We start from the raw sequence: 230,686 nt of genomic DNA on the forward strand, positions 1-230,686 counted from the left end.
ATGCCCACCCACTGTGACCCCTGCCCCGGAAACACCAGCACCGGCCCGGCGCCGGAAGCGCCCTGGACGGCGCCCGCGACGACGTCCGATGAGGGCTCGCCCGCCGCCAAGGAACGTAGCCCGGCCAGGAGCGTCTCGCGGTCCTCGCCCACGACCACGGCCCGGTTCTCGAAGACCGAGCGGCTCTTGACCAGCGACCAGCCCACGTCGAGGGACGACGTGAGACGCGGGTCGGCCGTCGCGCGCTCGGCCAGGAGACCGGCCTGCGCCCGCAGCGCCTCCTCGCCCCGCGCCGACACCACCCACGGCACCACTCCGGCCGGGGACTCGCCCGTCGGGGCGGCATCCACACGCTCCGGTGCCTCGGGGGCCTCCTCCAGAATCAGATGCGCGTTCGTCCCCGAGATGCCGAACGACGACACCCCCGCACGCCGCGCCCGCTCCCCCCGCGCCCACGGAACCGGCTCGGTCAGGAGCCGTACTCCGCCGCCGTCCCACTCCACGTGCGGAGACGGCTCGTCGACGTGCAGGGTGGCCGGCAACAGCTCGTTCCGCAGGGCCATCACCATCTTGATGACACCCGCCACACCCGCGGCCGCCTGCGTGTGGCCGATGTTCGACTTGACCGAGCCGAGCCACAACGGCCGGTCCTCGCCCCTGCCCTGTCCGTACGTCGCCAGCAGCGCCTGCGCCTCGATCGGGTCGCCCAGCGTCGTACCCGTACCGTGCGCCTCGACCACGTCGACGTCGTCGGGGCCTCGGCCCGCGCCGGCCAGGGCGGCGCGGATGACCCGCTCCTGGGAGGGGCCGTTCGGGGCGGTCATGCCGTTGCTCGCGCCGTCCTGGTTCACGGCCGAGCCGCGCAGCAGGGCCAGGACGCGGTGGCCGTTGCGGCGGGCGTCGGAGAGGCGTTCCAGGACGACGAGTCCCGCCCCCTCGCCCCAGCCGGTGCCGTCTGCGGTCGCGGCGAACGGTTTGCAGCGGCCGTCGGGGGCGAGACCGCGCTGGCGCGAGAACTCCACGAACGTGTTGGGGGTCGCCATCACCGTCGCGCCGCCCGCCAGCGCGAGGTCGCACTCGCCCTGGCGCAGCGCCTGAGAGGCCAGGTGCATCGCGACGAGCGAGGAGGAGCAGGCGGTGTCCACCGTGATGGCGGGGCCTTCGAGGCCGAAGGTGTAGGCGACCCGGCCGGAGGCGACGCTCGGGGTGCTGCCGGTCATGATGCGGCCCTCGAAGCCGTCCGGCTTGCGGGCGAGGAAGCGGGAGCCGTAGTCGTCGTACATGATCCCGGTGATGACGCCGCAGGGTGTGCCGCGCAGGGTGGCGGGGTCGATGCCCGCGTGTTCGAAGGCCTGCCAGGCGGTTTCGAGGAGCAGGCGTTGCTGCGGGTCGGTGGCGGCGGCCTCGCGCGGGCTGATGCCGAAGAAGCCCGCGTCGAACCGGGCGGCGTCGTAGAGGAAGCCGCCTTCGCGGGTGTAGCTGTGGCCGGTCCGGTCGGGGTCGGGGTCGAACAGCGAGGCCGTGTCCCAGCCCCGGTCCTCGGGGAACGGGCCGATGGCGTCGGTGCCGTCGGCCACGAGCCGCCACAGCTCCTCGGGCGAGCCGACGCCCCCGGGGTAGCGGCAGGCCATGCCGACGATGGCGATGGGTTCGTCGTCGGTGGCGGCGCGCGCTCGCGGCGCGGTGTCCGCCGGCGAGGCGGGCCGGTCGGCGTCGGGCAGGAGTCCGCGCAGGTGGCGGGCGAGGGCGCCGGGGCTGGGGTGGTCGAAGACGAGGGTGGCCGGGAGGCGGATGCCGGTGGCCGTGGAGAGGCGGTTGCGCAGTTCGAGCGCGGTGAGCGAGTCGAACCCCAGCTCCTGGAAGGCACGGCCCAGTTCGATGGTGTCGGGTGAGGGGTGGGCCAGGACGGTGGCGATCTGTTCGCGGATGAGCTCGTTCAGGGCGCGGTCCCGGTCGGCGGCGGAGAGCCGGGCCAGGCGGGCACCCCATGAGGTCGACGCCCCGGGATCCGCTCCGACGCCGATCGCGCCGGCCCCGGAGGCCTTGGTGGACACCGTGGCGCGGGGCGCGGGCACCAGGTCGCGCAGCGCGGGCTGCAGCGTGCCGGTGGCGGCCTGTCCGCGCAGGACGGCGCGGTCGAAGCGGGTGGCGAGCACCGTGGCGTGCGGGACGGTGAGGGCCGCGTCGAAGAGGGCGAGGGCCCGGGTGTCGTCGAGGCCGGCCACGCCGGTGCGCCGGATGCGGGCGCGGTCGGCGTCGGCGAGCCGGGCGGCCATGCCGCCGGACGCGGACTCCCACAGGCCCCAGGCCACGGAGGTGGCGGGCAGGCCGTGGGCGCGGCGGTGCTCGGCGAGGGCGTTGAGGAAGGCGTTGGCGGCCGCGTAGTTGGCCTGGCCGCCGTTGCCGAGCACGGAGGCGCCGGAGGAGAAGAGGACGAAGGCCGACAGGTCCAGGTCGCGGGTGAGTTCGTGCAGGTGCCAGGCCGCGTCGGCCTTCGGGGCCAGGACGATGTCGAGCCGTTCGGGGGTCATCCCGGCGATGAGGCTGTCGTCGATGACACCCGCCGTGTGGACGACGGCGGTGAGCGGGTGGGTGGCGGGGATGCCGGCCAGGAGGCTGGTGAGCGCGTCGGGGTCGGTGACGTCGCAGGCGGCTGCGCGTACGTCGACGCCGTCGGCGGCGAGGTCGGCACACAACTCCGCGACACCTTCGGCGGCTTCGCCCCGGCGACCGGCGAGGAGCAGGTGGCGGGCGCCGTGTGCGGTGGCCAGGTGGCGGGCGACGGCCCGGCCGAGGCCGCCGGTTCCGCCGGTGATCAGGACGGTGCCGTCGGGGCCGATGCCGTTGAGGTTGATGCCGTTGAGGTTGAAGCCATCGGGGTCGATGCCGTTGGGGGTGGCCCCGGGACCGGTCGTGTCCGTGTGGTGCGGGGTGACGGCGAGCCGCGGTACGAGCATGGTGCCCGCGCGCAGGGCGAGTTCGTTCTCGGCGTGGGTGGCCGCCGCGGTCAGGGCGGCGGGCAGGGCGTGGCGGGAGGCCGGGTCCTGGTCGATGTCCACGAGCAGCACCCGGTCGGGCTGTTCGGCCTGGGCGGCGCGGACGAGGCCCCAGAGAGGCGCGGTGGCCAGATCGGCGGGCCCGTCCTCGGTGCGGGTGGCGACCGCGCCGCTGGTGACGATCACGAGCCGGGCGGCGGCGAGAGAGTCCGCCGCGAACCAGTCGCGCAGCAGTTGCAGGGCGTGCAGGGCGTGCGCTCGGACGCGTGCCGGGATGCGGTCCGCGCCGCCCGACTCCATGTCCGGGGCCGGGTCCGGGTCCGGGGCCGGGTCCGCGTCCGGGGCCGGGTCCGCGTCCGGGGCCGGTGCGGGGATGGGTACGAGAACGAGGTCCGGTACGGGCTCGCCCCCGGCGACCGCGGCGGTCAGGGCGGCCAGGTCCGGGTGGTGGGTGGCCGGGCCGAGCCCGGCGTCATCGGCGCCGATCACGACCCGGGTGCCGACGGCCGACCCGCTGTCGGGCAGCGGCAGTTGACGCCACTCCAGGTGGTGGAGGGGGGTGGTGGCGGGACGGGTGGAGCGCCAGCGGTCGGCGGTGATCAACCGCAGGCGCAGGGTGTCCACGGTGGCGACGGGGGCGCCCTCGGGATCGGTGAGGGCCAGTCGCAGCTGGTCGTCGCCGCGCGAGCTGAGGTGGGCCCGCAGCCGGGTCGCCCCGGTGGCGTGGAGGCGTATGTCGCTGAAGGAGAACGGCAGCCGTACGGGGGCCTCCGCGTCGTCCCCGTCGTCCTCGCCGCCCCGGTAGAGCTCGTCGACGGCGTGCAGGGCGGCGTCGAGCAGCGCGGGGTGCAGGGCGAACGCCTGGGCGTCGGCGTGCTGTTCGTCGGCGAGGACGACGTCGGCGTACAGGTCGTCGCCGTGCCGCCAGGCGGCGTGGACGGCGCGGAAGGCGGGCCCGTAACGGTAGCCCTGCGCGTCGAGCCGGTCGTACAGCGCGTCGACGTCGAGCGGGGCGGCGTCGGCGGGCGGCCAGGCCGTCGTCTCCGCGGAAGCCGTCTCGGAGGCCATCCCGGACACCGTCCTGGAGGCCGTCCCGGGAACCGGCCCCATCGTCGGCTCGGTGGCCGCTCCCGGGGCGAGGACGCCCGTGGCGTGGCGGCGCCACCCGTACGCCCCCGCGTCGTCGCCGTCCGGGCCGAGGTCGGCGTCTTCGTCGACGGGCCGCGTGTGGACGGTGAGCGTCCGGCGCCCCGCCTCGTCCGGTGCGGCGAGGGCGAGTTGGACGTGTACGGCACCATCACCGGTCCCGGCCCCGTCACCGTCCCTCGCCCCGGAGCCCGCCTCGTCGAGCAGCAGCGGGCTCTCCAGGGTGAGGTCCTCGACCGTGTCGCAGTCGGCGTGCCGCCCCGCGAGCAGGGCGAGTTCGACGAAGGCGGTGGCGGGCAGCGGGACACCGCCCGCGATGGTGTGGTCGGCGAGCCACGGATGCGTACGCAGGGAGATCCGGCCGGCGAGCAGGAGGCCGCCGTCGGCCTGCCGGATGACGGCGGGCAGGAGCGGGTGACCGGTGTCGTGGACGTCGGCGGCGCGGGCCGGGGCAGCGGCGTCAGGGGCGGCACGCCAGTACCGCCGGCGCTGGAACCGGTAGGTGGGCAGCGGCAGTTGACGCGCCCCGGACGGGAACAGAGCCGTGAAATCGGCGGGGTGGCCGTCGGTGTGCAGCGCGGCGACGGCGCTCAGGAGCGTACGGGTCTCGTCGTGCCCGGCGCGCAGCACAGCAGTGACGGCCGGCGCCGCCTCCTCGCCATCGGCACCGCCCGCCGCATCCGGAAGGCAGTCCTGGACCATGGTGGCGAGGACGGGGTCGGGCCCCAACTCCAGGTAGCGCACCACACCTTGGTCGCCGAGGGTGCGCAGCCCGTCGTAGAAGCGCACGGGCCTGCGGACGTGCCGGACCCAGTACTCGGGGTCGGTCAGGAGCTCCGGTCCCGCCTGCTCGCCGGTGAGGTTGGAGACGACCGGCAGTGTCGGCGGGTGGAACGTCACGGTGCGGACCACGGACCGGAAGTCGTCGAGCATCGGCTCGATGAGCGGCGAGTGGAAGGCGTGGCTGACGTTGAGGCGTTTGGTCTTGAGCCCGCGTTCGCGCAGGGTCCGTTCGACGTCGGCGACGGCGGCGGCCTCCCCGGAGACGACGACGGCGGTGGGGCCGTTGACGGCCGCGAGCGACAGACGCGACTCCTCCCCCGCGATCAGCGCCAGCACGTCCTCCTCCGCGGCCTGGACGGCGAGCATGGCTCCGCCGGAGGGCAGTGCCTGCATGAGCCGGCCGCGGGCGGCCACCAGCTTGCAGGCGTCCGGCAGCGTGAAGACCCCGGCCACGTGCGCGGCGGCGATCTCGCCGACGGAGTGTCCCGTGAGGTGGGTGGGCGTGATCCCGAAGGCGGTGACCTGGCGGTACAGGGCGACTTCGAGGGCGAACAGGGCGGCCTGGGTCATACCCGTCGCGTGCAGCGCGGCCGCTTCCGCGCTGTCCTCGGACGCGAACAGGACGGGTTTCAGCGGCTGTTCGAGCAGCGGGTCCAGGTGCGCGCAGATCTCGTCGAGCGCTTGGGCGTAGGCCTCGGACTCCCCGTACAACTGGGCGCCCATGCCCGGCCGTTGACTGCCCTGCCCGGTGAAGAGGAAGGCGGTGCCGCCGGTCCTGGCCGGTCCCGCCGCGCGGGTCAGGGCGGGGTGGGAACGGTCCGCCGCGAGGGCGGTCAGGGCGGCGGCGCGCTCGGCGCTGTCGGCGCCGAGGACCACGGCGCGGTGCTCGAACAGGGTGCGGTGCAGCAGCGTCGCGCCGACGTCGGCCGTGGCGCTGTCGGGGTGGGCCGCGAGGTGCCCGGCGAGCGCGTCGGCCTGGGCGCGCAGCGCGGCGGGGGTGCGGGCGGACAGGACCCAGGGCAGGAGCGGCCGTTCGTCCAGGGCGCTCGTGGCAGCCGCCTGGACGGAGCCCGCGGCCGGCGCGGCACCGACCCGTACGACGGACCGCTGCTCCCCCTCATCCGGCCCCGCTCCCTCTACCGCCCCCGCGCCATCGCCGGAGGGCGGCTCCTCCAGGATGAGATGCGCGTTGGTCCCGGAGATGCCGAAGGAGGAGACGCCCGCACGGCGCACCCGGTCCTGCCGGGGCCACTCCACCGGCCGGGCGAGCAGCCGTACCGCGCCCGACTCCCAGTCGGCGTGCGGGGTGGGCTCGTCGGCGTACAGCGTGGCGGGCAGCGTCCCGTGCCGCAGCGCCTGGACCATTTTGATCAGTCCGGCGGCGCCCGCCGCGCCCTGCGTGTGGCCGATGTTGGACTTCACCGAACCGAGCCACAGCGGCCGGCCCTCGTGCCGCTCCTGCCCGTAGGTGGCGAGCAGCGCGTCGGCCTCGATGGGGTCGCCGAGCCGCGTCCCGGTGCCGTGCGCCTCGACCGCGTCCACCTCCGCGGGCGAGAGCCGTGCCGCGGCGAGGGCGGCGCGGATGACGCGCTGCTGGGCGGGGCCGTTGGGGGCGGTCAGGCCGTTGCTGGCACCGTCCTGGTTGACGGCGGAGCCGCGGATGACGGCGAGCACGCGGTGTCCGGCCCGGCGGGCGTCGGAGAGGCGTTCCAGTACGAGGAGTCCGGCGCCCTCGGAAAAGGCGGTGCCGTCGGCGACGGCCGCGAAGGGCTTGCAGCGGCCGTCGGCGGCCAGGCCGCGCTGACGCGAGAACTCGGTGAACACGTACGGGTTGGTCATCACCGTGACCCCGCCGGCGAGCGCCAGGTCGCACTCCCGCTGCCGCAGCGCGTGGGCCGCGAGGTGCACGGCGACCAGCGACGACGAGCAGGCCGTGTCGATCGTCACCGCCGGGCCCTCGAGTCCGAAGGTGTAGGCGAGCCGGCCCGAGAGGACGCTGGGCGCGCTGCCGGTGACGAGGTGCCCCTCGGCGGCCGGGTCGATGTGCGGGGTGCCGAAGCCGGGCAGCGCGGCGCCCGCGTACACGCCGGTGCGGCTGCCCTGCAGGGAGTGCGGGTCGATGCCCGCGCGTTCCAGCGCCTCCCAGGCGCACTCCAGGAGAAGCCGTTGCTGCGGGTCGAGGACCGCGGCCTCGCGCGGGCTGATGCCGAAGAACTCGGGGTCGAACAGGTCGGCGTCGTGGAGGAAGCCGCCCTCGCGTGCGTAGCTCGTGCCCGGGTGGTCGGGGTCGGGGTGGAAGAGCAGGTCCAGGTCCCAGCCCCGGTTGTCGGGGAAGGGGCCCAGGGCGTGGCCGCCCTCGGCGACCAGGTCCCACAGGTCCTCGGGCGTGCGGACCCCGCCGGGGTAGCGGCAGGCCGCCTCGACCACGGCCACCGGTTCCTGGCCGCGCTCCTCGGCCTCGCGCAGCCGTTGCCGGGTGGCGTGCAGGTCCGCGGAGACACGCTTGAGGTAGTCGACCAGTTTCTCTTCGCTCACCATGTGCGCTCTAGCTCCCCGCCCGTTGTCGTGGGTGTCCGGCCGGCACGCGGCTCACACCCCGAGTTCGTTGTCGATGAAGTCCAGTACCTGTTCGGCGGTGGCCGTCTCCAGCTGGTCCGCCGCGTCGTCGCCGTCCGGGGCGGTGGCGTCGCCGGCCGCGGTGAAGCGGGCGAGCAGCGCCTCCAGTCGGGCGGCGACGGCCGCTTGGTCCAGCCCCTGTGCGAGGGCGGCGGACAGCGCGTGCTCGACCCGCGCGACCTCCCGCAGGGCCTCGGCCGTCGCGTCGCCGGCCGGGGCCGGTGCCCCGTCGGGGGCGAGCCGTTCGGCCAGGTGGGCGGCGAGCGCGCGGGCCTGCGGGTAGTCGAAGACCAGGGCCGCGGGCAGCTTCAGGCCGGTCGCGGCGGCGAGCCGGTTGCGCAGTTCGACGGCGGTCAGCGAGTCGAGGCCGAGCTCCTTGAACGGCGTGTCCACCTGCACCGCGTCCGGGTCGGCGTGCCCGAGCACCCCGGCCGCGTGGGTCCGCACCACCCCGGTGAGAAGTTCGACGCGTTCGTCCGCGGTGAGGGCGGCGAGCCTGGCCGGCCAGTCGTGCGCCCCGCCGGCCGCCGCCGCGGTCGGCCGGGCGGCGGTGGGCGCGCCCTCGGCCGCCAGGGCGCGGAGTACGGCGGGCACCGCGGTGTCGGAGGCGGCCGGGATACGGGCGTCCAGGTCCAGGGCGAGCAGGTCGGGACGGCCGTGGGTACGGGCCGCGGTCAGCAGGGCGCAACCGCGGGCGGCGCTGGTCGGCTTGATGCCGTACCGGTCGATGCGCGCCCGGTCGGCGGCCGACAGCGTCCCGGTCAGACCGCTGGTGGCCTCCCACAGCCCCCACGCCACGGACAGACCGGCATGGCCGCGCACCCGGCGCCGGGCGGCGAGGGCGTCGCAATAGGCGTTGGCCGACGCGTAGTTGGCCTGGCCCGGGGTGCCGAGGGTGGAGGCGAAGGACGAGAACATCACGAACAGGCCGAGGCGCGTCTGACGTGTCGCCTCGTCCAGGTGGTGCGCGGCGGCGGCCTTGGCCGCCCACACCCGGGCGAGACTGTCCGAACTCTGCGCCCCGATCAGGGCGTTGTCCAGGACGCCGGCCGCGTGCACGACGCCGGTCAGCGGATGCGCCGGGTCGATCCCCGCGATCAGCTCGGCGACCGCTCCGGGTTCGCTGACGTCGGCCGCCGCGAAAGTGACCTCCGCACCCAACTCGCCCAGACGCGCCGCCAGTTCGTCCGCCCCTTCGGCGGAGCCGCCGCGGCGGCTCACGAGGAGCAGGTGCGCGCATTCGCCGGTGCGGGCCAGATGTTCGGCGACGGCGGCGCCGATGGTGCCGGTACCGCCGGTGACGAGGACGGTGCCCTCCGGGTCGAGCGGCGCGGGCACGTCGAGCACCAGCTTGCCGGTGTGCTTCGCCTGGCTCATGTACCGGAACGCCTCGCGGGCCCGCCCCAACGGCCGTGCGGTGACGGGCAGCGGGGCCAGCGCCCCGTCCGCAAAGAGCCCGCCGAGCCGCTCGAGCAGCTGCCCGAGCCGTTCGGGCCCGGCGTCGGCGACCAGGTCGAAGGCCCGGTACGACACTCCGGGGTGCGCCAGTGCGACGACCTCGGGCGCGCGGAGATCGCTCTTGCCCATCTCGACGAACCGTCCGCCGTCGCCGAGCAGCCGCAGCGAGGCGTCGATGAACTCACCGGCCAGGCTGTTGAGTACGACGTCCACGCCACGCCCACCGGTGGCCCGGCGGACGGTCTCCTCGAAGTCGAGGTCACGGGAAGACGCACGGTGAGCGGCATCGATGCCCATCGCGTCGAGCACAGAGTGCTTGGCGGGACTCGCCGTCGCGAAGACCTCCGCACCCAGATGCCGGGCAATTCGCACGGCCGCCATACCCACACCACCAGTACCGGCATGGATCAGCACCCGCTCCCCCGCCTTCAGGCCGGCCAGCTCCACCAACCCGTACCAAGCCGTCAGGTACGCGGCGGGCGCTGCGGCGGCCTGACGCATGTCCCAGGCCGCGGGGACGGGAGCCAGCATCCGCGCGTCGGCGACGGCCCAGGGGCCGAAGGCGCCATCGAGCATGCCCATCACCCGGTCACCGACGGACACCCGGCTGACGCCCGGCCCGACCGCGGTCACCACACCGGCGGCCTCGGTGCCCGGCACCGCGTCGGGCTCCGGATACATGCCCAACGCGATAAGGACGTCACGGAAGTTGACCCCGGCGGCGTGGACGGCGACGCGGACCTGTCCCCGCTCCAGCGGGCGCAACACCTCGTCGCACGGCTGCGCGGTGACCGCGTCCAACGTCCCGGACTCCCCGCCGACCAGCCGCCAGGCCCGAACCCCGGACGGCGCGGCCAGCTCGACGGGCGCCTCGGCACGGGCCCACCGGGGGATGAGCACCTGCCCGTCCCGCACGGCGATCTGGGGCTCCTGAGCGTCCACGGCGGCCCGCACGGCGTCCACCACGTCGCTACGGGACGACGCCTCACCGAGCGGTCCATCGATGTCGACCAGCACGAAACGGTCGGGGTGCTCCGACTGTGCGCTGCGCACCAGGCCCCAGACGGCGGCACCGGCCGGGTCCGGCGCCCGCACGACCCCGGAGTCCTCGGCGGAACCGCCCGCGTCCACCGCTCCTCGGGTCACGAACACCAACTGGGCCTGGTCGAGGCTCGGCGCGTCGAGGAAGGCCTGGACGACGGACAACACGCGGCCTGCGAGGGCGAGTTCATGAGTCTCGGCGCTGGTGGTGTCGATGGGGGCGAGCACCAGGGAGGGTGTGGGGGCGGTGGCGTCGACGAGCGCGGCCACGTCCCTGAACCGGTCCGGACGACGCCGCGCCGGGTCCGGGTCGTCGTCCCCGAGGGGCCGGTCGAGGGCCCCGAGCACGACGTGGTCGGAGGCGCCAGGTGTGTTGCCACTGCCGTCGGCCGGTACGGGCAGCGGCGACCACCGCAGTTCGTACAGCCCGTCCGTGTCTGGCGTCACGGTGGCGCGCACGGCCTCGGCGCTGGTCGACCGGAGCCGCAGCTCCGCGACGTCCACCACGGGGCCGCCGGCGGGGTCGGTCACCGTCAGGGACACCGTCTCCTCGTCGCCGCCGCCGAGTCCCGTCAGCCGGACCCGGACGGTGGTGGCCTCCGTGGCCCACAGGGAGACGCCGCTCCAAGTAAAGGGCAGGAGTACGTCGTTGCCTGCCGAGGCTGACCCCGCGCCGGCGTCTCCGTCCGCGTCCTCCTCCGAGGCTGCGTCCGCGCTCCGCTGTGCGAGCAGGGGGTGCAGGACCGCGTCCAGCAGCGCCGGGTGCACCCCGAACCCGGTGGCCGAGCCTGCCGCCTCCGGCAACTCCACCTCCGCGAGGAGCTCTTGGTCGTGCCGCCAGAGTGCCCGCAGCCCGCGGAAGGCGGACCCGTACGCGTATCCGGCGGCGGCGACGTCCTCGTAGAAGTCGCTCACGTCCATCGGCTCGGCGCCCGCAGGCGGCCACTGGCCGACCTCCCGGGCCGGCCGGGACGCCGCGTCGCGCCCGAGCTCACCGACGGCATGACACACCCATGCGCCGCCCGCGTCCGCCCCGGACGCGTCCCGCTCGGGGCGCGAGTACACGCGTACGTCACGTCGCCCCTGCTCGTCCGCCGCGCCCACGGCCACCTGGACCTGGACGCCCCCGGACGCGGGCAGCACCAGCGGCGCCTGCAGCGTCAGCTCCTCCACCGTGGCGCAGCCCGCTTCGTCGGCGGCCCGCAGCACCCACTCGACCAACGCGGCACCCGGCACGAGCGCCACCCCTGCCACCACATGCCCACCGAGCCAGCCACCACGCCCGACGGAGACGCGACCGTCGAGCACCACGCCCCCGTCGGCGAGCGCCACGACGCCGGTCAACTGCGGGTGCCCGGAGCCGACTTGGCCTGCCCCTGCCTCACGTGTCACGGAGTCGGCCAGCCAGTAACGCCGGCGCTGGAAGGCGTAGGTGGGGAGGTCGACGGTACGAGGAGTGGGGTCGGCCGGAAACCAACGGCGCCAGTCGACCTCCGCACCCGCGGTGAAGGCGAGCGCGGCGGCACGGGCCAGCTGGGTGGAGTCGCCGTGGTGACGGCGGAGGGTGGGGACGACGGTGGCGGGCACGTCCGCCCGCTCGATGGTCTCCTCCATACCGAGGCCGAGCACCGGGTGGGCACTGGCCTCGATGAAGAGCCGGTAACCGTCGGCGAGGAGGGCGTCGATCGTGTCCGAGAAACGGACCTGCTGACGGAGGTTGGTGACCCAGTACTCGGTGTCCAGGGCCGTGGTGTCCGACAGGCGCTCGGCCGTCACCGTGGAGTAGAACGCCACGTCGGTGCGGGTCGGTTCGATGTCGGCCAGGCGCTCGGTGAGGAGATCGTGGAGCTCGTCGATCTGGGGGCCGTGGGAGGCATAGCCGACGTCGATGACGCGGGCTCGTAGTCCTTGGGATTCCGCCTCGGCCACGACTGCGGCCACATGCTCGGGCGGGCCCGAAATCACCGTAGAAGACGGTCCGTTGACGGCAGCCACGCACACACCCGGCCGGTCGCCGATCAGCTCAGCAGCCTGCTCCGGACCCGCGCCCAGGGACGCCATGTCGCCGTGCCCTTGCAGCTGCCGCAGCGCGTCACTGCGTACGGCGACGATCCGCGCCGCATCCTCCAACGACAGCGCACCGGCCACACAAGCGGCCGCCATCTCACCCTGCGAATGCCCCACCACGGCGGCCGGGACGATCCCATAGTCCGCCCACACCGCGGCCAGCGACACCATCACCGTCCACAGCACCGGCTGCACGACCTCGACCCGGGACAACTCCGCCCCGTCCCCGCGCAACACATCCGTCAACGACCAGTCCACGTAAGCCGACAGCGCCCGCTCACACTCACCGATCCGCGCAGCGAACACCGGCGACTCATCAAGGAGTTGGGCACCCATCCCCACCCACTGCGACCCCTGCCCCGGAAACACCAACACCGGCCCAGGACCCACATCCCCCGCCACCCCGGACACCACATCCGCCGACGCCTCACCCGACGCCAACGCACCCAAACCCGACGTCAAGACGTCCCGGTCACGCCCCACCACGACCGCCCGGTGCTCCAGCACCGACCTCGTCGTGGCCAGCGACCAGCCGACCTCCACCGGCAGCGCCGCCGGGTCGCCCGCGACGAAATCGCCGAGCCTGCGGGCCTGTGCGCGCAGAGCGTCCTCGGTCCGCCCGGAGACCACCCACGGCACCACCCCGCCCACCGGAGCGTGCTCGGGCTGCCGCCCTTCGGGGACACCCCCACCCTCCGGCTCGGCAGGCGTCTGCTCAGGCGCCTGTTCCGGTGCCTGCTCCAGGATGAGGTGCGCGTTCGTGCCGGAGATGCCGAACGCGGAGACACCGGCGCGCCGGGGGCGGCCGGTCTCCGGCCACGGGGTGGGCTCCGTGACGACCTCGACCGCTCCCGCGTCCCAGTCCACGTGCGGGCTGAGTTCCTCGACGTGGAGCGTGGCGGGCACCAGGCCGTTGCGGAGGGCCATCACCGTCTTGATGACGCCCGCGACGCCGGCAGTCGCGTGGGTGTGGCCGATGTTGGACTTGAGGGAGCCGAGCAGCAGGGGGCGTGCGCGGTGCTGCCCGTAGGTGGCGAGGAGCGCCCCGGCCTCGATGGGGTCGCCCAGTTTGGTGCCGGTGCCGTGCGCCTCGACGGCGTCGACCTCGGCGGGGGTGAGCCGAGCGCTGTCGAGGGCGGCGCGGATCACCTGTTCCTGCGCGGTGTCGTTGGGGGCGGTCAGGCCGTTGCTCGCGCCGTCCTGGTTGACGGCCGATCCGCGGATGACGGCCAGCACGTCGTGTCCGTTGCGGCGGGCGTCGGAGAGCCGTTCCAGGAGGATCAGGCCGATGCCTTCGGAGAAGCCGGTGCCGTCGGCCGCCGCGGCGAACGGCTTGCAGCGGCCGTCGGGCGCAAGCCCCCGCTGGCGGCAGAACTCGGTGAACATCAGCGGGCTCGACAGGACGAGCACGCCGCCCGCGAGGGCCAGGTCGCACTCGCGCTGGCGCAGCGCCTGCGCCGCCAGGTGGATGGCGACGAGGGAGGCCGAGCAGGCCGTGTCGACGGTGACGGCCGGCCCTTCCAGACCGTAGGTGTAGGCCACCCGCCCCGAGATGACGCTGGTGAGGCTTCCGGTGGTGGCGTGCCCCTCGAACCCCTCGGGGATACGCGGGAGTTGGGACATGTAGTCCTCGCTGGACACCCCGGCGTAGACGCCGGTCCGACTGCCCTTGAGCGAGACCGGGTCGATCCCGGCACGCTCGAACAGCTCCCAGGACGTCTCCAGCATCAGCCTCTGCTGCGGGTCCATCGCCAGCGCCTCGCGCGGGCTGATGCCGAAGAAGTCGGCGTCGAAGGAGCCCGCGTCGTCCACGAACCCGCCGTGCCGCACATAGCTGGTGCCGTAGTGGGCCGGGTCCGGGTGGTACAGCGCCTCCAAGTCCCAGCCGCGGTCGGTGGGGAAGTCCTCGATGGCGTCCTTGCCCGCGGCCACGAGGTCCCACAGGTCCTCCGGGGACGCCACGCCGCCGGGGAACCGGCAGGCCATGCCGACCAGGGCCACCGGCTCCTGCCTGCGGTCCTCCTCCTGCACGAGGCGACGACGCGTGTCGTGGAGCTCGGTGGTCACCCTGCGCAGATACTCGACCAGTTGCTCTTCACTCGCCATGTGGGGTCACCCGGCCTTCGGAGTGGGGGTCGCGCGCGAGGTGTCGTGCCCGACACCCAGCTCGTTGTCGATGAAGTCGAAGATCTGGTCGGCGGACGCGCCCTTGAGGCGGTCGGCGGCGCCGTCGTCCTCGTCCGCTGTGGTGTTCGTGGCCCGCCACCGGGTGAGCAGTGCCTCAAGCCGCGTCGTGATCTCGTCCGTCTCGCCGTGGGACAAGGGGGACGACTCGCCGGTGAGCGCGGCCAGGGCGTTCTCCATGCGGGTCAGGTCGCTCAGCACCGATCCGGCGCCGGGCGGCGCGTCGACCGTCACCCGTGCGGGCGCGCCGGCCGCGCGCGTGCCGGTCGACTCGTCCGGCCCGGTCAGCCGCTCGCACAGGTGTCCGGCGAGGGCCGCCGGGGTCGGGTGCCGGAAGACGAGCGCGGTGGGCAGGCGGAGCCCGGTGTCCTCCACGAGCCGGTTGCGCAGTTCGACGGAGGTCAGCGAGTCCAGACCGAGCTGCTTGAAGGTGGCGTCACCCCGCAGCGCCGCCGGGTCGGTGCGGCCGAGGACCGCGGCGGCGTGGGCGCGTACGGCGTCGACGAGCAGGCGGAGCTGTTCGGCCGCGGAGAGCCCGGCCAGACGGGCGGACCAGTCCGTGGGGGGCCTGCGGTCGGCGGCGGTGCGGCGGGCCGGGGGCCGCGCCGCCGCCAGGGCGCGCAGCGGGGCGGGCAGCGCAGCGGGCACCGGGGCGGCGTCCTCGCCGGCCAGGGCGCCGCCGAAGGCCGGGCGGACGCCGAAGAGGGGGCGGCCGCCGTGCGCGCGTGCGGCGTCGAGGAGGGTGGGGATGCGGCCGGGGGGTGTGCCCTTGATGTGGGAGCTGGGGCCGCGGTCAGAGACGGAGGCGGGGGCGCTCGGGGGGCCGTACGCCAAGGCCACGCCCGTCGTGTCGGCGCAGTGCCGTCGCAGGGCGAGGGCCTCGCGGAACGCGTCGGCCGCGGCGTCCGCAGCGGACCGGTGGACTCCCACGGAGGCGCCGGCCGGGAAGAGGACGGCGAAAAGGGCCAGTGGCCGGTCGGCGGCGGTGGCCTGCGCGGCCGCGCGGTGCAGGGCGGCCGTGACGCCGGCGCTCGCGGCCCAGGCCTCGGCGAAGGTGGGGGCCGGGGTGCCCGCGGCGGGGGCGGCGGCGGTGACGTGGATGACGCCGGTGAGGGGGTGGTCGGAGGGCGTCGCGGCGAGAGCTTCGGTGAGGGCGGCCGGGTCGGACGGGTCGGCTTCGATGACGCGCACGGTGGCGTCGCCGGAGCTCAACTCTCGTACCAGCGCCTCCAATTCTTTTGCTCCCGACGCCTCCGCATAGGAGTCGGTCAGCAGCAACAGATGCTTGCACTCCCCGGCCCGTACGAGGTGTTCCGCGACGGCGGCGAGCGGAGCCCCCGCAGACCCGGCCCACCCGGCCCACCCGGCCCACCCGGCCGACCCGGCGATCAGCAAGGTGCCGTCCGGGTCGAGGGCCCGCCCTTCGCCGTCCGCGACGCCCGTGGCCGCGAGTCGCGGTACGAGGATGTCCCCCGCGCGCAAGGCGAGTTGCGGCTCGTCGGCGGCGAGAGCCACGCTCACGGCGCGCTCCAGGTCGGAGCCCGGGCCGCCCTCCCCCGCCCTCGCGCCGTCGACGCCCGTGTCAACGAGGAGGAAGCGCCCCGGGTACGTCGACCGGGCGGCCTCGACGACCCCTCGTACGGCGGCGACCGCCGGAACGGGCAGCCGACCGTCGCCCACCGCGACCGCGCCACGCGTCACGAACACCAGCGGGACGTCGGCGAACCGTGCGTCGCCGGCCCAGCGTTCGACGAGGTCGTCGGCCCACCGCGCCGCAGCCAGCCCGGCCCGGACCTCCTCGCCCACGTCAGCCGCACCGGCCGCACCGGACGTGTCAGCCGTATCGACCACATCAGCCGTACCTACCGCACCGTCCGCACCGACCCCACCACCCACGAAGCCCGCGTCGGCCACGGGAACATCGACCAGAACCGCAGAGGGCACAGGCGGCACCCCACCTTCGACCGCCGCAACCAGCGCCCCCAGGGACTCGTACCCGCCCTCCCCCAAGACCGCCCAGCCGGACGCGCCACCCGTCCTCGCACCGTCCGCCCCGGCCCCGGACGCCGGCGCCGTCGCCCCCGGCACCCACCGAAGCTCGTACAGGTCGGACACGCGTCCACCCGCGGCCCGTACGTCCCGGGCGCCCGCCGCCACGAGGACCAGGCCCTCGCACGTCAGCACCTCCGCACCGGCCGGGTCGCTCACAGCGACCCGCCAGGTCCGACCCCCCTCGCCCGGCGTCCCGGCCGGCTCGTCGTCCAGCGGCGTGAGGCGGACCCGTACGGACGTGGCGCCCGTGGCCCACAGGGAAACCCCCGTCAGGGCGAACGGCATCCACACCTTGCCGGTGTCCCCGCCCTCGCGTCCGTCCGGGCGGTCCCCGAGCAGCGCCGGATGCAGCGCCGCGTCGAGCAGCGCCGGATGGATGCCGAACCCGGCCGCGTCCGGGGCCTCTTGGGGCAGCGCAGCTTCCGCAAACAGTTCGGCGCCCCGTCGCCACACCGCACGTACCCCCGTATAGGCGGGTCCGTACCCGACGCCGGCATCCGCTGCCCGCTCGTAGAAACCGGTCAGGTCGACGGGCTCGGTACCGGCCGGCGGCCACGCCTCAACCCCGGAGCCCTCACCACCCGGACCCGTGGGGCCTCCCATGGCCGCCCGCACGGGCTCCACCACCAGTTGACCGTCCGCGTGGCAGGTCCAGGGCGCACCGCCCCCGTCGGGACCGGCCGCGTCCTCGGGGCGGGCGTAGACGTGCAGTTCACGGTGGCCGTCCCTGGCGTCCGCCGGGCCCACCACGATCTGCACCTGTACGCCCGCGTCCTCCGGCAACGTCAGCGGAGCCCGGAGCGTGAGGTCCTCGACGCCCGCACACCCGGCTTCGTCGGCGGCGCGCAGCGCCCACTCCGCGAGTACCGACGCGGGCACGACGGGCGTGCCGAGAAGGGTGTGCTGGGCAAGCCAGGGATGGCTGTGGCGTCCGATACGGCCGGTGAGCAACCGTACGTCGCCGTCGGCGAGTTCGGCGGCCGCGCCGAGCAGTGGATGCCCGGCCGGGGCGAGACCGAGCCCGGCGACATCCTGGCCGCCCGCGGGCGCCTCCAACCAGTAGCGGCGCCGCTGGAAGGCGTACGTGGGGAGCTCGATGCCGGACGCCCCGGCGGCCGGGAACCAGTCCTCCCACCTGACCGCGCACCCGGCACCGAAGGCCTGCGCCAGGGAGAGGGTCAGGCGGTCCAGGCCGCCGTCGTCGCGTCGCAGCGTCGGCACGGTGACCGCGGCGGCCCCGGCCTCCTCGAAGGTCTCCTGCAGGCCCAGGGTGAGGACCGGGTGGCTGCTGGACTCGACGAAGACCCGGTGCCCGTCCGCGAGGAGCGCGCCGACGGCGTCGGCGAACCGGACCGGCTGCCGCAGATTGGTGATCCAGTAGTCGGTGTCGAGACCTGTGGTGTCGACGCGGGTGCCGGTCACGGCCGAGTAGAACGCCACGGGCGCGGCGACGGGGCGGACACCCGCCAGGGTGCGGGTCAGTTCGTCGGCGATGGCGTCGACTTGGGGACTGTGGGAGGCGTAGTCGACATCGATGACACGGCCTCGCAGACCGCGCGCCTCGGCGTCGGCGACGACGGCGGCGACCTGCTGCGGGGGCCCCGAAATCACCGTGGAGGACGGCCCGTTGACGGCGGCGACGCCCACACCGTCCTGGCCGGCGATCAGCTCGGCGGCCCGCCCCTGCCCCGCTCCGAGCGAGGCCATGGCGCCCCCACCCGAGAGCTGCCGCAGCGCCTGGCTGCGCAGGGCCACGATTTTGGCCCCGTCCTCCAGGGTGAGCGCTCCGGCGACGACGGCCGCCGCGATCTCGCCCTGGGAGTGGCCGACGACCGCGGCGGGCGTGACGCCGTGATCGGCCCACACAGCGGCGAGGGACACCATGACGGCCCACAGCACCGGCTGCACGACCTCGACCCGGGACAGCTCACTCCCGTCCCCACGCAGCACGTCCGTCAGGGTCCAGTCCACGTAGGCCGACAGCGCCTGCTCGCACTCACCAATCCGTGCCGCGAACACCGGTGACTCGTCGAGGAGTTGGGCGCCCATGCCCACCCACTGCGACCCCTGCCCCGGAAACACCAACACCGGCCCAGGACCCACATCCCCGGCCACCCCGGACACCACATCCGCCGACGCCTCACCCGAAGCGAGTGCGCCCAAGCCGGCCGTCAGCGCCGCACGGTCGCGCCCCACCACCACGGCCCGGTGCTCGAAGACCGCCCGCGTGGTGACGAGCGCCCGCCCCACCTGTGTCGCCGTCGCATCCGGGTGCGCCGCCACGAACTCGCCCAGTCGGGCGGCCTGTTCGCGCAGCGCCGTCGCGGAGCGTCCGGAGACCACCCACGGCAGCGCGGCACGGTCCGCCGCGTCCCGGCCCGTCTCCGAAGACCGGTCATCCTGCGCCTTCCCGGGCGCTCCCTCGGGGATCTCCTCAATGACCAGGTGTGCGTTCGTACCCGAGATGCCGAAGGAGGAGACCGCCGCCCGGCGCGGTCGTCCGCCGCGCGGCCACGCGACGGGTTCGGTCAGCAGCCGGACCGCGCCCGACGACCAGTCGACATGTCCGCTCGGCTCGTCCACGTGCAGCGTGGCCGGCAACTCCCCGTGGTGCAGGGCCATCACCATCTTGATGACGCCCGCCACACCCGCGGCCGCCTGCGTGTGACCGATGTTCGACTTCACCGAACCCAGCCACAACGGCCGGTCCTCGGCCCTGCCCCGCCCATACGTCGCCAGCAGCGCCTGCGCCTCGATCGGATCGCCCAGCGTCGTCCCCGTACCGTGCGCCTCGACCACGTCGACCTCGTCCGCGGCGAGGCGGGCGTCAGCGAGGGCGGCGCGGATGACGCGTTGCTGGGAGGGGCCGTTGGGGGCGGTCAGGCCGTTGCTCGCGCCGTCCTGGTTGATCGCGGAACCCCGCACCGCCGCCAGCACGCGGTGGCCGTTGCGCCGCGCGGCCGAGAGCCGTTCGAGGAGGACGAGCCCCACGCCCTCGGCCCATCCCGTGCCGTCGGCGCCCTCGGCGAACGGCTTGCAGCGGCCGTCGGGCGCCAGACCCCGCTGGCGCGAGAACTCGGTGAACATGCCGGGCGTGGCCAGGACGGTGGCGCCGCCGGCCAGGGCCAGCTCGCACTCGCCGTTCCGCAGCGCCCGCGCCGCCAGGTGAAGCGTGACCAGGGACGACGAGCAGGCGGTGTCCACCGTCAGGGCGGGCCCCTCCAGGCCGAAGCTGAACGAGAGGCGGCCGGAGGCGACACTCGGGGTGCTGCCGGTCAGCAGATAGCCGTCGGTGGACTGGGACGGTTCGTGGAGCCGGGGCCCGTAGTCCTGTCCCGTCATGCCGACGAAGACGCCGGTGGGGCTGCCCTTGAGCGTCCGCGGGTCCAGGCCCGCCCGCTCGAAGGCCTCCCAGGCACATTCGAGGAGCAGCCGCTGCTGCGGGTCGACGGCCAGCGCCTCGCGCGGGCTGATGTCGAAGAACTCGGCGTCGAAGTCGGCGGCGTCGTAGAGGAATCCGCCCTGACGCGTACTGCTCGTGCCCGACCGGTCGGCGTCGGGGTGGAACAGGCGCTCCAGGTCCCAGCCGCGGTCGGTGGGGAACGCGCCGACCGCGTCGGTGCCGTCGGCGACCAGCCGCCACAGGTCCTCCGGTGACGTGGCGCCGCCCGGGTAGCGGCAGCTCATGGCGACGATGACGACGGGGTCCTCGTCGATGGCGGCGTCGCCGTTGGGAGCCGGCGGGGTGGTGGCGGCGGGGGCGGGTGTGCCGATGACTTCGGCGCGCAGGTGCGCGGCCACGGCCAAGGGCGTCGGGTGGTCGAAGGTCAGGGTGGCGGGCAGGGGCAGGCCGGTCGCCGAGCCGAGCCGCTCGCTCAGCTCGGCGGCGGCCATCGAGTCGAAGCCCAACTGTTTGAAGGTACGGGCGGTTTCGACCGTGCCCGAGCCGGAGCCGAGCACGGCGGCCACGTGGTGGGCGACCAGCCCGAGCAGGGTGCGTTCCTGGTCGGCGACCGTGAGCGGGGCGAGCCGTCCGGCGAGCTCGGCCCGCGCCCCGCCCGTCGCCGGGGTCATACCCCCGGGCTCCGCCTCATCCGTGGCCTCGGAGATCTCCGGGGTCCCGTCCGGCCAGTACCGCTCGCGCTGGAAGGCGTATGTGGGAAGGCTCAGGCGAGCGCCGGCGACGGCGCGGTCCCGGTATGCGGGAGGGAGGTCCCCGTACGCGGGAGGGAGGTCCCCGTACGCGGGGGTGAGGTTCCCGTACGCGGAAGTGCGGCCGACGTACGCGGGCGTGAAGTCGACGTCGGCGCCGCGCACGTACGCCTGCGCCAGGGCCGTCATGAACGTGGTCGCCTCGTCGCGCCCGCGGCGGCACACGGCGACCGCCGCGGGGCGGGGGCGGCTCGGGTCCTGGGACGGCGTGGGGAAGCACGCGCGGGCCATCGCACAGAGCGGCGCGTCCGGACCGAGCTCGACGAAGGTGGACACGCCGGCCTCGTACAACTCCCGTATGCCGGAGAGGAATTGGACGGGCTCCCGAGCGTGCCGCGCCCAGTACTCGGGGTCGGCGTACTCGGCTCCGGAGACGGGCCGCCCCGTGATGTTGGAGATCACGGGGAGGGTGGGGGCGCTGAAGGTGAGGCGGGCGGCGACGGCGCGGAGTTCGTCGAGGACCGGATCCATGTGCGGCGAGTGGAAGGCGTGGCTGACCTTCAGTCGGTGGGCCTTGCGGCCGCGCGCCCGCCAGGTGGCGGTCAGTTCGTCGACGGTGTCGCGGTCCCCGGAGACCACGACGGAGTCCGGGCCGTTGACGGCGGCGAGGGTGACGTGCTCCTCCTGCCCGGCGAGCAGTTCGGCCACCTCGTCCGGGCTCCCCTGCCAGGCGGCCATCGCGCCGGGCGCCCGTACGGTCTGCATCAGCCGGCCGCGGGCGGCGACCAGAGCGCTCGCGTCGGACAGGGAGAGGGCGCCGGCGACATGGGCGGCGGTGATCTCGCCGACGGAGTGGCCGAGGACGTGGTCGGGCCGCAGCCCGAAGGACTCCACCAGGCGGTACAGGCTCGTCTCGATCGCGAAGAGCGCGGGCTGGGTGTACGCGGTCCGGTCGAGAAGGGAGAGGTGTGCGGGGTCCTCGCCGAGGACGACCTCGCGCAGGGGGTGGTCCAGATGGCCGTCGAGCGCGGCGAAGGCTTCGTCGAGGGCGTCGGCGAAGACGGGGAAGGCGGCGTACAAGTCGCGTCCCATTCCGGCCCGTTGGGCACCTTGCCCGCTGAACAGGAAGGCGACCTTCCCGTCCTCATCTGCCTCACCTCGAATGACGGACGGGGTGTCCGCCCCCGCGGCGAGCGCGTCGAGGGAGCCGGCCAGTCCGTCGGTGTCACGGCCGAGCACGACTGCGCGGTGGCCGAGGGGCGTACGGGTGCGGGCCAGCGCGTGCCCGACCCGCGACGGGTCGGGGGCGGCGGGGAGTCCGCGCAGATGCTCGCGCAACCGCCCGGCCTGGGCCCGCAACGCGACACCACTGTGGGCGCTCACGGGCCAGGGGGTGGGCGGGGCCGCCGCGGTGCCCCGGGGGTTGTCGGACCTCGGTGCGCCACCCTCCCCCGCCCCCGGCGCCTCCGCCAGCACCACGTGGCAGTTCGTGCCGCCCATGCCGAATGAGGACACCCCTGCCGTCAGGGGTTCCTCGGGGTGCGGCCAGGCCGCCGGTTCCCGCTGGACCCGCAGGCCGAGGTCGGTCAGCGGGATGGCTGGATTCGGTTCGGTGAAGTTCAGGCTCGGCGCCAGCCGCCTGTGGTGGATGCTCAGCGCGGTCTTGAGCAGCCCGACGACGCCGGCGGCGGCTTCGAGGTGGCCGACGTTCGTCTTGGCGGAGCCGACCGCGAGCGGCGCCGTACGCGCCCCGTCCTGTCCGAGCGCGGCGCCGAGCGCGGCTGCCTCGACGGGGTCCCCGACGGGCGTGCCGGTGCCGTGCAGTTCGACGTACTGGATCCGGTCCGGTGTCACCCCGGCCCGGTGGCAGGCCAGCCGCACCACGTCGCGCTGCGCCTGCCCGCTGGGCCGGGTGAGTCCTTCGGTCGCGCCGTCGCTGTTGACGGCGCTCCCCCGGATCACGCAGTACACGGTGTCGCCGTCGCGGCGCGCCGCCGCCAGCGACTTGAGCACCACGAGTCCCCCGCCCTCGCCCCGTACGAAGCCGTCGGCACGGGCGTCGAACGTGTGGCAGCGCCCCGTCGCGGAGAGCCCGCCGAAGCGGGCCTCGGCCAGCTCGGTGGAGTGCGGCGAGCAGATGAGGCTGACGCCGCCGGCGAACGCCGTCTCGCTCTCGCCGCCGCGGATGCTCTCGCAGGCCAGGTGCACGGCGACGAGCGAGGAGGACTGCGCGGTGTCGACGGTCAGACTCGGCCCCGCCAAGCCGTACGTGTACGAGATGCGGTTGGCCAGAATGCTGCGGTGCACGCCGGTCATGGTGTGCCGGGTGACGGCCGCTTCGGTCCCGCGGTCGAGGACGTGGGCGTAGTCGTCCCAGAAGGCACCGACGAAGACTCCGGTGCTGCTGCGCGCCAGGTGAGCGGGCCGGATCCCCGCGTCTTCCAGGGCCTCCCAGCTCAGTTCGAGGAGCAGCCGCTGCTGGGGGTCCATCGCCGCGGCCTCACGCGGGCTGACACGGAAGAACGCCGCGTCGAATCCGTCGATCCGGTCCAGGTAGCCGCCGGGTCCCCGGAGTCCGGAGTCGACCCGCCGCCGCTCGGGCGGCGCGTCACGCACGGCGTCGCGCCCCTCGCTCAACAGCCGCCAGAACGCCGCCGGGTCGCCCGCGCCGGGCAGCCGGCAGGCCATTCCGACCACCGCGACCGGCTCAGGCCCGACACCCGCACCGGACCCGGACCCGGATTCGGACCCAGCCCCGTGCCCCGAGGCCATCACGTCAGCCGCGGTCGACGTCGGAACAACTGGCTGCCACAAGACATCAACGGCGCTCCCGGTCCGAAATCGGAGATCGCTACGAGTACGGCTCATCGTGGGCGGGCTCTCTAAAGGCGAACCAAACCGCGGCTAGCCGCCTGCCGCTTTAGACCCGCGCTATGCGCTGCGGCCAGCATCGGGGGCGGGCGGCGCGCGTTGCCCGGGGCCGCGCGGCCCCGACGGCGGCGCCGCGGGCCCCGGCGGCGTGCCGTCCGGCCGGGCCCGGCAGCGCGCCGGCGGCGGAGCGGGACGAGAGGGAGTGCGATGGACAGGGGCACGGCGCAGGCGACGCGGAAGACCGGGGCAGGAGTGTGGCTGCGGCGGTACCACGGCTCAGCGGCGGCACCGGTGAGGCTGGTCTGCCTTCCGTTCGCGGGCGGTTCGGCCAGCTACTTCTTCGGGCTCTCCGCCCTGCTCTCGCCCGGCGTCGAGGTCCTGTCCGTGCAGTATCCGGGGCGGCAGGACCGGCACAGGGAGCCGTGCCTGGACTCGGTGGCCGCCCTCGCCGACGGCGTGACGGGCCAACTGCCGTGCGACGGAAAGCCGTTCGCCCTGTTCGGGCACAGCCTGGGCGCCATCGTGGCCTTCGAGGTGACGCGACGCCTGCGACACAGGCCGAGCCCCGGCCTGCCCACGCACCTGTTCGTCTCCGGTGGACTCGCCCGCCCCTACCGGCCGGACGACGGGTCGGCGGTGTTCGGTGACGCGGACCTCCTGGCTCACCTGCGCGCGATGGGCGGAACCGACGAGCGGTTCTTCGGCAGCCCCGAACTGCAGGAGCTGATCCTGCCCGCGCTGCGCGCCGACTACCGCGCCGTGGGCTCGTACGAAGCACCCGGCCCCGAGCGTCTCGACTGCCCGATCACGGCGCTGATCGGGGACGCCGACGAGCGGACCACGCCCCAGGAGGCCGCCACCTGGCAGGAGCGGACCACCGCGGACTTCGCTCTGCGGGTGCTGCCCGGCGGGCACTTCTATCTGAACGAGTGCCAGGACGAGGTGGCCGCCATCGTCAGGACGGCGCTGGCGACGGTCACCGGGACCTGACGCCGCGACACACGGGCGGTGGACAAACCCCTGGCGTGCTCCGCCGAGGGAAATCGGAGCACGCCAGGTTGGACCGAACGCGGCAGCCGGGGGGACCGTAGCCGCGCGCGGTCGCTCTTGCCCCCTCAGGGCTTGCTCAGGGCTTGCCCCCTTTGGGACCCCGCGCCCCTGCGGGGGAATGAGGGGCGCGGGGGTCGCACCCGGCGGCCGTGGCCGCCGCGTACGACGTCTGGTGCAGGGGGCGGGAGGTGCCCCGCCCCCTGGGTGTGCGGCCGAATCAGGGCCGCAGATCTTCGAGGCAGTACAGCGCCTCGTCCAGCGTGGCCGCGAAGTCCATCTCCGGATCGTTCGCCCAGTCCATGGAGATCTGCAGCATCACTCCGAACACGGCCCCGGTGTAGGCCCGCACCGCGGGGTCCCGCGGGTCGCGGCCGGCCCGTTTGGCCACCTGTTCGCTCATCAGCTGCATGGTCTGGCCGATGTTGCCCAGGCTGGCCCCCCAGAGCTCCGGCTCGTTGAGGATGAGCACGAAGCGCTCGCGCTGCAGGGCCAGTTCCTGTTCCGGGATGTCCTTCAGCATCGACCGGATGGCCTGTCGTTCGGCCTGGATCGGCGTCAGGTCGGGCGACTGGGCCTGGAACATCATCGCGAAGGGCAGATCGTAGTCGTGCGAGAAGACCAGGTCCTGCTTGGTCGCGAAGTAGCGGAAGACGGTGCTGGGGGCGACCTCGGCTGCTTCGGCGATCTGCTCGATGGTCGTGGCGGAGTACCCCTGTTCCCTGAACAGGCGCACCGCCTCCCGCTGGATCGCGGCCTTCGTGCGGGCCTTCTTGCGTTCTCTCAGTCCAGGCACGGCTTTGCCCTGGTCAGACTGCGTCTGCGGCTTCATGCTCAGATTCTGCTGTCTTGGTGGTGCTCTGACCAACATGGCGTGGCAGCCACACCACGGCCAGCAGCACCCCGAGCAGCCCCAGGCCTCCGGAGACCACCAGGACCACGTCCAGGGCGTGGACGTACGCCGCGCGCACCGAGTCGCCGAGCGCGGAGGACTTGATCGCCTTGGCGACCGCGAGGCCTCCGAAGACGGAGTCCTTGACCGCGCCGTGCGCCTGCTCGGGCACCCCGTCGAGGTCGAGCTTGCTGCGGTAGCCGGAGTTGAGGATGGAACCGAGGATGGCCGCGCCGAAGCTGCCGCCGAGGGTACGGATGGACTGGTTGACGCCGGATCCGACGCCCGCGGAGTCCTCCGACAGTGCGCCGAGGGCCGCGTCCATGGCGGTCGGCAGGGCGATGCCGAGGCCGAGTCCGTACGCCGCCGTCCACGCGGCGGCGAGGCCCGTGCCACTGTCGGTTGCGGTGGTCGCGCCGTAGAAGAGCCCGGCGGCCAGCAGCGCGAAGCCGAGTCCGACGGCGGTCTTCGGGCCGAGCCCCTTGGCGATCTTGTTGGCGACCGTCACGCCCACGAGCAGGCCGCCGACCATCGGCAGGAGCCGGAAGCCGCTGCCCATCGCGTCGGTGCCGAGGACCGCCTGGTAGTACTGCGGCATCGTGAACAGCACGCCGAACATCGTGAAGTTGATGACCGTGCCGAGCATGGTGCCCGAGGTGAAGCGTGCGGAGCGGAACAGCGACAGGTCGACCAGGGGGTCGGCCACCCGCTTCTCCCAGAACACGAAGAGCACGATGGCGAGCATGCCGCCGAGGGTCGGCACCAGGGTGGTGACGTCCGTCCAGCCCTTCTCGCCGCCCTGGATCACGCCGTACGTCATCGCGGCCAGACCCACGCTGGAGAACACCAGGCCGCCCACGTCGAACGGCTTGGCCTCCTTGGCCTTGGACTCCGGAAGCCAGGCCGAGACCGCGAGGAAGGCGAGGATCACGACCGGCACGTTGATCAGGAAGACCGAGCCCCACCAGAAGTGGTTGAGCAGGTAGCCGCCCAGGATCGGGCCGAGCGGATAGGCCAGCATCGCCGCGCCGGCCACCGCGCCGATGGCCTTCGGCCGCTCCTCGTCGGAGAACATGACCGGCAGCAGCGACAGCGTGGTCGGCATGATCAGCGCGGCCCCGAGGCCGAGCACCGCACGCGCGCCGATGAACGTGCCGGACGCCGTGGCGTAGGCACAGGCCAGCGAGCTGATGCCGAAGATCACCAGGGCGGCGAGCAGCACCTTCTTGCGCCCGAACCGGTCACCGAGCATGCCCGCCGGGATCATGCCGGCCGCGAAGACCAGCGTGTACGACGTCACGAACCACTGCAGCTCGACGTTGTTCGCACCCAGATCGTCGGCCATGGCCGGCAGCGCCAGGCTCAGGATCGTCACGTCGAAGCCCACGACCATCGACGCGAGGACGAGAGCTCCGACGGCCCACCACCGCCGCGCACCCACATCTGACACGAGAGTCGACCTCCTAAAGAGAGCTCAATATCTAGTCGGAGCCTACTCTCATTTTTTTCGCCTGGGTACCACCCGGGGCGGAAGTAGGGGTGGGCGGCCGGGCGCCTTAGGGGCTGTTAAGGGGCCGGGGTGGGGTTGTGACGCCGCGTGGCGCGCCGTGACGCTGAGGGCGTGACGAAGAACGCGACGACCAAGAAGCCCCCGACGGTGAACAAGACCGTCGCCCCCGAGCCCAGCGACATCGGCCACTACTACGACCACAAGGTCTTCGATCTGATGACTCAGCTCGGGGACGGCAATCTGCACTACGGCTACTGGTTCGACGGCGGCGCCCAGGAGGCCACGTTCGACGAGGCCATGGTCCAGATGACGGACGAGATGATCCGGCGCCTCGACCCCGCCCCCGGCGACCGCGTCCTGGACATCGGCTGCGGCAACGGCACCCCGGCCATGCAGCTGGCGCGCGCCCGCGACGTCGAGGTGGTCGGCATCTCCGTCAGCGCCCGCCAGGTCGAGCGCGGCAACCGCCGGGCGCGCGAGGCCGGCCTCGCCGACCGTGTCCGCTTCGAGCAGGTGGACGCCATGAACCTGCCGTTCGACGACGGGTCCTTCGACCACTGCTGGGCCCTGGAGTCGATGCTCCACATGCCCGACAAGCAGCGCGTCCTCAGCGAGGCCCTGCGCGTGGTGAAGCCCGGCGCGCGGATGCCGATCGCCGACATGGTCTACCTCAACCCCGACCCCGCCAGGGCACGGACCGCCACCGTCAGCGACACCACCATCTACGCCGCGCTCACCGACATCGGGGACTACCCCGACATCTTCCGCGCGGCCGGCTGGACGGTCCTCGAACTGACCGACATCACCGCCGAGACGGCCAAGACGTACGACGGTTACGTCGAGTGGATCCGCGCCCACCGGGACGAGTACGTCGACATCATCGGCGTCGAGGGCTACGAACTCTTCCTGCACAACCAGGCGGCCCTCGGCAAGATGCCCGAGCTCGGGTACATCTTCGCCACCGCACAGCGCCCCTGACCCCGCGCCCGCTCCCCACCCCGAGGGTCCGCCCGTGAAGAACCTCCGCATCCCCGTGTCGACCACCGTCTCCCTCAACGTCCGGCACCGGCCCGCGGGCGGCTCCGGGCCCACGGGCCGCCCGTACCTGCTGCTGCACGGCATGCTCTCGAACGCCCGCATGTGGGACGAGGTCGCCGAGCGCGTCGCCGCCGCCGGACATCCGGTCTACGCCGTCGACCACCGCGGTCACGGCGAGTCGGACGCGCCGCCGGACGGCTACGAGAACGCGGCCGTCGTCGGGGACCTGGTCGAGGCGGTCAGCTCCCTGGACCTGGCCGGCGCGCTGGTCGCCGGCCACTCCTGGGGCGCGCACCTCGCGCTGCGCCTGACGGCCGAGCGACCCGACCTGGTCGCGGGCCTGGTGCTGATCGACGGCGGGTGGTACGAGTTCGACGGGCCGGTGATGCGCGCATTCTGGGAACGCACCGCCGATGTCGTACGGGGCGCACAGCAGGGCACGACCAGCGCGGCCGACATGCGCGCCTACCTCCGGGCCACCCACCCCGAGTGGTCGGACATCTCGATCGAGGCGCGCCTCGCCGACTACCGCGTCGGGCCGGACGGGCTGCTCATCCCGCGCCTCACCTCGGAGCAGGTCATGTCGATCGTCGCGAGCCTGCAGCGGGAGGCCCCCGCGGACTGGTACCCGAAGATCGGCGTGCCGGTCCGGCTGCTGCCCATCATCCCGGCCATTCCCCGGCTGTCCGATCAGGTGCGCGCCTGGGTGGCCGCCGCCGAGGAGTCCCTGGAGCGGGTGACCGTGCGCTGGTACCCGGGCTCCGACCACGATCTGCACGCCGGGGCGCCCGACGCGATCGCCGCCGACCTTCTGGCGCTGGCCCGCGACGCGGCACCGCCGACGACGTGAGCGCGCCGCACGTCCGGTCGGCAAGGCGGGGGTTAGACCCGCTTAAGCAGCCGCGGCGACCCTGGCAGCGACAGGGTGCGGTCCGCTCCTGCCCGCCCGGTCCCACTCGGTCCCGCCTGAGGCTTCACGCGCGAGAACAGGAAGGCTGACCATTCCCGTGGCGAACGAAGAGAAGCTCGTCGAATACCTCAAGTGGACGACCGCCGAGCTGCACCGGACGCAGCAGCAGTTGCGTGAGTCCGAGGCCGCGCGGCACGAGCCCGTCGCCGTGGTCTCCATGGCCTGTCGGCTTCCGGGCAAGACCCGCACCCCGGACGACCTGTGGGACCTGGTCTCCGAGGGACGCGACGCCGTCACCGGTTTCCCCGACGACCGCGCCTGGGAGCTCCCCGACGAGCCCCCGTACACCGCGCTCGGCGGCTTCCTGGACGACGCGGCGGGCTTCGACGCGGGCTTCTTCGACATCGGCGAGAACGAGGCCGTGGCCACCGAGCCGCTGCAGCGCCTCATGCTCCACCTCGCCTGGGAGACCGTCGAACGGGGCCGCATCGCCCCGCACGCGCTGCGCTCCACCCTCACCGGCGTCTACGTCGGCGCCACCGGACACGATTACGCGACCCGTCTGGACACCGCGCCCGAGGAGCTGCTGCCCTACCTCGGCGGCGGCACGTCCGGCAGCCTCGTCTCCGGACGCATCGCCTACGCCCTCGGTCTTGAGGGGCCCGCCATCAGCGTGGACACCGCCTGCTCGTCCTCGCTGGTCGCGATCCATCTGGCCTGTCAGGCGCTGCGGCGCGGGGAGTGCCGTCTCGCGCTGGCCGGCGGCGGCACCGTGATGTCGACACCGCACACCTTCCACGCCTTCGCCCATCAGAAGTCCCTGTCCGCGGACGGGCGTTGCAAGCCGTTCGCCGCCGCGGCGGACGGCATGGGCCTGGGCGAAGGGGTCGGGCTCGTCCTCCTCGAACGGCTCAGCGACGCGCGACGCGAGGGGCACCCCGTGCTCGCCGTCATCCGCGGCTCCGCGGTGAACCAGGACGGCGCCGGATACGGTCTCGCCGCCCCCAACGGCCCCTCCCAGCAACAGGTGATCCGCGCCGCCCTCGCCGACGCCCGGCTCGCCCCGGACCAGGTCGACGCCGTCGAGGCACACGGCACGGGCACGCCCATCGGCGACGCCATCGAGGTGCAGGCCCTGCTCGCCACGTACGGGGCCGGCAGGACCGCGGACCGGCCGCTGTGGCTCGGCTCCGTCAAGTCGAACACCGGGCACACGCAGGGCGCCGCCGGTACCGCGGCCGTCATCAAGATGGTCCAGGCGCTGCGGCACGACACCCTGCCGCCCACGCTCCACGTGGACCGCCCCACCCCTCTCGCGGCCTGGAAGAAGGGCGGGGTCCGCCTGCTCACGGAGGCGGTGGCGTGGCCGCGCCGCGAGGAGCCCCGCCGGGTCGGCGTCTCGGCGTTCGCCACCTCCGGCACGAACGCCCACCTGATCCTGGAGGAGCCGCCGCTCCCCGAACCGGCGGCCGATCCCGCCCCCGAACCGCCCGTGGTGGCCTGGGCGTTGTCGGCGCGCACCCCCGAGGCGCTCAGGACCCTGGCGCAGTCCCTGGTCACCCACCTGACGGCGGCGGACCCCGAACCGTCCCCCGCCGAGGTCGCGTACGCGCTCGCGACCACCCGCACTCCGCAGGCGCACCGCGCCGTCCTCATCGGCGCGGGCCGGGCGGAGCTGCTCGCCGCCACCCGAGCACTCGCCACCGGAGACGACCACCCCGCGGTGGTCCGCGGCGCGCCGGACGACGACGGTTCCACGAACCCGGGGAAACTCCTCTGGCACTTCGACGCCGCTCCCCCGGCGGACGCGACGCGCACCGCCGAACTCCACGCGGCCTTCCCGTACTTCGCCGCTGCCTTCGACGAGGCGTACGACTCGCTGAGCGCGCACCTCCCCGTACCGCTGCCCGCCGCCCCCTTCGACTCCCCGCACCCGGACCGGGCCGAGGCCGTGCACTTCGCGGCCCTGGTGGCGCTCGCGCGCCTGCTCCGGGAGACCGGGGTCCATCCGCACGGCCTCACCGGGGACGGGGTCGGCCACATCGCGGCCGCGTACGCCGCGGGGATCCTGGACCTCGACGACGCGTGCCGCCTGGCCGCGGCGCACCTCACGGCCACGGACTCTCAGCCGACTCCGCCCGACACATACGAGCCCGTGCTGAAGCAACTGACGTTCCGGTCCCCCGCGCTCACCCTCACGAGCACGGCCCCGGCCGACACGCCCGTCGCCTCCGCCGCCTACTGGCACCACCACCTGACGTCACCGGCCGCCGGTCCCGCCGCGGCCCCGGAGACCCGAACCCTCCTCCTCGCCCACGCCGGCCCTCCCGAACTGCCCGCCGAACGCGCCCTGTTGACGGCGCTCGCGGAGATCCACACGAGCGGCGGAACCGTCGACTGGGCCCCGCTCGTCGGGAGCACCCCCGCCCCGAGGGCCGTCGACCTCCCGACCTACCCCTTCCAGGCCACGCGTTACTGGCTGCACGACCACACCGCGCGCCCCGCGGTGTGACACGCCGACCATCCACTCACACAGGAGCCTTCATGACCACCAACGGCAACACCCCCGGCCAGGACGCCACCGACCTGGAGAAGCAGCTCGCCGCGGCCACCCCCGCGGAGCGCGAACAGCTCCTCACCGACACCATCCGCGCCCAGGCCGGGAAGCTCCTCAACACCGAGCTGTCCGACGACAGCAACTTCCTGGAGAACGGGCTCAACTCGCTCACCGCTCTCGAACTCACCAAGACCCTGATGACGTTGACCGGCATGGAGATCGCCATGGTGGCCATCGTCGAGAACCCCACACCCGCCCAACTGGCCCACCACCTCAGCCAGGAGCTGACTCACACCACCGCCTGACGCGAGCGGACCTCTCGCCCCGCCCCCGGGGCCCGCGCGCCGCCCGGTCAGGGGGTTCGGAGCCGGGCGCGCAGCAGGCAGAAGACGTTGCCCTCGGGGTCGCTCAGGACGTGCCAGCTCTCGTCACCCGTCTGGCCGACGTCCGCCGGCTTCGCGCCGAGCGCGAGCAGCCGCTCCAGTTCGGCGTCCTGGTCACGGTCGGTGGCGCTGACATCGATGTGCAGGGGGAGCTTCCCGGGCCGGGGGTCGGCGCCGGGACTCAGGACCAGGGTGGGCTGCGGCCCGCCGAAGCCGATGTCGGGCGGGCCGATCTCGATGCTCCCGTCGTCCTCCCTGCCGACTTCCACGTAGCCGAGGACCTCGCTCCAGAACGCGGCGAGCCGCTCGGGGTCGGCGACGTCGAGGACCAGTTCACTGATGCGGCATGCCATGAACATCAGTTTACGTATGCCGCCCGGGAGTTGACGTGAACGAGAGCCGTCCGGCACGGCTGCGGACGTGGACCCGCCGCGCCGCCCCGCCGACGCGGCCGTAACGTTGCTGCCATGTGCTGGAGTGCGACGGCCGATCTCGCGGCGGGTACGGGCATCGCGGCGGTCGGGGCCGTGTCGGTGTCCCTGGCCGCGCGGCGCCCCCGTGACCTGCCCCTGGCGGCGCTGCCGCTCCTCCTGGGGGCGCACCAGATCATCGAGGCCGCGGTCTGGCACCAGGACGGCGGCACCGGGCCCGCCACGCTCGCCTGGGCCGTCGTCGCCCTGCCCCTGCTGGCCGTCTGGGTGCCGGCGGCCGTGCTGTGCGCCGCGCCGCCGCGCGCCCGGCGCCGGCTGCTCGTCCCGCTCGTGCTCGGCGCCGCGACGGCGGCGGTGCTCGGGTACGCGCTGGCCACCCGCACCGTCACGGCCGAGATCCGCGGGCACACCGTCGGGTACTCCCTGGGGCTGCCGCGGGCGGAGCTGATCGTCGTCGGTTACCTCCTCGCCACCATCGGCTCCCTCCTGCTCTCCGGCGACCGGGGCCTCGTCCTGTTCGGCGTCCTGGTCGCCGTGGGGGCCGCGGTCTCCGCCGCGCTGTGGCGGCAGGAGTACATCTCGACGTGGTGCGCGTTCGCCGCGGTGAGCTCGGTGGTCCTCACGCTCTGGGTCGCGAGGCGCCGGGAGCACGGCCCGAGTCCCGCTTGAGGTAAGGGTCATACTGTGGCTGCGATCGCTACCGTCCACGCAAGGAGTTGATCGCATGAGCGACCTCGTCAGGCTGCCGGGTGAGGGGCACAAGCTGGTCACGAAGGCGCAGGAAGTGACCTTCAAGGCCACGGGGGCGCAGGGCTCCTCGGTGTCCATCTTCGAGGTGGTCGTGCCGCCCGGGTTCGACACGGGCGGCCACTTCCACGAGCACTCGGAGGAGTTCTTCTACATCCTGGAGGGCGAGTTGGAGCTGCTCGCCTTCGAGCCCGCCGAGCGCACGGACGACTGGCTCGACTGGGAGTCCGTCGACGGCGACCGGGTCGTACGGGCCGCCGCCGGCAGCAGCATGTTCGTACCGCCGAACACCCCGCACGCCTTCAGGAACGCCACGGACGAACCGGTGCGCATGCTGTTCCAGAGCTCGCCGTCGCCCGACCACGAGCTCTACTTCGAGGAGATCGCGGAGATCTGGTCCACCGGCGACTCGGTGGACCCCGAGGCGGTGAAGCGCATGCGCAGCCGGTACGACGTCAAGCAGATCACGCCCATGCGGTTCGAACCGCCGACGGCCAGGACCGCGACGGCGAGCACACCGTCCTGACCGCCCGGCCCGGCGGCGTCCGCCCGCCCCCGCGCCCTCAGCCGGGGGCGACGGCGCGGGTGGCCGCCGCCGGGAACGCCTGTTCCGTCCAGATGGTCTTGCCGGAGCGCGTGTAGCGCGTGCCCCACCTCTGGACGAGTTGCGCGACGATGAACAGGCCGCGGCCCCCCTCGTCCTCCTCGCCGCTGTGGCGCAGGTGCGGCGAGGTGTGGCCGGTGTCCGCCACCTCGCACAGGAGCGTGCGGTCGCGGATGAGGCGCACCTGGATCGGCCCTTCGGCGTACCGGACCGCGTTGGTCACCAGCTCGCTGACGACGAGTTCGGTCGCGAAGGACAGTTCGTCGAGGCCCCAGTCGTTCAGCTGCCGGGTGGCCAGTTCCCGGGCCTCGCCGGCCGCGACGGGTTCGGCGGGCAGCTGCCACTCGGCGACCTGGGAGGCGTCGAGTTCGCGGGTGCGGACGAGCAGCAGGGCGGTGTCGTCGGCCGTCGAGCCGCCCGGCAGGAGTTGCGCGACGGCCCGGTCGCACAGCTCCTCCAGCGTGGCGTGCCGGTCGCTGAGGACCCGCCCCAGGGTGTCGAGTCCGTGGTCGATGTCGCTGTCGCGGGCCTCGACCAGGCCGTCGGTGAAGAGCGCCAGCAGGCTGCCCACGGGGAGTTCGATCTCCATCGACTCGAACGGCAGACCGCCGAGGCCAAGGGGCGGGCCCGCCGGCAGGTCGAGGAAGGACGGCGTGCCGTCCGGGTCGACGACCGCGGGCGGCAGATGCCCGGCCCTGGCCATGACACAGCGCCGGGACACGGGATCGTAGACCGCGTAGAGGCAGGTCGCCCCGGTGGTGACGTCGGTGTACGCGCCGTCGGGCGCGCCGAGCTCGCTGCGCTGCTCCTCCGCCGACTGCGCCACCAGATCGTCGAGCCGCGAGAGGAGTTCGACGGGGTCCATGTCCAGCTGGGCGAACGCGCGCACGCTCGTGCGCAGCCGCCCCATGGTCGCCGCCGCCTGCAGACCGTGCCCGACGACGTCGCCGACCACGAGGCCCACCCGGGTGCCGGACAGCGGGATGACGTCGAACCAGTCGCCGCCGACGCCCGTCACGTCGTCCGTGGGCAGATAGCGGTAGGCGAGGTCGACGGCGGACTGCTCCGGGACGTGGCGCGGCAGCAGCTGGCGCTGCAGGGCGAGGGAGGCGGTGCGCTCGCGGGTGAAGCGGCGGGCGTTGTCCATGGACACGGCCGTACGGGCGACCAGCTCGTCGGCGAGCGCCACCTCGCCGCTGTCGAAGGTGGCGGTGTCCGTCTCCCGCCCGAAGGTGACGAGCCCCAGCGTGCTGTCGCCGGCCCGCAGGGGCACGACCAGGTCGGGCCCGTCGAGCACGAGCCCGCCCGAGGCGAGACAGCGGTCCTGCGGGGAGCCGGCGGGGTACTCGACGGGCGAGGGGTCCGCGCCGAGGCCGGCCTCATCGCGCCCACCGTCAGCGGCCCCGACCCCGGCCTCGGCCTCGGCCCCGGTCGAACGGCGGGCGACCCGCACCAGCGACATCGCCGCCGAGCTCCCCGTGGCCGGCGTCTCGCCTTCGAGCACCGCCCGCGCGAGGTCGACCGTGACCGTGGCGGCGAACTCCGGCACCGCGACCTCGGCGATGTTCTCGGCCACGACCGCGACGTCGAGGGCGGTCCCGATGCCCCGGCCCGCCTCGACGAGCAGGGCAAGACGCCGCTGGGCCCGGTACCGGTCGGTGATGTCGAAAGCGTCCTCGCACACCCCGAACACGTGTCCGTCCGCGTCTTCGAGCCGGTAGTAGGCGCAGGACCAGAGGTGGTCCGTGTCGGGGTCGCTGGGCGGCCGGCCCTGGAAGTGCAGGTCCAGGAACGACTGACCGGTCTCCAGTACGTGGTGCATGACCGCGTCGAGCGTGGGCGGATGTCCCCGGGACACGAACTTCCCGTCGGAGTACAGCTCATCGGCCCGCATGCCGCGGAACTCCGCGAGCGGTCGCCCCATCTCCTGCTCGTACGCCGTGTTGCACCAGGTCAGCCGCATGTCGGCGTCGTAGATGGCGAGGCCGACGGGCGACTGGGTGGTGAGCCCGTGCAGCAGGGCGAGCCGGGACTCCCACTGCCGCAGGTCCTCCAGCTCCGCCGCGACGAGGACGCGCCCCGCGGGTCCAGCCCCCGGCAGGGTGCAGACCGCGGCGGCCACGATCAGCTCGCGGCCGTCCCGGTGCCGGGCGACGCGGATCTCGTTCCCGCGGAATTCGGGAGGGAGGGCGAGGGTGGGTGGTGCCGCGGCGGGCCCCGAGAGGAAGGAGGTCAGCGGGCGGCCGATCATCTCGTCCGGCCGGTACCCGAGCAGCCGCTCCGCGGCGCGGCTCCACCCGACGACCGTGTCCTGGGCGTCGACCACCGCCGTGGCCGCCCTGGTGACGTCCAGAGGGCTACGAAAGTCAGCGCTCTGCTCCGTGTTCCATGCCGTCATGCCGCCGCACCAGCCCCGTTCATCCCCTACAGAATCCGCTGTCCCGGGGGCAGGCACAACTGCGGTACCGCCACGCGCGTTCAGCCGGCGGTCTTGGGGCGCGCGGTGGGTCAGGACTTGAGGTGGCCCAAGGCGTTGATCACGGCAGCGATGGCGGGTTCGGTGGCGCGTTCGCGGTGGTGGGCTGCCATGAGGTGGACGTGCCATTCGGGCATGTCGCTCACGTCGAGTTCGACCAGGGTACGGGCGGCGAGGTCGCGTTCGACCGTAGCGCGGGTGAGGACGGCGACGGCCTGCCCGGAACGCGCGAGATCGGCCGCCGTCTCGGCGGAACTGACGCGGTAGAGCTGATGCGCGCGGGTGGGTGCGTCCAGGAGCAGTTCGTGAAAGAGCTGCGCGCCGCTGCCCCAGAGGTTCACGGCGAGGGGGTGGCTGCTCAGCCCCGCGGTGTCGCAGGGGCGCGCCGTGAGCGGGTGGCCCGGGTGACAGACCGCGATGACCGGCTCTTTGCGGAACGTGTGCAGCCGTACCTCGTGAGCGTGCGGCATCGGCAGTGTGATGGCGATGTCGGTCGCGCCCGCGGCCACCCGCTGGAGTGCGTCCTGACTGTGCTGGTCGTCGACCACGACGGCGTATCGGAGCGGCTGCAGGGCACCGATGACGAAGGGGACGGCCAGCGGTGCGTAACTGGCGTGAGCGGTCACGTGCAGGGTGCCCTGGGTGTCGTCCTCCCGTGCGATGTCCAGGGCCCGGGCCGTCAGATCCAGACACCGTTCCGCGTGGGGCAGCAGCCGTTCCCCCGCGGGGGTCAGCGACACTCCTCTGCTGGAGCGGTCGAGCAGTGGCTGACCGACGAGCCGTTCCAGTCGGCGCAGCCGCTCGCTGACGGACGGTTGCGCAACGCGCAGCTCACGTGCCGCGGCGGACAGCGAGCCGACGGAAGCGGCGGTGACGAAGACGCGCAGGTCCGCGAGTTCCAGGGCCATAGGTGCAGCCTATGGCAGGCGCCTTCGGATCATGGGGTTCTTTGTGGCCGAAGGGGCCCATAGCGTGCCGGTACGACATCCCCCGTGAGGTGAGGAGCCTCTCTTGCCCGAGATTTACGCGACCGCTGTGGAACTCGTTCCTGCGGGTACGAATGATCTGCCCGGGATCGTCGCCATCCAGAATCACCTGGCCGCGATCTCGCACGCCCGGTTCGCCACCGAACCGCATCGCATGGAGGAACGGCAGGACTGGTTCGCTCAGTTCGCGCAGAGGGGTCCGTACCGGATGCTCGTCGCCCGGCGCGGCAACCAGGTTCTCGGTTATGCCTGCAGCCAGCGCTACCGCGATCAGGACGCGTTCCGGGAAACGGTCGAGGTGAGCATCGGACTCGGCGAGGCCAGCAGAGGCCAGAGGCTGGGAACCGCCCTCTACCGCTCGCTCTTCGGCCTCCTGGCCGACGAACCGGTGCATGTCGCCCTCGCCGGCATCGCCCTGCCGAACGACGTGTCGGTGGCCCTGCACCGCAAGTTCGGCTTCGCCGAGGTCGGAACCTTCCACGAGTACGCCGTGAAGAACGGCGAGTACCTGAGCTCCCTGTGGATGCAACGCCTGCAGTCCACTCCGCTCCCGGGACCGGAGTGGCGCTGACTGGTCCCGTGATCGAATCGGAGCGTTCGTGCAAGTTCACGAGAATTTCGCGGGACTGGTTCCAATGCATGAGCTCTCAGAGCGCGTTGCGGATGAGCCTGAGAGTGTGTTGCAGGTTGACGATGAGGTGACGGTCAAAGTGGCTGGCATCAACCTGCATAGGCGCCGGATCCTGCTGTCCCTCCGCTCGTAAGGGGTTGCCGACTCGGCAGAGTAATCACTGCGAAGCCGCAGGTCGTCCTGCGTGCGTCGCTGCCTGCTGCGCGCGGGCGTGGGAGAGGCGGTAGGACTCGGTTCCGGTCTCGATGAAGTTACTGCCAAAGGTCAGCCGGTCCACGGTGGCCGCGCATAGCCGCGGATCAGTCCTGCGACGCATCGCCGGCCACGGATCGCTGACCACCACCCAGCGCTAAGCGCTACCTGCACCCGTACGTACACAAGATCTCGGCCGCCGGAGCCGCACTCACCGGACACCTCGGCGCGTTGCGCGCCCCGCGAGCACTGCCGAGCCCCCACGGCCTCACTCGTTGACACCGGTCAAGGAACGCCAGTCCCCAAGTGGTCCCCAGGTGGGCCTCAAAACGATCAAGGGCCGGTTTCGGATTGCTCCGAAACCGGCCCTGACCTCGACTCTCTCAAGTCGGGACGACAGGATTTGAACCTGCGACCCCTTGACCCCCAGTCAAGTGCGCTACCAAGCTGCGCCACGTCCCGGTGCCCGTGTGACCTGGGGTTTCCCCTGGCCGAACGTGCACCGAAACAATACCGCACTCCGAGCGGTGATCGCTCACCCCTTTCCCGGCGGCCGGGGCGCTCCGGGCGTCGTGTAGTCGTGTGCGCCGCCCCCGCGCCAGCGGATGAGCGGTGAGTCCCCCAGCACCAGGCCCTCGGCGTCGTCCAGGCCGGCCCGCCTCAGGAACTCGATCAGATCGCGGTCGCCGTGGGCCAGCCCCAGATTCACCGGGCCGGCCGTGACGCGGCGCCCGCCGCCCGGGGACGCGGGATGGACGACCACCTCGGGCGTCATGAGCCCGGCGTGCCGCGCCGCGCCACGCGACGCAGTTCCATGCGGGCGGCGGGATCGCGCAGCCGTGGATGGAAGTGCAGCCGGGCGGTGAGCCGGATCAGACGGCGGCGCAGGGCGGTGCGGCCGGGGTGGGCCGCCAGCTTCTCGTAGGTGCGGGTCCACTCTCGTTGGGTGCGGACGAGGTCGTGGAGGATGGTGTGACGCATACCCCGATGGGATCACACGTTCGATTTTCTGGGCAAGCGTGCCACTGCCCGGCACTCGCGGGCAGCGGCACGGCGCTCACGGGCACGTTGCCCGGCCCACGCGGGCTCAGGCGAACAGCTCGTAACGGCGCGGGTCGTCGGGCAGCGTGAGGTGGAAGCCCTCCTCGGCGAAGGTCAGCACCGTGATGACGACCGCGATGGCGACCAGCAGCCAGACGACGGCCTTGGACCCGAAGCCGTACGACGCTCCCTTCGGGATCAGCTGCGGGGCGAAGACGAAGCTGAGGGCGCAGAACACGATCACGACGAGGAAAGTGACCAGGGCCCAGGTGTACATGTGCAGGCCGAGCACGGCGGGGCCGTAGCCCTTGGGGTCGGTCAAGTGCAGCAGCACTTGGCGGGCGGCCATGCCGGCGCCGGCGACCGCGGCGACCGTCGCCAGCCCGTATCCGGCCATGTAGTCGACCGTGCTGACCGCTCCCGTGCGGGCCCGCACGATGATGTGGGCCGGGCCGGCGGCGCAGAGCAGCATCGCCATGCGCTGCACCACGCACAGCGGACACGGCATGTCGCCGTCGAAGATCTGGAAGGCGAGGCTGGTCAGCAGGATGGCGCAGTACGCGAGGACGAAGGCGTGCGCGAGGAGGAAGCCGAGCCGGTTGCTCAGCCGGCCGCCGGTGCGGCCGCCCGCGACGTCGCCGGTACGGCCGCCGGTGCCGTCGTCGAGGTGGCTGCCGAGTGTGGAGTTCATGGGACGCCCCGTCAGTAGTGGTAGCCGAGTGAATCGGTGACGTGGTGGTTGAACATGAGCAACGAGGCCACCGTCGAGGCGAGGAGCAGGCCGACGACCCAGGGCCGCGGCTTGGCGAGGGCCACCGCGAGCAGGGCGGCGAGGATCAGCAAGAAGATGAGGGTGTCCACGCCGGCACGCTAGGCGCCGCCCGCGGAGGGGAAACGGCGACACGCGTACGTGCCGCCACACACGTTTCCCCGTTCATACGTAGGCCGTGACGGGGGTCGCGAAGGCGCCCGGGGGCGGGGGTGCGTGAGGCGGACGGCTCCGGGCTACGGCACCGCACGGCCACCCGGCACTACGGCACCACACGGCCACCCGGCACCCCCTCCACCGTGCTCGGCGCGGCACTCGCCGGGCGGCCCAAGGCCGGGGCCCCGTCCCCCGGCACCCGCCCGGCGGCTGCCCCCACCCCCGCGGCCGCCCCCGCCCCCACGTCCGCACGCACCAGGCCTCGGATCGCCGGTACGGAGAACAGGCCCGCGCACACCACCAGCGTCATCACGCCCCCCGTGAGCAGGACCTTCTCGGCGCCGAAGGCGTTCGCGGCGGGGCCCGCGAGGGCCTGACCCACCGGCAGCATGGCGAGCGAGCCCGCCACGTCGTAGGCGTGGATACGGTTCAGGACGTCCGGCGGCACCTGGGTCTGCACACTCGTCGCCCACATCACTCCCCAGAAGGAGGCGCCCGCCCCCGCGACGGCCGCGCCCACCGCCATCAGCGGGACGTCGAGCCCCGCGCCGACCGTGGCGGGGAACGCGGAGTAGGCGACCAGCGCGAAGGTCCCCGCGCGAAGCATCCGGCGGGGGCGCAGCCGCAGGGCGAGCAGGCCGCCGACGACGGTGCCCGCGCCCAGGGCCGAGTTCACCAGGCCGTACGAACCGGAGCCGTGCTCCTGGACGACCAGCGTCGCCACCAGCGGCACGGCGGGTCCGGTGGCCGTGATCATCAGCAGGCCGAAGACGGCGATGACGCCCCACAGCCACGTGCGGGACCTGAACTCCCGCCAGCCCTGGACGAGGTCGGCCCGGAAACCGTTGCTGACCGGCTGGGATCCCGGGCGCGCGGGCGGCAGCCGCAGCAGGACGAGGCAGAGGGCGCTCAACGCGTACGTACCCGCGTGCGCGGCGAAGACCGCTCCGGGAGAGGCGAGGCCGACCAGGGCACCGGCCGCGGCCGGCCCCGCGAGGGAAGCCGTCGACTCGGCCACCCGTATCGCGCCGTTCGCCTTCTGCACGTCGGCCGCGAGCCGCGGCACCGTACTGGCCACGCCGGGCTGGAACACGGCCGCGGCCGCGCCGTTGACCGCGCCGATCGCGCAGATCTGCCAGAGGACGACGTGCCCGGTGAAGAAGAACACCGCGGCGAGCGACTGCGTGCCGAGCCGGACGGCGTCGGCGCCGATCATCAGGAGGCGGGTGCTGAAGCGGTCGGCGAAGACGCCGCCGAAGATCACCAGGCCGGCGAAGCAGACCGTCGTGGCGGCCATCGCGAGGCCGACCGCCCCGGCGCCGTGCCCCTCCCGCAGCAGGCCCGCGGCGAGCGCGACCGGCAGCATCGTGTCCCCGAGCTTGGCGACCGCGCGGGCCGCGAAGAACAGTCCGAAGTCCCGCGACCAGATGCCCCGCGACTCGGCCTCCCCTCGGCCCCGCCCCGGACCCCAGCCCCAGCCCCGACTCCGGCCCCGACCCCGCTCCCGTCTCCCGGCCTCCGGCTCCACCCCGTGACCTGTCGGCGCGCTCACCCGACCCACCCCTCCCCACCCGTCCGCTCCCCTACCGCTCCCCTACCGCTCCGGTGGGATCATGCCACGCAGGACAGACAGCGCTCTCTACCCGTGCGTGGCGGGCCCGCGGGCTCGCTCAGTCCGTGGACGCGACCCCCAACTCCGGGTGCTGCTCGATGAGTCGGGGCGGGGCCGCCTGGCGCCAGGAGTCGGCCAGAATGTCCGCGAGCTCGTCCGCGTCCAGCGCCGCGAGGCGCACCCGCACCCAGGCGGAGCCCGCCTCGTGCGCCGCCACCCAGAACTTGCCCGGCTCGGCGAGGACCAGTTCGTCCCGCTCGACCTTCGGACAGCGCACGGCGAAGGACGTCTCGTCGTCGGGAACCGTCACGAACATCTTCCCGGCCACCCGGAAGGTGGGCATGCTCCACGCGATCTTCTCCACCGTCTCCGGCAGGGCGAGGGCGATGCGGCGCACGTCGTCGGAGGTGACACGGGAACGGGATCTGGACTTCGACATGCCACGAACCGTAACCAACGCCACTGACAGTCACCCCTCGGCGACCTCGCGCCTCACGGCACCCGTTCGTCCAACCTCACAGCACCCGTTCGTCCAACCAGGACGTCAGGTCGCCCTGCACCTCCTCGCGGTTGGTCTCGTTGAGGATCTCGTGGCGCCCGCCCGGGTAGCTCTTCCAGGTCAGGTCCTCGACCCCTAGGTACCGGAAGTCCTCCAGGAGTTCGTACACCAGCGTCATCCCCACATGGCAGGGGTCCTGGTCGCCGACCGCGACGTGGATCGGCAGATCGGCGGGCACGCGCGCGAGGTTGCGGGGATCGTTGATCTTCCGCACGGCCCGCACCCAGTCCAGCGTGAGCCCCGCCGAGAAGGTGAACCCGCACCGCTCGTCGGCCACGTACTCGTCCACCTCCGCCTCGTCCCGCGAGAGCCACTCGAAGCCGGTGCGATGCGGGAACGGCTCGTTGAACGAGGCGAACAGGTCGCCGATGTACGAGGAGGGCGCGGACCTGCCGTGCTCGGCGATCTCGCGCTCCAGGCGGGCGATCGACCCCTCGATGTCGGCGCCGGGCAGCGAGCGGAACGTACCCGACAGGATCACTCCCGCGAGCCCGTCGGCGTACTCCTGCGCGTAGTCCCGCGCGAGCAGCGAGCCCAGGCTGTGTCCGAAGAGGAAGAACGGCAGACCGGGGTGGAGCGTGCGGACCTGGTCGCCGATGGCCTTGAGGTCGTCGACGATGGCACGCCAGCTGTCGGCGTCCTCGCCGCCCGCCACCTCCGAGGTGACCCCGAAGCCGCCGGTGGCCTGTGCGGTGGCGCCGTGGCCGCGGTGGTCGGAGGCGACCACGCCGTAGCCGTGCTCGGTCAGCTGGCGGGCGAAGCGGTCGTAGCGCAGGGCGTGCTCGCCGGCGCCGTGCGCGATCTGCACATAGGCGCGGGGCCGGCCGTCGGCGGGCAGCCAGGTGTACGTGGCGACGGGCACGCCGTCCGCCGCGTTCAGCAGTCCCGCGGTGTACGCGGCGGGGGCGGAGGTGGGGGCATCGGCACGGTCGGGCATCTTCGCGGACTCCTTGGGGCTCGTTCGTCCGGGGCTGTTCGTCGGAGCGGCCGTTCGTCGGGGTGGCCGACTCTCTTCGGTGCAGCCTCCCCCGCGTGCGGGACCTCATGCGGACGACCTGCCCGCCCTAGCCCGTACGGGGGTGCGTTCAGAAATGCCGATAACCGGCCACGCCCGAAAAGGGCGTGGCCGGCTCACTGTGCGATCCGGAAATGGCCACGGTGCGGAGGCGGCCACCGGAGTTTCCCTGCCGAATTTGGCTCGTATTCACCCGAGCCAATGTTTGGCTACAGGATTTCGATGTCCTTCACCTTCGGCGGACGGTTCGGGAAGGTGATGTCGGTCCACCGGTTGATGCGCACCGAGTCACCATTGGCGTCGTAGTAGATCAGGTCGTTGTTGCCCGTGGAGATCCGGTCGACCCACCACTCGCCGAAGCCCGTCCGACCACGGTTCGCGTAGCAGTCCACGCTGTGCCGGCCGTCACTGCTGTGCGACCAGATCTTCAAGAAGTTCTCGCCGCCACGGCATTCGACGTGGTCGATGGCGAAAGCGTTGCTACTGGGCATCACGACGGTGAACGCGGCGGCGGCGGCAACCGCCACGCCTGCGGAGCGTGCGATCTTCTTCGTTTTCGACAGCACAGGTACTCCTTGATTCCAGCCCGTAGGTGACCGTAATTCACGGCCATTTCCGGGAAGCGGTTTCACGCTTGCACGACGACGATCCAGCAAGGAACCTGTACATGGCAATCTTTCAATTGCCGCACGGCCGAAATGTATCGCCCAATGTCCTGATCAGTTCTGTATGGGCGATTTAGTGGTCCTAAGGGCCAAGATTTCGGGCAATGTGGGCGGCGCAAGCGGGCACGGAAGCGGGGCGTGGATGGATCTGCGACTGACCGGGAAGACGGCACTGGTGACCGGAGCGAGCCGAGGCATCGGTCTGGCCACCGTCTCCGCGTTGCGGGACGAGGGCATGCGGGTCGTGGCGGCGGCCCGCACCCTCACCCCGGAGCTGACGGCCACCGGCGCGAGGGGTATCGCCGTCGACCTCGCCACCGCCGACGGCCCCGCCCGCGCCGTCGACTTGGCCGCGGCCGAGCTCGGCGGCCTCGACCTGCTGGTCAACAACGTCGGCGGCGGTGGCTCGGACGCCGGCTGGACCGGCGGCTTCCGCGCCCTCACCGACCAACAGTGGCACGACGCCTTCGAGTTGAACTTCTTCGCCGCGGTCCGCGCCACCCGGGCCGCGCTGCCCCACCTCGCCGAGCGCCGCGGCGCCGTCGTCAACGTCTCCTCCACCAGCGCGCGCACCCCGCACGCCGGCCCCGTCGCGTACTGCACCGCCAAGGCCGCGCTGACCGCCTTCGGCAAGGCGCTGGCCGAGGAGTTCGGTCCCGCCGGCGTGCGCGTCAACACCGTGTCGCCCGGCCCCGTCCGCACGGACATGTGGGAGGGTCCCGACGGTTACGGTGCCGCGCTCGCCCGGTCCATGGGCGTGCCGCAGGAGCGGCTGCTCGCCGACCTCCCGGCCATCGCGGGCATGGTGACCGGCAGACTCGCCGATCCGGCCGACGTCGCCTCTCTCATCGCCTACTTGGCCTCGCCGCTCGCCGCCGGCGTCACGGGCGCGGACCACGTCGTCGACGGGAACTCGGTCAAGACGGTGTGAGCCGGGGGCAGGCCGGGGCGGGCCGGCCGCTTCGGTGGTCAGCCCGCCGCTTCGCCGAGCGCGTCGAGCACCGGGCGGATCAGCGGGTGGTCCTCCGCCCCGCACCGTACGGCCGCGAACACCCGTCGCGTGGGGGCCGCGCCCTCCACCGGGCGCACCACGACCCCGGACACGTCCATGCCGCGCAGCGCCGAGCGCGGTACGAGGGCGACTCCCGCGCCTGCCGAGGCGAGCGCGACCACGGCCCGGAAGTCGTCCGACCAGTGCTCCAACAGCGGCTGGAATCCGGCCTGTTCGCAGGCGAGGACGACCACGTCGTGGCAGGGGTTGCCGGCGAAGGGGCCGATCCAGGCGTCCTTGGCGAGCTCGGCCAGGGCGACCCGTTCCGCGTCCGCGAGCCGGTGGCCGAGCGGGAGCACCGCGTCGAAGGGCTCCGCGTAGAGCGGGACACGGGTGAGCCGGGGGTCGTCCGCGCCGGGGGCTCCCCGGTACTCGACCGCGACGGCCACGTCCACCTGCCGGTCGAGGACCATCGGCAGGCTCGCGTCGCCCTCCGCGTCCTGGACGCGGACCCGGATGCCGGGCGCGGAGTCGGCCAGGCGGGCCAGTGCGGGGGCGACGACCAGGCCGATGCCGGTGGCGAAGGCGGCGACGGTCACCGTGCCGGCCTCACCGGAGCCGTACGCCGCGAGTTCGGCCTCGGCCCGCTCCAGCTGGGCCAGGACCGCGTTGGTGTGCGTGAGCAGGATCTCGCCGGCCGCCGTCAGCCGTACGCCGCGCGCCGAGCGCTCGACCAGGCGGTGGCCCGTCTCCTGCTCCAGGGCGGCGAGCTGCTGGGAGACGGCGGACGGGGTGAGGTACAGCGCGGCGGCAGCGGCCGTGACCGTGCGGTGGTCCGCCACCGCACGGAGGATGTGCAGCCGCCGCGCTTCGATCATGCCGTCGATTCTCCCACGGCAGGTCACACGGCCGGAGCCGTCAGGCCTCGCCCGACTCCGTGAGCTCGGCGCGCGCGGCGACGAACGCGTCGACCGCGCGGTTCACGTCCTGAGTGGAGTGCGCGGCCGACAGCTGGACGCGGATACGCGCCTTGCCCTGCGGCACCACCGGGTAGGAGAAGCCGATCACGTACACGCCGCGCTCCAGGAGCAGCTCGGCCATCCGTCCCGCCACGGCCGCGTCGCCGATCATGACCGGCGCGATGGCGTGGTCGCCGGGGAGGATGTCGAAGCCCTCCTCGGTCATCCGCGAGCGGAAGAGGGCGGTGTTGGCGGCGAGGTGTTCCCGCAGCTCACCGGCGGACTCCAGGAGGTCGATGACCTTCAGCGAGGCCGCCGCGATGACCGGGGCGAGGGTGTTGGAGAAGAGGTACGGACGCGAGCGCTGGCGGAGCAGGGCGACGATCTCGGCGCGGGCGGCGACGTAGCCGCCGGAGGCGCCGCCGAGGGCCTTGCCGAGGGTGCCGGTGATGATGTCGACGCGGTCCATGACGCCGTGCAGCTCGGGGGTGCCCCGGCCGCCGGGGCCCACGAAGCCGACGGCGTGCGAGTCGTCGACCATGACCATGGCGTCGTAGCGCTCGGCGAGGTCGCAGATGTCCGAGAGCGGGGCGACGTAGCCGTCCATCGAGAAGACGCCGTCGGTGACGATCAGCTTGCGCCGGGCGCCGCCCTCGGTGGCCTCCTTGAGCTGCTGCTCCAGGTCGGCCATGTCGCGGTTGGCGTAACGGAAGCGGCGCGCCTTGGAGAGGCGGATGCCGTCGATGATCGACGCGTGGTTGAGGGCGTCGGAGATGACCGCGTCCTCGGCGCCGAGCAGCGTCTCGAAGACGCCGCCGTTGGCGTCGAAGCACGAGGAGTAGAGGATCGTGTCCTCCTGGCCGAGGAAGGCCGACAGGCGCGCCTCCAGCTCCTTGTGCACCTCCTGGGTGCCGCAGATGAAGCGGACGGAGGCCATGCCGTAGCCCCAGCGGTCCAGGGCCTCGTGCGCGGCGGCGACGACGTCGGGGTGGTCGGCGAGGCCGAGGTAGTTGTTGGCGCAGAAGTTCAGGACCTCGCCGGGGCGGCCGCCCGCGGTGACGGCGACCGTCGCGGACTGCGGGGTGCCGATGACGCGCTCGGGCTTGTGCAGGCCTGCGGCGCGGATCTCGTCGAGGGTGGCCTGGAGGTCTTCGCGTACGGAGTCGAACATGCGGGGTTCCTTCGGGGTGAGCGCCGTCAAGGGCGGGCGGCCGGGGCGGGCCTGCCGGGGGCCGTACGGGAGCAGCCGTACGAGGGCGGCCGTACAGAGTCGGCCGTACTGGGGCAGCCGTGCGGAGTCAGGAGGTCCAGTCGAGGATGACCTTGCCGCCGCGGCCGCTCGCCGCGTCGTCGAAGGCGGCCTCGAAGTCGCGGTGGCCGTACCGGCCGGTGATGACGGGGGCCAGGTCGAGGCCGCCTTCGAGCAGCACCGACATCGCGTACCAGGTCTCGAACATCTCTCGGCCGTAGATGCCCTTGATGGTGATCATCGAGGTGACGATCCGCGCCCAGTCGACGGCGAAGTCCTCGGCGGGCAGTCCCAGCATGGCGATCTTGCCGCCGTGCGTCATGTTGGCGACCATGTCGCGCATCGCGCGGGGGTTGCCGGACATCTCCAGGCCGACGTCGAAGCCCTCGCGCAGGCCGAGGTCGCGCTGGCCGTCGGCGATCGTCGAGTCGGCCACGTTCAGGGCGAGGCTGACGCCGACCTTGCGGGCCAGTTCGAGGCGCTCCTCGCTGACGTCGGTGATCACGACGTTGCGGGCGCCCGCGTGCCGGGCGACGGCCGCCGCCATCAGGCCGATCGGCCCGGCGCCGGTGATCAGCACGTCCTCGCCGACCAGCGGGAAGGACAGGGCCGTGTGCACGGCGTTGCCGAACGGGTCGAAGATCGCGGCCACGTCGAGGTCCACGGGGACGCGGTGGACCCACACGTTCCCGGCGGGCAGCGCCACGTACTCGGCGAACGCGCCGTCCCGTCCGACGCCGAGGCCGACCGTGGCACGGCAGAGGTGGCGCCGGCCGGCCAGGCAGTTGCGGCACTTGCCGCAGACCAGGTGGCCCTCGCCGCTGACCAGGTCGCCTGCCGTGATGTCGGTGACGTCGCGGCCGGTCTCGACGACCTCGCCGACGAACTCGTGCCCGACGACCAGCGGCGCGCTGATCGACTGCTGTGCCCAGCCGTCCCAGGCCCTGATGTGCAGGTCGGTCCCGCAGATCCCGGTGCGGAGCACCTTGATCAGGACATCGCCGTGGCCGATGACCGGCTCCGGTACTTCCTTGAGGCGGAGACCCGGCTCCGCCTTCTCCTTGACCAGCGCCTTCAACGCCACGGCTCCTGTCGTACGTCGCTTCTTCCCCCGACGACACAGGAATCTTCCCTACGGCGGCGCCCCGGTCCATCGAGGATTTCTTAAGCGCCGCCGCAGCTTTCCTTCAGGCCCCGCCGAAATCCCGGCGGCGCCCGGCCCTCAGCGGGTCTGGCCCCGCTCGAAGTAGGCGATCAGCTCCGGGTCCAGGTCCGGCACCTCGCGCGGCGTCCCGCCGTCCCGCAGCGACTGCGTCGCCCGTACGCCCGCCGCGACCGCCATGCGCGCCGCGACCGGCGAGGTATCGGTGCGCCCGCCCTCGCGGACGAAGCGCACGAACTCGTCGACGAGCAGCGGGTCGGCGCCCCCGTGCCCGCCGTCGTCCTGCGCGTCCGGCACCGGGTACTCCGCGTCCGCCTCGGATCGGTGGCCGGACCGGCGGGAGTTCCACACCTTGACCGCTCCGCCGGGCCCGTCGCCGAAGTTCTCCAGTCGGCCCGCGTCGCCGATGACGGTGTAGTTGCGCCAGTAGTCGGGCGTGAAGTGGCACTGCTGGTACGCGGCGAGGACGCCGTTGTCGAGGCGCATGTTGACCAGGGAGACGTCCTCGACGTCGATCACGGGGTTGAGGTCGCGCTGGGTGTGCGGCGGCCAGTGGCCGTCCTTGGTGTACCAGTCGGCCGACTTCGGCTCGCCCGGCTCGCGCCGGTGCGGGTTGTCGCCGTAGACCATGAGGTCGCCGAGCGCCTGCACCCGGCGCGTGTAGCCGCCCGCGAGCCAGTGCAGGACGTCGATGTCATGGGCGGCCTTCTGCAGCAACAGGCCGGTGGTGTATTGCCGTTCGGCGTGCCAGTCCTTGAAGTACCAGTCGCCTCCGTAGCCGACGAAGTGGCGCACCCAGATGGTCTTGACGGCGCCGATCTCGCCGCGCTCGATGATGTCGCGCATCAGCCGGACGACCGGCATGTGGCGCATGTTGTGCCCCACGTAGAGCCGCGTGCCCGTCTCGTACGCGGTCCGCAGGATCTCGTCGCACGCCTCGACGCCGGTCTCCAGGGGCTTCTCCACGAAGACGGGCTTGCCTTCGCGCAGCGCCTCGCAGGCAAGCGCCGCGTGGGTGTGGTCGGGGGTGAGGACGACGATCGCGTCGACGTCCGGGTCCTCGACGACCTTGCGGTGGTCGCTCGATATCAGCGCGCCGGGGAAGGCCGTGGCCGCCTCGGCGCGGGCCGCGGGGTCGGGGTCGGCCAGCGCGGTGACACGGGAACCCGCGTCCGGCCGGTGGGCGGTACGGGCGAGCGAGCCGCGCAGCCCGAAGCCGAGGACGCCGAGACGGAGGTCGGTCATGGAACTTCCTTACCTTGAGCCGGTGTTGCGGGTACCGGCCCGGCCACACGGGTGCGCCGCCCGGGTGCGGGTGGAGGAGTGGCGGCGCCGCCGTGGACGGGCTTGATCCTTATCTATCCGGCCACGCCCGCCCGTGTCGAGGCGTGTGCACGGACCAACTAACCCCGCGCGTAGGCCCGGAGCTCGCTGGCCTCCCGGCACGAGTGCGGTCCGTGCCGGACGGTTGCCCTCGGCCGGAGGGCCTTCCAGACCACAGCGAACCGGTCAGCTTCTGGATCTCTGTGTGTGCACAGGGCACTGGGGCAGGTAGAGAAGCAGCTACAGGAAGTGAGGTTCCGCAGATGGAGCAGCACCTTGCACAGACACTTGCCCGAGGCGCGTCAGGGCCTTCGATGCCCCTCTGGCTCCTGATCGTCGCGCTCGTGGTTCTGGTCGCACTCGCGATCTACGGGATCTCACGCAAGCGTAAAGGGCAGTAGCAGGACTGGGCCTCGAGGACTCCTCGGGGCCCACTCCTCCGTCATTGGTCCCAGAATTGCGCGACGTGCTACCCGCTCGGAGGCAGGCCGTAGTCGGTGAAGTCCTCGTCGCGCCGGCATTCGGCGCCGGTTCGGCATGATGGCGAACCAAGCCGTCAGCCCCAGTCCGGGTGCCCCGGCATCGGTGGGTTGTCGAGGTCGAAGAGCCAGTGCCGCAGGAAGTCCCCGACGGACGCGTCGCCGGTCACCCGCACCGCGTTGGCGACGAAGTCCTCCGTGGAGGCGTTGGCGTGCCGGTGTCCGGTGAGCCAGGCCTTCATGACGGCGTCGAACTCGTCTTGGCCGATCTGCTGCCGCAGGGCGTAGAGGGTGACGGCGGCGCCGTCGTAGATGTTGAAGCCGCCGAGGCCGGTCGGCTTTCCGGGCGGGCCGTCCGTCTTGCGGACCTCGTCGAGCTTCGCGTACGCCGTCCTCATCTTCTCCTCGATCGGCTGGAAGCCCTTCTGGTCCGCCCACACGGCCGCGTAGAACACGGCGGGCCCCTCGTTGAGCCAGGCGTCCTGCCAGGTGGTGGGGGTGACGGAGTCGCCGAACCACTGGTGGGTCAGCTCGTGGACCATCGTCGTGGAGTAGGTGGGGCGCTCGAACCAGCCGGGCCCAAAGAGGGAGAGTGTCTGGTTCTCCAGCGCGTCGCCGTAGCCGTCGCGCACGATCTGCACGCCGTACGTGTCGAAGGGGTAGCGTACCCCGAGCGTCCGCTCCAGCCAGGCGAGTTGCCCGCCGGTCTCCTCGACGATCGGCCGGTACTTGGCCACTTGGTCCTCGGGTACGAGGTGGCGCAGCCGCACACCGTGCGGTCCGCGCCCGTACACGTACCGCTGTTTGTTCACGGAGATGCCCAACAGCTCCGGTGCCATCGGCGAGTTGAGGGCGAAGTCCCAGGTGCGGCCGGCGCCGGGGGCGTCGCGGCGGCCGGTGAGGTTGCCGTTGGCGGCCGGGGTCCAGCCCTTCGGTGCGGTGAGGTGGAAGGTCCAGGTCGCCTTGTCGGACGGGTGGTCGTTGACGGGCGCGAAGGTGTCGGCTCGTGACGCCTGGGCGGCCGAGGCGAAGCCTCCGTCGGACATGAGGCGCCAGCCGGGGAGGCCGGCGGGCTTCGTCTTCCCGTTGCCGTGGTAGGCGACTTCGACGTCGAAGGTGCGGTGGTCGCGCAGGGGGCGGGCGGGGGTGACGGTGAGTTCCTGGCCGGTCTGCCCGGGGGCGGTGGTCCAGGTCGCCCGCACGCCGTCGACCTCGACCGCGTCGACGGTCAGCGCGTCGACATCCAGGTTGAAGGAGGACAGGTCCTGGGTGGCTCGCGCCCGGATCTTCATGGTGGCGCGGAAGTCGTACGTCACGGGCGTGAAGTCGAAGGAGAGGTCGTAGTGGCGGACGTCGTAACCGCCGTTGCCGAGCGTCGGATACAGCGGGTCGCCCACGCCGTCCGCGCCGGGGGTGGGGGTGAAGGGGGCGGCGTGGGGGGCCGCGTGGGCGGGGACGGCGAGCGCGAAGGTGGCGGCCGCGGCCGCCGTCGCGATGGCGGCACGCACGGTTCGGTTCCTTTTCTCAGCCATGGGGCGGCAACGTAGTAATCGCTTACTGTCGGCGTCAAGGAGTGTGCCGATGACCGAAGGGACAACCCGAGGCCCACGCCGACACCACCCTGGGCGGCAGCACAGAAAGAACGTAGAAAGCCCCCAGCCCCCTTGCGCCGCCATAGCAACCGCTTACATGCTGGCGCGGAATCGCCTCGCGCACCGCCTCCCGCCCCTCCACGGGACTCCGGTCCCGTCCGTCGTCCCGTGTGCCCCGACACCCCTGGGAGTTCGCATGCCCACGCCCCTCCCCGACTCCACCGGCCCCCGCCGCCGCACGCTCCTCGTGGCCGGGGCGGCCTCCCTCGTCGTGCCGTCGGTGGCGGGCGGCACGGCGTGGGGCGCCGCCCAAGAGGACGGCTTCGCGCCGCTGCTCGCGCGCGCCGCGGACCAGCTCACCGGCGGTGACTTCGACGCCGCCGACCCGGACTTCGCCGACGCCCTCAAGACCCTGGACAGCCAAGCCACCGGCTGGTGGGGCACGTTGGACCGGTCCGCCGGGCGGACCGCGCTCTGGCCCGACCTGGCACCCGCCGCCGACCCCGGCAACTTCGGTCAGAGCTACACCCGTCTCCGTACCCTCGCGACGGCCTGGGCCACGCCCGGCACCTCGCTCACCGGCCACGCGGACACCCGCGACGCCCTGCTCGACGCGCTGCGCTTCCTGCACTCCGTCGCCTACCGGCCCGGCCGCCCCGAATCCGGCAACTGGTGGTTCTGGGAGATCGGGGCGCCCCGCGCGCTCATGGACACCTGCGTGCTGTTGCGGGAACACCTGCCCGCCGACGACCTGGCCGCGTACACGGAGACGGTCGCGGCGTTCTGCCCCGACCCAGACCGCCGCACCGGCACGCCCTCGCTGGCCGAGACCGGCGCCAACCGCGCCGACAAGGCCGTCATCGTCGCCCTGCGCGGGCTGCTCGCCCGTGACGCGGCGACCGTCGCGCTCGCCCGGGGCGGCCTGTCCGACGTGCGGGACGGCGGCCGCAACAGCCTTTTCACGTACGTCACTTCGGGCGACGGCTTCTACGAGGACGGCTCGTTCGTGCAGCACGGCTCGGTCGCGTACACGGGGACGTACGGGAGCGTTCTGCTGGGCGGCGCGGGGCAGTTGATCGCGCTGCTCGCGGGCTCGCCGTGGGCGGTCACCGATCCGAAGGTGTCGGTGCTGTACGAGGCGGTGGACCGGACGTTCGCGCCGGTGCTCTTCGACGGGCTGATGATGGACGCGGTGCGCGGCCGGGCGATCTCGCGGGAGAAGGCCAGGGACCACACCGACGGGGCGGTCACGCTCTCGCACATCCTGCAGCTGGCGTCCGGCGCCCCGGCCGCGTACGCGCGACGCTGGCGGGCCATGGCCAAGGGGTGCATCCTCCGCAACAAGACCACTCCCTATGCGGGTTTGGTGGGCATCCCCGCGCTGGCCCGCGCCAAGGCAGTCCTCGACGACGCGTCGGTGCCGGCCGCCGACCGGTCCACCGGGCACGTCGTCTTCGCCGACATGGACCGGGTGGTGCACCGGCGGCCCGGCTGGGCGTTCGCGCTGTCCCTCTCCTCGAAGCGCATCGCCGCGTACGAGGCGGGCAACGGCGAGAATCTGCACGGCTGGTACACCGGTGACGGCATGGCCTATCTGTACGACGCCGACGACGTGGGGCAGTTCGGCGACGGCTTCTGGGCGACCGTCGATCCGTACCGGCTGCCGGGGACGACCGTGGACACGCGCCCGCGTGCCGACATCGGCTCGGGCGGCGGCACCAGCACGTACCGCCCGAAGAACGCCGTGGCGGGCGGCGCGGTCCTGGGCTCCCGGTACGGCGCGGCGGCCATGGAGCTGCTCGCCGACGGCAGCACGTTGCGGGCCCGCAAGGTCTGGTTCTGCCTCGACGACGTCGTCGTGGCGCTCGGCGCCGACATCGGCGCGCGCGACGGGCGCACCATCGAGACCGTGGTCGAGAACCGCGTTCTGCGCGGCGCGGGACCCACTCGGCGCCTCCTCGTCGACGGCCTCCCGCAGCCCGGCCACGACGGCTGGTCCGCGCGGCGTCGAAGCGCCAGGTGGGGCCACCTGGACGGCACCGGCGGTTATGTCTTCCCCGACTTCCCCGGCCGGCCCCGCGACCTCGGGCTGCACGCCCTGCGCGAGGAACGCGCCGGCGCGTGGCGGGACATCAACACCGGCGCCGACACGGGCGGCAGCACCACCGAGGTGAGACGCCGTTACCTGACGTTGTGGCTCGACCACGGCGTCTCCCCCGACGCGGCGTCGTACGCCTACGTCCTGCTGCCCGGCGCAAGCGCGGCCGCGACCGCCCTGTGGGCGCTGGCGCGGCCCGTGCGGATCGTGGCCAATGACGCGACCGTGCAGGCCGTCGAGGCCCGCCGCGAGGGTGTGTTCGCGGCACACTTCTGGGCGGCGGGCCGCGCCGGGGGCCTCGCCGCCTCCGGGCCGGGCACGGTGCTTGTGCGCCGCGACCATCGCGGGGGTGTGTCGCTGGCGGTCGCCGATCCCGGCCGCACCGGGACGACGCTCACCGTCGAACTCCCCTTCCCGGTACGGAAGGTGGTCCGCGCCGACGACACGGTGACCGTCACGCCGGGACGCCGTCCGGTGGTCACCGTCCATGTCGCGGGTTCACGCGGCCACACGCACGGCTCCCAACTCGCGTGACCGCGCAGGCCTCACAGGTTCTGACGCACCCGCCCGCATCGTCCACCGAGGAGTGACGGCCCCATGCCCGCACCGCACTTGACCCTGCCGCCCACCGACCGCGTCCTGTCCCCGCTCACCGGCTGGACCCGGGCGCACTGGGAGGCGCTCGCCGACCGGCAGTTGGCGGCGCTCGTCCCGTACGCGACGCCGGGGTGCGCGCAGTACCGGCTGCCGGGGCGGGCCAGTTGGTCGGGCGTGGTGTCGGACGGCCTAGAGGGGTACGCGCGCTCCTTCCTGCTCGCCGCGTTCCGGATCGCCGGAGCGGGCGGTGCGGTGGACCCCCGGCTCGTCGAGCGGTACGCGCGCGGGCTCGCGGCGGGCACGGACCCGGACAGCGGCGAGGCCTGGCCCCGGCTCACCGACTGCTCGCAGCAGATGGTGGAGGCCGCGTCCATCGCGATCGGCCTGCACGAGACCCGCCCCTGGATCTGGGACACCCTCGACACCCGGGTCCAGGAGCGGGTGGTCGACTGGCTCTCCGGGTTCGTGGGCGCCAGGACCTGGGACAACAACTGGCGGCTCTTCCAAGTGGTGTCCGAGCAGTTCCTCGCCTCGGTCGGCGCCCCGTACAGCAGGGCCGACGTCGAGGGCGGCCTGGACCGCATCGAGGACTGGTACCGCGGCGACGGCTGGTACAGCGACGGCGACGGACGGAACTTCGACTACTACATCGGCTGGGCCCTGCACCTGTACCCGCTGCTGTGGGCCCGGATGGCCGGGGAGGAGGACGGGGGCCGCGCCAAGGCCTACCGCGAGCGCCTCGCCCAATACCTCGCCACCTACCCGCACTTCTTCGGCGGCGACGGCGCACCCGTCCACCAGGGCCGCTCCCTCACCTACCGGTTCGCGGCCGCCGCGCCCGTGTGGATGGGCGCGCTCGCCGACTGCACCCCGCTCGCGCCCGGCCTGACCCGGCGCCTCGCCTCCGGAACGGCGCGGCACTTCGTGGAGCGCGGCGTGCCCGACGAGCGGGGACTGCTGCCCCTCGGCTGGTACGAGACGTTCCTGCCCGCGACGCAGCCCTACTCGGGACCCGCGTCGCCGTACTGGGCCAGCAAAGGGTTCCTCGGCCTGCTGCTGCCCGCCGACCACCCGGTGTGGACGGAGCGCGAACTGCCGCTGCCCGTCGAGGAGTCCGACCAGTACACGGCGCTCCCCCACCCCGGCTGGCTGCTGCACGGCACCCGGCACGACGGCATCGTCCGCCTGGTCAACCACGGCAGCGACCACAACCCGCTCGAAGGCGCAGCCGATGACGACCCGCACTACGCCAAGTTCGGCTACTCGACGGCGACCGCCCCGGAGACCGCCCCGCGCGCCTGGGAACGCGCCGTCGACGGCCATCTGGCCCTGCTCGCCCCGGACGGCACGGCTTCGCGCCGCCGCCGCATCCACCCGCTGAGCTGCGCCGGCCGGGTGGCCTCCTCCCGCCACGACGCCCAACTCCCGGGCGACGAACGGGAGTACCCGATCGAGACCACCAGCGCGCTGCACGGCCCGTGGGAGATCCGCGTCCACCGGGTGCAAGGACCCGCGGGGGCGACGGTCCGCGAGGGCGGACACGCGGTGGCGGACGAGACGCGGCCGCACGCCGAACGGGGCCCCGGCTGGGCCCTCGTGCGGACCGCGACCGGGCTGACGAGCGCCGTCGTCGGTCTGTACGGCTGGGACGAGGAGGCGGGTGTCGCCCGCGAGGTGGCGGCGAACGCGTACGGCCCGCACTCCGCGACCCCGTTCCTGACGTCCTCGGCCCACCCCGGCGGGACCTCCGTCCACGTCTCCCTGATCGCCCTCTCCCGGGACACGGTCCGGCCAAGGGCCCTGCGGGAGGCCGTCACCTGCACCGTGGACGCCGACCGCGTCCAGGTCCGCTTCCCGGACGGGACCGTGCTCGACCTGTGACCCGTCAGATCCCGCCGTCCTCCCGCCGGTGGATCTGCTCGACCAGCTCCGCGGCCATGCGTTTGATCGTGTCGAGCCCCGCTCTGCCCCAGCGGCGCGGCTGGACGTCCACCACGCAGACCGTGCCGAGGGCGGTCCCCGTACGGTCGATCAGGGGCGCGCCCAGATACGAGCGGACGCCGCCCTCGTCGACCAGGGGGTTGCCCGCGAAGCGCGGATAGTCGCGGACGTCCTCCAGGACGAGGGCCTTGCGGCGCACCACGACGTGCGGGCAGTACCCGTGGTCGCGGGGCAGATAGCGGCGCGCGTCGCCGCAGCCGGCGGGGGCGACGGATCCGGCGGCCGGGTCGGCGAGCGCGAGGACGCCGTCCGGGGCGTGCAGTCCGGCGAAGAACTGCCGGTGCTCGTCGATGAAGTTGACCATCGCGCAGGGCGCGCCGGCCAGGTCGGCGAGCCGGGCGGCGAAGACGTCGAAGGCCGGTTCGGGGTACTGCCCGATGCCGAGCCCGCGCAGCCGCCGCACCCGCGCGGGCGCCTCCTTGTCGACGGGGGTGAGCAGGAGGTGCCCGATCGGGTCGTACGTCACGTGTGGGCTCCGTAACTGGGCTCCGGGGCGTGGTTGAGGAGGTGCTTGACGAGGATGAGGAGCGTCTGGATGCCGGAGCTGGAGATGCGGGCGTCGCAGCGCACCACGGGCACCCGGGGGTCGAGGTCGATCGCGGAGCGCACCTCCTCGGGTTCGTAGCGGTAGGCGCCGTCGAATTCGTTGATCGCCACGATGAAGCCCATGCCGCGCTGCTCGAAGAAGTCGACGGCGGCGAAGCAGTCCTCGAGGCGCCGGGTGTCGGCGAGGACCACGGCGCCGAGCGCCCCTTCGGAGAGCTCGTCCCACATGAACCAGAACCGTTCCTGGCCCGGGGTGCCGAAGAGGTACAGGACGTGCTCCGGGTCGAGCGTGATGCGGCCGAAGTCCATGGCGACGGTGGTCGTGGTCTTGTTCTCCACGCCGGACAGGTCGTCGGTGGCCTCGCTGACCGTGGTGAGCAGTTCCTCGGTGCTCAGCGGGGCGATCTCGCTGACCGCTCCCGTGAAGGTGGTCTTGCCGACCCCGAAGCCACCGGCGATCAGGATCTTGAGTGCGGTGGGGAAGGGGTCAGAGCTGTCGTCGTAATCCATCGAGCACTGCCTCCAACAGGGACCGGTCGGTGGGGTTGTGGTAGAAGTCCGGGGCCTTCTGGGTGAGGGACCCGCAGTCGAGGAGATCGCAGAGGATCACTTTGGCCACGACCGCGGGCAGCTTGAGCTGGGCCGCGATCTCGGCGACGGAGGTGGGCGCCTCGCACAGGCCGAGCGCCGTGGAGTGCTCGGGCCCGAGATAGCCGAGCGGGGTGCTGCCGGTCGCCATCACCAGGGAGAGCAGGTCGAGTTGGCTGGTCGGTCTGGTCCGGCCGTCGCTGACGGTGTAGGGGCGGACGAGCCGGCCCGCCGCGTCGTCGAGCCAGGGCCCGTCGTGCGGGGCCGCCATGCTCAGCGCCTCATCGACGCGGGTTCCCCGGCGGGCTGCCGGGGCGCGGTGATCAGGTACGGGCGGACGCTCTTGACCAGCATCGCCATTTCGTAGCCGAGGACGGCCGCGTCCGCTTCGCGCCCGGCGAGCACGGCCAGACAGGTGCCCGAGCCCGCGGTGGAGACGAACAGGAGGGTGGAGTCCAGTTCCACGACGACCTGGCGGACGTCGCCGCCGTCGCCGAAGCGGATGCCCGCGCTGCGTCCGAGGGAGTAGAGCCCCGAGGCGAGGGCCGCCATGTGGTCGGCGCTGTCCGGGTCGAGGCCGTGCACCGACTTCACGAGTCCGTCGGAGGAGAGCAGGACGGCGCTCCGGGTGTGCGGCACTCGCTGCACGAGGCCGCTCATCAGCCAGTCGAGATCGGATACATGGCCGGTCGGCGCATCGCTCGCCATGGTGGATCGACTCCTTGAGGTACGAACGTACGTAGGTCTGCCGGGGCAGAGGTGGTGGGGGGTGCCGGGCCTGCCGGTGCGGGTCAGCCGCCTGGTCCGCGCCCGTCGTGGGGGGCGCCGACCTCGTGTTCGCGCGGGGTGGGATCGCGGGCGTCCTGGGCCTGCGCGAGGCCGATGCCGCGCTGGAACGCGGCCATCAGGCCGGGGTCGTGCCCGACGAGGTCGCCGCCGTCGGGCCGCGGCGCCGGGGAGTCCCGCAGCTGGGGTGCGATGTGTTCCTGGGCGCGCCGCTTGGGGAGCTGGGGTCTGCCGACCCGGCCGCGCACCGCGCCGCCCAGCGGGGTCGGTGGCGCCGCGGTGTGCTCGGCGACGGCCTGCCGGTCCTCCGGGCGGATGCCGGGGGTGGCGTCGGCGGGCGTCGGCCGGTCCTGCCGGGAGCCGCGCACGGGGAGCGGGGCGGGCGGAGCGCCGTTCACGGTGCGCGGCCGGTACGGGCCGGCGCCGGGGTCCGGGGCGGGCGCCGGGGGTGCGGCGCTCGGCCACACCGGGGTGGCGGCGCCCAGGTCGTCCCGTACGGCTTCGGTGCCGCGTGAGCCCGCGGAGTCCGGTACGGCGCCGGAACCGGGAAGGCCCGCGGTGTCGGGTACGGCGCCGGAGTCACGTACGCCCCCGGAATCCCGTACACCTCCGGAGTCCCGTACGTCCCCGGACCCCCCGGAGCCCGCGCCGTCGTCTCCAGCCCCTGCCGCCGCGCCCTGCGACGCCACCTCCGCCGCCGGGCGGCGCCGGGTGACCGGCTCGGCCTGCTGGTCGGCGCCCAGCAGCTCCTGCGGCAGGATCAGGACGGCCTGGACGCCGCCGTAGATGTTGGTCTGCAGCCGCACCGCGACACCGTGTCTGCGGGCGAGCGCGGAGACCACGAAGAGCCCGATGCGGCCGTCCTGGAGGAGGCTCGCGACATTGACCTGGTCCGGGTCGGCGAGCAGCCGGTTCATCTTGTTCTGCTCGGTCAGGGGCATGCCGAGGCCGCGGTCCTCCACCTCGACGGCGAGCCCGGCGGTCACCGAGTTGGCGCGCAGCAGGACCTGGGTGTGCGGGGCGGAGAACACCGTGGCGTTCTCGACGAGTTCGGCGAGCAGGTGGATGACGTCGGCGACGGCGTGACCGCGCAGGGTGCCGTCGATGGGCGGCACGAGTTTGACGCGCGAGTACTGCTCGACCTCGGCGATGGCCGAGCGCATGACCTCGGTCATGGAGACGGGGTTGCTCCACTGGCGGCGCGAGACGGCGCCGCCGAGCACCGCGAGGTTCTCGGCGTGCCTGCGGATGCGGGTCGCGAGATGGTCGACGTGGAAGAGGCCCTTGAGCAGTTCGGGATCCTCGACCTCGTTCTCCAACTCGTCGAGCAGGGAGATCTCGCGGTGGACGAGCGACTGCAGCCGTCGGGCGAGGTTCACGAAGACCTCGACCTTCTGCTCGCTGCCCGCGTGGCTGGAGAGCTGGGAGGCCTGTACGACGGCGCCGACGGCGACGTCGTGTGCACGGCTCAACTCGTCGGCGAGCTGGTCGAACTCGTCGCCTCCGGCTCGCGCGCGGGCCGGTGTGCCGGGCGTGGGCGGCTGGTCGCCGCGGCGCAACTGTTCGACGACGCCGCGGAGTTCGGCCTGGCCGCGCGCGGCGGTCCGGCGGAGCGTGCCGAGCCGGTCGTGCACGGTCTTGGCGGCGCGCTCGGCGGCGACGGCGGCCGTCACGATCCCGGCGAGAGCGACCAGGGCGGCCGCGGTGAGGACGGCGACCAAGGCCGTCCCCGGCCGGGCGCCGGTCGAGCGCAGGGTGAACAGCACGGCGGCGCAGGCGCTCAGGCCCACGGCGACGGCCGGCAGCACCGCGATGCGCAGGAGCTGCGGCCGTATGTGGGTTTCGGGCAGTGCGGCGGCACTGCGGCTGCCGGGCCTGCCGTGCCGGCCGCCCTCACGGCGGTCTGGGCGGGCGGCCGGTGCGCGTAGGTGAGACATCTGCGTCCTCGGTGTGTGGCGACGAAGGTCCGGCGCTCGGCCCGACTCCTCTTTGCGGCGTGGTGGAGGCATCGCCGTGCCGGCCGGCAGGTCGCGACGTCAGCTCTGCGTCGTGATCCCTGCGTCGCCCGACGGCCACACACGGTAGTCGGCAACGCATCATGTGCGATGGGCAGTTGACAAAGTCAGCGGCCAGCGTCCCGCTCTGGTATGACACCTCGCACGGGGGTCCGATTCGACTCGCACGCAAGCCCGATTCCCACTCCGTACGGAACTCCCGTTCGCGTCCCGGCGCGAGGGTGCCGCTGCTGTAATGGTCGTATGCACCTCAACCCTTACGGCGAGGACGCCGTGAACCTGGCTGCCGATCTCGCCAACCGCCGCCCCGCCGACCCCGAGGAGCTCGCCGACCGCTGCCGCGCAGCGGGCCTGGCCCTCGAACAGCCCGTATCGGCCGACGACTTGGTACGCGCCCAGGAGACCCTGGACTCCTGGGAGAAGGTGGTGGACGCCGCCGAGGAGCACGAGCGCGCCGAACTGGTCAACGGCATGCTCGCGGCGGCCACCGCGCACCCCCGGCTCACCGATCACGCGGGCACCGGCTGGCACCTGCACTACCGCGACGCCCACCGGCCGCTCGGCGCCCTGCTGTCCTCGCTGATCGCGGTGGGCACGGCGCTGCACCTCGCGGGCCGGGGCATGCACCGGCTGCGGCGGTGCGCCGTCACCGGGTGCACCACGATCTTCGCCGACACCTCGCGCACCGGACGGCAGCGCTACTGCTCGCAGCGGTGCGCCAACCGCGACGCGGTCCGCAGACACCGCGCCCGCGCGGCGTGAGGGGGCGCGCACGCCGCGCCGCGGGGGCGCCCCCGCCCTGGGGACACTCTCGCCCTGGGAACGCCCCCGCGCCTCAAGGCCTCCGTCAGCCGACGGACGTCGTCTCGTGCTCCCCGCTGTCCGTGGTGTCCGTGGTGTCCGTGGTGTCCGTCGCGCTGTCCGCGGTGTCCGTCTTCGGGCCGACGACGCTCCGTACGACCAGGGTGGACGCCCCGAGCCAGCCGCCCTCCGGCACGACCGCCACCTCGCGCCACCACAGCCGCCCCGGCACGGAATCCGCCCCGGGCTCGAAGGGCTCCCCCGGGCAGGGCAGCGCCAGCGTGACGCCCTCGCGGCGCGCGGCGGCGACGGTGCCCTCGCCCGGCTCCGACCACGCGTGCGGGGCGAGGTTGAAGGTGCCCCAGTGAATCGGCAGCATGACGCCGCCCGCCGCGCCGCCCTGGAGGTCGAGGTGGGCCCGCAGACCCTCCTCGGGCGTCATGTGGATGTCCGGCCACCACTCCGAGTAGGCGCCGATCTGGATCATCGTGATGTCGAACGGGCCGTGCTCGGCGCCGATGTCGCGGAAGCCGGCGAAGTAACCGGTGTCGCCGCTGTGGAAGACGCGGTGCTCCGGCCCCGCGACCGCCCAGGACGCCCACAGCGTGTGCTGCTGGTTGCGCAGCCCCCGGCCGCAGAAGTGCCGGGCGGGGGTCGCGGTCAGGGTCAGCCCCGCCACCTTCGCGGTCTCGTTCCAGTCCAGCTCGCGGAGACGGTCGGCCGGCACGCCCCACCGCTCCAGGTGGGCGCCGACGCCGAGCGGCACCGCGAACACCGTGTCGGTGCCGGCCAGGGCCTTGATCGTGGGCATGTCCAGGTGGTCGTAGTGGTCGTGCGAGATGACCACGGCGTCGACCGGGCCGAGCGCCGCGAGCGGCACCGGCACGGGGTGCAGCCGCTTGGGCCCGGCGAAGGAGAACGGCGAGCACCGCTCGCCCCACACCGGGTCGAAGAGCACCCGGCGCCCGTCGATCTCCACCAGGACGCTGGAATGCCCCATCCAGGTGACCCGCAGGCCGTCGGCCGGCGGCTTGGCGAGGTCGGCGAGGGTGGTGGGGTGCACCGGGATCGTGCCGGCCGGGCCGCGGCGCAGCCGCTCCTCCCTGCGGAAGTAGATCTTCGCGAACTCCAGGCTCGACCCGGACGGGCGGGTCCTGGCCCCCACGGGGTTCTGGAAGGAACCTTCGGCGACGGAGAAGTTCGGGGATCTGCGGATCCGGGCCAGCCGGGCACCTGCGGGATCCGCGCCGAAGGGAGCGGACCGCAGCGAGCGGAGCCCGGGGATCAGGGACCGGGACACGGGACCTCCTGAGGGGGGTGGATAGGCCCTTCCATTATGTCCACCGGCCCCCGGCGAGTCCTGCGCGGCATCCGAGACCCCCGCCACGTCGCCGGCGGGGCGGCGCTGGCCCGGCCGGTCACCGGCACGACTACGTCATCTACGTCGCCGGGGCCCATGGACGCGCCTCCGCGGCCGCGGTAGACCCCGGACAGGAAGGCTTCGACCAGGAAGGCTTCGACGTCCGAGGGGGTTCTATGCCGACCATTCTCGTCGACCAGTTCAAGAACGTCGTCCGGGCCTGGGCCGTGGAGGAGACCAAGCGCATCGCCCGTATGCAGATCCTGCGCGGCGGCTGGGAGGTCTGGGTGCAGTGCGAGCTCGCCGCGTTCCTGCTCGCACAGGAGTCGACGCTCGAGGTGCAGCGCGAGAGCTACGTGTACGGCGGGAAGAAGCGGGCGGACCTGCTGCTCAACGGCAACCACCCCACCGCGAGCCAGCGGATCATCGTCGAGATCAAGGTCATGCGGGCGAGCGAGTACGAGCGGGCGCAGTTCGTCGAGGACATCCTGGACGACGTGGCCAAGCTGCGCGACGGCCTCAAGGCGGTGCACAAGGGGGCACAACTCATCGTCCTCGGGCTCTACTTCGACGCGAACGCGCCGATCCCGCCCGGCTTCACCACGGAGGAGGTCACCCACGACGTGGGCCTGTGCTGGCGGGAGATGGCCGTCATCGACTGAGCGCCGCCATCGGCTGCGTGCTGTCATCGGCTGCGTGCTGTCATCGGCTGCGTGCCGCCATCGGCTGGGCAACGCCGGGTGCCGGCTGTCCGTGGCCGGGCACACCGAAGGCGCCCCGCGATACGGGGCGCCTTCGTCCGGTCGCACAGTCGGTCGGTCCATCGGCCCGGCACCGGGCTCCTCAGGAGGCGGCCTCTATCTGCATCTTGAGGGTATGCAGGTTGCGGAAACCCTTGGCCTCCACATGGTCCCCGGAGCTCTCGCCCCGGATGCGCCGGCCGATCCACGGCACGAGGTACTCGCGCGCCCAGTGGATGTCGTCGCGCCGCACCTCCAGCGTGCCGCGCGGCGGCATCGGCGGCCACGCCTGGTCCGGGTCCGCGGGCACGTCGAGCCCCAGGACCTGACCGGCGCGCAGCGCCACGCGCGTGTGCCCCTCGGCGGAGAGGTGCAGCCGGTCGCCGTCCCAGGCCCGCCGGTCCTGCACGGTCCTGAGGGACCACAGGTCGAGCACGGGACAGCCGTACCGGTCGGCGATCGCCCGCACGTGCATGTTGTACGTGGCGATCTTGCCCCGCAGGTGCTTGAGCAGCGCCACGCCACGGGTGTCGAAGCCGGTGGTCACCATGACCGTGCCGACGGCCGACGAGAGGTCCGCTACGGCCCGCTCGAACCGTTCGGCGACCTCGTCGGGGTCGGTGCCGGGGCGGATGATGTCGTTGCCCCCGGCGCAGAACGTCACCAGGTCGGGGGCGAGCTCCTTCGCGCGCGGCAGCTGGTCCTCGACGATCTGGTCGAGGAGTTTGCCGCGGACGGCGAGGTTGGCGTACCGGAAGGTGTGCTCGGGCACCCGGTCGTCGAGCAGCACGGCGAGCCGGTCGGCCCAGCCGACGAAGGTGCCGTCGGGTCCCGGGTCCCCCACGCCCTCGGTGAAGCTGTCGCCGACCGCTGCGTAGGAGTTGAATACCCGGTGGTTGATGGGGTGATGGATGAAGGATGTCGACTCTGCGCTCACGAGGTAACATCCTTCACCTCCCTAAGTGACCTACGCCACCGTAGGGAGGGGTTGACGGTGCGTGAGATAAGCCACCGGTCAAGATTGCCCCAACTCGGAATAAGTGCACACCCCACCTTTTGACGTGCACATCACCCGCTCTTCCGGCCGCTTCGGCCTCCGCGACAAGGGCGCGACGTACGAGTGATTGCCCCAGGTACCCATGTCGTATCGTCGAAGACGCACCCGCCGGCGAGCCGCGCCGGACGCAGAGCCCGAGGAGAGCCCGTGACGCAGCAGGTCCCGTCGACAGAGGTGTCGGAGCCCGAGCTCTCCGGAGTGCGCAACTTCCGTGACGTGGGCGGACTGCCGACGGTCGACGGCCGCCACGTCCGCCGCGGCGTGCTCTTCCGCAGCGGTCACCTGGCGCACGCCACCGCGTCCGACGCCGCCTTCCTCGCCGGCCTGGGCCTGCACACGGTCTTCGACTTCCGCAACGCCGCCGACCAGCGCCTGGAGGGCCCCGACATCGCACTGCCGGGCGTACGCAACGTGAATCTGCCGCTGACCGACCCGGCCGACGGCGCCGAGTTCTGGCAGATGGTCCGCGACGGCGACCTCGACCAGCTGCGCGGGCTGCTCTCGGACGGCAAGGCCGCGGGCCGGATGGAGACCGCGTACCGCACGATCATCAAGGACCGCACCGCCGAGCACGGCAAGGTGCTGCACGCGCTCGCCGAGGACAGCGTGCCCGCGCTCATGCACTGCGCCGCGGGCAAGGACCGCGCGGGCCTCTCCATAGCCGTGACGCTGCTCGCCGTCGGCGTCGAGCGCGATGCCATCGAGGCCGACTACCTCGAGTCGAGCGCGTCCCACCGCCGGTACAAGGTGCACCGCACCGACAGCTCCCCGAACGCGATGGCGCCCGAGGTCCTGGAGCTGCTCGACCCGCTCTTCGACGCCCGCAGCGAGTACCTGGCGGCCGCGTTCGAGACGATCGAGCAGACCTGGGGCGACGTCGACACGTACATCGCCGAGGGGCTCCGGGTGAGCGACGCGACCCGGGAGCGACTCCGCGAGCGCCTCCTCGACTGAAGGAGGCCGCCTACTGGTTCTTCGCGCCCAGCTCGAAGAGCAGATAGATGAAGGCCGCGAAGAGATGGCCCACCGCCACGTAGATGATCAGGCGGACCCAGAGCGCCCGGGGGAACTTCTCCTCCATGGTGTTGCGGGCGGGGGTGTCGCGGGCGGGCTCCGGCCCGAGGGGTCCCCGCTGGTCCGGTTCCGTCATGGCGTTTCTCCGTGGGTCGGGCCGCCGAGGCACAGCGCGGTGGCGGGGCTCTGCAGCAAGGTGTGGACGAAGAGGAGATCGGTGCCGCCCCGGTCGGCGGCGGCGATCCGGTGCGGGGTCAGCGAGTCGAAGTGCGCGCTGTCGCCCGGATCGAGGGCGTGCGCGGTGTCCCCGAGGTGCAGCCGCAGCCGCCCCTTCAGGACGTACAGCCACTCCTCGCCGGGATGGACGCGCACGATGTCGCCCTGCGCGCCGTGCGGCACGTGCACCCGCAGCGCCTGCATGCCGCGCCCGGACGCGCCCGCCTGGAAGTACGTCCATCCCCCGGCCCGGGTCGGCTCCATGTCCGCGGCACGGATGACCGCGTCCCGGTCGGCGACGGTCTCGCCGAGCAGCTCCGAGACCGTCGTACCGTAGACGCGGGCGAGCGTGAGCAGCATCGGCAGCGAGGGCTGGCGCTGCCCGGTCTCCAGGCGGGACAGATGGGCGGGCGAGAGCCCGGCGTTCCGGGCCGCGGCCTCCAGGGTGAGGGAGGCGCGGCGGCGCAGTTCACGCAGCTGGGGGGCCACGACGGGCAGCGCGTCGGCCGCGCGGGACGACTCGGCGGCCGCCCCGGACGCGGGCTCCGCGAATTCCGTGGGCTCAGTGGAGTCCGTGGGCTCCGTGGGCTCGGCAGGGCTCATGCCTCTGATTCAGCCAGAGCGTTGCCTCTCGGGCAACTTTCTTGCCCGAGAGGCAAATTTTGCTGGCTACCCCCGGGCGTCGGCTCTCAGCGGTTCGCGACCGCCTGCTTCACCAGCGTCTTGCCGAAGTCCCACATCAGGCCGCCGCCGCTGTGCGCGTCATCCATGACCTCCGTGAAGGCGGCCACGAAGCGGTCCACCTCCCGCTCCCCCACGGTCAGCGGCGGGATGAGCTTGATGACCTCCAGATGGTCCCCGGATACCTGGGTGAGGATGCGGTGCTTCTGCAGCAGCGGTACGACGACCATCTGCGCGAAGAGCCCCTTGCGGGCAGCCTGCAGCATCGCCCAACGCCCGCGCAGCTTCAGCGACTTGGGCCGCCCGAACTCGATGCCCACCATCAGCCCGCGGCCGCGCACCTCGCTCAGCAGCTCGTACCGGTCCACGAGCGCGGCCAGCCGGGACCTGAGCAGGTCGCCCGTGACCCGGGCGTTCTCGACGACCTTCTCGTCCTCCATGACGGACAGGACCGCGAGCCCCGCCGCCATGGCCTGCGCGTTCGAGCCGAAGCTCGCCGAGTGCACGAGGACCCGGTCCATCGACGAGTAGACCTTCTTGAAGATCCAGTCCTTGCCGAGCGTGGCGCCCACCGGCACATAGCCGCCCGAGAGCGCCTTGGCGACACAGACCAGATCGGGCTCGACCCCTGCCTCGTGCTGATACGCGTAGAAGTCGCCGGTCCTGCCGAGCCCCGTCTGGACCTCGTCGGCGATCAGCAGCGCCTTGTGCCGCCGCAGCAACTCCTGGGCGGCGAGCAGATATCCGGGCGGCGTCCCGTGCACGCCCTTGCCCTGGATCGGCTCGACGATCAGCCCGGCGACGTCGCCCTTCGCCAACTCCCGGCGCAGCGCGTCCAGATCGCCGAGCGGGACCGCGGTGTCGGGCAGCAGCGGCGCGAAGCCGTCCCGGAACCCGTCCTCGCCGTTGACGGAGAGAGAGCCGGTGGTGAGGCCGTGGAAGGCGTGCGTGCAGTAGAGCACCCGCGGCTTCCCGGTCGCGTAGCGCGCGAACTTCAGCGCCGTCTCGACGGCCTCCGTGCCGCTGTTGCCGAAGAACACCCGGTCCAGGTGCGGGCTGTGCGTGAGCAGCCGCTCCGCGAGCAGGCCGGGCAGCGGCTGGCAGTCGAAGCGGGTCAGGTCGGCGAGCGAGGCGTCGAGGACGTCGTGCAGCGCCTTGCGTACGACGGGGTGGTGCCGGCCCAGGCCCATCACGCCGAAGCCCGCGAGCATGTCCAGGTAGTCGTTGCCCTCCGCGTCCCAGAAGTACGCGCCCTCGGCCCGTTCGTAGACCTTGTCGAAGCCGATGGTGTGCAGCATGCGCGGCAACTGGTGGTTGAGGTGCCGGGCGTGCAGCTCGTACCGCTCGGCGCCCCGCTCGGCGAGAAGTCTGCCGAGGTCGAACTCCTTGCCGCCGGACGCCTGCGCGCGGGGCGCGTCGTCGAACTCCGTGGTCATACGCTGTGCTCCTTGCCTGAACCCTGCTCCGGTAGGCCCTCCTTGGCCGCGAGCGTGGCGCCGATCCGCCCGGCGATCTCCACCGGGGTGAGCCCGAGGTCGGCGAGGACCTCGCCCCGTTTGGCGTGCGCGAGGAACTGCTCCGGGATGCCGAACCGCCGTACGGGCACGTCCACTTCGGCGTCACCGAGGGCCAGCGCGACCGCCGAGCCGACCCCGCCGGAGCGGCTGTTGTCCTCGACGACCGCCACCACCCGGTGCCGTGCGGCGAGCCCGGGCAGCTCGGCGTCGACCGGCTTGACCCAGCGCGGGTCGACGACGGTGCAGCGCAGGCCGCGCGCCCGCAGGAGCTCGGCGGCCTGCAGACAGACCGGCGCCATCACCCCGACCGCGACGAACAGCACCTCCGGATCCGCGTCCCGCAGCAGTACGTCCATGCCGCCGAGACGGTTCACGGCCGGGATCGAGGGCCCCACCGACTCCTTGGGGAACCGCAGGAGCGTCGGCGCGTCGTCGACGGCGACCGCCTCCCGCAGCTGCGCCCGCAACTGGTCGGCGTCGCGCGGCGCGGCGATCCGCAGCCCCGGCACGACCTGCAGAATCGACATGTCCCACATGCCGTTGTGCGAGGCCCCGTCGACGCCGGTGACCCCGGCCCGGTCGAGCACGAAGGTGACCCCGCACCGGTGCAGCGCCACGTCCATCAGGAGCTGGTCGAAGGCGCGGTTGAGGAAGGTGGCGTAGACGGCGACGACCGGGTGCAGGCCGCCCGTGGCGAGTCCGGCGGCGGAGACCGCGGCGTGCTGCTCGGCGATGCCGACGTCCCAGACCCGGTCCGGGTGGGCCGCGGCGAACTTCGTCAGGCCGACCGGGCCCAGCATGGCGGCCGTGATGGCGACGACGTCCTCGCGCTCGGCCCCGATGCGGGCGATCTCGTCCCCGAACACCGACGTCCAGGACGGCGCATCGGCCGGGGTGAGCGGTTCGCAGGTGAGCGGGTTCATGATGCCGACGGTGTGGAAGCGGTCCGCCTCGTCGGCGAGCGCGGGTTCGTAGCCCCGGCCCTTCTCGGTCAGACAGTGGACGAGCACGGGGCCGTGGAAGCGTTTCGCACGGCGCAGCGCCGACTCGACGGCGCCGATGTCGTGCCCGTCGATCGGCCCGACGTACTTGAGTCCCAGGTCCTCGAACATGCCCTGCGGTGCGAAGGCGTCCTTGAACCCCTTCTTGGCGCCGTGCAGCGACTCGTACAGCGGCTGTCCGATGACCGGGGTGCGCTGGAGGACGTCCTTGCCCCAGGCGAGCACCTGCTCGTACCCGTCCGTCGTCCTGAGCGTGGCCAAGTGGTTGGCGAGGCCGCCGATGGTCGGTGCGTAGGAGCGCTCGTTGTCGTTCACCACGATGATCAGCGGCCGGTCCTTCGCGGCCGCGATGTTGTTGAGCGCCTCCCAGGCCATGCCCCCGGTGAGGGCGCCGTCCCCGATGACCGCGACGACGTGCCCCCGCTCGCCGAGCACCTGACGTGCCTTGGCGAGGCCGTCCGCCCAGCCGAGCGCCGTGGAGGCGTGGCTGTTCTCGACGATGTCGTGCTCGGACTCCGCACGCGAGGGGTAGCCGGAGAGGCCGCCCTTGCCGCGCAGCTTGGAGAAGTCCTGCCGCCCGGTGAGCAGCTTGTGCACATAGCTCTGGTGACCGGTGTCCCACACGATGCGGTCGACGGGCGACTCGAAGACCCGGTGGAGGGCGACGGAGAGTTCCACCACCCCCAGATTGGGCCCGAGGTGGCCGCCCGTCCTGGCGACCGCGTGCACCAGGAACTCCCGGACCTCCCCCGCCAGTTCGTCCAGTTCGGTCCCGGAAAGCTTCTTCAGGTCCCGCGGCCCCCGGATGGTTTCGAGAATGCTCATGCTCGGGCCCCCTCTCTGGTTCTTCTCAGCTCACGGTGACGGGGGGCACCCCTTGCGGGGTGCCCGCGTCCGCCCGTTCATGACGTCACCCGCGGTTCCCCGAGACCGTTTCGCGGGCCGCGCGGATGGACTCCTTGAGGGAACCCATGGTGGCGAGGACGGCGGTCGGTTCGTAACCGCAGTGCGCCATGCAGTTGGCGCAGCGCGGGTCCTTGCCGCGGCCGTACTTGCTCCAGTCGGTCTCCTCGATGAGCTGGCGGTACGTGGGGACGTAGCCGTCGCTCATCAGGTAGCAGGGGCGCTGCCAGCCGAAGAGCGAGTAGTTCGGGATCGCCCACGCCGTGCAGGGGAAGTCCGCCTTGCCCTCCAGGAAGTCCAGGAAGAGCGGCGAGTGGTTGAGCCGCCAGCGGCGCCGGTTGCCGCCCGCGAAGGCCTTCTTGAAGAGTTCGCGGGTCTGGTCGACGCCGAGGAAGTGCTCCTGGTCGGGCGCCTTCTCATAGGCGTAGGCGGGCGAGAGCATCATCTCGTCGACCTGCAGGTCGTCGTTGAGGAAGTTCAAGACCTCGATGATGGTCTGCGGGGTGTCGGTGTTGAAGAAGGTCGAGTTGGTGGTGACCCGGAAGCCGCGCCGCTTGGCCTCCTTGATCGCCTCCACCGCCTCGTCGAACACGCCCTCCTTCGCGACCGACTCGTCGTGCCGCTCACGCATGCCGTCGATGTGCACGGCGAACGCGAAGTGCGGCGAGGGCGTGAACTTCTCGATCTTCTTGCGCAACAGCATGGCGTTGGTGCAGAGGAAGACGTACTTCTTCTTCGCCACCAACTGCCGGACAATCTCGTCGATCTGAGGGTGCATCAGTGGCTCGCCGCCGGCGATGGACACCATCGGGGCACCGGATTCAAGGACGGCGCCCACGGCCTGGGCCACCGGCATGCGCTGCTTGAGCACACCGGCCGGATGCTGGATCTTGCCGCAGCCCTCGCACGCGAGATTGCACGCGTAGAGCGGCTCCAACTCGACGATCAGTGGAAACTTGTCACGCTTGCGGAGCTTCTGTTCAAAGAGATACGTCGCGACCTTGATGGTCTGGCGAAGCGGCATGGCCATCTGGCTCACCTCCGGGGGAGCAGCGAAGAACGGTGCCATTCAAAGAAAGCGGGGAGCACGGCACGAAGAACGCGGAAAGCTGATATTCCACCGCGCACCGTGCCGATGCGGACGAGTTCGTGCTGAGGGGCATCCACGACCACCCGGACGGCCGCAACGGGCCGTTGTCCGGCGCGTACGGCGCTGTGCAGGGTCGCCGCGGACTCCATGTCCACCGCGACCGCGCCGGTGGCCAGGAGGTCGCCGCGCTCCTGGCCCCGGACGACGTGGTCGGAGCCGGTGAGCGGGCCGGTGTGCACGGCGCGTCCGGGCAGGGCCCGCACCAGCTCATCGACCAGCAGGCCGGTTCCCGTACAGGGTGTGCTGCCGCGCGCGTCCCTGGTCTCCTCGGCGACGACCAGGTCGCCGGGGTGCATACCGGGGGCGAGTCCGGCGCAGAAGCCGGTGGCCAGGACGGCCGCGTCGCGCAGGGTTTCCTTGCCGAGCGCGCCGCTGACGGCCCGCTCGGCGTTCTTGGGGCCCATGCCGGTGCGCAGCACCGACATGGTCGCGGGCGCGCCGCTGCGGTCGCCGGTGCGCAGGGCGAGGCGCTCGATGCCGAGCGCGCAGGCGATCAGCAGCGGCGCGGGGCCCGGCCGCGGGGCCGGGGTGCGGTCCATCAGCTGCCCTTGCCGGGGTGTGCCGCGGAACCGGGCGCGAACGGCTCTCCGTTGACGTACCTGCCGAGGGCGGTGAGCGGGAACACCTGCCGGTACAGGTGGTAGTTGATGGAGAAGTCCCACGGGAAGCCGGTGCCGGTGAAGTACGGCTCGTCCCAGGAGCCGTCCGCCCGCTGCGCCTCGGCGAGCCAGGCGATGCCACGCTCCACCGACGTGGCCTCCCGCTCGCCCGCCGAGAGCAGCGCGAGCAGCGCCCAGGCGGTCTGCGACGGCGTCGACGTGCCGTGCCCGACCCAGCCCCGGTCGCGGTAGGAGCGCAGGTCCTCGCCCCAGCCGCCGTCGTCGTTCTGCACCGACTCCACCCAGCTCACCGCGCGCCGGATCGCCGGGTGCGAGGCGGGCAGGCCGGCCGTGACGAGGGCGGGCACCACCGACCCCGTACCGTAGATGTAGTTGACGCCCCAGCGTCCGAACCAGGCGCCGCAGGGCTCCTGTTCGGCCAGCAGCCACTCGATGCCGCGCACGGTGCGCGGGTCGCGGGACCTGCCCTCGACGGCGAGCATCTCCACCACGTGCCCGGTGACGTCGGCCGACGGCGGGTCGATGACCTCGCCGAAGTCACAGAACGGCAGCCGGTTGGGGAAAGGGCTGGTGTTGTCGACGTCGAAGGCGGCCCAGGGGCCGCCCTTCGACTGCATGCCGAGGGTCCAGCGCACCCCGCGCTCGATGGCGTTCTCCAGGCGGGCCTTGTCCGGGTGCGCGACCCGGCGCAGCGCGAGGGCGACCTCGGCGGTGTCGTCGATGTCGGGGTAGTTGTCGTTGTGGAACTCGAACGCCCAGCCACCCGGCGTGAGGCCCGGCCTGCGCACCGACCAGTCCCCCGGCCGTACGATCTGCTCGCCGAGCATCCAGTCCGCGGCCTTGACCAACTGCGGGTGGTCCGCGGGCAGTCCGGCGTCGGCGAGCGCGATGGTCGCCAGGCAGGTGTCCCACACCGGCGACTGACAGGCCTCGATCATGCGGGCGCCGTCCTCGCGCCACACGGCGAACCGGTCGAGCGAGGCGAGGCCCGCCTTCAGGACGGGGTGCTCCAGGTCGTAGCCGAGCAGGTGCAGCGCGATGACGGAGTAGACGGCGGGCGGCTGGATCCCGCCCCAGCAGCCGTCGTTCTCCTGCCGCTCGATGATCCAGCGGGCGGCGCTGTTCATCGCGGCCTTGCGCAGCCGGCGCGGCGCCACCTTGTGGTAGACGTGCAGCGCCTTGTCGAGCCGCTGGAAGACGCCGTCCCAACTGGCCACGGGGGCAAGGGGTTTGACGGGGTTCGGGTCGCGTGCGTCGGTGTGCAGCTCGTCCAGGGCGAAGGGCGCGGGGCGCACCGGCCGCTTCGCGGAGACGATGGTGAGCGGCACTATCGTCTGCCGGGCCCAGCAGCCGAAGTCGTAGATGTTGAGCGGGACCCACTTGGGGAAGTAGATGAGCTCCGGCGGGAGTTCGGGCAGGTCGTCCCACTTCCACCAGCCGAAGAGCGCGAGCCAGATCCGGGTGAAGACCCGGGCGGAGGCGATGCCGCCCCGTTCGCGGACCCATGCGGAGGCCTTCGCCATGTGCGGCTCGTCGGGCCGGTCGCCGGCCAGACGCAGCGCCACGTACGCCTCGATGGTGGTGGAGAGTTCGCCGGGCCCGCCGAAGAAGGTGGCCCAGGTGCCGTCCTCGCGCTGCTCGCCGCGGATGAAGAGCGCGGCTGCGTGCGTGGTCGCCTCGTCCCTGATGCCGAGGAACTGGCGGAGCAGGAGGTCCTCGGCGTCCATGGTCACATTGGTCTCGAGGTCGCCCTTCCACCAGCCCTCGGCGTCCTGCCGGGAGAGCAGGAACTGGGTGGAGCGGTGCATGGCGCGCGCGGCGGCCTCATGGGGGCCTGCCGCCGTGGTCGCCGTGATCGTGGTCGTCGTGGTGGTGGTGGCTTCGGTGGGCCGGCTGGCCGAGGCTGCGCGGGGCGTGGCCGCTCCGGTGCTTCCGTCGGTCGTCGCTGTCATGGCTTCCCCTTCGTGCAGTGCGGTGGCTACGTCTGCTGTGGGTCCGCCGTCGGCCGGCGCTGGGCGCCGGCCGGCGACTGCCTGGGTCCGGGGTCAGCCCCCGGAGGTCCCGAATATCCGCGCGATAGCGATCATCTCTCTCGTACGACGACGAAGTCGGCGAGCGCGACGAGCTGGGCCCGCACCCGCTCCGGCATCCGGACGCCGTCGAGCGCCTCGATGGCGATGGCGTGCTGGCGCCGGGCCTCCTTGGCGGTCCACTCGCGGCCGCCGGCCTCTTCGATCAGCGCGGCGCGCGCGGCGAACTCCTCCTCGGAGAAGTTCTCGAACTCGCTGCTCTTGGCGTCGGCGGCGAGCAGTTCGCCGAGCCGCTCGGACGCGGAGCCGCCCTCGGCGAGCGCGGCCACCACGGGCAGCGACTTCTTGCGCTGGCGCAGATCGCTCCAGGTCTGCTTGCCGGTGGCCTCCGGGTCGCCCCAGATGCCGAGCAGGTCGTCCACGGCCTGGAAGGCGAGGCCGAGGTGGTAGCCGTACTTCTCCAGGGTGTCGGCTGTGTGGTCGTCCGCGCCGCCGAGGACGGCGCCGATGGAGACCGCGCAGGCGAGCAGGGCGCCGGTCTTCTTGCCCTCCATCTCCAGGCACTCCTCGACGGTGACCCGGTCGCGGTGCTCGTAGCTGATGTCCTGGGCCTGGCCGTCGATCAGTGCGCGCGTGGCGGTGGTGAGGCGGCGGGTGGCGCGGCCCGCCTCGACGGTGCCGAGCTCCAGGAGGATCTCGTTGGCGAGCGCGAAGAGGGCGTCGCCGACGAGGATGGCCTGGGCGGGCCCGTGCACCTTCCACACCGTGTCGCGGTGGCGGCGCTGCTCGTCGCCGTCCATGAGGTCGTCGTGCAGCAGGGAGAAGTTGTGCACGAGCTCGACGGCGACCGCGCCGGGGACACCGACCTCGGGGGGCGCGCCGGCGGCCTCGGCGGAGAGCAGGGCGAGGGCGGGACGCACGGCCTTGCCGCCGTCACCGTCGGAAGGGTTGCCCTCGGCGTCGATCCAGCCGAAGTGGTAGGCGGCGACGGTGTCCATGGGCGGCGCGAGGCGGTCCACCGCGGCCCGCAGCACCGGGGTGGCCAGCGTCCTTCCTTGTTCGAGAGTGGAGGTCACGTCCACCGTGTCGGCAGCCGTTTTCTCGGCCGAGGGCACAGTCGGCACAGTTTCTCCTCTTGTTCCGGTGCTGGTTCTCTGGGGACCTGACCCCAGATGGTCGAGCTTCACGCCACCGCCTCCTCGAACGCGAAGAGATGGTCACGGGGGCGGTCGAGGGTGGAGAGGGCGGCCTCGGCCGCGCTGACGCCGCTGCGTACGGCGCTCTCCATGGTCGCGGGCCACCCGGTGGCGGTCCACGCGCCCGCGAGGTACAGGCCGCGGGCCTTGGTGCGGGCGCCGGGGCGGAGCCTGCCGATGCCGGGGGTGGGCGCGAACGTCGCCGTGCGCTCGCGGGTGACGAAGAAGTCCCGCACCTCGGCGCCGTGCGCGGCGGGCAACAGCCGCTCCAGCTCCGGCAGATAGCGCTCGCGCAGGGCGGCGACGGGCGCGTCGATCTCGTCGTGGGCGACCGACTGGGAGAGCGCCAGGTACTGCCCCTCGGTCAGGCCGGACGCCTCCGTCCGGTCGAAGACCCACTGGACGGGGGTGCCGAGCGCGGCGAAGAACGGCCGTTTCAGCACCTTCCTGTCGTACACGACATGGATGTTGAGGATCGGCGCAGTGTCGATGTCGAGCAGCCGGTCGGGGTGGTCGAGCGCGCCGTCGGGGAGGAGGTCGTGCGTCTCGGCCTGCGGCACGGCGAGCACGACGGTGTCGGCCTCGATGCTCTCGCCGGGAACCTCCACGCGCCAACCGCCGTTGTCCGTACGGGAGATGGAGGTGACTCGTGTCTTCAGTTCGGTACGGACTCCCGCGCCGTCGAGCGCCTTGCGGGCCAGCTTGTCGTGCAGATCACCGAGGGGCACCTGGGCCCAGCCGATGTCGGCGGCGCCCGGTTCGGAGAGCAGCCCGGTCTTGAACACCATCGCGGCGAGCCCGAGCGAGGCATCGCCCGCGACGGCGTTGAGCGTCGCGACGCCGACGAGGTCCCACAGGGCCTCGATGGCGCGCGCCGACTGACCGTGCCGGGCCAGCCAGCTGCCGAAGTCCTGGCCGTCGAGGACGGGATCGGCCGGGTCGAGTCCCTTGAGGGCGAGCGCCGCGCGGCCCACCTGGGCGCGCTCGGCGAGCGACAGATGCGGATACGTGGCGAGGCTCGCCGCCAGATGCAGCGGCACCGGCAGCGCGGTGCGCCGCAGCCGCCCGAGGCGGTTGCGGTCGGCGTCGAGTACGGGCACGTCGAGACGTTCCTGCAGCGGTGCGAGGTGCGCGCCCTCGATGCGGTCGAGGAACCACCGGTAGGCGGTGCAGCAGCGCAGATAGACGTGCTGGCCGTTGTCGACGGTCAGCGCGCCGCGCCGGAAGGAGAACGCGAGACCGCCGAGCCGCGGCCGCCCTTCGAGCAGCGTCACGCGCAGGCCCGCGTCGGCGAGCGCGAGCGCGGCGGTGATGCCGGCGATCCCGCCGCCGACCACTACGGCGGCCGCCCCACCGGGGCGGCCTTCGCCGTCTTCGTCCCGCCCTTCGGGCTGCATGTCCTCGCTCTTCACGCACCCACCCCTTCGGCCGTTTCAGTCTGGGACGCGGCCCCGGAGCGGAGGGTTGCCCGCCGCTTTGCGAACGTTGTCCCAGCTGTCCCACGATCACTCCGGATGCGCATCACACACGCCTCCGTACGGTCTGTCGTGACACGTTCCGCGCGTCGAGCCCGGACAGTCCGCGCACGGCGACGTACGCCTTCTCGCGGCCGGGCAGCGAGACCCGGCCGCGCAGGACCGCCTCGGGGTCCCGCTCGATGCGGTCGAGCAGCCTGCGGTAGATGCCGGCCATGGCCGCGACACAGGCGCCGCTGCGCCGGTCCAGCAGGGGAAGGAGCCGGTAGCCCTCGGCGAACAGGGCCCGTGCGCGGCGCACCTCGAAGTGGACGAGGCCGGCGAAGTCGGATCCGGCGGGCGGCTCGGAGCCCTCGAACCCGGCGGAGCAGCCGAACTTGGCGAGGTCGTCGGCGGGCAGATAGGTCCGCCCGTCCTGGGCGTCCTCGCGAACGTCCCGGAGAATGTTGGTGAGTTGGAGCGCGAGACCGAGCGTGTCGGCATACTCGGGCGCGCGCTCGGCGTGGAGCGCCCCGCGCTCGGTGCCGAACACGCCGAGCGAGAGCCGTCCGATGGCACCCGCCACACAGCGGCAGTAGACCTTCAGGTCCTCCCACGTCTCGTACGTCCCGCCGCGTACGTCCATGAGGACGCCGTCGATGAGTTCGTCGAGCCCGTCCATCGGGATCGGGAAGTGGGTGGCCGCGTGCGCGAGGGCGACCGCCACCGGGTCGGTGTTGTCCTCCTGCACCTCACCCGCGCGGATCCGGGCGACCAGCGCCCGGGTGTCGTCGAGCCGGTCCGCCTTGACCTGAGGCGCGAGCGCGCCGTCGCCGATGTCGTCCACCCGCCGCGAGAGGGCGTAGAGCGCGGACATGGCGCGCCGCTTCGGCGTCGGCAGCAGCCTGATGCCGTACGCGAAGTTGCGCGCCTGCTGTCCGGTCACGGCCTCGCAGTAGCTGTACGCGGCGAGCACCGACGCGGACACGCGCGGATCCGACTCCACGGCCCGGCTCACCCCTCTCCTCGCAGCACTGCACCCGCCTCGCGCAGCATGCGTGGCTTGGTGGGTCTGGGTGGTCCCGGCAGCACGTCGTACCCCGCGGCGACGATCGCCTGGACCGCCGCCCTCCCCCCGGCCACGAACCCGGCCAGCAGCAGCTTCAGCCTGCCGTGGACGCTACCCACCAGGGGGGTGCCTTCATTCAGGAGATCGCGGGCGCGTTCCGCCTCGTACGCGACCAGGGCGCGCACCGATGCGCCCGCCGTCGGCCGGGACAGCTCTGAATCACTCACGTGGAACCGCTTCATGTCCTCAACCGGCAGGTAGATGCGGCCGCGCCGCAGGTCTTCGGCGACGTCCTGGATGTGTTCGACGATCTGCAGCCCGGTGCAGACGGCGTCCGAGCGGCGGACGCGCTCGGGGGTCTCCGTGCCGGTGACGGCCAGGACGAGACGGCCGATCGGGTTGGCGGAGAGCGCGCAGTACGCCACGAGGTCGTCGAAGGTCTCGTAGCGCGTGACGACCTGGTCCTGGCGGTTGGCCTCGATCAGGCCGAGGAAGGGCGTGATCGTCAGGGTTCCGCGCTCGACGGCCGGCCGCAGCGCCGCCACCAGCGGGTGACCGGGGTCGGCGCCGCCGAAGACCTTGTCCAGGTCGGCCTCGACGGCGTCCAGGAGGGTGCCGGGATCGCGGGCGCCGGCGTCGTCCAGACCGAGGTGGCGGGCGTGCGCGGACCCGGGGGCGAGGTCGCCGTCGCCGATGTCGTCGATGAGACGCACCACGCCGTAGACGGCCATCAGGTCCTCGCGCCAGGCCCGGGGCAGGAAGAAGGGAGCCACCGGGAAGTTCTCGTCCGCGGCCTTGTCGAGGACGGCGGATGCATCGCGGAGCCGGAGATCATCCGTAGCCATTGCCGTCACATCTCCCGTTCTACACTGCCGACCCAATACATCCTATTTCGGACACGCCGCCCAGCACTCTCCGTGGCGGACCGTGCTCCGGGCCGGGGCGCCCGAGCGATATCGCCCCACTTGCCGCGAATCAGCACCGCTACAGCTTACGTTGTACAACCCCTCCCGCATCGTCGGGGTGTTCCGCGCATCACAACAACACACCGATTGGCGTCAATCTTCCCTGGACGTCCGTGAGTTGAGTGACCGGGGTGGCGCAGGGGACACCATGTCACGACAGTGCCCCGCCGGATCGCTCCTGGCGGGGCACTGCTGCCGAACGGGTGCACGTCCGATGGCTCGAACGGACTACTTGCCCGTGAACTTCTCGTACTCCTTTATGACCTCGTCGGTCGGCCCGTCCATGCGCAGCTCGCCGCGCTCCAGCCACAGCACACGGTCACAGGTGTCGCGGATCGACTTGTTGTTGTGGCTGACCAGGAAGACCGTGCCGGCCTCCTTGCGCAGCTCGCGGATGCGGGCCTCGGAGCGCTTCTGGAACTTGCGGTCACCGGTGGCCAGGGCCTCGTCGATCATCAGGACGTCGTGGTCCTTGGCGGCCGCGATGGAGAACCGCAGACGGGCCGCCATGCCGGAGGAGTAGGTGCGCATCGGAAGGGTGATGAAGTCACCCTTCTCGTTGATGCCGGAGAAGTCGACGATGTCCTGGTAGCGCTCGCGGATCTGCTCGCGCGACATGCCCATGGCGAGACCGCCGAGGATGACGTTGCGCTCACCCGTCAGGTCGTTCATCAGGGCCGCGTTCACGCCGAGCAGCGAGGGCTGGCCGTCGGTGTAGACCTTGCCCTCCTCGGCGGGGAGCAGCCCGGCGATGGCGCGCAGCAGGGTGGACTTGCCGGAGCCGTTCGACCCGATGAGGCCGATGGCCTCGCCGCGGTAGGCGGTGAAGCTGACGCCGCGCACGGCGTGCACCTTGCGCACGCCGCGCTCCTCGCCGCGCCGGAGGATCCGGCTCAGCGCGGAGGTGGCGCTGCCCTTGCCCGTCTTCGCGCCGTTGACGCGGTAGACGATGTGCAGCTCGTCGGCGATGACGGTGGGGATGTGCCCCTTGCCGGCGTTCTTGCCGAGGTCCTGCGGAGTTCCTGTGGTGTCGTCAGCCACGGCCGTAGCGCTCCTCAGCCTTCCAGAAGTACACGAAACCGACCGCGCCGAGCAGCACGGCCCAGCCGACGGCGAACGCCCACACGTGCGGCGGCAGGTAGGAGGATCCGTAGTCGTCGATCATGGCGAACCGGATCAGGTCCATGTAGATCGAGGCGGGGTTCCACTGGAGCACGTCGCCGACCCAGCCGGGCACGCTCTCCTTGTCCGCGAGCATCGCGGGGATGCTGAACATGACGCCCGACGCGTACATCCAGGTGCGCATCACGAACGGCATCAGCTGGGCGAGGTCGGGGGTCTTGCTGCCCATCCGCGCGAAGATGAGCGCGAGACCGGTGTTGAAGACGAACTGCAGGACCAGCGCGGGCAGCACCAGGAGCCAGGACAGGGCCGGCAGGATCCCGAACGCCAGCATGATCACGACGAGCACGATCATCGAGAAGAGCAGCTGCTGGAGCTGCTGCAGCGCGAAGGAGATCGGCAGCGAGGCCCGCGGGAAGTGCAGCGCCCTGACCAGGCCGAGGTTGCCGGAGATCGCCCGCACGCCCGCCATCACCGAGCTCTGCGTGAACGTGAAGACGAAGACACCCGTCACCAGGAACGGCACGTAGATCTCGTGCGGGATGCCCCTCCTCGCACCGAGGAGCAGTCCGAAGATGAAGAAGTAGACCGCCGCGTTCAGCAGGGGCGTCGCCACCTGCCAGAGCTGTCCCAGCTTGGCCTGGCTGTACTGGGCGGTCAGCTTCGCCTGGGAGAAGGCGATGATGAAGTGGCGCCGTCCCCAGAGCTGGTGGACGTACTCGAAAAGTCCGGGCCGTGCGCCGCTGACGGTCAGACCGTACTTGGCGGCGAGGTCGGCCCGGGAGAGCCCGTCATCGGGCGACGGGGTCGCGGTCACCGCGACCCCGCCGTCATGCGTTGTCTCACTCACGAGTGGAAACTTTCGTCTTCAGATGCGCAGCCGGTCGGGCATAGGCGTGGGCCAGGGACCGGGGTACGGCCCGATGCTCTCAGATCCGAGCTTGTCAGATGACAGGAGGTCGTCCCAGTCGGGTCAGCCGCCACACGGTACGCCACTTCATGGGTGTACGCGGTCCGCAGGGCGTGGTCCAGCCCTCCTTGAAGCCGCCGAACCAGGCCTTCAGGGCCGGGCCCGAGGGGCGCCGGGCGAGGGTGAGCAGCATCCAGACGCCGAGGTAGACCGGGACCAGCGGCGCGGGGAGGTTGCGACGGGCCAGCCAGACGCGGTTGCGGGCCACCATGCGGTGGTAGACCGCGTGCCGCGAGGGGGCCGTAGTCGGGTGGAAGAGGACCATGTCGGAGCGGTAGTCGATCATCCAGCCGGCGTTCAGCGCGCGCCAGGCGAGGTCGGTCTCCTCGTGCGCGTAGAAGAACTCGCCGGGCAGGCCGCCGACCTCGGCGAGGACCTTCGTACGGACGGCGTTGGCGCCGCCGAGGAAGGTCGTCACGCGCGAGGAGCGCATCGGGTCCGAGGCCCGCAGCCGCGGCACGTGCCGGCGCTGGGTCTCCCCCGTGTCCGGGTCCGCGATGCGGAAGCTGATGATGCCGAGCTCCGGGTCGGCGGCGAACGCCTCGCGGCACAGCTGGGCCGTGTCCATGGTGGCGAGGAGACCGTCGTCGTCGAGGAAGAGCAGGATGTCGACGTCGGTGCCGCCGGGCCCGAAGGCCTCGATGCCGACGTTGCGGCCGCCGGGGATGCCGAGGTTCTCGGGCAGTTCGACGGTGCGGACGCCGGCGGGGACCTCGGGCACGGGGGCGCCGTTGCCGACCACGACCACCTCGACCGGGTCGCCGTCCTGCTTGGCGACCGAGTCGAGGAGGGCGCGCAGCTCCTGGGGCCGGTTGCCCATCGTGATGATGACGGCGCCGACCTTCAGCTGCTCTGCCGGGGTGCTCGGGGTGCTCACTTCAACCTGCTCGACACGAGGATGGACACGAGGTGGAGCAGGGTCTGCAGCAGCGCGATGCCCGCGAGCACGGCGACGCCCAGACGCGAGAAGAACAGGTCGCCCCTGGCCTGGTCCACGAACGCGATGACCAGGATCAGCAGCGACGCCTCGACCCCGAGGATCAGCCGGTGGAACTTGAGCGCGGCGGCGGCCCTGCGGGCCAGCGCCATGCCCGAGGAGCGCGGCTCGGCCGCGGACTCCTTGACCGGCTCCTTGCCCGTCTGGTGACGGGCGACGCCGACGAGGTCGGTCTCGGCCTTGATCAGGATCGCGCCGAGCGCGGCAAGGGTGCCGAGGAAGGCCCACAGCCAGTCGATGCGGCCCGAGCCCCAGATGTCGGCGGCGCGCAGCCCGAAGCCGACCAGGACCGCGGCGTCGCACAGATAGGCGGCGACCCGGTCCAGGTAGACCCCGGCCATCGAGTACTGCTTCTTCCAGCGGGCGATCTCGCCGTCGACACAGTCGAGCAGCAGATAGAGCTGGACCGCGAGCACACCGAGCACGGCGCCCGTGATCCCCGGCACCAGAAGGGCCGGGGCGGCGAGGGCGCCGGCCACGGTCATCACGTAGGTCAGCTGGTTGGGCGTGACCTTCGTGTTCACCAGGTGCCGGTCGATGCGCAGGGAGACCTCGCGCATGTAGAGCCGGCCGGCCCAGTGTTCGCCGCTCCGCCGGTCCTTCACCCCCGGAGGGTGAACAACCGGGCGGAGCTCAGCTACCGATGGCTTTTGCATAGTCGGCGTATGCGTCCCTGATCTGGTCGGTGGACAGGTCGAGGTGTTCGAGGATCGTGTAGCGGCCCGGCCGGGTCTGCGGAGCGAACTCCACGACCTGCACGAACTCGTCCACGGTGAAGCCGATCTCCTCCGGCAGCACGGGCAGGCCGTGCCTGCGCAGCACCGAGGCCATGAACGCCGACTCCTCGCGGGCACCGCGCAGGTGCATCGCGAAGGCCGCGCCCAGACCGCACTGCTCGCCGTGGCTGGCGGCGCGCTTGGGGAAGAGGAGGTCGAAGGCGTGGTTGATCTCGTGGCAGGCGCCGGACGCCGGGCGGGAGTCGCCCGACACGGACATCGCGATGCCGGTGAGGACCAGACCCTCGGCCAGGACCTGCAGGAAGGCGTCGTCGCCGACGCCGCCGGGGTGGCGGAGCACGGCCTCGCCGGCCTGGCGGGCCATGGCGGCCGCGAGACCGTCGATGTCCTCGCCGCGCTCGCGGGCGGCGAGCTCCCAGTCCCGGATCGCGGAGATGTTGGACAGCGCGTCGCCGATGCCGGAGCGGACGAAGCGGACGGGGGCCTCACGGATCACGTCGAGGTCGATGACGACCGCGATGGGGTTCGGCACACCGTACGAGCCGCGGCCCGCGTCGTTGTCGAGGGTCGCGACCGGCGAGCAGAGGCCGTCGTGCGACAGGTTCGTCGCGACGGCGACCAGCGGCAGGCCGACGCGCGCCGCGGCGAACTTGGCGCAGTCGATGATCTTGCCGCCGCCGAGGCCGACGACGGCGTCGTAGCGGCCCTTCTTCATGGCGTCGGCGAGCTTGATGGCGTCGTCGAGGGTGCCGCCGCCCACCTCGAACCATTCGGCGCCGGGCAGCGAGGGCATCAGCCGGTCCCGCAGGACCGCGCCGGAGCCGCCGCTGATGGCGATGGCGAGCTTGCCGGTCGACGAGCAGATCCGCTGGTCGGCGAGGACCCCGGCCAGGTCGTTGAGTGCCCCCGGCCGGATGTCGACGACGACCGGCGAGGGGATGAGCCTCGTCAGTACTGGCACGCGATCTCCCGGCCCTTGGCGAGGTCGTCGTGGTTGTCGATCTCGACCCACGTGACGTCGCCGATCGGGGCCACGTCGACCTTGAAGCCGCGGTTGACGAGCTCCTGGTAGCCGTCCTCGTAGTAGAGGTCGGGGTCGCGCTCGAAGGTGGTCTTCAGCGCGTCGGCGAGCTCGTCGGCGGCGGAGCCCTCGATGAGGGTGACGCCGATGTACTCGCCGGTGGCCTCGGAGGGGTCCATCAGCTTGGTGATGCGCTGCACGCCCTTGGCGTCGTCGACGATGACCTTCATCTCCTCGTCGGCGAGCTGCTTCACCGTGTCGAGGGCGAGGATGATCTTCTGGCCGTTGCCGCGGGCGGCGAGCAGCGTCTTCTCGACGGAGACCGGGTGCACGGTGTCGCCGTTGGCGAGGATCACGTCGTGCTTGATGGCGTCACGGCCGCACCACAGGGAGTAGGCGTTGTTCCACTCCTCGGCCTTGTCGTTGTCGATCAGGGTCAACTTGAGGTTGTACTTCGCCTCAAGGGCCGCCTTGCGCTCGTAGACGGCTTCCTTCTTGTAGCCGACGATGATCGCGACCTCGGTCAGACCGATCTCGGCGAAGTTGCCGAGCGTCAGGTCGAGGATCGTGGTCTCCCCGTCGACGGGCACCAGAGCCTTGGGCAGCGTGTCCGTGTAGGGACGAAGACGCCGTCCGGCGCCTGCGGCAAGGACGAGGCCGATCATGCGGGTTCTCCTTCATCGTGTACGGCGGGTGCGCCACGCTTGTGAGCGGTCACCCAGAAGCTGATGCTCTCGACGAGCACCACGAGTGCCACGGCCACGGCGAGTGCCGTGAGCGCGACGGTGAAATCCGAGGCGGGCAGCAGGGTCGCGGCCAGCGCGACCACGAGGGTCCTGCCGTCCTGGCCGCCGATCGATCGCACCAGCCGGCGCGGGGGCGCGCCGGTGCCGCCCTTGATGCGGTACACCGTGTCGTAGTGATGGTAGGCGACCGCGGCCACGAGCCCGAAAGCCGCCGGAAGCGCTCCGTTCACATCGGCGTCGGCCGCGAGGACCAGGATCGTGCCGTACTCCGCCGCGCGGAAGAACGGCGGGACCAGCCAGTCGAGGGGGGCCTTGAGGGGCCGGGACAGCGCGAGGCCGCTGAGGACGACGTGGACCACGGCGGCGACGACGACCCACGGGCTGCCGTAGGAGGTGAAGGCGCCCACCGCCACGACCGCCGCGCCGCCGATGAAGGCGATGACGGGCGCGGGCAGCGGCCATCCGCGCTTCAGGGCGGCGAACGAGTCGGCGAGCAGGCCGTTGTCGGCGAGGTCGGCGAGGGCGAGTGCGGCACGGTCGGTGCGGGCGGCCTTGCGGGTCACCGAGCGCAGGACGCGTCCCGCGGTGGTGTAGCAGGCGGCCAGCGCGCAGCCGATGAGCAGGACGACGAGCGTGATGCGGGGGGTGGTGACGGCGGTGAGCACCGCGATCATCGCCCAGCGCTCGCCGATGGGCAGCACGATCATCCGGCGCAGCCAGACCGTCCACCCGACGCTGTCGAGCTTGTCGGAGAGGGCCGCGGTGGGACTGGTGTTGGCGGCCGTGCTGTCGGAGTTCGCCTCGTTGAAGGCGAAGTCCACGACGTGCCGGCAGGTCTGCAGGACCATCGCGCCGAGCGCGAGCGCCCACACGTCGTCGCCGCCGCGGGCCGCGCCGAGCGCGAGGCCCGCGTAGTACGCGTACTCCTTGGCCCGGTCGAAGGTCGCGTCGAGCCAGGCGCCGAGCGTCGAGTACTGCAGGGAGTAGCGGGCGAGCTGCCCGTCCGTGCAGTCGAGGACGAAGGAGACGAGGAGCAGCAGGCCCGCCGCGACGAAGCCGCCGCGCGTGCCGGTCGCCGCGCAGCCCGCCGCGATCAGGGCGGTGAGCAGCGAGGCGGTGGTGACCTGGTTCGGGGTCAGGCCCCGGCGGGCGCACCAGCGGGCGATGTAGCGCGAGTAGGGGGAGATGCAGTACGTGGTGAAGAAGCCGTCCCGCGACTTGACCGCGGTGCGCAGGCGGACCGCCTCGTCGTCCACGGCGGCGACGGCCTGGCGCGCCTCGTTCCTGGACTGCGGGTCGCTGGGCACGGTGGCGACGAGGGTGCCGAGGTCGGGGCGGTGCACGTCGGTGGCGCCGGACTCCATGGCGGAGGCGATGTCGTCCGGGAGCGCGTCGAGCGTGACGACGGCGCCCGCGGTGCCGGCGCTCGCGCGCAGGGCCCGGGTCAGCTCGGCGCGGGCCTCCGGCTTGGCCGTGACGGCGCCGGGCACGGCGCAGGCGGCGAAGCGGGGGTCGGTGAGGGCCAGGCGCAGCGCGTGGACGTGGCCGACGAAGCGCGCGTCGACGACGGCGACCCGCTGGTCACCGGGGACGGCGGCGAGCAGCGTCTCGGCGTCCGCCGCGTCGGAGGCGACCCGCACGTCGAAGCCCAGGGACCGCAGATCGCCTTCGAGCGGCGACCCGGGGACCGGCTGACCGGTGAGGATGGCGGTCGACAGACGAACTCACTCCTTGAGTACCGGCGCGGCTCGCGCCGGGCACATGCGTAAGGGGAGCGCCCCTGGCCACAGCGGCCGGGCGGCACGTCGGCAGAGGCTATCGGATGATGGGAAGCGGGCGTTCATCACCCGTTCACGCCCCGCTCAGGGCGGCCTGCGAGGGCCTCGGCCTTGGCGATCATCATGGTGGATGGGGGGCCGCGGCCACAAACCGCGCCCGTACGGTGCCCGGCTTGCCCGCATAGCGCCCGTCTGTACCGGCGCACCGGGCCGGTCGGCGCGGGCGGGGGTTCGCTTAGGGTGGGCGCCCATGACATGGCTGATCACAGGCGGAGCGGGTTACATCGGGGCACATGTGGCGCGGGTCATGGCCGGTGCCGGGGAGGACGTCGTCGTACTGGACGACATCTCGTCGGGGGTGCCGCAGCGGCTCCCCGCGGACGTGCCGCTGGTGAAGGGCTCCTCGCTGGACGGGGAGCTGCTGCGCCGGGTCTTCGCCGAGTACGGCGTCCGCGGGGTGGTGCACCTCGCGGCCCGCAAGCAGGTCGGGGAGTCGGTGGAGCAGCCGCTGCGCTACTACCGGGAGAACGTGGGCGGCCTGACGACGCTCCTCGATGCGGTCGCCGAGGCGGGCATCAAGCGGTTCGTCTTCTCCTCCTCGGCCGCGGTGTACGGCGATCCGCCGGACGCGGAGCTCGTGCCGGAGGACGCCCCCTGCGTCCCGGTCAGCCCGTACGGCGAGACGAAGCTCGCCGGTGAGTGGCTGGTGCGGGCGGCCGGGCGGGCGCACGGCATCGGGACCGTGTGCCTGCGCTACTTCAACGTGGCGGGCGCCGCGGCGCCGGAGCTCGCGGACACCGGGGTCTTCAACGTGATCCCGATGGTCTTCGACCGGCTGCGGCGCGACGAGGCGCCGCGCATCTTCGGCGACACCCACCCGACGCCGGACGGCACGTGCGTCCGCGACTACGTGCACGTGTCCGACCTGGCCGAGGCCCATCTGGCGGCGGCGCGGCGGCTCGCGGGCGGCGCGGAGGGCGATCTGACGGTGAACATCGGCCGGGGGCGCGGCGTTTCCGTACGCGAACTCGTCACCCTCATCGGCGAGGTGAGCGGGGACACCCGGCCCGCACGCGTGGAGACGGCCCGAGCCGGTGACTCCCCGCGCGCGGTGGCCGATGCCCGGCTGGCCGCCGAGGAGCTCGGCTGGACGGCCCGGCGCGGGGTCCGCGAGATGGTCGAGTCGGCCTGGGAGGGATGGTGTCTGCACCATCCCGACGCGCGCCGCGACTGATCGTCATGGCGCCCTGACCTGCACCCCTCCCCTTCCCGGCAATCATTGCCATTTTCGCAGGTCAGGGAGATGACAACGGTGTTCAGTGCCGCGTTGCCAGATACCCCCCACCCGTAGTTCACTGTGGTCCGCGACCAGCGAACGGCAGAACCGATGACCGACTCGGGAGGCGGCTCCATGGGGGCTGGGCACGATCACGGACACACGCACGGGCCACCGGCCACGGGGACGGCGGCCCACGCCTACAAGGGGCGGCTGCGCATCGCCCTCGCCATCACGATCACGGTCATGCTGGCCCAGATCGTGGGCGGTGTCCTCGCGGACTCGCTCGCGCTCGTCGCGGACGCGACGCACATGGCCACGGACGCCCTGGGGCTCGGCATGGCGCTGCTCGCGATCCACTTCGCCAACCGGCCGCCCACCGAGAACCGCACCTTCGGCTACGCCCGCGCCGAGATCCTCGCCGCACTGGCCAACTGTCTGCTGCTGCTCGGTGTCGGCGGCTATGTGCTGTACGAGGCGGTGGAGCGGTTCATCACGCCCGCGCAGACGGAGGGTGCTCTCGCCGTCTACTTCGGCGTCTTCGGTCTCGTCGCCAACCTGATCTCGCTGTCGCTGCTGATGCGCGGGCAGCAGGACAGCCTCAATGTGCGCGGCGCCTTCCTGGAGGTCGTCGCGGACACCCTCGGCTCCGTCACCGTCATCATCGCGGCGGGCGTGATCATGCTCACCGGCTGGCAGGCCGCGGACCCGATCGCCTCGCTGGTCATCGGCTTCATGATCGTCCCGCGTACGGTCAAGCTCCTCAAGGAGACGTTGAACGTGCTCCTGGAGTCGGCGCCCAAGGGGGTCGACATGGCGGAGGTGCGGGCCCACATACTCGACCTGCCGGGCGTCGAGGAGGTCCACGACCTGCACGCCTGGACCATCACCTCGGGGATGCCGGTGCTCTCCGCGCACGTCGTGGTGAGCTCCCACACCCTCGACTCGATCGGCCACGAGAAGATGCTGCACGAGCTGCAGGGCTGCCTCGGCGACCACTTCGACGTCGAGCACTGCACCTTCCAGCTGGAGCCGAGCGGCCACGCGGAGCACGAGGCCAAGCTCTGCCACTGAGGCGCTGTCGTCACTGTCGGTGCTACCGTGGCCCGCGTTCCTGACTTCCGTGGAGGTGGGTTGATGACTGCCGTGACCGGCGCCGTTCTGCGCGGCGACACGTGCATCCCCACGCTCCGGACGCGCGTCTGACCTCCCGTACGGCACACGTACGACGCGTACACCACACGTACGCCTCGTACCGCACACGTACGACGGTCCGCGGGTCCTCCCACTCAAGGAACTCCACGGTGACCGACCACACCTCCATCCACCACGCCTTCTTCGCCCTGCACCACGGGCTGCCCCGGCAGGGTCCCGGCTCCGACACCACCTCGCGGCGGCTGCTTTCCCTCGCGGGCGCGCTGCCCGAGCGGCCCCGCGTCCTGGACCTGGGCTGCGGCCCCGGCAGGTCCGCGCTCCTCCTCGCCGCCGAGGCCGGCGCCGAGGTGACCGCCGCTGATCTGCACGAGCCGTTCCTCGACGAACTCCGGGCCGCCGCGCACGCCCGCGGGCTCGTCGGCTCGATCACCGCCGTCCGCGCCGATATGGCCGAACTCCCCTTTCCGGACGGCTCGTTCGACCTGGTCTGGGCCGAGAGCTCGGCCTACGCCATCGGCTTCGACACCGCGCTGCGCACCTGGCGGCGGCTGCTCACCGCCGGCGGGGCGCTCGTCCTCACCGAGTGCGAGTGGACCGTCGCCGAGCCGTCCGCGCCGGCCCGCGCCTTCTGGGCCCGGCACTACCCGCTGCGGACCGGCGAGGAGAACATCCGGGCCGCCACGGCCGCCGGGTACGCCGTGCTGGGCACGTACCGGCAGCCCGAGTCCGACTGGGAGGAGTACTACGGACCACTGGGCGCCCGCGCGGACGGCGCGGATCCGGACGCCCCCGGCATGGCCGAGGCGCTGGTCGCCACCCGCGAGGAGATCGCGATGCGGGGTGAGCACGGTACGGAGTACGGCTACACCGGCTACGTCCTGCGGCGGGCGGACTCCTGGCCGACCCGGCCGGAGACCTGCGCCGACGTCGCCGCGGTGCACGCCGTGCACGCCGCCGCCTTCGAGACCCGGGCGGAGGCCGATCTGGTCGACACGTTGCGCGCGGACACCGCGGCCTGGCTGCCCGGCCTGTCGTGCGTCGCCGAGGCGCCCGACGGTTCGGTGGCCGCGCACGCGTTGCTCACCCGCTGCCGGGTGGGCGGTGCGTCCGCGCTGGCGCTCGCACCCGTCGCCGTGCTCCCCGCCCATCAGCGCACCGGGGCGGGCTCGGCGGTCGTGCGCGCGCTGCTTGACGCGGCGCGTGCGCGGGGCGAGCGGCTCGTCGTGGTGCTCGGCCACCCCTCGTACTATCCGCGCTTCGGTTTCGAGCCCGCTTCGGGGTACGGGATCCGGCCAGGTTTCGAGGTGCCCGACGAGGCGATGATGGCGCTCGTGCTGGACGGATCCGACGATTCCGCCCGGTTGCCGCGGGGCACGATCCAGTATCCGGCCGCCTTCGGCGTCTGAACGCTTGACCGGGCGCTCGTGCGCGAGCGCCCGGCGCGTGTCCCGTCCGCGCCCCGACGCGGCGGGACATGCGGGTCCTCGAAGTGCCGGGGGCGTCCGGAACGTACGGCAGACTTGGCACTCGAAGACCGAAGCGAAGGATGGGTATGCCGATCACACCTGCCACCGCGGCGAACAGCTCGTCGAACGGCACCGGAGAAGCGATCTTGCTGGAACTCGTCGACGAGGACGGCAGGACGATCGGCACAGCGGAGAAACTCTCCGCGCATCAGGCGCCCGGGCAGTTGCACCGGGCGTTCTCCGTCTTCCTCTTCGACGAACAGGGGCGGCTGCTGCTCCAGCAGCGCGCCCTCGGCAAGTACCACTCCCCCGGTGTCTGGTCGAACACCTGCTGCGGCCACCCCTACCCCGGCGAGGCGCCCTTCGCGGCGGCCGCCCGGCGTACGTACGAGGAGTTGGGCGTCTCGCCGTCGCTGCTCGCCGAGGCGGGCACGGTGCGCTACAACCACCCCGACCCGGAGTCCGGGCTCGTGGAGCAGGAGTACAACCACCTCTTCGTCGGCATGGTGCAGTCCGCGCTGAGCCCGGACCCGGCCGAGATCGACGGCACCGCGTTCGTGACGGCGGCGGAGCTGGCCGAGCGGCACGAGCGGGACCCGTTCTCCGCCTGGTTCATGACCGTGCTCGACGCGGCGCGCCCCGCGATCAAGGAGCTGACCGGCCCGGCGGCGGGCTGGTAGCCGCCCGGCCCACCGGACCACTCCACCGGGCCGCCCCATCGGGCCGCCCCACCGGCCCTCTCCGCAGTACTGGGAGAGGGCCGGAGTTGGTCCGCACCAACTCCTTGACGCGCTCTGGGAGTCGGCCTTAAATCAAGTACTGAACGAAGTGGGCGCGGCCGATCACGGCAGCGTTCAGCTTCCGATCCTTGCTTGACATGCACATGCCCCATCTGCCACCGCCCCCACGCGAAGCGATGTGATGACCGTGCACTTCTCCCCCCACCGCCGCACCAAGCTCTGCGCGCTCGCCCTGGCCTGCGGCGCGGCCAGCCTGGCCGTCCTGCCGTCGGCCTCGGCCGAGCCCGCGCCCCGCTCTCCCGCCGCCACCGCCGCGGCCGCCACGTTCACCGACGACTTCAACGGGCCCGCCGGGTCCGCGGTCGACGGCGGTAAGTGGCAGATCGAGACGGGCGACAACGTCAACAACCACGAGCGGCAGTACTACACCTCCGGCAACAAGAACGCGGCGCTCGACGGCCAGGGCAACCTGGTCATCACCGCGCGCAAGGAGAACCCCGGCAACTACCAGTGCTGGTACGGCCGGTGCGAGTACACGTCGGCCCGGCTGAACACCGCGGGCAAGTTCACCCAGACCTACGGGCACGTCGAGACCCGGATGAAGATCCCGCGTGGCCAGGGCATGTGGCCCGCGTTCTGGATGCTCGGCGCCGACATCGGCAGCGTGGGCTGGCCGCAGAGCGGCGAGATCGACGTGATGGAGAACGTCGGCTTCGAGCCCGGCACGGTCCACGGCACCCTGCACGGGCCCGGCTACTCCGGCTCCGGCGGGATCGGCGCGGGGTACACGCTGCCCGGCGGCGAGGCGTTCGCGGACAAGTTCCACACCTTCGCCGTCGACTGGTCGCCGAACAAGGTCACCTGGTCCGTGGACGGCACCGTCTACCAGACCCGCACCCCGGCCGACCTGGGCGGCAAGCAGTGGGTCTTCGACAAGCCCTTCTTCGTCATCCTCAACCTCGCGGTCGGCGGCTACTGGCCCGGCGACCCCGACGGCGGCACGAGCTTCCCCCAGAAGCTCGTCGTCGACTACGTCCATGTGACGACCGGCAACTGAGATCCGCCGCCCGCGAAGAGGGCACCACGTACGACCGGCTCGGGTCGGCCCAAGGCCGCCCGGGCCGTCGTCATGCGGTGACCCACGCCACCTCGGGGGCTCCCCGGCTGTGAAGCCACTCATAGGGGTCAGATCACATGCGAAGGGAAATAGTAGGTGCTTCGGGGCAGCGGCCCCGGGGGTTCGGGGCACTTTGGACCGGTTGCGGCCGGGCGCGACTGCGTACCGGGGTAGTACGTCACACCATTGCGTCCGCCGGGGGCGATCGCTAACTCTGGCTGACGTCGCCGGAGCTCGGGGACACCGCCGGGCACAGTCGCCCGCTGCGGACCGAGTTCCCTCTACGTCCCCCCCCCCCCCCCCCCCTGAGGAGTCAATCCCCCATGGCCACGACCAAGACGCTCAACCGTGCCGCTCGCTTCCGCAAGATCTCCATCGCCGGCATCGCCACCACCGGTGCGATGGCCGCCGCCCTGACGGTGGCGCCCTCCGCCGCCCACGCCGCGGAGCCCACCAAGGCGAGCACCGCGGTGACGCAGGCCGCCAAGGCCGACAAGAAGTCCTACGGCAACAACCTCGACGGCTGGATCCGCCAGTCCCTCGACATCATGAAGTCGAAGGGCATCCCCGGTTCCTACGAGGGCCTGCACCGCAACATCATGCGCGAGTCCGCCGGTGACCCGAACGCCCAGAACGGCTGGGACGTCAACGCGCAGAACGGCACCCCGTCCAAGGGCCTGCTCCAGGTCATCCAGCCGACCTTCGACGCCTACCACGTCTCCGGCACCGCAAACTCGCTGACCGACCCGGTCGCCAACATCACCGCGGCCGCGAACTACGCCGCCGACAAGTACGGCTCGATCGACAACGTCGACTCCGCCTACTGAGCGATCGGCCGATCACCCACGGTGACCTGGACCACTCGGTCACCCAGACCCCCCGGTCACTAGGAGAGTCAGCGCATGCCGCACGAGAGCGGGAACGAGCACCCGGCGCCTTCGGCCGACGGCCCCGCGATGCCCGACTACGGGCCCGCGCGGGTACGGCGCTCACGGCGCAAGCCCCGGAAGAAGGCCCTGCGCTACGTCGCATGGGGCGCCCTGGGCCTGGTGCTCGTCGGTGGCGGAGGCGTCGCCTACGCCTGGCAGCACCTCAACGGCAACATCCAGGGCACGGACGTCGACGCCGCCCTGGGCCACGACCGGCCCGCCGAGCAGCGGGACGGCTCGATGAACATCCTCCTGCTCGGGTCCGACTCCCGGGCGGGGACGCACGGCGAGTACGGCCGGGGCGTCAGCGGGGCACGCGCCGACACGGCGATGGTCCTGCACGTCGACAAGACCCACAAGAAGGCCTCCGTCGTCAGCATCCCGCGCGACACCATGGTGCAGCGGCCCTCGTGCGCGCCGTCCCACGGCGGCGCCGACACGGCTGGCGCGCAGCAGGCCATGTTCAACTCGTCGTACCAGGTGGGCGGGCCCGCCTGCACCGTCAAGACGGTCGAGAAGATGTCGGGCGTCCGCATGGACCACTACCTCGAAGTCGACTTCAAGGGGTTCCAGAAGCTCATCGACGAGCTCGGCGGCGTGGACATCACCACCCACAAGGCCATCAAGGACCACAACAGCGGTCTCTCGCTCACCGCGGGCAAGCACACGCTGAAGGGCAAGCAGGCGCTGGAGCTCGTCCGCACCCGGCACGGCGTCGGGGACGGCAGTGACCTCGGCCGCATCCAGCTGCAGCAGGCCTTCATCAAGGCCCTGATCCACCGCGCCAACACCGTCGACCCGCTCAGCGACCCCGCCACCTCCTACGACCTGGCCGACACCGCCACCAAGACGGTGAGCGCCGACTCCGGTCTGGCCTCCGCGGACAAGCTGCTCGGCCTGGCCAAGGAGCTGAAGGGCATCAGCCCGGACCGCACGAACATGGTGACGATGCCGGTCACGTACGACGCGCAGGACTCCGGCCGGGTCAAGCCGCTGGACAAGGCGTCGCACCAGGTCTGGGACGCGCTGCGGCAGGATCGGCCGATACCGAAGTCCGCCACCCAGGACTCGGTGGGCGACCGGAGCGACTCGCCGGTCTCGGCGGGCTCCTGATCTCCGGCGGGCCACCGGTCCGTACAGCCTCGGGTCAGACGCCGCCGGGCCTGAGGGGCAGCGCCGCCCAGATGACCTTGCCCCCGCTCGCGGTGTGCTCGACGTCGCAGGCGCCGCCCGCCTCCTGAGTGATCTCCCGTACGAGCAGCAGCCCCCTGCCGCCCGTCTGGCCATGGTCCGCCACCAGCGCCGTCGGGCGGTAGGGGTGGTTGTCCTCGACGGAGACCCGGACCCACTCGGTGCCGACCGCCACCTCCACGGCGAGCATCGGCGAGAGCAGGGCCGCGTGGCGCACCGCGTTGGTGACCAGCTCGGAGACGATCAGGAGCAGGCCCTGTACGAGATCGTCCGGGGCCGGCACGCCCTGCCGGGCCAGCAGGTCGCGCACCGCGTGCCGGGCCTGGGGCACCGAGGCATCGACGGCGGGTGCGGTGAAGCGCCACACGCCCTCGTACGGCATCGGCCCGGCACCGCCCGGAAGCGGTGCCGGATCACCGCTCGGGAGCGGGCCGGGAACCCTCCCGCCGTTCTCCATCGTCCGGTCGCCGTCCTTGCGCTCGATTGTCGCCACACATCGAGTGTTGGGACTGCTCTGGTCCGGACCGCTCCACTGACCAGAAGTCAGCGACTATCGACGGGTTTTGACCGGTGGTGCATGACGTCGTCAGGTCTGCGACTGTTCATGCCCCTGTTGTTCCTTCTTCAAGCGCTCTTCAGGTTGTACGAGACTCACGATGCGGCGCCCGCCGATGCCCGTGGCGATCAGGCCCAGGCCGTCGAAGAGCAGGGCCAGCGAGAAGAAACACCCGATGACGTACTTGCTGCTGCTCGGCCAGTCGGCGAGGACGAGGATGCCGATGAGCAGTCCGAAGGCGCCCTGCAGGAGCGTCAGGGCGAACTGCGGGCCCCGTACCACCAGGCTGCCGACCAACCGGAAGACCCCGCCGGTGAGGAAGAGCAGGGCCGCGAACATCGTCAGCGCCTCCGCCGCGACATCGGGCTTGCGGATGATCACGACGCCCGCCGCGAGGTTCAGCGCGGCGACCACCACGCCGAGCCAGAAGAAGCTGCTGCCCCGGGACTGGACCGCGTGCAGCAGGCCGACGACACCGCCGACGAGCAGGAGCCAGCCGAACAGGATCATCGAGGTCAGCGTGGCGACGCCGGTGTAGACGAGGCCGACGAGCCCGGCCACGGCCAGGATCACGCCCAGCAGGGCGAGCCAGCCGAAGCTGCGGCTGAGCCGGGCGCCCTGACCGCCGGAGCCGCCGGTCCCGGCGGCTCGGTCGGTTCCGGCGGTCCCGGCGGTCGTGGTGCCCCTGTTGGCTCCGGCGTCCTTGCGTCCGAGCATCAGCGTCTCCGTCCGCTTGCCCTGTATGCGCCTTTCGTCCTCCACCCCTTCTTGATCGTACGTTCGAGGGGAGCGGATAGCATCCGGCGCATGGAGCCGCAGCTGAGGCACGCCGTCACGGACGGCGTCGCCACCGTCGTCATCGACCATCCGGCCAAGCGCAACGCCATGACCGCCGACATGTGGCGTCAGGTGCCGCCGCTGTTCGACGCACTCACCGCCGATCCCGCGGTGCGCGCGGTCGTCCTGACCGGCGCGGGCGACACCTTCTGCGCAGGGGCCGACATCTCCACGCTGCGCGAGTCCCCGGGCACGGCGCAGGAGCTCGCGGTGCGGGCCGAGGAGGCCCTGGCGGCCTGCCCCAAGCCGACGCTCGCGATGGTGCGCGGGTACTGCGTGGGCGGGGGCGCCCAGCTGGCGGGCGCGTGCGACCTGCGGTTCGCGGACGAGGGTTCGCTGTTCGGCGTCACCCCGGCGAAGCTGGGCATCGTCTATCCGGCGTCGTCCACCCGGCGGCTCGTCTCCCTGGTGGGTCCGGCCACCGCCAAGTACCTGCTGTTCTCCGGTGAGTTGATCGACGCGGAGCGGGCGCTGCGCACCGGTCTGGTGGACGAGGTGCTGCCGGACGGGGGCCTGGACAAGCGGGTCGCGGAGTTCACCCGGGTCCTCGCCTCCCGCTCCCGGCTGACCCAGGCGGCGGCGAAGGAGTTCGCGACGGGGCGCACGGACCGGGACGCGTACTGGACGGAGCAGGCGCGCGGCAGCGGCGACACCGCCGAGGGTGTCGCCGCCTTCCTGGAGCGCAGGCCGCCGCGCTTCACGTGGAGCGCGGCCACCGACTGAGATCGTGCCGCGTGCGCGGGCTCGTCGCTACGCGCGCGGGAGGGCCGGACCCTCTACCGGGCCGCCCGCTCCTGCGCCCACTGCTCGAAGCGGCTGCCGTCGCGGAACGCCTCGACGAGGTGCGCGGGCGCCTTCTGGGGGGATCCCGCGTCGTACGGCGGCTGCGGGTCGTACTCGGTGAGCAGCTGTACGGTCTGCGCGTGCTCGTCACCCGCGATCCGGCCGGCCAGGGCGAGGCCCATGTCGATGCCGGCGGAGACGCCGGCCCCGGTGACGTACTTGCCGTCGAAGACGACCCGCTCCCCCGTCGCCTCGACGCCGAGCCGGGTCAGTTCGGGCAGGCCGAGCCAGTGCGAGGTGGCGCGGCGCCCCTTGAGGAGACCGGCCGCGGCAAGGGCCAGCGAGCCCGTGCACACCGACGTGGTCCAGGTGGACGTGGCGTCGACCGTGCGGAGCCAGTCCAGGAGCACCTGGTTGTCCATCTGGTCGCTCTGCCCCGGGCCGCCGGGCACCACCACGATGTCGGGGCTTCGCACCTCGGCGAAGGACTTGTCGGCGACGAGGGCGAGCGTGCCGTTGTCGTCGCGTACCGGCCCCGTCTGCTCGGCCACGAAGACGGTCTCGTAACCGGGCAGGGAGCTGAGCATCTGGTAGGGGCCGATGGCGTCCAGGACGGTGAAGCGCTCGTACAGGGCGATCGCGATCTGCATGGTGGTCCTATCGGTATCGGTGGGAGTCATGGGTGGGAGTGACGGGTGGCTGGGCCGGCCGGTGCGGGATGGAAGCGGCGGCGGTACTCGGCAGGCGCCGTGCCGAGCGTTTTGACGAAGGCGCGGCGCATGGCCTCCGGTGTGCCGTAGCCGCTGGCCCGCGAGACCTGTTCGACGCCGTCGCCGGTGTCCTCCAGGAGGCGGCGGGCGTGTTCGACGCGGACGCGCTCGACGTACTTGCCCGGGGTGAGTCCGGTGTCCGCCTGAAAGGCGCGGGCGAAGTGCCGGGGCGAGAGGCGGGCGCGCGCGGCCAGCGCCTCCACGGAGAGGTCCGCCGCCGGGTGTTCGCTGATCCACCGCTGGAGCTCGCGCAGCGGCTCGCGCCGCGCGGTCTGCGCGGCGAGCTGGACGCTGAACTGTGCCTGGTTTCCGGGTCGGCGCAGGAAGACCACCAGGTGACGGGCGATGGTGAGGGCCACATCGCGGCCGTAGTCCTCCTCGACGAGGGCGAGGGCCAGGTCGATGCCCGCGGTCACCCCGGCGGACGTCGCCACATGGCCGTCGCGCACATAGATGGGGTCCGGGTCGACCTCGATGCCCGGGTGGTCCCTGGCCAGCTTGGCGCAGTACGCCCAGTGCGTCGTCGCGCGGCGCCCCTCCAGCAGGCCCGCCTCGGCGAGCCGGATGGCGCCGGTGCAGACCGACACGAGACGTGCCGCCCGCGGGCCGTGCACGCGCAGCCAGTCGACAAGGCCCGGATCGCCGCCCCGGGTCCCCATGCCACCCGGGACCAGCAGGATGTCCGGGGCCGGGGCGTCGGCCAGCGCGGAGTCCGGGGTGAGGGTGAGGCCGCTGGACGTGCGGACCGGGGCGCCGTCCAGGGATGCGGTGCGGATGCGGTAGCCGCCCCCGGGGTCGCCGAGGCAGTGTCCGACGCCCGCGAAGACCTCCACGGGGCCCGTGACGTCGAGGCTCTGGACGTCGTCGAAGAGGACGACCAGGACGGTTCGCTGCTCCATGCCTCGATTCTTGGCGCCCGCAGCGATGGCCGCAATGACGAGGACCCCACCTTTCCTGCCATCCGGCACCGGCGTGCGGCCTCTGTCGGATCCCGTTTCGCGGGCCTTGTGTGGGGCTCCCCACGGACGACATACCAACCAGTAGGTACCGTGCCCCCATGACCTCTTCGACGACCTCCCCAGCCGGCTCCGCACTGCCCCCGCGCGCGGGCCGCCGCTGTCACAGCGTGCTCAACTCCCTGCACTCCACGCACTACTTCTCGCCCGACTCCGCCCAGGAGCTGAAGGAGTACGGGATCACCCACCCCGCGGCGGTCAACTTCGCGCTGCGCGCGGCGGCGATGGGCCCCGTCGGCCCCGGGACCGTGGCCGCCACCTTCTACAACTACAAGTACGAGTTCGTCGCCGCGCACGTGCCCGCGGTGTGGCGCTCGGCCACGCCCGAGCAGGCGGGCGCGGCCCGGCTGCGCGCCGTCGACACGACGCTGCGGCGCCTCCTCGGTGAGGAGCTCGTCGCCTCGCCCGAGATGGCGGAGGCCGCCGGGCTCGCGCTGCGCGCCACCGAGGCCTGCGTCCGCGGCGCCCGCCCGCTGTACGCCGCCCACGCCGACCTGCCCGTCCCCGACGCCCCGCACCTCGCCTACTGGCACGCGGCGACGCTGCTCCGTGAACACCGCGGCGACGGACACGTGGGCGTGCTGCTCGACGCCGAACTCGACGGCATCGAGGCCCTGGCGAGCCACACCGCCACCGGCAAGGGCATGACGCCCAAGTGGGTCTTCGCCACCCGCGGCTGGAACCAGGAGGAGTGGGACGCCGCCGTCGAGCGGCTGCGCGGGCGCGGACTCCTGGACGGCGAGGGCGAGTTGACGGAGGCGGGCGTGGCGCTGCGCCGGGACATCGAGGAGGAGACGGACCGCCTGGACCGCGCGCCGTACGAGCACTTGGGCGCCGAGGGCGTCGAGCGCCTCACGGAGCTCGGCACCCTCTTCATCGGCACCGCGCTGCAGGCAGGCGCCTTCCCGGCGAACCTGCTCGGCAAGGGCTGAGCACCTTCCTCGAACCCTTCCGGCATGGTCGCGCCGCTTCGCGGTACCCGGTCGTCTCCTGGCCGTCACTCCGGCCACCCCGGCCCCGCCGGGAGACGAGAGGGGAAAGCCATGTTCCGTGCGATAGCGGACGTCCTGCGCCAGATCGGGGGCGCCATCGCCACCGTCGTGACCCTGCCGTTCCGTGCCGTGGCGAGCCTGTTCGGCGGAGCCTCGCGTTCCGCCGGGCGGGGTGGCCGGGGCGCGGGGCGACGGTCGGGACGGATGGGGCGCGGCCGACGGGTCTGATCACCCTCTGTCGGCGCCACCTGCCACAATTGCCCGGCAACCTCAGCGAGAAGGCGGTACCGGAACGTGGCAGCTTTGAAGACGTCCACCCCTGCGTCCATCGAAGGCAGGATCGCCGAGGAGCTCGGCGTACGGGAGCGGCAGGTGAAGGCCGCCGTCGACCTGCTCGACGGCGGGTCAACGGTGCCCTTCATCGCGCGCTACCGCAAGGAAGCGACCGAGATGCTCGACGACGCGCAACTGCGCACGCTCGAGGAGCGGCTGCGCTATCTGCGCGAGCTGGAGGACCGGCGCGCCGCGATCCTCGACTCGGTGCGTGAGCAGGGCAAGCTCACGGACGAGCTGGAGGCGCGGATCCGCGAGGCGGACACCAAGGCGCGGCTCGAGGACATCTATCTGCCCTTCAAGCCGAAGCGGCGCACGAAGGCACAGATCGCCCGCGAGGCGGGCCTCGAGCCGCTGGCCGACGGGCTGCTGAGCGACCCCACCGTGGAACCGCAGGCGGCCGCCGCCGCGTTCGTGGACGCCGACAAGGGCGTCGCCGACGCCCAGGCCGCGCTCGACGGGGCGCGGGCGATCCTCGCCGAGCGGTTCTCGGAGGACGCCGACCTGATCGGCGAGTTGCGCGAGCGCATGTGGGTGCGCGGCAGGATCGCCGCGAAGGTCCGCGAGGGCAAGGAGGAGGCGGGCGCCAAGTTCGCCGACTACTTCGACTTCGCCGAGCCGTTCACCGAACTCCCCTCGCACCGCGTCCTCGCCATGCTGCGCGGCGAGAAGGAGGAGGTCCTCGACCTGGTCCTGGAGCCGGAGGAGCCGCCCGCCACGCCGGGTACCCCGTCCACGTACGAGGGGATCGTCGCCCAGCGTTTCGGCGTCGCCGATCAGGGCCGGCCGGGCGACAAGTGGCTGCAGGACACGGTGCGTTGGTCCTGGCGCACCCGCATCCTCGTGCACCTCGGGATCGATCTGCGGCTGCGGCTGCGGACCGCCGCCGAGGACGAGGCGGTGCGGGTCTTCGCGTCGAACCTCCGCGACCTGCTGCTCGCGGCGCCCGCGGGCACGCGCGCGACGCTGGGCCTCGACCCCGGGTTCCGTACGGGCGTGAAGGTCGCCGTCGTCGATGCCACCGGCAAGGTCGTCGGGACCGACACGATCCACCCGCACGTCCCGGCGAACAAGTGGGACCAGTCCCTGGCCACGCTGGCGAAGCTGGCCAAGGAGCACCAGGTCGACCTGATCGCCGTCGGCAACGGCACCGCGTCCCGCGAGACGGACAAGCTCGCGGGCGAACTCATCACCAAGCACCCGGAGTTGAACCTCACGAAGGTGATGGTCTCCGAAGCGGGCGCCTCCGTGTACTCGGCGTCGGCCTTCGCCTCCCAGGAGCTGCCGGACCTCGACGTCTCGATCCGCGGCGCCGTCTCCATCGCCCGGCGCCTGCAGGACCCGCTGGCCGAGCTGGTGAAGATCGACCCGAAGTCGATCGGCGTCGGTCAGTACCAGCACGACCTGTCCGAGGTGAAGCTGTCTCGCTCGCTGGACGCGGTCGTCGAGGACTGTGTGAACGGCGTCGGCGTGGACGTGAACACCGCGTCCGCCCCGCTCCTCGCCCGGGTCTCCGGCATCGGCGCCGGCCTCGCGGAGAACATCGTGGCGCACCGCGACGCCAACGGCCCCTTCAAGAGCCGCAAGGGCCTCAAGGACGTGGCCCGGCTCGGCCCGAAGGCGTACGAGCAGTGCGCGGGCTTCCTCCGCATCCGCGGCGGCGACGACCCGCTGGACGCCTCCAGCGTGCACCCGGAGGCGTATCCGGTGGTGCGCAAGATGGTGAAGTCGGCCGGTGGCGAGGTCGGTTCACTGATGGGCAACACCGGGGCGCTGCGCTCGCTTCGGCCCGACGAGTTCGTGGACGAGGTGTTCGGTCTGCCGACCGTCACGGACATCCTGAAGGAGCTGGAGAAGCCCGGGCGCGACCCGCGTCCGGCCTTCAAGACGGCGACCTTCAAGGAGGGCGTCGAGAAGCTCTCCGACCTGGCCTCCGGGATGGTCCTGGAGGGTGTGGTCACCAACGTCGCCGCGTTCGGCGCCTTCGTGGACGTCGGCGTGCACCAGGACGGTCTGGTGCACGTGTCCGCCATGTCGAAGACCTTCGTCAAGGACCCGCGGGACGTCGTCAAGCCCGGCGACGTCGTCAAGGTGAAGGTCATGGACGTCGACATCCCGCGCAAGCGGATCTCGCTGACGCTGCGCCTGGACGACGAGGCGGAAGCCGGCGCGGGCGACGCCGGCGGGGACCAGCCGAAGCGCGGCGGGAGCCGTCCGCCGCAGCAGCGGCAAGGGCAGCGCCAGCAGCAAGGTCAGGGCTCGCGCGGCGCCGGCGGCCGGGGCGGCCAGCGCGGCCAGAAGCCGCAGCGGCAGGGCCCGCCGCCCGCCAACGACGCGATGGCCGACGCGCTGCGGCGGGCCGGTCTGGTGGACCCCAAGCGCCGCTGACGAAGGCACCGGCGGGGGTCAGGGTGACAGCTCGGTCACCTTGCCCTCCGCCACCTCCAACCGGCGCGTCACGCTGACCGCGTCGAGCATCCTGCGGTCGTGCGTGACCAGCAACAGCGTGCCCTCGTAGGACTCCAGGGCCGACTCCAGCTGCTCGATGGCGGGCAGGTCGAGGTGGTTGGTCGGCTCGTCGAGGACGAGGAGGTTGACGCCGCGGCCCTGGAGCAGGGCGAGGGCCGCGCGCGTGCGCTCGCCCGGCGAGAGGGTGGCCGCCGAGCGCAGCACGTGGTCCGCCTTGAGGCCGAACTTGGCGAGCAGCGTGCGCACTTCGGCCGGTTCGGTCTCCGGTACGGCCGCGCAGAACGCGTCGAGGAGCGACTCCTCGCCGTGAAACAGAGCGCGGGCCTGGTCGACCTCGCCGACCAGGACGCCCGAGCCGAGGGACGCGTGGCCCGCGTCCAGCGGGATGCGCTCCAGGAGGGCGCCGAGCAGCGTCGACTTGCCCGAGCCGTTCGCCCCGGTGATCGCCACCCGGTCCGCCCAGTCGACCTGTAGCGAGACGGGGCCGAGCGTGAAGTCGCCGCGGCGCACCTCCGCCTCGCGCAGGCTCGCGACGACCGATCCGGAGCGCGGGGCCGCGGCGATCTCCATGCGCAGCTCCCACTCCTTGCGGGGTTCCTCGACGACGTCGAGGCGTTCCAGCATGCGCTGGGTCTGGCGGGCCTTGGCGGCCTGCTTCTCGCTGGCCTCGCTGCGGAACTTGCGGCCCGCCTTGTCGTTGTCGGTGGCCTTGCGGCGGGCGTTCTTGACGCCCTTGTCCATCCAGGAGCGCTGCATCTGGGCCCGGCTCTGGAGCGCGGACCGCTTGTCGGCGTACTCGTCGTACTCGTCCCGGGCGTGCCGGCGGGCGGTCTCCCGCTCCTCCAGGTACGCGTCGTAGCCGCCGCCGTAGAGGTTGATCTCCTGCTGGGCGAGGTCGAGTTCGAGGACCTTGGTGACGGTGCGGGTGAGGAACTCCCGGTCGTGGCTGACGACGACCGTGCCGGCGCGCAGGCCCCGTACGAAGCTCTCCAGGCGTTCCAGGCCCGCGAGGTCGAGGTCGTTGGTCGGCTCGTCCAGGAGGAACACGTCGTACCGGGAGAGGAGCAGGGAGGCGAGGCCGGCGCGGGCCGCCTGACCGCCGGAGAGCGAGGTCATCGGCTGGTCCAGGCTCACGGCGAGGCCGAGCGAGTCGGCGACCTCGTCGGCCCGCTCGTCGAGGTCCGCGCCGCCGAGCGCCAGCCAGCGCTCCAGGCTGGTGGCGTAGGCGTCGTCCGCGCCGGGGGCGCCGTCGACGAGGGCCTGGGTGGCCTCGTCCATGACGCGCTGGGCCTCGGTGACGCCGGTGCGGCGGGCCAGGAAGGCGCGGATCGACTCGCCGGGGCGGCGGTCGGGCTCCTGGGGCAGGTGGCCGACGGATGCGGTGGGCGGCGAGAGCCTGAGCTCGCCCTCCTCGGGGCTGTCCAGGCCGGCGAGCAGCCGCAGGAGGGTGGACTTGCCCGCTCCGTTGGCCCCGACCAGGCCGATGACGTCGCCGGGGGCGACGACTAGCTCCAGACCGGAGAAGAGGGTGCGGTCGCCGTGGCCTGCGGCGAGTTCTTTGGCGACGAGGGTTGCGGTCATCAGGGGGTGATTGTAGGACGGGCGGTCAGGGCCTGCGGCCCCGGAAGGTGCGGCGCAGGTCGCTCACCCAGGCGTCGGGGTTCTCCCAGGGAATGAAGTGACCGCCGTGATCATGGGCGTTGACGTTGACGTGGTGGAACCAGTCGGCCTGCGGGCCGTTCCGGAACGCCTGGACGCGCTCCTCGGCGGTGTGGATCCCGGGCGGGTTCTCGTACGTGACGAAGGTGAGGCCGGTCGGGGCCTGCACGCGGGGGGTGCGGTCGTGGGAGGGGGTCCAGGGGTGGCGGTTGGCGTTGGCGTAGTACCGCATCGACGTGGCGACGGCGTTGTTCACCCAGTAGATGGTGGCGTGGGTGAGCAGGTCGTCCTTGGTGAAGACGGACTCGACGTCGCCGCCGTTGTCGCTCCAGGCGTTCCAGCGCTCCAGGAGCCAGGCGAGCAGCCCGGCGGGCGAGTCGCTCAGGCCGTGGGCCAGCGTGGCGCCGTCGAGCATGTGCACGGCGAGGTGGGAGGCCGAGCGGTGGTCCAGCTCGACGATGCGGGCGCGGACGTCGGCGGGCTGGTCGTCGGTGAGGGGCCGGTTGCGGGCGAAGTCCCAGGCGCGGGGGCCGGTGAAGAAGTCGAGCGGCAGGCCGGAGCCGATGTGGATGCCGTACAGCTCGTCGGCGTACTTGTGACCCAGCTGGCTGGTGACGATCCCGCCGATGTCACAGCCCCCTGCGGCGTACTTCTCGTGTCCGAGGGTCTCGGTCATCAGGGTGTGCCAGAGGTCGGAGACCTTCCAGAAGTTGACGTCCGGGAAGCCGGTGAGCGGTCCGGGGAAGCCGAAGCCGGGCAGCGACGGCACGATGACGTCGAACGCGTCGGCCGGGTCGCCGCCGTGCGCGGCCGGGTCGGCGAGCGGGCCGATCACCTTCGACCAGTGCCAGAACGTCCACGGCCAGCCGTGGGTGAGGATCAGCGGGACCGGGCGCGGGCCGCGGCCGGGCTCGCGCAGGAAGTGCACCGGCACGCCGGCGACGCCGACCTGGTAGTGCTCGTGGGCGTTGAGGGCGGCCTCGGCCTTGCGCCAGTCGTAGGCGTCGCGCCAGTGGGCGACCAGCTCACCCAGGTAGCTCGCCGGCACGCCGTAGGACCAGTCCTCGTTGCCCTCGTCCAAGGGCGGCCGGGTCAGGGCCAGCCGGGTGCGCAGGTCGTCGAGGACCGCGTCGGGCACGTGGATCGGGGTGGGTTGCAGGGGGAAGGCGTACGGGGTGGTCATGGCGGGGTCCTCACGGGGTCGGGCGGTGAGCCGGGCCGTTGCATGGAGTCGCGGGCGCCCTTGCCCTCCCCCGCATCCTGCCCCGAATCGCGCCGCCACCGGAGTGAAATGCGGAGGTCAGCGCGACACCGGTGCAACCAGCACGCTCGTGGAGGTCCTGGCCACCACGTACGCGTCGCCCTTCGTGGCCCCGGCCGGCAGGGTCACCCGGTGCTCCCCCGGCGCGAGCACCTCGTCGAGGGCCTCGTGGACGTGCGTCCGGGAGAGCCGGTCCATGCGGTACGCCGTCACGCGGACCCGGCACGCCGAGGTGACCTCCAGCTGCGCCGCCCCGGGCCCGGCCGCGAGCCGGGTGAGCCTGCGCCGCTCCTGCGGGCCACGGTTCAGGGCGCCCTCTATCTGGGCGACCAGGAGCGGGATGATCGGGGCGAGACCGTCCACGTAGGAGACCGGGACCTCCGCCCGGTCGAAGGCCGCGCGGACGGAGCGGCGGGTCTCCTCGGGGACGGCGCGGCCGAAGGCGACCGCACCGTACGTGCGCAGCTCCTGCGGTGCGACGCCCGCCGCGTCCCCGGCGATCTCCGCGCCGATGCCGATGGTGCGCAGCGCCGCCGCCAGCTTGGCGAGCAGCGCCACCCTGGCGCCGATCAGCAGGACCCGGCGGCGCGCCTGCGACTCGCCGTCGGCGAGCAACTGGCCGAGCGCCGCGCGGTATTGGTCGCCGCGGAAGCGGAACGGCCCTATGCCGTGGTAGCCGTTGAGCGTCAGGTCGGCGGGTTCGGCCGTCTGCCAGGCGAAGTCGCGCCAGACGAAGTCGTCGCCGCCGTCGGCGCTCTTCTCGATCACGGCCGTTACCGCGCCGCACTCCAGGCCCTCGCACTCGGGACAGCCGTATATGACGTACCGCCCGTCGTCCAGCGGCGCGCGCGCCTCCAGGAGCAGTCGGCGGACGTGCGCCGTGAAGATGGCCGGCGGGATGTCGGCGGCCAGCGGTGACACCGCGTCGAGGTCGGAGAGCTGGAAGAGCAGGGGCCGGCCGTTGACGATGAAGTCGACGAAATCACGGTGCACTTGGTACTCACCGTTGGCGAGAACCCCACCGGCGCGGATGGCCGGTGCCAGCCCGAAGGTCGCGTACTCGGCAGACATGCAGTGAGTATCCCCATCTGTCATGTGATGTGAGCACGGCACGGCACATTTCGCCACGTTCCCGGGGTGAGCGGTGGGTTCGGCGGCCGTGTACGCGGAGCTCGCGGGCCTCGGCGGGCCCGGCGGCGTACGCATGGTCGAGGGCGTACACGCGAAGACGGGGCTGGACGAACCGGGGCTGCGGCCGGGCTGCGTCCAGGAGGCGGCGCGCCTGGTCGGCGCCGCCTCCTGGGACGAGCGGTCAGCTCTTGTCGACCGCGGTGCTGCCGGACTCCCGGTCCTCGCCCGCGTCGTCCTGGGCGGGGCCGATCCGGAGCTCGAATTCACCGTCGTACTGCTCGTGGCCGGCGATGACGGCCTTCTCGACGGCTTCCGTGCCGTGTTCGCCGCGCACGATCAGCGGGTCGTGGCGCAGGTCCCGCATCAGGGCGACGCACATGCCGATCATCACGATGGTGAACGGCGCGGCCACCAGGATCGTGAGGTTGCGCAGCCCGGTGAGCGCGTCGTCCGAGCCGTCGCCGATCAGCAGCATGACGGCTCCGACGGCGCCGGTCACGATGCCCCAGAAGACCACGACGAACCGGCCGGGTTCGAGGGCGCCCTTCTGGGAGAGCGTGCCCATCACGATGGACGCGGCGTCGGCGCCGGAGACGAAGAAGATGCCGACGAGGATCATCACGAGCAGGCTGGTCACCGTCGCGATCGGGTACTCGTGGAGCAGCCCGAAGAGCTGCGCCTCCTGGCTGGTGTCGCCCTTGAGGCCGCCCCGTTCGGCGACGGTCATCGCGCTGCCGCCGAAGACGGCGAACCAGATCAGACTGACCGTGCTCGGCACCAGGATGACGCCGCCGACGAACTGACGGATCGTACGGCCGCGGCTGATCCGCGCGATGAACATGCCGACGAAGGGCGTCCAGGAGATCCACCAGGCCCAGTAGAAGACCGTCCAGCCGCTCAGCCAGTCGGCGACGCCCTTGCCGCTGGACGCCTCGGTGCGGCCGATCAGTTGCGGCAGGTCGTCGAGGTAGGCGCCGAGCGACGTCGGCACCATGTCGAGGATGATGACGGTCGGTCCCGCGATGAAGACGAACACCACGAGCAGGGCCGCGAGCACCATGTTGATGTTCGACAGCCACTGCACGCCCTTCTCCACGCCGGAGATGGCGGATGCCACGAAGGCCAGGGTCAGCACGGCGATGATGACGACGAGCAGCCCGGTGCCCGCGTTCTCCATCCAGTCCAGCACCTCGATGCCGCTGCCGATCTGCAGGGCGCCGAGGCCGAGGGAGGCGGCCGAACCGAAGAGTGTGGCGAAGATGGCCAGGATGTCGATGACCCGGCCCCAGGTGCCGTGCGCGTGCTTCGCGCCGATGAGGGGCTCGAAGACGGCGCTGATGGTCTGGCGCCGGTTGCGCCGGAAGGTGCTGTACGCGATGGCGAGGCCCACGACCGCGTAGATCGCCCACGGGTGGAGCGTCCAGTGGAAGAGGGTGGTGGCCATCGCGGTCTCCATCGCCGCGGGCGCGTCCGCCGGGTCGGTGCCCGGCGGCGGCGAGGTGAAGTGGGCCAGCGGCTCACTCACTCCGTAGAACATCAGGCCGATGCCCATGCCGGCGCTGAACATCATGGCGACCCAGGAGACGGTGCGGAACTCCGGTTCCTCGCCCTCCCGGCCGAGCGTGATCTTCCCGTACCGGCTGACGGCCAGCCAGAGCGCGAAGACCACGAATCCGGTCGCGGTCAGCATGAAGAACCAACCGCCGTTGTGCATCAGGCCGTTGAGCATGTCCGTGGAGATGTCCTGGAGCGAGTCCGTCGACACCGCGCCCCAGACCACGAACGCCAGGGTGAGCACGGCGGTGACGCCGAAGACCACCCGGTCCGTCTGTGGGGACCGGCCGCCGTGGGCGGGCGCCATGATCTCCGGCGACCCTCCCCCGCCGTCCGCTTTATGCTGATCCTGCGTCACAAGTGACACCTTTCGAGGGGTCGATTGGGTCGAGACTTCGTTCTCCGCTACCCCCTACCACATGTGACGCACATCTCTCCTCCTCAACAGACCATGTCGGGTCGAGCTGTGACCATGTGGTACGGCGCGCGCTCGTCGAGCAGGAGCGGGACGAGGGCCCGCGCCGACTGCCGCAGCGGGACGTACGCGCCACCGGACGCCGACCGCTTCACGGTGACGCCGTGCAGGGCCAGTTCGTCCTTGATGTCGCGGTACTGGGCGGCGTCGAGGCGGTAGCCGCAGGGCGGGTCCTGGATGATGTCGGCGGGTTCGGCGGGGTCGTTGTCGGCGCCCCCGACGTAGACCGGGCCCCGGTCCCGAAGCCCCTCGACGCGGGCCGCGTCGGTGGCCGCCTCCAACTGTCCGCGGCGTTCGTCCGTGAAGGCGGCGAGCCCGCCGAGCGCCGAGCGTTGGGAGGCCACGCGGCGCCGGTTGTTCAGCGCCTCGTCCTGCTTCTCCGCGTCGGTCATCGGGTCGACGCGGCTCTCGATCAGCAGTCCCGCGGCGTGCTTGATGCCGGACATGTTGCGCAGGATGCGCTCCTGGCCGTCGCCCGCGGTCTGCTTGACCGGGTCACCGGTGACCGGGTCGGTCCAGATGCCGTACGTGCCCGTGGAGTAGCCGTCGTGCCCGGCGGCCGGCCGCACATAGTCCTGCGACAGGGCCTGCGCCTCCTTGTGCACGGCCTCGTCGGTGTTGAGGTTGCGCGGCCAGAGGTCGAAGAGGTCCTTGTCGTAGTACTTGGGGGTGGCCCCGTACTCGTGCAGGTCGTAGATGACGTCGGGCTTGCGGTCGCGGATCACGGCGGCCATGGCGCGGGCCTCCGCGGTCTTCAGGGCGAGGTGGTCGCGGTTGATGTCGACGCCGTCGGAGTTGCCGCGGGTGTCGGCGGCGCGGCCGTCCGGGTTGGCGGTGGGCACGACGAGGAGCGTGGTGCGGGAGAGGAAGCGCCGGGTCTTCTTGTCCTTGGCGTACGCCAGGTCGCGGACGGTGGACAGACAGGCCTCGCGGCCCGACGGCTCGTCGCCGTGCTGGCTGCAGATCAGCAACACGGTGTTCCTGGTGGGGCGTTCGCCGATCCGGACGAGCTGGAGGGGCCGGTTCTGCTTGGTCGTGCCGATGCGGGTCACGGAGACCCGCTTGGCGGCGCGGTCCACGGCCGTCAGCAGCTTCTGCTCCTCCGGCAGGCTGGTCCAGCGCGCCCCGTCGCTCTCCTCGAATCCGGTACGGGGCGGGGTCGACGTCGCCTGCGCGGGCGCCGTCAGGAGCGGCGCCGCGAGCGCGACGGTGGCACAGGCGAGGGCCAGGGTGCGGATGCGCGGTGTCATGAAGTGCTGCCTCCGGGACGGGGGTTGAGCGGACGGGGCGGGGCCACGCCGTCGAGCCGGGCGGTACGGGGCGTGCCGGGCGCGGAGGTGGTGAAGGCGTCGGACCCGCCGGCCAGCGGCAGCTTCGCCGAGGTGCGGGCCAGGTCGAGGGTGAGCGTGGGGCGGTCGGCGGGCGGTTCGATGAGGTTCTTGTCGGTGCCCGCGATGATCAGGGCGAGGCGGTGGCCCTTGGGGACGACGTGGTCGCTCGCGGCGAGGTCGAGGGTGATGGTGTGCGGCTTGCCCGGGGTGAGGGGGCGGCCGTGTCCGGCGTCGGCCCAGTGCCCGAGGTCGGCCCAACCTCGGCTGAAGACGGTGTAGTCGACGTCGGCGGTCTTGGCGCGGGTCTCCTTGAAGCAGGAGCTGTCGCCGGTGGTGCTCGCGCCCCAGCAGGTGCGTTCGGGGAGCGTGGTGATGCCCTCGCCCGCGGCCGCGTAGTCGCGGATGGTGTCGGGGCCGACGTCGACGAGGACCGCGGAGAGGTGGGCGGTGCGGGTCGTCGGGGTCGCGGTGACGGTCACCGTGGAGGATCCGGACAGGCGCAGGTCACGGGCGAGGGGGCGGCTGACGAAGCCCGCCTTGGCCGGTGTCGGGGTGTCGATCCGCGCGGCCCACTCCGTCTCGCTCAGCCGCGGGTCGTCGGTGAACGTCTCGGTGCCCTTGCCGGGCCGGGTGCCGAGGGTGCCGACGCCGGGTGAAGTGTCCTTGGCGGGGCGGAGGTTGACGGTGTGCGTGCCGCGCGGGGGCCAGACGCGGTCGGTGGTCCAGTGGTTCGGGGAGCGCTCGATGTCGGCCATCGGCTCACGGTCGATGCCGTTGTCGTAGCCGAGGAGTTCGTGGTCGAACCAGCGGTGCAGCGTGCGCACCCAGTCGGCCCTGCGCAGGTCGAACGGGTCGACGTGACCGGCCTGGCTGAGCCAGATCTTCCGCTCGACGCCGTGCTCGGCGAGGGCGTCCCACCACTGGCCGAAGTGCTTGGTGCGGACGTTGAGGTCCTGCATGCCGTGCACGACGAAGACGCTCGCGCGCACCTTGCCGGCGTCCGGCACGTGATTGCGCTCGCTCCACAGGCGGGTCCAGTCGCCGGTGCGCGGCGCCCCGTCGATCAGGCGCTGCTGCACGGCGCCGCAGCGGGCGCGGGCCTCAGGGCTCTCCACGGCGTCCGCAAGCCCGTCGGGGCCGCCGTCGTAGAGCGGGGCGCCCTTGGCGAAGTAGTAGTCGTACCAGGAGGAGATGGCGCCGATCGGCACGATGGTCTTGAGGCCGCGGACGCCGGTGGCGGAGACGCCCTGCGCGATGGTTCCGTCGTAGCTCTTGCCGATCATCCCGGTGGCGCCGTTGGTCCAGCCGGCCTTCGCGCGCTCGCCGCCGGTGCGGCTGGTGTAGCCCCGCGCCCGGCCGTTCAGCCAGTCGACGACGGCCTTGGCGGACTGCACGTCGGAGCGGCCGCCGACGTCGACGCACCCGTCGGAGCGGTTGGTTCCCGCGAGGTCCACGGCGACGTAGCCGTAGCCGCGGGGCACGAAGTAGTTGTCGTAGTAGAGCGGGAACCGCACGGGCTTCCCGGCCGCGTCGTACGTCTTCTTCTGGCTCTCGTTGCCGCGCCCGCAGCACGCGTAGTACGGGCTGGCGTCCATGATCACGGGTATCCGGCGGCCCGTGCGGTCGAGTTCGCGGGGCCGGACGATGTCGACGGCGACACGGTCGGTCCTGCCGTCCGCGTCGCCGTCGATCCTGGTGTCGACCCAGACGGATTCGCGTATCGCGTCGTCGTACGAGTAGACGGGCCTGCTCTCACCCCGCGGTTGAGCCGCGTGGTCCGGCGTGCGCGGGGCCGGTGCGGCCCCCTGCGCTGCGCCCGGGGACATGAGGGTGGCGATCAGGGCGGCCAGGGCCGCCGCGAGAAGCGTTCTCCACAGGAGGCGGGTGCGTCGCGCACGTATCGGCATGGCGCGGAAGGTACACCGGTGAACTGCCGTGCGACAGAGGGCCGTACGCCATCGCGTCAGGAGCGTGGGACATTGAGGCACATGTCGGCCGAATGGCGATCGTGTGACGTCTGGGGCCATGGACATGACGTGTGCGGAAGGGGCTGAATAGGGTCGTCGACAAGACGAACCGATCTTGAGCCCCTACGACTTGGAGCTTGACGTGCACCGCAGACTCATCGCCCCGGGCGCGCTCGCGGCCTCTCTTCTGCTGGCGATCCCGGCGTCGGCCGCGGACTTCACCCCCGGGGCGCCGGGCATCGGCGACCCCTACTACCCGGCCAGCGGCAACGGCGGCTACGACGTCTCGCACTACGACCTGAGGCTGAAGTACCAGCCCGCGACCGACCTCCTGGAGGGCACGGCGACGATAAACGCCCGCGCCACCCAGGACCTCTCACGCTTCAACCTCGACTTCGGCCTCAAGGTGTCCGAGGTGCGGGTGAACGGCAAGAAGGCGAGGTTCAAGAAGACCGGCGACCAGGAGCTGGAGATCACGCCGCCGGCCGGGCTGCCCAAGGGCACGCCCGTCACGGTCGTCGTGCGGTACGCGGGCAAGCCGTCCGAGCTGAAGATCAACGGCTACACGGCGTGGCACCGGACGCCGGACGGCGGCGTCGCCGCCCAGGAGCCGGAGTCGGCCGTGTGGTGGTTCCCCGCCAACGACCACCCGCGGGACAAGGCCACGTACGACGTGTCGGTCTCGGTACCGGACGGCACCCAGGCGATCTCCAACGGCGTGCTGCAGTCGCAGAGTTCGAAGCTGGGCTGGACGCGCTACAACTGGCGCTCCAACAAGCCGCAGGCGAGCTATCTCGCGACGCTCGCCGTCGGCAAGTTCGACATCACGACCGACAGGACCGAGAGCGGCCTGCCGGTCCTCAACGCCTACAGCAAGGACCTCGGCGACAACGCGGGCGCCGCACGGGCCAGCATCGAGCGGACCACCGAGGTCGCCGAGTGGCTGGAGACGGTCTTCGGCAAGTACCCGTTCAACGCGCTCGGCGGCTATGTCCCGAACGTGAAGAGCAGCTACGCCCTGGAGACCCAGACGCGGCCCTTCTACAGCCCCTCCGCGTTCGGATCCGGCTCCAACGCGTCCATCGTCGTCCACGAGCTGGCCCACCAGTGGTACGGCGACAGCGTCTCCGTCGACGGCTGGAAGGACATCTGGGTCAACGAGGGCTTCGCCCGCTACAGCCAGTGGCTGTGGTCGGAGAAGGAGGGCGAGGGGACGGCACAGGAGCTGGCGGACTACGTGTACGCACAGCACCCGGCCGACGACCCGTTCTGGCAGGTCAAGCCGGGTGACCCGGGTCCGGACAACCAGTTCCACGGCGCGGTCTACGACCGGGGCGCGGTCGCCCTTCAGGCGCTGCGCAACGAGGTCGGGGACAAGACGTTCTTCTCGATCCTGAAGAAGTGGCCGCAGCAGCACGCGTACGGCAACGCCAAGGTGAACGACTTCGTGAAGTTCGCCGAGAAGGTGTCGGGCAAGCCGCTCGCGGAGCTCTTCGACACCTGGCTCTACCAGCCGTCGCGCCCGGCGGCCGGCGCCGTGCGGGACGCCGGGATCGCCCGGACGGCCACCGCGCCGGCGAAGCCGAAGTCGTGGAAGCAGATCGCCGCGACCAACGGGGTGCACGAGCACGGTGACGGCCACGGTCACTGAGGACTGAGGACCGCCGGCGTCATGACGTCCTGCGGTGCCGCGCCGTACGGGCTCAGTGCCCGGCGGCGCGGTACCGCGCCCGCGCCCGGCGCGCCTGCGGGAGATAGCGCAGCCGCTCCGGCAGCAGCGGCACCACCGTGCGGACCACCCGGCCGAAGCGGCGGAGCCTGCGCTCCTGCGCGGCCGTCCAGGGCAGGCCGATCGCCGCACGGGCCTCCGGCGGCATCAGGCCGATGGTGACGAACCGGCGGAAGCGGGCCAGCGGGGGCAGCAGCACCGGCCACAGGACGCGCAGCGGGATGCGCAGCAGGCGCGGGCCCCGGTCCGGCGGCGGTACGGGGCTGTCGGCGGCGGTGAGCTCCGCGGCGACCGCCGTCAGCTCGATCTCCTCGGCGAGGACCCTGCGGTAGTGCGGCCAGAACTCCTCGACCGTCTGCGGCATGTCCCGGTCGTGGATGCCGAGGATCCGGCCGACCTGGAGCCACTCCGCGTACAGCTGTCGCTCCTGCGCCTGCGTGAAGGGGCGGCCCAGATACTGCTGCGCGTGCCGGTAGACGGGGAAGCCGGTGGCGTGGACCCATGCGTAGTTGGCGGGCGTCAGCGCGTGGTAGCGGCGGCCGTGGGCGTCCGTGCCCTGGATGGTGCGGTGCAGCGCGCGGAGCCTGCGGCCCTCGGCGACGGCCTCGTCCCCGCCGTACACCCACGTCAGGAGGGAACGCACCGAGCGTTCGCCCCGTCCCCACGGGTCGGTACGGAACACCGAGTAGTCGTCCACGCCCGCGCCGACCGCCGGGTGGGCCACCTGCAGGGTGAGCGCGGGCGGCAGCATCAGGACGGCGCGGATGTCACCCGCGATGCTCCAGAGGATGCCGCCGGGCGGGGGCGGGGCGGGATCGCGGTCTTCGGCGCGATCGGCGTGATCGGCACGGTGGTCGCGGTCGGCACGGTGGTCGCGGTCGGTGGCGTGGTTCATGCGACGTGCTCCTCGGCGGCGCGCGGGGCTTGCGCGTTCCAGTATGCGACCGTCGAGGGCGGTGTCGCCGAGGTCACCGCTGTCGTTCAGGTCACCGCTGCCACGGAGGTCACCGCGCCCCGGCGCACGCCTCCAGGATGAGGTCGGCGACCGCGTCCGGCTCCCGTACGGTCGGGAAGTGGTCGCTGTGTGCGAGGCGCACCAGGCGGCTGCCGGGGATGCGCCGCGCCATCGTCTCGTTCACGCGGACCACCTCGGCCTGGTCGAACTCCCCGAGGGCGAGGACGCACGGCACGTCGAGCTCGCCGAGGCGGTCGTAGGCGGGCGGGTCGGGCACGTTGTGGGGGTAGTTGGCGAACCACGCCGGGATCACCGCCCTGAGGTGCGCCTCGACCTCCGGGTCGGGTCCGGTGACCGCCGCGCCGGAGGTACGGCGCAGCAGGGCCACGAGCCCCTCCATGTCCCCCGCCTCGGCGAGCCGGCCCAACTCGGCCATGAACTCCACGGGGACGAGGTCGTCGGCGCCGGTGATGCCCGGCACCACCAGGACGAGGCCGGCCGCGCGGGCGGGTTCGCGGAGGGCGAGGCTGACGGCCGTGGCCCCGCCCATGCTCGACCCGGCGAGTACGGCGCGGGCCACCCCGAAGTGGTCGAGCACCGCGGTCAGGTCCTCGACCAGGGAGAACACGGCGGTCGGCGCCGGTGACCTGCCGTATCCCCGCGCGTCGTAGCGGATCACGCGGTGCTGTTCGGTGAGGCGGGGCAGGATGCCGTCCCAGATGCGGGAGTCGCCGACGCCGGGGTGCAGCAGGACCAAGGGGAGGCCCGCGCCGCCGTCCGTGCCGCTCGGGTCGCCCGAGTCGTGCGCCCACAGCTCGCCGCCCTTGACCGGGACCGTGACGTCACCGCTGCCCGTGCTGCTGCCCGTGCTGCCCATGTGCCGAGTCTCGGGCGGCGGGGGCGGGGCCGCCAGGGGGATGGGGGGTCGGGGGCGCGAATGCGTACGGCCGTCGACCGGATCGCGTCGGCCCGGCGTGGGGCCCGGTCTACGGTTCGCCGGGTGGGCGTGCCGTGCCCTGGCCGGGCGGCCGCGACGTGGCCTCACCGGGTGGCGGTGCCGTGGCCTCGCCGGGCGGGCGCGCCGCGGGCCCGCCGGTGTCCGGAACCCGGGGCGGCCCGATGAGCGGCTCGGAGGCGATGCGGTTCGCCAGCTCGGACGCCCACTCGGAGACCCGGCCACGCAGTTCCGCCTCCGCGGCGGCGCGCTCGGCCTCTCCCCTGGCCTGCCCGGTGGCGAGAGCGCCCTCGCTCCCGCCGCCGCTCTCCCCCTCGTCCTCATCACGTCGGCCCTCGCTCCGGCCCTCGGAGAACACCGTCCCCCGAACCGGCGGGCCCCCGGAGGCGGGCTCGGCACCGGCGCGGTGCAGGAAGCGTCCGGCGAGAAGGCACAGGACGCCGCACAGGGCGCCGCACAGGACGGCGGCGAGCGCCAGAGCCTGCGTCTTCGGCCCGACCGGCGCGACCGGTCCGATCGGCCCGAGTTCCATGGGGAGGAGCTGCATGCCGGTGCTCTACCCGCTCATCCGTGCACAACAACGCACACCTGCGGACCAGTTGTCCGGCACCGGGTCAGTTGTCCAGCACCGGGTCACTCCCCGAAGTCGTAGACGGTCACCGCGATCCCCCGCGCCACCAGGCGCTCGGATATCAGCGGCTCGATTCGCGACCAAGTGCCGCCGGCCAGCCCGCAGCCGATGCGCGGCATGTGCACCCCGGCGCCGAGCTCCTCGGCCTTGTCGGCCACGGTCGCGAGGGCGGTGTCTATCGCCTCGTACCGCACGGGGACGCCTTTGCTGCCCGTGCGCATCCCCCGCTGCCCCACCATGTTGGCGACCCAGACGCGACGGCCCACGTCCACGAACTGGACGGCGCCCAGACCGAAGTCGTTCTTGGCCCGCTCCCGGTGCCAGGCGCGGTACGCCCGCTCCGGCTCCGGCCAGCGGCGCGAGACCGCGAGCACGAAGCCCTTCCCCCAGCCCCCGAGGTCGTTGCAGACGTGGGCGATCAGCTTGACGCCCTTGCCGAACGGCGCGGTGGCGTCACCCCGGACATACGTGATCTCCGACATGACGCCACCGTACGGGCCACCACTGACAGTGGCGCTCCCTGCTATTGGTCCCTAGCGCTATGCGCTGGCGATCCCCCGCTACAGATCCTTCGGCCCCGTGAGGCCCTGTGCCTCGCGGCTCACCCTGCGGCGGACGCCGAACCAGCCTGCGACCAAGGCCAGGCCCACGATCGGGATGAGGAACAGCGTCTTGCGGCCGACCTCCGCGTCCTTCCACATCAGGCCCAGCACGACCAGCAGGAACGCGATCGTCACGTACTCGGTGACGCCGCTGAACGGGAGCTGGAACTTCGGCCGGGTGATCTCGCCGCGCTTCGCGCTGCGCACGAAGGCGAGGTGGCACACCATGATCGTGATCCAGGTGCCGATGATGCCGAGCGACGCCACGTTCAGGACGATCTCGAAGGCCTTGCCCGGGACCACCCGGTTGAGGCCGACGCCGACGACGCCCAGCGAGGCGGTGAGCAGGATGCCGCCGTAGGGAACCTGGTTGCGGTTCATCTTGGCGGTGAACTTCGGCGCGGAGCCCGCCATCGCCATCGAGCGCAGGATGCGGCCGGTGGAGTACAGGCCGGAGTTGAGCGAGGACATGGCCGCGGTGAGGACCACGAAGTTCATCACGTCGCCGGCGGCCGGTACGCCGATCTTGGAGAGCACCGTCACGAACGGGCTCTGGTCCGCCGAGTACAGCGAGCCGGGCAGCAGCAGCGCGAGCAGCACCACGGAGCCGACGTAGAAGACGCCGACCCGCCACATGATCGAGTTCACCGCGCGCGGGACGATCTTCTGGGGCTCGGCGGTCTCGCCCGCCGCGACGCCGACCAGTTCGAGCGAGGCGTACGCGAAGACGACGCCCTGCATCACGATCACGACCGGCATCACACCGTTCGGCACGAGGCCGCCGTGGTCGGTGATCATGTTGAGGCCCGGCGTCTCGCCGCCCACCTTGTGCTGGCTGGCAAGGAGCCAGATACCGATGATCATGAAGGCGCTCAGCGCGGCCACCTTGATGATCGAGAACCAGAATTCCATCTCGCCGAAGTACTTCACCGAGATGAGGTTCACCGAGAGCACGACCGCGAGGGCGATCAGCGCCAGGACCCACTGGGGTATATCGGTGAAGAAGCTCCAGTAGTGGGTGTAGAGCGCGATCGCCGTGATGTCGGCGATGCAGGTGGTCGACCAGTTGAGGAAGTACATCCAACCGGCGAAGAACGCGCCCTTCTCCCCGAGGAACTCGCGCGCGTACGAGACGAACGAACCGGACGAGGGACGGTAGAGAACCATCTCGCCGAGCGCCCGGACCACGAAGAACGCGAAGATTCCGCAGACGAGGTACGCGAGGGCGAGCGCGGGGCCCGCCGAGTGGAGACGGCCGCCCGCCCCCAGGAAGAGGCCGGTGCCGATCGCTCCACCGATCGCGATCATGTTGACGTGACGGGCCTTGAGGTCCTTGCTGTAACCGGCGTCGCCCGCGTCCGCGGGGGCCTGCGACGCATCTGTGCGGGATGCGTCCAGGACGGCCGAATCTACGGCTTCCTTGCTCACGGGTGGATCTACTCTCTGGTGCCCGGAAAGAGCTCCGGGGTCCGGATGTGCTCCGGTCCGCGACACCCCTGACGTGCGCGGACCGACGGGACACCTTCCCCCACGCACCGCCCCCCACGCGGTGGCGCACGTCACATAGCGGAACTTCTCACATGATGATCAGGGGGTGTACAAGGCGTCGATGACCTGCTCGTACTTCTCGCGGATCACCCGGCGCCGCAGTTTCAGGGAGGGCGTGAGCTCGCCCGTCGCCGGGCCCCACTCCTCGGCGAGCAGCCGGTACCGCTTGATCTGCTCGGTGCGGTTCAGGCGCGCGTTGGCGGCCGCCACGGCCCGCGCCACCTCCGCCCGCACCGCCTCGTGGGCGACCAGGTCCCCCTCGATCCCCCGCGCGGCGGCCCACGCGGGTGCCAGCTCCGGATCGAGGACGAGCAGCGCCACCAGATACGAGCGGCCGTCCCCGTGGACGAGGGCCTGGCCGATCAGCGGGTGCTCCTTGAGCGCGTTCTCGACGAGGGCGGGCGAGACGTTCTTGCCCGTCGAGGTCACGATCATTTCCTTCTTGCGGTCGGTGAGCCAGAGGTAGCCGTCCGCGTCGAGCCTCCCGATGTCGCCGGTGGCGAACCAGCCGTCCGCCTCGCAGGCGCTGTCGACGCCGCCGTCGGGCCGCAAGTAGCCGTCGAAGACCGTCGCGCCGCGCACCAGGATCTCGCCGTCGTCGGCGATGCGTACGTCGAGTCCGTCGAGGGGCCGCCCGACCGAACCGAGCCGGAACCGCTCGGGGCTGTTCGTCGTGACCACACCGGAGGTCTCGGTGAGCCCCCACGCGTCCATGATCACCAGCCCGAAGCCGGCCCAGAACCGGGACACGTCCGGCGGCATCGGCGCCGACGCGCTCGCGGTCCACACCAGCCGGTCGAAACCGGCGAGGGCGAGCAGCGGGTCGAGTACCTCACGCTTGGCCTCGTCGTACGCGGCCCGCAGCTCGGCGGCGGGTTCCTCGCCCCGCTCGCGGCAGGCGACTAAGGCGCGCGCCGTGTCGTTCGCCGCCTCGACCGCGGCCCGCCGCTGCGCGGGAAGCCCGGCGAGCGCGGCCCCTACGGCGGCGGCCAGCTTCTCCCACACGCGCGGGACGCCGAAGAACTGGAAGGGGTGCAGCTCGCGGGCGGTGGCGGCCACCTCGGCCGGGTCCGCGCACAGGTGGACGTGCGCGGCGCGCAGCACCGGCAGGTAGATGCCGAGCAGGCGCTCAGCGATGTGGGCGAAGGGCAGATAGCAGATGTGCCCGACGCCGTCGGGGAACTCGACGACGGCGTCCAGGGCGGTGCCGTTCAGGAGTACGTTGCGGTGGCTGAGGCGGACGCCCTTGGGGTCGCCCGTGGTGCCCGAGGTGTAGACGACGGTGAGCGGGTCGGCGGGGCGGATCTCGCGCCAGGACTTCTCGAAGGCGTCGGGGTCGAGGAGCCGTGCGCCCGTGGCGTGCAGGGAGCCGTACGTGCGGTGGCCGTTCGCCGCGGCGCCCTCCACCACGACGAGGCGCTCCAGCGGCGCCGTGGCGTCGGCCAACAGGGGCTCCCAGCGCGGCAGTTCACCGGCGCCCTCGACGATCGCGACGCGGGCCCGGCTGTGCCGCACGATGTGCGCGACCTGTTCGGGGGCGGCGGTGCCGTACACGGTGACGGGCACGGCGCCGAGGTGGACGAGGGCCAGATCGCTCAGCCAGTGCTCCGGGCGGTTGCCCATCATCATCAGGACGTGCTCGCCGCGCCGCACGCCGAGCGCGGCGTAACCGGCGGCGAGGACGGCGACCTTGCGGCGCGCCTCGCGCCAGGTCAGCGTCGACCACCGGGCCCCGGTGCGCCAGCAGAGGGCGGGAAGGTCTCCGTGCTCGTCGGCATTGCGGAGCAGCAGGGCGGGGAGCGTGGTGTCGGCGGGGTCCCCGGGACGTCGCGGAATCGTGGTCATGACCGCCTCCTGGCGCCATCGGCTGTGCGTGAGCGGACGGGTGCGTGAGGAGCGAGTGGCCGAGCGGTGGACGTGCACGTAACTGGCCCGGAGGGTTTCACAACACTGGTGTGCCAGCAATACTGTTGCACTGGTTTGCTGCACGCCCCGGTACGCGCCGGATCGCTGCACCCACGGGGAGACGTCCGGAGAGCCGGCCGGGGAGGGAGGGCGCCGTCATGACGACGGACACCAGGGACACCGGAGACACCGGCCCCACCGACACCACCGACACCACCGAGACCAGCGACCCCAGCGCCGGCGAGGAGCCGACGTACACGGTCGACGAACTGGCCGCGCGCGCGGGCGTCACCGTCCGTACGATCCGCTTCTACGGGACCAAGGGGCTGCTGCCGCCGCCGGTGATCGGCCCGCGCCGCGTCGGCCACTACGGCCGCGAGCACCTGTCACGGCTCGCGCTCATCGAGGAGTTGCAGCTCCAGGGCATGACGCTCGCCGCGATCGAGCGGTACCTGGAGCAGCTGCCGGCCGGCCTGAGCGCCCACGATCTGGCCATCCACCGTGCCGTGGTGGCCTCCTGGGCCCCCGACTCGGCGGAGGACGTGTCCCACCCCGAGCTGGAGCGCAGGGCGGGCCGCGCGCTCGGCGACGAGGACCTGGAGCGGCTCGCGGCGATGGGGGTGGTGGCCCTGACCCGGACGCCCGGGACGTACCGCGTGGACCTGGGGCTGCTCCGCCTCGGCGTGCAGCTCCTCGACGTGCCCATCGCGCACGAGACGATCCTGGCGGCGCGCACGGTCCTGATGGAGCACACGCGGTCCGCCGCGCACGAGTTGTCGCGGCTCTTCCGCGACGAGGTACGGGGGCCCGAGCGCGAGTCCGACCCCGCGCACGTCGCGGCGATGCGGTCCCTGTCGGCCCACATGCAGCCGATGGTGGTGCAGGCGCTGGTGACGGCCTTTCAGCGCTCCCTCAAGGAGGAGCTGCGGGAGTGGCTCAAGGAAGGCTGAGCCACACCCCCGTACTTCCCGACGGGCGCCGTCGTGGCGACCGTCGTGACGGTCACACCTTGACGTGCGCGGCCGTCGCGCTCGGCGTCTCGTCCTGCGTCGCCTGCACCAGCCGCTTGGCGTAGACCTCGGACAGGGCCTTCATGTCGGTCCTGGCGGCCAGCGCCCCGGAGGCGTCCCGTACGTCGAGCGTGCCGATGTACTGGTCCTGACGGATCACCATCGTCAGCGTGTTCGTGCGCGAGGGACTCTCGTACCCGTACATGAGACTCGCGTCGCCGTGCGGCGGCCCCTGAAGGACCGTGACCTCGTGCTTGTTGTTCTGCGCGTAGCTCTGCCAGACGGTGAAGGCGCGCTCGGCGGCCCGCGCGTTCTTGTACACGATCACGTCGTAACCGGCGCCCTCGGCCTTGTCGCCGCTCCGGTAGCCCACCCGGCCGTTGGCCACGGCCCCCTTGCACTTGCCGCCCGGGTCCTTGCACACGGAGGGCGCCTTGGCGCGGCTGTGCAGTTCCGTGCTGACGTGGCGCAGGGCGGCGGGCATCGTGTCGAGGGGCGGCAGGATCGCCTCGGCCCGGCGGGCGGCGCTCAGCGAGCCCATGCCCGCGGTCCCGCCGCCGGCGGTGCGGCTGTGCGAGGACGACGCCTTGTGCTTGCCCCTCTTCTTGTCCTTCTTGCCGTCGCAGCCCGTCAGGGCCAGCGAGAGGACCAGCACTCCGACGCCGACTGCCCGCGTCATTCCCCCTGTCGTGAACCGCACAGCGGTCACCTTTCCGTTTGTCGTGATCATGCTCTCCGGCAGGATACGACCCGGGGGCAACGCCTCCGGTTCCGCCCCCGACCAGGCGGAACCGGAGTCGCGACAAGATCAGACGTCGCTGAACTTCTCCCCCTTTTCCGCCTTTTCGACCAACAGGGCGGGCGGCGTGAACCGCTCTCCGTAGCGCTCGGCGAGCTCACGCGCGCGGGCCACGAAGCCGGGCAGGCCGCCCTCGTAACCGTTGATGTACTGCAGGACGCCGCCCGTCCAGCCCGGGAAGCCGATGCCGAGGATGGAGCCGATGTTGGCGTCCGCGACCGACGTCAGGACGCCTTCCTCCAGGAGGCGCACGGTGTCCAGCGCCTCGGAGAAGAGCATGCGCTCCTGCATGTCCTCGAAGGGGATCTCGTGCCCCGGCTTGGTGAAGTGCTCGCGCAGGCCCGGCCAGAGGCGGTCCCGCTTGCCGTCCACGTACTCGTAGAAGCCCGCTCCCCCGCTCCTGCCGGGGCGCTGGAACTCGTCGACCATGCGGTCGATGACGGCGTCCGACGGGTGGCCGGGCCAGGTGCCGCCGGCCTCCTCGACCGCCTTCTTCGTCTCGTTGCGGATCTTCCTCGGCAGCGTGAGCGTCAACTCGTCCATCAGGGAGAGCACCTTGGCGGGGTAGCCCGCCTGGGCCGCCGCCTGCTCGACGGACGCGGGCTCGATGCCCTCGCCGACCATGGCGACGCCCTCGTTGATGAAGTGCCCGATGACCCGCGAGGTGAAGAAGCCGCGCGAGTCGTTGACGACGATCGGCGTCTTGTTGATCTGGCGCACCAGGTCGAAGGCGCGGGCCAGCGCCTCGTCGCCGGTCCGCTCGCCCTTGATGATCTCGACGAGCGGCATCTTGTCGACCGGCGAGAAGAAGTGCAGGCCGATGAAGTCGACGGGGCGGGAGACGCCCTCGGCGAGCGTGGTGATGGGCAGCGTCGAGGTGTTGGAGCACAGCAGGGCGTCCGGCTCGACGACGTCCTGGATCTCCTGGAACACCTTGTGCTTGAGCGAGGTGTCCTCGAAGACCGCCTCGATCACGGCGTCGCAGCCTGCGAGGGCCTGCGGGTCCGCGGCCGGCGTGATGCGTGCGAGCAGCGCGTCCGCCTTCTCCTGGGTGGTGCGCCCCCGCTGCACGGCCTTGGCGCAGAGCTTCTCGGAGTAGCCCTTGCCCTTCTGGGCGGCCTCCGCGGAGACGTCCTTCAGGACGACGTCGATGCCCGCGCGGGCGCACGAGTACGCGATGCCCGCGCCCATCATCCCGGCGCCCAGCACGGCGACCTTGCGGACCTGGCGCGGCTCGACGTCCGCCGGGCGGTTGGCGCCGGAGTTGACGGCCTGCAGGTCGAAGAAGAACGCCTGGATCATGTTCTTGGCGACCTGGCCGGTGACCAGCTCGGTGAAGTACCGGGCCTCGATGGTCAGCGCGGTCTCGAAGTCGACCTGGGAGCCCTCGACGGCGGCCGCGAGGATGTTGCGCGGCGCCGGGTAGTTGGCGCCCGCCGTCTGCTTCTTGAGGTTGGCGGGGAACGCGGGCAGGTTCGCCGCGAACTTGGGGTGGGCCGGGGTGCCGCCCGGGATGCGGTAGCCGGGCTTGTCCCAGGGCTGCTGCGACTCGGGGTTGGCGTCGATGAAGGCGCGGGCCTTCTCGATCATCTCCTCGCGGGTGGCGGCGACTTCGTGGACGAGGCCGTTCTCCAGGGCGCGCCTCGGGTTGTACTGGGTGCCCTGGAGGAGCACCTTGAGGAGCGCGTCGGTGATGCCCATGAGGCGTACGGTGCGGGTGACGCCGCCGCCGGCCGGGAGCAGGCCGAGGGTGACCTCGGGCAGGCCGATCTTGGAGCCGGGGGCGTCCAGGGCCACGCGGTGGTGGGAGGCGAGGGCGATCTCGTAACCGCCGCCGAGCGCGGCGCCGTTGATGGCGGCGACCACGGGCTTGCCGAGGGTCTCGATGCGGCGCAGCGACCTCTTGATCTCGGTGCCCGTGTCGAACGCCTGCTGGGCGTTCTCGGGGCCGACCTTGATCATGTCCTTGAGGTCGCCGCCCGCGAAGAAGGTCTTCTTGGCGGAGGTGTAGATGAAGCCGCGGATCGCGTCCTTGTCGGCCTCGACGGCGGCCTCCGCGCGGTCGGCGATGGCCGCGATGGAGTCCTTGAACGCCTGGTTCATGGTGTTCGCGGACTGGTTGGGGTCGTCGAGGACGAGCGTGACGATGCCGGTGTCGTCCTGTTCCCAGCGGATGGTGGTACTTGCGGTCATGTCGGTCTCTCCGTGAAGTCTGTGGCAGGCGGATTCTGGGGAGGGCGGAAGGGTTTCGCGGCCGTCTGACCGCCGGTGGGGGCTGGTCGCGTAGTTCCCCGCGCCCCTGAGGCATGCGGCTGCGCCGCGCCTCATGAGGGGCGCACGGAGTGCGCTTTCAGGGGCGCGGGGAGCTGCGCGAGCGGCCACGACGGGCCCGCGGCCGGCAGCGCACCCCAGCCCCTACGGCGCGTGGCCGCCCTACAGCCGCTCGACGATCGTGGCGATGCCCATCCCCCCGCCCACACACAGCGTCGCGAGCCCGTATCGAAGATCCCGCCGCTCCAGCTCGTCCACGAGCGTCCCGAGGATCATCGCCCCGGTGGCGCCCAAGGGATGGCCCAACGCGATCGCGCCGCCGTTGACGTTCACCTTGTCCAGGGACAGCCCCATGTCCTTGACGAAGCGCAGCACCACCGCGGCGAACGCCTCGTTGATCTCGACGAGGTCGATGTCGTCGATGGTGAGACCCGCCTTGGCGAGCGCCTTGCGCGTCGCGGGCGCGGGACCGGTGAGCATGATCAGCGGCTCGGAGCCGGACACGGCGGCGGAGACGATCCGCGCGCGCGGAGCGAGCCCGTACCGCTCGCCGACCTCCTTGCTGCCGACCGCGATCAGCGACGCGCCGTCGACGATGCCGGAGGAGTTGCCCGCGTGGTGGACGTGGTCGATCTGCTCGATCCAGTGGTACTTCTGCAGCGCGACCGCGTCGAAGCCGCCCATGTCGCCGATGTCCTTGAAGGACGGCTTCAGCTTCGCGAGGGAGTCGGCGGTGGTGCCGGGGCGCAGGTGCTCGTCGTGGTCGAGGACGACGAGTCCGTTGCGGTCCTTGACCGGCACGACGGACCTGCCGAACCGGCCGTCCTTCCAGGCCGCGGCGGCGCGCTCCTGGGAGAGCGCCGCGTACTCGTCGACGTCGCGCCGCGAGAAGCCCTCGATGGTGGCGATCAGGTCGGCGCCGATGCCCTGCGGCGCGAAGCCGGTCTCGAAGTTGGTCATCGGGTCGGCGAACCAGGCCCCGCCGTCGGAGGCCATCGGCACCCGCGACATCGACTCGACGCCGCCCGCGAGTACGAGGTCCTCCCAGCCCGAACGGACCTTCATCGCGGCGAGGTTGACGGCCTCCAGACCCGAGGCACAGAAGCGGTTCTCCTGGACTCCCGCGACCGTGTCCGGCAGCCCCGCGGCGATGGCCGCGATCCGCGCGATGTCGGAGCCCTGGTCCCCGACCGGGCCCACCACGCCGAGGACGATGTCGTCGATGGCGGCCGGGTCGAGCCCCGGGAAGCGGGCCTGGATCTCGTGGATCAGGCCGACGACGAGGTCGATGGGCTTCGTGCCGTGCAGGGCTCCACTGGCCTTGCCGCGTCCGCGCGGGGTGCGGATCGCGTCGTATACGTACGCTTCGGTGGTCACGCGTGTGCCTTTCGAGGGTGTCCGGAGGGGTGCGGGTCTGCGGGGTGCGGGTCTGCGGTGTCCGGGTCTGCGGTATGCGGGTCTGCGGTATGCGGGTCTGCGGTGTGCGGTTCAGCCGAGGAGGGAACGGCCGATGATCTCCTTCATGATCTCGGTCGTGCCGCCGTAGATCGTCTGGATGCGTCCGTCGGTGAAGGCCTTGGCGACCCGGTACTCCGCCATGTAGCCGTAGCCGCCGTGCAGTTGCAGACAGCGGTCGGCGACCCGCTTCTGCAGTTCGGTGGCCCACCACTTCGCCATCGACGCGTGCACGGCGTCGAGCTCCCCGTTCGCGTGGTCGACGATGCACCGGTCGAGGAAGGTGCGGGTGACGGCGCACTCGGTGGCCATCTCCGCTATCTCGAAGCGGATGTGCTGGAGCTTGGCCAGCGGCCGCCCGAAGGCCTCGCGCTCCTTCACGTACGTCGTGGTGATCTCCAGGAGGTGCTCGGCCGCGGCGATCCCGGCGACGGCGATGCCCATGCGCTCCTGCGCGAGGTTCGTCATCAGATGGATGAACGCGCCGTCCAGCTCGCCGAGCAGGTTCTCCTTGGGGACGACGACGTCGTTGAAGAAGAGCTCGGCGGTGTCCTGGGCCTTCTGGCCGATCTTGTCGAGGTTGCGGCCGCGCTCGAAGCCGGCCGTGCCGCGTTCGACGACGAGCAGGGACAGGCCGTGCGCGCCGCCCTCCGGGGAGGTCTTGGCGACGACGATGACGAGGTCGGCGAGGATGCCGTTGGAGATGAACGTCTTGGAGCCGTTGAGCACCCAGTGGTCGCCGCGGTCCTCGGCGGTGGTGCGGATCCCCTGGAGGTCGGAGCCCGCGCCGGGCTCGGTCATCGCGATGGCCGTGATGGTCTCGCCGGTGCAGAAGCCGGGCAGCCAGCGCCGCTTCTGCTCCTCGGTGGCGAGCGAGGTCAGATAGGGGCCGATGATGTCGTTGTGCAGGCCGACCGCGAGTCCGGCGGCGCCCGCGCGCGTGAACTCCTCGGCGAGCACGGCGGAGTAGCGGAAGTCGTCGTTGCCGCCGCCCCCGTACTCCTCGGGGACGGCGAGGCCGAGCAGCCCCTGTCGGCCTGCCGCGAGCCATGCCTCGCGGGAGACGACGCCGTCCTTCTCCCACTGCTCGTAGTGCGGGAGCACCTCCTTGGCGAGGAAGGTGCGCACCGTCTCGCGGAACGCGTCGTGCTCGGCGGAGAAGATCTGCCGCTTCATCTGTACGTGGCCTCCTGGAGCCCTCGGTGAACCAGCGAGCCCTGCTAGAGCCAGCCCTTGACGGTTTCGATCGACTTGGCCGGCTCGGGGCCGACGGGTATGACGTCGAGCATGGTGACGCCGGCCGCCCGGAAGGCCTCGACGCGCTCACGCACGTAGCCCTCGGGTCCGCACAGCGACATCAGTTCGCAGAACTCGTCCGGGACGGCGGCCTCGGCCTCCCTCTTCTTCCCGGCGAGGTAGAGCTCCTGGATGCGCGCGGCCTCCTTCTCGTAGCCGTAGGCCACCGCGAGGTCGTTGTAGAAGTTCTTGCCCCTGGCACCCATGCCGCCCACGTAGAGGGCGATCTGCGGGCGGGCGAGGTCACGGACGGCCGCCGCGTCGTCGCCGATGGCGAGCAGTCCCCCGGCGACGGTCTGCAGCGGCCCGAGGGCCGGGTCGCGCCGCGCTGTGCCGGCCGCGAGCGCGGCGCCCCACACCTGGTCGGCCTTCTCCGGGATGAAGAGGGTGGGCAGCCAGCCGTCGGCGATCTCCGCAGTCATCGTCACGTTGGCGGGCCCCAGGGAGGCGACGTAGAGCGGGACTTCGGGGCGGACCGGCCGGGTGAGGATCTTCAGTGGCTTGCCGAGCCTGCCGCCCTTCTCCGGGGGCAGCGGCATGTCCGTGATGCCGTGGTGGTCGATGACCTCGCGGCGCAGGATGCGGCGGGTCAGCTCGATGGTCTCGCGGGTGCGGCCGAGCGGCTTGTCGTACGCCTTGCCGTGCCAGCCCTCGACGACCTGCGGGCCCGAGGCGCCCAGGCCGATGATCGCGCGCCCGCCGGAGACCGCGTCCAGCCCGGCGGCGGTCTGGGCGATCAGGGCGGGGGTGCGGGAGTACACGTTGAGGATGGCGGCGCCGATCTTCATGCGTTCGGTGCGCGCGGCGAGATAGCCCATGATCGTGGGCGAGTCGAAGCCGTACGCCTCCGCGACCCAGACCGCGTCCAGGCCCGCGGACTCCAGGGCGGCGAGGCCGTCGGCCGCCTCGCGCGGGTCGCCCGCGTAGGCGAGCGGTGCCGAGATCTCCATCAGTGGTCTTCCTGTTCCTTCGCGGGCTCGGCTTCCTCCGACGGTTCAGCGGGCTGCGACGGCTGCGCGAGGGCCGGTACGTCCCAGTCGCGGGCCACTTCCGCGGTGTCGGCGCCGGGCTGCGCGGGGCCCGTGCGGACCTGGGTCGGGGTCGCGGAGAAGCGGGGGGCCGGGGCCGGCTGGGTGATGCCGCCGTGGTCGACGAAGGTGCCGCGGGCGGCGAGGTGGGGGTGGCCGGGGGCCTCGCGCAGGGAGAGCACGGGCGCCACACACGCGTCGGAGCCCTCGAAGACGGCCGTCCACTCCTCGCGCGTACGTTCCTTGAAGCGGGCGGCGACCGCCTCGCGCAGCTCGCCCCAGCGGGCCAGGTCCTTGCGGGCGGGCGCGACGTCGGCGAGGCCGAGGAGCCCGATGAACTCGTCGTAGAACTGCTGCTCAAGGGCGCCGACGGCCATGTGGCCGCCGTCGGCGGTCTCGTAGTTGCCGTAGAAGGGGCAGCCGCCGTCGAGGAGGTTGGCGCCGCGCCGGTCCTGCCAGCCGCCCGCCGCGAGCATGCCGTGGATCATCGCGGAGAGGTGCGCGGTGCCGTCGACGATCGCGGCGTCCACGACCTGCCCGGCGCCATGCACGCGCGCGTGATGCAGCGCGGCGAGGATGCCGACGACGAGATACAGCGAGCCGCCGGCGTAGTCGCCCACGAGGTTCGCGGGGATGGCGGGCGGCTCGCCGGGGTTGCCGATCATGCCGAGGGTGCCGGTGACGGCGATGTACGCGATGTCGTGCCCGGCGCGCTGCGCGAGCGGACCCTCCTGGCCCCACCCGGTCATCCGGCCGTAGACGAGCTTCGGGTTGCGGGCGTGGCACTCCGCGGGGCCGACACCGAGACGCTCGGCCACGCCCGGCCGGTATCCCTCGATGAGGACGTCGGCGCGGTCGACGAGGTCGAGGACGCGTGCGGCGCCGCCTGGGGCCTTCAGGTCGACGACGACCGAGCGCTTGTTGCGGTTGGTCACGTCGTACTCGGGGTTGATCGCGAGGCCGCCGCCGCGCGGGCGGTCCACGCGCACCACGTCGGCGCCGAGGTCGGCCAGGAGCATGGCCGCGAACGGGCCCGGCCCGATGCCCGCGAGCTCCACCACGCGCACCCCGGCCAGCGGCCCGTGAACGTCCTTGCCCGGCACAGCCATTGAGCCCCCAGCACTATGACACAACTGATGTAACACCAGTGATGCTAAGAACGTGTTCCACCGCGCACAAGCCCCTGACGAGCAAGCGCTTAGCCAATTTCGGCCCCGTGCCCCTCTCGGGCCGGGTCGGGCCTAGCCTGAGGCCATGGATTCCGTACTGGTCAGCGCGTGTCTGCGGGGAGTCCCGTGCCGCTACGACGGCCGCGACAAGGCGTCCCCCGAGCTCGACGAGGCGGTGGCCGGCCGCGCGGTCGTGTCGTTCTGCCCCGAGGCCGCAGGGGGCCTGCCGACGCCGCGCCGTCCCGCCGAGCTCGTCGGGGGCGACGGCCACGACGTCCTGGACGGCACCGCGCGGGTGGTCGAGGACACCGGGCGCGACGTGACGGCGGAGTTCGTCGCGGGAGCGCGGCGCGCGCTCGCGGCCGCGCGCCGCGCCGGGTGCACCGAGGCGCTGCTGATGCCGCGCAGCCCGTCGTGCGGGCGCGGCGCGGTGTACGACGGGTCGTTCGAGGGTGAGCTGGTGGCGGGCGACGGGGTCACCGCGGCACTGTTCGAGCGGCACGGCATCACCGTCCGCACGGCGCCGGGGGTGTGAGGCCCGTCGAGTGGGGCCCTCCCGGCCGCCGTCGGCTCCCCGCACGCTAGCCTCGGCCACCCACAACTGCACGGGGTGCACGGCGGAGAGGTGCCATGACTGCCATGACCGGTGGAAACAACAAGAGTCACGACGGCAAGAACAGTGATCGCGCGTACGACATCGTGCTCTTCGGAGCGACGGGTTTCGTGGGAGTGCTCACCGCGGAACATCTGGCCCGCCACGCCCCCGAAGGCGTGCGCTGGGCCGTCGCGGGGCGGGATCCCGCGAAACTGAAGGCGCTGCGGGAGCGGCTCGCCGCCATCGACCCGGCCTGCGCCGAACTCCCCCTGGTCCACGCCGACGTGGCCGACCCCGCGTCCCTGCGCGAGATGGCCGCCGACGCGCGCGTGATCGCGTCGACCGTCGGCCCGTACCTGACCTACGGGCAGGAGCTGGTCGCGGCCTGCGCCGAGGCGGGCACCGACTACGTGGACCTGACCGGCGAGCCCGAGTTCGTCGACCTCATGTACGTGCGGCACGACGCCCGCGCGCAGGAGACCGGCGCGCGGCTCGTGCACTCCTGCGGCTTCGACTCGGTCCCGCACGACCTGGGGGCGTACTTCACCGTCAAGCAGCTGCCCGAGGGCGTGCCGCTGCGCGTCGACGGGTTCGTCCGGGTCGGCGCCCAGTTCTCCGGCGGGACCTTCGCCTCGGCGCTGGGCCAGTTCGCGCGGGGGCGGCAGATGCTGGCCGCCGCGAAGGAGCGCAAGCAGCACGAGCCGCGCCTGGTGGGACGCACGGCGTACGCGCCCGTGGGGGCGCCCCGGTACGCCGGTGAGGTCGGCGCCTGGGCCCTGCCGCTGCCGACGATCGACCCGCAGGTGGTGCAGCGTTCGGCGCGGGCCATCGACCGGTACGGACCCGACTTCCGCTACCGGCACTACGCGGCCGTGAAGTCGCTCCCGGTCGCCCTCGGCGGCCCGATCGGCCTCGCCGGACTGCTGACGGTCGCCCAACTGTCGCCCGTACGGCGCTGGTTGTCCGACCGGCTCAAGCCGGGGGACGGCCCGAGCGAGGCGCGCCGTGCCGCGTCGTGGTTCTCGGTGCGGTTCGTCGGCGAGGGCGGCGGGAAGCGGGTGTACACCGAGGTGTCCGGCGGCGACCCGGGGTACGACGAGACGGCGCGGATGCTCGGCGAGTCGGCCCTGTGCCTGGCGCTCGACGAACTGCCGGAGACGGCGGGCCAGGTCACTCCCGCGGTCGCGATGGGCGACGCGCTGATCGAGCGGCTGCGCGCCACGGGTCTGTCGTTCCGCGTGGCGTCGGTGCGCTAGTACGGCGAAAGCACCTGGGGGCCCCGCACGTCGCCGTGCGGGGCCCCTTCGGCCGGTGAGGGATCAGAGCACCGGCACCGGGTACGTCGGGTACTCGACTCCGGAGACGTGCTGGACGACCCGGATGACCTGGCACGAGTAGCCGAACTCGTTGTCGTACCAGAGGTAGAGGATCGCGTTGTCGCCGTCGACCTTGGTGGCGCCGGCGTCGACGATCGAGGCGTGGCGCGAACCGACGAAGTCCATCGACACGGCGTCCGGCGCCGTCGTGAAGTCGATCTGCCGCTTCAGCGGCGAGTGCAGCGACACGTCGCGCAGGTGGTCGAGGACCTCGTCGCGGGTGGTCTCACGGCCGAGGCGCAGGCTGAGGATGGCGATCGAGACGTCCGGCACGGGCACGCGGATGGAGCTGCCGGTGATCGGGGCCTTGAGGTCGGGCAGCGCCTTCGCGACGGCGGAGGCGGCTCCCGTCTCGGTGATGACCATGTTGAGCGGCGCGGAGCGGCCCCGGCGGTCGGCCTTGTGGTAGTTGTCGAGGAGATTCTGGTCGTTGGTGAACGAGTGGACGGTCTCCACGTGGCCGCGCAGCACGCCGTACTCGTCGGCCATCGCCTTCAGCGGCGGGACGATCGCGTTGGTGGTGCAGGAGGCGCAGGACAGGATCTGCTCGTCCGGCTTGATCGTGTCGTGATTGACGCCGTGCACGATGTTCGGGACGTCGCCCTTGCCGGGGGCGGTCAGGACGACCTTGTCGATGCCCGGGCGCAGGTGCTTGGAGAGGCCCTCGCGGTCGCGCCACTTGCCGGTGTTGTCGACCAGGATCGCGTCCTTGATGCCGTACACCGTGTAGTCGACCTCGGACGGGTCGTTGGCGTAGATCACCTTGATCGCGTTGCCGTTGGCGACGATGGTGCCGTTCGCCTCGTCGACGGTGATCGTGCCCTGGAACTGACCGTGGATGGAGTCGCGGCGCAGCAGCGAGGCGCGCTTCACGATGTCCTCGGCGGCCCGCTCGCCGCCACCGCGCACGACGATGGCGCGCAGTCGCAGACCGTTGCCCGAGCCGGACTTCTCGATGAGGAGCCGGGCGACGAGGCGGCCGATGCGGCCGAAGCCGTACAGGACGACGTCGCGGCCCGCGCCGCGCTCGGCCTTGTTGGCGCCGATGGCACCGGCGACGGCCTCGGCGGTGAACTGCTCGACGGTCAGGCCGCGGTCGTCGGCCTTGTAGGCCTCCGCGAGCAGGGCCAGGTCGATCTGCGAGGGGCCGAGATCCAGGGTGGTGAGGGCCTGCAGGAACGGCAGCGTCTCGGTGACCGAGAGCTCCTCGCCGGCGATCTGCCGGGCGAATCGGTGGGTCTTCAAAATGCTGACCACCGACTTGTTCACCAAGGAGCGGCTGTGCAGCAGGACGGTCACGTCCCGCTCGCGGTGCAGCTTCCCGATGATCGGGATCATCGACTCCGCGATCTCCTCGCGGTGCTTCCAATTGGTGAACGAGTCGTCATTGACAGTCACAGGAGTATCTTTCGAGCTAGGCGGCGCTCATATGCTAACCCGGTCTGATTTTGATCGTTCATCGGGTGCCCTGCGCCCCGGCGGCCTCGCGCAGAGCGGCACGGCAGAGGGCGTCCGCGCGGCGCGTGGACTCCGGCAGGCGGTAGCGGGGCGTCAGCGCGAGGACGTGGGCGCAGGCGCCCGCCAGGCTCGTGCGGTGGCCCACCGAGACGAAGACCGGCTTCACGCCCTGCCGGGTGCGCAGGGCGCGGCCCACCTCCTCGGCGCCGTCGAGCAGCGGCGCCGCACTCCCCCGCGCGTCGGCCGGGTCCTCATGCCGGAAGGTGAACGGGTTCTTGGCGACGCCGATCGTCGGCAGACCGGTGAGGACACCGAGGTGGCTGGCGAGCCCGAAGCGGCGCGGGTGGGCGACGCCGTAGCCGTCGCAGACGACGAGCCCGGGGTCGGCCCGCAGGCCGGCGAGCGCGTCCAGGACCGTCGGGATCTCGCGGAAGGCAAGGAGGCCAGGCACATAGGGGAACGCCACCGTGCCGACCGCCGTGGACTCCTCGACCACGTCGAGGGTCGCGGCGTCGAGGACGACGACCGCCGCGGCGACGACGTCCCGCTCGTCGTCGTAGGCGACGTCCACCCCGGTCACATGTCCGGTGCCGGGCGGCGGGCCCGGCTCGTCGAGGACGACGCGGGCACGCAGCTCGTCCTGGACGGCGCGCGCCGCCCGCTCGTCGGCGGGCCAGTCGGAGATCAAGGCGTTGTGGCTGGTCATAGTGCGCGGCAGCCTAGTCGGCGCGGTGCCTGACCCTTCGTACGGTGAGCGGTCGTGGACACGCCCGACCGGCATCAAAGACGCGTAAAGATTGCCGGAACCCGGCAGTGTGCGGCGCCCGTCCGTCATGTCAGCATCGCCCCGTACCGAGGTGAACGGCGCGACGGGGGAAGTGATCCGATGACGGTCTTTCTGGGTCTCGGCATTGCGGGGATCGTGCTGCTCGCGCTCTCGCTCGTCCTCGACGGGGTGCTCGAAGGGCTCTTCGCGGGGGCCGGTGTGCTGGACGGGCTCTTCGACGGGCTCCTCTCGCTGCCGGTGATCGCCGGGTTCGTCGCCATGCTCGGGTTCGGCGGGGCGCTCGTCCTCGGTACGACCGGGGCGGGCGCGGGCCCGGCCGCCGTCGCGGGGACCTGTGCCGGCACCGGAGCGGCCTGGGTGACCTGGAAGTTCACCAGGGTCCTCATGCGTGAGCAGACCGCCCGCACCCCGCGCGGCGACGACCTGGTGGGGACCGCGGGCTCCGTGGTCACCGCGATCCCGGCCGACGGCTACGGCGAGGTCCTGCTCCGACTCGCGGGCCAGCCCGTGAAGTTCGCGGCCCGCAGCTCCGCGGCCGTGGCGCGCGGCACCGAGATCTGGGTCGACGCGGCGCTGTCGCCGACGTCGGTGGCGGTACGGCCCGTGGAGCGCTGACCCCACACCCCGCACCCCGCCCACCGCTCGTCGCCCGGCACCCACGTCACGTATCGACCGACCGCACCACCATCACGTAACCGATCTGCCGTCCCCGGGTGGCAGGGGGGAATGCACCATGAGTCCAGTCCTGATCTCCGTCGTCGGAGTCGTCGTACTCCTCGTCCTGTTGGCGCTCGCCGTCATCACCCGCTACAAGGTCGCCGGACCCAGCGAGGCCTTCATCGTGACCGGCCGGCGCGGCAAGAGGTCCACCGATCCGGACACCGGCCGGGTCATGACCGACAACAGCGGCCAGAAGGTCGTGGTCGGCGGCGGCGTCTTCGTCGTGCCGTTCGTCCAGCAGAAGTTCACGCTCGACCTGTCCTCGCGGCACATCCCGATCGCCGTGCGCGGCGCGGTGACCCTGCGCGGCGTCAAGGCGAACCTCGAAGGCGTCGCCATCGTCAAGGTCGGCGGCACCGAGGACTCGATACGGGCCGCGGCCCAGCGGTTCCTGGTACAGCAGGACGGCATCGTCGGCTTCACCCAGGAGGTGCTGTCCGGCGCGCTGCGCTCCATCGTGGGGCGGATGTCGGTGGAGGACATCATCCGCGACCGTGCCGCGTTCGCCGGGCAGGTGGCCGAGGAGGCCGAGGCGAGCCTGTCCGGGCAGGGCCTGGTCCTTGACGCCTTCCAGATCCAGGACATCACCACCGAGGGCTCCTACCTGGAGGACCTCGGCCGTCCGGAGGCCGCCCGCGCCAAGCAGGAGGCGGACATCGCCGAGGCGGTGGCGCGCCGCGCCGCCGAGCAGGCGCGCCTGAAGGCCGAGGAGGAGATCGCGATCGCCCAGCGGACGTTCGCGCTCAAGCAGGCCGAGATCAAGGCCGAGACGGACGAGGCCGCGGCCCGTGCCGGCGCCGCGGGGCCGCTCGCCGAGGCGGCGCGGCAGCAGGACGTCCTCTCCGAACAGGAGAAGGTGGCCCAGCGCCAGGCGGCCCTCACCGACCGCGAGTTGGACACCAAGGTCCGCAAGCCGGCCGACGCCGCCCGCTACCAGGCCGAGCAGGAGGCGGAGGCCCGCAGGATCGGTCTGGTCAAGCAGGCCGAGGCCGACGCGGAGCGGGCCCGCCTCACCGGTGAGGGCGAGAAGGCGCACCGCGCCGCGCTGGCCGACGCCGTGCGCCTGGAGGGCGAGGCCGAGGCCGCCGCGATCGGCGCGAAGGGCTCCGCGGAGGCGGAGGCCATGCACAAGAAGGCGGACGCTTTCACGCGGTACGGGGACGCCGCCGTGCTGCAGATGCTCGTCGAGGTCCTGCCCAGCGTCGTCGCCAAGGCGTCCGAGCCGCTCAGCGCGGTCGACAAGATGACGGTGATCTCGACGGACGGGGCGAGCCAACTGTCCCGTACGGTGGCCGACAACGTCGCCCAGGGCGTCGAACTCCTCAACTCCACCACGGGAGTCGACCTCGCGGAGCTCCTGAAGAACCTCACCGGCGGCAAGCAGGCCGCCCCGACCTCGGCCCCGGCCCCGGCCCCGGCCCCGGCCGCCGTCAACGGCCGGATCGAGGTGACCGACTGACCCCCGTGCGCCGCACCGCGATCGCCAGGGTGTCGTCCTGGTGGAGCACGTCGCTGAGCAGGTCCTCGGCCAGCAGGCCGGGGATCAGCTCGGTCGGGCCACGGCGGTGCCGGCACAGCGCCTTCTTGAGCCGGGCCTCGCCCTCGATCGGGTCCCGCCGGCTCTCGGTGAGGCCGTCGGTGTAGAGAAGCAGCACGTCGTCCTCGCCCATGGTGGCGGTCAGGACACGGTCGCTGCCGGGCAGCGGGAAGCCGATGCCGCGCCCGCGCACCTCCAGATAGGACGCGCCGCCGTCCGCATGGGCGAGCAGTGCCGGCGGGTGGCTGCCGTTGGCCAGCGTGAGCGTCCCGTCGGCCGGGTCGAGCCGGGCGAGGAGCAGGGTGGCCATCACGTTCTGGTCGAAGGGCGCCAGGACGGTGTCCGTGCGCGCCACGATGCTCTCCAGCGGGTGGCCCTCGAGGGCGAGGGTGCGCACCGCGTGGGTGACGGTGAGCGCGGTGCGGGTGCTGGTGATGCCGTGGCCGATTGCGTCGACCACGGTGATGTGCACCGTGCCGTCCGGGAGCGTGAACCAGTCGTAGAGGTCACCGCCGGTGGGCGCGTCGTCGCTGGCCGGGGCGTAGTGCACGGCCAGTTCGAGGCCGTCGACGTGCAGGGGCCTCGGGCGCAGCGCGTCCTCCAGGGCGCGCAGGGTGCGGCCGTGCGCGGTGCGCAGCTGCTCGTCGCGCTCTTCGAGCTGTACGTACAGGGCGAGGACCCCGCTGTTGGTCTCGGCCAGTTCGTGCTTGAGCCGCTGGTGTTCGTCGGCCAGGGAGTCGGCGCGGGCCAGCGCCGCCCGCAACTCCTCCTCCAGGAGCGCCACATCGCTCGCGCCGTGCTGGGCCGCCGTGGCCGGCGGGCGTCCGGTGAACGGCACGCCGTGGCCGTATGCCGCACCGGACGGCAGCGGCAGGTCCCACACGAACGTGCCGTCCGGCTGCGTCCGTGCGCGCAGCGGCAGCCGGTCCGTCGACACCTGCGACTCCGTGCCCTGCTGGGGCAGGCGCAGGGCGAGGGTCAGCCGGTGGGCGCCGTCCTCACCCTTCTCGCGCCCGCTCAGCACGGTGACCGGACGGCCGCCGCCGAGAGCGGACGCGGCCACCTCGCTGAGCGACAGGACGAGCCGCGCCCGGTCGTCGGCGGAGAGCCGGTGTCCCAGGGCGATGCTCCGTACGGTCTGCCGCAGGGCCTTGAGGGTACGGACGGTTTCGCGGGTCATCTCATTCCCAGGTGCGGGCCGAGGGCCAGGATGGTGGCGTCGTCACGCCGACGGCGGTGGGTGTGCGTCAGGGAGGCCGCGAGCAGCACCGGAGGCAGCTTGAGGCGCGCGTCGGTGGGGTCGTACGCCCAGCGGTGGTCGATCCCGTCGGTGTGGACGACCACGGTGGTGTGCGGGGTCAGGTCCACGAACCGGCTCCTGGGCGCGGGGAGGGTGTAGCCGACGATGCCGGCCTGCCCGGTGAGCTGGTGGTGGACGCCCCGCGGGGAGAGGACGACCGCGCGGACGTTGCCGACCGAGCAGTGCTCGGCCCGGTTCCCGGCGATGCGCAGGGCGGTCACGGCGGCCCCGCGCGTGTGCCGCAGCGCCTTGTGCTGTGCGGTGAGCAGGTCCACCAGCGGGGCGGCCGGGTCGGCCAGGAAGGTCCGCTCGGCGCGCCGGGCGGCCGTGGCCGCCTCGGGGCCGTGGCCGAGGCCGTCGATCACCAGCACGGTCCGTATGCCGTCGTGGTCGGCGATCGCGTAACCGTCGCCGCTGGCGTCCTCCCCGTCGGCCGGCAGGCAGAGCGCGCCCGGGGCGGACGGGACGCGCTGCGCGTCGGGTTCGGCGAGCCGGGCGTGGGCGAGCGTGCCGAGGCCCGCCTCCGAGCGGATGGTGAAGTCGGTGGCGATGCGGCGCGCGGCGCCCAGGCCCGCGCCCATCGTCGCGGTGGTGCTGTACCCGTCCCGCAGGCTCAGGTCGATGTCGGGCATGCCGGGGCCGCAGTCGACGGCTATGACGTCGAGCCCGGCGCCGAGCGGTGAGGGCTGCACGAACAGGGCGCCGTTGCGCGCGTGCTTGATGATGTTGCTGGCGAGCTCGCTCGCCAGCACGGCCGCCTGGTCGGGCAGCGCGCCGGGCATCTCGCGCGCGACCGCACGCGCCTGGTCGGACGCGCTCTGCACGGCGCTCGGATGGTCTATCGCGATGTGCAGAGTGCGCGCTGCGACGGCGGCGTTCACGCGCGTCCGTTCCAGCGCACCGCCGTGACCGTGGTGCCCCGGCCGGGTGCGCTCTGTACCGTGAACTCGTCCATCAGGCGCCGCGCGCCGCCCAGTCCGTGGCCGAGCCCGGCACCGGTGGTGTAGCCGTCGGTGAAGGCCCGGTCGAGGTCGGCGATGCCCGGCCCCTGGTCGCTCACGGACAGCCGCAGTCCGCGGCGTTCGCCCTGCCCGACGATCTCCAGGGTCACGGTGCCGCCACCGCCGTGCACGTAGGCGTTGCGGGCCAGTTCGCTGGCGGCCGTGACGATGCGTGTCTGGTCGACCAGGCCGAAGCCGGCCCGCAGGGTCGCTTCCCGTACCGCGTGCCGCACCGCGAGCAGGTCCTCCTCGGCCCGGATGGTGTGCTCGGTACGGACGTTCTCGCCCTCGGCGGGACCGCCCGGCGCGCTCCCCGGCCGGTGCGCCGACAGCCGGCCTGCGCGGGCGGGAGCGGGAACCGTCGACGTTCCTTCGAGGTTTTCCAGGTCACCGTAGAGGGACAACGGGACTCCCCTTGGGAGATCGTGAGGCGGGCTGCCAGCCCAGCGCGATCATCCCCTGCTCCGCATTGAGCGTGGTCTCCACACCGGAGAGCTGCAGCCCCAGTTCCACCAGCGTGATCGCGACCGCGGGCCGCATGCCGGCCACTATCACCCGGGCCCCCAACAGTCGTGCCGTGGTCGTCAGTTCCATCAGGGTCCGGGCCACGAACGAGTCGATGATCTCGAGCCGTGAGATGTCGATCAGGATCGCGCCGGCCCGGTCGGCGACGATGCGCTGGGTCAGTTCCTCGGTGAAGGCGATGGCCGCCTTGTCGTCCAGTTCGTTGAGCAGACCGGTGACGAGTACGTCACCGAGCCGCAGGATCGGTACGCCGCTCAAGTCGCCGCTCACCGCGCATCCGTGAGAGAGGCCCGCTGCTCCGGGTGGTGCGTGAGGAGCGGGATGGCGGCGGCGAGGGCGTCGGCCAGCGTCGCGCGCGTGAGGATGGCGGACAGGTCGATGCCGAGCTGCGCGATGATCTGGGCGATGGGCGGGCGGATGCCGCTGATCACACAGTCGGCGCCCATCAGCCGTACGGCGTTGACCGTCTGCATCAGGTGGTGGGCCACCGCGGTGTCCACGGTGGGGACACCGGTGATGTCGATGATGGCGACCTGCGCCTCGTCGCGCTCGATGGCCTCCAGGAGGTTCTCCATCACGACCTGGGTGCGGGTGGTGTCCAGCGTGCCGATCAGCGGCACGGCGAGCACGCGGTCCCAGATGCGCACCACCGGGGTGGACACCTCGAGGAGCTGGCGGCTCTGCCGACGGATGATCTCCTCACGGCCGTCGACGAACATCTCGAAGGAGGTGGCACCCGCGGTGTCGAGGAGGCGGTTGACGAAGAGTGCGGCCTGGTAGAGCGCGGTGACGTCACGCGTGTCCTGCTGCACGGCCTCCAACAGCGCTTCCTTGAGCGCCAGGACGGCCATGTACGTGGCCGTGGGGCTCGCGCCTCCTCTGGCGCGGCGCAGCGAGAGATCCGTCACGGCCTGGCGCAGGCCCTGGTGCTTGACCACGACATGCTGCACCGGATGGTCGGACTCCAGGCCGGCGAGCAGCGCGTCGACGAGGGAGTCGGCTTCCTCGTGCAGCTCGGCCTCGCTGATGCCGGTCTCCAGGACCGCCTGTTCCGACTGGAGCCGGACCCAGCGATCGGCCACCTTCTCGCCCTGCTCACGCAGGGCGGCAATGACGCGCAACCGGGCCTCGGGTTCACTGGTGTTCATTCCATCCACCTTAGCAATTGTTGTCGCACGGCAAATGTTAACCGAGGGAACCGATCACTCTGCACCCACGGTCACATCGCGTCAACTGCCTGGACGACCAGCCCCCTCGACGGGCGCGATCCGGCCTCCCACCAGGTCACGGCCCATCCTTCACCTCAGCCTCACAGCTCTCGGTCCATCACGACCGTGTGCAAGTACCTGGATACATCGCAAGTAAACCCACGCGATCAGGTGGGTGCCCCGAATGGGGGTCAGGCCGACTCCACGGGGCGGCCGACGCCGGGCCGAGGACGCGGCGCGGTGCACTCCACCGACCGGTGGAAGCCGCTCAACCCCTTCACCAGGGCGGACCGCTCCGAAGGGCGCATCGCCGAGATGGCTTCGAGCAGGGCGCTTTCCCGGCGGGCGCGCAGTTCGTTGAGGTAATTTTCTCCCCGGCTCGACAAGCGCAGTTCGAGCTCGCGGCGACTGGCTGAACTGAGGGACCGCTCGATGAAACCCAGGGCGTGAAGGCGGTCACACATACGACTCACCGAAGACGGCGCCGACCCCAGATATTCGCCGAGGGTGCGGAGGTTGATCCCCTCGGCACCGTCCAGGGCGTACAGCACGCGCAGTTGTGACGACGAGACCGGTGCGGTGGGGGTGATGTCCCGCCCCCTGCTCCACAGGACCTCGAGCAGCTCGATGACTTCCCGGGCAGCATGCGTGGCGGCATCCTGGTCGCCCGCGACGGAAGTTTCGGCATCCATGTCCTCAACTGTGACACTTCGCAGTGGCCCTGTCAGTCGCTGAGGCATGGTGGGCCACGGCTCCTTCACAAGCTCACATCACGGTCACAAACCGGAACAGGTGGTACCAGACAAGTGGACAGATTTACGGCCGTGGAACGCGCTCTGCGCAGATCCGCACCGCACGCTCTCCTGGAAACGGTCAGGGAGGCGCTCGCTGTTCACTACGGAGCCGGCTCCGTCGATCTGCTGATGGCCGACTACGCGTTGACCATACTGCAACCGGTCGACGCCCTCCCCCGGACCGCCGCCCCCGTACCGGTCCACACCAGCGCGCCCGGCCGCGCGTTCGGATCCCAGGAACCCCACGTCGAGGCCGAGGGTCCCGAAGATCCCGTCACCATCCACCTGCCCGTCACGGTCCGCGGTGACCGCATCGGCATCCTCACCGTGCGCCTGCCCGCCTCCGCCGGCGACTCCGGGACCGTACGCGAACTCGCGGACGTGGCCGAGGTGCTGGGCCACGAGATCGTCGTGGCGGAGCGCGACACCGACCTCTACCTCCAGGCCCGGCGGGCCGACCGGCTCACCCTCGCCGCCGAGATGCAGTGGCAGCTGCTGCCGGGCCGCTCCTGCTCCCGCCCCGAGTACGACATCGGCGCCCAGCTCGAACCGGCGTACGCCATCTACGGCGACAACTTCGACTGGTCGACCTCGGCCGACCACCTCACCCTCACCGTGACCAACGGCATGGGGACGGGCATCCAGGCCGCCCTGCTCACCAACCTGGCCGTGAACGCGACCCGCAACGCGCGGCGCGCGGGGCTGTCCCTGACCGACCAGGCCTGCCTGGCGGACCAGGCCATCTACGGACACCACCAGGGCGCGGTCCATCTCTCGGTCCTGCTGCTGCGCTTCGATCTCATCACGGGCGAAACGGACATCATCGACGCGGGCTCGCCGAAGATGTGGCGGCTGCGCGACGGGCGGCCCGAACCCGTCGAACTGGACGCACAACTGCCGCTCGGCATGGCCGAGGACACCCCGTACTCCGTCGAACGCTTCCACGTCCGGCCGGGCGACCGGCTCCTCTTCGTCAGTGACGGGGTCTACAACACGGCCTCGCCGACGGGCGAGCGCTACAGCGAGCGCGCCCTCAGCAGGGCGATGACCAGCACCCGGCTGCTGCCCGCGTCACAGGTCCCGCGCGCGGTGCTCAAGGAACTGTCCGGGTACCGCGGGCCGATCGACGCCGACGACGACGCGATGATCGTCTGCCTCGACTGGCGGGGGCGGTCCCCCTCCTGACCCGCGCCGCGATGCCCCGGGCATTTCTCCTGCGCACCGGCGCGTTGAATGCGCCACTTTTCGGGCAGGAGTTCTTCTCGTACGGCCACCGATTCGGTGCAGCCGAAGCCGCTGAAGGAGGAGGCGCATGCGGACACAGCACATACCGCTCGACACCGGACCGCCGGCAACGGCCACCTTCGACAAGAACCCCGCGGCGGTCGCCGACGCCCGAGAGCTGACCCGGGGCTTCGTCGAGGGGCTGAGCCCCGCCGTGGACGGGCAGAACGCCGCGAGCATCGAACTCGTGGTCTCCGAGCTCGTCACCAACGTGGTCCGCCACGCCCGCGGCGCCCTGTGCTCACTGCGCCTGCACGCGCAGCACGACGTCATCACCGTCGCGGTGTCCGACGCGGATCCGCGTCCGCCGCAGCAGCGCGCCCCCGATCTGCGGGGCGGCACCGGCGGCTTCGGCTGGCCGATGGTCCAGCAGCTGGCCAGAGCCGTCGGCGTCACGCTCGACCCGACCGGCAAGACGATACGGGCGGAACTGGCGCGGTAGCCTCGCGATCATGTTCATTCTCGAATTGACCTACATCGCGCCGCTCGCCGCCGTCGACGAGCAGCTGCCGGCCCACATCGTCTGGCTCGAAGAGCACTACGAGAGCGGTGTCTTCATCGCGTCGGGCCGCAAGAACCCGCGCGACGGCGGTGTGATCCTCGCCGTCGCGGAGGACCGCGGCGTGATCGAGGAGCTGATCGCGAAGGACCCGTTCGTGCTGGCCGGGGTCTGCGAGTACCGCATCACCGAGTTCTACGCGACGAAGACGGCCCCGGCACTCGCCGGGTACCGCGAGGAGCTGCCCGCCTAGCGTCGCTCCAGGCGGGCGATCCGTCCCTTCTCCCCGGCGGCCCAGCAGCCCCGGTCCCGGGCGCAGTCCACGGTGTCGTACGAACCGGTGTCGACCGTGCGCCAGCTCCGGCCGCCGTCCGTCGTCACGTCGGTGCCCGTCGGACCGACCGCGAGGGCCGTGGAGCGGCTGTACGGGAACCAGGCCACCCCCGAGCGGTAGGCGGGCGGCGGCCGTCCGGCCGGGTCCCAGCTCCGGCCGCCGTCCCGGGTGACCGCGGCGGCCTTCGGCGACGGCTGGTCGGCCCGGTAGTCGCCGCCGACCGCGATGCCGTGCGTACGGTCGCGGAAGGCGAGCCCGAAGACGCCGCGGGCCGGGTCGCCCGCCGGAATCGGCGCGTCGGTGGCCGTCCAGGTCAGCCCGCGGTCGGCGGAGTGCAGGACACGCCCGCGCGCCGCTCCTCCCGTGGCCAGCCACACGTCGCGCGGCCCCGAGCTGACCAGGCACTGGCCGCTCGCCGCGAACCCCGCCTCGCCCTCCTGCGCCGCGGGCATGCCGGTGTTCGGCAGCACCTTCCAGGAGCGGCCGCCGTCGGCGGTGGAGAGGACGCGGTACTTGCCGTCGACCGGGTCGCTCATGGCGAGGCCGTGGCGGCGGTCGAAGAAGGTCATGCAGTCGTAGAACGCCTTGGCGTCGGTGTTGCGGAAGGACTCCGTCCAGGTCGCCCCGCCGTCCTCGGTGCGCAGCACCCGGGAGGCCTCGCCCTCGCCGATGGCCAGGACCACGGCGCGGCGCCCGTCGAAGGCCTCGATGTCGCGGAACTCCAGATCTGCGGCGCCTGACGGGGAGACTTCGCGCCATGTCCTGCCGCCGTCGGACGTGCGCAGCACCGTCCCCTTGGTCCCGGCCACCCACGCGGTGTGCCGGCTCACGGCGGCGAGCCCGCGGAAGCGGGCGTCGGTGCCGCTCTCCTTCAGCTGCCAGCGCGGACCGTGGTCCGACCGGTGATCCGGCCCCGCGGGACCAGCCGCCCGCGCGCTGCCGGGCGCCGCGAGGACGGCCCCCGCGAGCGCCGCCGCGCACAGTCCCGTGAACATCGTCCGCCTCGTCGGCTTCGTCTTCCCCATGCCCCTCATGGCGGGCGAAGCTAGCCGACGCGCGGAGCCTCGTCCAGATGGCCTGAAGGGCTCCCCCGTACGACGGGCGCCGGGAACCGCGGGCCGCGCCACGGTGTCGCGGTGACAGAGGTCACTCCGTCCGACCCGCCCTCCGTGTGCACGGATCCCGTCTTTCCGTCGTCTAGTCAAGTGCCGACCCGAGTCGTCCAGCAGTCAGTGAGGGAGCAGGCGTTGTCCACCGTCATCGAGCAAGCCGTAGAGGCCCGCCTGGTCGCCGCCGCACCGCGGATGCCGACCATCCCCGCCACCCTGCACTACGATCGGCAGGACCCCTTCGCCGTACGGATGAGCTTCCCCGCGCCCGCGACCCTGGAGGGCGTCGAGGTCTACTGGACCTTCGCCCGTGAGCTGCTCACGCAGGGCGTGGAGCGGGCGGTGGGCGACGGCGACGTGCGCGTGCGCCCGTACGGCTTCGACCGCACGGTCGTGGAGTTCCACGCCCCCGAGGGCACCGCGATCGTCCACATCCGCACCGGGGAGCTGCGGGGATTCCTGCAGCGCACGACGGCGCTGGTGCCGACGGGCCAGGAGCACCGCCACGTCGACCTGGACCACGACCTCGCCGAGCTGATGCGGGACGCGTGCTGACGCGGGCCTGAGCCCGGGGGAAACGAGAGCGGCCCTGGTCAGCCGCCCCCGCCGCCACCGCCGGACGAGCGTGCCGCCTCGGCCGACGCGACGGCCGAGGCCAGCGCCCTGCGCAGGTCCCGCATGAGCGCGCGCGACTCCGGTGCGGCGCCGCCGGCGCGGTCGGTCAGCTCCGCGAGCCGGTCCTTGTACCGCCTGCGGTCCTTGCCGGTGACGACGGACCGCAGCTTCCCGGTGGCCGCGCAGACGACGAGCGCCGCCTCGCCCGCGTCGACCTCCTCGACCGGACGCGGGCCGCGCAGCACGGCGAGCGCCTCCGCGTGCAGCGCCTCGGCGTACCCCACCCGCTCCAGCTCCCAGTGGCGGGCGGGGAAGAGGCCGAGGACGCGTCGGCGGCCCTCGCGCAGATAACCGTGGGCGGCGAGGTCGGCACGCACCGCGTTCAGGGTGGCGCGGGAGCGGTGGGTGATCCATCCGCGCCAGGTGCGCGGGCGCGACTGTTCGACGAGTTCGAGGAGGGCGTCGAGGACCGGGTCGCCGGTGCGGTCGCCGACGGCGGCCGGGGCGACGACGCGGTCGGCCTCGACGAGCAGGCCGCGCCCGGCGAGCTCGGCGAGGGCTCCGGCGCGGACCGTGAGGTGGAGATCGGGGCCGCCGGAGAACTTGCGCTTCTCCGGGTGCCAGGACAGCAGGAACAGCCTGGCGGGCAGGGACAGCGTTTCGAAGTGCACGGCGCCTCCTCGTGCTGCGGCGGGGTCCGCGTGCCGGGCGGGGCACGACGGGCGGGGCCCTCACGATCGTCCCTCACGATAAGACGTTGACACGGTCCCGGGCGCCTTCTACCGTTTCGATCGGTTCTGTAGCCGTCGAACAGGAGTAGGACGTTGCTCGTCTGAGGTCATGAGACACCGCGTCACGCAGCTTCGCGCTGTCGTGTACGTCGCGTGCGACCTCGGCATTCGAGCCGTCCCGTCCCCCGGCGCAGGCCTTTTCCCGTTTTCCGGCCTCCTTACCGCCGCGGTGTCTCGAACGCGTTGCCCCTGACCACGCTTCCCACCACGCGACCGCGAGGCCCGTATGTCATCTTCCCCCACCTCCATCACCTGTACGTCGCTCTCCTTCGCCTGGGCCGACGGCACCACCGTCCTCGACGGCCTTCAGGTGGCGTTCGGACCCGGCAAGACCGGGCTCATCGGCGTCAACGGCTCAGGAAAGTCAACCCTGTTGAAGCTGATCGCCGGGGAGCTCACCCCCGCCGAGGGCACCGTGCGTGTCGTCGGCGAGGTCGGCTGTCTGCCGCAGAACGTCACCCTCGACACCGGCCTGCGCGTCGACGAGGTGCTCGGCATCGCCGCGACCCGTGCCGCGCTGCACGCCATCGAGGCGGGTGACGTGCGTGAGGAGCACTTCACCACGGTCGGCGACGACTGGGACGTCGAGGAGCGCGCCGTCGCCACCCTCGACCAGCTCGGGCTCGGCCACATCGACCTCGACCGCACCACGGGCGAGGTGTCGGGCGGCGAGTCGGTGCTGCTGCGCCTCGCCGCCCTGCTGCTGCGCCGACCCGACGTACTGCTCCTCGACGAACCGACCAACAACCTTGATCTGTACGCCCGTCGGCGGCTGTACGCGGCCGTCGAGGCATGGCCGGGCGTCCTGGTCGTCGTCAGCCACGACCGTGAACTCCTGGACCTCGTCGACCAGATCGCCGATCTGCGGGACGGGGAGGTCAGTTGGTACGGCGGCAACTTCAGCGCGTACGAACAAGCCCTCGCCACCGAGCAGGAGGCGGCGGAGCGCATGCTGCGCGTCGCCGAGTCCGACCTCAAGAAGCAGAAGCGCGATCTGGCCGACGCCCAGGTCAAACTGGCCCGCCGCAAGCGGTACGGCCAGAAGATCCAGGACAGCAGGAGCCAGCCAAAGATCCTGATCGGAGCACGCAAGCGGGCCGCCCAGGAGTCGGCGGGCAAGCACCGCATCCTGCACGAGGAGAGGCTCGCCGACGCGAAGGAGCGTCTGGACGACGCCGCCGAGGCGGTGCGGGACGACGACGAGATCCGCGTCGACCTGCCTCAGACCCTGGTCCACCCGGGCCGCACCGTGCTCACCCTGAGCAACCTCGAACTGTGCTACGGCGCCCGCGTCAAGGGCGAGTTCGAGCTGCGCGGCCCCGAGCGGATCGCGCTGATCGGACGCAACGGCGCGGGCAAGACCACGCTGCTGCGCACGATCGCGGGCGATCTCGCGCCGGTCTCCGGCGAGGCGCTCACCCATGTGCCGATGCGCTTCCTGCCGCAGCGCCTCGACGTGCTCGACGGCGAGCTGACCGTCGCCGAGAACGTGGCGGCGTACGCTCCCGACGCGACCAACAACCGCGTCAGGGCGCGGCTGGCCCGCTTCCTGTTCAAGGGAGCCAAGGCCGATCAGCGAGCGGCGACCCTCTCGGGCGGCGAGCGGTTCCGCGCGGCGCTCGCGGCGCTGCTGCTGGCGGAGCCCGCGCCGCAGCTCCTGATGCTCGACGAGCCGACCAACAACCTCGACATGGCGAGCGTGCAGCAGCTCTCGACGGCCCTGGAGTCGTACGAGGGCGCGCTGATCGTGGCCAGTCACGACCTGCCCTTCCTGGAGTCCATCGGCATCACGCGGTGGCTGCTCCTGGACGGCGAGCTGAAGGAGATCACGCAGGAAAAGAAGACAGAGGCTGTCGGGTATTCCGCCTAGCTTCGAAGCATGGACCAGGAGACACACCAGCACATCACCATCGACGGAGCCCGCGAGAACAACCTCCGCGCCGTGAGCCTGCGCATCCCCAAGGGCCGGCTCACGGTGTTCACGGGGGTGTCGGGGTCCGGGAAGTCGTCGGTCGTCTTCGACACGATCGCGGTGGAGTCGCAGCGCCAGCTGAACGAGACGTTCCCCTCCTTCGTCCGCAACCGGCTGCCCAAGTACGAGCGGCCGCACGCGGACGCCATCGAGCAGCTCTCCCCCGCGATCGTCGTCGACCAGAAGCCGGTCGGCGGCCACTCCCGGTCCACGGTGGGCACGATGACGGACATCTACGCGGTGATCCGGGTGCTGTTCTCCCGGCACGGCACGCCGAGCGCGGGTCCGGCCACGGCGTACTCGTTCAACGACCCGGCGGGCATGTGTCCCGCCTGCGACGGCCTCGGCCGTACGGTGCGGCCCGACTACGGGCGCATCCTCGACCCCGCCAAGTCCCTGGCGGACGGCGCGATCCTCTTCCCGCCGTTCGCCGCGGGGACCTGGCAAGGCCAGACGTACACGAACACGCCCGACCTCGACGCGCACAAGCCGGTCGGTCAATTCACCGACGCCGAGCGGCAGTTCCTGCTGCGCGGAGGCGGCCGGCGGAGGAAGGTCAACGTCAACAACACCGGCGGCGCACGGGACATCGACTACGAGGGGCTCGCCGACCGCTTCGAGCGGCTCTACCTCAACCGCGACCTCTCCGCCCTCGCCCAGCGGACCCGCGACCTGGTGCGGGGTTTCCTCACCGAGGACACCTGCCCGGCCTGCGACGGCGCCCGCCTCAACCCCGCCGCGCTCGCCACCCGCGTCAACGGCCTGGGCATCGCGGACTGCACCCGCATGGAGGTCACCGACCTCATCCGGGAGCTGGGCCGCGTCGAGGGCGCGGTGGCGGCCCCGATCGCCCGGGCGGCGATCACGGCGCTGGAGCGGATCGAGGCGATCGGGCTCGGCTACCTCAGTCTGGACCGCGAGACGTCCACGCTCTCCGGCGGCGAGGGACAGCGCCTGAAGATGGTGCGCCACCTCGGCTCCAGCCTCACCGGCATGACGTACATCTTCGACGAGCCGAGCGTCGGCCTGCACCCGCGTGACGTGGGGCGCCTGGGCGACCTCCTGCTGCGGCTGCGCGACAAGGGCAACACCGTCCTTGTCGTGGAGCACGATCCGGACGTGATCGCGGTCGCCGATCACGTCATCGACATGGGCCCGGCGGCCGGCGCGGGCGGCGGCCTGGTCGTGTTCGAGGGCACCCCGCGGGAACTGCGGCACGCGGACACCCTCACCGGACGCCACCTGCGGCGCGCCACCGGCATCAAGGAGCGTCCGCGCGAGGCGGTCGGCGGCCGCTGGGTCGAGGGCGCCGGCCTGCACAATCTCCGCGACGTGAGCGTGCGGGTGCCGACCGGGGTGCTCACGGCGGTCACCGGGGTCGCGGGCTCCGGCAAGAGCACGCTGGTGTCGGCGTTCACCGCGGCGCATCCGGACGCCGTCGTCGTCGACCAGTCGTCCATCGGCATCTCGGGCCGCTCCACCCCGGCGACGTACCTCGGGATCATGGACACGGTACGCAGGCTCTTCGCGCGCGGGACCGGCGCGAAGGCGAGTCTGTTCAGCTTCAACTCCCATGGTGCGTGCGAGAGTTGTCAGGGTCGTGGGGTGATCTGCAGCGACCTCGCGTTCATGGACCCGGTGACCACGACCTGCGAGGCGTGCGAGGGGCGGCGCTTCAAGGACGAGGTGCTGCGGCTCACCGTGGGCGGCAGGTCCGTGGTGGACGTCCTGGAGATGACCGCCGGGCAGGCGCTGGAGTTCTTCGCGCGCTTCGACGACACGGCGGTGCACCGCCGGCTGCGCGCCCTGCGGGACGTGGGCCTCACCTATCTCACGCTCGGGCAGCCGCTGAGCACCCTCTCCGGCGGCGAGCGCCAGCGCATCAAGCTCGCCACCCAGCTGCACCGCACGGGCACCACGTACGTCCTGGACGAGCCGACCACCGGCCTGCACATGGCGGACGTCGACGGGCTGCTCGGGCTGCTCGACCGGCTCGTCGACGCGGGCAACACGGTGCTCGTCGTCGAGCACAACCTCGACGTCGTCAAGCACGCGGACTGGGTGATCGACCTCGGCCCCGACGGCGGCAAGCACGGCGGCCGGATCGTCTTCGAGGGGACGCCCGCGCAATTGCTGCGGGCCGAGGGGTCGTTCACGGCCGAGCATCTGCGAGGCACCCTGGGCCCGGGCCGGGTGCGCGCTGCATGATGTGCGGCACGGCGCCGCCCGGTGAGGGCGGCGGCGCCCCGCCCGCGTGAGGAGAGCCGCCCGTGCCCAGCAAGAAGGCCCTGATCCGCCGCCCGAGCCCGCGCCTCGCCGAGGGCCTGGTCACCCACCTGGAACGCACCCCGGTCGACGTGCGGCTCGCGGTGGGCCAGTGGGAGGCGTACGTGGCGGCGCTGAACCGGCACGGCTGGGAGACCTTCGAGGTGGAGCCCGCCGACGACTGCCCGGACGGGGTGTTCGTGGAGGACGCCGTGGTCGTCTTCCGCAACGTGGCGCTGATCGCCCGCTCCGGCGCCGCGGCCCGGCGGGGCGAGACCCCGGGTGTCGAGGAGGCGGTGGCCCGGCTCGGCTGCTCGGTCAACTGGGTGTGGGAGCCGGGCACGCTCGACGGCGGCGACGTCCTGAAGGTGGGCGACACGCTCTACGTGGGGCGCGGCGGCCGGACGAACGCGGAGGGGGTGCGGCAGCTGCGGGCCGTCTTCGAGCCGCTCGGGGCGCGGGTCGTCGCCGTGCCGGTGGCCAGTGTCCTGCATCTGAAGTCGGCGGTGACGGCGCTGCCGGACGGTACGGTCATCGGCTACGAGCCGCTGGTCGACAGCGCGGCGCTCTTTCCCCGCTTCCTGCCCGTACCGGAGGAGGCGGGGGCGCACGTGGTGCTGCTCGGCGGTTCGGATCTGCTGATGTCGGCGAGCGCACCGAAGAGCGCGGAGCTCTTCGCCGACCTCGGGTTCGACCCGGTTCCCGTCGACATCAGCGAGTTCGAGCGGCTGGAGGGCTGTGTGACGTGCCTCTCAGTTCGGTTGCGCGGACTGTACGCCTGACCTGCAATGAGGCCTTCCCTGCCTTGGTGAGTGGTACCCCGCGGGCCGGGAGGCCTTTACGGCGGGCTTAACCTACGGCAACGTAACCTACGAGACCGTAGGTAGTGCACCGCTCGCACCGCCGCAGAAAAACTCCCCGTCCCCCTCTGGAGCCCCCGTGACGATCACCTCTCCCCACCTCGGCAGCGCGGACAGCTGGACCGATGCCCGGCTGCTGTACGCGTTGGAGGAAGTGGTCGAGCAGGAACTCAATCGCCACCTCAAGGTGGCCAAGGACTGGATGCCCCACGAGTACGTCCCGTTCTCCGACGCCCGCAACTTCCCGGGCATCTTCGAGGACGGCGAGGCGTGGGAGAAGGGCCAGTCCCCGGTCACCGACATCGGACGCATCGCGCTGGTGGTCAATCTGCTCACCGAGGACAACCTCCCCAGCTACCACCACGAGATCGCCTCCCTCTTCGGCCGCGACGGCGCCTGGGGCACCTGGGTGCACCGCTGGACGGCGGAGGAGGGCCGGCACGGCATCGTGATGCGCGACTACCTGCTCGCCTCGCGCGCCGTCGACCCGGACCAGCTGGAGCAGTTCCGGATGGCGCACATGAGTGAGGGCTTCGAGTCCGACAACCGTCACTCGATGCTGCACTCGGTCGCGTACGTCGCCTTCCAGGAGCTGGCGACCCGCATCTCGCACCGCAACACCGGCCACCAGTCCGGCGACCCGGTCTGCGACCGCATGCTGGCGCGCATCGCCACCGACGAGAACCTCCACATGGTCTTCTACCGGAACCTCCTGAAGGCCGCCTTCGAGCTCGCGCCCGACCTGACCATGCAGGCCGTGCGGGACGTGGTGGTCAACTTCCGGATGCCCGGTCACGGCATGCCCGGCTTCGAGCGGGCCGCCGCGCAGATGGCCATCGGCGAGGTCTACAACATGCGCATCCACCACGACGACGTGCTCCAGCCCGTGCTGCGCTTCCTGAAGGTCCTGGAGATCGACGGCCTCGGCCCCGAGGGCCTCAAGGCCCAGGAGGAGCTCGGCTTCTTCATGGGCGGCCTCGACGCGGAGGCCTCGAAGTTCGACGAGCGCCTCGCCGCCCGCAAGGCGCGGATGGCGGCGCGCGACGCCTGACGCCACCCGCCCCGCCCTCGGCGGACATCGCGACGGCCCCGGAGCGGACGCTCCGGGGCCGTCGCATCCGGCGTTCACTCCGTTGCCGGACACCGGGTGCCGGGCGGGCCGCCGCAGGCTTGAATCCGGGTGACCGACGCCTGCGGGAGTGAGCATGCCTGTGCCGACCGGATCGCACGAACAGCGGCCGAGCGCCCGATCGTCCCGGCCGGGCGGGCTCCGCGGGCTCGGGCAGTGGTGCGCCCGGCACTCCGTGGCCGTCGTCGTGGTCTGGCTGGTGGCGGCGGTCGGGCTCCAGTTCGCGAACAGCGCGGTCGGCGGCGACTACTCCGACGACTTCTCGTTGCCGGGAACCCAGTCGCAGGCGGGCCTCGACGTCCTCAAGGCGCACGATCCGGCGGCCGGCGGCTACGGCTCCCAGGTGGTGCTGCACGACTCCGGCAAGTCCCTGGAGGAGGAGAGTTCCGCGGTCGGCTCGGCGGTCTCCGCCCTGGGCAAGCTCCCGCACGTCCTGTCCGTGCAGAACCCCCTGGAGGCCAAGCCGCCGCCCGCGGGGACGCCCGACGTCGGGCCGCTCTCCTCCGACGGGCGGACGGGTTACCTCACCGTCCGCTTCGACGTGCAGCCCTCCACCCTCGGCGACGGCTATCTGGACGGGGTCGACCGGGCCGTGCAGCCGCTGCGCGCCGCCGGCGTGGACGTGGAGTATGGCGGTCCGCTGGGCGAGCTGGCCCGGCCCGAACCGAGCGACCGGATCAGCGAGTTGATCGGTTTCGGCGTGGCCATCGTCGTCCTGCTCATCGGCTTCGGCAGCGTCCTTGCCGCGCTGCTGCCCCTGGTGACGGCGCTGGTCAGCGTGGTCTGCGGGCTCGCCGCCCTCGGCATGCTCGCGGCCGCCTTCACCTTCGCCACCGTCTCGCCGACCCTGGCCACGATGATCGGCCTCGGCGTGGGCATCGACTACGCGCTGTTCCTGGTCACCCGCCACCGCCAGAGCCTGCTCCGCCAGGACCCGGTGACGGCGGCGGGGCACGCCACGGCGACGAGCGGCCGGGCGGTCCTCGTCTCCGGCTGCACCGTGATCATCGCGCTCTCCGGCCTCTGGGTCTCCGGGATCTCGTTCATCGGCAAACTCGGTCTCGCCGCCGCGGTCACCGTCGTCACGGCGGTGCTGGGGGCCCTGACCCTCGTACCGGCGCTGCTCGGTCTCATCGGGCGGCGCATCGACCGGCTGCGGGTGCGCACCCCCGTCGCCGAGACGGACACCACCACCGGGGAGGCGGCGCAGGGCGGCTGGCACCGCTACGCCCAGCGCGTGGAACGACGGCCCTGGTACTTCCTCGTCGGCGGCGCCCTCGTGCTCGCGGTCCTGTCCATCCCGGTCTTCTTCATCCAGCTCGGCCACATCGGCGACGGGGCGGACCCGAAGTCCTTCACCGGCCGCCGCGCCTTCGACACCATGTCCGACGCGTTCGGGCCCGGCTCCAACGGCCCGTTGACCCTGGTCATCGACCAGAGCGACGTGTCCGGCGCGGACGGGCAGAAGATCGCCACGCAGGCGCAGAAGGCCTTCACCGGCGTGCCGGACGCGGCGGTGATCACGCCCCCGCAGCCCACCTCGGACGGCGACGTCCTGATCTCCACGGCCTACTCCGTCGCCGCTCCCCAGGACAAACGGACCACCGAACTCCTGGACGACCTGACCGATCACGTGCTGCCGCAGGCGGTGTCGGGGACGGACGCACGCACGTACGTGACCGGCACGACCGCGGCGCAGGCCGACTTCCTGGAGATCGTCGCGAGCAAGCTCCCCCTCATCATCGCGGTGGTGGTCGGCCTCGCCTTCCTCGTCATCCTCGTCGTCTTCCGCGGCCTGCTGGTCGCGGTCAAGGCCGCGGTCCTGAACGTCCTGTCCATCGCGGCCTCGTACGGGGTCGTGGTGGCCGTCTTCCAGTGGGGCTGGGGCGGCCCGGCGCTCGGCGTCTCGGGCAAGGTGCCGATCGAGAGCTATGTGCCGATGATGATGTTCGCGATCGTCTTCGGCCTGAGCATGGACTACGAGATCTTCCTGCTGTCCCGGGTCCACGAGGCGTGGCAGCGCACGCGGGACGCCCGGGACAGTGTGGCGCACGCCCTGGAGATCACCGCCCGGGTGATCACCTGCGCGGCGCTCATCATGGTCAGTGTCTTCGCGGCGTTCATCCTCAGCGACAACATCGTGGTGAAGATGCTGGGCCTCGGCCTGGCCGTCAGCGTCCTGATCGACGCGACGGTGGTCCGGCTGCTGCTGGTACCGGCCGTCATGACGCTGATGGGCCGGCACGCCTGGTGGACCCCCCGCTGGCTCGACCGCCTCCTGCCGCACATCGACGCGGAGGGCGACAACGAGGGTGACAACGGGGGCGGCAACGAGACGGAAGCGACCGGTCCGGGCCGGCGGGCCCCGATGTGAGGTCGGGGCCCGCCGGCCAGGGACTCAGGCGCGGTCGCGTCTGAGGGCGTACCGCTCCTTCTCGGAGAGGCCGCCCCAGACTCCGAAGCGCTCGTCGTTGTTCAGCGCGTACTCCAGGCAGGCCGTGCGCATCTCGCACATCTGGCAGATGTCCTTCGCCTCACGCACCGAGCTACCGGGCTCGGGGAAGAAGAAGTCAGCTCCCGTCTGGGCGCACAGGGCCTGCTCCTGCCAGGCGAGTTCGGGCTCGGCTGTCATCTCGATCTGCATGCCGTCGATGCTGTCGCAGCGCGCGAAACAACCGATCAACGATTGATCAACGAACGACTGGCCGGCCCTTTGCCGCCCGCGCGCCCGGTGAATTCGTCGGCCCTTTGCCGCCCGTGCGCCCGGTGAAACCGCCCCACCCACGCGCCCGCTGAGGACTGCCCGTCCCGCGCCGCCGCGAAACCGTGCTCAGGGCGACGGCTGCAGCACCGCGAACCGCGCGCCCGCCGGGTCGGCGAGCTTGGCGAAGCGTCCCACACCCTCCATCGACACGGGCTCCATCCGGACCGTACCGCCGCCCCGCCGGGCCCGGGCGGCCGCGTCGTCGCAGTCCTCCACCTGGAAGTACGGCATCCAGTACGCCCCCGCCTCCACCTCCGCGGGGTCGGAGTCGAGCGGCACCACACCGCCGAACATGTCGTCCGCCGTGCCGTCGGCGGGGTGCACCATCGTGTACGACCCGCCGGGGAAGGAGGCCTCGGTGGTCTGCCAGCCGAACACCTCGCCGTAGAACGCGACGGCCGCGGCGACGTCCGGGATGTACAGCTCGGACCAGACCAGGCTGCCCGGTTCGTTCACGACGTCGAGGCCCTTCATCTCCCCCTGCTGCCATACGCAGAAGGGCACGCCTGCGGAGTCGGCGAAGCCGGCCATGCGGCCGAGATCGAGGACGTCGGCGGGGCCGAAGACGGTGCGGCCGCCGGCCTGGTCGACCGCCTTGGCGGTGGCGTCCACGTCCGGCGTGCGGAAGTAGACCGACCAGGACGGAGAGGCCTGGTCGGCGGGCATGGCCATCGCTCCGGCGACGGTCCTGCCGGACCGCTGGTACTGGCTGTACCCGCCCACCTCTTCCCCGCCCCGCAGGAGCTCCCAGCCGAACACCTCGCGGTAGAACGCGCCGACGGCATCCAGGTCCGGCGCGCACATGTCCACCCAGATCGGTGCACCTGTGACGAAGCGCTTATTGAGCATGATCGACTCCTTTGTCGCATGTCTCTTTCCTCCTTCCGAGTCTGGCACCGGCCACTGACAATCCGCCTTTTCGGCCCCCGCATCGTCATGTGATGAAGCGAGAACATTTCTGAGAGCGCTCTCAGTCACAACTCTTGACGCCGTGCGGGCCCGTCGGAACAGTGGTGCACCACCCCCCACGGCCCCCCAGCCACCCCCACATCCCCCACGCAACCGCGCAGGAGACCTTCCGTGATATCGCGTCGAACGTTCCTGACCTCCACCGCCGGCGCCGCGGGCGCCCTCACCTACCCCGTATGGGGAAGCGCCCTCAGCCCCGGCGCCCGGGCGGGCGGCAGGGCCGCTCCGGCCACCTGCGAACTGGCCCTCGCGAACAAGTCGCTCCCCGGCCAGGTGCGCGCCTACGTCACCGGCCACGAGCAGGGCACCGACCGCTGGGTGCTGCTCAAGCCGGACGGCGGCGTCTACCGGCCCGAGTCGCCGTCGGCACCGCAGACCCCGCTGCCCGTCGACTGCGCCATCCCACTCGGCGCCGCGGGATCGGCGCCCAAGGTCCTGACGCTGCCTCAGATGTACGGCGCCCGGGTCTACTTCGTGCGCGACGACAAGCTGGACTTCTTCCTCAACCCGGGCCCCGCCCTCGTCGAGCCCGCCTTCGCCACCCGCGAGGACCCCAACTACGGCCGCACGTGGTCGTTCTGCGAGTTCACCTTCAACCCGCAGCAGCTCTACGCCAACATCAGTTACGTCGACCTCGTCACCGCGCTGCCCATCGGACTGACCCTGGAGGGCGACGGGACGCACACCGTCGCCCCGCTGCCCGACGGGGCCGTCGACAAGATCGCGTCCGACCTCGCGGCCCAGACCGCCAAGGACGGGCAGCCGTGGGACAAGCTGGTGATCCGCGGCTCCGGTGGCGGTGTGCTGCGGGTGATCTCGCCGCAGAACCTGATGGCGCCGTACTTCGACAAGCCGGACCAGATGCCGTTCCGCGACCTGTGGAACGGCTACATCGACCAGGTGTGGGACAAGTACCGCTCCACGGACCTCAAGATCGACCTGCAGGGCGGCCGCGGCGTGTTCACCGGTCGCGTCAGCGGCGACGTCCTCACGTTCAACGGCGGGCACTCCTTCGCCAAGCCCACCTCGAAGGACATCTTCACCTGCAACCACGGCCCGTTCGCCAACAATCCGGGCGACCCCGACGACAAGAAGGGCCTGCTCGCCCGGCTCGCGGCGGGGTTCAACCGCAGCATCATGCTCACCCACCCCGAGCAGCCGAACGGCACGACCACGGCCGACTACTACCGGGACGCGGTGACCAACCACTGGTCACGGGTGGTGCACGCCAACTCCCCCATCGGCTACGCGTTCCCGTACGACGACGTGCGCCCCGACGGACAGCCCGACGTGTCGGGGGCCGCGCACGACGGGAACCCGCGGCGGTTCACGGTGAGCGTGGGGTCGTAGGCGGTCTGCGGCGACCCGGGCAGCTGAGGCCCCAGCGGTGAGGGTGTACCCCCGACCTGTTCCGCCGAGGGGCACGCGCATGAGCACAGGCACCGGCACCGGTCACGCCGAGGCCCTGCGCACCAGGGACGTCGGCAGCACCACACCGGCCGCCGTCCCCGCGGCAGGCTCCTCACCCGACCTGCCGCGCAGCAGCATCCGGGCCATCAACCGGCCCATCTCCTCGATGTCCTGACGGACCGACGTCAGCGGCGGTTCGGTCTGCTCGGCCACCGCCAGCATGTCGTCGAAGCCGACCACCGCCACGTCGTCCGGCACCCTCCGGCCCTGTTCGCGCAGCACCCGGAGGGCGCCGGACGCGGTCAGGTCGTTGGCGGCGAAGACCGCGTCCAACTCCGGTACGCGGGCCAGCAGTTCCCGCATCGCGCGCTCACCGCCCGCGGGGGTGAAGTCGCCCTCGGCGACGAGCCGCTCGTCCACGTCGCCCAGCGCGTCGCGGAAGCCGTCGAGCCGGTCGACCGCGGAGGTCTGGTCGAGGGCGCCGGTGATGTGCGCGATCCGGGTGCGGCCGAGGCCGACCAGATGACGCACGGCCTCGCGCGCGCCGCCCCGGTTGTCGCAGTCCACGTAGGGCGCCGCCGGCTCGTCCGGGCCCGGCTGCGGCCAGCCGGGTCGCCCGCCGAACACGGTGGGCACCCCCGCCCGCCGGATGATCCCGGGCAGCGGGTCGTCCAGGTGCAGCGAGAAGACGAGGGCGCCGTCCACGTGCCCGCCCGCCAGGTAGCGGCCCACCCGCTCGTGGTCATCCCGCCCCTCGGTGAGCAGCAGCACCAACTGGACGTCGTGGGACGTCAGTTCCTTGCTGATGCCGCGCAGCTGGAGGGCGAAGAAGGGGTCGGCGAAGACCCGCGTCTCCGGTTCGGCGATCACCACGGCGACGGCGTCGTGGCGCCGGGTCACCAGGCTGCGGGCGGCGCGGTTGGGGACGTAGCCGAGCTCGTCGACCGCGTGCCGCACCTTCTCGGCGAGCACCTCCCGTACCCCCGGGTCGCCGTTGACGACACGGGACACGGTGGCCCTGGAGACCCCGGCGCGGGCGGCCACGGCCTCCAGGGTGGGGCGCGGTTCCTCGGTCACCTTCGGTCACTCCTCCCTGACGGTGTCAGGGGGCATCATCCCGTATCGACGGGGGTGTCACTTCGCGGCCCTCCCCCCGCGCGGAGTCGGCTCGCGGCGGAGGAGTTCCTCGTCGGAGCAGTCGGAATCAGGGTCCTCGACCAGGCAGAGGTCGAGTCCCTTCCCGTCCCGCCGGACCAGGGCCGACAAGAGGCAGGGGGAGTCGGAGCCGTCGACGTCCAGAGAGATCTCGTCGCCTCTGGTGAGAGCTTCGTCGGTGAACGAGGACCCATGGGCGTTGGGGGGACTGAAGAACTGCCAGTGCCCGGCCGCCGTTTCCGGACACGACGTGCCGCCCAACATCGCGCTCTTCAGATGGGACCAGGTCATAGCGCGGTCGGCACCCAGATGAAGCCGAGCGCCGCCCGCATTGCTCCACTCCCCGGCAACGGCCGACTGATCGACACGGGTCGACTCGCCACCTGCCTGGGCGCAGGCCACGCAGGCCCACGCCAGCGCGACACCCAAGGCCGACAGCCGTCTCACTGAAGTACTCATCAGCGCCCCCGCCCCACCCCACGACCAACTGGACGCGTTCAGAATAGGAGCAGGCCGGGAGACCGGTTCAGGGCCCCCACCAGGGAAAAGCGGCCGTCACGAGTCCAGCGGAAAAGGCAGCGCTGTGGCGTGCCGAGCATGAGTGGTCATACGGCAGGGCGTAGTCAGTGGTGCTCGTGCTGATGCTCGCCCGCCGCCCCCTCCCCACCCCCCGACGACTGCGACTTCGCCATCCCGCCATGATGCGGCTCGTAGTCCGGGATCGTCCCGTCCGCCTTCTTCACCAGGAACAACCCGGCCATGCCCATGTCCGAATGGCTCTGCACATGGCAGTGGTACATCCAGGCCCCCGCCCCCACGCCCTCGCCCGCGATGACCTGGAAGCCGAAGGAGTCGCCCGGGCCCGTGATCTTGTCGTCGAGGATCTGGCTCGGGTCGTCGGGGCCGGTCAGCAGGCCCGTGCGGTTGTCCGCCCAGCGATGACCGTGCACGTGGAACGTGTGGTAGTACTCGCCGTGGGTGATCGAGACGAACTCGACGCGGTCGCCCACCGTGGCCTCGAAGGCCGGACTGTCGTGGCCCGCCTTGTTGTTGATCGTCATGTCGTTGAAGACGATCGTGAAGGTCTTGTCCGGCAGCAGGTCCCCCTTGCGCCGCACGATCAGCGGACCGTAGAGCCCCTTGCGCACGCCCCCGGTGCCGTGATCGGTGCCGACCACGTGGTCGTGGTAGTGCCAGTAGCCCGCGGTGCCGGGGCGCCAGGTGCCGTCCTTGCGGCGGCCCGGCGCGTGCGTGCGCCAGGTGTAGGTGCGCTTGCCGCCCGGCTCCACATGGCTCTTGGTGTGCCGGGTGCCGTCGCTGGAGATCTCGTAGTCCATGCCGTGGACGTGCAGACTGGCGTCCACGTCCATGGTGTTCTCGAACTCGATGTGCAGCGTGTCGCCCTCGTTGAGCTCGATCAGCGGCCCCGGTATGGACGCCTTGCCCTTCTCCAGGCCGTACCCCATCTGCCCGTCCGGGAGCTTCTCCGCATACAGCTTGATGCGTTTGACCTCGCCGCCCGCGGGGGCGGTCTTCGGCCCCTCCGCGGTGCTCGCGTCCGGCGCACCCGCGACCGACAACGATGTCACCCCCGCCGCCGCTGCCGCACCGCCCACGAGCATCCGCCGGTTGAAACTCCGCCTGTCCAGATTCCGTCGAGCCATGACGAACCCCCCTGTGCGGTACGGGTGTTGACGGGGCGCCGCGGGCCCCGGGGACGGCCACACGGTATCGGCCGGATCTTTGTTTATCCACACGCAGGACAAAGTTCGTGCTATCGCGGTGATACCTATTGGCGCGGCGCGAAAAGAGGTCTAGCTTCGTCGGCGCTGTTGCTGTGACCGACGAGGGGTGGGTGTACTCATGCGGCGCACACCGCATCAAAGGCCCTTGACCGTACGAGGGTTGAGCAGATCACGACGGAGACCGAACCGCTCGCACCGGGCCTGGGCGGCGGCGCTGCTGTCCGGCGCCCTGGTCACCGGGGCGCTCTCGACCCAGGCCGCGTCCGCGCGGCCGTACCCGGAACCACCGTTGACAACGATGTCCCTGCCCTCGCCGCCCGGCGGGGCCAACGTCAAGGTGCTGGTCTTCCACGGTTCGGCGGCGGGCGGCGACGAGTCCCCCGTGGTCGACGCGGGGATCGCGGCGATCGAGAAGATCGGCCAGACGGGCCCCGCCGCGGGACGGTTCAAGATCCAGGCGACGGACGACCCGTCCGTCTTCACCGACGAGGCCAAGCTCGGCAAGTTCAACGCCGTGACCTTCCTGACCGGCGGCGGCGACGTCCTCGACGCCGAGCAGGAGGCGGGCCTGGAGGCCTACATGGAGGCCGGCGGCGGCTTCCTCGGCATCCACGACGCGGCCCGCGCCGAGCCGTACTCGACCTGGTTCACCGGACTCCTCGGCGCCCGGCCGGCGGACGCGAGCCCGACCAGCGTCCAGCGGGCCACCGTCGAGGTCGGCGACCGGGAGAATCCGGCCACCAAGAACCTGCCCCTGCAGTGGAAGCGCCCCGACCAGTGGCTGAACTGGACGAAGAACCCCTCCGGCGACGTGCACACCGTCGCCCGCGTCCGGGAGTCCACCTACCAGCCGGGCGCGGGCAAGAACGGCGCGGACCACCCGGTGTCGTGGTGCCGCGACTACGACGGCGGCCGCTCCTTCTACACCGGCATGGGCGGCACCGCGGCCTCCTACGACGAGGCGGACTTCCGCGACCACCTGCGCGGCGCCCTGCTGTGGACCACCCGGCTGGCGCGCGCCGACTGCAAGGCCACGATCAACGCCAACTACAAGGCGGAGCGCCTCACCCAGCCCAACCAGCCCGGCAAGAACGACCAGATCGGCGAGCCGCACGGCCTGGTCACCGCGCCCGACGGCAAGGTCCTCTACATCGGCCGCGGCGGCGCCGACTCCTCACAGCCGGTCGTCACCGACTGGAACGACCCGAACGTCGGCAAGGGCACCGGCGAGATCCACGTCTACGACCCGAAGACCAAGAAGGTGACCCTCGCGGGCGCCCTGACCGTCTTCGGCAACAAGGGCGGCGGCGAGGAACTCACCAAGGTCGAGGAGGGGTTGCTCGGCATCGAACTCGACCCGAAGTTCGAGCAGAACGGCTGGGTGTACCTGCACTACACCCCGCACGCGAAGATCAACCGCGAGACCCACATGGCCGAGCGGTACGTCTCGCGCTTCACCCTCGACCGGGCGACCGACAAGCTGGACATGGCCAGCGAGAAGGTGCTGCTCAAGTGGCCGGTGCAGATCCACAGTTGCTGCCACGCGGGCGGCGGCATGGCCTGGGACTCAAAGAACAACCTCTACATCGCGACCGGTGACAACAACTCCTCCGGGTTCAGCGACGGTTACTCGGGCAACAACCCGCAGCCGAACTTCAAGGGCGTCTCCTTCGCGGACGCGCGCCGCACCGCGGGCAACACCAACAACCTCAACGGCAAGATCCTGCGCATCCACCCGGAGCCGGACGGCACGTACACGCTCCCCGACGGCAACCTCTTCACCGGCAAGGAGCAGGACGAGGGCGGCGGCAAGACGCGCGGCGAGATCTACGTGATGGGCGTCAGGAACCCCGCGCGCATCTCGATCGACAAGAAGACCGACACCCTGTACGCGGGCTGGGTCGGCCCGGACGCCGGCGCGCCGTCGACGACCTGGGGCCCGGCCAAGTACGACACGTTCGCCGCGATCACGCACGCCTCCAACCGCGGCTGGCCGTACTGCATGGGCAACAACCAGCCCTACCGCGACCGCAATCTGCCCGACCCGACGAAGCCGCTCGGCTGGTACGACTGCAAGAACCTCAAGAACGAGTCGCCCAACAACGACGGCCTGGTGAACATCCCGCCGGCCGAGCCCAACAACATCTGGTACTCGCCGCAGGGCGGCGGCGTCGACTACCCGCGGGACGCGAACGGCGTGCCGAGCTACAAGACGGAGGAGCAGAAGACGCTCCTGCCGTGGCTCAAGGGCGGCGGCCAGGCGACGATGAACGGCCCGGTCTACCGCTTCGACGCGGCGAGCACGAGCGCCGACAAGTGGCCCTCGTACTGGGACGGCAAGTGGTTCGTCGGTGACTTCTACGACGCCGACCAGCCGCGGCACGCGGTGCTCATGGACCCGAAGAACGTGGGCAGCGGTGGGCTGCCCGTACACGCCGAGTCGCTGAAGAAGATCATTCCGATCGGCAACGACGGCATCAAGAACCTCATGGACTGGAAGTTCGCGCCGGACGGTTCGCTGTACGTCCTGGACTACGGCAGGGGCTTCTTCACCTCGGACTCCAAGTCCGCGCTGTGGCGCGTGACGTACAAGGGCGGCGCGGCGACGCCGGCCGCCGACGACCTGGCGAGGAAGGCGGGATGATGCGCGCATCCTGGAACGCGCCCGGCGGCGCCCGACGCACCGCCTCCGGCGGGCGAAGACTGTACGCGGCGCTGTTCGTCGCGCTTCTGATGGTGCTCGGGCTGACCTCCACCACGGCGGCGGCCCGCCCCGACGACAGCGGTCCGGCCGCGGCGCAGACCCTCACCTGGACCGCCGACAACGACATCACGAAGTACAAGTCGGCGCCGACCACGGCGGTCGCGGGCGCGACGACGATCGTCTTCGAGAACAGCGAGGCGACCGGCAACACCACTGGCATGCCGCACACGTTGACGTTCGACACCTCCGACCCGGAGTACAACAACGACGTCACGCTGAACATCCTGGCCAACCCCAACGACGACCAGGGCGGCAAGCACACCGCCGAGGTCACACTGACCCCGGGCCGCTACCGCTACCACTGCACCATCCCGGGCCACGGCTCGATGCAGGGCGTCCTGGTGGTGACCGCGGGCGGCGGCGAGGACAGCACGGCGCCCGAGGCCTCGGCGAAGGTCGAGGGGACCACCAACGCCGATGGCGCGTACGTCGGTTCGGCCACCGTCGCGGTGACCGCGACGGACGAAGGCTCGGGCGTCGCCACGATCGAGTACGCGCTCGGCGCGGACGGCGCCTGGCAGCCGTACACGGCGCCGGTCGTCGTCGACCAGGTCGGCACGCACAAGATCCGCTACCGGGCCACCGACAAGGCGGGCAACGCGTCGGCGGAGAAGTCCGTCGAGTTCACGGTCGTCGCGCCGCCGACGGACGACAAGACGCCGCCCGAGACGTCCGCCACCGTGGCCGGCGAGAAGAACGACCAAGGTCAGTACGTCGGGATGGCGACGGTCACCGTGACGGCGTCGGACACCGGCTCCGGCGTCAACAAGATCGAGTACGCGCTCGGTGACGGTGCCTGGACCGCGTACACGGCGCCCGTGATGGTCCACGAGGCCGGCGCGCACAAGGTGCGCTACCGCGCCGCCGACAAGGCGGGCAACCAGGCGGCGGAGAAGTCCGTCGAGTTCACCGTGGTCGCGCCGCCCGTGGAGGACAGGACGCCGCCGGAGACCTCGGCGAAGGTCGAGGGCGACAAGGACTCGGACGGCGCCTACCTCGGCCGGGCCAAGGTGACGGTCACCGCGACGGACGCCGGTTCCGGGCTCGACAAGGTCGAGTACTCCCTGGACGGCGGCCCCTATCTCGCGTACGGGTCGCCGGTCACCGTCGACCGCGTAGGGCGGCACGGTGTGGCGTACCGGGCGAGCGACAAGGCGGGGAACACCGCCGCGGCCAAGACGGTGTCCTTCACCGTCACCGAGGGCGGCGGCGTCCCCTCCCCCAACTGCCCCGAGTACGACGAGCGGTTGACGGTCTTCGTCGGCACGGTCGACACGGGCATCCCGAACCGGGTCACCAACAACCGGTGCCGCGTCGGCGAGTTGATCGAGGACGAGAAGGAGTGGACCTCCCAGGCGCTGTTCCTCAAGCACGTCAAGGGCGTCACGGACAAGCTCCTGAAGGCGGGTGAGATCGACCGGCGCGAGTACAACAAGATCAACCGCGCCGCCAAGCAGTCCGGCATCGGCAAGCCCGGCCAGACCGAGGGCTACCGCACGATCCTCGACGGCACACAGAAGTCCTTCGACCAGTGGGAGCAGGTGGGCGGCGGCAAGTTCGGCCTCAACGCCGACGGCTCGATCACCAGCTCCACCTCGGTCGAGGGCATGGGCATGCTGTGGTTCCCGAAGCGGAAGTACGGCGACTTCTCGCTGAAGCTGCAGTGGCGGGACGACGCTCCGGGCAACGGCAACGCCAACGGTGGTGTCTTCGCGCGCTTCCCGCAGGTCCACGACCACCCGGAGGAGTCACGCCCGGAGTGGGTCGCCATCAAGTACGGGCACGAGTTGCAGATCAACGACCGCCCGGACGGCGACATGTACAAGACGGGCTCGGTCTACGGCTTCGACCGCGTGGGCCTCGCCGGCGCCCACGTCACCCCCAAGGGCACGTGGAACGACTACGAGATCAAGGTGGTGGACCGGCACTACTCGATCTACCGCAACGGCGTCCTGATCAACGAGTTCGACAACACCGGCGGCCAGGACTTCACACCGCCGCGCGGCGACGACCCCGGCACCGACGGCCGCCGCTACGCGTCCGGTTACCTGGGCCTCCAGGTCCACAGCGTCTCGGACGTGGTGTCGTACCGCGACGTCCGGGTCAAGGAGCTGTAGCCCGACCCCGGCCCGCACCACGCGGCGCCCTCACCCTTTCGGGGGTGGGGGCGCCGCCTGCGTCAGTCCTCGTGCCTCGCCCTGCTCGGCTGCACCCGTTTCGGCTCGCCCGGCATCTTCGGGTACTCCGGCGGGTACGGCAGGTCGCCGAGGCCGTGGTCTCGTTCGTCCTGGTTGGCCAGGTCGAGCAGGGCGTCGAGGGAGTGCGCCCGGTCGTCCATGGCGGCGTGCACGTCGCCGACCTCCGCGAAGCGGACCGGCATCGTCGCGAGGTCGAAGTCCTCCGGTACGGCGTCGTCGACCTCGTCCCAGCGCAGCGGGGCCGAGACGGGGGCGTGCGGGCGGGCCCGTACCGAGTAGGCGGAGGCGATCGTGCGGTCCCTCGCGGTCTGGTTGTAGTCCACGAAGATCTTGGAGCCGCGCTCCTCCTTCCACCACGCCGTGGTCACCGCGTCCGGCATCCGCCGCTCCAGCTCCCGGCCGCAGGCGATCGCGGCCCGGCGCACCTGGGTGAAGGTCCAGCGCGGCTCGATCGGCACGAAGACGTGCATGCCACGGCCGCCGGACGTCTTGGGCCAGCCCACGAGGCCGCCGAACTCGTCGAGTAGCGCACGGAGTTCGTGCGCGGCCCGCACCGCGTCGGCGTAGTCCGTGCCGGGCTGCGGGTCGAGGTCGATGCGGAGCTCGTCGGGGTGGTCGATGTCGTCGCGCCGCACGGGCCAGGGGTGGAAGGTGAGGGTGTTGTACTGCGCGGCCCAGATGACCGCGGCCACCTCGGTGGGGCACATCTCGTCGGCGGTGCGGCCGCTGGGGAAGGTGATGGTGGCGGTGGGGATCCAGTCGGGGTGGTTCTTCGGGGCGCGCTTCTGGTAGAAGAACTCGCCGGCCGCCCCGTCCGGGTAGCGCTGCAGCGTGGTGGGGCGGTTCCGGAGCGCCCGCAGGATGCCGGGGCCGACGGCCACGAAGTACTCGGCGAGGTCCCGCTTGGTGAACCCACGCTCGGGAAAGACGACCCGGTCGGGGCTGGAGAGGCGCACCTCCCGCTCCCCCGTGTCGATCTGCACGGCCGCGCTCTTGCCGTTGGCTGCACCCATGCGAGCCACGCTAAGCGGGTTGCGCGGGTCGCGCATGACGGGTGCGGACCGGCCGGCCGGTCCTCACCCGGCCGGCCCACGGGATCGGACCGTCAGGAGTACGGGGCAGGGGTGAAGGGCAGGTGGCGTTTCCCCTTCGGCCCGCAGGGCTGCCCTGACGACCCTGGTGCGCGTGCCGCCCGCCCCGGTATGCAGGAGGCAGCAGCACTCCGCCCGCCAGATGAGGACCACGTGCACGACCACAACAGGACGACGACCGGCTCCGACACGGGCCGCGCGCCCGCCCGGAAGTCGGCCGCCAACGAGGTGCGGGCGGTTCCGCGCACCCTCGCGGAACTCCAGGCGGTCGCCGGGAACGACGCCGTGGTGCAGATGCTGCGCCGGGCGGGACACCCGGCGGAGCAGCACTCCGCGGAGCAGCACGCCGCGGAGCAGCACCAGCACGGTGCGGGCTGCGGGCACGAGCAGCCCGAGGTGCAGCGCTCCGCCGTCCACCAGGTTCTGCGCGCCCCCGGGCGCCCGTTGGACGAGGCCACCCGCGCCGACATGGAGAGCCGGCTCGGTGCGGACTTCTCCGACGTACGGATCCACCACGACACGGCGGCCCGGTCCTCCGCGGCCGAGGTGGGGGCGCGGGCCTACACCTCGGGCAGTCATGTCGTCGTGGGCGAGGGCGGCGCGGACCGGCACACCCTGGCCCACGAGCTCGTCCACGTGATCCAGCAGCGCCGGGGCCCCGTCGCGGGCACCGACACCGGCACCGGGCTGAAGGTCTCGGACCCCGCCGACCGGTTCGAGCGGGAGGCCGAGTCCACCGCCCGGCGCGCGCTGGCGGGACACACGGCCCACACACGGGCCGGGGCGGCGGGGCCGGTGGCCGAGACGGCGGCGGGAACCGGTGAGCCGGCCGCCGTCCAGCGGATCGTCAAGGTCACGCCGGGCATGTACATGCGCGGCATGGAGGCCACCGAACAGACGCTCACCGCAGGCCAGTTCATGCGGTATCTGGCCATCGCGGTGCAGGACGAGGTGAACCGCGCCCAGAAGATCGACCCGGGCGCCACGTTCGAGACGGACCTCAAGGAGATCAAGCGCGCCCTCAAGGCCACGGCACCCGACATCCCGGCGGCACTGCGGTCGACCACCGCGCTCGTCCGGGCGGTGAACACCTTCCTGGAGGAGCAGCAGACCTACGTCTCCGACCACAACCCGCCGGACCACGAGGACGGCCCCGGCGCCATGGTGACGGTGCCGAACGCGGAGACCCGGTACGCGACGGAGCCGGACACCGAAGAGACCGGCTACTACCACTCGTCCCTCTCCGGGAAGACGGAACCGTACTGGGGTGACGACGACACGATGCGCGAGAAGACGGGCCGTTCACTCGGCCCGGTCGTCGGCTCGGCCCCGCAGGAGCAGCCGAGGCTCCAGAACCACGCGCGGGGCGGCGCGAACCTGCCGCTGACGCGGCTCACGCTGAAGCAGGCCGTCGACATGCTGCCGCGCCCGCTGCTCAACCTCATCTTCGACGTGCGCTACCAGTTGGAGACGCCGGACGCGGGTGAGCGGCAGCCCGTCATCGACGAGCGGACCGAGGCACAGAAGGGCGTCCGCGACAAGAGCCCCAACCAGCCGGGCACGCTGCGCAGTTGGCACCAGGACGACTACGGCAGGCTGCCGGACAACGGTTTCGACGCCGCATCCGTCCCCGCACACGCCACGGGCCTGCACGCCCACTACACCGCCCACTCGCAGTCCGGCGCGGGCTCCTCGGTCCAGAACGCGGCGACCGCGCCCCGCGGCTTCGCCGAGTACACCGGTACGGGAAGCGACTGGGAGCACAACGTCAAGGTGGTCCTCGACTACATCAACAAGCGCGTCTTCCTCACCCTGACGCACTACCAGTACTGGGCGTTGATCCCGCCCGAGCGAGGCGGCGGAGCGTACACGTTCTGGCAGGGGCCGGGCCAGGACCTGGGGGCGGCCCAGGCGGAGCTGAACCAGCAGCCGCGCGGCACGTCCGGGATCATGATGAGCCCCTGGCTGGAGATCGCCATGTCCTGACCCGGTTCCCTCCGCTACGCGCGCAGCGTTCCGGCGAGGAGCGGGAGCAGCCGCTCCCAGTGGCGCCGCAGCCCGTCGGGGTCGAACGCGTCCGTGTCGGCCATGGTGAACCCGTGGACGGTACCGGGGTAGATCTCCGAGGTGCCGTGGGCCTTCGCGGCGTCCAGGGAGCCGTTCAGCTCGGCCAGCGCCTCGGGGGTCAGATCGCTCGCGGCGTGGCCGAAATGGAACTGCGCGGTGATCCGGGCGAGGCTGTCGGGCCCGTCCGCTCCTACCGGGGCGTGGAACGCGGCGAGGGCGGCGACCCGGTCGGGGTGGGCCGCGGCGGTGCGCGTCGCCAACAGGCCGCCTATGCAGTATCCGGTCACCGCGACCGGCCCCGCGGCGACCTCGGGGCGGCCGGCGAGGAACTCCAGGTAGGCCTCGGCGTCCCGGCGTACCCGGTCGGCGGTGTGCTCCTCGATGAGCGGCATCACCTGGGCCAGGAGCGCGGTCCTCGCCTGCTCTCCGATGTGCTCGGGAAGGTCGAACAGCGGGACCGGTCCGGTCCGGTAGAAGATGTGCGGGACGAGCACGTAGTACCCGTGCCCGGCCAGTTCCTCGGCCATCTCCCGCAGGACGGGCCGGATGCCGAAGGCGTCCGGGTACATCAGCACCGCGGGGTGCCGTCCGCCCTCGTCGGGGAAGGCGGCCAGGGCCTCGGCGCGGCCGTCGGGTGCGGGGATCTGCAGCATGGTGGTGGGCATGAACGCTCCGTCGTGGTTGAGGGGCTGAGCCTGTGATCAACGACGACGGAGGCGGCGGAGCCCGCGCCAGGCCCCACGTCGCCCGCCCCGACGGCAGGACCCGTCCCGACGACAGGACCGCGCCTGCCCGTACGGCACTCAGCGGAGCGCCGGGGAGCCGTTCCGTGTGTGGCGTGACGCCGTCCCGGTCTTCATGGCCGCACAGCCTAACCGACCGGTCTGTCCGTACGGCCGCCGGCGGTCTGTTCGTGTGGCCGCCGGTGGTCCGTCCGTCTCCCCGTACGAGCAGTACGAGCCCCCGCGCTCCCCCGCACCGGCTCCGAACAGGCGGAACGTATGGACCCCTCCTAGATTTGGACCATGGATCTGCCGGTCATGCCGCCCGTGAAGCCCATGCTCGCCAAGCCCGTGGCGAAGATTCCGCCGGGCATGCAGTACGAGGCCAAGTGGGACGGGTTCCGTGCGATCGTCTTCCGCGACGGCGACGAGGTCGAGATCGGCAGCCGGACCGGAAAGCCGCTGACCCGGTACTTCCCCGAGCTGGTGACGGCCCTGCGCGAGCGCCTGCCGGAGCGGTGTGTGGTGGACGGCGAGATCGTGATCGTCCGGGACGGCCACCTCGACTTCGACGCGCTCACGGAACGCATCCACCCCGCCGCCTCCCGCGTGACCCTCCTGGCCGAACGCACCCCCGCCTCCTTCGTGGCCTTCGACCTCCTCGCCCTCGCCGACCAGGCGCTCCTCACCACCGGCCTCGCCGAGCGACGCGCCCTCCTCGTGAAGGCGCTGTCCGGGGTCACGCCACCCGTCCACCTGGCGCCGGCGACCACGGACCCGGCGACGGCACAGGTGTGGTTCGAGCAGTTCGAGGGGGCGGGCCTGGACGGCGTCATCGCCAAGCCGCTCGACCTGGCGTACCGGCAGAACGAACGCCTCATGTACAAGATCAAGCACGAGCGGACGGCGGACTGCGTCGTCGCGGGCTACCGGTTCCACAAGAGCGGCCCCGTCGTCGGCTCCCTGCTGCTCGGGCTGTACGACGACGAGGGCGCCCTGCAGCACGTCGGCGTCTGCGCGGCGTTCCCGATGAAGCGCCGCGCCGAGCTCGTCGAGGAGCTGGAGCCGCTGCGGATGGAGTCGGCGGCCGGGCATCCGTGGGCGGCCTGGACCGACGAGAGCGCCCACGAGACGTCCCGGATGCCCGGCGCTCCCAGCCGCTGGTCGGGCAAGAAGGACCTCTCCTGGCTGCCGCTGCGCCCTGAGCGGGTCTGCGAGGTGGCGTACGACCACATGGAGGGCGGGCGACGGTTCCGCCACACGGCCGCGTTCCGCCGGTGGCGCGCCGACCGGGCCCCGGAGAGCTGCACGTACGCCCAGCTGGAGCAGCCGGTGCGGCACGCCCTCGACGACGTCTTCGGCACCCCCGGCTGACCGGCGCCACCCACCTCCCGCGCAGCCCGGCCGACCGCCGGCACCCCTCACCGTCGCGCCCCCGCATTCATCCCCCGCGCACCCGCGACCACCGCAATCACGCCAATGTGCGATCAGGTCCCCCCGTACCTTCCACCCCATCCGCCGTGACCGTAGGCTCCTGCGCCTGACACCACAGTTACCGACGGTAATGGGGGCTGGGCATGGGGCGGTACGTGGGGCGCGAGGGCGCCGGAGGCGCGGGCACCGAAGGCGTGGGCGCCGAAGGCAGCACCCGACGGGAATTCGTCGCGGGGGCCGCCGCCGTGGGCGGGGCCGCCGCGCTCGGCGTGGGCGTGGGCGCGTCCCCCGCCGCGGCGGCCACCCCGACGGCGCCGCGGGCCAAGCCGTCCGTGGCCGTGCTCGGCGGCGGCGTCGCGGGACTGACCGCCGCCCACGAGCTGGCCGAGCGCGGGTTCGCGGTCACGGTCTACGAACGCCGGGCGCTCGGCGGCAAGGCCCGCAGCATGGACGTGCCGGACAGCGCGAAGGGCAACCGCAAGCCGCTCCCCGGCGAGCACGGTTTCCGCTTCATCCCCGGCATCTACCACAACCTCCCGGACACGATGCGCCGCATCCCCTTCCCCGGGAACGCGCACGGCGTGTGGGACAACCTGGTCGCGCCCCGCGAGATGTCGTTCGCGCGCACCGGCCGCGAGGACCTCCGGATGCCGATCCCCTGGCCGGGCAGCGACCCGGAGAGACTCACCCTCGACGACATCCGGCGGGCGCTCGGCGCGCTGCTCGACACCGCGTTCAACCTGCCGGCCCATGAGGCCGCGTACTTCGTGAACCGCGCGCTGGTCTTCCTGACCAGCTGTGACGAACGCAGGGAAGACGACTGGGAGTCCACGCCCTGGTGGGAGTTCACCCGGGCCGAGCGGATGTCCAAGGACTACCAGCGCATCCTCGTCATCGGCGTCACCCGCAACATCGTGGCGACCAAGGCCGAGGAGGCCAGCACCCGCACGGTCGGCACGCTCGGCGAGGCGTTCGTCCTCAACGCGCTCGGCCAGGGCGCGGACGGCCCGCCCGACCGGATCCTCAACGCGCCGACCAACGAGGCGTGGATCGACCCGTGGATCACCCATCTCACCTCCCTGGGCGTCGAGTTCCGCATTGGCTGGACCGTCCGCGAGCTGGGATTCGCCGGTGGCCGCGTCACCAAGACCGTGGTGGAGGACCCGGACGGCGTACGGCGCGACATCACCGCCGACCACTATGTGCAGGCCATGCCGGTGGAGCACGCGCGCCGCACCTGGAGCGCCGCGATGAAGGCGGCCGACCCCCAACTGGCGCGCTGCGACGAGCTGCAGACGGACTGGATGACGGGCATCCAGTTCTATCTGACGGAGCGTCCGCCCGTGGTACGCGGCCACTTCAACCTCATCGACTCGCCCTGGTCGCTGACCGGCATCGCGCAGGCGGCGCACTGGCCGGAGCGCGACTTCCCGGCGGACTACGGCGACGGCGTCGCGGTCGACTGCCTCTCGGTGGACATATCCGAGTGGGACAGACCGGGGATCCTGTACGGCAAGACGGCCAAGCAGTGCACCCGCGACGAGGTCGCCAAGGAGGTGTGGGCGCAGCTCAAGGCCGCCCTCAACGACACCGGAAGGACCGTCCTGAGCGACGGCAAGCTGCACGCGTGGTTCCTGGACCCCGGCGTCTCCGGACTCGGCACGCCGAACCCGACGAACGAGGACCAGCTCCTCATCCACCCGGTGGGCACGTTCCACAACCGCCCGTCGGCCGCCACGAAGATCCCGAACCTCTTCCTGGCCGGCGACTACGTCTCCGTGGACATCGACCTCGCGACGATGGAGGGCGCCAACGCCGCGGCCCGCCAGGCGGTCAACGCCCTTCTCCAGCAAGCGGGTTCGGACCAGAAGCCGTGCACGGTGACGCCGCTGTACCGGGTCCCGGAGATCGAGGTCCTCAAGCGCCACGACCGCACCCGCTACCGGCTCGGCCTGCCGAACGCCCTCGATCTGGGCTGACGGAACGGGCTGCGACCGTACGCGATCGGGGTAGGACTCCCGCATGAAGCGGCGAGCAAGAACGCGGACACCAGTGCGCACCGGGGCGGCGGTGGCGCTCGCGGTCGCCGCCCTGACGTCCGGCTGCACGATCGAACCCTCCGGGGCGGACGGCAGCCCGCCTGCGGGCTCGGGCCGGGGCGGCGTACTCGCCGTGAAGATCGACAACGTCGGCCCGGCGCGCCCGCAGACCGGCCTCGACGCCGCGGACGTCGTGTACGCCGAGCAGGTGGAGGCGGGGCTCAGCCGGCTCATGGCGGTCTACGCGTCCCGGCTGCCGTCCGCCGTGGGCCCGGTGCGCAGCGCGCGCGAGACCGACCTGGAACTGCTGCGCCAGTTCGACCGGCCCGTGCTCGCGTTCTCCGGTGCGCAGTCCAAGCTGCTCCCCCTCATCGCGGGCGCGCCGGTGCGGGCGCTGCCACCCGGCAAGGCGCCCGGCAACGCCTACTACCGGGGCGCCGACCGGCCCGCGCCGCACAACCTCTTCGTCCGTCCGCGCGCCCTGAAGGCCCACCCGCAGGCGGGCGCGCTGGCCGCCACCGGCTTCCGGTTCGGACCGCGTCCACGGGGTGGCACTCCGCAGGCCCACCGCACGGTCCGCTTCCCGGCCGCCAGTTTCACCTTCGACTGGGTGGAGTACGAGGGACGTTGGCGCGTCACGATGGACGGGCGGCGGGCCCGTACCTCCGCCGGCAAGGAGCTGGCCCCGACGACGGTCGTCGTGCAGTACGTGAAGGTGCGGCCGTCCCGCTTCCACGACCGCGCGGGCAGCGTCTCGCCGTTCACGGAGACCGTCGGGCAGGGCTCCGCGACGGTACTCCGGGACGGCCGCGCCTACCGCGCGCACTGGAACCGCGCATCGGCCCGCTCGGGCACCGACTTCACCACACCCACCGGCACCCCGCTCCCCTTCGCCAAGGGACAGGTCTGGGTGGTGTTCGCGAAGGCTTGAGCCCGTCAGTCCCCCACGGCGGCCGTCGGCGTCGCCGGATTGCGCAGGTCCTCCGCCGCGTCCGCGACCCGTTGGATCAGGTCGAGGAAGACGGACCGCTCCGCGGTGGAGAGGGGTGCGAGGAGGACCTGGTTCATCCGGGCCGTGCGCACGGTCAGGCGGCGGTGCGTGCGCAGCCCCTCGTCCGTGAGGTGCAGCAGGAAGCGGCGGCCGTCGCGCGCGTCGCGCACCTTGTCGAGCAGATCGCGCCGGATCAGACGCGCGACGACCTCGGCGATCGTGGACCGGTCGAGGCCCACCCGCTCGCCCACGGTGCGCTGGTCGAGGCCGGGTTCGGCGACGAGGGCGTTGAGGACGGCGTACTGCGGGGAGGTGATCTCCTCGGACACCATCGCGTTCCACAGCAGGTGGTGCGCCTGCTGCAACCGCCGGGCCAGGTGCCCGGGGTGGGTGGCAAGGTCCACCGCGGCCATGGGGGTCTCCGCTCATCGATGCGTCCCGCATTTTTGTGAGTGCACTGAACAATACCTGGGTCATTCGTCGAACAGCGTCTGTCTTGTCAGGGAGTTGGCTGCGACCTATCCTCGGCCAAATAGTCAGTGCCCTGAGCAGTTTGCGGGGGCGACATGACGAGAGGGGGCGCACGGATGGACAAGGTGGTGGCCACGGCCGCCGACGCGGTGGCCGATGTCCGGGACGGGGCGTCGGTGGCCGTCGGCGGCTTCGGCCTGAGCGGCGTGCCGAACGAGCTGATACGCGCGCTGCACCGGGCCGGGGTGACGGGCCTGGAGATCGTGTCCAACAACTGCGGCGCGCTGGACTCGGGTCTCGCCGTGCTCCTCGCGGCCGGCCGCATCGCCCGGGTGACCGGGTCCTACATCGGCGCCAACAAGGAGTTCGCCCGGCAGTACCTGGGCGGGGAGCTGGAGGTCGAGATGATCCCGCAGGGCACACTCGCCGAGCGGCTGCGGGCCGGCGGCGCGGGCATCCCCGCCTTCTACACCCCGGCCGGGGTGGGCACCCAGGTCGCCGACGGCGGACTGCCCTGGCGTTACGACGGCGAGGGTGGGGTCGCCCTGGCGTCGCCGGCCAAGGAGGTACGGGAGTTCGACGGCACCCCGCACGTCCTGGAGCACGGCATCCGCACCGACTACGCACTGGTGCGCGCCGCCCAGGGCGACCGGCACGGCAACCTCGTCTTCGCCCGCTCCGCCCGCAACTTCAACCCGCTCGCCGCGATGGCCGGGCGGGTGACCGTCGCGGAGGTGGAGGAGCTGGTGGAGCCGGGCGAGATCGACCCGGACGCGGTGCATCTGCCGGGCATCTTCGTGCAGCGGGTGGTGGCCCTCACCCCCGAACAGGCCGCCGACAAGGGCATCGAGCGGCGCACGGTCACCGGGACCACGACGCCCGGCACGGGCCCTGCCACGAAGTCGGGGGCGGTGAGCGGCTGATGGCCTGGACCCGGGACGAGATGGCCGCCCGCGCCGCGCGGGAGCTCCGCGACGGCCAGTACGTGAACCTGGGCATCGGTCTGCCCACGCTGATCCCCAACCACCTGCCGCCGGACGTGGAAGTGGTCCTGGAGTCGGAGAACGGCATCCTCGGCGTGGGCCCCTACCCCACGGAGGCGGAGGTCGACCCCGACCTGATCAACGCGGGCAAGGAGACCGTGACCGTGCTGCCCGGCGCCTCCTTCTTCGACTCGGCGCTCTCCTTCGGGATGATCCGCGGCGGCCACATCGACGTCGCCGTCCTGGGCGCGATGCAGGTCTCCGCGCGCGGGGACCTCGCCAACTGGGCCGTCCCCGGCAAGATGATCACCGGGATCGGCGGCGCGATGGACCTCGTGCACGGAGCGCGGACGGTCCTCGTCGTCATGACGCACACCGCGAAGGACGGCTCTCCCAAGATCCTCGAGGAGTGCGCGCTGCCGCTGACCGGCCGGGGCTGCGTCGACCGGATCATCACCGACCTCGGCGTCCTGGAGGTGACCGGCCACGGCCTGGTGCTGGTCGAGACGGCGCCGGGCGTCACCGCCGCCGAGATCACCGCCAGGACGGCGGCGAAGGTCCACGTCCCGGCGGGGTACTCGCCGGGACACGCGTAGGAAACCCGCGTAGGAAACCCACGTAGGGAACCCGCGCAGGAAACCCGGCCTGACCGACTCCTCCGAGGTTCGAACGGAGCCCGAAGACATGCCCCTCAGCACCGAACCGCCCGCCACCGACCCGCTGCCCGACGGACTCACCCAGGACGCGATCGACGCCGAGGTCGCGAAGGCGCAGGCCGCGGCGGCCGGCGGACACCATCCGCCGCGCGACTACCCCCCGTACCGCAGCAGCCACCTGCGTCATCCCAAGCGACCGCTCATGCCGTTGCGCGATCCGGAGGCGGTGGAGCTGACCGGGCCCGCGTTCGGCGTCACCGACGTCACCGCCCTGGACAGCGATCTGACCAGCCGGCATCCGGGCGAGCCGCTCGGCGAGCGCATCACCGTGACCGGCCGGGTCCTGGACCGCCGGGGGCGTCCCGTGCGCGGCCAGTTGGTGGAGCTGTGGCAGGCCAACGCCTCGGGCCGGTACGCCCACCAGGTGGACCGGCACCCGGCGCCCCTGGACCCCAACTTCACCGGTTTCGGCCGCTGTCTGACCGACGACGACGGCACGTACCACTTCACCACCATCAAGCCGGGCGCCTACCCGTGGCGCAACCACGTCAACGCCTGGCGCCCCGCGCACCTGCACTTCTCGCTCTTCGGCACGGCGTTCACCCAACGTCTGGTGACGCAGATGTACTTCCCCGGCGACCCGCTCTTCCCGTACGACCCGGTGCTGCGCTCGGTGACCGACGAGGCCGCGCGGCAGCGGCTCGTCTGTGCCTACGACCACACCCTGTCCGTTCCCGAGCGGTCGCTCGGCCACCGCTGGGACATCGTCCTGGACGGCCCGTCCGCGACGCTCTTCGAGGAGGACGAGCAGCACTGATGCCTTCCACTCCGACGCCCCCGCGCCCGAGGCCCGCTCCGCCCGGCGCCACGGACTCCCCCACGCCCGTATCCACGTACGCCCCCACGCCTTCCCAGACCGTCGGCCCCTTCTACGGGTACGCGCTGCCCTTCCCGCGCGGCGGCGAGGTGGCCCCGGCCGGACACCCGGAGACGATCACCCTGCACGGGTACGTGTTCGACGGCGCCGGGCAGCCCGTTCCCGACGCCCTGATAGAGACCTGGCAGCCCGCGCCCGACGGTTCGCGCGCGGGGGTGCCGGGGTCGCTGCGGCAGGATCCCGTGACGGGACGGGTCGTGGGGCGCGACGGGGTCGGGTTCACCGGATTCGGCCGGGTCCCGACCGACGCGGACGGCCACTGGGCCGTGCGGACGCTGCCGCCGGGCGGCGTCTCGTACATCTCGATCGCGGTCTTCGCGCGCGGGCTGCTCCACCACCTGTACACACGCGCGTACTTGGTGGACGAACCCGGCGACGCGCTGCTCGGCTCCCTGGATCCGGAGCGGCGTGCCACGCTGCTCGCCCGGGGCGAGGCCTCGCACACCTACCGGTTCGACATCCGTCTGCAGGGCGCGCGGGAGACGGTCTTCCTGGAATTCCCCGCGGAGCCCTCGTGAGCGGCCTGTTCGCGCCGGGCTCGGCCGGGTCCCCGGCCGAGGACGCCACCTCCGACCAGGCCTTCCTCGCGGCGATGCTGGAGGCGGAGGCCGCGCTGACCCGCGCGCAGGCCGCGCTGGGCATGGCCCCGCCGGAGGCGGCGACGGCGGTGACGGCGGCCGCCGCGGACCCCGGCAGGTTCGACGCCCGGGAGATCGCGCTGCGCGCGCGGGAGGGCGGGAATCCGGTGATCCCGCTGGTGGCGCGGCTGACGGCGGCCGTGCCCGACGGGGCGGCCCCCTATGTCCACCGGGGCGCGACGAGCCAGGACATCCTGGACACGGCCCTGATGCTGCTCGCCGCCCGGACGTCCGACCTGATCCTCGCCGATCTGGCGCGTACGGAACGGGCGTTGGCCCGGCTCGCCGCCGCGCACCGGGACACCGCGATGCCGGGCCGCACGCTCACCCAGCACGCGGTGCCGACGACGTTCGGCCTGAAGGCGGCGGGCTGGCGCTCGCTGGTCCTCGACGCGCGGGACCGGATGGCGGGTGTCCGGGGTGATCTTCCGGCGCAACTGGGCGGAGCGGCGGGGACGTTGGCGGCGTTCGGGGAGTACGGGGCCGGTGGTGGAGTCTCCCGCTCTGAGGGCGAGACCGAGCCACCGGAAGCGGGACGGGAACCGCCCGGCCAGTCCTTGGTCGCGGCCTTCGCCCGCCAACTCGGCCTGCGCGAGCCCGTGTTGCCCTGGCATACCCTTCGTACCCCGGTCGCCGATCTCGCCGCCGCCCTGGCCTTCACCGCCGGCGCCCTCGGCAAAGCGGCGGCCGACGTGCTCACGCTCTCCCGCACCGAGATCGCCGAGGTCTCCGAGGGCGCGGGCGGCGGGTCGTCCGCCATGCCGCACAAGGCCAACCCCGTCCGCGCGACGCTGATCACGGCGGCCGCCCGCCGTGCGCCGGGCCTCGCGGCGACCCTCTACGGTTCGCTGGCCGCCGAGGACGAGCGGCCCGCGGGCGCCTGGCACGCCGAGTGGGAGCCGCTGCGCGACCTGCTGCGGCTGACCGGCGGGGCGGCGCGGGACGCGGCGGAGCTCGCCGAGGGACTGCGCGTACACCCGGCGGCGATGCACGAACACCTGGGCCTCACCGGCGGGTTGATCGTCTCCGAGCGGTTGTCGGCCACACTCGCCCCGCTGCTCGGAAGGGCCCGCGCGAAGGAGGCGCTGACCTCGGCGGCCCGGCGCACCCGGAACGAGGGACGGACGCTCGCTGCGGTGCTCGCGGAGATCCTCAGGGAGCTCGGCGTCGACGAGCGCACCCTGAAGGACATCGACCTCACCGAGCTCACCGACCCCACCCATTACACCGGCGCCGCCGCCGCTCTCACCGACCGCGCCCTGGAGCGACGTTGACCACCACACCGAACGGCCGGATACCGCACCACAGCGTCGAGGGCGCCGCCACCGCTCCCCCGCTCCTCCTCGGCCCGTCGCTCGGCACCTCCACCGCGCTGTGGGACGCCGCCGCGCCCGAACTCGCCACCACCCACCGGGTCGTACGCTGGGACCTGCCCGGCCACGGCCACTCCCCCGCCGACCTGATCGGCCCCGGCGCGACGGTCGACGACCTCGCCGCGCTCGTCCTCACCCTCGCCGACGCGCTCGGCATCGACCGCTTCGCGTACGCGGGGGTGTCGCTCGGCGGTGCCGTCGGCCTGTGGCTCGCGGCCCGGCACCCCGACCGGGTGGCGTCCCTCGGCGTGGTCTGCTCGTCGGCCCACTTCGGTGGGGCCGAGCCGTGGCGGGAGCGGGCCGCGCTGGTGCGGCGCGAGGGACTTGCCGGGCTCGTGGAGTCGGCGCCGGACCGGTGGTTCACGCCCGGCTTCACCGTGCCCGGCCTGGTCGCGGACCTCCGGGCGGCCGACCCGGGGGCGTACGCCGCGTGCTGCGACGCGCTGGCCGCGTACGACGTGCGGGACGCGCTGGCGTCGATCGTGGCGCCCACGCTGGTCGTCGCCGGGCGCGAGGACCCCGCGACACCGCCCGCCCACGCCCGGGAGATCGCCGACGCCGTGCCGGGCGCCTCGCTCCTGGAGCTGGCCGGCGCCTCACATCTGGCGCCCGCCGAACGCCCCGACGCCGTCGCGGCGGCGCTGCACGGCCACTTCGCCGACGGGGCCCCGGCGAGCGGTACGGCCGTGCGGCGGGCCGTGCTCGGGGACGCCCACGTGGACCGCGCGCAGGCGAACACGACGCCGTTCACCGCGCGGTTCCAGGACTTCATCTCCCGCTACGCGTGGGGCGAGATCTGGACCGACCCGACGCTGGCGCGCCGCGAGCGCAGCATGATCACGCTGACCGCGCTGGTCGCCCACGGCCACCTCGACGAGCTGGCCCTGCACGTCCGCGCCGCGCGCCGCAACGGGCTGGCGCCGGAGGAGATCGGTGCGGTCCTGCTGCAGACGGCGGTCTACTGCGGGGTTCCCGCGGCCAACGCCGCGTTCGCGGTCGCGCAGCGCGTACTCGCCGAGGAGGACGCCGCCGCGGGGCCCGCGGAGTCCTAGAGCCCCGCGCGCGCCACGAAGAGGGACCTCAGGTGGGCCAGGCTGCGCTCGGCCAGCGGTCGCAGGTCCCGGGCGACGGCGCGGGCGTCGGCCGCCAGCCGGTCCGCGGCGCCGGGGCCCAGCGCCTGGGCCGCCTCCGTGGCAAAGGACGGCTCGGCGAGCCAGTCGTCCAGGAGGCCGGGGGTGACCTCCAGATGGAACTGCAGCCCCCAGGCCGCGGGCCCGGCCCGGAACGCCTGGCACTCGGTCGTGTCGGTGCGGGCGAGCACCTGGACCCCGGCGGCGGGCACGATGCGGTCGCCGTGCCAGTGGAGCACCGCGGGGGCCTCGGCCAGCGGGCCGACGACGGGGTCGTCCCGGTCCACGTCGCGCAGCGGGGCCCAGCCGATCTCCTCGCCCTGGCCGAGCTCGGCGCCGGTCCGGACGGTCAAACCCTGCGCGCGGGCGAGCAGTTGGGCGCCGAGGCACACGCCCAAGGTCGGGACGCCGGCCCGCAGCGCGTCGGCGAGCAGGTCGCGCTCCAGCTTCAGCGCCGGGTGGCCCGCCAGGTCGTCGGCGTTCATGGGGCCGCCCATCACGACGAGTCCCGCCAGGTCGGCCACGGGCGGCAGGCCGGCCGGCGAGGCGCTCGGGGGGTGGAGCAGGTTCCGGATGTCGACGTCGAGCCCGCTGCCGTCCAGCGCCTCCAGGATCAGGCCGGGCTTCTCGACCTCGACGTGCTGGAGGATCAGTACGGTACGCGGCGCGGGCATGACGGGAACTCCTCGGCGGGACGGATACGGCTTCCCACACTAACCGCAGGTCACGGGGGCTTCCGGGCTCCCCGCGAAGATGCCGGCGGGCGGCACCGGTGGACGGCACCGGTAGACGGCACCAGTGGACACCACCGCGGCCGCGCCTCCGGGCCGTCAGCGCGCCCCGTACACCGGCTGCGGCGGCTCCGCGTCGGCGAGCAGTTTCCGCGCGGCCTCCCCGGCCTCCGCCGGCGACCAACGGGCGCCCCTGTCCGCCGTCGGGCCCGGCCGCCAGCCCTCCATGACGGTGATCCGGCCGGCTTCCGCCTCGAAGACGCGGCCCGTGACCCCGGCGGAGGCGGTGGAGCCGAGCCAGACCACGAGCGGCGACACGTTCTCCGGGGCCATCGCGTCGAAGCCGCCGTCCTCGGGGGCGGCCATGGTGTCGGCGAAGGTCCGCTCGGTCATACGGGTGCGGGCGGCGGGGGCGATGGCATTGGCCCGCACTCCGTAGGAGCCGAGTTCGGCGGCCGCGACGAAGGTCAGGCCGAGAATGCCGGCCTTGGCAGCGCTGTAGTTGCCCTGCCCGACGCTGCCGAGGAGCCCCGCTCCCGAGCTGGTGTTGACCACGCACGCGTGCGGGGCGCGGCCGGCCTTCGCCTCGGCACGCCAGTGCGCGCCCGCGTACTTGAGGGGGAGGAAGTGCCCCTTGAGGTGGACGCGCATCACGGCGTCCCAGTCGTCCTCCCCGAGGTTGACGAGCATGCGGTCACGCAGGAAGCCCGCGTTGTTGACGAGGGTGTCGAGCCGCCCGTACGTGTCGAGCGCGGCCCGCACCAGCGACGCGGCGCCCTCGGACGTGGCGATGTCGCCGCCGTGCGCGACGGCGTGGCCGCCCGCCGCGCGGATCTCCTCGACCACTTCGTGGGCGGGCCCGCCGGACTCCCCCGCGCCGTCGGGGCCCACGCCGAGGTCGTTGACGACGACCCGGGCGCCTTCGGCCGCGTACGCGCGCGCGTGCGCCCGGCCGAGGCCGCGCCCCGCACCGGTGACGATCACGACCCGGCCCTCGCAGAGCCCGGACCCGTTAGCAGCTGACGTCATGACAGGACTCCTAAGGGTGTTCGTGGTTGACGGGCGCGGCGGCCAGGAACGCCGGGCGTTCGCCGCCGCCGTGCAGGCGGAGCGCGGCACCGCTGATGTACCGCGCGCGGTCGGACGCCAGGAACACGCAGGCGTCGCCGACGTCTGCGGGTTCGGCGAGGCGGCCGAGCGGGACGGTGCGGGCGACCCGTGCGACGCCGTCCTCGTAGCCGTAGTGCAGGTGGGCGCTCTCGGTGCGGGCAAGGCCGAGGACGACCGTGTTGACGCGGATGGCCGGGGCCCACTCGACCGCCATGGTGCCGGCGAGGTTCTCCAGGCCGGCCTTGGCCGCTCCGTACGCGCCGCTGCCGGGCGAGGGCCGGGTGCCGCTGACGCTGCCGATCATCGTGATGCTGCCGCCGCCCTCCTGACGGCACATCACCTCGTGGGCGGCGAGTGAGGCGTACAGCGGCGCAAGGAGGTTCAGCTCGACGATCTTGGCCTGGCGGTCCGGGGCGGTGCCGGCGAGCAGTCCGAAGGGGGTGCCGCCCGCGTTGTTCACGAGGGCGTCCACCGCGCCGTGGTCCGCGGCCACTTCGGTGAAGAAGGCGCGGGCCGCCGCCGCGTCGCGCAGGTCGAGGGGTCTGAATTCGGCGGTGGCGCCCGCCGCTTCGACGGGTTCGTCCGGTGGCCTGCGGGCGCAGACGACGACGCGGGCCCCGGCCGCGAGGAAGCTCCGGGCGATTCCGGCACCGACGCCGCGGGTGCCGCCGGTCACGACGACCACCTGTCGACCGTCAGTCATCGCTCTGTCGTGTGTCAGTCATCGCTGCTACCTTTCTAACTAACAAATGTTTGGTTGAAGGCGTGTGGTCGAAAGGTAGCGGATCCTCTGATGTCTGTCTCCACCTCCGCCCCGGACAAGGGCGTCGCCGTCGTCACCGTCGACCACCCGCCGGTCAACGCCCTTCCCGTACAGGGGTGGTACGACCTGGCGGACGCGGTGCGCGCGGCCGGGTGCGACCCCGCGATCCGCTGTGTCGTGCTGGCCGCCGAGGGCCGCGGGTTCAACGCGGGCGTGGACATCAAGGAGATGCAGCGCGACACCGGCCACACCGCGCTGATCGGCGCCAACCGCGGGTGTTTCGCGGCGTTCTCGGCGGTGTACGAGTGCGAGGTCCCCGTCGTCGCGGCGGTGCAGGGCTTCTGTCTGGGCGGCGGCATCGGCCTGGTGGGGAACGCGGACGCGATCGTGGCGAGCGAGGACGCCACCTTCGGCCTGCCCGAGCTGGACCGGGGCGCGCTCGGCGCGGCCACCCATCTGGCGCGGCTCGTGCCGCAGCACCTGATGCGCACGCTCTACTACACCTCGCGCACGGCGACGGCCGCGGCGCTGCACGCGCACGGCTCGGTGTGGCGGGTCGTCCCGCGCGAGGAACTCGCCGAGGCCGCACTGGAGCTGGCGCGGGAGATCGCCCGCAAGGACGGCACGCTGCTGCGTCTCGCGAAGGCCGCGATCAACGGCATCGACCCCGTCGACGTGCACCGCAGCTACCGCTTCGAGCAGGGTTTCACCTTCGAGGCGAACCTCAGCGGCCTGGCCGACCGCATCCGCGAGGACTTCGGCACGCGAGGAGAGTCCGGGACACACGGGGAGGGCAGGGCATGAGCGGCAGGAACGACAAGAGGATGACGCCGGACGAGATCGTGGGGCGGCTGAGGAGCGGCATGACGCTCGGCATCGGCGGCTGGGGTTCGCGCCGCAAGCCGATGGCGCTGGTGCGCGCGCTGCTGCGGTCCGATGTCACGGACCTGACCGTCGTCTCGTACGGCGGCCCGGACGTCGGTCTGCTCGCCTCGGCCGGCCGGATCCGCAAGCTGGTCACCGCCTTCGTGACCCTCGACTCGATCCCCCTGGAGCCGCACTTCCGGGCGGCACGCGAGCGTGCCGCCTTCGAACTCGTCGAGCTGGACGAGGCGATGTTCATGCAGGGGCTCACCGCGGGCGCCCAGCGGCTGCCGTTCCTGCCGATCCGCGCGGGCCTCGGCTCGGACGTCCTGCGGGTCAACCCCCGGCTGCGGACAGTCACTTCGCCGTACGAGGACGGGGAGGAGCTCGTCGCCGTACCCGCCCTGCGGATGGACGCGGCTCTGGTCCACATGAACCGCGCCGACTCCGCGGGCAACGGACAGTACCTGGGCCCCGACCCGTACTTCGACGACCTGTTCTGCGAGGCCGCCGACACCGCGTACGTCTCGTGCGAGCGCGTCGTCGGCCCCGAGGAGCTCACCGCGCACGCGGCGCCGCAGACGATGCTGGTCTCCCGGCACGCGGTGACGGGCGTGACCGAGACGCCCGGCGGGGCGCACTTCACCTCCTGCGTGCCCGACTACGGCCGCGACGAGCCCTTCCAGAAGGAGTACGCGACCGCGGCGGCGGACCCGGCGGCCTGGGACGCCTTCCGGGCCCGCTTCCTCTCCGGCGACGAGCGCGACTACCACCTGGCCGTCCGGACCTGGCACAAGGAGCAGCGATGACGTCGACCACCGCGCGGGCCGTCACCCGCGCCGAGTACTGCGTGATCGCCTGCGCGGAGGCCTGGCGCGGCGACGGCGAGATCCTCGCCTCCCCGATGGGCACGGTCCCCTCGGTCGCGGCCCGCCTCGCCCGACTCACCTTCTCCCCCGACCTGCTGCTCACGGACGGCGAGGCCCTGCTCATCGGCGACGTCCCGGCCGTCGGCGCCGCCTCGTCGGTGACCGAGGGCTGGCTGCCGTACCGCAGGCATCTGACGATGGTCATGGGCGGCCGACGGCACGTGATGATGGGCGCGAGCCAGCTCGATCGCCACGGCAACCAGAACATCTCGTGCGTCGGCGACTGGGAGCGCCCCAAGCGCCAGCTCCTGGGCGTGCGCGGCGCCCCGGTCAACACACTGAACAACCCGGTGAGTTACTGGGTGCCGAGGCACTCGACCCGGGTCTTCGTCGAGAAGGTCGACATGATCAGCGGCGTCGGGTACGACAGCGCGGCGGCGGCCGGGCCCTCCGCGGCCCGCTTCCACGACCTGCGCCGGGTCGTCTCCGATCTCGGCGTCTTCGACTTCGGGACGCCCGACCGCCGCATGCGCGTTGCCTCGCTGCACCCGGGCGTCACCCTCGACCAGGTGCGCGAAGCCACGGGGTTCGCCCTGGCCGTGCCGGACGACGTGCCGTACACCCGCGAGCCGACCGCCGAGGAGCTGCGGCTGATCCGCGAGGTGGTGGATCCGCGCGGCCTGCGCGACCGCGAGGTGCGCGCGTGACGCGAGAACCACCGGGCCCGCCGTCCGGGGCGAACCCGCTCTCCGGGACGGGCCCGCTCTCCGGAACCCCCCTCCTGGAGACGCCGCTGACCCGGCTGGTCGGCGTGCGGCATCCGATCGTGCAGACCGGCATGGGCTGGGTGGCGGGGCCCCGCCTCGTCTCGGCGACCGCCGAGGCGGGGGCGCTCGGTATCCTCGCCTCCGCCACGATGACGGTCGACCAGCTGCGCGCCGCCGTGCGCGAGGTCAAGTCCCGTACGACGGCGCCCTTCGGGGTCAATCTGCGGGCCGACGCGGGTGACGCGCGGGAACGCGTGCAGATCATCGTCGAGGAGGGCGTGCGGGTCGCGTCGTTCGCGCTCGCGCCCTCCAGGGAGCTGATCGCCGAGCTCAAGGACGCGGGCGTGGTGGTCATCCCCTCCGTCGGCGCGCGGCGGCACGCGGAGAAGGTCGCCGCGTGGGGCGCGGACGCGGTGCTCGTCCAGGGCGGCGAGGGCGGCGGCCACACCGGCGAGGTCGCCACGACCGTGCTGCTTCCCCAGGTCGTCGACGCGGTGGATCTGCCGGTGATCGCGGCGGGCGGCTTCTACGACGGGCGCGGACTGGTCGCCGCGCTCGCGTACGGGGCGGCGGGCATAGGCATGGGCACCCGCTTTTTGCTCACCTCGGACTCGACGGTGCCGGACGCGGTCAAGGCCCGCTACCTGGCGGCCTCCGTCAAGGACGTCACGGTCACCACGCGCGTGGACGGCCTCCCGCACCGGATGCTGCGCACGGAGCTGGTGGCGGACTTGGAGAGAGCGGGCCGGATCACGTCGCTGGCGCGCGCGGTGCGGCACGCGGCGGCGTTCCGGAAGATCTCCGGCATGAGCTGGCGCCGACTGGCCCGCGACGGCCTGGCGATGCGGCACGGCAAGGACCTGACGTGGAGCCAGGTCGTGCTGGCGGCGAACACCCCCATGATGCTCAAGTCGGCGATGGTGGACGGCCGCCCGGAGCTGGGCGTGATGGCCTCGGGCCAGATAGCGGGCCTCATAGCGGACCTGCCGTCGTGCGCGGAGCTGGTGGAGCGGGTGCTGGGGGAGGCGGAGGAGGTGCTGGGTCGCTTGCAGGGGGCGTGACGTGTTCTGCCGGCGGAGCGGGCCCAACGCGGGTGACGTCAGGCGGAGGGCCTGACGCGGGTGGTCTGACGCGGGTGACGTCCCCGGGCGGCCCCTGCCGCCCCCGTGGCCGCGAGGCCCTCCGCCCCCTCCTCAGCGCCTCACCAGTGGCAAGTGGTCGAGGGCCCGGTCGGCGAGGCCGTCGGCGCCGCAGGAGCGGGCCAGGGTCAGGCCCCGTTCCAGATCGGTCGCGGAGTCCGCGGCGATGCCGTACTCGACGCGGGCCACCGCGTGTTCGTACGCGCACGGCGAGGCCTCCAGGTAGCCGGCGGCCTGCCGGTACAGGGCGACGGAGCGTGGGCCGGTCTCCAGCGCCGCCGCGCACCGCAGGGCCTCGCCGATCGCGGTGTCCGTGCCGAACCGCTCGGCCTGCCTGCGGGCGTCCGCGACCAGATCCGCGGCGCGCCGGGGGTCCTCGTGGGCCAGCGCGCGGGCGAGGTCGTACGCCCACGGGGCGAGCACGGTGTTGTACTGACCGCGCGCGGTCAGCGCCTTCGCGGTCGCCTCCAGTACGTTCAGCCCCTCCTTCGCTCGTCCGAGGGCGAGCAGGAGCCTGCCGCGGACGGACGGCGCGTCCGGCACGTAGATCGTGGAGGCGGACGGCGGCGCGAAGCCGTACCGGTCGGCTACGGCACCCGCCTCCTGGACGTGGCCGCGCGCCAGGAGCGTGTCGATGAGCATGCTGGCCGCCTCCCAGTGCATCGGCAGCCCCTCACCGACGCGGTCGGCCAGCCGCAGGCTCTCGCGCAGTGAGCGCTCGGCGTCGGTCAGCCGGCCGCGCCTGCGGTACACATAGCCGAGGAAGGCGTGCGAGAGGGCGAGGTGCCCGCCGCTCCAGCCCGCGGTCTCGTAGGCGCGCACGGCCTCGGTGAACAGGCTCTCCGCGCGGTCGAGCCGGTCGGAGAAGGCGTACGAACCGCCGAGCATCAGCCGGAGTTCGAAGCTCCACTCGGGGTCGGTCCAGCCGAGCCCGGGCGCGAGGCGGCCGTTGACGAGGGCGCGGTCGCAGAGCTCGACGACGAGTTCGGCGCTCTCTCCGCGGGTCATGGCGTCGAAGGCGCGCAGGATCAGCAGGGCGCGCTCGGAGTTGTCGCGGCCCCGGAGCGGGCCGGCGAGCGCGGCGAGCCGCCGCGACCGTCCCGGAGAGTCCTCCTCGTCCGCGTGGATGCCCTCCCACATGTAGTGCACGGCCTGCAGCCGCAGCCGCGCGGGCCCCTCGTCGAGCCGCCCCGCCTCCTCGGCGATGACGCGCAGGCCGTCGTCGAGCTGGTCGTTGTGGACCAGGGCCTGGGAGAGGCGGCAGACCGCGTCGACCCGCAGCTCCTGGTCGAGGCCGGGCATGGAGAGCGCCTCGCGCAGATGGCCGATGGTGGTGACGGGCGAGGTGAGCAGGGTGGCGCAGCCCAGTTCGTAGCGCACGCGCGCGTGGATCTCGGGCAGCGGGGGTTCGGCGAGGGCGCGCTCCAGGCACCGGCGGGCCGCGTCGGGCGCGCCGACGGCCAGATGTTCGGCGGCGGCCCGGCGCAACTGCTCCACCAGCTCGGGGTCGTCGTCGGGGTGGACCTCCAGGAGGTGCCGGGAGGCGGCCGCGGCGCCACGGCCGTCGTGGGCGACGACGGAGGCGGCCTGGCCGTGCATCGCGGTGCGGGTGGCGGCCGGGATGGAGCGGTAGACCGTGGTGGCGATCAGCGGGTGGACGAACTCCATGCCGTCGTCGCCGTCGATCAGGATGCGCGCGGTGCACAGGCGCTCCGCGCACCGCTCGGCCTTCTCCGTGGTCATGCCGGCGAGCGAGGCGGCCAGTTCGACGGAGATGGCGCTGCCGAGGATGGCGGCGGCCCAGGCGAACCGGGTGGCGTCGGTGCCGAGACCTTCGAGGCGGGCGACGAGACCGCGGCCGCGGGCGGTGCGGTTGAGGGCGCGCAGCTCGTCGGCGGAGCTCTCCACCGGGTCGAGTTCGCTGTCCTGCACCTTGGCGAGGAGCTCCACGGATTCGTACGGATTGCCGCCGGTGACGGCCCAGACCTCGCGGCAGAACGGGGAGTCGGCGTGCTCGCCGAGCGTGGCGCGGGTCAGGCCCGCGGCGGCGTCCGGGGTGAGGGCGCGCAGGGTGGTGAACGAGCGGGCCTTGGCGGTGACGGCGGCCAGGTGGCGGGCGCTCTCGCCGGCGGCCTCGCCGGGCCTGCGGGCGATCACGACGAGTACGGGCAGTTCGTCCAGGCGCTGGGCGAACGTGGCGAGCCAGTGCAGGGTCTCCTGGTCGGCCCAGTGCGCGTCGTCGATGAGCAGGACGAGCGGCCAGTGCAGCCGGGCGAGCCGGGAGACGGCCTCGACGAGGCCGTCGCAGACGCCTTGCGGATCCGGCTGGCGACCGCCGGGCTCGGCTATGCCGAGGGCGGGGCCCGCGATGTCGTAGCAGTCGCCGAAGTACTCGCGGGCGTCGTCGGGGGTGAGGTGGACGAGGGCGGGCTGCAGGAGCTGGCGCACGACGTTGAAGGGGACGGAGGTGACGGTCTCGCCGCCGCGCGCCGACCAGACCGTGGCGCGGCCCTCCGCGAGGCGGCGCACCTCGGTTAGGAGCGCCGTCTTGCCGATGCCCGCCTCGCCGCTGAAGGCGATGAGTCCGCCGGCGGTCGTCGCATCGGCGCAGAGGTCCTCGACGGCCCGGGTCGCCGCGGCGAGTTCGTCGTCGCGCTCCCACAAGGGACCCCCGGCAGCTCCTCCGGGCCGTACCTGCGTCATCGCGCTACCTCCCGGGGTCGCTCAATCGACGTACAGAAGTCGAGACTAGCCGGGTCGGGGCCGTGATGGAGCGCGGTCGGCGCAGGTACTCCCGCAAGGGGTGAGGAAGAGTCCATTTCCCGGGCGGACGGCGGCCGGTCAGAGGCGTTCGATGATCGTCACGTTGGCCTGGCCGCCGCCCTCGCACATCGTCTGGAGCCCGAACCGGCCGCCGGTGCGCACCAGTTCGTGCAGGAGCGTGGTCATGAGTTTCACGCCGGTCGCGCCCAGGGGGTGGCCGAGGGCGATCGCACCGCCGTTGACGTTGACCTTCTCCGGGTCGGCGCCGGTCTCCCGCAGCCAGGCCAGGACGACCGGCGCGAACGCTTCGTTGATCTCGACGAGGTCGATGTCGCCGATGCTCATGCCGGTCTTCTTGAGGGCGTGGGCGGTGGCGGGGATCGGTGCGGAGAGCATCCGGATGGGGTCCTCGCCGCGCACGGAGAGGTGGTGGATCCGCGCGCGGGGCGTCAACCCGTGGTCCCGGACGGCCTGTTCGCTCGCGATGAGCAGCGCCGCCGCGCCGTCGGACACCTGTGAGGAGCAGGCGGCGGTGATCGTGCCGCCGTCGAGGACCGGCTTGAGACCGGCCATCTTCTCCAGGGTGGTGTCGCGCCGCGGCCCCTCGTCGGTGGTCACGCCCCGGCAGGCGGTCAGTTCGCGGTCGAAGCGGCCCTCGTCGATGGCGCGGACCGCCCGCCGGTGCGAGCGGAGCGCGAACTCCTCCATGTCACGTCGGGATATCCCCCACTTCTCGGCGATCGACTGGGCGCCGTGGAACTGGTTCACGGGACGGTCGCCGTAGCGCGCGCGCCAGCCCTCGCTGCCCGCGTAGGGGCCCTCGGTGAGGCCGAGGGGTTCGGCGGCCTGCCGGGAGGCGAAGGCGATGGGGATCATCGACATGTTCTGGGTGCCGCCGGCGACGACGAGGTCCTGGGTGCCGGAGAGCACGCCCTGCGCGGCGAAATGCACGGCCTGCTGGGACGACCCGCACTGCCGGTCGATCGTCACGCCGGGCACCTCTTCGGGCAGTCCGGCCGCCAGCCAGCTGGTGCGGGCGATGTCGCCGGCCTGCGGTCCGACCGTGTCCAGGCAGCCGAACACGACGTCCTCGACGGCGGCGGGGTCGACGCCGGTCCGCTCGACGAGTTCCTTCAGGACGTGGGCGCCCAGGTCGGCGGGGTGGACCTGGCTCAGTCCTCCCCCGCGCCTGCCGACGGGGGTGCGGACCGCTTCGACGATGTAGGCCTCGGCCATGACTGCGTACTCCTCGGTCGTGCGGCGCCGTCCGACGACGCGCCGCTCACGTACGTACGGAGATGCCGTCCAGGACCATCGACAGGTACTGACGGGCGATCTCCTCGGGGCTGTGGCCCCCGCCGGGGCGGTACCAGGACGCGGCGACCCAGACGGTGTCGCGCACGAAACGGTAGGCGAGCCGGATGTCCAGGTCGCCCCGGAAGACACCTTCCGCGACGCCGCGCTCCAGCGTGGTGAGCCAGGCCTTCTCGAAGCGCTGCTGCGAGTCCGACAGGTACTGGAAGCGCTGCTGGGCGACGAGGTGGCGGGACTCCTTCTGGTAGATCGCGACGGCGGCGCGGTGCCGGTCGATTTCCCGGAAGGACTCGGTGACGAGGGCTTCGAGCGTTTCCCGGGGGCCGAGCTGGGCCTGGAGCACGGTGTCGTACCCGTCCCAGAGCTCGGTGAGGAAGGTGCGGAGGATCTCTTCGAGCATCGACTCCTTGGAGTCGAAGTGGTAGTAGAGGCTGCCGGCGAGCATCCCCGCGGCATCGGCGATCTTGCGGACCGTGGTGGCGTTGTACCCCTGTTCGGCGAAGACGTCGGCGGCGATGGCCAGAAGTTCGCGTCGCCGCTCGGGTGACGGGCTCACCTGGGCCTTCTTCGTGGCGCCGGCGGGCTTGCGCGGTGCGGGGCCGGTCGTCTTACGCGGTGCGGGGCCTGCCGTCTTGCCCGGTGCGGGGCCGGCCGGCTTGCTGGTGCTCTCGTTCGGTTTCGACACACGGTCATTCTCCGCCTAGGCGTGCTGACTGCTGACCGAGACCGTCTCACCCGTCATGTACGAGGAGTAGTCGCCGGCCAGGAAGACGATGACGTTGGCGATCTCCCACGGTTGCGCGTACCGCCCGAACGCCTCGCGGGCGGTGAGCTCTTCGAGGAGCTCGGGCGAGGTGACCTTGGCGAGGTGGGGGTGCATGGCGAGGCTCGGCGCGACCGCGTTGATCCGTATGCCGTGCGGGGCCGCTTCGAGTGCGGCGCAGCGGGTGAGGGCCATGACGCCCGCCTTCGCCGCGGCGTAGTGCGCCTGGCCCGCCTGGGCGCGCCAGCCCAGCACCGAGGCGTTGTTGACGATCACGCCGCCCCTGCCCTCGGCCCGCAGTCGGCGCAGGGCGGCGCGCGTCGAGCGGAACGTGCCGTTCAAGGTGACGTCGATGACCTTGTCCCACTGCTCGTCGGTCATCTCGGTGAGCTCGGCGGTCCCTCCGAGGCCGGCGTTGTTCACCACGATGTCGAGGCGGCCGTGGCACCGCTCCGCCAGGTCGAACAGGGCGTCGATCTGCGCCGGATCCGTGACGTCGCACGGGGTGCCGTCGACCCGCTCCTCGCCGAACTCCGCGGCGAGCTCCGCCACCGTCTCCTTGGTCCGGCGCGCGTGGGCGTCGCCGATCACGATCCGGGCTCCCTCCTGCAGGAAGCGGCGTGCGGTGGCGCCGCCGATGCCGGCCCCGGCGGCCGCCGTGATGACGGCGGTGCGGCCCGCGAGCAGGTCGTGCGCGGGCACCTGGGCGGGTGCGTCCATGGCATCCCCGGCATCCATGAGCTGTCCCCCGATTCCGGCTCCGGGCCCTCGACTCGTCGGCTCCTCTCAGGATAATCTACCAAACACTTGTTAGGGAAGGGTGGGCCACGGATGGATCTCGACTTCACCCCCGAGGAGGGGGAGTTCAGGCGGCGGGCGCGCGACTGGCTCGCCGCGCATGTGCCGACCGCGCCACTCCCCTCCCTGGAGACGGCGGAGGGCTTCGCCGCCCACCGCGCGTGGGAGCGCACCCTCGCGGCGGAACGCTGGTCGGTGGTGTCCTGGCCCGAGGAGTACGGCGGGCAGGGCGTCGACATCGTCAAGTGGCTGGTGTTCGAGGAGGAGTACTACGCGGCGGACGCGCCGGGCCGCGTCTCGCAGAACGGCATCAACCTCCTCGCGCCCACCCTGTTCGACTTCGGCACCGAGGAGCAGCGGGCGCGGGTGCTGCCCTCCATGGCGACCGGCGAGGTCGTCTGGGCCCAAGCTTGGTCGGAACCGGAGTCGGGGTCCGACCTGGCGTCACTGCGCTCCACCGCCCGCCGTACGGACGGCGGTTGGCTGATCAGCGGGCAGAAGACCTGGTCGTCCCGGGCCGCGTTCGCCGACCGCGCGTTCGGCCTCTTCCGCAGCGGGCCGCCGGGGGGCGGCGGGGAGTCGCCGGAGGGCGCCGGGAGGCCATGGGAGGGCGGTGGGAAGCCCCAGGAGGGCGGCAGGAGGCGGCCGGCCAAGCCGCACCAGGGCCTGACCTACCTGATGTTCCCGCTCGACGCGGACGGGGTGACGGTCCGCCCCGTGGGTCGCCTGGACGGCAAGCCCGCCTTCGCCGAACTCTTCCTGGACGACGTCTTCGTGCCGGACGAGGACGTGATCGGCCAGCCGGGCCAGGGCTGGCGCATCGCCATGTCCACCACGGGCAACGAACGCGGCCTCACCCTGCGCTCCCCCGGCCGCTTCCTCGCCGCCGCGGACCGCCTGGCCCGCCAGTGGCGCACCCACGCGGACCCGGCCGACAGCGCGCTGCGCGACCGCGTCGCCGACGCCGTCATCGGCGCCCGCGCGTACGCCCTGTTCACCTGGGCCAGCGCCTCGCGGTTCCTCGCCGGCGAGACCATCGGCGCCGAGTCCAGCCTCAACAAGGTCTTCTGGTCGGAGTACGACATCGCCCTGCACGAGACGGCGCTCGATCTGCTCGGCCCGGACGGCGAGTTGACCGACGGCCCGCGCGCGGGCGGCCCCGACTGGGCGGAGGGGTACGTGTTCTCGCTCGCCGGTCCCATCTACGCGGGCACCAACGAGATCCAGCGCGACATCATCGCCGAGCGGCTGCTCGGCCTGCCGAAGGGACGCCGCTGATGCCCAAGGGGTCGCCGCTGATGCCGGAGGGACGCCGCTGATGAGGTTCCTCCTCGACGACGAGCAGCGGGAGTTCGCCCGCTCGCTGGACGCGATGCTGACGGCAGCCGACACGGTGGCGGCCACGCGCGCGTGGGGCTCCGGTGATCCCACCCTCGGACGCGCGATATGGGCGCGCCTCGCGGAGGCAGGCGTCTTCGCGCTGCCGGTGCCCGAGGAATACGAGGGGGTGGGCCCGCTGCCCGTCGAAACAGCCGTCGCCTTCGTGGAGTTGGGACGGCACGCCGTACCGGGCCCGGTCGTCGAGACGGTGGCGGCGGCCGCGCTCCTGGCGCATCTCGCCGAGGAGGGCGAGCGGGGTCCCGCCAAACGCCTGCTGCCCGCCCTGGCCGCGGGGACGGCGAGCGCGACCCTCACCCTGCCGGATGGCGGCCCCCACGCTTTGGACGCGGATACCGCGGACCTCGTCCTGGTCGTGACGGACGAGACCTTGCGGCTCGCGCCCGGGCACGCGCGCGTGCGGCGGTCCCTGGATCCCGCGCGGCGGCTCGCCGCGCCGCTGCCCGGCGGCGAGTTGCTCGCCACGGGCGCCGCGGTGGCCGCGGCCGCGCGGCACGCGACACGTTGGGCGGCGCTTGCCACCGCCGCGCAGGCGCTGGGCGTCGGCTTGGCGCTGCTCGACAGGACCGTGGCGTACGCGAAGCAGCGCACGCAGTTCGGGGTACCGATCGGATCGTTCCAGGCGGTCAAACACCGGCTGGCAGACGTCCTGGTGGGCCTGGAGTTCGCCCGGCCGCTGGTGTTCGGCGCGGCGACGACGCTGGCGCAGGCCGACGTGGCCGCGGCGAAGGTGACGGCGTCCGAGGCGGCCTACGGGGCGGCCCGCGCCGCGCTCCAACTGCACGGGGCGCTCGGGTACACGGCCGAGTTCGACCTCTCCCTGTGGCTCACGAAGGCGCGGGCTCTGCGGGGTGCGTGGGGGGACCCGGGGGTGTGGCGGGAGAGGGCACTCGCGGCGTACGAGTGAGGGGGGCGGGGTACGAGGTGGGTGGGGGGCGGCGGCTGGACGACCGGGGCGCGAGCCTCGCCGCCGCGCGTCAGCGCGAAGGCCTCACCGCCGCGCGTCAGCGCGAAGGCCTCACCGCCGCGCGCCGGACGCGAAGGCCTCGCCGACACGCATCGGACGCGGGGCCGCAAAGGCCGCGCCCGACCCGTCAGAGACGTGCCCGCGGTGCGAGGCCGCACCCCGTGCGTACAGGACACGAGGAGCACGCGGACGGGCCCTGACGCGCGCACGCGCGCAATTGAGCAATGAGCAGACGCCCGCCGCAAGACGACCCCTGGCAGGATTCCAGGAGGCGCCACGGCTGACGGCTGCGCGGCAGGGCATCGGGGGCCGCGTTCACGGTCGCGCGGAGGCGCGCCGGGCCGCACCCCACGGGTATGCGCCACAGCAGACCGTGACCGCCGACGTCCGGTCCGGAAGCCGGAAGGGCGCGAACGCACCCCACTCGCGTCGGGTGCAAGAGGCGGCGGCCTACCGCCATGCCATAGAACGGTCGCGCGACGCGGAACCGAAAACCGGCCAGGCAACCTCCCACCCCGTGCCGCTTTCCAGGAAGGCCTGCCGCCCGTGCGGCGTGGGATGCGATGATCAAGCGCAAGGGTGAGCCGACCGAGAAGGAGGCCCCACGTGCGCGTGATCGGGCTGATGTCAGGGACCTCGTACGACGCGATCGACGCGGCAGCCGCCGATCTGACCCTCGACGGGGACCGGCTGGCCCTCACTCCCCTCGGACTGATCAGCCGCGGCTACGACGAGGGGTTGCGCGCCGGTCTCGCCGCCGCGCTGCCACCCGCCGCCACCACCCTCGCCGAGGTCTGCCGGCTCGACACCCGGATCGGCCGGGCCTTCGCCGCCGCCGCGGTCGAGGCCGACCGTGACCTGTGCGAGGGGCGGGCCGAACTGGTCGCGTCGCACGGCCAGACCGTCTACCACTGGGTGGCCGACGGCCAGGTGCACGGCACCCTGCAGATCGGCAGGCCCGCCTGGATCGCCGAGGCGACGGGCCTGCCGGTGGTCGCCGACTTCCGTCCCCGGGACATCGCGGCGGGCGGCCAGGGCGCGCCCCTGGTCAGCCTGGTGGACCGGATGTGGCTGCGCGGCCGCCCCGGCGCCCCCGCCGCGCTGAACCTCGGCGGCATCGCCAACATCACGGCCGCCGACGGCACCGCCTTCGACACCGGCCCCGCCAACGCCCTGATCGACGCCGCCGTCCACGCGGCGACGGACGGGCGCCTCGCCTACGACCTGGACGGCGAGTTGGCGGCGCGCGGCGCGGTCGACGAGGGGCTGCTCTCCCGGCTCCTCGCCGAGCCGTACTACGCCCTGCCGGCGCCGAAGACGACGGGCAAGGAACTCTTCCATCTGCCGTATCTGCGTACGGCGTTGCGGGGATACGAGCAGCTGCTCACCGAGGACGTCGTGGCCACGCTCACCCGGCTCACCGCCCGCACGGTCGCCGACGCCGTCCGTTCCGTCGGCGCCTCGGAGGTGGTCGTCTCGGGCGGCGGGACACGCAATCCGGCGCTGATGGCCGCCCTGCGCGCGGAGTTGGGCGTGGGTGTCCCGCTGCGCGCCTCCGACGAGCTGGGTCTGCCCTCCGCGGCGAAGGAGGCGTACGCCTTCGCCGTCCTCGGCTTCCTGACCCTGCACGGGCTGCCGGGCACCGTCCCCGCGAGCACCGGGGCGCGGCACGCGAGCGTGCTGGGGTCGATCACCCCGGGGCGCCCGGGGACGCCGTGGCCGCGGACGGTGGACGGTGCGGGTCCCTCGCGGCTCGTCATCAACGGATACGGGGACGGGAGTTGGCCCGCGAGCTGAGCCGCATCGCGGACGCCTGGGGGAAGACGTACGGGAAAGTGGAAAACGTGCGGAGAAGCGGAAGACGTACGGAACAGCGGTAGACGTACTGAACCGGGGCAGAACGCGGGGAACCGGTTCATCACCGGGGGGACCCTCTCATCCCCCTTTCACGCGGGGCTCTTACGCTGGCGGCCATGACCCAGATGACTCCCCCAGGCTGGTACCCCGATCCCGGCCAGACCGCCGGCGGTCCTCCCACCGAGCGCTGGTGGGACGGGACCGTGTGGACGGACCAGGTGCGCGCCGCCGCGAGCACCGCGGCACACCCGACGCAGCCGGCGTTCCCCGCCTACCCGGGGCAGCCGCCCGCCCCCGCCCCGCGGCGCCGCCTGCGCATCGCGATAGCCACCGGCGTGGTCCTCGTCGTCCTCGCCGGGATAGGCGGCGGCGTCTACGCCCTGACCTCCGACGGCGACGGGGACGACGGCGTCTCCACGGCCAAGGAACCGTCGGCCGGCGGCCCGCGCGAGCCGGACTCGTCCGAGTCGCCCCGGACACCGCGGTCGCCGGACGAAGGCGGCGGACCGCAGGCGCCCGAGCAGGACCCGGGGTTCGCGAGCGACCTGGTGAACGGCGTCAAGATACCGGTCCCGGACGGTTGGAAGGGCGGGAGCACACGGTACGGCGCCGGGGTGCAGACCGACCCGATCCCCTGCCCCGGCAACACGTCGGAGCAGTGCACGCGCGGGAGCGCGTTCTCCCAGTCGGCCGAGCAGTGGAAGGTCGACGCCACGACGCCCGAGGCGGCCGCGAAGGCGGACATCGCGAAGAACGCCAAGTCGGGGTACGGCGGCAAGACCTACGGAAAGATCACCTCGCACAAGGTGCTGGCCTCGGAGCCGGTCACGGTAGCGGGGCAGAAGGGCTACCACGTCCGCTGGAAGGCGGTCACAGAGAAGAGCGACGACGGCTACGTCGAGTCGCTCGCCTTCCCCTCCCCCGCCGACACGTCGAAAATCGTCATCATCCGGATGGGCATCGACGTCAACAAGGACGCCCCCGCGCAGTCCGCGATGGACAAGATCGCCGAGGGCATCAAGGCCGGTCCGGTCGGCGGTGGCGGCGCCGGCAAGAACGTATAGGCGACGTACAGGCGACAAGAACGCACGCACGGGCGGACCCGGCAGAACCGCCGCGCCCGTGACGCAGCGGACCGGGCGGGGTTCCTCGCCGCTCAGGAGGAACCCCGTCCGGTCCGGGGGTGCGCGCCGCCCCCGTCCCCACGGTGCGGCGCGGGCAGGCCCGGGTCAGCCATCCAACAGCCCCGGGCCCACGATCAGGTGAGACCGAGTGCGGGAAGCACACAGGTCTCGACGAAACGGGTCAGATACTCCTCGTCGGCGTAGACGCCCTCCAGGATCGGCCGGGCGCGCAGCACGCCGAACAGCTGCACCGAGAGGAACTCCACCGCCGGGTGGCCCTCGACGATCTCGCCGCGCTCCACGCCGCGCCGGATGATCGCGGCCATGGCCCTGCGCTCCGGCTCGACCAGCGTCTCGCGCAGCGCCCGCTGCAGCTCCTCGTCCTGCAGGACCGCGTGGCTGAGCGCCTGGACCAGCATCGTGTCCCGCCCGGACTGCTCGCCGGCCGCCCGGGCCGCCTCCCGCAGGTCCCCGGCGAGGCTGCCGGTGTCGATGCCGGCGAACCGCACACAGCGGTTGGCGCGCAGCGCCGCGGCCACGAACTGTGGCTTGGTCTTCCACTGCCGGTAGAGCGTGGACTTGCTGCACCGGGTACGGGCGGCCACGCCCTCCATGGTCAGGGACTCATAGCCGCACGCGCGGAGCTGGTCGAGGACGGCGTCGTAGAACTCCTGCTCACGCTCGGGCGTGATCTTCGAGCGGTTCGACGTCGACGTCATGACTCTTCTCCTCGGTACGGCGGCCGACCGGCTGAATCGGCCCCTTTCGATACGCCAGTGTACCGGTACGCTTCCGTATCGGTACACTGGCGTATCGATGAGTGGGGCGATCCTCCGCTCAGCACCGCACCACCCAGTCGTCACGTAAAGGGGCCGGGGGATGGAATCCCGAACCGAGCCTGCCGAACGGGAGCCGGACATACGGGTCCGGGAGCCGGGCGCGAAAGCCGTCCGGAAGCCGGACACATCTGCCCGACCGCCCCTCGTCCGCGAGCTCCTCCTCGTCGTAGGACTCTTCCTCGTCTACAAATTCGGCAGGCAGCTCGCCAACGGTCACACCGGCGAGGCCTTCCGCAACGCTCACCACGTCTGGGACGCCGAGCGCACGCTGCACCTGCCCGGCGAGGGCTCCGTGCAGCATGTCCTGACCGGCAGCGAGACGCTGATCCACGTCGCGAACACCTATTACGCGACCGTGCACTTCCCGGCGACCCTGCTGTTCCTGGTCTGGCTGTATCTGCGCCGCCCCCGGCACTACGTGTGGACGCGCCGGGTGCTCGCCGCGCTGACCGCGGCCGCCCTGGTGCTGCACCTCGGGTTCCCGCTCGCGCCGCCGCGCATGCTGGGCGCGGCGCACCTCGTGGACACCGCGCAGGTCTACGGGCCCTCGGTGTACTCCGCGAAGCCCGCCACCGACACCATGGCGAACCAGTTCGCGGCCATGCCCTCGCTGCACTTCGGCTGGGCCCTGATGCTCGCCGTCGGCATGATCGTCGCCACCTCGACCCGGTGGCGCTGGCTGTGGCTGCTGCACCCGCTGCTGACCCTGCTCGTGGTGGTCGGCACCGCCAACCACTACTGGCTCGACGCGCTCGTCGCGACCGCGCTGCTCGGCATCGCCCTCGCGGTGATCCGGCTGCCGCGCGCGGGCCGGTCGCGCGTGGTGCACCGCTCGACGCCGACCTCGGCCTCGGCACCGATGCCGACCCCGGCACCGGCTGTCGCGCCCGCGCCCGCCTCCCCGTCGGAACTGATCACCTCGGGGGCAGGCCGATGAGCGCCACGCTTCTCGCCGTCGCCCTCTCGCTGGTCTCCGCGGCCGCGTACGCCGCCGCCGCGGTCGCCCAGGAACGGCTCGCCTCGCGCGTCACCGAGGGCGAGAACGGCGTGCTGCGCATGCTCGGCAGCGGCGTGTGGTGGTCCTCGGTCGGGCTCAACGCGTCCGCGGCGCTGCTGCACGTGGCGGCCCTGAAGTACGGGCCGCTCACCCTGGTCCAGCCGCTCGGCGCGCTCACCCTGGTCGCGGCCGTGCCCCTCGGCGCCCGGCTCGCGGGACGCCGGGTCACGCGGCTGGAGTGGCGGGGCACCGGCCTCACCCTCATCGGGCTGGGCGCGCTGCTCCTGACCGCTTCGGGGCCCGCGCCGGACGACACGCTGACGGTGCCGGAGGCGCTGGTCGTGGCCGCGTCGACGATGGCGGTCATCGGGATCCTGTCGCGGCCCGGCGCCCGGCCGGGGCTGCGCCACGCGACCGCGTCCGGCTTCGCCTCCGGGGTCGCGTCGGCCCTCACCCAGACCGTGACGGTCGCGGTGACGGACCGCACGGGCCCGCTGTTCACCCCGCAGGTGGTGATCGTGGCGGTGCTGGTCGCGGCCTTCGCCGCCGGCGGTCTGCTGCTCTCGCAGACCGCCTACCGCGGCGGCCTCGGCGCACCGCTCGCCGTGGTCACGCTGACCAACCCGGTCGCCGCATCGGTGATCGGTGTCGCACTGCTCGGCGAACGGCTCCAGGGCGGGGCCGGCGGCATCCTCGTGGCCGTGGCGGGCGCGGCGGTGGCGGCGTACGGCGTCGTGGTCCTCACGCGGTCGCCGCGCACGCTCCCGGTCGTGGAGGAGGCCGTGCCAGAGTTCCTTCCATCGATCCCCGGCCAGTCGGCGGATTCCGCGGCGCTTCACCTGTCGCGGTCTTAGGTCGTATTCGCGACCACGGCCTCGCACTGGCCCGCCCTCGTGGCCGCGGACAAGGTGGTCACCCTCGCCTGCCTACGACCCGGTCTCCCCTGACCGGGCCCGCACCGCTCGATACGGATGCGCGCCATCACCGCCTCGAACTGGGTGCAGTCGTTGACGTTTCTGGCAGTCAGGGTGAAGCCCAGGTGCCTGCCCTCGCCGTCGCAGGCGAGGATCTTCGTGGTCAGTCCGCCGCCGGAACCGGCCGATCGCTTCGCCCGGCCGGAGCTCCCTTTCGCCCCTCGGCGGCGTGCTGGTGGGCCCGCGTGGTCGTGGAGTCGGCACACGCCACCGTCCAGTCGACGGTGCCAGCAGTGTCCGAGTGCTGCCGGACCTGGGCCAGCAAGTTGCCCCAGGTGCCGTCGGCCGACCAGCGGCGGAAGCGTTCGTAGACCGTCTTTTCACGGCCTGTGGCGTTCGGGCCGCGGCCCATCCGCGACGGAGCCAGCAACGGCTCAACGACCACCCACGCCTGATCAGTGAGCTCGTGGTGATGGCCATGTGGGGCCGTACGTGCAGCCCTCGACCTCCACGCGGGTGGCTGGGAGTGGGACGTTCCGCCCGAGGACGTACGTATGCCGACTCCGACGGAGGAGTTGAGCGCGAAGGTGGCCGTGGCCAGCCGGAGGTGGGGACAGTGCCCCTCGCTCGGCCCTGCGCTACGAGGCCTGGACGCTCCAGCTCAACCGCGAGCCGGACGCGGAGCCGGTCCTCTACGCGGTGCAGTGCGCCGTGGACGAAGAGACCTCGCCGACAACGATGGCGTCGCCGAACCACAGGAATAGGTAAGGCTGCACCAGACGGCTCTCACCGCCGGCCTTGGCCTACGTACACTCCGTGCTCAAGTCCGCATTGGAGCTCGCGGTGCGCAAGGATGAGATCCCGCGCAACGTCCGCACCGGCACACCTCGGCCCCGCCGCTACGAACCCCTCACCGCCGACGAAGCCTGCCAATTCCTTGCCGCCGCGCGCGGACACCGGCCCCACACCCTGGTCGAACTCGCCCTCCATCCTGGGCTCCGCAAGGGCGAACTCCTCGGCATGCGCTGGGAAGACCTCGGCCTGACCGGCGGAACCGCCAGCACCCGATGCACCCTCCAGCGCACCAACTCAGGCGGGCCTGACCGCCCTCCCCGCCAGGACCCAGAGTTCCGAACGGCGCATCGCTCTGCCCACGCCATGTCCGCGATCCCTCGAACAGCACCGCGACCGCCAGCTCAAGGAACGCGAGGCAGCAGGGACAGACTGGAAGGACAGCAGCCACGTTTCCACCCGTCCCGACGGCATCCCCATCGAAGGGGGCCACCCTCACTCGGCACTTCAACATCCTGCTTCGCCAGGCAAGGCTCCACCGCATTCGGTTCCACGACCGCCGCCACTCGGCGGCCACCCTGCTCCTGGAACAGGGAGTGGAGCTCGTTGTGATCAAGGAGCTGTTGGGACACGCACACATCGGCGTCACCGCCACCGTGTACGCCCACGTCCGACTCCGTCTCCAACGCGAAGCCATGACCGCCCTCGGCAACGCTCTCGACCGCCCCTAACCCACGCGCGGCCACGGCGGCGAACACTCCTTGTGTTACCGCCGTTGCCGTCACTTACTGCCGTCAGCGCTGATCAATCCCGACAAAACCAGCACTCCGAGAAGCTTGAATTCACAGAAGCGAACCTGTCGGCTCCGAATCAAGGACGCCGCGTCACCCCTCTTCAACCAACTCGCCCCTGAATTCACGATGAATGAACACTTGATCGCTAACACGCGAACGCAGCAGCGACTTCAAGCCCTGAATGCTCCCAATCGGGTTGACCGCCCGCGCTACTGGAGTTGCAATCTTTTCGACAAGGCCCATTCGAAGGAAATCCTCACCGCACGTCTCGGCTGCTTGCCCACATAGGAGGTCGAGATCTTCGCGAGAAATGGAGGTGATTGCGTCTGCCCTGAACCTGACGAGACATTTCACCTCCGGGAGCCACCCCGCCTTAACATGGGCCGCTGGCGCGAATCCGACGTTTACGTAGCACGACTCATCCCAGCTGGACTCCTGGACGGCAACTACACAGTAGAGATCGCCAGACACTCTGTACCAGCTTGCCGATTTCTTTCGAAAACCCAGCGGCTTGAAGACCTCATTGAAAGCCTCAAGGAGAAGCGAGTTAACCATCAGCCGAACCTCTTATACGTGTCGAGATGGCCAGTCCAGCCCTGACCGGTCATATCCTCCAACTCGGCGACGTACGACTATGTAAGCGCGGTATTGTTCAACGCCCACGCCGGAGCCTTGTGGGCCCGCTTCACCACCTACCTGCGCCGGGAGATCGCCACCCAGCTCGGCATGACCCAGAAGGCTGCCCGCGCGGCGTTGCGGGTGTCCTTCGCGAAGGTCGCCGAGTACCAGAAGCGCGGCCTGGTCCACTTCCACGCCGTGATCCGCCTCGACGGACCCGACGGCAGCACACAGCCTCCGCCCCCGTATGCCACCGTCGCCGTGCTCACGGACGCCATCCGCGCTGCCGCGCCGCGCGCCCGCATCTCCGTCGACTCCGACGCGGTCGGGGAACGCGAACTTGGCTGGGGCCAGCAGCTCGACGTACGCGAGAGCGCCGCCTTCGGCACCGACGCCGAATTCAGCGATCAGGCCGTGGCCGCCTACGTGGCGAAGTACGCCACCAAGTCCGCCGACGCGTCCGGGACTCTCGACCGCGCCCTGTTCTGCCGCCCCTGCCAGGGACGCGGCGCAACCCTCCTGCCCCACGGGACCGCGCTCCCGTGCAGCGCGTGCGACGGCACCGGACAGGCTCGGCCGCTGCCCCGCCTCGCCGTCGCCCGACACGTCCGCCAGATGATCCGCACCTGCTGGGAACTGGGCCGCCTGCCGGAATTCGCCGACCTCAAGCTCTGGAAGTGGGCGCACATGCTCGGCTTCCGGGGCCACTTCTCCACCAAGTCTCGCCGCTACTCCGTCACGCTCGGCGCGCTGCGCGATGCCCGCCGCGCCTGGCGTACCGAACAGGCCCGCGCCCGCGTCGGCCTCCCCGAACCGGATCCGACGACCACGCTCGTCGTCGGCCACTGGAACTACCTCGGCTCGGGCTACAGCCCCGGCGCGGCGCTCCTCGCCGCCTCCGTCTGGCACCGCAGGGAACAAGAACGGCAGTTCGCGGCCGAAGGGGGCTGCTCGTGACCTCGCCCCCACCCACCGTCCTCCAGGCGGAGGTGGCACCGGCGCTGGATCTGCTCACGGTGCCCCAGGTCATGGCTCGCCTCCAGCTCGGCCGCTCCGCCGTCTACGACCTGCTCCGCACCGGTCAGCTCGCCTCGATCACCCTCGGCCGCGCCCGCCGCATCCCCACCCACGCCCTCACCGACTTCATCCGCACCCGCATGGAACAGGAAGCAGCCTGATGACCACGCCCCGCCCCGCTTCGTCCCGCCGCTCCCGTACCCGTGCGAACGGCGACGGGACCGTCTACCAGCGCAAGGACGGACGCTGGGAAGCCGCCGGATACGTCCTCGCCCCCGGCAACACCCGCAAGCGCGTCCGTGTTTACGACGCCAGCAGGAAGGAGGCTCTGGCGAAGCTCACCGAGAAGATCGCCGCCAACAACCGCGGCCTGCCCGTCGCAGCGGCCGACAGCACCGTGAGCGCCTACCTCACGTACTGGCTGAACGGCGTCGCCGTCCACTACCTGCGGGAGAACACCCACACCCGCTACGCCGCCGCCATCCGCCTCCACCTGAATCCCGGCCTCGGGGCCAAGAAGCTCGCCCGGCTCACCACCCGCGATGTCCGCACTTTCCTCGACGGACTCCGCACCATCTGCCAGTGCTGTGCCCAGGAACGGGACACGGACCGGCGGACCTGCTGCGCCATCGGCCAGTGCTGCCAGAAGCGGCTCTCACCACTGACCGTCACGTATGTCCACGCGGTCCTCAAGTCCGCCCTGGAACACGCCGTCCGCGAGGACGAACTGCCGCGCAACGTCGCCCGCAACGTCAAGACGACCACGCCCCGCCCCAGGCGTTTCCAGCCCCTCACCGCCGCCGAAGCCCGGCAGTTCCTCCAGTCGGCCGACGGCGACCGGCTTCATGCCCTGTACGAACTGGCCCTGCGCACCGGACTCCGCTAGGGCGAACTCCTCGGCCTCCACTGGGAAGACCTCGACCTCGACGGGGGCACCGCCACCATCCACCGTTCCCCCCAGCGCACCCGCAGCCAGGGCCTGACCGTCCTGAACACCAAGACCCTCGCCTCCGAACGCCGCATCGCCCTCCCAACCGAATGCATCAACTCCCTCAAGATCCACCAGGAACGGCAGCGGGAAGAGCGCCAGACGGCCGGAACGGGCTGGGCAGACAACGGACTCGTCTTCGCCACCCCGAAGGGCAGACCGCTCGACCCAGGAAACCTCAACCGCCGCTTCCGCCTCCTCCTCCACCGCGCCGGGCTCCGGACGATCCGCTTCCACGACCTCCGCCACTCGACGGCCACCCTCCTCCTGGAACAGGGCATCGACCTCGTCGTCATCAAAGAACTCCTCGGCCACGCCCACATCGGCGTCACCGCCGGCGTCTACGCTCACGTCCGACTCCGCCTCCAGCGCCAAGCCATCGACACCCTCGGTACCGCCCTCAACCCGACCGACCCCCCTGACGACCCGCCTTCCGCAGCCGTCGTCCGCTGACGTTGCCGTCACCGTTGCCGTCAAACGGCAACAGGGGCCCCACCAGAAATCACTCTGGTGGGGCCCCTGCATTTCCTTCATTCCCTATGGATCACACCGACCAGGAGCGAGAAGAAACGCACAGGTGAAGCCCGGATGCATCGAATCAGGCTCCCCCGTTCGCTCTACCCGCACGAAGGTGTGGCGCTCGCAGGAATCCTGTAAGAAGCCGCAAGGCTCTTATCGAAGATTACGAGAAGAGCATCGGGCATGTACGTGAATCCCGCTCCCTCAGACTCACCGAGTGCAATCACCAGACTCGACTCGTTGGAGAATCTGAAGTTGTAGGCCCAAGGCATCTCCGGGCATCCTTCGTTAGGGATGTGCCAAGCGATCCCGATGCTCACGATCGATACCCCCAAGAAACCCTCCCAGTCGACGTGATCGCTCACATCGATGGGATCCCCGGGCAGGCTTGCACTCACATCTCCAGGACCCCTGTACTCAATCGCCATTCCTTCGTTGACGCCATCCATTGCCCAGGACAGAAGCAGCGAGGCTCCGCTCTCCATGCCCAGTTCAACGGCCACATCGACTTCGTGAGCACGATCTTCCCTGTGCCCATGGGGCCAGCTTTCCCCTCGCAGCGCCACGTAGCGAACCGCTCTCACGGACTCGCCTACGACAGCTTTCCGGAGTTCAGCGAACTCGGCTCCGCCATGAGCCAGCGCGGCCCACGGGTTGATCACCAACATTTCTAATACCGCCCAAAGTACTGGAACTGACCATTGGCATCGAAGGTCGCTCCGATCCCGCGTCCACCAGCCGGGTCCGGCATGATATACCGCGTTCCGCCAGCGAAGTTTCCAGAGTTCACGGGAGACGTAGCAGTTTTCGGGTTGGTCAGAATGTCGTCCAACAGGTCCTGACCGACAGACTTCAACTGTTTCCCTGGAATTACAGGAAGTTCCCCACGTTCCCCACGGTTCATATGCTTCTGATATTCACGTCCCGCATGAGTCGTATTCCCCTTAGCCGGACGCTTCCCGCTCTGCGAAAGAGCATCCAAATCGGGACCACACGGAGTGGAATTGTGAACGAGGACCGGCGTAGCCCCCGCCAGCACATAGTACGTGTGGAGCCCTCGGACCGTGAGGTTGTAGGTTCGGGCATGGTCCTGGTACGAGCGGATGTGCGCGACGGTCGCAGTGCGCCCGTCCTCCGTGCGTAGAGTCATACCTCGTTTGAGATCGCCGGCATCTACCCAGTCGTGTTGAGAATCCGACCAGAAGGGGTGTTCCTGGGTGGCGGTCAGTTTTTCCAGGCCGCCGGCGGTGGAAATGGTCAGTTCGGCGAACTGTTTGTCGTCGTCGGTGACGATCGCCGCAGTGACTTCACGGTCACCGGTTTCGCCAGTTTCCGGGTCGGTGGCCCGCACCTTGTCACCAAGTTTGACATCTTCGATGTCCTTGGTCGTGCCGTCTGCCATTAGTACGTCGGTTCCGGCGAGAAAGCACTTGCAGCCGCTGATGCGACCCGCCTTGGGGCTTTTTAGGCCCAGCCTGCTCCCCCACGCCTCGGCGAGTCCCCTGCCGAACAGTTCATCGAAGTTCTGGCGATTGAGGGGAATTGAGTTGACGTCGTCCGAGGTAACTTGTTTGGAACAGTCGAAGATCAGGCACGGGCCGAAGTTGTCGATGGCCTCTTCGTCCCAGCCATAGAGCCACATCATCCACTGGGCGTCGTTGATCGGCCCGTCGTAGGCACCCTGGTACTTGACCATGGCGCGGTGGAATTCTTTGGGGCTGGTGTTCTTCGAGTTGCGGACGTACGGCCGGCCTTGGTCAGCGGCGAAGACGGTGCTGTAGTAGGCGTGAGTGGACTGGTTGTTGAGCGAAGTTACAGGGGGTTCGGGGGTGTCGTGACCGTCGCTGCCGTGCTTGGGGCATGCGGGGTCGCCTCCGCCGCACTTCAGTCCGAGGCCGCTGGGATCCGGCTGGGTAAGGGGGTTTTGCGCGCCGTAGCTGTATCCGTTGAGCGTTTGCGGGATGTCGGTTTGCAGGAGTGGGTCGACGGATATGAAGCGGCCGATCGAGGGGTCGTACTCGCGTGCGCCGAGGTGTGTCAGTCCGGTGGCGGCGGTATCCTCGGTGCCGCCGACGAAGCCCTTGGTGCCGGGCCAGGACTTCGGCGCCTCGCCCCGTGGGCCGCCAAAGGGCAGCGTGCGGCGCTGGTTCAGGGTCAGGTCCGCGGCCTTGACGGCCAGTTGTTCGGTGCCGTTGGGATCAGCCGTGATGAAGGAGACCGCTCCGTTGTCCTCCGTTACGGCTTGATGGCCACCGCCGAGCGGGGTGTAGCGGGTGGCCTTGGCCTTGGCCGCGCCTTTGGGCAGGGTGACTTCGCTATGGCCGAGGTAGAGGGTGGTCTCGGTCGGGGAGCGCCCGATGAGGCGGTTGCCTTCGGTGTCGTAGACGTACTCGGTGACCTTGTCCTTCTCGCCGGCGACCGGTTCGGTGACCTTGGCGAGGTGGCCTTCGATATCCCAGCTCAGCTTCTGTGTGTCGCCGCGCAGAGTGCGGGTGGTGGTGTTGCCGGTTTCGTCGTAGCCGTAGGAGTCCCTTGTGGTGGTGCCCCCGGGCTTCTCAGTGGTCACCGACGTCAGCGTGTGCGCCTGAGGCTTACCCGGTTCGGGGTAGGCGTAGGTGCGCTTGGTGTCCTTGGTGCTGTCCCCGGCGGTGTCGTGGAGGGTCTCGGTCAGGCGGTTGCCTGTCTTGTCATATGTGTAGGAGTGCCAGTACGGGGCGGGTCCGCTGATCTTGTCCCCGACCGAGGCCGCGGCACAGGTCTTGTCGCCCTGGGTCCACGCCTGGGTCATGCGCCGCAGATGGTCGTAGCTGAAGCACTGGGTGTCAGTGCCGGTGCGCGAGACGTCCGAGACGGACAGGATGTTGCCTGCCTGATCGTAGGCGTAGGTGGCGTGTTGGTCGACGCCGCTCTGTTCTTCCCGGTCAACACGGGCGGTCGACAGACGCTGGCTGCCCCATTCGTAGGTATTGGTGGCCCACGTCTTCTTGCCTCCGCTGGTGTTGCCCAGCGTGTACTGCAGCGGCTTGCCGGTCAGCGAGTAGCTGGTATCGGCCTGAAAGCCGTCGCCCAGGACGGAGATGGGGCGAAGGGTTTCCTTGTCGTAGGTGGTCGTGTAGCTACCTCCGGGCAGGGAGCCTGCGGCGGAGTAGCTGATGGTTCCCACCAGGCCGGACGGCTTGTAGGCGGTGCCGGTCTGGTACGTGCCTTGTAGTGCGCCTTCGCTTGCCGGGATCACCAGAGCCGTCTTGGTAGGCCGGTACTGGCGGTCGTAGCTGGTGACCTTCGTCGTGTACGCGGCTCCGTCGACGTATCGCGTGGACTCAGCCAGTTGGCCCTTGGCACCCGCAATCGTGTCGTAGACCCACTTGGCACGCAGCTCTCCCGAGGCGCTGTCCTTGCGCAGCTCGGTCCGGCGGCCCAGGTCGTCGTAGAGAGTGGCCAGCGTCGTGTGGCGTGCGTCGGTGGACGTGGTGAGCTGACCGCGGTCGTCATACGTGTTGCTGGTCGTCCCCTTGTCCGGGTCGCTGATCTCGGTCTGGCGTCCGAGTTGGTCGTAGGTGTAGGCCCAGGTGTTGCCCTCCGGGTCGGTGACCTTGGACAGCTCACCGCGTGGCGTGTGTGCGTACTTCGTTGTGTCGAAGGCTGCACTCGCACTGCGGGTGTGGTGCTGGCGCAGCTCGGTCACCTGGTCGCGGGCGTCGGTGAGAGTGGTGGTGGCGATTCCGCCTTCGGGCGGGATGACCGTGGTGCGGTCGCCGCCGTAGGTGGTCTTGGTAATGCCGAGCACCGTGCCGCCGTCGCCGTTGCCGGCGATCTGCCGCTCCTCGACAGCGCGGCTCAGCCCGTCATAACTGGTGTGGGTCTGGGACTCCACGCTCAGCCCGTTGGCGGGTTTGAATAGCGTGCGGCTGGGCGCGCCCTGGGCGTAGTAGGGGGCGAACGCCTTATTCGGCAAGCCGCGTTCATTGTAGAAGATGTCGGTCAGGATGCGGCCGCCGGACGGGCCGGGGGCTTGGGTCTGGCGCTCACGCAGTTGGCCGTCGTAGAGGGTGTACGAGGTCGTCTGCCCGCCCTCGTTGTTCAGGGTCTGGGTGCGGACAGCGGCGGGCTGCCCCTCGTCCACAAAGTAGGTGAACTGGTGACTCGGGGTCTGACTGGTCCTTCGGTCGGCCAGCCACACCTTGGCCGAACGGCCCAGCGCATCATAGGTGAGCTCGGTACGGTTGCCGTTGGTGTCCACCGTCGCCTTCGGTTGGCCGCGCAGTGGCTCCAGTTCGGTGACCGTGGTCTGAGCCGAGTTCGTGTCCCCGGCCTCGGCGGGCGGGGTGGTCTTGGTGATTTTCATGGCGTAGCCGGCGGCGGGGCTGTAGGCAGTGGTCGTGGTGCGTCCGTCCTTGCGGGCCGTCCGCACGGGATCGCCGCTGCCGGTGGCGGTGATGTCAGCGGTGAGGTCAGTGGCGGTCAGCTGGCGGCCGTAGCCGTCGAACGTCGCGCCGGACTCCAGGTAAGTGGCCTCCGTGCCGTCATGCTTCTTCAGCGTCGAGGTGGCGGTGGCGTCGCCCTTGGTAGGCGCGGCACCATAGGCGCCTCCGTCATAGGCCGTGCGGACGTCGCTCAGCACGACCTCCGAACGGTCGGGGGTGTCTGCGCATTTGGCGGCAACTGTTTCCTGCCGCGAGGGAAGCGTGAGGATGTTGTCGGCGGTATTGGTGGCGTACGTGGTTCGAGTGCACTGGTTGTCGGACGCTGTGGTGTTGTCGCCGAGGCCATCGATCTGGGTGACCCGGCCCGCGACAGTGTCGTAGTCGGTGGCCTTGGAGGTGGTACGCCAGTCGGTGCCCGCACCGTTGTCCAGTGAGGTCCAGGTCTTGGTGTGGGAAGTTCCGTTGAGGTTGGCGGTGACCGTGCCCCAGTCGCGGACTTTCTTGGCCGTTTCGTGATGCCAGGGCCGGTTCACGGTCTTGGCCAGGATGCTGCCGCCTGGTTTGGAGTAGGAGGCCGTCTTGTAGGCGTAGCCAGCCGTCGCCTCGTGGTCGGTGATGGGGTCACCCTCGTCGTTTCCGAGGGGCACCGAGACGTTTTTCGTGCCGCCTGAGGATGCTTTGCGGTCGCCGTCCATACCACGCAGGAAATATGTGTCATCCTGCGACTTCAGGGCGTCACCGCCACCCTGACCGCCCGTCTTGACCCGTACGTGACCGTAGCCGCGCCACTGGGACCAGGTCTTGAACTTCTTCTTGGTCAGACCGTCATCATCGTCGTAGTGCCAGGCCGCGTCGCCCAGGTACTCATAGGTGGTCACTGCATCGGGGGCTCCGCCGGTGCGGTCCGTGGTGGTGGTGGCCGTGACGACGTACTTGTTGAACCACTGGCGTTCTGGATCGTCGTCCGCGTCGCCGCCGATGTACTGCGGGAAGCAACGGGTGGCATTTGTCTCCGGTGTCGGCAGTGCGCCCCAATCACAGGCAGGCGCCGTGTAGTTGACGTCTATCTGGCCACCGGACTCATCAGCGACGGTGGAGAGGCGGGCCTTTATGAAGGGGGCGTAGCCGTCCCCTGTCTTGTCCAGCCGGTTGGCGAGCTGGGTGTAGGCGAACGTCGTTTTCGGCAGGGTAACCGCCGGGGCGTCGGTGTGCCCGGTGCGCTGGACAGAGTCAAGCAGCAGTTGGTAGTCGACGTCGGCCTGACCCCAGCGGTGGCCGAGCTTCCAGGAGTCGACGGGGCTGTAGGTGTCGCCGTTCAGTACCTGGGTGGTGACGCCGGTCAGTCGCTTACGGGTGAAGAACGTCGGCGCCAGGCGGCCCTTGTCGCAGTCCGCAGCCTCTGCGCAGTTCATGTCCCAGGGCGTGTCGTACCAGTAGAAGGCGTCTTTGGAGATGTCCGAGCAGTCTGTGCTGCTATTGGGCAGACACCGCTCCGAGGTGTCGAAGCTGACCTTGGCCAGCGGCTTTGTCCCATACATCGAGGACGACTTCAGACCGTACTCGATCCGGTCGAGCGAACCCCCCCGAACATAGCGGGTGTTGGCTTTGGCCTCGAGGTTGCGGCCATAGGAGTTCTTCTCCTGGTCGTAGTAGTACGCGATCGCGTTGCCGTGCGGGTCGACGACGTAGTCGAGGTTCCAGCGCCATGCCTGCTGGCACCAGGAGTTCGCAAAGGTGTCCTTGTGGCAAGGTTCACCGGAGTCGTTGCCGAAGACCGGTGCTGTCCATGCGGAGTTGGTCGTGGCCTTGCCGTCGGCCCAGCCCGGGAGACGGTTGTACCCGAAGTAGTAGCGCACTCCTTGGGGATCGGTCAGGCGCCAGTACTCGCCGTCGTTGTCGCCATTGCCACGATTGGTGGATGTCAGCTTCTTGATGCGACTGCCGTCGTCCCGGGTGAACTTGAACTCCCCGTCACCGGCGGGTACCAGCTCGCCTCCATGGCCATTAAAGGTGACAAACGCGTTGTCGTAGTCCCAGCACTGATCCCCGGGCTTATTGCCGTCGGCATGCTTTTCGCCGTCGTCCGAGCACGTTTTGTACTTGCGTTCGATATAACCGGGCCACAGATCGAATCCATCGCCCACCCAGGATGACTGGTTGTTCGTCGAGCCGGATCGTCCATCGATCGATCCGGACGAGTAGGAGATGCCAACTTCAGGTTTGAGGTCACCTGGCACCCCGGGGACCGGCATGTCGTACGACCAAGTGAAGTCGCCGGTGTTGAGGTCCGTCTTCCAGGTCGCCGACGGGGAGAGCGAGGTCGCCTTGTAGTCGCCGTTCGCGCTCTCTTCCGCCGCGACCGCGGCCAGTACGGTCGGCCCCGAACCCTTCAGGGCCACCGCGTCAGCGGTCAGCGTCTGCTTCTCCGTGTCGTTGACAGTCTTGACCGGCTGGGGGCGTCGGCACTGCTGCTTCTCAGGGGTCTTGAGAGCACAGGCAGGCAGCTGGACCAGGGTGAGTCGGGAGGCATAGCCACCGCCGAAGGCTTCAGCGAAGTCCGAGTAGTTGACGGTGGCCTGAACTCTACCGACCTTGTTGCTCTTCACCTCTCTCGCCTCCAAGGCGAGCAGGACGCCCTGCACACCGGCCCGCTTGGTCGCCTTCTGGCTCAGCACACGGGCCTTGACCTCGCTGTGCGTGGTCGAGGGGGCCGCCTTGCCGCTCTGCACCGAACGGCGGTATGCCGCTGACGCCTTGGGGGCCCCAACAGCGACAGGAAGCCCGTCGGCCTTGACCGGTTTGACGGCCGTCTCGGTCGACGCCCTTGGAACATCCACCACCGCCGAGCCTGCCTTCGGCCAGGCAGCTCTTGGGGCCTGCGCCGGAGTCCGGGATCCCTTGGCTACTTTTCGCGGCTTAACCACGATGCCATGTCGGCCCTTGATGGGCCTCTCTGCCGAGGGGAGGCTCGGCCGCCCGTTGCCGTCGGCCGTAGCCATTGGCGCGCCGACCGCCTGCAGCACCGTGGCCACCATTACGGCGGACACCGCCAGTGCCCCTCTTCGCAGGAAAACGGCGAACTGCCTTGGTCTTGATATGCCGTTCATTCTCGGGATCAGTCCTTCTCGCGGCAGCACCAGTCCGTGCAGGAGCGTGCATCGCGGTGTTGAAAGCCTCAGCAATGAATGGAGGAGAAAGGTGCGGGCAAAGGCCGAGGTACTCCCGGGCCTACCCGTGGTCAGGCATCGCCCGGAACTTCGGTGGGTACGTCGAACCAGGAGCCGGCCAGCTTTGCGATCTGTGCATCTGTCAGCGCGCCCTGGAACGTCCACACGTCATCGACGGTGCCGGCGAAGGAGCCTGCGGTGCCCAGGCTCTTGGCCTTGCCGACCTGCAGTCCCTTGCCGGTCTTGAAGGTCAGGACATTGTCCGCCCAGGCGATCAAGTCCTGGCATGCGGTGTCGTCCGCCTCTCCATCGCCGTCCGCATCGCCACAGGCGACTTCTTGGAGGTTCCCGTTGACATACAGGCCGACTTCCTTGGCGAAGCCGTCGTAGACCACGGCGATGTGGTTCCAGTCGCGGACATCAGTGAACTCTGTGCTCGCGAGTTGCGTGACGGCCGCATCCGAAGCGTCCTTGTCAGACAGTCTGAGCTCCCACCGCCCCAACGCCTCAGGGGTTTTGGTGTCCGGGACGAATTGGATCTCAAAGGCGCTACGCATGGAACCCTCACCGCTGATCAGGGCCACGTCGTGGTCGGGCAGGGCGCTGGCCTGGGCCCAGGCAGTGACGGTGAAGCTGCCGCTGGTATCCATTGGCATGGCGGTGGTAGCGGCGTAGGCGTCGGTGCCGTTCAGCTGCAGACCGCTGCTGTCGATCATGCCGGTACCGAGTTCTGCGCCGCCGTAGAGGTTCATGGGGCGCTTGGCTGCGGACAGGTCAGGCGTGGTGCCCGGGGTGCTCCCTGTGCTGGTCTCTTCGAAGTTCCAACGCCCCTTGACCAGTGGGCGCTGCTTGAAGATCTGTTGCACTTCCTCGGCTGAGACGGGTCGGTCCAGCAGTCGGACGTCATCGATGCTGCCGGGAAAGTAACTCCCCATGGTAGCGCTGTAGTTGCTCGCACCGATGTACATGGACTGGTCCGCGTAGAAGGCCCCGGACAGCGTGGTAGTCCCGGCCTTGGCGCCGTTGACGTACAGGGTGAGAGTGTTGGCCTCGGTGTCGTGCACACCCACCAAGTGCACCCAGTCGCCCACCTGAGCGATGGTGCCGTTCGGTTGCATGGCGCGGATCGGTTTCGCGTCAGCGGCGTCCGCCGAGTACTGGTTGACCGCCCACCGGTTATTGGCCGCAGAGTAGTACAGCTCGAAGCCAGGGGCCGCCTTGCCCGCCTGGGCGGTGATGACCGCTGCGCCGGTGGGTTTTTTGTCGAGTTTGGCCCAGGCAGAGATGGTGAAACTGCGTGAGGTGTTCACGTGCGGGCCGCTGGTCTGGCCGATCTTCGCGTAACCGTCGGACCCGTTGAAGGTGGCGGCCTTGCCAGCGATTCCGGGCTCGCCGGTGGTCACGCCGCCGTTGTACTTGGCGGGCAGGACGCCGCCGTGTCCGGCGATCTCGGTGGCCCCTGCGGCCTCGTCCAGGTCGAAGACGGCGACGGCCGGCCGGCCGGGATCTCCAATGGTCTGCTTCGCGTGCAGCTTGTCGACCTCGTCTTGGGCCAGAGGCTTGTCGAAGAGCTGTACCTCATCGACCGTTCCGGGAAAGTAAGCGGAAGGGGAGCCGCTATAGGAGGCGGCGCCGAGCTGCAGTCCGCGCCGGGCCTCCCAGGGGCTGCCGTAGGCAGTCTGACCAACGAGCTTGCCGTCAACGTACAGCTCCAGCACGTCGCGTGTGGAGTCGTAGGAACCGACCAAATGGGTCCACTGATCGGGGACAGCACCGCCGGGCGTGTCTGCCATGGCCCGGGCGATGCCTGCATCGGCGGTGTCCGCCTTGTACTGGTTGAAGGCCCAGCGGTCATACGTCTTTGAGTAGTACAGCTCGAATACCGGGCTGTGGTTACCCGGCTGGGTCGCGATCACTGCCGCACCTTCGGGCAGTTTGGACAGCTTCACCCAGGAGGAGACGGCGAAGCCGCGGCTGGTGTCGACAACCGGAATGTCAGTGGAGGCATAGCCGTCGGTGCCGTTGAAAGCGAGCGCGGTGCCCTGCACGCCAGACGTCCCCGGGGTGGATCCGCCGTGCAACTGGGCAGGCCGGGCCGGTGTGGAGCCCTTGGCCTCGCTGGCTGCCGTACCTTCGTCGAGCTGCCAGGTGGACCGATCGGGCTGGCCGGCCTTGACCCGGTACTGGTAGGTACGGATCTCGCTGCCGTTGCCCGCAGTGTCGAATGCCTGGGCGGTGACAAAGTTCAAGCCCGGCTTGGACGGAAGTATTTGCGCGATTTTCGCCGCTCCGCCGGAGGTGGTGATCTTGTTCTTCGAGCTTGGATCATTGTTGATGCCGAACCAGTATGACGTCACGTCACTGTCGGCGGCCTTGAGGCTGAAGGAGCCGTACTTGCCCACCCCGTCGAACCACGGGTCGTCGGGGTTGTCCGGATCGGACTCCGGATACTCGCCCGCGGAAATCGAGGGCGCCTTGGGCACCTTCGTGTCGTATACGAAATAGCAGGCGGTCGGGCTCCCTGCGTACGACCATGGCGAGTACTGTGCCCCGTCGTACACGCGCGCGTACCAGTTGACCTGTTTGTTCACCGGAATCTTCGACGATGGCAGGCTGATCACGAACGTCGATCCGGACCTCTTCGCCGTCGTCTTGTCCGGCCTCCAGCTGCCGCCATCCCACTTGGCCTGAAACTGCACCGAGACCGAGTCGCCATCAGGGTCCTTCACATCGTTGGCGCGGATCTTCCCCAATGTCCGAACCCGGGCTGCCCTCGACGAAGGCTTGCAGGTGCCGCCGTAGTCCATCACCAGCTGTGAGCTCTTCAGCTGCGCGGGCGGGCGGTTGTAATGCACCCGCAGGAACGCCTTGTCGGAGAAGCGCTTCCAAGCGTACCGGTCTGACTCACTGTCAGCTCTCAGGCCGAAGGTCATCGTCGAGTCCCGGCCGTCCGCGGCGCTCTGAACGGCCGATGTCACCGCGAACTCCGCGTCCTTGGCGGCGCAGCCGGAGTATCCATAGGCGAAAGACTCCGACTTGAGGCGCTTCTCCCAGAAGCCAGAGGCGTTCTGTGAATTCCAGGTCGTGGACGAAGAAATGCCCTTGGTCTGCCAAAGCTCCACCGTCCGGTCGGCGCACGAGGCCGACCACGTGTTTCGCACCACGAACTCGGCCTTCAGGATCTTCTTGCCAGCGAACTTCGAGACCGGGACGCGGTAGAAGAGCCGCTTCGTGTCGTTGGGCTGGCAGTAGTCCCAGCCGCAGTAGCCCATGCCCGCGTCGTGGTCACCGTTGAACTTCCACTGCGGGGCACTCTCCCAGTGCTTCGACGCCATCGTCCATGCGGAGGCTCGGGGTGAATACCACTGCGGGTCGATGAACACCGGGTATGTGGTGTCCTTGCCCTTCAGTACGTCCGCATCCGGGGTGAGGACAACCTCCTGGCCTCCGGCGGGCACCTCCACCTCCACAGGCGCAAGCTTGCCGGACTCTCCCGCCGCAGGCTCCTCCCCGGACTGCGGCGCGGCCCCCTTCGCGGATGCAGAGGTCTTGGGTTGCGTCGAGCGCGCGGCAGACAAGGCGGCACTGCTGGTGCTGGAGTCCCACATCATCGGTTTCGGTGCTTCGAAGACGGCGCCGTTGGCCCCCTTGTCGACCGCCTGGAGGCCTCCCTCGCCGGTCTCCTTCACCGCCACGCCGTCAGCGGCCAACTACAACCGCAGCCGCGAAAGCTCAGGGCTCTCGGCGGCCTTCACCGACTTCACCACCAACAGCTGTGTGAAACCGTCCTCTTGAGCCCCCATCCGCAAATCCACATCAGGAAGAACGTCGGCATACGTGGCTGTGGCGCCCTCAAGCATCGGCACGGGAAGCTTCCCTGGCCACGACAGAGCCATCTCGCGACCGGCCTTGCTTATACGCACCAGCGGTGCGTCCCCGCCGCCAGAGAACTCAAGGTCCACCGTGGCCACTCTCGGCGTCACACCGCCGTCAGCCGATTTCACCAGGTCGGTGTCGACCGGCTTCCAACCCTTGCCCTGACGTGCCCTCACCGGCCGCAGATACTCGCGAGCCTCCAAGGTCCCGTCCGGAAGCGCAAAAGTGTCGCTGGATTCGCCGCGCAGCGACGTCACCTCAACTGGTTCCCCCGACGAGCCCGCACGCTGAGCGGCGGCCTCCTCCGTCGCCGCGGCCTTTTCCATCGTTGCGGGCCGCTCCGCCACCCCTGAGCGCAGAGCGGCGTGAGCCGCGCCGGATTCGGCAAATGCCACCGCAGGCAACAACGACAGCACAACGGCCGTCGCGGAGAGCCCGACGATGGAACGACGCGGCCCTTGTCTTCGACTTCGGGCATGACGATGCCCCCATACCAACCCCACAGCCCCCACCCCAGAGTCACAGGTCCTTCGCAGACTGGGCGAGTTAACGCCTCACTTATCGCTTGCGTCAAGGTGAACTGATAACAAACTCTGGCGTATGTGAGGCCACGAATAGGCGAAATGGCCGCAGTGACCGATAACGCCCCACAAGCAAGGAGGTCCGTGAGCGCTACGGAGCGTGTTCATGCCCACTTAGCTCACGCGAGAACACGCCAACAACGTCCACGTCCTCCGGATACTGCTGGAGCGGGTTCCCATAATCAGAACCCGGCCCCGGGCTGAATTTCATGGGCACTCCGCTCTGCCGAGCGGTACCCCTCTGGCGTTAGGAGGAGTCAAAAGCAGCCAACCCGCTATGTGCCACCGATCGACGATGTGACGCACTGTACGGTCCGGAACATTCTCACGCGAAGCCAACTGGTGGCAGCCTCGACGGCGTCGACCGCATCTACCTCATACCGCCCCTGGGTGACTCCGACCCCGCGGCGACCATGCTGCCGCTCCTAGGCTCGGCCGTGGGGACGGTTCACCAAGCCCTGCCCGAGCTCTTCGAACAGTGGCCGGTCCTGCGGCCCTCGTGGTTCATGCAGAACTTCACCGCCACGCACGCGCCCGCTCGCAGCACCCGCGACGAGGGCGTCATCCGGACCGCCGACGGAAACGGCCGGGTCTGCTTCGTCGATGCCGAGGACATCGCGGCCCTCGCCGTACGCGCTCTCACCGGCGAGCAAGCCCCCCAACACCGATCTCGTCCTCACCGGACCCGAGGCGCTCAGTCACGACGACATTGCCGCCATCCTCACCGTGACCATCGGTCGGCCCGTGGTCCACCGCCCTCTGTCCTATGAGCAGATGCACGATCGCCTCATGGCGCAGGTGCCGGTGGAGACCGTCGCAATGCTGGCCGGCATGGACCTTGCCATCGCCGAGAGGGCGGAGGACCGTGTCACCGACACGGTCCAGCGTCTCACCGGCCGGCCTCCACGCACATTCCGAGCCCTGGTCGAGAGGGAGATGCGACGCGGCAGCTGATTGCCAGCGGCGGACCGCAACGCGGCTGCCCCGTCCTCACCTTCGACAGCCCCGGGCGGCCGCGTCCATCCACTGGAAAGAGCTCACCGTTGCACCGGGACGGGAGAACGCGTTCGGCCACGGCCGTACGGGGGTTAGCCCGCCGCCCCCGCCCCGCGGACGTGCAGGACGCTGCCGTCCAGGGGCAGCGGCGAGTGGCCCACCAGGGTGAGGCCCGCTTCGGTGAACAGGCGGGCGTAGTGGTCGGCGCGGCGTTCGCGGCCGCCCACGTTGCACATCATGTGCAGGTCCCAGGCCGTGGCCAGGGAGGGCGAGCCGTCGGCGGGCAGGACCCGTTCGACGACGAGCAGGTCGGCGGCGGGGGACATCGCGCGGGCGCAGTGCCGCAGGATCTCACGGCAGCGGTCGTCGTCCCAGTCGTGCAGGACGCGGGACAGGACGTAGACGTCGGCGCCCGCGGGCACGTCCGCGAAGTCGCCGGCCAGGAAGGTGCACCGCCCCGCGTGCCCGGCCGCGCCGAGGAGTTGCCGGGCAGCCTCCACGGTGTGCGGGCGCTCCAGGAGCAGGCCCCGCAGCCGCGGGTGCGCGGAAAGGATGCGGCCGAGCAGTTCCCCGTTGCCGCCCGCGATGTCGGCCACGGTGGCCCCGTCCGCCGCCGCGGTGAGGACGGGGTGGGCGGGCAGCGGGTCGAACATGCGTGACCCCGCGGCCATCGACCGGTCGAACAGGTCGGCGAGTTCGGGGTCGCGCGCGAAGTGGTCGAAGTGGTTCTCGCCGAAGCGCCGCTCGAAGGCGACCTGCCCCGTGCGCACGGTGTGGTCGAGCCCGGCGAAGGACTCGTAGAACGGCCCCCCGTACATCAGCGCCAGCGACCGCATCGACCCTTCGGCGTCCGCGCGCAGCAGGATGCCGGTGTCGGTGAGCCGGAACCCGTCGCGGTCCTCGCGCACCACGCCGAGCATGGTGAGGTAGCGCAGCAGGGTGGCCAGACCGGGCTCGAAGGCGCCCACGGCGCACGCCAGTTCGGCGACGCCCACACCGCGCTCCGCGTCCATCGCGTCGGCCACCTCCAGGCGCGCGAACGCGGCCAGTGCCTGCGTCGTCCACGCCCCGGTCAGCAGCCGCAGCAGCGTCTCTGCGGGCTGCCGCGCGCGGTGCGCGTCGAGGTGTCCCGCGAGGATGTCGCGGTGGTCGCCGGGGACGTACAACTCCACACGCCGGTGAGCGGTCTTGGCCTCGGCGGGTGCGGTGAAGTAGAACACCGTGCCGTTCTCGTGCGGGTTGTAGCCACCGCCGTCGGGTGCGGCGCCATACCGCCCGAAGGCGGCGCAGAGCCCGCGCAGTACGAGCGGGTCGGGCGCCTCGAGCTCGAAGGCGACGTGTGCCTCGTGCTGCCGCTCCCGCTCGTGCGCGGCGAGCTCCGCGAGGTCCGACCCCGGGGGCACGGCCAGCGCGAAGACCTCCACCATGCGCCGCACCCCGTCCCGGCACCGCACCCCGGGGCGCAGGATGCCGACGTCGAGCTCCGCCGCGCACCGCCGGTGCCGTAGCGCCAGACGCTCGCGCACGACGACGCTCGGCGCCGGCGGCACGTCCACGACGAGCCCACAGTCGGCGAGCGCGGTGTGCAGCGCCGCCGCGTCGGGCGGGAAGACGAGCAGCGCGGCGTGCGAGAAGGCGCAGCATTCGGCCAGGGCCCGCAGCTCCGGGCCGTCGAGGCCGGGGAGCAGGAGCGGGAGCAGCGTGGCGGTGTCCTGGCCCTTGACGAAGTCGACCGTCGCGCGCAGACGGGACATATCGCCCGACAATGCCGTGATCATCGCGGGTGGTTCCTCATTCCGGGGTTCAGAGGTACGCGGGGAGGTTCGGAGGTACGCGGAGGGCGCTGGGGGAGGCGGCGGGGTTACACGCCGACGTAGTGCTCGGCGAACCAGTCCTGCTGGCTGCGCGAGGTGCGCAGGGAGGCGAGGCGGGCGCGGCGCAGGGAGTTGTGGAACAGCGACTCGCCGTCCGTGCCGGATCGGCCGTGCAGCAGCCCGATCATCCAGTGCGAGAACTCCTGCGCTCGCCAGATGTGCGTCAGGCACCGTGCCGAATAGCCGTCGAGCCCTTCGGTGTCGCCGGTGGTGAGCGCGTCGGTCAGGGCGCGCGCGAGGAGTTCGGCCTCCAGGACGGCGAGGTTGGCGCCCTTCGCGGCGGACGGGCTGATCAGGGCCGCGGCGTCGCCCGCGAGGAACAGCGCGCCGTGGCGCAGCGGTTCGAGCACGTCGGACTCCAGCTCGACGACGGAGCGCTGGAGGATGCGGCCGCGGTGCAGCGGGCCGTATTTCGCCGCCCCCATCCGCAGGTCCAGCTCGTCCCAGATCCGCTCGTCGGACCAGGCGTCGGCCGGGGTGCCGGGCTCGCACTGGAGGTAGTAGCGGGTGACGTCGCTGGTGCGGGCCATGTGCCCGGCGAAGCCCCGCTCGTGCACCGCGTATCCGACGGCGTCCATGCTGGGCGGCGCGTCGGCGAGCAGGCCGAGCCAGGTGATGTCGAGGTCACGGTGGTGGCGGGCGGTGCCGGGCGGCAGCGAACGCCGGGCCGCGCCGTGCCGTCCGTCGCAGCCGGCTACGTACCGGGCCCGCCACCGGCCGGGCCGCCCGTCGGCCTCGCGCACCTCCACCTCGGGCCACTCGCCGTCGGCACCGCACACCGCCAGGGCCTCGGTGCCGAAGCGGATCTGTCCGCCGCGCTCCAGGAACCGCGCCACGAGGTCGGTCACCAGGGCTTGTTGCGGATAGACGGTGTGCCGCTCGCCCAGGCCGAGGCCGCTGTAGTCCAGCCGGAACCGGCCGTCCTCGGTGCGGAACTCGCAGGTGTGGTGGGTCCGTCCGTTCCGGAGCAGCCCGTCGGCGAGGCCGTGCCGCTCCAGGACGCGCACGGTGTTGGCGGCCAGGAACCCGGCGCGGGCCCGTGTCTGCACGTGCGCGCGCTCGGCCCGTTCCAGGACGACGCAGTCGATGCCCCGGTCCACCAGGATGTTGCCGAGCACGAGGCCGGCCGGCCCGGCCCCGAGGATGACCACACCGGTCGCCTGGTCGGCCGGGCGCGTCCCGCTCTTCCCGTCTGTCACGGAACGAGATCCTAAGGAGCGCGGAATCCCGTACGTACCCGCATCACCTGAATGCCCGGATCGAACGGTGAAGCGAACATCCGAGGCCGGGTGAAGCGGCTATCCGGAGGCGGGTTGAGCGATTATCCGAGGCCGCGGGAGTCCTGCTTCAGTGCGGTGTCGACCGTCAGGGCCGTCGCGACGACGAGGCTCAGGAGCGGCTCGGGCAGCTGGTAGTGGATCTGCAGGACGTAGTTGTCCGCGGTGGTGAACATGGTCTTGGCCAGGCCCTCCCACGTCTTGGTGATCCGGGCGACCTCGTTGTCGGCGTGGTCGACGATCGAGAAGTTCCAGGCGCGCCAGTTCTCCGCCTTGATGGCGCCGACCTGCTGGCCGTTGACCATCATTCCGAAGTTGATCTTGCCGATCATGTTCTGCTGGACGATCTCGCCGACCGGCTGGCCGTCCGGGCGCTCGACGACGACCCGCGACTTCATGAACTTGCGCGGGCGCGTCAGCAGCATCTGCGGCTGGCCGTACGCGTCACGGATCTCCAGCTTGTGCGTCATGAACTGGTCGACGCTGGAGACGAAGCGCGCGACCTTCTTCAGCGTGCTCTGACCCACCTGGACGACCGTGCCGAGCATGTTGCCCGCCTGGTCCATGACGCTGTACTCGTTCGTCAGCTCGATGAGCTTGGCCTTCTGGTTCACGACCAGGACCGGCTCCGTGAACAGCGTGCCGCCGCCCTGCGCGGACGGTGCGACGCCGGCCTGGTGCTGCACCTGGCGCTGCACCTTGGCCGGGTCGACCGCGGGCGCGGCCTGCGCCTGCGGCTGGCCGAACTGCCCCTGCTGCTGGCCGAACTGCCCCTGCGGCTGGGCGAAGTGACCCTGCTGCTGGGGCTGCCCCTGGGCCTGCGGGTGCCCGAACTGCCCCTGCTGCTGCGGGGCGTGGGCCTGCTGGGCCTGCGCCTGCGGCTGGCCGAACTGTCCCTGCTGCTGGGCGGCCGCGGCCTGGGCCGGCTGCTGCGCCGGCTGCGCCTGCTGCGGGACCTCCTGGACCTGGCCCTGCGCGGCCTGACCCTGCGCGGCCTGACCCTGGCCCTGGCCCGGGCTGGTGTGCTGGGTCCACTGGGAACCGTCCCACCAGCGAAGGAGCTGGGGCGTGCCCTGGGGGTCCGGATACCAGCCTGCAGGAGTGTTCGAATGCGTTGTCACCCGGGTGACCCTACCCCCCGCACCTGGGCCGTCCGCCAGCCCCTTGCGAGGGTGTGACGTCCGACTCATTCGGGCGCTCGGAGCTCCACCTCGACCCGCGGCGGACCGTCCTCCTCGCGCAGCTCGACCGAGGCGACGTGCCCCGCCGCCCGCACGTCCCCCTCCGCCGCGGCGAGTCGGTCGAGGGTGGGCCGCGGGGCCGCGACGGTCATACGGACCACCTCGGCCCGCATCGAAAGCCGGGCCCGTGACTTGGCCCCGCGGATCGCGGCGATGGCCTCCGCGGCCGCGCCGAGGACCGCCGCGTCGTCCGCACGCTCCCGCAGCTCCCCGGCGACCGGCCAGGCCGCCCGGTGCACCGAGCCCTCGCGCCACCACGACCAGACCTCCTCCGTGACGAACGGCAGGACCGGGGCGAAGAGCCGCAGCAGGACGTCGAGGGCCGTGCGCAGCCCCGCCCGCGCCGACCCGGTCGCGGCCGCGTCGCCGTGGTCGCCGTAGGCGCGGGCCTTGACCAGCTCGACGTAGTCGTCGCAGAACCGCCGGAAGAGCTGCTCCGTGCGCTCCAGGGCGCGTGCGTAGTCGAAGGCGTCGAAGGCCCGCGTCGCCTCCTCGACGGTCGACGCCAGCTCGGCGAGGAGCGCACGGTCGAGCGGTTCGGTGACCCTCGCGTCCGGCGCGGGCTCGCCGAGGTTCAGGACGAACCTGCCGACGTTCAGCAGCTTCGTGGCGAGGCGCCGGCCGACCTTCATCTGGCCGACGTCGAACGCGGTGTCCGTGCCGGGGCGTCCGCTCGCCGCCCAGTACCGGACCGCGTCCGAGCCGTGCCGGACGAGCAGGTCGCCCGGGGTGACGGCGTTGCCCTTGCTCTTCGCCATCTTCTTGCGGTCGGGGTCGAGGATCCAGCCGGAAATCGCCGCGTGCCGCCAGGGCAGCGCGTCGTGCTCCGCGTGGGCGCGGACGACCGTGGCGAACAGCCAAGTGCGGATGATCTCGTGGGCCTGCGGGCGCAGATCCATGGGGAAGACCCGCGCGAACAGGTCCGGGTCCGTGAGCCGGCCGCCCGCGATCTGGGGGGTGAGCGAGGAGGTCGCCCAGGTGTCCATGACGTCGGGGTCGCCGACGAAGCCGTACGGTGCGCCGCGCTGGTCCGCGTCGTAGCCGGGCGGGGTCTCGGCGCTCGGGTCGACGGGCAGGGCGGCGCGGTCGGGGACGATCGGGCGGTCGTGGTCGGGCCGGCCGGCGCCGTCCAGCGGGTACCAGACGGGGACCGGGACGCCGAAGAACCGCTGACGGCTGATCAGCCAGTCGCCGTTGAGGCCGCCGACCCAGTTCTCGTAGCGGACCCGCATGTGCGGCGGGTGCCAGGCCAGTTCCGCGCCCCGGGCAAGGAGTCGCTCGCGCAGCGCGGCGTCCCGGCCGCCGTTGCGGACGTACCACTGACGGGTCGTGACGATCTCCAGCGGCTTGTCGCCCTTCTCGAAGAACTTGACCGCGTGCGTGCCGGCGCGCGGCTCGCCCCGCAGGTCGCCGCTCTCCCGGAGCAGCTCGACGACGCGCTCCCGCGCGGTGTGCGCGGTGGCGCCGGCCAGCCGGGCGTACGCGGCGACGGCGGCCGGGGTGCGGACGCCGTCCGGCGGCTCGGCGAAAAAGCGTCCGTCCCAGCCGATCACCGGCCGGGTGGCGAGCCGCAGTTCGCGCCACCACGTCACGTCGGTGGTGTCGCCGAACGTGCAGACCATGGCGATGCCGGTGCCCTTGTCGGGCGTCGCGAGGTGGTGCGCGACGACGGGGACCTCGACGTCGAAGAGCGGGGTGCGGACCGTGGTGCCGATCAGGTCCCGGTGGCGCTCGTCGTCGGGGTGGGCGACCAGCGCGACGCAGGCGGGGAGCAGTTCGGGCCGGGTCGTCTCGATCAGGACGGTCCGGCCGGCCGGGCCGTGGAAGGCAAGCCGGTGGTGGGCGGCGGGCCGCTCGCGGTCCTCCAGTTCGGCCTGGGCGACGGCGGTGCGGAACGTGACGTCCCACAGCGTGGGCGCCTCGGCGACGTACGCCGCACCGCGCGCGAGGTCGTCGAGGAAGGCCAGCTGCGAGGTGGCGCGGGCGTCCGCGCCGATGGTGCGGTAGGTGCGGGACCAGTCGACGGAGAGTCCGAGCCGCCGCCAGAGGTCCTCGAAGGCCTTCTCGTCCTCGGCGGTGAGCCGCTCGCACAGCTCGATGAAGTTCCGCCGGGAGACGGCGAGTTGCTGCTTGCCCGGCGTGGCCGGTGGCTCGAAGTCCGGGTCGTACGGCAGGGCCGGGTCGCACCGGACGCCGAAGTGGTTCTGGACGCGCCGCTCGGTCGGCAGGCCGTTGTCGTCCCACCCCATGGGGTAGAAGACTTCCTTGCCGCGCATGCGCTGGTAGCGGGCGACGGCGTCGGTGTGGGTGTACGAGAAGACGTGGCCGACGTGGAGCGAGCCGCTGACGGTGGGCGGCGGGGTGTCGACGGAGAAGACCTCTTCGCGCGCCTTCGTCCGGTCGAAGGCGTATACGCCCGACTCGTCCCATCGCCGAGACCATTTCTCTTCGAGCCCGTCGAGAACGGGCTTCTCGGGGACGCCTGCACGGCGATGGGTGGGTGCCATGCCTCTGGATGCTATCCAGCCGCACCCGCCCGTGGCCTCCCCTTTTTCGGCGCGTACGGACGCCCGCCCCGTGCCGGAAGCGGCACGGGGCGGGCGGTTGGCCGGGCGGACGGACCAGTGCGGAGGCGGAGGTCAGCCCGTGATGATCGCCGGGTCGCTGACGCCCGCCGCGCCGGTCTCCACGTGGCCCGCGAGGCGCCGCAGGAACCCGGCGTCCGCGTCGGACTTCACCGTCAGGTCGTACCAGCGCTTGCTCGCCCGCAGGTCGACGGTGTGCTGCACGGAGGCGCCCGCCTTGACCTTGAAGGTCTGGCGCGCGCCGCCGTAGGCGTTGGTCACCGTGAGGTTCACGTCGGCGCTGCCCGCGTTCTTCAGGGTCAGCCTGATGTTGCCGCTCTTGTCGTCGTGGCGGGCGACGACCTCGGGGCCCGCCTTCTTGCCAGGGCTCTTGAAGGTGCGCAGGAAGCCGTTGGGGCCGAACACCGACAGGTCGTGCGCGCCGCCCGAGTACGCGGAGTTCCAGGCGTCGGAGACCGTCTTGCCCGCCTCCGTCGTGTAGGTCCAAGGGCCGTCGGTGCGGTTGCCGGACCGGACGTGGAAGCAGACGCCCGCCTTGGCGCCGCCGCCGAAGGTGAGCGTGATCTTCCCGGTGCCGGCGTCCACGGCGCCGTCCACGACGGGGGCGTACGGCAGCGCGCGGGCGGGCCGGGAGCCGGACTCCTGCTTGGGCAGCGCCGGGTTCGCGGGCGCCTTGGGCACGTAGTCGTCGTGGCGCTCCTTGTCCGGCGGCTCGTACGCGGCCGTGTCGGGGAGCTTCGCCGGGTCGGTGTCTTTGCCGGCGAAGTCGAACGCGGAGGTGAGGTCGCCGCAGATCGCCCGGCGCCAGGGCGAGATGTTGGGCTCCTTGACGCCGAAGCGCCGCTCCATGAACCGGATGATCGAGGTGTGGTCGAAGACCTCGGAGTTCACGTAGCCGCCGGTGCTCCACGGCGAGACGACGACCATCGGGACGCGCTGGCCGAGGCCGTAGTGCCCGGCCGCGTAGGAGGCGTTGCCGGGGAAGAAGTCCAGCGTGGTGTCGACGGTCGACTTGCCCTGGTTCGCATCCTTGGGGACGTACGGCGGCACGATGTGGTCGAAGTAGCCGTCGTTCTCGTCGTAGGTGATGAACACCGCCGTCTTCGCCCATACCTCCGGGTTGGAGGTGAGCGCGTCCAGGACCTGCGCGATGTACCAGGCGCCGTAGTTCACCGGCCAGTTGGGGTGCTCGCAGAAGGCCTCGGGGGCGGCGATGTAGGAGACCTGCGGGAGCCTGTCCGCCTTCACGTCGGCCTTCAGGAGGTCGAAGTAGCCGTCTCCCGCCTTGGCGTTGGTGCCGGTGCGGGCCTTGTCGTACAGCGGGTCGCCGGGCTTGGCGTTGCGGTACTTGTTGAAGTACAGCAGCGAATTGTCGCCGTAGTTGCCCCGGTACGCGTCGTCTATCCAGCCCCAGTGCCCGTCCTTGTCCAGGCCGTCGCCGATGTCCTGGTACACCTTCCAGGAGACGCCCGCCTGCTCCAGGCGCTCGGCGTACGTCGTCCAGTCGTACCCCGCCTCCTGGTTGCCGAGGACCGGGCCGCCGCCCTTGCCGTCGTTGCCCACGTGGCCGGTCAGCATGTAGTAGCGGTTGGGGTCGGTGGCCCCCATGAACGAACAGTGGTAGTCGTCGCAGACCGTGAAGGCGTCGGCGAGGGCGTAGTGGAAGGGGATGTCGTCCCGTTCGAGGTACGCCATCGTCCGCTCGCTCTTCGCGGGGATCCACTGGTCGTAGGCGCCGTTGTTGAACGCCTTGTGGCCGCCGGCCCAGTCGTGGTCGAGGCCCGCGATGAACTGCATGCCGAGGTTCTCGGCGTCCGGGTGGAAGGGCAGGACCTCCTTGGCGCCGTTCGGCTGGTGCCAGACCGGCTTGCCGTTCGGCAGCGTCACGGGGCGCGGGTCGCCGAAGCCGCGCACGCCCTTGAGGGTGCCGAAGTAGTGGTCGAAGGAGCGGTTCTCCTGCATGAGCACGACCACGTGCTCGACGTCCTTGATGGTGCCGGTGGCGCGTCTGGCCGGCAGCGAGGCGGCCCGGGCGATGCTCTCGTTGAGCACGGCGAAGGCCGCGGTGCCGCCGGCCAGTTGCATGAAGCGGCGCCGATTGAGTTCAGGCATGTGTGATCCGACCTCGTGGAGTGGGGGACGCGAGCGGGTGAAGTGTGCCAAGGGGAGCAAGCGACAGGGAAGAGCCGGTGACCGGCGTGTGAAGAGAAGTCCAACCCCTGATGGGCAGGACACAAGGCCCGGATATTTCGGGACCAACGTCCCATATTTGACAGATCACACCGCGCGTGTCTGACTGGGCGGTGCGCCGGTCTGTGGCGTGTTCTTCGAGGTCCGCGACGGCAAGGAGGTGTTCGGGATGAGTCCCGAAGGAAGTCCTCGCGTCAGCGGTGCCCTTCACTGAGGCCGCTCTCCCCCGCCTCTTCTTTCCCCTCCGCCGTACCGCCACCGCGGCATCTCCACCGGCCGAGCTGACACGTCGGCAGCTCCGTCCGGTGAGCTGACGCGCTGACGCCTCGGCAGCTTTCGCGGCGCCGGCACGGGCATCGACGCCGCCACCGTGACGTCCGCCGCGCCACCGGCTCTCCGTGTCGGCCGCTCCGGGCTGTTTTCACAGCACTTTCACACCACATCTACGTCCTCGTGCCCGGCCGCGCTTCGCCGTGTCCGCGCACGAAGGGAGGTCTGCCATGAACAAGCTGATTCCCCGCGTACGCCTGGCCCCGCCAGGCGAGAACCCCACCCCCCGTCCGGCCCCGCGCACCCGCAGGGCCGCCGAGCTGGACGCCCGTACCCGTGAAGTCGGCGCCACGCTCGCCGAGTTCAGCGCCCGGTCCGCCCGCGACGTGCTGCGCGACCTCGGCACGTCCACCCGCGGACTGCGCCAGGACCAGGTCCTTGAGCGCGTCGAGCGGTACGGAGAGAACACCGTCGACCGCGAGCGCGCCCCGCGCTGGGCCGCGCAGCTCGCCACGTCCTTCCGCAACCCCTTCATCGGCGTGCTCGTCGTGCTCGCCGCGGTCATGTACTGGCAGGACCCGGCCGACCCGGGCGTCTACATCCTCGGTTCGATGGTGCTGATCAGCGCCCTCCTGCGGTTCTGGCAGGAGTTCCGCTCGACCCGGTCGGCCGAGGCGCTGCGGGCCCTGGTCACCACCTCCTGCGCGGTCCGGCGGCGCTGGAGCGAGACCGCGGCCACCGAGGAGATCCCGATGGACCAGGTCGTCCCCGGCGACCTGGTCACGCTGGCCGCGGGCGATCTGGTCCCGGCCGACCTGCGGCTGCTCACCGCCAAGGACCTGATGGTCGCTCAGGCCGCGCTGACCGGCGAGTCGTTGCCGGTGGCCAAGGCCGACACCCGCGCCCACGACCTCGGGCAGCGGGCCACCGCGGACCCCGTCGAGGCCGACAACCTCTGTCTGATGGGCACCACGGTGACCTCGGGCACGGCGACCGGCGTGGTCGTCGCGACCGGATCCCGCACGTACCTCGGCTCGATGGCGGGCGCCCTGACCGGCGACCGCCCGCAGACCGCGTTCGACCTCGGCGTGCGCCGGGTCAGCTTCCTGCTGATCCGGTTCATGCTGGTGATGGTCCCCGTCGTCTTCGCACTCAACGGCCTCACCAAGGGCGACTGGGACCAGGCGCTGCTCTTCTCGATCTCCGTGGCCGTCGGGCTCACGCCCGAGATGCTGCCGATGGTGGTCTCCGCCAACCTGGCGCGCGGCGCCGTCGCCATGTCGAGGCGCCAGGTCGTCGTCAAGCGGCTCAACGCGATCCAGAACCTCGGCGCGATGGACGTGCTGTGCACCGACAAGACGGGCACGCTCACCGAGGACCGCGTCGTCCTTGACCGCTTCCTCGGCACGCGCGGCGAGGAGGACCGCGAGGTCCTCGAATACGCCTACCTCAACGCCCACTTCCAGACCGGTCTGCGCAACCTCATGGACCGGGCGGTCGTCGAGCGGGTGGACGAGGCCGAGGAGGTCGTCGTCGACCACCTGTTCACCATGGTCGACGAGATCCCCTTCGACTTCGCCCGGCGCCGGATGTCCGTGGTGCTGCGGCGCAACGAGCTCGCCGGACCCGTCGCCGAGCACACGCTCATCACCAAGGGCGCGGTCGAGGAGGTCCTCGACCGGTGCGGCCACCTGATGGACCGCGGCGAGCGCGTCGCGCTCACCGACGAGCTGCGCGACCGGGTGACGCGGCTCGGCGAGCGGCACAACCGGGCGGGCCTGCGGGTCCTCGCGGTGGCGACCCGGACGTTCCCCGTCGCCCCGGACGCACCGGAGCGCCGCACCTACTCCGTGGCCGACGAGTCGGAGCTGACGCTGGTCGGTTTCCTCGCCTTCCTCGACCCGCCGAAGCAGGACGCGGCCGACGCCCTGCGCGCCCTCGCCGACAGCGGCGTCACCGTCAAGGTCGTCACCGGCGACAACGAACTCGTCGCCGCGCGCGTCTGCGCCGACGTGGGCCTGGACGTCGGGGAGCTGATCACCGGTGCGACCGTCGACCTCGTCGACGACGCGGAGCTGGCCCGACTGGCCCGTACGACAACGGTGTTCGCGAAGGTCAACCCGGTCCAGAAGGCGCGGATCGTGCGCGCCCTGAAGGCCGGCGGCCACACGGTCGGCTTCCTCGGGGACGGCATCAACGACGCGGCGGCGCTGCGCGAGGCGGACGTCGGCGTCTCGGTCGACACGGCCGTGGACATCGCCAAGGAGTCCGCGGACATCATCCTGCTGAAGAAGGACCTGATGGTCCTGGAGCAGGGCGTGTTGATGGGGCGTCAGACCTTCGGCAACACCGTCAAGTACATCAAGATGACGGCGTCCTCGAACTTCGGCAACGTCTTCTCGGTCCTGGTGGCCTCCGCGTTCATCCCCTTCCAGCCGATGCTCGCCATCCATCTCCTGGTGCAGAACCTCTGCTACGACATCAGCCAGCTGGCGATCCCCTGGGACCGCATGGACGAGGAGTACCTGAAGAAGCCGCGCGCCTGGGACGCTCGGGGCATCGGCCGCTTCATGGTCCGGATCGGGCCGATCAGCTCGCTCTTCGACATCACCACCTTCCTGGTCCTGTGGCACGTCTTCCACGCCGACACCCCCGCGCGGCAGACGCTGTTCCAGACGGGCTGGTTCGTGGAGGGGCTGCTCTCGCAGACCCTCGTCGTGCACATGATCCGCACCCGGAAGATCCCGTTCATCCAGTCGCGGGCCTCGGTGCCGGTTCTGGTGATGACGGGCGCGGTGATGGTGTTCGGCCTCTGGCTGCCGTTCTCGCCGCTGGCCGCGGCGCTGTCGATGGAGCCGCTGCCGATGAGCTACTTCCCGTGGCTGTTCGGCACGCTGCTCGCGTACTGCGCGCTCACCCAGGCGGTGAAGGGCTGGTACATCCGGCGGTATCACGGCTGGTTGTAGCGGGCGCGGGGCGGCCGGGCCCCCTTGCAAAGGTAGGTGCCGTGGGCAACCATGCGCGGAGGCGGGTCGCCCCCTCCCCTTCCGCCCCCGAGGAGAGTCATGACTGTGCGCGTCCACGGCACCTGCGCCCCCGGATTCGAGGGCGTGCGCGCGGAGTTCGAGCGGAGCTTCGCCGAGCGCGACGAGCTCGGCGCGTCCGTCGCGGCCACGCTCGACGGCGAGGTCGTCGTCGATCTGTGGGGCGGCGACGCGGACCGCTCCGGCACCCGCCCCTGGGAGCGGGACACGCTGGTGAACGTCTACTCCACGACCAAGGGCATGACCGCGCTCTGCGCCCATCTCCTCGCCGACCGGGGCGAGTTGGACCTGGACGCGCCGGTCGCCCGGTACTGGCCGCGGTTCGCGCAGGCCGGCAAGGGCGACATCCCGGTGCGCTGGCTGCTGAGCCACCGGGCCGGCCTGATCGCGCCGGGCGAGCCGATGGCGCCGGGCGCTGCGTACGACTGGGAGAAGGTGACCGAGGCGCTGGCGGCGACCACCCCGTGGTGGCGGCCGGGCACGGCGCAGGGCTACCACGCGGTGACGTTCGGCTTTCTCGTCGGCGAGGTGGTGCGGCGCGTCAGCGGGCTCTCGCTCGGGGAGTTCCTGCGCGCCGAGGTGACCGGGCCGCTGGGCGCCGACGTCCACGTCGGCACGCCCGAGAGCGAGCACGGGCGGTGCGCGGACCTGGCGCCGCCCGTCTCCGGCGCCGGGGGCGCGGGTGCGGCGCGCAGCACGTTCGGGGACGCGCCGAAACCACCGGTCGGCGGCCTGGACGACCACCCGATGGCGCCGGTCACGCTGGCTCTGCACTACGTGCCGCTCGGCGACGTGAACAGCGCGGCCTACCGCAGCGCGGAGCTCCCCGCCGCCAACGGCCACGCCACCGCGCGCGGGCTCGCCGCGGTCTACGCCGAGCTGGCCTGCGGGCGGCTCCTCTCCCCCGGCGCGCTGGAGCGGCTGCGCACCCGGCAGAGCGAGGAGGACGAGCCGGACCTGGTCCTTGGGGCGGCCACACCGCTCGCCGAGAGCTGGCCGTGGGGGCTCGGCTACATGCTCAACCAGTACGGTCAGGCCGGCCCCAACCCGCGGGCGTTCGGGCACGGCGGCATGGGCGGGTCGTACGCCTTCGCCGACCCGGAGAACCGCGTCTCGTACGCGTACACGATGAACCGGATGGGCGCCGGCACGTCGGGCGAGGATCTGCGCAGCGTCCACCTGGTCGGAGCGCTGTACCGGGCACTGCGGGAGCGGGGCGCGGTCCCGGAGCAGGGGTGACTCACGGGCGTCAGCCGCGCGGGTGCTTTCCCGGCCCCCGGTCGTGGTCGGCGAGCTTGCTGGGTGACAGGTCGGTGGGGTCCTCGCCCGGTTCGAGCAGTGTGTTGGCGGCGCCGATGATGAGCGGGTCCGCCTTGCCCACCGCCTCGGTGTCCTTGGCCTCGTAGTCGATCTGGAGCAGGAGGTGGCGCATGGCTTCGAGGCGGCCGCGCCGCTTGTCGTTGGTCTTCACGACGGTCCACGGGGCGTGCGGGGTGTCCGTGGCGCGGAACATCTCCACCTTCGCGTACGTGTAGGCGTCCCACAGGTCGAGCGAGGCGATGTCGGTGGAGGACAGCTTCCACTGGCGCACCGGGTCGACCTGGCGGATCGCGAAGCGCGTGCGCTGCTCGGCCCGGGAGACGGAGAACCAGAACTTGATGAGCAGGATGCCGTCATCGGTGATCATCTTCTCGAAGAGCGGCGCCTGCTCCAGGAAGTGCTGGTGCTGACGCGGGGTGCAGAAGCCCATCACCGGCTCGACGCCCGCGCGGTTGTACCAGGACCGGTCGAAGAAGACGATCTCGCCCGCCGACGGCAGCTGGGCCACGTACCGCTGGAAGTACCACTGGCCCGCCTCGTGCTCGTTCGGCTTGTCAAGGGCCACGGTGCGCGCGCCGCGCGGGTTGAGGCGCTCGGTGAACCGCTTGATGGTGCCGCCCTTGCCCGCCGCGTCGCGCCCCTCGCACAGCACGACGACGCGCCGCCCCTCCTCACGGACGGTCTTCTGCAGCTTGAGGAGCTCGATCTGCAGGATCCGCTTGCGCCGCTCGTACGTGGACCGGCTCAGCTTCGTGGCGTACGGGTAGTTCTCCCGCCAGGTCTGCAGGGGCCGCCCCTCCTCGTCGAGGAGCACCGGGCGCTCCGGGCGGGCGTCGTCCACCGACAGCCCTGCCAGCAGGTCGTCCTCGTTCCCGTCGCTCGGCACCACGCCGCCCTCTCCCTCGCCCGTCGTCTCTATCGACAGCTTGCCCCCGAGATCGCTGGTCAGCACCTGAGACCCGTACGGAACCCGGAGCGGACGCGATCCGGCCCTGCTGACACGCTGTCGACCTGTGTGCGAGGCTGCCGATCACAAGGGAGGGGCGTGACGGTGGGGCGGGAGCGCACGGCGGGCCGAGGACGGGGCAAGAGCGGACGGCGCAGGCTCGGCGCCTTACCGGCCGCGGCAACGACGCTGGTGGTGGGCGGAGCGGCCCTGGCAGCAATGGTGCTCCGTCCCGACACGGGCCTGCTGGCCAAGGGCCGCGGGCCGCTCGGCGGCAACCCCGTCCTCGTGGTCGGCCTCGCCCTGCTGGCGCTCCTCGGCGGCCTGGCGCTGCGCGGGAAGTACCAGGAGCGGATCGGCGCGGCCCGGGAGCTCAACCCCGTGGAACAGCGGCTGGTCGACGGCGTGGGCCGAGTCCTGGCGGCCGCGACGCTGGTCGTCCCGCTGCTCGTCCTGGTCCTGCACCAGTTCCGTTCGTCGGGCGGCAGCCCCGGGGACGGCCACGAGGCGCCGCCGCTTCCCGGTCGGCGGCAGGACCCGGTGCCCACCCCGCTGCCCTCGCACGATGCCGGGCAGGCGGACCACAGCACGCACTTCGGGCTGACGCGCATTCTGCTCGGTCTCGGCATCGCCCTGCTCGTCGTGGTCGTCGTGATCGCCGGGCTGCGTCTGTGGCGGTATCTGACCCGGCCGCAGGCGCCCGAGGCCCCGGCGACGTACGCGACGCTCGACGACGAGCAGGAACGCCTGGCCCGGGCCGTGGACTCCGGGCGCCGCGCCTTGCGGGACGACACCGACGCCCGCGCCGCCGTCATCGCCTGCTACGCCGCCATGGAGACGTCGCTCGCCGACTCCGGCGTCACCCGGCGCGCCTCGGACAGCCCGCAGGACCTGCTGGAGCGGGCCGTCGCCGGCGGCCTGCCCACGGGGGCGGCCGCCGCCGCGCTCACCGCGCTGTTCCGCGAGGCCCGTTACTCCACGCACCCGATGGACGGCGGCCACCGCGACCGGGCCG

Annotated in this window: 170 protein-coding genes, 1 tRNA gene and 7 pseudogenes (2 of these 178 cut by a window edge); 72 read left to right on the plus strand and 106 right to left on the minus strand. The window is 71.8% G+C overall.

What is annotated here, in order from left to right; genetic code table 11:
- The 3 genes in view from ACFYO9_RS08145 to ACFYO9_RS08155 are tightly spaced (at most 51 nt apart) and all read right to left on the minus strand, a layout consistent with a single transcriptional unit that may run on beyond the window.
- A protein-coding gene (locus tag ACFYO9_RS08145) for an SDR family NAD(P)-dependent oxidoreductase (RefSeq protein WP_388666096.1) crosses the window boundary here: on the minus strand, window positions 1-7,463 show its 5' portion. The gene continues 4,894 nt to the left of window position 1, outside the view; only the first 7,463 of its 12,357 coding nucleotides appear in the window; it begins with the start codon at window positions 7,461-7,463; the stop codon falls past the left edge of the window.
- 51 nt (window positions 7,464-7,514) lie between these two features.
- Window positions 7,515-14,213: an SDR family NAD(P)-dependent oxidoreductase gene (locus ACFYO9_RS08150; RefSeq protein WP_358779099.1), complete on the minus strand. Its 6,699-nt coding sequence runs from the start codon at window positions 14,211-14,213 to the stop codon at window positions 7,515-7,517.
- A 6-nt stretch (window positions 14,214-14,219) separates the two neighbouring features.
- Entirely contained in the window at window positions 14,220-23,267 is a 9,048-nt protein-coding gene (locus ACFYO9_RS08155) for a beta-ketoacyl synthase N-terminal-like domain-containing protein (protein WP_358779102.1), read from the minus strand.
- Between the two features lie 306 nt (window positions 23,268-23,573).
- Between ACFYO9_RS08155 and ACFYO9_RS08160 the strand changes: the two genes are divergently transcribed.
- Window positions 23,574-24,356: an alpha/beta fold hydrolase gene (locus ACFYO9_RS08160; RefSeq protein ID WP_358779098.1), complete on the plus strand. Its 783-nt coding sequence runs from the start codon at window positions 23,574-23,576 to the stop codon at window positions 24,354-24,356.
- A gap of 277 nt (window positions 24,357-24,633) precedes the next feature.
- Here ACFYO9_RS08160 and ACFYO9_RS08165 read toward each other — a convergent pair whose 3' ends face one another.
- Together ACFYO9_RS08165 and ACFYO9_RS08170 are read right to left on the minus strand one after the other, a co-directional pair.
- Entirely contained in the window at window positions 24,634-25,209 is a 576-nt protein-coding gene (locus ACFYO9_RS08165) for a TetR family transcriptional regulator (protein ID WP_358707263.1), read from the minus strand.
- Between the two features lie 13 nt (window positions 25,210-25,222).
- Window positions 25,223-26,755 (minus strand): DHA2 family efflux MFS transporter permease subunit, encoded by a 1,533-nt coding sequence (locus ACFYO9_RS08170; protein ID WP_358779097.1) that lies wholly within the window; start codon window positions 26,753-26,755, stop codon window positions 25,223-25,225.
- 171 nt (window positions 26,756-26,926) lie between these two features.
- Here ACFYO9_RS08170 and ACFYO9_RS08175 point away from each other — a divergent pair, with 171 nt between their 5' ends.
- The 4 genes from ACFYO9_RS08175 (at window position 26,927) to ACFYO9_RS08190 (ending at window position 31,625) form a co-directional block, all read left to right on the plus strand.
- On the plus strand, window positions 26,927-27,793 hold the full coding sequence (locus ACFYO9_RS08175) for a methyltransferase domain-containing protein (RefSeq protein WP_355813949.1): 867 nt from the start codon (window positions 26,927-26,929) through the stop codon (window positions 27,791-27,793).
- A 34-nt stretch (window positions 27,794-27,827) separates the two neighbouring features.
- Window positions 27,828-28,703, plus strand: coding sequence for an alpha/beta hydrolase (locus ACFYO9_RS08180; RefSeq protein ID WP_358779096.1), 876 nt, complete (start codon window positions 27,828-27,830; stop codon window positions 28,701-28,703).
- Between the two features lie 157 nt (window positions 28,704-28,860).
- Window positions 28,861-31,275, plus strand: coding sequence for a beta-ketoacyl synthase N-terminal-like domain-containing protein (locus ACFYO9_RS08185; protein ID WP_358779095.1), 2,415 nt, complete (start codon window positions 28,861-28,863; stop codon window positions 31,273-31,275).
- Window positions 31,276-31,307: 32 nt separating this feature from the next.
- Window positions 31,308-31,625: an acyl carrier protein gene (locus tag ACFYO9_RS08190; protein ID WP_358779094.1), complete on the plus strand. Its 318-nt coding sequence runs from the start codon at window positions 31,308-31,310 to the stop codon at window positions 31,623-31,625.
- Between the two features lie 47 nt (window positions 31,626-31,672).
- Here ACFYO9_RS08190 and ACFYO9_RS08195 read toward each other — a convergent pair whose 3' ends face one another.
- Window positions 31,673-32,056, minus strand: a complete 384-nt coding sequence (locus ACFYO9_RS08195; RefSeq protein ID WP_355813957.1) for a VOC family protein — start codon at window positions 32,054-32,056, stop codon at window positions 31,673-31,675.
- Between the two features lie 114 nt (window positions 32,057-32,170).
- On the opposite strand from ACFYO9_RS08195, the gene ACFYO9_RS08200 reads away from it, so the two are divergent.
- Window positions 32,171-32,803: a DUF6629 family protein gene (locus ACFYO9_RS08200; RefSeq protein ID WP_355813960.1), complete on the plus strand. Its 633-nt coding sequence runs from the start codon at window positions 32,171-32,173 to the stop codon at window positions 32,801-32,803.
- 55 nt (window positions 32,804-32,858) lie between these two features.
- Entirely contained in the window at window positions 32,859-33,407 is a 549-nt protein-coding gene (locus ACFYO9_RS08205) for a cupin domain-containing protein (protein WP_355813961.1), read from the plus strand.
- A gap of 37 nt (window positions 33,408-33,444) precedes the next feature.
- On the opposite strand, the gene ACFYO9_RS08210 is transcribed toward ACFYO9_RS08205, so the two are convergent.
- Together ACFYO9_RS08210 and ACFYO9_RS08215 are read right to left on the minus strand one after the other, a co-directional pair.
- Window positions 33,445-35,883: a SpoIIE family protein phosphatase gene (locus tag ACFYO9_RS08210; RefSeq protein ID WP_358779093.1), complete on the minus strand. Its 2,439-nt coding sequence runs from the start codon at window positions 35,881-35,883 to the stop codon at window positions 33,445-33,447.
- A 110-nt stretch (window positions 35,884-35,993) separates the two neighbouring features.
- Window positions 35,994-36,869: a LysR family transcriptional regulator gene (locus tag ACFYO9_RS08215; protein ID WP_358779092.1), complete on the minus strand. Its 876-nt coding sequence runs from the start codon at window positions 36,867-36,869 to the stop codon at window positions 35,994-35,996.
- 103 nt (window positions 36,870-36,972) lie between these two features.
- Here ACFYO9_RS08215 and ACFYO9_RS08220 point away from each other — a divergent pair, with 103 nt between their 5' ends.
- Both ACFYO9_RS08220 and ACFYO9_RS08225 read left to right on the plus strand, forming a co-directional pair.
- Window positions 36,973-37,518: an N-acetyltransferase family protein gene (locus ACFYO9_RS08220; RefSeq protein WP_358779091.1), complete on the plus strand. Its 546-nt coding sequence runs from the start codon at window positions 36,973-36,975 to the stop codon at window positions 37,516-37,518.
- A gap of 16 nt (window positions 37,519-37,534) precedes the next feature.
- On the plus strand, window positions 37,535-37,711 hold the full coding sequence (locus ACFYO9_RS08225; protein WP_358779101.1) for a S1 RNA-binding domain-containing protein: 177 nt from the start codon (window positions 37,535-37,537) through the stop codon (window positions 37,709-37,711).
- A gap of 447 nt (window positions 37,712-38,158) precedes the next feature.
- Here the strand turns inward: ACFYO9_RS08225 and ACFYO9_RS08230 are convergent.
- The 9 genes from ACFYO9_RS08230 to ACFYO9_RS08270 form a co-directional block, all read right to left on the minus strand.
- Window positions 38,159-38,232, minus strand: a tRNA-Pro gene (locus ACFYO9_RS08230).
- Window positions 38,233-38,305: 73 nt separating this feature from the next.
- Window positions 38,306-38,545: a hypothetical protein gene (locus tag ACFYO9_RS08235; protein WP_358778795.1), complete on the minus strand. Its 240-nt coding sequence runs from the start codon at window positions 38,543-38,545 to the stop codon at window positions 38,306-38,308.
- On the minus strand, window positions 38,542-38,751 hold the full coding sequence (locus tag ACFYO9_RS08240) for a hypothetical protein (RefSeq protein ID WP_358778796.1): 210 nt from the start codon (window positions 38,749-38,751) through the stop codon (window positions 38,542-38,544). The genes ACFYO9_RS08235 and ACFYO9_RS08240 overlap by 4 nt, the downstream gene beginning before the upstream one ends.
- Before the next feature lie 106 nt (window positions 38,752-38,857).
- Window positions 38,858-39,502 (minus strand): disulfide bond formation protein B, encoded by a 645-nt coding sequence (locus ACFYO9_RS08245; RefSeq protein ID WP_358778797.1) that lies wholly within the window; start codon window positions 39,500-39,502, stop codon window positions 38,858-38,860.
- Between the two features lie 11 nt (window positions 39,503-39,513).
- Entirely contained in the window at window positions 39,514-39,672 is a 159-nt protein-coding gene (locus tag ACFYO9_RS08250) for a DUF5993 family protein (protein WP_355813979.1), read from the minus strand.
- A gap of 170 nt (window positions 39,673-39,842) precedes the next feature.
- Window positions 39,843-41,288: an MFS transporter gene (locus tag ACFYO9_RS08255; RefSeq protein ID WP_388666099.1), complete on the minus strand. Its 1,446-nt coding sequence runs from the start codon at window positions 41,286-41,288 to the stop codon at window positions 39,843-39,845.
- A gap of 118 nt (window positions 41,289-41,406) precedes the next feature.
- On the minus strand, window positions 41,407-41,787 hold the full coding sequence (locus ACFYO9_RS08260) for an MmcQ/YjbR family DNA-binding protein (protein ID WP_358778798.1): 381 nt from the start codon (window positions 41,785-41,787) through the stop codon (window positions 41,407-41,409).
- A gap of 76 nt (window positions 41,788-41,863) precedes the next feature.
- Window positions 41,864-42,844 carry an alpha/beta hydrolase gene (locus tag ACFYO9_RS08265; protein WP_358778799.1) on the minus strand — a complete coding sequence of 327 codons (981 nt, stop codon included), beginning with the start codon at window positions 42,842-42,844 and terminating at the stop codon, window positions 41,864-41,866.
- Between the two features lie 287 nt (window positions 42,845-43,131).
- A complete protein-coding gene (locus tag ACFYO9_RS08270) occupies window positions 43,132-43,488 on the minus strand; it encodes a beta/gamma crystallin domain-containing protein (RefSeq protein WP_355813987.1) in 357 nt (118 codons plus the stop codon).
- 241 nt (window positions 43,489-43,729) lie between these two features.
- On the opposite strand from ACFYO9_RS08270, the gene ACFYO9_RS08275 reads away from it, so the two are divergent.
- Complete coding sequence (locus ACFYO9_RS08275; RefSeq protein WP_358778800.1) at window positions 43,730-44,518, plus strand: oxidoreductase; 789 nt, start codon at window positions 43,730-43,732, stop codon at window positions 44,516-44,518.
- A 38-nt stretch (window positions 44,519-44,556) separates the two neighbouring features.
- On the opposite strand, the gene ACFYO9_RS08280 is transcribed toward ACFYO9_RS08275, so the two are convergent.
- The 5 genes from ACFYO9_RS08280 to ACFYO9_RS08300 form a co-directional block, all read right to left on the minus strand.
- Window positions 44,557-45,456 carry a LysR family transcriptional regulator gene (locus ACFYO9_RS08280; RefSeq protein ID WP_358707231.1) on the minus strand — a complete coding sequence of 300 codons (900 nt, stop codon included), beginning with the start codon at window positions 45,454-45,456 and terminating at the stop codon, window positions 44,557-44,559.
- A gap of 40 nt (window positions 45,457-45,496) precedes the next feature.
- Window positions 45,497-46,708 carry a glycine C-acetyltransferase gene (locus ACFYO9_RS08285; protein WP_355813996.1) on the minus strand — a complete coding sequence of 404 codons (1,212 nt, stop codon included), beginning with the start codon at window positions 46,706-46,708 and terminating at the stop codon, window positions 45,497-45,499.
- Between the two features lie 127 nt (window positions 46,709-46,835).
- A complete protein-coding gene (gene tdh / locus ACFYO9_RS08290) occupies window positions 46,836-47,864 on the minus strand; it encodes an L-threonine 3-dehydrogenase (RefSeq protein ID WP_358707339.1) in 1,029 nt (342 codons plus the stop codon).
- 144 nt (window positions 47,865-48,008) lie between these two features.
- Window positions 48,009-49,193, minus strand: coding sequence for a Gfo/Idh/MocA family oxidoreductase (locus ACFYO9_RS08295; protein ID WP_358778801.1), 1,185 nt, complete (start codon window positions 49,191-49,193; stop codon window positions 48,009-48,011).
- 634 nt (window positions 49,194-49,827) lie between these two features.
- Window positions 49,828-51,258, minus strand: coding sequence for a M1 family metallopeptidase (locus ACFYO9_RS08300; RefSeq protein ID WP_358778802.1), 1,431 nt, complete (start codon window positions 51,256-51,258; stop codon window positions 49,828-49,830).
- A gap of 280 nt (window positions 51,259-51,538) precedes the next feature.
- Here ACFYO9_RS08300 and ACFYO9_RS08305 point away from each other — a divergent pair, with 280 nt between their 5' ends.
- Together ACFYO9_RS08305 and ACFYO9_RS08310 are read left to right on the plus strand one after the other, a co-directional pair.
- Window positions 51,539-53,974, plus strand: coding sequence for a polysaccharide lyase 8 family protein (locus ACFYO9_RS08305; protein WP_358778803.1), 2,436 nt, complete (start codon window positions 51,539-51,541; stop codon window positions 53,972-53,974).
- Window positions 53,975-54,037: 63 nt separating this feature from the next.
- A complete protein-coding gene (locus ACFYO9_RS08310; RefSeq protein ID WP_358778804.1) occupies window positions 54,038-55,918 on the plus strand; it encodes a DUF2264 domain-containing protein in 1,881 nt (626 codons plus the stop codon).
- A gap of 4 nt (window positions 55,919-55,922) precedes the next feature.
- Here ACFYO9_RS08310 and ACFYO9_RS08315 read toward each other — a convergent pair whose 3' ends face one another.
- The 5 genes from ACFYO9_RS08315 to ACFYO9_RS08335 form a co-directional block, all read right to left on the minus strand.
- Complete coding sequence (locus ACFYO9_RS08315; RefSeq protein WP_358707221.1) at window positions 55,923-56,504, minus strand: GAF domain-containing protein; 582 nt, start codon at window positions 56,502-56,504, stop codon at window positions 55,923-55,925.
- Window positions 56,501-57,094 carry an ATP/GTP-binding protein gene (locus tag ACFYO9_RS08320; RefSeq protein WP_355814010.1) on the minus strand — a complete coding sequence of 198 codons (594 nt, stop codon included), beginning with the start codon at window positions 57,092-57,094 and terminating at the stop codon, window positions 56,501-56,503. The genes ACFYO9_RS08315 and ACFYO9_RS08320 overlap by 4 nt, the downstream gene beginning before the upstream one ends.
- On the minus strand, window positions 57,072-57,443 hold the full coding sequence (locus tag ACFYO9_RS08325; RefSeq protein ID WP_358707219.1) for a DUF742 domain-containing protein: 372 nt from the start codon (window positions 57,441-57,443) through the stop codon (window positions 57,072-57,074). The genes ACFYO9_RS08320 and ACFYO9_RS08325 overlap by 23 nt, the downstream gene beginning before the upstream one ends.
- 2 nt (window positions 57,444-57,445) lie before the next feature.
- Window positions 57,446-57,880 (minus strand): roadblock/LC7 domain-containing protein, encoded by a 435-nt coding sequence (locus ACFYO9_RS08330; protein WP_030781299.1) that lies wholly within the window; start codon window positions 57,878-57,880, stop codon window positions 57,446-57,448.
- Between the two features lie 83 nt (window positions 57,881-57,963).
- The gene (locus ACFYO9_RS08335; RefSeq protein ID WP_355814018.1) at window positions 57,964-59,895 is read right to left on the minus strand and encodes an ATP-binding protein; all 1,932 of its coding nucleotides are present in this window, start codon (window positions 59,893-59,895) and stop codon (window positions 57,964-57,966) included.
- A gap of 321 nt (window positions 59,896-60,216) precedes the next feature.
- On the opposite strand from ACFYO9_RS08335, the gene ACFYO9_RS08340 reads away from it, so the two are divergent.
- Complete coding sequence (locus tag ACFYO9_RS08340; RefSeq protein WP_358707215.1) at window positions 60,217-60,735, plus strand: CGNR zinc finger domain-containing protein; 519 nt, start codon at window positions 60,217-60,219, stop codon at window positions 60,733-60,735.
- Between the two features lie 85 nt (window positions 60,736-60,820).
- Here the strand turns inward: ACFYO9_RS08340 and ACFYO9_RS08345 are convergent, their stop codons facing one another.
- Complete coding sequence (locus ACFYO9_RS08345) at window positions 60,821-62,074, minus strand: MBL fold metallo-hydrolase (RefSeq protein ID WP_358778805.1); 1,254 nt, start codon at window positions 62,072-62,074, stop codon at window positions 60,821-60,823.
- A gap of 236 nt (window positions 62,075-62,310) precedes the next feature.
- Here ACFYO9_RS08345 and ACFYO9_RS08350 point away from each other — a divergent pair, with 236 nt between their 5' ends.
- Window positions 62,311-62,796, plus strand: coding sequence for a hypothetical protein (locus ACFYO9_RS08350; protein ID WP_355814027.1), 486 nt, complete (start codon window positions 62,311-62,313; stop codon window positions 62,794-62,796).
- Between the two features lie 181 nt (window positions 62,797-62,977).
- Here ACFYO9_RS08350 and ACFYO9_RS08355 read toward each other — a convergent pair whose 3' ends face one another.
- Window positions 62,978-63,811 carry an SGNH/GDSL hydrolase family protein gene (locus ACFYO9_RS08355; RefSeq protein WP_355814030.1) on the minus strand — a complete coding sequence of 278 codons (834 nt, stop codon included), beginning with the start codon at window positions 63,809-63,811 and terminating at the stop codon, window positions 62,978-62,980.
- 267 nt (window positions 63,812-64,078) lie between these two features.
- Between ACFYO9_RS08355 and ACFYO9_RS08360 the strand changes: the two genes are divergently transcribed.
- Complete coding sequence (locus tag ACFYO9_RS08360) at window positions 64,079-64,885, plus strand: tyrosine-protein phosphatase (protein WP_358707208.1); 807 nt, start codon at window positions 64,079-64,081, stop codon at window positions 64,883-64,885.
- Window positions 64,886-64,895: 10 nt separating this feature from the next.
- Here ACFYO9_RS08360 and ACFYO9_RS08365 read toward each other — a convergent pair whose 3' ends face one another.
- The 18 genes from ACFYO9_RS08365 to ACFYO9_RS08450 form a co-directional block, all read right to left on the minus strand.
- Window positions 64,896-65,081, minus strand: coding sequence for a DUF6126 family protein (locus ACFYO9_RS08365; RefSeq protein WP_358778806.1), 186 nt, complete (start codon window positions 65,079-65,081; stop codon window positions 64,896-64,898).
- Window positions 65,078-65,764 (minus strand): XRE family transcriptional regulator, encoded by a 687-nt coding sequence (locus tag ACFYO9_RS08370; protein ID WP_358707206.1) that lies wholly within the window; start codon window positions 65,762-65,764, stop codon window positions 65,078-65,080. Before ACFYO9_RS08370 ends, ACFYO9_RS08365 begins: the two co-directional genes overlap by 4 nt.
- Window positions 65,765-65,850: 86 nt before the next feature.
- On the minus strand, window positions 65,851-67,278 hold the full coding sequence (locus tag ACFYO9_RS08375; protein WP_358778807.1) for an aspartate aminotransferase family protein: 1,428 nt from the start codon (window positions 67,276-67,278) through the stop codon (window positions 65,851-65,853).
- The gene (dxs, locus tag ACFYO9_RS08380; RefSeq protein WP_358778808.1) at window positions 67,275-69,185 is read right to left on the minus strand and encodes a 1-deoxy-D-xylulose-5-phosphate synthase; all 1,911 of its coding nucleotides are present in this window, start codon (window positions 69,183-69,185) and stop codon (window positions 67,275-67,277) included. The genes ACFYO9_RS08375 and dxs overlap by 4 nt, the downstream gene beginning before the upstream one ends.
- An 85-nt stretch (window positions 69,186-69,270) precedes the next feature.
- A complete protein-coding gene (gene hpnH, locus ACFYO9_RS08385) occupies window positions 69,271-70,293 on the minus strand; it encodes an adenosyl-hopene transferase HpnH (protein WP_358778809.1) in 1,023 nt (340 codons plus the stop codon).
- 5 nt (window positions 70,294-70,298) lie between these two features.
- Window positions 70,299-70,952: a 1-hydroxy-2-methyl-2-butenyl 4-diphosphate reductase gene (locus ACFYO9_RS08390; protein WP_355814047.1), complete on the minus strand. Its 654-nt coding sequence runs from the start codon at window positions 70,950-70,952 to the stop codon at window positions 70,299-70,301.
- Window positions 70,952-72,985 (minus strand): squalene--hopene cyclase, encoded by a 2,034-nt coding sequence (gene shc / locus ACFYO9_RS08395; protein WP_358778810.1) that lies wholly within the window; start codon window positions 72,983-72,985, stop codon window positions 70,952-70,954. Before shc ends, ACFYO9_RS08390 begins: the two co-directional genes overlap by 1 nt.
- A gap of 131 nt (window positions 72,986-73,116) precedes the next feature.
- Window positions 73,117-74,250, minus strand: coding sequence for a polyprenyl synthetase family protein (locus tag ACFYO9_RS08400; protein ID WP_355814053.1), 1,134 nt, complete (start codon window positions 74,248-74,250; stop codon window positions 73,117-73,119).
- Window positions 74,247-75,656 carry a hydroxysqualene dehydroxylase HpnE gene (hpnE, locus tag ACFYO9_RS08405; protein WP_358778819.1) on the minus strand — a complete coding sequence of 470 codons (1,410 nt, stop codon included), beginning with the start codon at window positions 75,654-75,656 and terminating at the stop codon, window positions 74,247-74,249. Before hpnE ends, ACFYO9_RS08400 begins: the two co-directional genes overlap by 4 nt.
- Window positions 75,657-75,780: 124 nt before the next feature.
- On the minus strand, window positions 75,781-76,731 hold the full coding sequence (gene hpnD / locus ACFYO9_RS08410; protein WP_358778811.1) for a presqualene diphosphate synthase HpnD: 951 nt from the start codon (window positions 76,729-76,731) through the stop codon (window positions 75,781-75,783).
- Window positions 76,728-77,627, minus strand: coding sequence for a squalene synthase HpnC (gene hpnC, locus ACFYO9_RS08415; protein ID WP_358778812.1), 900 nt, complete (start codon window positions 77,625-77,627; stop codon window positions 76,728-76,730). Before hpnC ends, hpnD begins: the two co-directional genes overlap by 4 nt.
- 348 nt (window positions 77,628-77,975) lie before the next feature.
- Entirely contained in the window at window positions 77,976-78,788 is an 813-nt protein-coding gene (locus tag ACFYO9_RS08420; protein ID WP_388666102.1) for an ABC transporter ATP-binding protein, read from the minus strand.
- Window positions 78,781-79,719 (minus strand): ABC transporter permease, encoded by a 939-nt coding sequence (locus ACFYO9_RS08425; protein WP_355814061.1) that lies wholly within the window; start codon window positions 79,717-79,719, stop codon window positions 78,781-78,783. The genes ACFYO9_RS08420 and ACFYO9_RS08425 overlap by 8 nt, the downstream gene beginning before the upstream one ends.
- Window positions 79,720-79,813: 94 nt before the next feature.
- Window positions 79,814-80,686 carry a glycosyltransferase gene (locus ACFYO9_RS08430; protein ID WP_355814318.1) on the minus strand — a complete coding sequence of 291 codons (873 nt, stop codon included), beginning with the start codon at window positions 80,684-80,686 and terminating at the stop codon, window positions 79,814-79,816.
- A gap of 26 nt (window positions 80,687-80,712) precedes the next feature.
- Complete coding sequence (locus ACFYO9_RS08435) at window positions 80,713-81,492, minus strand: CDP-alcohol phosphatidyltransferase family protein (RefSeq protein WP_079074470.1); 780 nt, start codon at window positions 81,490-81,492, stop codon at window positions 80,713-80,715.
- A complete protein-coding gene (locus ACFYO9_RS08440; protein ID WP_358778813.1) occupies window positions 81,470-82,534 on the minus strand; it encodes an iron-containing alcohol dehydrogenase family protein in 1,065 nt (354 codons plus the stop codon). Before ACFYO9_RS08440 ends, ACFYO9_RS08435 begins: the two co-directional genes overlap by 23 nt.
- Window positions 82,522-83,259, minus strand: coding sequence for a phosphocholine cytidylyltransferase family protein (locus ACFYO9_RS08445; RefSeq protein WP_358707186.1), 738 nt, complete (start codon window positions 83,257-83,259; stop codon window positions 82,522-82,524). Before ACFYO9_RS08445 ends, ACFYO9_RS08440 begins: the two co-directional genes overlap by 13 nt.
- Window positions 83,256-85,058: a DUF5941 domain-containing protein gene (locus ACFYO9_RS08450; protein WP_358778820.1), complete on the minus strand. Its 1,803-nt coding sequence runs from the start codon at window positions 85,056-85,058 to the stop codon at window positions 83,256-83,258. The genes ACFYO9_RS08445 and ACFYO9_RS08450 overlap by 4 nt, the downstream gene beginning before the upstream one ends.
- Window positions 85,059-85,368: 310 nt before the next feature.
- On the opposite strand from ACFYO9_RS08450, the gene galE reads away from it, so the two are divergent.
- From galE to ACFYO9_RS08485, 7 genes are all read left to right on the plus strand, one after another.
- Complete coding sequence (gene galE, locus ACFYO9_RS08455) at window positions 85,369-86,352, plus strand: UDP-glucose 4-epimerase GalE (protein ID WP_358778814.1); 984 nt, start codon at window positions 85,369-85,371, stop codon at window positions 86,350-86,352.
- A gap of 177 nt (window positions 86,353-86,529) precedes the next feature.
- The gene (locus ACFYO9_RS08460) at window positions 86,530-87,468 is read left to right on the plus strand and encodes a cation diffusion facilitator family transporter (protein ID WP_358778821.1); all 939 of its coding nucleotides are present in this window, start codon (window positions 86,530-86,532) and stop codon (window positions 87,466-87,468) included.
- Window positions 87,469-87,698: 230 nt separating this feature from the next.
- Window positions 87,699-88,955: a bifunctional class I SAM-dependent methyltransferase/N-acetyltransferase gene (locus ACFYO9_RS08465; protein ID WP_358778815.1), complete on the plus strand. Its 1,257-nt coding sequence runs from the start codon at window positions 87,699-87,701 to the stop codon at window positions 88,953-88,955.
- Window positions 88,956-89,101: 146 nt separating this feature from the next.
- On the plus strand, window positions 89,102-89,695 hold the full coding sequence (idi, locus tag ACFYO9_RS08470) for an isopentenyl-diphosphate Delta-isomerase (protein WP_358778816.1): 594 nt from the start codon (window positions 89,102-89,104) through the stop codon (window positions 89,693-89,695).
- 241 nt (window positions 89,696-89,936) lie between these two features.
- Entirely contained in the window at window positions 89,937-90,812 is an 876-nt protein-coding gene (locus tag ACFYO9_RS08475) for a glycoside hydrolase family 16 protein (protein WP_358778817.1), read from the plus strand.
- A gap of 383 nt (window positions 90,813-91,195) precedes the next feature.
- On the plus strand, window positions 91,196-91,699 hold the full coding sequence (locus ACFYO9_RS08480; protein WP_388666105.1) for a transglycosylase SLT domain-containing protein: 504 nt from the start codon (window positions 91,196-91,198) through the stop codon (window positions 91,697-91,699).
- A gap of 129 nt (window positions 91,700-91,828) precedes the next feature.
- Complete coding sequence (locus ACFYO9_RS08485; RefSeq protein ID WP_388666185.1) at window positions 91,829-92,914, plus strand: LCP family protein; 1,086 nt, start codon at window positions 91,829-91,831, stop codon at window positions 92,912-92,914.
- A gap of 34 nt (window positions 92,915-92,948) precedes the next feature.
- On the opposite strand, the gene ACFYO9_RS08490 is transcribed toward ACFYO9_RS08485, so the two are convergent.
- Window positions 92,949-93,449 (minus strand): ATP-binding protein, encoded by a 501-nt coding sequence (locus ACFYO9_RS08490; RefSeq protein ID WP_355814327.1) that lies wholly within the window; start codon window positions 93,447-93,449, stop codon window positions 92,949-92,951.
- Window positions 93,450-93,578: 129 nt separating this feature from the next.
- The gene (locus ACFYO9_RS08495; RefSeq protein ID WP_388666188.1) at window positions 93,579-94,265 is read right to left on the minus strand and encodes an HdeD family acid-resistance protein; all 687 of its coding nucleotides are present in this window, start codon (window positions 94,263-94,265) and stop codon (window positions 93,579-93,581) included.
- 90 nt (window positions 94,266-94,355) lie between these two features.
- On the opposite strand from ACFYO9_RS08495, the gene ACFYO9_RS08500 reads away from it, so the two are divergent.
- Window positions 94,356-95,108 (plus strand): enoyl-CoA hydratase-related protein, encoded by a 753-nt coding sequence (locus ACFYO9_RS08500; RefSeq protein WP_358777310.1) that lies wholly within the window; start codon window positions 94,356-94,358, stop codon window positions 95,106-95,108.
- A 53-nt stretch (window positions 95,109-95,161) separates the two neighbouring features.
- Here ACFYO9_RS08500 and ACFYO9_RS08505 read toward each other — a convergent pair whose 3' ends face one another.
- Window positions 95,162-95,818, minus strand: a complete 657-nt coding sequence (locus ACFYO9_RS08505) for a DJ-1/PfpI family protein (RefSeq protein ID WP_358777384.1) — start codon at window positions 95,816-95,818, stop codon at window positions 95,162-95,164.
- Window positions 95,819-95,844: 26 nt separating this feature from the next.
- Window positions 95,845-96,837: a GlxA family transcriptional regulator gene (locus ACFYO9_RS08510; RefSeq protein ID WP_358777311.1), complete on the minus strand. Its 993-nt coding sequence runs from the start codon at window positions 96,835-96,837 to the stop codon at window positions 95,845-95,847.
- A gap of 158 nt (window positions 96,838-96,995) precedes the next feature.
- Here ACFYO9_RS08510 and ACFYO9_RS08515 point away from each other — a divergent pair, with 158 nt between their 5' ends.
- From ACFYO9_RS08515 to ACFYO9_RS08525, 3 genes and pseudogenes are all read left to right on the plus strand, one after another.
- Complete coding sequence (locus ACFYO9_RS08515) at window positions 96,996-97,886, plus strand: hypothetical protein (RefSeq protein ID WP_358777312.1); 891 nt, start codon at window positions 96,996-96,998, stop codon at window positions 97,884-97,886.
- A gap of 111 nt (window positions 97,887-97,997) precedes the next feature.
- Window positions 97,998-98,126, plus strand: a pseudogene (locus ACFYO9_RS08520) (LPFR motif small protein); the annotation flags it as partial.
- Between the two features lie 114 nt (window positions 98,127-98,240).
- Window positions 98,241-100,667: a Tex family protein gene (locus tag ACFYO9_RS08525; RefSeq protein WP_358777314.1), complete on the plus strand. Its 2,427-nt coding sequence runs from the start codon at window positions 98,241-98,243 to the stop codon at window positions 100,665-100,667.
- An 18-nt stretch (window positions 100,668-100,685) separates the two neighbouring features.
- Here the strand turns inward: ACFYO9_RS08525 and ACFYO9_RS08530 are convergent, their stop codons facing one another.
- From ACFYO9_RS08530 to ACFYO9_RS08555, 6 genes are all read right to left on the minus strand, one after another.
- Window positions 100,686-102,329, minus strand: a complete 1,644-nt coding sequence (locus tag ACFYO9_RS08530; RefSeq protein WP_358777315.1) for an ABC-F family ATP-binding cassette domain-containing protein — start codon at window positions 102,327-102,329, stop codon at window positions 100,686-100,688.
- A 25-nt stretch (window positions 102,330-102,354) separates the two neighbouring features.
- Window positions 102,355-103,590, minus strand: coding sequence for an epoxide hydrolase family protein (locus ACFYO9_RS08535; RefSeq protein ID WP_358777316.1), 1,236 nt, complete (start codon window positions 103,588-103,590; stop codon window positions 102,355-102,357).
- Between the two features lie 117 nt (window positions 103,591-103,707).
- Entirely contained in the window at window positions 103,708-104,739 is a 1,032-nt protein-coding gene (locus tag ACFYO9_RS08540; protein WP_358777317.1) for an oxidoreductase, read from the minus strand.
- Window positions 104,740-104,980: 241 nt separating this feature from the next.
- Complete coding sequence (locus ACFYO9_RS08545; protein ID WP_358777385.1) at window positions 104,981-106,660, minus strand: BCCT family transporter; 1,680 nt, start codon at window positions 106,658-106,660, stop codon at window positions 104,981-104,983.
- A gap of 134 nt (window positions 106,661-106,794) precedes the next feature.
- Window positions 106,795-108,078 carry a M14 family metallocarboxypeptidase gene (locus tag ACFYO9_RS08550; protein WP_358777318.1) on the minus strand — a complete coding sequence of 428 codons (1,284 nt, stop codon included), beginning with the start codon at window positions 108,076-108,078 and terminating at the stop codon, window positions 106,795-106,797.
- On the minus strand, window positions 108,075-110,066 hold the full coding sequence (locus ACFYO9_RS08555; protein ID WP_358777319.1) for a Xaa-Pro dipeptidyl-peptidase: 1,992 nt from the start codon (window positions 110,064-110,066) through the stop codon (window positions 108,075-108,077). The genes ACFYO9_RS08550 and ACFYO9_RS08555 overlap by 4 nt, the downstream gene beginning before the upstream one ends.
- A gap of 202 nt (window positions 110,067-110,268) precedes the next feature.
- On the opposite strand from ACFYO9_RS08555, the gene ACFYO9_RS08560 reads away from it, so the two are divergent.
- A complete protein-coding gene (locus ACFYO9_RS08560; protein WP_358777386.1) occupies window positions 110,269-111,777 on the plus strand; it encodes a M1 family metallopeptidase in 1,509 nt (502 codons plus the stop codon).
- A gap of 52 nt (window positions 111,778-111,829) precedes the next feature.
- Here the strand turns inward: ACFYO9_RS08560 and ACFYO9_RS08565 are convergent, their stop codons facing one another.
- The 6 genes from ACFYO9_RS08565 to ACFYO9_RS08590 all read right to left on the minus strand — a co-directional run bounded on the left by ACFYO9_RS08565 (window position 111,830) and on the right by ACFYO9_RS08590 (window position 118,391).
- On the minus strand, window positions 111,830-112,750 hold the full coding sequence (locus tag ACFYO9_RS08565) for an oxygenase MpaB family protein (RefSeq protein WP_358777320.1): 921 nt from the start codon (window positions 112,748-112,750) through the stop codon (window positions 111,830-111,832).
- Window positions 112,751-112,859: 109 nt separating this feature from the next.
- Complete coding sequence (locus ACFYO9_RS08570) at window positions 112,860-113,687, minus strand: alpha/beta fold hydrolase (protein WP_358777321.1); 828 nt, start codon at window positions 113,685-113,687, stop codon at window positions 112,860-112,862.
- A gap of 109 nt (window positions 113,688-113,796) precedes the next feature.
- Complete coding sequence (locus ACFYO9_RS08575; protein ID WP_358777322.1) at window positions 113,797-114,312, minus strand: hypothetical protein; 516 nt, start codon at window positions 114,310-114,312, stop codon at window positions 113,797-113,799.
- Window positions 114,313-114,398: 86 nt separating this feature from the next.
- Entirely contained in the window at window positions 114,399-114,878 is a 480-nt protein-coding gene (locus ACFYO9_RS08580; RefSeq protein ID WP_358777323.1) for a macro domain-containing protein, read from the minus strand.
- Between the two features lie 78 nt (window positions 114,879-114,956).
- A complete protein-coding gene (locus ACFYO9_RS08585) occupies window positions 114,957-116,426 on the minus strand; it encodes an amino acid permease (RefSeq protein ID WP_355814125.1) in 1,470 nt (489 codons plus the stop codon).
- Window positions 116,427-116,585: 159 nt separating this feature from the next.
- The gene (locus ACFYO9_RS08590) at window positions 116,586-118,391 is read right to left on the minus strand and encodes an AMP-dependent synthetase/ligase (protein WP_358777324.1); all 1,806 of its coding nucleotides are present in this window, start codon (window positions 118,389-118,391) and stop codon (window positions 116,586-116,588) included.
- Window positions 118,392-118,609: 218 nt separating this feature from the next.
- Between ACFYO9_RS08590 and ACFYO9_RS08595 the strand changes: the two genes are divergently transcribed.
- Window positions 118,610-119,401 (plus strand): MerR family transcriptional regulator, encoded by a 792-nt coding sequence (locus ACFYO9_RS08595; protein ID WP_358777325.1) that lies wholly within the window; start codon window positions 118,610-118,612, stop codon window positions 119,399-119,401.
- A gap of 52 nt (window positions 119,402-119,453) precedes the next feature.
- Here the strand turns inward: ACFYO9_RS08595 and ACFYO9_RS08600 are convergent, their stop codons facing one another.
- The 6 genes from ACFYO9_RS08600 to ACFYO9_RS08625 form a co-directional block, all read right to left on the minus strand.
- Window positions 119,454-120,140: a hypothetical protein gene (locus ACFYO9_RS08600; RefSeq protein ID WP_358777326.1), complete on the minus strand. Its 687-nt coding sequence runs from the start codon at window positions 120,138-120,140 to the stop codon at window positions 119,454-119,456.
- Between the two features lie 129 nt (window positions 120,141-120,269).
- Window positions 120,270-122,453 (minus strand): 3-hydroxyacyl-CoA dehydrogenase NAD-binding domain-containing protein, encoded by a 2,184-nt coding sequence (locus ACFYO9_RS08605; protein ID WP_358707142.1) that lies wholly within the window; start codon window positions 122,451-122,453, stop codon window positions 120,270-120,272.
- A gap of 240 nt (window positions 122,454-122,693) precedes the next feature.
- Entirely contained in the window at window positions 122,694-123,908 is a 1,215-nt protein-coding gene (locus tag ACFYO9_RS08610) for an acetyl-CoA C-acetyltransferase (RefSeq protein WP_358777327.1), read from the minus strand.
- Between the two features lie 111 nt (window positions 123,909-124,019).
- A complete protein-coding gene (locus tag ACFYO9_RS08615) occupies window positions 124,020-125,162 on the minus strand; it encodes an acyl-CoA dehydrogenase family protein (protein WP_355814139.1) in 1,143 nt (380 codons plus the stop codon).
- 44 nt (window positions 125,163-125,206) lie between these two features.
- The gene (locus tag ACFYO9_RS08620) at window positions 125,207-126,232 is read right to left on the minus strand and encodes an LLM class F420-dependent oxidoreductase (protein WP_355814142.1); all 1,026 of its coding nucleotides are present in this window, start codon (window positions 126,230-126,232) and stop codon (window positions 125,207-125,209) included.
- Window positions 126,232-127,419 (minus strand): CaiB/BaiF CoA-transferase family protein, encoded by a 1,188-nt coding sequence (locus tag ACFYO9_RS08625; RefSeq protein WP_358707136.1) that lies wholly within the window; start codon window positions 127,417-127,419, stop codon window positions 126,232-126,234. The genes ACFYO9_RS08620 and ACFYO9_RS08625 overlap by 1 nt, the downstream gene beginning before the upstream one ends.
- A 145-nt stretch (window positions 127,420-127,564) precedes the next feature.
- Between ACFYO9_RS08625 and ACFYO9_RS08630 the strand changes: the two genes are divergently transcribed.
- Window positions 127,565-128,014, plus strand: coding sequence for a DUF523 domain-containing protein (locus ACFYO9_RS08630; RefSeq protein ID WP_355814147.1), 450 nt, complete (start codon window positions 127,565-127,567; stop codon window positions 128,012-128,014).
- A gap of 104 nt (window positions 128,015-128,118) precedes the next feature.
- Complete coding sequence (locus ACFYO9_RS08635) at window positions 128,119-129,330, plus strand: saccharopine dehydrogenase NADP-binding domain-containing protein (protein ID WP_358777328.1); 1,212 nt, start codon at window positions 128,119-128,121, stop codon at window positions 129,328-129,330.
- A gap of 63 nt (window positions 129,331-129,393) precedes the next feature.
- Here ACFYO9_RS08635 and ACFYO9_RS08640 read toward each other — a convergent pair whose 3' ends face one another.
- Together ACFYO9_RS08640 and nfi are read right to left on the minus strand one after the other, a co-directional pair.
- Window positions 129,394-130,848 carry a glyceraldehyde-3-phosphate dehydrogenase gene (locus ACFYO9_RS08640; protein WP_355814153.1) on the minus strand — a complete coding sequence of 485 codons (1,455 nt, stop codon included), beginning with the start codon at window positions 130,846-130,848 and terminating at the stop codon, window positions 129,394-129,396.
- Between the two features lie 58 nt (window positions 130,849-130,906).
- Window positions 130,907-131,614, minus strand: coding sequence for a deoxyribonuclease V (nfi, locus tag ACFYO9_RS08645; RefSeq protein WP_358777329.1), 708 nt, complete (start codon window positions 131,612-131,614; stop codon window positions 130,907-130,909).
- 180 nt (window positions 131,615-131,794) lie between these two features.
- Here nfi and ACFYO9_RS08650 point away from each other — a divergent pair, with 180 nt between their 5' ends.
- Window positions 131,795-132,310, plus strand: a complete 516-nt coding sequence (locus ACFYO9_RS08650) for a hypothetical protein (protein WP_358707126.1) — start codon at window positions 131,795-131,797, stop codon at window positions 132,308-132,310.
- Between the two features lie 118 nt (window positions 132,311-132,428).
- Complete coding sequence (locus ACFYO9_RS08655; protein WP_358777330.1) at window positions 132,429-133,874, plus strand: SPFH domain-containing protein; 1,446 nt, start codon at window positions 132,429-132,431, stop codon at window positions 133,872-133,874.
- On the opposite strand, the gene ACFYO9_RS08660 is transcribed toward ACFYO9_RS08655, so the two are convergent.
- The 6 genes from ACFYO9_RS08660 to ACFYO9_RS08685 form a co-directional block, all read right to left on the minus strand.
- Window positions 133,846-135,132 carry a PP2C family protein-serine/threonine phosphatase gene (locus tag ACFYO9_RS08660; protein WP_358777331.1) on the minus strand — a complete coding sequence of 429 codons (1,287 nt, stop codon included), beginning with the start codon at window positions 135,130-135,132 and terminating at the stop codon, window positions 133,846-133,848. The two genes, ACFYO9_RS08655 and ACFYO9_RS08660, sit on opposite strands and share 29 nt — an antisense overlap.
- Window positions 135,129-136,133: a SpoIIE family protein phosphatase gene (locus ACFYO9_RS08665; protein ID WP_358777332.1), complete on the minus strand. Its 1,005-nt coding sequence runs from the start codon at window positions 136,131-136,133 to the stop codon at window positions 135,129-135,131. Before ACFYO9_RS08665 ends, ACFYO9_RS08660 begins: the two co-directional genes overlap by 4 nt.
- Entirely contained in the window at window positions 136,130-136,513 is a 384-nt protein-coding gene (locus tag ACFYO9_RS08670) for an anti-sigma regulatory factor (protein WP_355814335.1), read from the minus strand. Before ACFYO9_RS08670 ends, ACFYO9_RS08665 begins: the two co-directional genes overlap by 4 nt.
- 127 nt (window positions 136,514-136,640) lie before the next feature.
- Window positions 136,641-137,048 carry an STAS domain-containing protein gene (locus tag ACFYO9_RS08675; RefSeq protein WP_355814171.1) on the minus strand — a complete coding sequence of 136 codons (408 nt, stop codon included), beginning with the start codon at window positions 137,046-137,048 and terminating at the stop codon, window positions 136,641-136,643.
- Entirely contained in the window at window positions 137,045-137,926 is an 882-nt protein-coding gene (locus ACFYO9_RS08680) for an STAS domain-containing protein (RefSeq protein ID WP_358777333.1), read from the minus strand. Before ACFYO9_RS08680 ends, ACFYO9_RS08675 begins: the two co-directional genes overlap by 4 nt.
- Before the next feature lie 251 nt (window positions 137,927-138,177).
- Window positions 138,178-138,678, minus strand: coding sequence for a MarR family transcriptional regulator (locus ACFYO9_RS08685; RefSeq protein WP_355814177.1), 501 nt, complete (start codon window positions 138,676-138,678; stop codon window positions 138,178-138,180).
- Between the two features lie 114 nt (window positions 138,679-138,792).
- Here ACFYO9_RS08685 and ACFYO9_RS08690 point away from each other — a divergent pair, with 114 nt between their 5' ends.
- The 3 genes from ACFYO9_RS08690 to ACFYO9_RS08700 all read left to right on the plus strand — a co-directional run bounded on the left by ACFYO9_RS08690 (window position 138,793) and on the right by ACFYO9_RS08700 (window position 140,816).
- Window positions 138,793-139,965 carry a PP2C family protein-serine/threonine phosphatase gene (locus ACFYO9_RS08690; RefSeq protein WP_358777334.1) on the plus strand — a complete coding sequence of 391 codons (1,173 nt, stop codon included), beginning with the start codon at window positions 138,793-138,795 and terminating at the stop codon, window positions 139,963-139,965.
- Window positions 139,966-140,092: 127 nt separating this feature from the next.
- Window positions 140,093-140,506 (plus strand): ATP-binding protein, encoded by a 414-nt coding sequence (locus ACFYO9_RS08695; protein ID WP_355814182.1) that lies wholly within the window; start codon window positions 140,093-140,095, stop codon window positions 140,504-140,506.
- Window positions 140,507-140,516: 10 nt separating this feature from the next.
- Entirely contained in the window at window positions 140,517-140,816 is a 300-nt protein-coding gene (locus tag ACFYO9_RS08700; protein WP_358777335.1) for a YciI family protein, read from the plus strand.
- Here ACFYO9_RS08700 and ACFYO9_RS08705 read toward each other — a convergent pair.
- On the minus strand, window positions 140,813-141,922 hold the full coding sequence (locus ACFYO9_RS08705; protein WP_358777336.1) for a YCF48-related protein: 1,110 nt from the start codon (window positions 141,920-141,922) through the stop codon (window positions 140,813-140,815). The genes ACFYO9_RS08700 and ACFYO9_RS08705 overlap by 4 nt on opposite strands.
- A gap of 222 nt (window positions 141,923-142,144) precedes the next feature.
- Between ACFYO9_RS08705 and ACFYO9_RS08710 the strand changes: the two genes are divergently transcribed.
- On the plus strand, window positions 142,145-142,561 hold the full coding sequence (locus ACFYO9_RS08710; RefSeq protein ID WP_358707110.1) for an SsgA family sporulation/cell division regulator: 417 nt from the start codon (window positions 142,145-142,147) through the stop codon (window positions 142,559-142,561).
- A 38-nt stretch (window positions 142,562-142,599) separates the two neighbouring features.
- On the opposite strand, the gene ACFYO9_RS08715 is transcribed toward ACFYO9_RS08710, so the two are convergent.
- Window positions 142,600-143,292 carry a GPP34 family phosphoprotein gene (locus ACFYO9_RS08715; RefSeq protein WP_358777337.1) on the minus strand — a complete coding sequence of 231 codons (693 nt, stop codon included), beginning with the start codon at window positions 143,290-143,292 and terminating at the stop codon, window positions 142,600-142,602.
- Between the two features lie 346 nt (window positions 143,293-143,638).
- Here ACFYO9_RS08715 and ACFYO9_RS08720 point away from each other — a divergent pair, with 346 nt between their 5' ends.
- From ACFYO9_RS08720 to ACFYO9_RS08740, 5 genes are all read left to right on the plus strand, one after another.
- Entirely contained in the window at window positions 143,639-145,282 is a 1,644-nt protein-coding gene (locus tag ACFYO9_RS08720) for an ABC-F family ATP-binding cassette domain-containing protein (protein ID WP_358777338.1), read from the plus strand.
- Between the two features lie 9 nt (window positions 145,283-145,291).
- Window positions 145,292-147,592: an excinuclease ABC subunit UvrA gene (locus tag ACFYO9_RS08725; protein WP_358777339.1), complete on the plus strand. Its 2,301-nt coding sequence runs from the start codon at window positions 145,292-145,294 to the stop codon at window positions 147,590-147,592.
- A gap of 62 nt (window positions 147,593-147,654) precedes the next feature.
- Window positions 147,655-148,431: a dimethylargininase gene (gene ddaH, locus ACFYO9_RS08730; protein WP_358777340.1), complete on the plus strand. Its 777-nt coding sequence runs from the start codon at window positions 147,655-147,657 to the stop codon at window positions 148,429-148,431.
- A 157-nt stretch (window positions 148,432-148,588) separates the two neighbouring features.
- Window positions 148,589-149,560: an acyl-ACP desaturase gene (locus ACFYO9_RS08735; protein WP_355814204.1), complete on the plus strand. Its 972-nt coding sequence runs from the start codon at window positions 148,589-148,591 to the stop codon at window positions 149,558-149,560.
- A gap of 154 nt (window positions 149,561-149,714) precedes the next feature.
- The gene (locus ACFYO9_RS08740) at window positions 149,715-152,012 is read left to right on the plus strand and encodes an MMPL family transporter (RefSeq protein ID WP_358777341.1); all 2,298 of its coding nucleotides are present in this window, start codon (window positions 149,715-149,717) and stop codon (window positions 152,010-152,012) included.
- 24 nt (window positions 152,013-152,036) lie between these two features.
- On the opposite strand, the gene ACFYO9_RS08745 is transcribed toward ACFYO9_RS08740, so the two are convergent.
- Complete coding sequence (locus ACFYO9_RS08745) at window positions 152,037-152,282, minus strand: WhiB family transcriptional regulator (protein ID WP_358707100.1); 246 nt, start codon at window positions 152,280-152,282, stop codon at window positions 152,037-152,039.
- Between the two features lie 186 nt (window positions 152,283-152,468).
- Entirely contained in the window at window positions 152,469-153,251 is a 783-nt protein-coding gene (locus ACFYO9_RS08750) for a VOC family protein (RefSeq protein WP_358777342.1), read from the minus strand.
- A gap of 231 nt (window positions 153,252-153,482) precedes the next feature.
- Between ACFYO9_RS08750 and ACFYO9_RS08755 the strand changes: the two genes are divergently transcribed.
- Window positions 153,483-154,721, plus strand: a complete 1,239-nt coding sequence (locus ACFYO9_RS08755; protein ID WP_358777343.1) for a glycoside hydrolase family 64 protein — start codon at window positions 153,483-153,485, stop codon at window positions 154,719-154,721.
- Between the two features lie 102 nt (window positions 154,722-154,823).
- Here ACFYO9_RS08755 and ACFYO9_RS08760 read toward each other — a convergent pair whose 3' ends face one another.
- From ACFYO9_RS08760 to ACFYO9_RS08770, 3 genes are all read right to left on the minus strand, one after another.
- Complete coding sequence (locus ACFYO9_RS08760; protein ID WP_355814214.1) at window positions 154,824-155,858, minus strand: LacI family DNA-binding transcriptional regulator; 1,035 nt, start codon at window positions 155,856-155,858, stop codon at window positions 154,824-154,826.
- 57 nt (window positions 155,859-155,915) lie between these two features.
- Complete coding sequence (locus tag ACFYO9_RS08765; protein WP_358777344.1) at window positions 155,916-156,227, minus strand: hypothetical protein; 312 nt, start codon at window positions 156,225-156,227, stop codon at window positions 155,916-155,918.
- A 332-nt stretch (window positions 156,228-156,559) separates the two neighbouring features.
- Window positions 156,560-157,585: a multicopper oxidase domain-containing protein gene (locus tag ACFYO9_RS08770; RefSeq protein WP_358777387.1), complete on the minus strand. Its 1,026-nt coding sequence runs from the start codon at window positions 157,583-157,585 to the stop codon at window positions 156,560-156,562.
- A gap of 214 nt (window positions 157,586-157,799) precedes the next feature.
- On the opposite strand from ACFYO9_RS08770, the gene ACFYO9_RS08775 reads away from it, so the two are divergent.
- Together ACFYO9_RS08775 and ACFYO9_RS08780 are read left to right on the plus strand one after the other, a co-directional pair.
- A complete protein-coding gene (locus ACFYO9_RS08775) occupies window positions 157,800-160,325 on the plus strand; it encodes a ThuA domain-containing protein (protein ID WP_358777345.1) in 2,526 nt (841 codons plus the stop codon).
- 59 nt (window positions 160,326-160,384) lie between these two features.
- Window positions 160,385-162,562, plus strand: coding sequence for an OmpL47-type beta-barrel domain-containing protein (locus ACFYO9_RS08780; protein WP_358777388.1), 2,178 nt, complete (start codon window positions 160,385-160,387; stop codon window positions 162,560-162,562).
- Between the two features lie 62 nt (window positions 162,563-162,624).
- Here ACFYO9_RS08780 and ligD read toward each other — a convergent pair whose 3' ends face one another.
- Entirely contained in the window at window positions 162,625-163,656 is a 1,032-nt protein-coding gene (ligD, locus tag ACFYO9_RS08785) for a non-homologous end-joining DNA ligase (RefSeq protein ID WP_358777346.1), read from the minus strand.
- A 231-nt stretch (window positions 163,657-163,887) separates the two neighbouring features.
- Between ligD and ACFYO9_RS08790 the strand changes: the two genes are divergently transcribed.
- Complete coding sequence (locus ACFYO9_RS08790; protein WP_388666108.1) at window positions 163,888-165,720, plus strand: DUF4157 domain-containing protein; 1,833 nt, start codon at window positions 163,888-163,890, stop codon at window positions 165,718-165,720.
- Window positions 165,721-165,734: 14 nt separating this feature from the next.
- Here the strand turns inward: ACFYO9_RS08790 and ACFYO9_RS08795 are convergent, their stop codons facing one another.
- Window positions 165,735-166,466, minus strand: a complete 732-nt coding sequence (locus ACFYO9_RS08795; protein WP_358777347.1) for a dienelactone hydrolase family protein — start codon at window positions 166,464-166,466, stop codon at window positions 165,735-165,737.
- 360 nt (window positions 166,467-166,826) lie between these two features.
- Between ACFYO9_RS08795 and ACFYO9_RS08800 the strand changes: the two genes are divergently transcribed.
- The 3 genes from ACFYO9_RS08800 to ACFYO9_RS08810 all read left to right on the plus strand — a co-directional run bounded on the left by ACFYO9_RS08800 (window position 166,827) and on the right by ACFYO9_RS08810 (window position 170,927).
- The gene (locus tag ACFYO9_RS08800) at window positions 166,827-167,897 is read left to right on the plus strand and encodes an ATP-dependent DNA ligase (RefSeq protein ID WP_358707086.1); all 1,071 of its coding nucleotides are present in this window, start codon (window positions 166,827-166,829) and stop codon (window positions 167,895-167,897) included.
- 203 nt (window positions 167,898-168,100) lie between these two features.
- Window positions 168,101-169,936, plus strand: coding sequence for an FAD-dependent oxidoreductase (locus ACFYO9_RS08805; RefSeq protein WP_358777348.1), 1,836 nt, complete (start codon window positions 168,101-168,103; stop codon window positions 169,934-169,936).
- Between the two features lie 43 nt (window positions 169,937-169,979).
- The gene (locus ACFYO9_RS08810; RefSeq protein ID WP_358777349.1) at window positions 169,980-170,927 is read left to right on the plus strand and encodes a DUF3048 domain-containing protein; all 948 of its coding nucleotides are present in this window, start codon (window positions 169,980-169,982) and stop codon (window positions 170,925-170,927) included.
- A gap of 5 nt (window positions 170,928-170,932) precedes the next feature.
- Here the strand turns inward: ACFYO9_RS08810 and ACFYO9_RS08815 are convergent, their stop codons facing one another.
- Window positions 170,933-171,400 (minus strand): MarR family transcriptional regulator, encoded by a 468-nt coding sequence (locus ACFYO9_RS08815; protein WP_358777350.1) that lies wholly within the window; start codon window positions 171,398-171,400, stop codon window positions 170,933-170,935.
- 174 nt (window positions 171,401-171,574) lie between these two features.
- Here ACFYO9_RS08815 and ACFYO9_RS08820 point away from each other — a divergent pair, with 174 nt between their 5' ends.
- The 6 genes from ACFYO9_RS08820 to pcaD all read left to right on the plus strand — a co-directional run bounded on the left by ACFYO9_RS08820 (window position 171,575) and on the right by pcaD (window position 177,097).
- On the plus strand, window positions 171,575-172,381 hold the full coding sequence (locus ACFYO9_RS08820; RefSeq protein ID WP_358777351.1) for a CoA transferase subunit A: 807 nt from the start codon (window positions 171,575-171,577) through the stop codon (window positions 172,379-172,381).
- Entirely contained in the window at window positions 172,381-173,037 is a 657-nt protein-coding gene (locus ACFYO9_RS08825) for a CoA transferase subunit B (protein ID WP_355814243.1), read from the plus strand. The genes ACFYO9_RS08820 and ACFYO9_RS08825 overlap by 1 nt, the downstream gene beginning before the upstream one ends.
- An 88-nt stretch (window positions 173,038-173,125) precedes the next feature.
- Complete coding sequence (pcaH, locus tag ACFYO9_RS08830; protein ID WP_358777352.1) at window positions 173,126-173,914, plus strand: protocatechuate 3,4-dioxygenase subunit beta; 789 nt, start codon at window positions 173,126-173,128, stop codon at window positions 173,912-173,914.
- Window positions 173,914-174,552 (plus strand): protocatechuate 3,4-dioxygenase subunit alpha, encoded by a 639-nt coding sequence (gene pcaG / locus ACFYO9_RS08835; protein ID WP_358777353.1) that lies wholly within the window; start codon window positions 173,914-173,916, stop codon window positions 174,550-174,552. Before pcaH ends, pcaG begins: the two co-directional genes overlap by 1 nt.
- Entirely contained in the window at window positions 174,549-175,946 is a 1,398-nt protein-coding gene (gene pcaB, locus ACFYO9_RS08840) for a 3-carboxy-cis,cis-muconate cycloisomerase (protein ID WP_358777354.1), read from the plus strand. Before pcaG ends, pcaB begins: the two co-directional genes overlap by 4 nt.
- Window positions 175,943-177,097: a 3-oxoadipate enol-lactonase gene (gene pcaD / locus ACFYO9_RS08845; protein WP_358777355.1), complete on the plus strand. Its 1,155-nt coding sequence runs from the start codon at window positions 175,943-175,945 to the stop codon at window positions 177,095-177,097. The genes pcaB and pcaD overlap by 4 nt, the downstream gene beginning before the upstream one ends.
- Here pcaD and ACFYO9_RS08850 read toward each other — a convergent pair.
- The 3 genes from ACFYO9_RS08850 to ACFYO9_RS08860 form a co-directional block, all read right to left on the minus strand.
- Window positions 177,094-177,849, minus strand: a complete 756-nt coding sequence (locus tag ACFYO9_RS08850) for a type 1 glutamine amidotransferase (RefSeq protein ID WP_358777356.1) — start codon at window positions 177,847-177,849, stop codon at window positions 177,094-177,096. The two genes, pcaD and ACFYO9_RS08850, sit on opposite strands and share 4 nt — an antisense overlap.
- Window positions 177,850-178,005: 156 nt before the next feature.
- Entirely contained in the window at window positions 178,006-178,935 is a 930-nt protein-coding gene (locus tag ACFYO9_RS08855; RefSeq protein WP_358777357.1) for an SDR family oxidoreductase, read from the minus strand.
- A 10-nt stretch (window positions 178,936-178,945) separates the two neighbouring features.
- Window positions 178,946-179,719, minus strand: a complete 774-nt coding sequence (locus ACFYO9_RS08860; RefSeq protein WP_358777358.1) for an SDR family oxidoreductase — start codon at window positions 179,717-179,719, stop codon at window positions 178,946-178,948.
- 90 nt (window positions 179,720-179,809) lie between these two features.
- Here ACFYO9_RS08860 and ACFYO9_RS08865 point away from each other — a divergent pair, with 90 nt between their 5' ends.
- The 4 genes from ACFYO9_RS08865 to ACFYO9_RS08880 all read left to right on the plus strand — a co-directional run bounded on the left by ACFYO9_RS08865 (window position 179,810) and on the right by ACFYO9_RS08880 (window position 183,340).
- Window positions 179,810-180,583, plus strand: a complete 774-nt coding sequence (locus tag ACFYO9_RS08865; protein WP_358777359.1) for an enoyl-CoA hydratase family protein — start codon at window positions 179,810-179,812, stop codon at window positions 180,581-180,583.
- Entirely contained in the window at window positions 180,580-181,452 is an 873-nt protein-coding gene (locus tag ACFYO9_RS08870; RefSeq protein ID WP_358777360.1) for a CoA-transferase, read from the plus strand. Before ACFYO9_RS08865 ends, ACFYO9_RS08870 begins: the two co-directional genes overlap by 4 nt.
- Window positions 181,449-182,219 (plus strand): CoA-transferase, encoded by a 771-nt coding sequence (locus ACFYO9_RS08875; protein ID WP_358777361.1) that lies wholly within the window; start codon window positions 181,449-181,451, stop codon window positions 182,217-182,219. The genes ACFYO9_RS08870 and ACFYO9_RS08875 overlap by 4 nt, the downstream gene beginning before the upstream one ends.
- Window positions 182,220-182,293: 74 nt before the next feature.
- On the plus strand, window positions 182,294-183,340 hold the full coding sequence (locus ACFYO9_RS08880; protein WP_358777390.1) for a nitronate monooxygenase: 1,047 nt from the start codon (window positions 182,294-182,296) through the stop codon (window positions 183,338-183,340).
- Window positions 183,341-183,472: 132 nt separating this feature from the next.
- Here ACFYO9_RS08880 and ACFYO9_RS08885 read toward each other — a convergent pair whose 3' ends face one another.
- The 4 genes from ACFYO9_RS08885 to ACFYO9_RS08900 all read right to left on the minus strand — a co-directional run bounded on the left by ACFYO9_RS08885 (window position 183,473) and on the right by ACFYO9_RS08900 (window position 188,978).
- Window positions 183,473-186,121, minus strand: coding sequence for an AAA family ATPase (locus tag ACFYO9_RS08885; protein WP_358707057.1), 2,649 nt, complete (start codon window positions 186,119-186,121; stop codon window positions 183,473-183,475).
- Between the two features lie 138 nt (window positions 186,122-186,259).
- Window positions 186,260-187,417 carry an acetyl-CoA C-acetyltransferase gene (locus tag ACFYO9_RS08890; RefSeq protein ID WP_358777362.1) on the minus strand — a complete coding sequence of 386 codons (1,158 nt, stop codon included), beginning with the start codon at window positions 187,415-187,417 and terminating at the stop codon, window positions 186,260-186,262.
- A 46-nt stretch (window positions 187,418-187,463) separates the two neighbouring features.
- Entirely contained in the window at window positions 187,464-188,051 is a 588-nt protein-coding gene (locus ACFYO9_RS08895; protein WP_355814348.1) for a TetR/AcrR family transcriptional regulator, read from the minus strand.
- 144 nt (window positions 188,052-188,195) lie between these two features.
- On the minus strand, window positions 188,196-188,978 hold the full coding sequence (locus ACFYO9_RS08900; RefSeq protein WP_358777391.1) for an SDR family oxidoreductase: 783 nt from the start codon (window positions 188,976-188,978) through the stop codon (window positions 188,196-188,198).
- 111 nt (window positions 188,979-189,089) lie between these two features.
- Between ACFYO9_RS08900 and ACFYO9_RS08905 the strand changes: the two genes are divergently transcribed.
- The 4 genes from ACFYO9_RS08905 to ACFYO9_RS08920 all read left to right on the plus strand — a co-directional run bounded on the left by ACFYO9_RS08905 (window position 189,090) and on the right by ACFYO9_RS08920 (window position 194,342).
- Entirely contained in the window at window positions 189,090-190,334 is a 1,245-nt protein-coding gene (locus tag ACFYO9_RS08905; protein WP_358777363.1) for an acyl-CoA dehydrogenase family protein, read from the plus strand.
- Between the two features lie 40 nt (window positions 190,335-190,374).
- Complete coding sequence (locus ACFYO9_RS08910; RefSeq protein WP_358777364.1) at window positions 190,375-191,361, plus strand: acyl-CoA dehydrogenase family protein; 987 nt, start codon at window positions 190,375-190,377, stop codon at window positions 191,359-191,361.
- A gap of 666 nt (window positions 191,362-192,027) precedes the next feature.
- The gene (locus ACFYO9_RS08915; protein ID WP_358777365.1) at window positions 192,028-193,218 is read left to right on the plus strand and encodes an anhydro-N-acetylmuramic acid kinase; all 1,191 of its coding nucleotides are present in this window, start codon (window positions 192,028-192,030) and stop codon (window positions 193,216-193,218) included.
- 176 nt (window positions 193,219-193,394) lie between these two features.
- Window positions 193,395-194,342: a DUF2510 domain-containing protein gene (locus ACFYO9_RS08920; protein ID WP_358777366.1), complete on the plus strand. Its 948-nt coding sequence runs from the start codon at window positions 193,395-193,397 to the stop codon at window positions 194,340-194,342.
- 194 nt (window positions 194,343-194,536) lie between these two features.
- Here ACFYO9_RS08920 and ACFYO9_RS08925 read toward each other — a convergent pair whose 3' ends face one another.
- Complete coding sequence (locus ACFYO9_RS08925) at window positions 194,537-195,121, minus strand: TetR/AcrR family transcriptional regulator C-terminal ligand-binding domain-containing protein (RefSeq protein WP_355814288.1); 585 nt, start codon at window positions 195,119-195,121, stop codon at window positions 194,537-194,539.
- 160 nt (window positions 195,122-195,281) lie between these two features.
- Here ACFYO9_RS08925 and ACFYO9_RS08930 point away from each other — a divergent pair, with 160 nt between their 5' ends.
- On the plus strand, window positions 195,282-196,178 hold the full coding sequence (locus ACFYO9_RS08930) for a phosphatase PAP2 family protein (RefSeq protein WP_358777367.1): 897 nt from the start codon (window positions 195,282-195,284) through the stop codon (window positions 196,176-196,178).
- Window positions 196,175-197,092: a DMT family transporter gene (locus ACFYO9_RS08935; RefSeq protein WP_358777368.1), complete on the plus strand. Its 918-nt coding sequence runs from the start codon at window positions 196,175-196,177 to the stop codon at window positions 197,090-197,092. Before ACFYO9_RS08930 ends, ACFYO9_RS08935 begins: the two co-directional genes overlap by 4 nt.
- A 59-nt stretch (window positions 197,093-197,151) precedes the next feature.
- Here the strand turns inward: ACFYO9_RS08935 and ACFYO9_RS08940 are convergent.
- A pseudogene (locus ACFYO9_RS08940) lies at window positions 197,152-197,597 on the minus strand (transposase); the annotation flags it as partial.
- A gap of 326 nt (window positions 197,598-197,923) precedes the next feature.
- Between ACFYO9_RS08940 and ACFYO9_RS08945 the strand changes: the two are divergent.
- A pseudogene (locus ACFYO9_RS08945) lies at window positions 197,924-198,675 on the plus strand (tyrosine-type recombinase/integrase); the annotation flags it as partial.
- A gap of 153 nt (window positions 198,676-198,828) precedes the next feature.
- On the opposite strand, the gene ACFYO9_RS08950 reads toward ACFYO9_RS08945, so the two are convergent.
- The gene (locus ACFYO9_RS08950) at window positions 198,829-199,293 is read right to left on the minus strand and encodes a DUF4304 domain-containing protein (RefSeq protein WP_355814296.1); all 465 of its coding nucleotides are present in this window, start codon (window positions 199,291-199,293) and stop codon (window positions 198,829-198,831) included.
- Between the two features lie 60 nt (window positions 199,294-199,353).
- Here ACFYO9_RS08950 and ACFYO9_RS08955 point away from each other — a divergent pair.
- The 3 genes and pseudogenes from ACFYO9_RS08955 to ACFYO9_RS08965 form a co-directional block, all read left to right on the plus strand.
- A pseudogene (locus tag ACFYO9_RS08955) lies at window positions 199,354-200,313 on the plus strand (replication initiator); the annotation flags it as partial.
- Window positions 200,310-200,534, plus strand: a complete 225-nt coding sequence (locus ACFYO9_RS08960; protein WP_355814298.1) for a helix-turn-helix domain-containing protein — start codon at window positions 200,310-200,312, stop codon at window positions 200,532-200,534. The pseudogene ACFYO9_RS08955 and the gene ACFYO9_RS08960, both read left to right, overlap by 4 nt.
- A pseudogene (locus ACFYO9_RS08965) lies at window positions 200,534-201,814 on the plus strand (tyrosine-type recombinase/integrase). The gene ACFYO9_RS08960 and the pseudogene ACFYO9_RS08965 overlap by 1 nt, the downstream one beginning before the upstream one ends.
- A 164-nt stretch (window positions 201,815-201,978) precedes the next feature.
- Here the strand turns inward: ACFYO9_RS08965 and ACFYO9_RS08970 are convergent.
- The 3 genes and pseudogenes from ACFYO9_RS08970 to ACFYO9_RS08980 form a co-directional block, all read right to left on the minus strand.
- Complete coding sequence (locus ACFYO9_RS08970) at window positions 201,979-202,548, minus strand: hypothetical protein (protein WP_355819982.1); 570 nt, start codon at window positions 202,546-202,548, stop codon at window positions 201,979-201,981.
- 2 nt (window positions 202,549-202,550) lie between these two features.
- Window positions 202,551-209,411, minus strand: coding sequence for a polymorphic toxin-type HINT domain-containing protein (locus tag ACFYO9_RS08975; RefSeq protein WP_358777369.1), 6,861 nt, complete (start codon window positions 209,409-209,411; stop codon window positions 202,551-202,553).
- A 131-nt stretch (window positions 209,412-209,542) separates the two neighbouring features.
- Window positions 209,543-213,673, minus strand: a pseudogene (locus ACFYO9_RS08980) (LamG-like jellyroll fold domain-containing protein).
- Between the two features lie 512 nt (window positions 213,674-214,185).
- On the opposite strand from ACFYO9_RS08980, the pseudogene ACFYO9_RS08985 reads away from it, so the two are divergent.
- Window positions 214,186-214,882 (plus strand): annotated as a pseudogene (locus tag ACFYO9_RS08985) (NmrA family NAD(P)-binding protein); the annotation flags it as partial.
- A 134-nt stretch (window positions 214,883-215,016) separates the two neighbouring features.
- Here ACFYO9_RS08985 and ACFYO9_RS08990 read toward each other — a convergent pair.
- The 5 genes from ACFYO9_RS08990 to ACFYO9_RS09010 form a co-directional block, all read right to left on the minus strand.
- Window positions 215,017-216,702, minus strand: a complete 1,686-nt coding sequence (locus ACFYO9_RS08990; protein WP_358777370.1) for a methyltransferase — start codon at window positions 216,700-216,702, stop codon at window positions 215,017-215,019.
- Window positions 216,703-216,785: 83 nt separating this feature from the next.
- The gene (locus ACFYO9_RS08995) at window positions 216,786-217,949 is read right to left on the minus strand and encodes a 4-hydroxybenzoate 3-monooxygenase (RefSeq protein ID WP_358777393.1); all 1,164 of its coding nucleotides are present in this window, start codon (window positions 217,947-217,949) and stop codon (window positions 216,786-216,788) included.
- Window positions 217,950-218,119: 170 nt separating this feature from the next.
- On the minus strand, window positions 218,120-219,196 hold the full coding sequence (locus ACFYO9_RS09000; protein ID WP_358777371.1) for a phospholipid scramblase-related protein: 1,077 nt from the start codon (window positions 219,194-219,196) through the stop codon (window positions 218,120-218,122).
- A gap of 65 nt (window positions 219,197-219,261) precedes the next feature.
- Window positions 219,262-221,823 carry a valine--tRNA ligase gene (valS, locus tag ACFYO9_RS09005; RefSeq protein ID WP_358777372.1) on the minus strand — a complete coding sequence of 854 codons (2,562 nt, stop codon included), beginning with the start codon at window positions 221,821-221,823 and terminating at the stop codon, window positions 219,262-219,264.
- Window positions 221,824-221,955: 132 nt separating this feature from the next.
- Window positions 221,956-224,013, minus strand: a complete 2,058-nt coding sequence (locus tag ACFYO9_RS09010) for a phosphocholine-specific phospholipase C (protein WP_358777373.1) — start codon at window positions 224,011-224,013, stop codon at window positions 221,956-221,958.
- 578 nt (window positions 224,014-224,591) lie between these two features.
- On the opposite strand from ACFYO9_RS09010, the gene mgtA reads away from it, so the two are divergent.
- Both mgtA and ACFYO9_RS09020 read left to right on the plus strand, forming a co-directional pair.
- Window positions 224,592-227,327: a magnesium-translocating P-type ATPase gene (gene mgtA / locus ACFYO9_RS09015; protein WP_358777374.1), complete on the plus strand. Its 2,736-nt coding sequence runs from the start codon at window positions 224,592-224,594 to the stop codon at window positions 227,325-227,327.
- Window positions 227,328-227,426: 99 nt separating this feature from the next.
- On the plus strand, window positions 227,427-228,644 hold the full coding sequence (locus ACFYO9_RS09020) for a serine hydrolase domain-containing protein (RefSeq protein ID WP_358777375.1): 1,218 nt from the start codon (window positions 227,427-227,429) through the stop codon (window positions 228,642-228,644).
- Window positions 228,645-228,654: 10 nt separating this feature from the next.
- On the opposite strand, the gene ppk2 is transcribed toward ACFYO9_RS09020, so the two are convergent.
- Complete coding sequence (ppk2, locus tag ACFYO9_RS09025) at window positions 228,655-229,644, minus strand: polyphosphate kinase 2 (protein WP_358777394.1); 990 nt, start codon at window positions 229,642-229,644, stop codon at window positions 228,655-228,657.
- A gap of 246 nt (window positions 229,645-229,890) precedes the next feature.
- On the opposite strand from ppk2, the gene ACFYO9_RS09030 reads away from it, so the two are divergent.
- Window positions 229,891-230,686 carry the 5' portion of a DUF4129 domain-containing protein gene (locus tag ACFYO9_RS09030; RefSeq protein ID WP_358777376.1) on the plus strand. Its footprint extends 113 nt past the window's final position, so the window shows 796 of its 909 coding nt (coding positions 1-796); the start codon lies at window positions 229,891-229,893; the stop codon falls past the right edge of the window.

The sequence above is a fragment of the Streptomyces sp. NPDC005863 genome (assembly GCF_042871345.1).
Lineage (GTDB): Bacteria > Actinomycetota > Actinomycetes > Streptomycetales > Streptomycetaceae > Streptomyces.

What these genes read in the sequence shown, in the direction of transcription:
- ACFYO9_RS08150 (WP_358779099.1), bottom strand. Translation starts at nt 14,213, where the DNA reads ATGGCGAGTGAAGAGCAACTGGTCGAGTATCTGCGCAGGGTGACCACC.
- ACFYO9_RS08155 (WP_358779102.1), bottom strand. Translation starts at nt 23,267, where the DNA reads ATGGCCTCGGGGCACGGGGCTGGGTCCGAATCCGGGTCCGGGTCCGGT.
- ACFYO9_RS08160 (WP_358779098.1), top strand. Translation starts at nt 23,574, where the DNA reads ATGGACAGGGGCACGGCGCAGGCGACGCGGAAGACCGGGGCAGGAGTG.
- ACFYO9_RS08190 (WP_358779094.1), top strand. Translation starts at nt 31,308, where the DNA reads ATGACCACCAACGGCAACACCCCCGGCCAGGACGCCACCGACCTGGAG.
- ACFYO9_RS08195 (WP_355813957.1), bottom strand. Translation starts at nt 32,056, where the DNA reads ATGGCATGCCGCATCAGTGAACTGGTCCTCGACGTCGCCGACCCCGAG.
- ACFYO9_RS08200 (WP_355813960.1), top strand. Translation starts at nt 32,171, where the DNA reads ATGTGCTGGAGTGCGACGGCCGATCTCGCGGCGGGTACGGGCATCGCG.
- ACFYO9_RS08205 (WP_355813961.1), top strand. Translation starts at nt 32,859, where the DNA reads ATGAGCGACCTCGTCAGGCTGCCGGGTGAGGGGCACAAGCTGGTCACG.
- ACFYO9_RS08210 (WP_358779093.1), bottom strand. Translation starts at nt 35,883, where the DNA reads ATGACGGCATGGAACACGGAGCAGAGCGCTGACTTTCGTAGCCCTCTG.
- ACFYO9_RS08215 (WP_358779092.1), bottom strand. Translation starts at nt 36,869, where the DNA reads ATGGCCCTGGAACTCGCGGACCTGCGCGTCTTCGTCACCGCCGCTTCC.
- ACFYO9_RS08235 (WP_358778795.1), bottom strand. Translation starts at nt 38,545, where the DNA reads ATGACGCCCGAGGTGGTCGTCCATCCCGCGTCCCCGGGCGGCGGGCGC.
- ACFYO9_RS08240 (WP_358778796.1), bottom strand. Translation starts at nt 38,751, where the DNA reads ATGCGTCACACCATCCTCCACGACCTCGTCCGCACCCAACGAGAGTGG.
- ACFYO9_RS08245 (WP_358778797.1), bottom strand. Translation starts at nt 39,502, where the DNA reads ATGAACTCCACACTCGGCAGCCACCTCGACGACGGCACCGGCGGCCGT.
- ACFYO9_RS08260 (WP_358778798.1), bottom strand. Translation starts at nt 41,787, where the DNA reads ATGTCGAAGTCCAGATCCCGTTCCCGTGTCACCTCCGACGACGTGCGC.
- ACFYO9_RS08265 (WP_358778799.1), bottom strand. Translation starts at nt 42,844, where the DNA reads ATGCCCGACCGTGCCGATGCCCCCACCTCCGCCCCCGCCGCGTACACC.
- ACFYO9_RS08275 (WP_358778800.1), top strand. Translation starts at nt 43,730, where the DNA reads ATGGATCTGCGACTGACCGGGAAGACGGCACTGGTGACCGGAGCGAGC.
- ACFYO9_RS08280 (WP_358707231.1), bottom strand. Translation starts at nt 45,456, where the DNA reads ATGATCGAAGCGCGGCGGCTGCACATCCTCCGTGCGGTGGCGGACCAC.
- ACFYO9_RS08285 (WP_355813996.1), bottom strand. Translation starts at nt 46,708, where the DNA reads ATGTTCGACTCCGTACGCGAAGACCTCCAGGCCACCCTCGACGAGATC.
- ACFYO9_RS08295 (WP_358778801.1), bottom strand. Translation starts at nt 49,193, where the DNA reads ATGACCGACCTCCGTCTCGGCGTCCTCGGCTTCGGGCTGCGCGGCTCG.
- ACFYO9_RS08305 (WP_358778803.1), top strand. Translation starts at nt 51,539, where the DNA reads ATGCCCACGCCCCTCCCCGACTCCACCGGCCCCCGCCGCCGCACGCTC.
- ACFYO9_RS08310 (WP_358778804.1), top strand. Translation starts at nt 54,038, where the DNA reads ATGCCCGCACCGCACTTGACCCTGCCGCCCACCGACCGCGTCCTGTCC.
- ACFYO9_RS08320 (WP_355814010.1), bottom strand. Translation starts at nt 57,094, where the DNA reads ATGGATTACGACGACAGCTCTGACCCCTTCCCCACCGCACTCAAGATC.
- ACFYO9_RS08325 (WP_358707219.1), bottom strand. Translation starts at nt 57,443, where the DNA reads ATGGCGGCCCCGCACGACGGGCCCTGGCTCGACGACGCGGCGGGCCGG.
- ACFYO9_RS08330 (WP_030781299.1), bottom strand. Translation starts at nt 57,880, where the DNA reads ATGGCGAGCGATGCGCCGACCGGCCATGTATCCGATCTCGACTGGCTG.
- ACFYO9_RS08335 (WP_355814018.1), bottom strand. Translation starts at nt 59,895, where the DNA reads ATGTCTCACCTACGCGCACCGGCCGCCCGCCCAGACCGCCGTGAGGGC.
- ACFYO9_RS08340 (WP_358707215.1), top strand. Translation starts at nt 60,217, where the DNA reads ATGCACCTCAACCCTTACGGCGAGGACGCCGTGAACCTGGCTGCCGAT.
- ACFYO9_RS08350 (WP_355814027.1), top strand. Translation starts at nt 62,311, where the DNA reads ATGCCGACCATTCTCGTCGACCAGTTCAAGAACGTCGTCCGGGCCTGG.
- ACFYO9_RS08365 (WP_358778806.1), bottom strand. Translation starts at nt 65,081, where the DNA reads ATGACGGAACCGGACCAGCGGGGACCCCTCGGGCCGGAGCCCGCCCGC.
- ACFYO9_RS08370 (WP_358707206.1), bottom strand. Translation starts at nt 65,764, where the DNA reads ATGAGCCCTGCCGAGCCCACGGAGCCCACGGACTCCACTGAGCCCACG.
- ACFYO9_RS08375 (WP_358778807.1), bottom strand. Translation starts at nt 67,278, where the DNA reads ATGACCACGGAGTTCGACGACGCGCCCCGCGCGCAGGCGTCCGGCGGC.
- dxs (WP_358778808.1), bottom strand. Translation starts at nt 69,185, where the DNA reads ATGAGCATTCTCGAAACCATCCGGGGGCCGCGGGACCTGAAGAAGCTT.
- hpnH (WP_358778809.1), bottom strand. Translation starts at nt 70,293, where the DNA reads ATGGCCATGCCGCTTCGCCAGACCATCAAGGTCGCGACGTATCTCTTT.
- ACFYO9_RS08390 (WP_355814047.1), bottom strand. Translation starts at nt 70,952, where the DNA reads ATGGACCGCACCCCGGCCCCGCGGCCGGGCCCCGCGCCGCTGCTGATC.
- shc (WP_358778810.1), bottom strand. Translation starts at nt 72,985, where the DNA reads ATGACAGCGACGACCGACGGAAGCACCGGAGCGGCCACGCCCCGCGCA.
- hpnE (WP_358778819.1), bottom strand. Translation starts at nt 75,656, where the DNA reads ATGCAGCCCGAAGGGCGGGACGAAGACGGCGAAGGCCGCCCCGGTGGG.
- hpnC (WP_358778812.1), bottom strand. Translation starts at nt 77,627, where the DNA reads ATGGCTACGGATGATCTCCGGCTCCGCGATGCATCCGCCGTCCTCGAC.
- ACFYO9_RS08435 (WP_079074470.1), bottom strand. Translation starts at nt 81,492, where the DNA reads ATGCAAAAGCCATCGGTAGCTGAGCTCCGCCCGGTTGTTCACCCTCCG.
- ACFYO9_RS08445 (WP_358707186.1), bottom strand. Translation starts at nt 83,259, where the DNA reads ATGATCGGCCTCGTCCTTGCCGCAGGCGCCGGACGGCGTCTTCGTCCC.
- galE (WP_358778814.1), top strand. Translation starts at nt 85,369, where the DNA reads ATGACATGGCTGATCACAGGCGGAGCGGGTTACATCGGGGCACATGTG.
- ACFYO9_RS08460 (WP_358778821.1), top strand. Translation starts at nt 86,530, where the DNA reads ATGGGGGCTGGGCACGATCACGGACACACGCACGGGCCACCGGCCACG.
- idi (WP_358778816.1), top strand. Translation starts at nt 89,102, where the DNA reads ATGCCGATCACACCTGCCACCGCGGCGAACAGCTCGTCGAACGGCACC.
- ACFYO9_RS08475 (WP_358778817.1), top strand. Translation starts at nt 89,937, where the DNA reads ATGACCGTGCACTTCTCCCCCCACCGCCGCACCAAGCTCTGCGCGCTC.
- ACFYO9_RS08480 (WP_388666105.1), top strand. Translation starts at nt 91,196, where the DNA reads ATGGCCACGACCAAGACGCTCAACCGTGCCGCTCGCTTCCGCAAGATC.
- ACFYO9_RS08485 (WP_388666185.1), top strand. Translation starts at nt 91,829, where the DNA reads ATGCCCGACTACGGGCCCGCGCGGGTACGGCGCTCACGGCGCAAGCCC.
- ACFYO9_RS08490 (WP_355814327.1), bottom strand. Translation starts at nt 93,449, where the DNA reads ATGGAGAACGGCGGGAGGGTTCCCGGCCCGCTCCCGAGCGGTGATCCG.
- ACFYO9_RS08495 (WP_388666188.1), bottom strand. Translation starts at nt 94,265, where the DNA reads ATGCTCGGACGCAAGGACGCCGGAGCCAACAGGGGCACCACGACCGCC.
- ACFYO9_RS08500 (WP_358777310.1), top strand. Translation starts at nt 94,356, where the DNA reads ATGGAGCCGCAGCTGAGGCACGCCGTCACGGACGGCGTCGCCACCGTC.
- ACFYO9_RS08505 (WP_358777384.1), bottom strand. Translation starts at nt 95,818, where the DNA reads ATGCAGATCGCGATCGCCCTGTACGAGCGCTTCACCGTCCTGGACGCC.
- ACFYO9_RS08510 (WP_358777311.1), bottom strand. Translation starts at nt 96,837, where the DNA reads ATGGAGCAGCGAACCGTCCTGGTCGTCCTCTTCGACGACGTCCAGAGC.
- ACFYO9_RS08515 (WP_358777312.1), top strand. Translation starts at nt 96,996, where the DNA reads ATGACCTCTTCGACGACCTCCCCAGCCGGCTCCGCACTGCCCCCGCGC.
- ACFYO9_RS08530 (WP_358777315.1), bottom strand. Translation starts at nt 102,329, where the DNA reads ATGACCGCAACCCTCGTCGCCAAAGAACTCGCCGCAGGCCACGGCGAC.
- ACFYO9_RS08535 (WP_358777316.1), bottom strand. Translation starts at nt 103,590, where the DNA reads ATGACCACCCCGTACGCCTTCCCCCTGCAACCCACCCCGATCCACGTG.
- ACFYO9_RS08540 (WP_358777317.1), bottom strand. Translation starts at nt 104,739, where the DNA reads ATGTCTGCCGAGTACGCGACCTTCGGGCTGGCACCGGCCATCCGCGCC.
- ACFYO9_RS08545 (WP_358777385.1), bottom strand. Translation starts at nt 106,660, where the DNA reads ATGGCGCCCGCCCACGGCGGCCGGTCCCCACAGACGGACCGGGTGGTC.
- ACFYO9_RS08550 (WP_358777318.1), bottom strand. Translation starts at nt 108,078, where the DNA reads ATGACACCGCGCATCCGCACCCTGGCCCTCGCCTGTGCCACCGTCGCG.
- ACFYO9_RS08555 (WP_358777319.1), bottom strand. Translation starts at nt 110,066, where the DNA reads ATGCCGATACGTGCGCGACGCACCCGCCTCCTGTGGAGAACGCTTCTC.
- ACFYO9_RS08565 (WP_358777320.1), bottom strand. Translation starts at nt 112,750, where the DNA reads ATGAACCACGCCACCGACCGCGACCACCGTGCCGACCGCGACCACCGT.
- ACFYO9_RS08570 (WP_358777321.1), bottom strand. Translation starts at nt 113,687, where the DNA reads ATGGGCAGCACGGGCAGCAGCACGGGCAGCGGTGACGTCACGGTCCCG.
- ACFYO9_RS08575 (WP_358777322.1), bottom strand. Translation starts at nt 114,312, where the DNA reads ATGCAGCTCCTCCCCATGGAACTCGGGCCGATCGGACCGGTCGCGCCG.
- ACFYO9_RS08580 (WP_358777323.1), bottom strand. Translation starts at nt 114,878, where the DNA reads ATGTCGGAGATCACGTATGTCCGGGGTGACGCCACCGCGCCGTTCGGC.
- ACFYO9_RS08590 (WP_358777324.1), bottom strand. Translation starts at nt 118,391, where the DNA reads ATGACCACGATTCCGCGACGTCCCGGGGACCCCGCCGACACCACGCTC.
- ACFYO9_RS08595 (WP_358777325.1), top strand. Translation starts at nt 118,610, where the DNA reads ATGACGACGGACACCAGGGACACCGGAGACACCGGCCCCACCGACACC.
- ACFYO9_RS08600 (WP_358777326.1), bottom strand. Translation starts at nt 120,140, where the DNA reads ATGACGCGGGCAGTCGGCGTCGGAGTGCTGGTCCTCTCGCTGGCCCTG.
- ACFYO9_RS08605 (WP_358707142.1), bottom strand. Translation starts at nt 122,453, where the DNA reads ATGACCGCAAGTACCACCATCCGCTGGGAACAGGACGACACCGGCATC.
- ACFYO9_RS08615 (WP_355814139.1), bottom strand. Translation starts at nt 125,162, where the DNA reads ATGAAGCGGCAGATCTTCTCCGCCGAGCACGACGCGTTCCGCGAGACG.
- ACFYO9_RS08620 (WP_355814142.1), bottom strand. Translation starts at nt 126,232, where the DNA reads ATGGAGATCTCGGCACCGCTCGCCTACGCGGGCGACCCGCGCGAGGCG.
- ACFYO9_RS08625 (WP_358707136.1), bottom strand. Translation starts at nt 127,419, where the DNA reads ATGGCTGTGCCGGGCAAGGACGTTCACGGGCCGCTGGCCGGGGTGCGC.
- ACFYO9_RS08630 (WP_355814147.1), top strand. Translation starts at nt 127,565, where the DNA reads ATGGATTCCGTACTGGTCAGCGCGTGTCTGCGGGGAGTCCCGTGCCGC.
- ACFYO9_RS08635 (WP_358777328.1), top strand. Translation starts at nt 128,119, where the DNA reads ATGACCGGTGGAAACAACAAGAGTCACGACGGCAAGAACAGTGATCGC.
- nfi (WP_358777329.1), bottom strand. Translation starts at nt 131,614, where the DNA reads ATGACCAGCCACAACGCCTTGATCTCCGACTGGCCCGCCGACGAGCGG.
- ACFYO9_RS08650 (WP_358707126.1), top strand. Translation starts at nt 131,795, where the DNA reads ATGACGGTCTTTCTGGGTCTCGGCATTGCGGGGATCGTGCTGCTCGCG.
- ACFYO9_RS08655 (WP_358777330.1), top strand. Translation starts at nt 132,429, where the DNA reads ATGAGTCCAGTCCTGATCTCCGTCGTCGGAGTCGTCGTACTCCTCGTC.
- ACFYO9_RS08660 (WP_358777331.1), bottom strand. Translation starts at nt 135,132, where the DNA reads ATGACCCGCGAAACCGTCCGTACCCTCAAGGCCCTGCGGCAGACCGTA.
- ACFYO9_RS08680 (WP_358777333.1), bottom strand. Translation starts at nt 137,926, where the DNA reads ATGAACACCAGTGAACCCGAGGCCCGGTTGCGCGTCATTGCCGCCCTG.
- ACFYO9_RS08685 (WP_355814177.1), bottom strand. Translation starts at nt 138,678, where the DNA reads ATGGATGCCGAAACTTCCGTCGCGGGCGACCAGGATGCCGCCACGCAT.
- ACFYO9_RS08695 (WP_355814182.1), top strand. Translation starts at nt 140,093, where the DNA reads ATGCGGACACAGCACATACCGCTCGACACCGGACCGCCGGCAACGGCC.
- ACFYO9_RS08700 (WP_358777335.1), top strand. Translation starts at nt 140,517, where the DNA reads ATGTTCATTCTCGAATTGACCTACATCGCGCCGCTCGCCGCCGTCGAC.
- ACFYO9_RS08705 (WP_358777336.1), bottom strand. Translation starts at nt 141,922, where the DNA reads ATGGGGAAGACGAAGCCGACGAGGCGGACGATGTTCACGGGACTGTGC.
- ACFYO9_RS08720 (WP_358777338.1), top strand. Translation starts at nt 143,639, where the DNA reads ATGTCATCTTCCCCCACCTCCATCACCTGTACGTCGCTCTCCTTCGCC.
- ACFYO9_RS08725 (WP_358777339.1), top strand. Translation starts at nt 145,292, where the DNA reads ATGGACCAGGAGACACACCAGCACATCACCATCGACGGAGCCCGCGAG.
- ACFYO9_RS08740 (WP_358777341.1), top strand. Translation starts at nt 149,715, where the DNA reads ATGCCTGTGCCGACCGGATCGCACGAACAGCGGCCGAGCGCCCGATCG.
- ACFYO9_RS08745 (WP_358707100.1), bottom strand. Translation starts at nt 152,282, where the DNA reads ATGCAGATCGAGATGACAGCCGAGCCCGAACTCGCCTGGCAGGAGCAG.
- ACFYO9_RS08750 (WP_358777342.1), bottom strand. Translation starts at nt 153,251, where the DNA reads ATGCTCAATAAGCGCTTCGTCACAGGTGCACCGATCTGGGTGGACATG.
- ACFYO9_RS08765 (WP_358777344.1), bottom strand. Translation starts at nt 156,227, where the DNA reads ATGACCTGGTCCCATCTGAAGAGCGCGATGTTGGGCGGCACGTCGTGT.
- ACFYO9_RS08775 (WP_358777345.1), top strand. Translation starts at nt 157,800, where the DNA reads ATGCGGCGCACACCGCATCAAAGGCCCTTGACCGTACGAGGGTTGAGC.
- ligD (WP_358777346.1), bottom strand. Translation starts at nt 163,656, where the DNA reads ATGGGTGCAGCCAACGGCAAGAGCGCGGCCGTGCAGATCGACACGGGG.
- ACFYO9_RS08795 (WP_358777347.1), bottom strand. Translation starts at nt 166,466, where the DNA reads ATGCCCACCACCATGCTGCAGATCCCCGCACCCGACGGCCGCGCCGAG.
- ACFYO9_RS08800 (WP_358707086.1), top strand. Translation starts at nt 166,827, where the DNA reads ATGGATCTGCCGGTCATGCCGCCCGTGAAGCCCATGCTCGCCAAGCCC.
- ACFYO9_RS08805 (WP_358777348.1), top strand. Translation starts at nt 168,101, where the DNA reads ATGGGGCGGTACGTGGGGCGCGAGGGCGCCGGAGGCGCGGGCACCGAA.
- ACFYO9_RS08810 (WP_358777349.1), top strand. Translation starts at nt 169,980, where the DNA reads ATGAAGCGGCGAGCAAGAACGCGGACACCAGTGCGCACCGGGGCGGCG.
- ACFYO9_RS08815 (WP_358777350.1), bottom strand. Translation starts at nt 171,400, where the DNA reads ATGGCCGCGGTGGACCTTGCCACCCACCCCGGGCACCTGGCCCGGCGG.
- ACFYO9_RS08820 (WP_358777351.1), top strand. Translation starts at nt 171,575, where the DNA reads ATGGACAAGGTGGTGGCCACGGCCGCCGACGCGGTGGCCGATGTCCGG.
- ACFYO9_RS08825 (WP_355814243.1), top strand. Translation starts at nt 172,381, where the DNA reads ATGGCCTGGACCCGGGACGAGATGGCCGCCCGCGCCGCGCGGGAGCTC.
- pcaH (WP_358777352.1), top strand. Translation starts at nt 173,126, where the DNA reads ATGCCCCTCAGCACCGAACCGCCCGCCACCGACCCGCTGCCCGACGGA.
- pcaG (WP_358777353.1), top strand. Translation starts at nt 173,914, where the DNA reads ATGCCTTCCACTCCGACGCCCCCGCGCCCGAGGCCCGCTCCGCCCGGC.
- ACFYO9_RS08850 (WP_358777356.1), bottom strand. Translation starts at nt 177,849, where the DNA reads ATGCCCGCGCCGCGTACCGTACTGATCCTCCAGCACGTCGAGGTCGAG.
- ACFYO9_RS08855 (WP_358777357.1), bottom strand. Translation starts at nt 178,935, where the DNA reads ATGACGTCAGCTGCTAACGGGTCCGGGCTCTGCGAGGGCCGGGTCGTG.
- ACFYO9_RS08860 (WP_358777358.1), bottom strand. Translation starts at nt 179,719, where the DNA reads ATGACTGACGGTCGACAGGTGGTCGTCGTGACCGGCGGCACCCGCGGC.
- ACFYO9_RS08865 (WP_358777359.1), top strand. Translation starts at nt 179,810, where the DNA reads ATGTCTGTCTCCACCTCCGCCCCGGACAAGGGCGTCGCCGTCGTCACC.
- ACFYO9_RS08870 (WP_358777360.1), top strand. Translation starts at nt 180,580, where the DNA reads ATGAGCGGCAGGAACGACAAGAGGATGACGCCGGACGAGATCGTGGGG.
- ACFYO9_RS08875 (WP_358777361.1), top strand. Translation starts at nt 181,449, where the DNA reads ATGACGTCGACCACCGCGCGGGCCGTCACCCGCGCCGAGTACTGCGTG.
- ACFYO9_RS08885 (WP_358707057.1), bottom strand. Translation starts at nt 186,121, where the DNA reads ATGACGCAGGTACGGCCCGGAGGAGCTGCCGGGGGTCCCTTGTGGGAG.
- ACFYO9_RS08890 (WP_358777362.1), bottom strand. Translation starts at nt 187,417, where the DNA reads ATGGCCGAGGCCTACATCGTCGAAGCGGTCCGCACCCCCGTCGGCAGG.
- ACFYO9_RS08900 (WP_358777391.1), bottom strand. Translation starts at nt 188,978, where the DNA reads ATGGACGCACCCGCCCAGGTGCCCGCGCACGACCTGCTCGCGGGCCGC.
- ACFYO9_RS08905 (WP_358777363.1), top strand. Translation starts at nt 189,090, where the DNA reads ATGGATCTCGACTTCACCCCCGAGGAGGGGGAGTTCAGGCGGCGGGCG.
- ACFYO9_RS08910 (WP_358777364.1), top strand. Translation starts at nt 190,375, where the DNA reads ATGAGGTTCCTCCTCGACGACGAGCAGCGGGAGTTCGCCCGCTCGCTG.
- ACFYO9_RS08920 (WP_358777366.1), top strand. Translation starts at nt 193,395, where the DNA reads ATGACCCAGATGACTCCCCCAGGCTGGTACCCCGATCCCGGCCAGACC.
- ACFYO9_RS08925 (WP_355814288.1), bottom strand. Translation starts at nt 195,121, where the DNA reads ATGACGTCGACGTCGAACCGCTCGAAGATCACGCCCGAGCGTGAGCAG.
- ACFYO9_RS08930 (WP_358777367.1), top strand. Translation starts at nt 195,282, where the DNA reads ATGGAATCCCGAACCGAGCCTGCCGAACGGGAGCCGGACATACGGGTC.
- ACFYO9_RS08935 (WP_358777368.1), top strand. Translation starts at nt 196,175, where the DNA reads ATGAGCGCCACGCTTCTCGCCGTCGCCCTCTCGCTGGTCTCCGCGGCC.
- ACFYO9_RS08950 (WP_355814296.1), bottom strand. Translation starts at nt 199,293, where the DNA reads ATGGTTAACTCGCTTCTCCTTGAGGCTTTCAATGAGGTCTTCAAGCCG.
- ACFYO9_RS08970 (WP_355819982.1), bottom strand. Translation starts at nt 202,548, where the DNA reads ATGTTGGTGATCAACCCGTGGGCCGCGCTGGCTCATGGCGGAGCCGAG.
- ACFYO9_RS08975 (WP_358777369.1), bottom strand. Translation starts at nt 209,411, where the DNA reads ATGAACGGCATATCAAGACCAAGGCAGTTCGCCGTTTTCCTGCGAAGA.
- ACFYO9_RS08990 (WP_358777370.1), bottom strand. Translation starts at nt 216,702, where the DNA reads ATGATCACGGCATTGTCGGGCGATATGTCCCGTCTGCGCGCGACGGTC.
- valS (WP_358777372.1), bottom strand. Translation starts at nt 221,823, where the DNA reads ATGGCACCCACCCATCGCCGTGCAGGCGTCCCCGAGAAGCCCGTTCTC.
- ACFYO9_RS09010 (WP_358777373.1), bottom strand. Translation starts at nt 224,013, where the DNA reads ATGCCTGAACTCAATCGGCGCCGCTTCATGCAACTGGCCGGCGGCACC.
- mgtA (WP_358777374.1), top strand. Translation starts at nt 224,592, where the DNA reads ATGAACAAGCTGATTCCCCGCGTACGCCTGGCCCCGCCAGGCGAGAAC.
- ACFYO9_RS09020 (WP_358777375.1), top strand. Translation starts at nt 227,427, where the DNA reads ATGACTGTGCGCGTCCACGGCACCTGCGCCCCCGGATTCGAGGGCGTG.